Origin of the sequence: Bacteroides eggerthii (assembly GCF_025146565.1) — a bacterium.
Taxonomy (GTDB): Bacteria; Bacteroidota; Bacteroidia; order Bacteroidales; family Bacteroidaceae; genus Bacteroides; species Bacteroides eggerthii.
In genome coordinates this window covers 3,574,531-3,805,216 of record NZ_CP102258.1, presented here as the reverse complement: position 1 = coordinate 3,805,216, position 230,686 = coordinate 3,574,531, and the positions used below count along the sequence as shown (strand labels likewise).

Genomic DNA, 230,686 nt, shown 5'->3' with positions numbered 1-230,686 from the left:
GGAAAGCCCTGGCCGAACTTGAAGAAGAGTACTTTCAGGCATGGAAACATGAGGTTATCAGCAAAGAACGCTGGATTGACTGGCCGGACAAGGCCAATGCGCGTTTTGCACTGTTCAATTACAGGATGGAGCGTAACAAACAGGCCATAGCCGGCTATAACTCAATACTCGAATATCTTCCGGCTTACCGGCTGCGTCGTGAGATGGATGGTAAGTATATTCCTTCCAAATGGAAAATATTTGCCGAGGGAAACTATAAGATCCGTACCCGGAACATAACACCGGAGGATTCGGCTTCCATCACCAGACGCTTCACCGACTATGCGAAGATGGCCGAGAAGCGGAAAAGGAAAGAGCAGGCCGGTGAAATGTACGAGAAGTATGTGCGCTTTCCATATGAAGCGGCACGCCTGGATACGGTCATCAAGGAAGGCGATAACTTCGTATATTATTATAAGCAGGAACTTCCGGCTACGGAAAATACGAAAAAGATAGACCTGACCCTGGATGGGCAGATTCTTTCAAAGGATGAGACAAAGACGCAGCTCCCCCCTTCGGATACAATCACCTACTTCATATCAAGCATGGTGCAGTTTTTGGACCGCAGTCCACGTTACAAAAAGAAAATCATCACCCGTAAGGATGAAGTCAACCTTCGGGCATATGTGACCTACAAGAGCGGAGCCACCGAATTTTCCGAGGACATCGGGGATAACAGAGCGGAAATCGACAAGGTGTTCGAAACCATTCATGGTATCAATTATACAGGGGAGTTCCTCATCGACAGTATCCGTATGACAGCCACGTCATCTCCCGAGGGCAGTGCCGATGTGAACCTTTTCCTTTCAAAGGGACGTGCACTGGCACTCAAGAAATACCTTGCCCTTCGCAGCGATGACCGCGAAGGAGTCGATACACTTTTCCGCCCGCGTTGGATCGGCGAGGACTGGAACCGGCTGCATGAACTGGTACTGGCAGATGACAGCCTGGAAAACAAGGCATATCTTCTGCGTATCATGAAAGAGACGGACAATCCGGATAACCGGGAGTATGCCCTGCGTAAATATCCCGCCGACTACATGCGTATCCGGGGAAAGCATTATCCGTTACTGCGCGGTGTGGAGTTCAAATTCCATCTTCATCGCCGGAACATGCTCCAGGATACGATAGTCATGCCGGTTATTGACACTACCTACATGCAGGCAGTAAAAATGATAGAAGACAGACAATACCGGCAGGCTCTTGCCATACTGGACGTATCTTATCCGGATGACTACAATACGGCAGTGTGCCTGATGTCCCTGGGCTATGACAAGCGTGCACTTGAAATCATGACGGAACAGGCGGACACTTCGGACAGGAACTATCTGCTGGCCATCCTGTACAGCCGCCTGAAAAGAGAGGAAGACGCCCTCAAAATGTATGTCAAGTCATGTGACCAGGATGCTTCCAAGATATGGAGAGGAAGACTCGATCCGGAAATTAACAAACTGATAGTAACCTATAATTTATATAAAGATGAACTATATTAACAAGCTGGCATCCTTCGCGGTTCTTGTAACCGCACTGAGTGGTTGTGACTTCAACGAGGATTTCTGCATAAGAAACGGGGAACTTGTTGCCTGGTGTGATTTCAGCGGAATCAAGGAGCCGCTGCCCATACCGGCGCAGCGGCACATGATTGCGTTTCCTCTCGGGCATACGGATATCCCTTCAGGTACGGAAACGGCCTTTACACAGGATACCCTTCGCTGGAGTATTCCCCAAGGTGAATACCGCTTCCTGTTCTATACAGGAAATTACAAAGTAAGCGATATTCAGAACTACCATGAAGCGTGTCTTACCGTACAGACAGATACAGTGGAAGGCGGGGCTTACATCCCGGGAATACAGGACTTCTGCAGTTCGGCCATGTTCAGCGAACATCTGGAGTATCAAAATACCAAAAGGGTGGAAGTCAGCCCCTCGGCATTCGTCCAGCGTCTGAACATACAGATCAATGTATCCGGTAATACTGTTCCCCTATCTTCTTTGAAGGGTACGCTTTCAGGCATTTCCACCGGGCGATATCTCGTCTCCCGTGAAAGGACAGGGAATGCAAGCCTCACTACCATATTTGCACGCAAACAGGATTTTAACCGGTGGCGTACAAGCCTGTATGTATTCGGTTTCAGTCCCGTAGCGGAGAATATACTGACAGTGAAGGTTGAGATGGATGAAGAGGATTCCGCATTCAATGAAGAGCAGACGGTTGACCTGACACCGTACGTCAGAGGTTTCGAAGGTGAGGAACTTTCATTGGAACTCAATCTGCATGTCGGTAAAGAGCTGACCATAGACCAGCCGGTTGTCATTCCGGATTGGGAGGACATACCTGAAACAGAATTATAAAACTATAACTAATATTTTTTTTTATGAAAACAAGATTTTTTCTTTCAGCGGTAATGACCGCAGGTTTACTGGCTTCATGCAGTAACAGTGAAGAGACATTTATTGAAAACGAAACAGGCCGGGAACATACGCTTGCACAGCTGAATATCCTGCCAACCGTAGGAACAGAGACCAGGGCCGGTTTTATCCCCAAAACGGACTGGGCGGCGGGTGATGCTCTGGGGCTGTTCATGTACAAGGCAACCGGATGGGGTGATGCCTATCCGCGTTATGATGCCCAAAACAACAAGTCAACCAGAGAGACAAACGGCTGGTCGCAGGCCAGTCCGGTATATCTCCTTTCGGACGAGGCAACAATATGGGCATACTACCCGTATAACGGTGCGGTAACCGATGGAACAAAAATACCCGTCCCTATCAACGCAGGCACATCCGTCGATTACATGTGGGGAAAAAGTTCCAACCAAGTGTCGGTAATTGAAACCGAGGCTAAAATACCGATGAGACATGCCCTCTCACAGTTTGTCATCCGTTTGAAAGTTTCCCCCGAGTATCATAACGACGGGAATCTTACATCGGCCAAGCTGAAAGCATCGGCCGCCAAGTTTGCCACCGTCGGGACGATGAACCTGAATGATGAAGGGAGAATCACATTCCAGCCGACCAATACCGAGCTGTCATGGAGCCCGAACACAACCGTCCCTGCCCAGGGAGAACAGGCGGTAGACTATGCCGCAGCCATTTATCCGATGAACATTTCCGGGGGTGAGGTATCGCTCGAAGTCGTGATCGATGGTGCGACCTATACGTATTCCATTCCGCAGATTCTCTGGGAAGCCGGAAAGAGATATATCTACTCGGTCACCATGCGCTCCAATGATGCGGAAATCGGCGGGGAAAACGGCCAGTCGGTAACGATAGAGGGTTGGACATCCACAGAAGAGGACATTACACTTGTACCGGTCAAATAAATTAGTAACCTATGGGGGAGCCTTCCGGTTCCCCATAAAACAGAAACCATGATAAGATCAATAAAACCGATTGTTTGCGCAGTGCTGCTGTTTTCCTTTTCATCCTGCGGGGACGATGCCGCAGAGAAGGAAGCCGTCGCCGGCAGCGGGCTTGTTACATTCACCGCCGTCACCGGGGATACGGAAACGCGAAACACCCAGGAGAGCAGCTTTGAGACGGGCGATGCCATAGGCGTGTTTGCCATTGAACCGAAGACCGGTGTGTATTGGGCAGTGAACAATGAATACATCTATGACGGCAATACATTCAAACCTGCGACGGAAGCGGATAATATTATTGTAACGGTGGGAACCGATTTCGACTTCTATATATACTATCCTTTCAAGGAAGGACAAACAGACATTACCGCCATATCCCATTCCGCCGGAGATCAGGCTGAGAAGTCCGGATGGCTGTCAGCGGATTTTATGACTGCGACCTATACGGAACCGGTTCTGAACTACACGATACCGCTGAATTTCAGGCATAGACTCTCAACCGTGGAAGTCAGGATCGAGCGTAACGAAGGAGTCCGGGAGGCTACCATAGAGAATGTGAAACGCACGAGCCGTTTCAACCTGCTTACCGGTGAAGTCGTTACGGACGAAAGCAGGGGAAACTGCCGGATGTACAGATATTCCCAGCAGGGAGATGCCACAACGGTATTCCGCGTGACCATTCCCGCCCAGACGCTTACGACTTCCTCCAACTATGTAGCCCTTACGGGAGATACGGATATAAAACTTCGTGGAACTTCCGATATGGTCACCCTTGCCGGTCAGATACACAATTACAGTATCGACTACAAGAAACAGATTACCGTTCTGGATTATACGGCGGGCGGGACTACTACAGGTGCGGGACTCTACAATATCGGAAGCACCTGTACAGTGAGGGCAAACGTGAATGGCGGTTATGAGTTTGCAGGGTGGTATGAGGCAGGCAGGATCGTATCCGATGCGGTACAGTACAGTTTTGAGGTTCTGACAGACCGTACCCTTGAACCCAAATACCGGAATTACGGCGGTTGGTCGGTTACTTTGACAGCAAACCCTTCATCCCTGGGCTGGAAAGGAGGCAACTCGACGCTTACGGCGGGAGCCTCACGTGACGTATTTGTAAATGGCATAAAGGAAAGCTCACAGACCGGTTACCCGTCCGTTACCGGCGGTTCGGATGGTTTCTTCCTTTCAGGGAATACGGTAACGGTAGCGGAGAACAACACCGCATCCGCACGTAGCTGTGTCTTTACGGCAAGCTATGGTGGAAATTCCGCCACAGCCACAATCAGCCAGGAGGCAGCCCCGGTCAGCTACTATTTCAGTTATACGGATGGCAGCACTACCCATAGTGAACGTACCGAGGCGAGTGCCGGTTCATTCACATTGAGTATAACAAGCTATAAAGTGACAGGCAACAGCCGCAGGGATCTTTCCTGGAGTGTGTCAGGAGACAGCTGGATTCACGTGTCCGGAAGTTCGGTAAGTTATGACGAAAACCCGGGGAAAGAAATCCGTAGTGGAAACGTGACGCTCACACAGGCAGAAAGTGGAAAAACAATAACATTGACTGTCAGGCAAAAAGGAAAGACTTCCGTAGATATTGATCCCTAATTGAAGAATTAACCATAAACGATATGATAAAGGCATATAAATGTATTATGACAGCCATGCTTCTTTGTCCTACTGTTCTTACGGGCTGTTCGGATGAAAAGGACTCGCTTGAACAGGAAGGGGAAAAAGAGCTCCGGGTGGAGAACTGTTTCAGCCGTGGTGTCGGGACAGATGTGGACGGCTCTCTTGTAAAGGATTTCGGGATGGTATTGCTTGATGATGCAGGCGATACTTACACCGGTGTACCGGGACCGGTACATGTGACGTACGATGACGGCTGGATCTTTCCGGAAGTCACGCTCACTGAAGCTACCTGCAGACTGTTTGCTTTTTCTCCTTTCCAGAAAATTCCGGGAAAGGAACTGCCCGTAAGCCTGGTTTCCCAGACTGATTATCTGGCTTCGGAGGAGTTGCGGCTCAACTGGCAGAACCACAGGGCAAGCATTGAAATGAAACACCTGCTTTCCCTTCTGGAATTTACAGTGGAAGGGAGCGATGCATGTACCTTGAACATGGAAGGACTTCCTGTGGAAGGCGCATATGACCTTACAAGCGGAAGCCTGTCCGTGAAAGATAATAACGGAAGCATCGCTTCCAAAGGAAACATGCTGCTTCTGTTCCCTGGCAAAACGGAAGAACGCAGGATACAGATCCATTACCGGGACAATGTTTACGACTGGTACCTTCCGGCCAATACGTTTGAGGCCGGAAAGAGATACACCTACATATTGTCCCTGAGCAAAGAAGGGATGCTCATTCTCTCCGGTGTGAGCGTCCGTCCCTGGCAGGCAGGTGGAGACTATACCGGATCAATTAAACCGAATGAATAATGACGACAAAGAAAAATGTATTGCTAACCCTCATGTTTCTGCTTACTACCGTACAGGTATCCGCACAGGACATGAATTCGACTGTAAACACAATGCTTGACGGCTGGGCCAGACCCATATATCTGGCAGGCATGCTTATCGGCCTGATTGCCGGTTTAGTACGGAACTATGACAATATTGCGGCCAAGAATGACAACGGAAACAGAATGGACGGTGTCATTGCGGTCGTTTGGATGGTAGGCTATGGTCTGGCCGGTTCGGTTGTCATCAATGCCATAAGGGCGGCAGCCATGGGTATAAACCTGAGTGTCTGATATGGAATACAAAGTAAGAAAAGGCCTGGAAACTCCCTGCCGGATCGGTGTTTTCCTTTCCGGGGATTATTGGGTGGTATATTCCGCCAGTGTAGCGGCTATCGGACTGTGTGTCCTTGCAGCCGCCCAGGGGTTGACTGAAGGGCGCTGGGAATTCTTCTGGAGCATGATGGGCATATGCAGTGTGGCGGAGCCCCTGCTGTGCTATATGTTCTGGAGAAAGACCTTGTCCCGGAAGTTCAAGAACCGTAACCGGGAGATTACCCTGAGCAATTTGGAAATGACCCGTACCCTTTACCGCATCCGGGAAAGACACAGAAAGGAGCAGTTATGACAACAAACTACACATACGGACTTTTGGACATCATGGGAGACGGAGCCATGCTGGGACAGTCAGGCAGCCTGACCGTTTCCTTCCGTCTTACAGAACCGGAATGCTACAGCCTTTCCCCGGAAGATATAGACCGGAGAAACCTCATGTTGGAGGAAGCCTTCCGCTTTCTTCCCGACGGGAGCTACGTGCATAAGCAGGATATCTTTCTCAAGCGCAGCTACTCTCCGGAAAAGGCCGGCAGCTTCCTTTCCCGGGCGGACGCGCGCCATTTCGCCGGACGTACCTATCTGGAGCATACATGCCTGATGCATTTTACGTTCGCTTCCCTTGAGACATTGGAAAAGGCGTATGCGGCCTCTCCGGTGAGATACAGGGAGGAACTGCACAGGAGTGATGAACAAAAACTGAAGGACTTCCTTGAAGGCGTGGAAAATGCCATGAGCATCATCCGTAATATTCCCAATGTAAGTGTCCGGCAGCTTGACGGGACGGAAATGGTAGAACTGATGGGAGAATATACCAATCTGTTCGGTGGAAAACGCGAAACAAGGGATATGCGTTTTTCTTCCATCATGAGCATAGGGGAAGAAAAGGTCAAGTATTACAGCATCTGCGATGAAGCACACCTGCCGGAAGGTATCATTTCCTCATGTGTCAGAGACTATTCGCTGCCCAAAGCGGGCAGCGAGCTGTTCCATACTCCTTTGGAAAGCCTGGGAGTCTATCTGCCATGCAACCATATCGTCAATCAGGTTATTTTCTTTGAAGGGGATAAAAAACTGCGGGCGAGGGTGAACAGCAATATTGATGTTTATAAAAAGAACAGCAGCATAAGAAAGAGCATCGAGTCGGAGTACAGGAAACTGGATGAGGTCCGCAATGAAATCATGGAGGAGAGCACACCGCTTGTACGCACTTATTTCTCCCTGTGCTTTTTTGACCGTGACGAAAAAGAACTGGAGAATGCCGAGAAGAAGATCCGGGAATGCCTGAACCTGGCCGGCTTCGGATACTACATCCCTTCGTTCGAGCATCTGGCGGCCGCACATCTGGCTTCCGTACCCGGACAGGTGAACTGTCTGCCGGGAGAGTATATGTTTCTTTCCACGCTCTCCGTTGCACTGTGCCTTTTTCTTACCTGCAGTACACTCCGTTCCGACGCGGAAGGCATTCAGCTACAGGACAGATTATACCGTATCCCGATCAAAAAGGATATATGGGATGCCGGAAAGAGAAGGGCGGATGCACGCAACGGGATGATCATCGCCGGTTCCGGCGGGGGAAAATCCACTTTCGCCGAGAATTTCACTTACCAGCTTCTTGAACAGGACTATACGGTTGTAGTGGTGGAGTTCGGAAAAAGTTTCAGCCAGCTCTGCAAACTTTATCCCAAAGAGTCGTTGCACGTGGATTATGACGGAAAGACGCCGTTGGGTATCAATCCGTTCGACCTGCAGGGACGCAGACCGGACAATACGGACTTGGAAACGATCTCGGGAATCGTGCAGCGTTATTGGAAACACATGTTCACAGGAAAGGAACCGGAGAGGGAAACGGCACTGAACCTGTTTATCGAGGACTATTACGAACAGCCGGGAAAGGAACACAATTTCGTGGGATTTTATAACCATGTAAAACAGAATTATCCGGATATCCTGAAAAGGAAAAACATTCCGGAGAAGTATTTTGAGCTCTCTTCGTTTCTTCTGAACTGCGGGGAGTTCCTGCCTGGAAAAAGATACGAAAATGTAACGAAGGATACTAAAGAGGACTTCCTGGCCAAGAAGTTCATCGTATTCGAACTCACCCGGATCAAACAGGACAGGTTCCTCTCGAACCTGGTCATGACGATGATTTTCTCGGTCATACAGTCGAAGATACTTTCCGACAGGAGCAAGCGGGGAATCCTCATATTCGACGAGTATGCGGAAACGGCACAAATGAAGGATACGGCCACGAATACGGGCATACACAGCTCGGTAGCGTTCTGCTACCAGAAGATCAGGAAAGAGAACGGCGCCGTCTACACCATCGTACAGACTCCCGACCAGTTGCCCGATGACGAGAATACGCAGAACATCATCGGTAATACGGACATGCTTTACGTACTGCCCACCAAGGAGGTGATTTACAGCAGCATCATAGAGAAGTTCAAAATTACCGACCAGGCACATATCGACCTGATGAAATCCATGCGGAACAACTTTTCCGGCAGGCAGCCGTACAGTGAATGTTTCTTACGTATGGGAGAGAAATATGCCACCGTTACCCGCCTGGAACTGTCTCCGGAGAAGTTCCTTGCCTTCCAGACGGAAGGGAACATATGGGCCGAGCTGGAAAAGAAAACGCAAAGGATGGGTATGGAAGATGCCATCCGTGAATATCTGGAGGAACATCCGGAGAGAAAAGTAAAGAAATTACCATCAAACAGATAACAGTATGAAAAAGACTTTGATTTTGGGACTCATGACATTGCTCCTTTCGGGGACTGTCCGGGCACAATGGATTGTGAGCGATCCGGAAAACACCTATCAGGGTGTTCTTTCTGTACAGCAGCTGAAGAACACCGTCTCCTCGCTCAAGGAACAGAAGAAGATACTGGATGAAAGCCTGGATTACATGAGGAAGGTGAATGCCACAGTGAGTAGCTGCATGACTGTAAAGTATCTCATTGAAAGGCAATTGAAACTGAGTACGGAGTGCGGAAAGCTTCTGGGAAGGGCCGGCAAATCGGGTATGAAGTCGTCAACCCTTTCCTCACTGACATCGTGCGTAGGACAGATCGTAAGCAACAACGGACGGCTGATAAGCCTTGTGAAAAGCGTTCTTTCGACCTCGCTGAGGATGAACGATGCGGAGAGGCTGACACTTCTCAGGGACATAGAGAAACAGACCGAACAGGATGAGCGGAACATATGGAAAATAAACCGTCTTGTCGGTGAGTATGAAACCTTGAAACGTGCCCTGCAATGATGGAGAAAGGAGAATTCAGCGTGCTGTTCCACTCCTACCGGGAACTTAGGGAGGCGGTAGCTGTTAACGGCTTCTACTCGCTGGTGGCGGGACTGATCATAGCAACTTTCATATTCAAGTTGCTTGATATGGCAAATGACATGATTAAGGAGGAGAAAGGATTCAATGCTAAGCATTTCTTTGAACTGGGCAGGGAATATATTTTCTGCTCGGCTCTGATAGCAATCCTGCCTCTTTTACTGGGATGGCTGGAAGCGATATTCGCTATGGGGGCGGACAAGGTGGTAGAATCCATAGGCGGGAAATACAACTCGGACAACATCTGGAGGGCCACGCTTCTTGGTGACCTGGAGAACATGGTCGAGGAAGGCAGCTGGAACGTGGCGGGAACGATCTTCACGCATATACTGACCTCACAGGTGGGGACACTTTTTGCCCTGGCATATGATTATATCACCACCCTGTTCCTGGCGACAAGGTATGTCATACTGCTCCTTTTGGAAATAGTCTCTCCCGTGGCCATCGCATGCCTTTACAACAAGGATCTGAGGAACTCTTTCTTTGTATGGGCAAAGAACCTGTTCGGATGCTATATGCTGTACCCGGCTTTCGTAGTAGTAAGTGTATTCAGCGATCTTATAGTGAAGAATTACATCCAGCAGGATTCATGGCCGATATGGATCATGCTGTTTTTCTCGATCATTCTGAAAACAAGCCTGCTTGCAGCGGCCAAGGCTACGGTCAACAAATGGTTATGAGTATGAAAAAGATATTAAGAAAAGAGAGGGAAACATTCTCCATTATGACAAACATGAAGGAAATACTCGGGGACTTCAACGCGCTGGCCGACGCCCGCAAGAAAAGCTCCCTTCTGGTGAAGCTGGCATTCGGCTTCTGCGCGCTGACGGTGTCGGCCGTGTTGTTTTTCAGCTATTCACTGCTCAGCAGCATGGGAAACAAGATACTTGTGGTAAATGAGAACGGTGAATACCTGAAGCAGAAGGCTATGGATACGGATAAGCTCTACGAGGAGCTGCTGCGGGCTCACTGCAGTTCCACAGCCTATTATCTGAACAGTTTCGACAGGCTCTCATGGCAGGAGAACCAGGCGCATGCCCTGTTTCTGGTAAGCAAGCCGGACGCAACGGCCATATTTGCAAAGTATCGTGCGGACAGGGCTTATGGGGATGCGCTGGAACTGGGAGCGGTATACCGGAATAAATTCGAGAAGATAATTTCCCTTTCGGTTGAGAACGGCCAGTATCATGTCATCTTTTCTTCCGTACTGACCATCATAAACGGAAGTGAAACAAAGGAAGTAAGGATTATCAGTGAAGGTACGGCCATACGTGTGAGACCGCGTTTCCCTGAAAACATATCCGGTTTTTTCTTCCGGACGTATAACCAGCAATACGAGAACTTATGACACAGTCTGAAAAAAGCAGGATCATCATTCTGGGAGGAGCAGGTATCGTGACCGCCCTGCTGGTCTGGGGGATTATAGCCAGTTTACCGGCCGGTCAGGATAAGGGAGAGGATACAGAGGAAGTGACACTTCGGGGCCGGATCAAGGAAAGTTTTACACTGGAAGACATGCTGAAAAGCGTAGAGAAAGACAACCGGGGCATGATGAACCCTTCAACAGTCTATGAGGGTGTACCGGGCCGGAGAGAACCGTCCGGAACGGATGCTGAAAATGAAGAAGAGATACGGCGTATTAGGGAACTGATAAGACAGAACGAGGCGGAGATTACAGGTGGCAGTGCAGCGGTAACAGGCGGAATGCAGCCTTCTTTCCCGGGAAAGGAAAATACCCCCATACCTGAAAAGAAAAAAGAGGAGAAAAAAGAAGAGTTGCATACCGATACGTTGGAAAGCGCGCCTGAGGCAAAACCGCGCAGGAGTTTTAATAGCGTGCGGCTTGTCCGGCAGGATGAAAAGAATGTCATCAGGGCATTTGTACACTCGACACAAACCGTAATGACCGGATCGACACTGAAGATGCAACTGGCCGAGAACTGCCTTACCGATGACGGGCAGCGTATCCGTAAGGGAACACCGGTGTTCGGGGAAGTAATGAAGATTGACGGGGAACGCGTACTGGTAAGGATTACTTCGGTAAACCTGGGAGGCAACATACTTCCTTTCGAAAAGGAAGTATATTCTGAGGATGCAATGGAAGGGATTTACGTTCCGGGAAATGCCAAGGCGGAAACGATACAGGAAGCGGAAGCGGCCGGAGTAAGCGGAGCCGGCACTAACATTGCCGGCGGACTTGATGTAGGCAGCCAGCTTGTGGCGGGGGCAGCAAACAGTATCATCAGTGCCACCAAGTCGGCTGCGAGCAAGAATATACGTAAGATAAAGGTGACAATCAAAACTAACTACAGGATACTGCTCAGGCAGCCAAAAGAATAAGGAAGGAAAAGTAATGGAAACGATAAAAGAATTTATTGTTGAAGCAATAAAGCTTCCGGAAGTGTGGATATACATGATAACGCTTGCTATTGTAGGCTGGAATCTTCCAGCTATCAGAAAAGGGTTGAATAAAGATACACATTCCTCAAATAAGCAGAAAAAGGAGAGGTAATATAAGTTTTTTCAGCTTTTGTAAAAGCTTATAAAGAACTGTCTCTGTACAATTTTTAATTAAAAGGATAAGTCCTAAAGTCGGGATGCTGAGAACCAAAAAGAATAGAAAAAAATGGAATTCATCATTCATATCCAATTGGAATCTAAACGTAAAATAAGTATAACCGGACACGGAAGCCAATAGGAAAATCGGAAGATTTATTCCTTTCTTTCCTAACAGAAGTACAGATAAGGGAAGAAAAAGGACCGTGTATATGGCAGATACTCCCATTACAAGTGAAATTTGTGTATATAAGGAATATGATTCAAAGGAAGACGTAAACAGGAATAATGTAGGATATAGCATAAGAGAACAAGCAATAAAGCATCTGATGAAATCCAAATAATGCTCAGGAAGACACGCTAATATCTCTGCCGTTTTTTCGAAGTAGGACATAATATTGATTTTAACAATTGATTGCGAAAATAGGTAAACAACTATTATGTACAAAGTAATTGAAATAGAATTTTGAAGAGTAACAAAATGAAAAGATATAAAAGCATCGTGTTTACTTTTCCTGAAAAAACTCATCCGATGGAAATATCAGGAGAACGCCGAGGAAGTATGCCAAAGCAGAAACAATACAAGAATTCCGTCCTATTCTCACGAACCGGACGGAATGAAACAACGCAAATTTTAGAATATTTTATTTATGACGTAGCTGGTGCAAAGATAGGAATTTTGATAAGAACAGAGAAATAACACTTATAACATATTGAAAAAATTGAAACAATGGCAAAGGTTTATGTGGCAAGCAGCTGGCAAAATGAATACCAGCAATCAATAGTTTCCTTCCTGCGCCGGAAGGGGCACGAGGTGTACGATTTCATGAGCCCCGAGGGAAAAACGGATTTTCACTGGTCGCAGGTTAGTGAGAACTGGCAGCAGATGGATACGGATGAACACCTGGATGCGTTGGAGCACCCGCTTGCCCAGACAGGGTTTAAATCGGACTTCGATGCCATGAGGTGGGCTGATGTTTGTGTACTTGTACTTCCCTGCGGGGCTTCCGCGCATTCCGAGGCGGGATGGATGAAGGGAGCCGGCAAGAAGGTGGTTGTGTATCAGAACCGACCGCAAAAACCGGAGCTGATGTACAAACTCTTTGACGGGATATTCCCGATGGCTGCAGATATAGCCCGGTTCCTGAAAGAACTTGATAATATGAATGATTTAAAATCAATGTGATGGAACATGATTTTTTAACCGAAAACATAATCCGTTTTTATAAAAGCGGATACGCTGTTCCAACATTTTGGTTCATTTTTCTTGCAGTATATCTATTAATGTTATTTGTGCCCTGGAATAAAAACAAATAAGTATGATACAAAATAGAACTTACATCACAGTCATTTTTCTCCTGAGTCTTCTTTCAGGGAAAGCCCAGAAAATAGAAGAGCTTACCGCCATACCTCTGGAAATCGGCTATGAAAAGACGCTGCACCTGATATTTCCCACCGAAGTGAAATACTACAGTATCGGTGGGGATTACGTCATTGGCGAGAAAGTAACGAACTGTCCGGAGATTATACGCCTGAAGGCTGCGGAGGAGAACTTTCCGGGTGAAACAAATCTCTCTGTGGTAACCGCCGATACGAAATTCTACTCCTATGCCATACGTTACAATGCGCATCCGAAAGAAAGCTATATGCGTATAAACGGGGAGGCTCCCGTACCGCATATCCTGCCGGTGGGCAGAGACAAGCAACTCTTCCTTATCTTTCCTTCTGCTGTCTCTTATGTGGACTATGGCAGTACGAATGTGGAAGTTGAAAAAGCCGAGGGAGTGGACAATATCCTGGCTGTAAAAGCCATGCGAGCCTATACGGAAGATACGAACATTTCCGTGGTGGTTGAAAGTGGTAAATTCTATACGTTTGACCTGCGCTATGTACCTGCCCCGGAGCGTTTCAGTTTCGTTATTGATAAGGAAGATACACAAAAAGTGGCCATACTTGATGAAAAGGAACGTTCAAGCGAACAGAAAGAAAGGATCAGGGAAGCAATCGGCAAACGGCTACCACTGGATCTGGGACTCAAAGACAAGAATGCCGGCATGGAATTCGAGATTGGAAACATCTTCATCGACGCGGACATACTGCTATTGCGTATGACGCTGACAAACCGTACCCAAATCGGTTATACGACGGATTTTATGAGGTTTTATATTCAGGATGCCAAGATCCGCAAGAAAACGGCGGTACAGCAGCTTGAGCAGAATATCTTGTTCACCTTCGACTATCCGGAGGAGATACCGGCACACGAGAGCCGGACATTTACGGTGGCTATGAACAAATTCACCATTCCGGATAAAAAGAGACTCGTCATCGAGATCCAGGAAAAGAACGGTGGCCGGCATTTCCTGTATAAGCTGAAGAACAAGTCGCTCCTGGATGCAGAAGAGGTATTCAGGAATAGAGAACAGCAGGAGACGGAAGAGGAAGCCGACAGGATATTAAGGAGGATAGCCCGATGAGAGTGCTTCTGTTCATATTGTTTTTCCCTTTTTCTTTCTCCGGGCATGATGACGGAAAGGAACTGCTTGATATGGCACTTGATAAGTGTGAACGCCTGGAAAGTTTGAAAGATTACCGGGACATACTTTCCCGGTACGGAATGACAGACAAGCTCCCGCTGGCCTGCCCCCTGAAAGAGAAGTTCCGTATCAGCAGCACGTATGGCGGCAGGATTCATCCTGTAACGAAAAAACGTAGTTTCCATTCAGGCATTGACATGGCTGTGGAACTGGCCGCACCCGTCTATGCCACCGCTTCGGGCACGGTTACTTTCGCGGGGAGAAAAGGCGGATATGGAAGATGTGTCGTTATACGGCATTCTTACGGCTTTGAAACGCTGTATGCTCATCTGGCTGCGTATTATACCACAAAAGGGGAAAAACTCGTGAAAGGGGCTGTAATCGGCTTTGCAGGGAGTACGGGAAGAAGTACCGGCTATCACCTGCATTATGAGATAAGGAAATACGGCAAAACTATAAAACCATATTGGTATGGATATGACAATCAAAGATGAAATAGAACAGCTTATCCTGCGGTGCATCGCTTCCGACGGGCTGAAGGCTTGTCCGAAGGATCTGGCTTTCCTGGAGAAATACGGGCTGAAGAACCTGTTTTTCTTTTCTGTGGAATATGGAATGGAAGGTGCGGATACACAGTCACTCGACGGCAGGGCAAAAAGTCAGATAAGATGGAATCTCTATGTGACGGACTTCCCTCTCCTGCGGCGTATGTATGAACGGGAAGGGAAAGGAGCATTGATGGAGTGCCTTTATTTGGAGGAAAGATATTTCAGGAAGTTCCTAAGCATAACCGGACAGGAGGATAAGCCATGACAAATCTGTCAGTTGTCAATTACATAGAGCGGATCAACCGGACGTACCGCTTCATCCGGATGGAAAGTACAGGCAGTCTAAGTGAACTGGCCGCCAAAGTGCGGGTAAGCGAGAGGACCATCAGCAATTATCTGGAGGAACTCCGGTTGATGGGAGCGGAAATAAAGTTCAGCAGGGTAAGGAATACCTATTATTTTGATAACCAGTTCGTACTTTATGCGACGTTCGAAGCACGTATCGAGGCGGAGGTCTTGAATGATTCAGAATAGCATCTTGTATGCAATTATAACAAATCTTTTAAAAACAATTAATTATGAGAAAAGTAAAATTTTTATTGTTGGCGGCATTGACGGCGATGTTCGTTGGCTGCCAGAGTGATGAAGTTTTGGAGCAGGATTCCGACAATGACAGACCAACTCCTACCGGTGATACACGTATTACCATTGAAGGAGAAGGTATGAAAGATGTAACAACCCGTTCTTCGGACGGAAGGGTTGATTTTGCAGGGGGATATGCAACGGGAGCGGGATTATACAATGGTACTTCAACTCCAACCGTAGCCGCATATCCTAATCCGGGATATGAGGTAAACTACTTCTATGGCGGACCCGCGAATGAACCTCAAAAGTATGATTATGCACAAAGTTCCGCTTCTTCATTTGAAGTAAAGTTAGACGGTCAGGATCATAGATTTCATTGCGGATTCAAAGAAAAGAAGCGTAATTTGACTGTTAATGCGGGTTCCGGCGGTTCCGTTTCTCCATCAGGGACAAACAGTTACCAGGTGGAAAATGCAATCAATATTACGGCCACTCCGAATACTGGGTACAGATTTTCCGGTTGGACGGTTACAGGTGGTGATGTAACTATCGCAAATTCAGGGAGTTCAAGTACCACTGCAACCTTACATAGTTCCAACAGTACTATTACAGCAAGATTTGAGGTAAAAATCTTAAACAACTATATCAAAGGAGAAATGTCTGTTTATAGTTCTAAAAGTCTTCAATTGAAAGTAACCTCCGGGTTTCCAATTACTTCCCCTATTACAATCAAATACTCTGCAAGAGGAATGTTTTATGTGGATGAACAGGATGAATGGGGAGGCATGCAACCGCCTGACCAGTATTTTGATTGTAGAGTTTGGACGGAGACTTTAACTGTCGGCCAATCTGCATGGGAATTCATTTTCATGCCAGATGAAATGGGAACGAATATTCCATATTTGCCGGGTAAGGCAGTTATCACAAGTTTGGATGATTGGTATATGGACTTTAAAGAGTTTTCCGATGATAGATATAATTACCTGAAGTGGTAATGAATACCAATTTATCATAAAGAAAGGAACTATCTACTTTTGAACTGCATTCCAAAAGTTAGACAGAAGGCTTTTGGAGTGCAGTTCTTTTTTAAAGGACAGCCTCTTATGCTTTATAAGAGGTAACGGTTATCATTTGTATCATAGGACTATAATATTATAAGTTACTCCATTGTAAACATATGTATCTCCATTAGTTTTTTCAATACCATTTACATAGATGTTCCAACCCCAACTGCCACCATTAGATACTCCAAGCCAGAAATTATTGTGGTCCGATTCCTTTTGTCCGGCTTTTAACGTTACAGTAGTAGTTCTTTCATAACTTGTTTCTTGAGGTGGATCATAACGGTCATCCCATTCTATTATTGTTTGCCAGGCAGTGAGTTTAACTTCGAAAGGCAAAATCACACTTGAACTGATATACATATTTTCAAATCCACCATCGGCCAGTTTTCCATGAAAGTAGATATCTATGGAATTTATACTGAAATTCGCTGTAATAGTACTGTTGGAATTGACGATAAATTATTAGCTTCTGAAAGAAAAAGTTCGGGCTATTCTTTTCTCCGCTTTTTCCAATTCTCTAAATCTTATTTTAGATATAGAATTATAAATTGTAGCTTCATTTATATCTGCATATGTTTCTGTAGTACGTATATTGGTGTGTCCAAGAATTTCTTTAATGGTTGTAAGCGGTGTGTTATGATAAAGCAAAAGAGTTGCTGCAGTATGCCTTCCGGTGTGAAAGGAAATATTTTTTTTCCCACGAAAAAGCTTTTTATAAATTCGTTTAATAATCCGATTACACACAGCATTGGATGGCATATGGAAAAGTTTTCCTCTGGTTCTATGAAATAATCTCATTATTCCCAGTGCTCTTCCTGAGAACATTTGTTCAATGGGCACAAAAACTTTTTGACCTGTTTTTTTCATTGTAAGGAAAAGCCAACGTTTATTCCTGATCCGTTTGATATTTGAATACTCAACCGAACAAATATCAGAATAACGTAAACCGGTCAAACAAGAAAAAAGGAAACCTGCAAGGATTTCTTTTTCTCTATCTGCCATAGTTTCAAATTCTGTTTGCAAATACTGATAAAGAATGAGCAGTTCCTTACTCGTCAGACTTTCTTTAAACGTTTTTTCTTGTTTAACACTGCACAAGCTGAACAGTTCTTCTATTGAGAGCTTCAGGTAGCCTTTTCGACATGCCTGATGAAATGCTTTCTTCAGATGCTTCATGTGTTTAATTATAGTGTTGGCTCGCATTTTTAAGGATAAGAGGAATAATTCATAACCGCATACAAATGCTTTATCTATGTTACAGAAACGTGCGGCGGGAGCGTACTCTTTCAAGGTATCAAGAGTTCGAAAATAATTTTTACGAGTAGAGTCTTTTATATTAATATCATGGCATATATCAGAAAAAAAATCAATGAATGTATTGTAATTCTTACCGGTATCTTTTTCTGGTAAGGTTGATTTTACTTGATCATAATATCCACCTAATTCTTTATCTTCCAAAGATACCTCTTCAGCTATTTCCCATACTTCAGATATTGAAATATTAATTTCTTTATCTCCATTGAATAAGTATATATTTCCCTTGATTTCACTAATATCAGTTTGTGACAAGAAGTCCGTAATGCAATTACGTATTTTAGTTGCCAATATATCAATTCGCTTCATTTTTGCTTCAAAAATACTTCTTTTTATGTGATTTGAGAAGTAAATAAATCATGAATGAAATTAGCTTAGAACCAACAGTACTATTACGGCAAATTTCACTACTGGTGTAGCTGTTTATCATTTTTCTTCCTCTAATAGTGACTATGGTACAGTTTCTCAACAACTCGCTATTATTGAGGATTGGCGAGATTTGGATGAAGGTGGTTTTAAGGTATATCCCATAGCAAACAGTGGTTATTATTTCAATGAATGGATATGTAGGATACCCAGTGCTATTTCTTATGAATCTGTTCCTGATTGGATGATTCAAAATGACGGCAGCCTTTGGTTTAATAATAGCCAGTATGGAGAGGATTATCCATCAGGCACAGAGTTCCGGGCTGTATTTTCCGACAGTCCGAATCGTAAACAATATACAGTTACAATTACAGTTGCAGAATGGATTAATGATAAATGGGTACAAAAGGGTGATTATTCATTATATTGGGCGGGAAATGACATCTCATCAGGCAAACGGTCAATAAGCAAGACTTTCTTTGAAGGGGATATCTGTCACTTCAATTTTATTGCAGGCAGTGATTCTCATGGATATTATGAATATAGAGGAGTAAAGGACAGCAACAGGAATACAGTATCCGGTATTGCAGAAGATAATGGTTTGTCATTTACGGAGACGTAAAATAAACTGTGTCATGCGGCGTTTTCTTCCAAGCTCATCGGTCGGGGATCGGCCAGCGCCAAGGGGGTGCACCAGCACTCCCGACGAGCGTAAAGTTACAACAATTTAAATCTGTCTCCAAACTTTATCGCTAATTGTTGTGCGATGGCCGCCCAGTTGGCTATGGGCATGGTCCATTTCTTGCGTATGTTGCGGTAAGCGAGATAAACCAACTTTTCAAGGGCGGTGTCGTTAGGGAACACGCCCTTGTTTTTTGTCACTTTCCGCACTTGGCGGTGATAGCCCTCGACTGTATTCGTGGTATAAATCATACGTCGTATATCCGACGTAAACTGGAAGTATTCAGTAAGCCTTTCCCAGTTATCCTGCCAAGACTTGATAACGATAGGGTATTTCTCACCCCATTTTTCTTCCAGATTAAAAAGTCCTGTCTCAGCGGATTCCTTATTTACCGCACCATAGACATGTTTCAGATCCCTCATGAACTCTTTTTGGTGCTTGCTGCCGACATACTTGATGGAGTTACGTACCTGATGGACAATACAGAGCTGGACAATAGTATCAGGAAACACACTTTGGATAGCGTCTGGGAAGCCTTTCAATCCGTCAACACAAGCTATGAGTATGTCACAGACACCACGGGTCTGCAAGTCTGTCAATACATTCAGCCAGAAGTTCGCGCCCTCATTCTTAGAGATATACATCCCTAACAGATCCTTATGTCCCTCGCTGTCCAGAGCCAGTACATTGTAAATCGCACGGGTTACGGCACAGCCTCTCTCGTCCATTACCTTATAATGGATGGCATCCATCCAGACTATCGGATAAACGCTGTCCAGGCTACGGGAACGCCATGCCTTTATTTCCGGAAGTACACGATCGGTGATGGCGCTAATTGTCTCAGCAGACACACGATTACCCAAGTTCTCCTCCATCCAGTCACTTATCTCACGTGTGCTGTTTCCCAAAGCATAAAGTCCGATGATACGGTCTGCAACACCTTCTGCAAGAATGGTTTCACGCTTTTTTATGAACTGGGGTTCAAAGGTGGAGTTACGGTCACGAGGGGTAGATACGGTGACTTCTCCCATCGAAGTCTGTACTTGTTTTTGCATCTTGCCATTACGACGGTTGCCACTCATGCGTTCATCCTCAGAAAGATGAGCGTCCATCTCACCTTCAAGGGCAGCATTTAATATACTCTCCAACAACGGAGCAAAAGCACCGTCCTTACCTAACAAGGGTTTACCAGACTTCAACTGTTCAAGAGCCTTGTTCTTGATACTTTCAAAATCAAATTCTTCACTCATAAAATAAACTGTGTTAGCAAAGTTAATATTTTATTCTTTTCCTTAGCTGACACAGTTCAAATTACGGACTCTCATTTACCGTAACTTCTGATATAAATTACTACGTTGAGATGATGTACCAACGTTATTAATCTTTTACGAAGGTTTCCTCATTGTCTGCAAAGGAAACCTTCATTGCTGTTTACACCGGATGTTTTTTCCCAGAAAATTCTATAATATCTCTGTTAACTGAAAATAAAGGCTATCCATTCTATCCTTCATCTATAAAATGTGGCTATACTTTTGCATAGCTTTGTTCTTCATTTCATTCTCCTCTTTGTTCAAAGCAAATCCCATATATTTGCAGGTGTGGTCATTCCGTAGAATACATATACACATCCTTTTATAAGTCGGGATCTCCTTAAACTCCTCGATATCTATATCATCCAGATAGTCCATTCTCACTGGTTTCTTATTCGTTTTATAATTTGTACTATCACCAACCTGAATGGGAATATTGCGATCCTTCAGCTTCTGTATTACTTCGTCACTGAGAACCCCACCTTTTTCCTTCCAGAACTTGATACTGGTATCCAACTTCGCCAAATACCTATTCCGAGTTCGTTCAGGAAGGGTTGAAAGCAGGAACTCCATGAATGACTTCCAGGTATATCCTTTTGGCAGACGGATGCTTTTTCGTCCGGCAGCATGAGTGTTGCCGTAAAGCCCGGCAAAGCAGACTCCGTTGACACGTCCAATCATTCGCCCCCAGGTATTGGGATCAATAACTTTATACAGCGCAAGGCTTTCAATAGCCTCACTAATGAAAGGACTCGCCACACGCTGTCTGTCCAAACTTATTCCTGCCTGATAGTATAAATCATACAGGCGGTTATAGTCCCAATGGAACCGACCGTTGGCAACCCAAATATCCTCTGTTTTCCAGTCATAAAGAGGATACAAATTGTATATTCCCTCATCAATCCGGGTGCTCCATTCGCAGTCTTTATACTTTTCTTTGGTCTGTCGATAAATGGCGCGCCAACGGTTATAACTTTCTTGAGTACGTATACCTACCAGACAGCAGGTACGTTGTGCACCTTTTTGCTGATGGAACCAGCGCGAGAACTCCAGTTGAAAATCATAGTCCCACATTTGGCAGTTATAAAAAGGAAAGTTATTTACCGTCATCGCATCTTTGGGTATCTCTCTGACCCATGAGTCTTTCTTTGTTTCGTCCCAGGGACGCCAATAGTCTTGGTACATTGAGGTGCAAGTTGTTACACGAAAAGGTACACAAACACGATATATATCCAGAATATCTTTATTGCTTTTAAAGACGTGATCCACATAATCGATTGTCATACTGTACTGTATCTCATAATCCATGTGGAATACCCCGATATGGCGTTCCAAATGATGCTGACGAATATAATCTATGCATAAATTCAGTAATACTCCACTGTCTTTTCCCCCGGAAAAGGATATATATACGTTATCAAATTCCTTAAAAATTACATTCAACCTCTCTTGAATTAGGTCATATACGTTCTTTTTATTCATGATTATATTATCAAGACTCTACAATTAATTACAAAATTAAAAAAAAACTTATAAACAAAGATTGGAGGAGCAAAAACAATAATAAGCCCAACAGTACTATTACAGCCAGATTTGAGCAAACTATTATGGATAATGTAATCGGTGCTCGGTTTACCTTAGGCCCTGGTTCTCGTATTACTGTAGAAGTTTCAGCAGATTATCCCATCGCATCTCCTATCACAATCTCATACAGTGCACAAGGTACTTTTACATATGACAATGATCCACACGAACCCAGCCAGCCACCTATAGACTACTTTAGCAGCAGGACTCATACTAAGACTTTAAATGTTGGAGAATCCGAATGGGAATTTTGGTTTATACCGGATGTATCACCTGAAGAAGGAATGGGAATGCCAAGTGACGCTATTCTATTAACCATATCCTCTGCTTGGATAGATTTTGATAATTTTTCCGATTCTCAATATAATTACATTTGTGCTGAATAGAATAAATTGTCTGGTATAACAAAAGGGGCAGTCCCGGAAAAAATCCGGATAGCCCCTTTCTTCTTGTACCAGATGTATTATTCAAATATGTAGATTATGCCATTGTATGTATATGTAATGGTATCTTTGAATGGATTATACGTTTTTCCATTAATCACTATATACGTCCAGAAAGAGCCTAACTGATCAACTCCGGATGTTCCGGAATCCAATTTATTATGATTTGAGATGGTTGATCCGGTATAAAGCGTTACGCTTTCAGATGTTGTATAAGTATTATAGATTGGTGGATCTTCTCTGTCATCATACTCTATCACATCCTGATTCACTGTGACTCTTACATCAAATGGCAGCGGTTTTTCTGCTGTAATATAAAAATCTTCAACAACAATAGAACCTCCGTTACCATAAGTCATGTGTAGTTTCACATGTACAGACTCTTGCTCAAATCTGGCTGTAATAGTACTGTTGGAATTAAAAAATAATGAGATCCCGGTGCATCACTGCAGCGGGATCTCTCCACCTTAAATTCATCTTACTTTAATGCCAAATGAATTGTATCTTTATTTGTATTATCTATATACTTGTTGTAATTACTTATTTATCAATATTTAATTATACCATTCTGCAAGGGATACATTTATATAATTTAATGTTTCATCCCAAATATCTCCATTCACATGATTACGATTAAATAAATAGTCTGCATCCAATCTGAGAAGTTGCCATTCCGATGCCCCTTCAGGCAACCAATAAAGATGAATTATTGGCCCAGCATATTGAGTTCCATCCACATGAGGCATTGGATAGTATTGAGTGACTTTACATTCTATAATGCCTTTCCAAAATCGTACACCTGGTTGGATATTTATATCAACTCTTCCAATCTCGTCATTCCACTCATTATCATTAACGGCTTCTTTCTTCTGAATACTTGGTCTATATGAGTTAGAGGCAAGTTTAAATTCCCGTTCCCATACAGCTTTTATTTTTCCTTTCAAGGCCTTTTCTCCCTTATTAGATAAAGTAAAGACTATATTGAATGATTGATTAAAAGGGATACGATAAGATAAAAAGGTAGTATTATCTTGGCCTTCCAATTCTATATCGCGTAATGCCGGCAGATTATCCGGTGCAGGTGCTTTTACTTCATACAGCCATTCCTCATCCGTACTGCCATAGTCATAATCTACTGCCTTGCACCACATTGTTTCTCCTTTCTTACGGAACAGAGGAACAAGCTGGTATGTACCGGGAGCGGAAGTAATATAGCACTGGATACGCTTACCGTCCCATGCACCATTGGTCTTGATGTCTATCGGCTGGAATTTCTCCACTATCTCATTGGTTCCTTCCCTCATGAATACAAAGCGCAGTTCTCCTTCCGATGTACCGCACCAGGGATAGTAGAATGTACCGAAAACCTTACCTTCATTCTGATAGCAATCATAGCCGTATTCCGTATAGTTCGGCCAAATGGTAAATTCGTAATCTTCCGGATTCGGATTGAGTATGATTTCATCCGTCTTACCATATCGGCTCCAATATTCCACATCTATATCAACCTGTTCCTTGTTTACTGGGGAATTATAGTTTCCTGTCATTTTCAAGGTGTAGGTGTATTTCATACCTGCCTGCCATTCATGCAGTACTGGGAATGTATAGGTATGTTCCTGCCCGTCAATGGTAAAACTTACATATACCGGTTCGTCGTGCGCCGGCTTGGGCATAAGGATGGCATCCACAATCACCGGGTTGGCATCATTGAGCATGTAGTTCCCGCCGGCCTTGATTATCCCCCGACCTGTTCCGTAATCCTTTGTTATCGTTCCTGCTGTGGCATCAAGCGTTCCAGCCGTATATACATTCTTGAAAGTCATGTCCGATACCAGCCCCGTACCCATGTATTCGTCTTTCATCAGGCGTACGCGTACCAATGTCATCGCATGCTTCATTTCCAGACTTGCAGTCGGAATATCCTTTGTTACCTTAGCCGTTCCATACAATATGTCGTCCTGGTCTGTCAAGTCGAAAGCAACCTTCGCATAGTCGGTCACAGCTTTGTCATACGGCAGATATGCTACTACATCGGCATCTCCTTCCACCGGTACATCCCGGTCTGCATTCCAGGTTTTCCCGTCAAAAAGATAAGAGGCGTTCTTTGTTGTCTGGCCGGTTCCACTTGTAGCGACAAAGACCCCCATGTCATGTCCCGGCATGAATGCTTCTATAATCCCTCTGGTCTGCGACATTGATTGTAGCGATGCAGTAATGCCCAACTGTATTTTGTCCGGCTTTTCATCCGGTTCATCCTTGTCTCCCGGTCCTACTACCGGCGGTTCGGGTTCCGGCAATACCCCATCCTCTCCGCATGAAAAAAGCGTGCATGCGAGTGAAGCTACCAATATGTATCCGTATATCTTCATTGTTCTTAAAATAAAGTATATTACTTAATAAGTATATTATATATTTTACTTGTTTACATACTTTCTCCAGAATTCTTCCAGCTTGTCGCGGTCCAAAGTCCCGTCTTCCCTGACGAAGCATCCCACTATTTTTTCAAGTACCGTTTTGACTCCCCTGCAACGGTGATCGGACGCGAATGACCTCAGCTCCCATACCAGATCCTCTGTTATTGCAATGCTTTGGTTATATGCCTTTCCTGCCGTTTTTTTTTCTTTCACAGGATTTTCTCCTACTATACCTTCCAAAGATATCCCTTTTGATTTGAACTCTTTCATAACGTCTATACAGTTATTCCTATTTTGCATTTAACTTTTCAATTCTCAGGAGAAATTCCTCTGTCAATTTGCGGTAATCCTCCGCTCCATTGGATGAAGGCGCATAATCGAAAATGCTCATGGCATTGTATTGGGCTTCTCCCAATGCCACATTGTTACGGATCACCACCTCGAATACGCTTTCTCCCAATGTCTCCTTCAGGCTTTCCCTGATATCCAGGTCCAGTTTCCTCTTAGCATTATATCTGGTCATGAAGTAACCGAGTATCCGGACGCCGGCTCCGAGCTTCCTTTTCAGCAGACTGATGATATAGTGTATTTTCTCAATTCCTTTCATTGCGAAATAATTTCCGTCTGTAGGTATGATTACAAAATCACTTGCCATTAATGCGTTCTGTGTGATAATCCCCAATGAAGGCGGGCAGTCTATCAATATATGATCATACTTTCCTTCCAGGCCTTTTATGATTTCCCTGAAAAGGAATTCTCTGCCGGGAGCCGTATTCATTACCACTTCCATTGCCGCCAAATCCAATGATGTCGGTATGACATCCACCTTTTCCAACCATTTTTGCGGTTTCAGCCTCAAAGGTTTGTCCTGCATACAATCCTGCAATACACTCTCAAGCAGGCTGTCCTGGGAAAGGCTTGCCATTTCTTCCCCGAATGTCGCTATCGTCGTATTTGCCTGCGGATCTGCATCGATAATGCAAACCTTTTTGCCATAGAACTTTGCAATTCCGGCTGCCAGATTCAATAAGGATGTGGTCTTTGCAACCCCGCCCTTATGATTTACACATGCTGTCGTTAATGTTTTCATTATATTTATATCTCCTTGATTATTACGGTGTAAAGATAGTAATAATTGTGCATTACTGCAAATATTTTACCATGTTTTTACTTATTAAGTATAATACTTGAATATATTTTATATTGTATTAATTAAAATATCAATATGTATATATAAGTAATTTACTTGTTTTATTTGTAAAGCATAAACATATAAAAAGTATTTTACTTTCAAGAGAAAACCGGTGTATCAGCCGGGATGCTTAATAAATGTAAAACGCAACGGCGTTGCGGCAAATTAAAATACTTTCGTTCAAAACATGAAAGCAGAAAATGCTTACGGCATGTGATAAAGTGGCAGGAAAGGTTGAAATCGTTTCATGTGTTACCGGAGAAGTTCCGAACGGTTTAAGAAATGAAAAAGCCCCCGGCCTGTTAAAAGTAACGCCAATCACTTTGTAACATTACGCAGAACCGCGCAACCGGGGGCAAGTACCCTCTGTTACGGTTCTGCTTTTTTATGTTACAAAAATGATTGGCGTTGCAAAGATACAATAAAATTATATATATGACATTATTCGAGATATTAAACCTAAACAAGGAACTATTGGAGCTTTTGGCCGAAATGGGTTCCAAGCCGGATGACTACAAGTATATCAGTCTGTATAAAGAGTATGAGAAGATGCGCAATACCGGCGACAAAGTAACCTATTGTGTTACCGTCCTTTCTGCCAGGCATGGTGTCTGTGAACGTAAGGTGTACGAGATTATCGGACGTTTTAAAAAGAAGTGTATGCATCACGCAGTATGAGTGTGCTATTTTTTTTGTTTTCATGGGTGAATAAGAAGAACTTTGCGCCTGAATTATGAACACAACCATTATATAACACGCTCAAAAGACTATAACAATGGAAAAGACTTACTCCCAGGCCCCGCTTCCTTTCGTGGGTCAGAAACGCATGTTCGCATCGGAATTCAGGAAGGTTCTGAAGCGTTTCAGTGACAAGACTGTTTTCATCGACCTGTTCGGCGGTTCCGGCCTGCTGTCGCATATCACCAAACGGGAACGGCCGGATGCCACTGTAATCTACAATGACCACGACAACTATCGTGAACGTCTGGGGAATATTCATCGTACCAATGAACTGCTGGAGGACCTGCGTGAGACAGCCAAAGGTTATCCCCGGCATAAAAAGATCACAGGCAGTATGCGCGATGTGTTTTTAGAGCGCATACTTCAGGACGAGCAAAACGGTTTTGTGGATTATCTTACCCTTTCATCATCCCTTCTTTTCTCCATGAAGTATGTTCTGAACTTTGAAGAATTGAAGAAGCAGAACCTTTATAACAAGTTGCGCCAAAACGATTACAACTGTGACGGTTATCTTGACGGTCTGGAAGTGGTCTGTTGTGACTATAAGGAACTTGCGGATAAGTACAATGCCGATACGGATGTTGTCTTTCTGGTTGATCCGCCCTACATGGCAACGGATATCAGTACATACAAAATGGACTGGAGGCTGCAGGATTACCTGGATGTACTGCTTGTCCTAAGCGGGCATCCGTTTGTCTATTTCACTTCCGGAAAATCACCCATACTGGATTTCTGTGAGTGGATGGAGCAACATCCTGGTATAGGCAATCCTTTCAGGGGGACATGCAAGTCCACACTTACGGCACGAATGAACTACAACTCGTCCTATACGGATATCATGCTTTACAAAGGGACTGCAGAAGCAGCTTAAGAACGTCCTTATATACCATCATATACATTTTACCACCTTGAATTCATCTTAGAGGACACTCCGGATGTGATATCCTGAGTGTCCGTTCTCTTTTTATTGTATATCGCAACGCAATTGCGATGAACCGCCGTACCTTGCTTCCCGAAAGCATATCATTATAATTAAAACAGACAGTTATGTTGAATAAAAGCAGTGCATTACCGGGAACAGCCCGGTTAAAGGCGATCCTGGAAGATCCGGATACGATTCTACAAATTGAAAAACCTACCGAGAAGATGCAACTGGCCGCAGTACAGAAAAAGCCGGAACTCATTGGGCATCTTCCTTTTGCCACAGAAAAGGTACAGCTCTCGGCTGTCATCACCTCTGCGGAAAGCATCTTCCTGATACACAACCCTTCACCGACAGCCTGTTTCGTCGCTATGGAAGGGATATTGGGACTAAGTCTTTTCCCCGGCCGGACAGTACTGGAAGCGGCAAAAGAACTGGTGCTGCAGATGCAGAAAGACAAAGCCGGGGAAAGGTCGAGTACAGCAGCCATTGAAAAATTCATGAAAGAAGTCGAACCTTTTAAAAACTGACACATATATGCCTACCGTTTTAGAACGACTGGCCGCCCTTTTCAGCCGGGATATGAGGGCGGTTCTCCGAAATCCCCGCGCCATCAGCATGATTGAAAACCCTTCCGAGCGTGTCCAGATGGCGGCAATACGAAGGGACAGAAGTGTTATCTGCTTCATAGACAAGCCTGCGGAAAAGGTACAGCTTGCCGCAATCAAGGGAGCCCCGCATAATATCCATTTCATTGCCACACCCAGTGAAAAAGTGCAGCTTACCGTCATACGCAACAGGCCTGTCTATATCGGTTTCATTTCTTCCCCTACGGAAAAGGCCCAGATAATGGCCGTGGAAAGAAAACCGGAATGCATCTCCCTGATAAAAAAGCCTGCGGAAAAAGTACAGTTAATGGCCGTATTGAGAAATCCTCAATACATCGCTTCCATCAAGGAACCTGCAGAGAAGGTACAATTGGCGGCCGTACAGAAAGCTCCGGAGTATATCCGGTATATTGAAGAGCCGACAAAGAAAGTACAACATATGGCCGTACAAGGAGATCCGGGAGTATTCCGGTATATCAAATCCCCTTCCGAGACAGTACAGCTGGCCGCAGTACAAGCCAGGGGAGAAAATATCGGTTATGTATCCGCACCTTCGGAAATCATGCAGTTTGCTGCAGTCAGGGAGAATCCCGGTAATGTCCGGTTCATTGAAGAACCGGCGGAGAAAGTACAGCTTTTTGTTCTGCATACTGACAAAAAAGCCGCACAGCTCATCCGGCATCCTTCGGAAAAGGTGAAAAGACAGGCAGAGGAGATGTACGGTGTCAAATTGGAAGGTGTTGCTGAAATAAAAAACGAAACGGAAACAGAAGCAGGAACTGCAACATCGAAAGACAAGGACAATGCCGATGCAAATGAAAACGCTTCTGCCGGGAAGAAAAGCAGGGAGACGCAAAAGCCGTCCGCCAAAACCGTAAAGGCCGCCACCGAAAAACTGGACGGGGAGATAAAGGACATCAATATGGAATATGACAAAGCCGTCCGGGAGATCCGGCAGAAAGAAGATGCCGGTTCCCGTCAGTCCGCGCTTCGGAGTGCCGGGGCAAACAGGGACAGACAGCTTGCTAAAGCCGTCGGGCAATTCAGTGAGTCGTCAACTTCCGGAAAGAAAGGGTACGATATGGAAAACATCATCAAGGATTTGCGCAAGGAAGGTGTCAAGGTGGAGAATATGCAGGCTACGGAATGGAATGCCCTGCTCAAAGGCAAGAGTATAAGTTCTTCCGCCGGTTCCACCACCCGGAAGGCCGCGACAAAAAGCCGTGCGTTGATGCTTTCGAAAACGCCGGTGGGATATACGCTCAAAGCCATAGGTACGACCAACCGGATGAGCCGGCAGGCCAGTGCCGATATGTAGAAGTTGCGTTCGTAATCTAATAGTATTACTTGTTTACTTATTTACTTTAATTTTATTTGAAGTAAATAAGTAAACAAGTTTTTCTTTCCGGATAAATCATATTGTCGTACTAACCGATAGTTAAGCTGATGGAAAATACATCTGAAAATGTTTTCACAAATGAAGAACAGGATATCATAGCGCGCAGCAAGGCGGCAGGATGTTATATGCAGGCTCCGAACGGACAGCCCACAAATTTGAATGAAAGGCAGTGGGTACAGGTCAGAACCGGAGCCTTCAAGGCATGGTTCGGAGATTGGGAAAAGGCCGCACGCATAAAAAAACTGTATAATGCCAGACCTGTGGAAATAACAGGCAATGAGATTGCAGCGGGGGATGATCTGAAACAATACAAGAAGAATGCCCTGGAATACGGCAAGAACCTGCGGGGTGAATATACGAATAAGGATACAAACACCCCGATATCCCTGACCGGCGGTAACAGTCGCGGCGGCATCCGGGAAATACTGCAGCATGACTACAAGGACAAGGAGCATCTTCAGAGCATTGCCGCCATTCCTCGGATTATAGAGGATTCGATTTTCATAGACGAGCTTCCCAACGAGGATGTCGGCAAGTATCCGGGGATAAAGTCGTTTTCCTATTATGTATGCGAGTTAAAGATAGGCGGGAGCAATTATACCGTCAAGGCGGTTATCGCCAATCAAAACAACGGCATCAGATACTATGACCACAGACTCTCAAGCATAGAAAAGAGCGAATTGCTCTCAATTATCCCAACAATACAAAAAGCTGGAATTGAAAGTAATCCGCTCCTTTCCGATTTCAAAGATAAGCGTTTGTTTTCTATTCTCCAAACAAACAGCTCAAAAGTTGTGGATGAGAACGGGGAGCCGTTGGTGGTCTATCATGGTACATCCCTTTCAAGGGAGCAGGAAGGGCACAAAACCCGGTTCAGGATTGACGATGACTGGGTGATAGATGTGACCGACGCCCCTTTCCACACTTTCAGGGGCGGCGCATATGGCGGATTGATTTTCACCTCCTTTGACGAGGGAAAGGCCAGTAGCATCGGGTCGATACGCAGTATGGAACTGCCGGACGATGAAAACGGAGAAGAACAGTGGACGGAGGTAAGCTACGTATATGACCTCTTTGCTAATGCCAGGAAGCCTTTCGATGTAAAAGACGGGAATGCAGTCCGAGAGGTTCTGGATGAGTTAGGGGAAAATATTACAGCTTACGACTTCTATCTCGGTCTGGAACTCCCTGTTTCCCGAGAGGACGCGGAGAAAATGCTGGCAGGCGGTAACTCCTGGCGTATAGTGGAGACACCTACCATGCAGAAAGTCATCAGGGCAAAGGGCTATGATGCCATCCGGAGTATGGATGAGGGCGTCGAATGCCTGGCCGTTCTTGCTCCGAACCAACTGAAGGCGGCCGGCAAATATCTGTATTCGGAGCGGAACACCGGCGCTTTTTCGCCGGACATTGACGACATCCGTTTCCGGCAGGTATACCATGGCAGTCCGGCCTCCTTCGAACATTTCGACCGTGCCTTTACCGGAACCGGCGAAGGGGCGCAGGCCTACGGCTGGGGCACTTATGTGACAGAAGTGGACGCAATAGCCAAAAGGTATGCGGCCATCGGCATAAAGCGGGGAAACCACATCACCTATGACGGGGAGCCTTTATCCTCGGTACTTGACAACGAATATTATTTTGATGGCGTATGGAGAGTATGGAAACGTCAGATCCTTTCTTCCACCGACGTGGACAGTTTGAAACGGAACATTTCTTCCGTGTATATGGACGGGCGTGCTGCGGGCACATACAGCAGAAGGCGAAAGGCATTCGAGCAGCAGAAAAAGGATTTGCTTTCCGACATCGATGCCGGCAGGATATGCATTGAACTGCCACGCCACCTTTATACAGTGGAAATTCCGGAAAGCAACGGGACGAACTACCTGCGATGGGAGTCTCCGGTATCGCCGGAACAGCAAGGACAAATATTCCTGCAACTGCGAAAAGAGCATATACTTTTCCCCGGTGTTACAAGCGATTTTTGGAATGGCAAGTCCCATGTATGGAACAGTGGCAAGGAGTTCTATGGCTTTCTGGACTATATGTTCATAGATTTGGAAACGGACACTGATTCGGGACGTCTCGCCAGCGAGTTTCTTTCGCGGGCGGGTTTTACCGGTATTGACTATCCGGCGGAGTATTCGACCGGCGGCCGGGCTGACGGTGCACGGAACTATGTCATTTTCAATGAGGCCGACCTGAAGATAACCGCCCATGAACGTTTCCGTTTCATAGGAGAAAAAGGGGCTTCCAACCTTGACCGGTTTGAAGGAGTCTGTTCGCGTCTGGAAAACCTTGCAGTGGCCCGCGAAATGGAAAAGTCAGGCAAGGATGCCGGAACAATAAAAATGGCGACAGGCTGGGAACGCGGAGCTGACAGCAAGTGGCGCTATGAGACACCGGATTTCGAATACCATCCGGCCGGAGATCTGGGCTACTCACGCCTGTTGGAAAAACAGTCCTGGTACGGGGAGTTTGAAAATCTTCTTGACCGGCAAATAGAGGGGAAGGTGCTCTCTGAGGCGGAGTGGAAACGTTTTGCGGAACTGACGGAACTGGCAGCCGGACTGAAGGAACAGGATGCACTGCGTGAACGGATTTATCTGGATGACTATGTGAAAGACGATGAACTGTTCCATGCCTATCCTGAAATGAAACAAACCCGGTTGGAGTTTGTAGACCTGCCATCGGCTGACTACGGCGGAACCTATCTCCATTCGGATAACAGGATAGTAGTAAACATTTCCCGGACAGATGATGTAAAGTCCGTTCTGGCACATGAGATACAACATGCCATACAACGCATGGAAGGATTTGCAAGGGGAAGCAGCCCGGAGGAATTTAAAAATACGGCAGAGAATGTGATTCTGGATATCGTACAGGCCACTGACGGAAGGATTTTAGAGGGTGGAGGTTTCGACAACACCCCGAAAGGTATATTCGCTGCGCTTGGCCGGGAAGTACCCTATGGGACAATATTGAGGCATTACGACTACCCTCTCAGCCTCGTGGCTGAAAAATACGGATACGAAAATATCTTTGACCTGGTGAATGACATTGACCGGTTCAAAAGCAGCATACAGAAATACCGTTCCACTGCTGGGGAAGTGGAAGCGCGTAATGTGCAGGCCAGGATGAATTTTACTTCCGGCCAAAGACGGAACACGCTTGCCGTTTCCACCGAGGATATTGCCCGCAGCGAACAGATATTCCTTTCAAGGGAGGCCCGGATGGATGAACTCGCACGCCATGCGTCTTTTCTGGCCGGAAAACAGCATATTCCTTTGGAAGTGGTCCGTCGTGCCGATGAGGTAAGCTCTCCTGACGTGCGCGGCCTACTTTCCTGCGGAAAAGACATCCGGGGATGGTATGACATTCCCTCGCAGCATATATGCCTGTATCTTCCGCACGCCCGGGGAAAAGAGGATATCGAACGTACCCTGTTGCATGAAGGTGTGGCGCATTATGGTCTGCGCAGACTTGTCGGGGACGGGCATATGGATGCGTTCCTGGACGAAGTGTTTGCCGGCTGCGGGGAAAAGCTGCGCGGTGAAATTACCCGCCTGGCCGGGACGGAAAAATTAGACATACGGGTTGCCACTGAGGAGTATCTGGCGCATATGGCCGAGAACGGTATCGGCCTTTCCGTTTGGGAAAGGATCAGCTTGGCTTTCAGGAACCTTCTGCGGAAGCTGGGATTCAATATCGAGATCGGCACGAAAGAGCTCAGAAGCATACTCCATGCCAGTGGGGAGAACCTGAAAAAAGCGGAAACAGCAGCCGCACCTGAAAAAATCCGGATATCCGGAGGTGAGCTTATACTGGGGCCAAAGCATGGCAGTGCCTGTATCAGGAAAAGAGGTTCGGAAGTGGATGTAACACCGGTACTGGAGAAGATGAGAGAAGCGGGTGTCAAACCAGTTTCCTTTACTCCGGAACAATGGAGAATGCTTTTTAGCGGCAAATCCTTGCAGCTGGCCGATGGCAGGATGCTTATGGTTGTCAAGGAACCTTCGGGCTATGGAGTAAGGCTCACCGGGATGGCAGCCTTAAAGAGGAAAGTTACAGAAATGGAATTATAACGGAAATAAATTGCGATATGAAAACGGATAGACACAAGTTTCTTGATAAGGCTGAACCGGAGAATGAACCGGCGGGGATATGTAGTTTTTCCTGGGGAAACCGGGAGCTCAGGATCTTTGGTGAACAAATGACCTTACAAGTCAACGGAATTTCCCATGATATGACTTCTGTGTTGGATGAACTTCGTGATATCGGGGCAAAACCGGAGAAGACAAGTCCCGCCAGATGGATATCACTACTGCGGGGAAAGCCGACTAACCTGCCGGGGTACGACAGACCGCTTATGATAGTCAAAACCCCGTCCGGTTATACGGTCAGATGTCTGGAAACTACGAGTTGCAGGGATGATAAATCGTTGCAGATGGATTTACTGTAAAACAAGTAAATTACATATTAAGTATTAAAGTAAATTATTATAGTAGTATGGAGAATTGTGTCATTTATATCAAGCTGTTTATATTGGCGGTGGCTTCACTGATAACAGGAGTTTCCACCATAAGTCGCAAATGGTATATCAATTTCTTTGTTTTTTTGCTTTGCATAATTGTTGAAACCTCTCTGGCATATCTGTTTTTTCCGGCATATGTGTTTTATCCGGCATGTGCTTCCCTGGTCATATTCGTCCTGTCATGGTTATGGGAACGGGGCAAACCGAAAAGTCCCGGAGAAAACAATAACCCGATCAGGCTCCCCGTACAATCGGGAATATCGAAAAACTATCTGGAATTTTATTATTACTATTCCAATTTCCTGATTTATGGCGGAGCCGGTTCAGGAAAGACCAAGAGTATAGGCAAGTGGTTGTTGGAGGAATATATCCGTTTGGAGTTTGCCGGCTTTATATACGACTTCAAGGACATCGATTATACCCGGACTGCCTATAACCTGATAGAGAAGCATGGTTATCCGCACAAGTTTTATTATGTCAGCTTTGACAGGCCCGAGCGTTCATACCGTTTCAACCCGCTGAAAGTTGTAAAGGACCGCACCGAACTGTTGCAGCTCATGGAGGATATCCTGCTTGCGCTGCTTCCCAAGAAAGAACAGCAGAATGAATGGGTGGCCGGTGGGCTGGGTATTCTGCGTGGAGTGGCTTTCAGGTTTTGGGACGAGTTTCCCGAATACTGTACGCTGCCTCATATCATGGCGTTCATCATGACGGCTTCTTCCCGGCAGCTTTCCATGTTCCTTCAGCAGAATCTTGTTTCGGAAATGATGGCCGGTGCTTATCTGAAGGCGGAAGGCTCCGAGAAGACACAGGCTTCCTATCTTTCCACCCTGTGTAATAATCTGGCAACCATATCACAAAACGAGGAGATTGCCTATATCCTTTCGGGGGATGATTTTGATTTCAACCTGATCGACCCGGAAAACCCAAAACTGTTTGCCATCAGCAACAGCTTCTCCAAGAACTCGGTCTATGCACCTGTCATAGGCATGCTCATGAGTATATCGGCCAGACAGTTCACCATGCAGAACAAGATCCCGTTCGTGTATGTCCTGGATGAAATGACAACGGTGAACATCAAGAACTTTGAAACGCTGCCTTCAGTATTGCGTGAATATCTGTGCGCTTTCATCCTGCTGACACAGTCCGGTTCCAAGCTGGAGAACCTGTATGGCAAACTCGACAGGGCATCGGTGGAAGCCAATTTTGGAAATCTCTTTCTCGGACGTACCAAAGACGTGGAGGCATTGAAATATTACCCGTCGATATTCGGTAAGGAGGAAAAGGAGCGGAAATCCAGAAGTACCGGGAAAAGTGGCGGTGGCACGAACAGGAGCGTGACCGTATCCTCACAGAAAGAGGACATCTATCAAGGACGCGATTTTGCGGATTTGGAACCGGGAGAGTTTATCGGTTCGGCCACCCGTGCCAATGTAGACTATTTCAAGGTGAAGTTGAAGGAGTTCAACCAGAAGAACGAGAAACCTCTGCCGGATGTCAGGGTATTGGAACCTGAAGAAATCAGCAGGAATTTTGCAAGAATACTTGATGAAGTCCGTGAACTGTTTCCCTGTGAATAGTGATAACGGCATATAAGATTGATGGGAACGGCCGCTTACTTCTCCCTTCCGGTAAGCAGATCCGTTCCCATTTTCTTTAATTCCCGGATGATGGCTTTCTTTGGATTCACTACGAACCTGTAGAGACGGAAAGTGTTTGTGTACAGGCGTCTTTCCTCTTTGAGCTCTCCATGCAGCACTTCCTGCTTAAGCTGTGAGACTGCCTGATTCTTCAGTTCGTTCCGTAGCTGCCAGTTCTCGGAATATTTTCTCAGGCTTTCATCCTGTGAGTGGTAATAAGGAAAATAATCGTACTGCCGGTTAAAGCATGATGCGCACCGCGTGGACCATTGGGAACGGTCAAAACCGACAATCACCTCCTTTCCGTCAAGTATCTGCCTGTTCCCCCTGCTTTTGGAAAGGGGGGAAAGGGATACGGTCTGTGTCTTGTCCATGCGGGAGACGATAATATGCACATGCAGTTGCAGTCCCGGTTTCCTGTCACCGGCTTTTGCCCTGCCGGCTTCCACCTCGGGATCATCGCCTTTATAATGGCGTTCCGTTTCCACACGTCCATACCATACCAGATCATCACCGGACTTGATTTTCTCCCGGTAAAAGTTCCGGGCATATTCGTCCATGCATCCGCGGGAGAATTTTTTCAGCTCGGCCAGTACCTCTTCCTGTTCACCTGCGGTCAGTTCCGAGAATTCCCCGACTTTCTTTCCGGTCACCTTTTCTATGAGATGCCTCTGCTCCTCACCACTCGGATTGATGGAAAGCATATAGAACTTATCATCATTTCTTTTCAGGGTTCTGTGGTTATTGTCTATATGATGCATGACAGTCCGGGGTGTGACAAAGTCTTTTTGTTGTGAAAAAAAATTATCATAGTAAGGACGCACATCCTGTGACTCCTTGCTGAGATATTCCACCAACTGCGTACATTTTCCCTTGTTATCCGATACTCCCGGGGTATTGACAGGCCGGTGCACTTTACAGTACATATTCCTCGTCAATCTTCTTGATGAGCAGCTGCAAGGTATTAATGGGTATCTTGACCTCATCGCTGAACTTTACCTTCACAAACCTGTCGGGGTTGAGCTGGTATTTGACAAGTTCGGCCAGACGTTTGAGTTTGTCCGCGTACCCGGCATTATCATCGGACACCGCCTTTTCGTTTTCAGAAACCTGTTGTTGGAGCTGGCGGTTCTTCTCCTTGAGATCACGCAGCTCATTCATCAAGCGGGCATAATCTTCCGGTATTTTTTCTTCTTTATTATCCCTGTCAATTACTTGTTTGAAATAATCCCTTTCATAACTTCTGAGTATCTTGACAACATCCTCTATTCTTTTCTGAATTTGTACTATTGGTTGTTTGGTTATCTGCTGCGGAGTTACACCGGAGACTTCAAAATATTCCATCATTTGACTGATATAGGAATTGTTTGATTGCGTACCGCTGTTGACATCAAGCCGGTATTTGACACTGGGTGACACTCTTAGAAAACATGTTAGCTTTTCTGTTCCTTTTTGCTTCATTTTAACAACTATTGTTTTGATACAAAGTTACTTATAAAAAACAGGACGTCAAAGGTAAACATATTCTTTTTATAAAAACATTGTAATTTATTATTAATCAAATGTTTATATATTTACGTAAACCATGCGTTTACGGGTATTAAATGCTTATTAACAGAAAGTTGAAAGTATCATGTTTACAAGATGTTTATTATCGGTTTACATATTTTTAAATATATGTTTCATTATCAACGCTTTGCGTCGATTAAGGTTCTCGCGTGCGGGAACTCCTCTTGCTCTTCCTTATCAGGAATTCACTAAGGGACTTTCAGCCCCTTAGCCCCGGGAAGCCACAAAGCCCCGGAAGTACTTCGGAACAGTCGTACAATCCGAAGGCCCCACCCATGAAAGAAAGTGACAAATGGGAAATGACAATAAATGCATGGAAACGGATGGAAACAGCGTGTGAACTCCCCCTTGAAAGGAAGACGGATACAATTATTAGCAGAAGCAAAAGTAAGCTAATTCACTGATAAAGAGCTGTGTATAATTTGGACAAACAGAGAAAAATCATTACCTTTGATATGTGATAATAAAGGATATAACACGTTATGAATGAAGAAATTAGAAACATTTTAGCCGAGAATGGAACAAAGACTTCGAAGATACGTAAACTTCTTCTGCTCGGCCTTACCCACCGGGAAATAGCGGAGCTCGTTACTCGTGGAAATCGTGGATTTGTGTGGAATGTATATAAGAAAATGAGGGATGAAGGATTGCTATCCGCTACTCAGACTTCCGTAGTTACCGTACCCGAACTTGATTATTCTTTCAGAAGAAAATTCGGTGTCGAGATAGAGGCATACAACTGCACACGTGAACGGCTCGTTCACGAATTGAGAGAGGCGGGCATCGAAGTGAACAGTGAAGCATACAACCACCATTTGCGTTCACGTTGGAAATTGGTTACGGATAGCAGTCTGAACGGGAATGATACATTTGAGCTCGTAAGCCCTATATTAGTAGGAGAAGACGGATTGGAAGAACTGGAAAAAGTCTGTTGGGTTTTGGATGCATGTAATGTAAAGATTAATGGAAGCTGTGGAATGCATGTGCACATGAGTGCTGAAGACTTCAATATCACTACTTGGCAGAACCTGCTCCTTTCATATAAGCATGCCGAAATTGAGATTGATAAATTTATGCCAGTTTCACGCAGAGGAAACAACAATAATTTCTGTACTTCACTCTGTCGCTTCTCTGATGAACGGATACGCTCGGCACGAAATATTGAAGAACTTCAGAATCTGTTCCCAAACAGATATATGAAAGTAAACCTTAAAGCCTATTCGCGCCACAAAACGGTAGAGTTCAGACAGCATTCGGGAACTATCAGTTTCACAAAGATGGAAAATTGGGTGAGGTTTTTGGATAGAATGATTACCTTTGCATCTGTAAGCGCACTCCCGACAGGAGTCAGATTGGAAAATTTTCCTTTCTTGGGGGAAAAACAAAAATTGTATTATAAATTAAGAACAAAAAAATTAGTCGTATGAATAAGAAAACATATATGTTGCCTGGTGACGAACGTATCGTTGCCGGCAACGCCAAAGAGTTTGTGCATGAACTTCGTGTGGGCAGTTGGATGGATTCCGATTGTACCGATGAACAGTATATGCACAATTTTGCCGAACGTTATGTGGTGCAGTCGGGTGTGCGGATTGCCACCGATACGCCCGAGAAGTTCCTTGCCGATTTGATTCGGACAGGATATGCCAAAGAAATGTAACGGACGGTTTCCTTTATTATTACACCATCCCCGTTTTCCTTTCATGGGAAGATGGGGATTTTTATATGGATAAATACTGATAACAATATTATACTTTATTATGTATTTAAGTAAATTACAGTATTTACTTTCGGGGATTCTGCTTGTTACAGTCAAAATGATATAAGAACGGCTTGTCTGTGTATTATAGTAAAAAACGGGTAATGACTATAAGGTTGTTATATTGGCATTGTCCCTTGCTGGCACAAACTGTATGGCATACATGTTTTTAGATATTATTTAAAGGATTTTTGCGAATTGTTTTGTGAATAGAATAATAATATCAATTACTTTTGTATTTGATAAATGCTCTTTTGAACATTTATACTCTGACTATTTTGTGTCTGTGAAGATGCAAAGTTGTTTGTTTTGTTTGTTATCATCCTCTCTTTAAGCGTAAAGGGAGGATGATTCTTATTATTATTTGGATTGGGAAATATACGGGCTATATAATGCGTCGAATAAAAGACTTTCAATCAGGACTGCCAGAGACCTCTTTTCTTTTTTTATTGTACAATGAAAATTCCTTTGTTCTACCGGAATGGTAGAACAAAACAGGAAGGACTGTAATCTTATCATTTGGAACCGGTTCCGCTTTCCCCTGAAAACTGTAATTTCACCCTTGAAAAAATGGAAAAGATGATGTAACACTTACGGGATTGAATCATCTTCATCCTGAGAACGGAATGTCTTATCTTTGCCGGCTCAAAAAGAGAAAGACATCATAATGGAAACTACGAGCCGCTTTTTAAAAGATAAACAGTATATGTGGTACAAGGTAAGGGAACTATGTTCCAAAGGACTCAACAAGACACAGATCGGCAGATGCCTGGGCGTAGACAGAAGCACCGTACGGCGATATCTGGCGATAAGCAGGGAAGAATTCATTAGGAAACAGAACTCTCATCGCAGACATAAGTTGAAACTTGGAAGATATGAGGAGTATGTGCGCGGAACCCTGGAAGAATATCCGTACATATCTGCCGCCAGGATACATGACTGGCTCAGGGAATGTTATCCGGACTTCCCCCAAGTATGCGGCAAGACCGTATTTAACTTTGTCGGACGCATAAGGGAAAAATACGGCATCGGGAAGAACTCAGACGGCAGGGTTCGTCGGGATTATGAGAAACAGCCTGATACACCTTACGGGGAATATGCGCAGGCTGATTTCGGTGAGAAATGGATACCGGTTGGAAACGGAAGTAATGTGAAAGTTTACTTCTTTGCAATAGTCCTTTCACGTTCCCGGCAAAAGTTCATCCATTTCAGCCGCCGGCCTTTCGATACGGAACTTGCAGTATATGCACATGAACTTGCCTTCCAGTATTTCGGTGGAAAGCCCCGCAAAATAATCTATGACCAGGACAGGGTACTTATATCGAGAGAGAATTTGGGAGATCTGGTGCTGACAACAAAATTCCAGTCGTTCGTAAAGGAGCAGCATTTCCTGCCTGTATTCTGCCGAAAAGCTGACCCGGAATCGAAAGGAAAGGTGGAGAATGTAGTCAAGTACGTAAAAGGCAACTTTCTCTCAGGGAGACTTTTTCATAACATAGACAAGCTTAATGAAGAAGCACGCCTTTGGTTGGAAAGGACCGGGAACGGAAAGGAACATGGAACCACCCGGCTGATTCCCAACCGGGAGTTTATCGTGGAGAGAAATTTCATGATGCCTTATCATGGGACTCCGCAACCGCCGCAAGAAGAAATGGCCGAATACCATGTGCGTAAAGATAATACGGTACAGTATCGGGGAAACTACTACAGTGTTCCTTCAGGAACCTACCGGAGTGGAGAAACGACAGTCTGGTTACAAGAAGCTGAAGGGAGTTTGGAACTGTACAGCAAAGATACGGGAAAACTTCTGGGCAGGCATCCTCTTAACATGGGAAGAGGGAAGATCATATATGATGAAAACCATAGGAGGGCCAGAAATGCCGGTACACAGAAATTGGCGGAACGCATCCTTATATATGTATCTTATAACAAGGAAGTCGCCTTATGGCTGGAAAATCTGCGCCGGCGAAAGGAACGCTACTACAGGAGTAATCTGGAAGTAATCCTGCGTAGTATTCCGAGCTATGACGGACATACGCTGGTCGAAGCCATACGCATGTGTCTGGACCGGGGCATCTATAACGGGGAGTCTGTCAGGAACCTTTGCGAGTGTGTGCGTAGAAACTCCGGAGAGATACCGGAAAATGGCAGCACTTATATTTCACAACCAGCAGGCATGCATCCACCGTTTCAAACCGGAATGATGCAGTCTTACAAAGATATTTTCACGAATCATGATAAAACGTAAAAAAGAACTGGTCGAATATGCACGACGTCTGAAACTGGCAAGTCTGGCTGAACACATGACGGAGATTATACACGAGGCACAAGAAAAGCAGCCTACCTATTCGGAGTTTCTGTTTTCCTGCCTTGCAAAAGAAGTAGGTGAAAGGGACCGGAAAAGCTTTCTTTCGCGGATAAAGGTGGCCGGACTCCCTGCCAGGCATACTTTGGATGAGTATGATTTCAACCGAACAGAAGGATTGGACGGCAGACAACTTCGGGAGTTGCGTGAGCTCACGTGGATGAGCAGGGCATACAATCTTCTCCTAATAGGAGGTCCCGGAACCGGAAAGACATTCATTGCATCCGGGCTCGTCCATGAGGCGGTAAAAGAGGGATACAATGCTGCCTTGATAAGCCTGGAAGATCTGCTCGTCTGTCTGAAGACAAAGGATGTTTCCCGACATGCTATGAAGACCTATAAAAGGATAATGAAAACCCGGTTGCTGGCAATTGATAATGTCACATTATATCCCTTGAAGAGAGAAGACATACTGTTATTGTTCAAGCTGGTTAACGCCCTTCAGGAAAAAGTGTCACTCATTATTATTGCGAACAGGGGACTGGCGGAGTGGTTGGAGGAACTGGGAGATGAAGCGGTGGCTGCTGCTTTACTTGACAGGTTGCTCTACTGTTGTGAAGTAATCAATCTCTCAGGAAAGAGTTATCGTCTGGAGAATAGGAAAACAATTTTTAGCAATCAGACATAGGGCATTGCTATATAAAAAGGGTTAATTAATGTAAACCGCTAAAGTTATAAAAGTGGAATATATTAAATTACATAAAAATGAGGTGTGTAAATTTGCAAGGTACAAATTTAGAAATAGCAATAGAATTAGAAATAAAATCTGATATGATTACAACTAAAACCGAAAACATCCCCTTGTCAATGAAAGAAGGCAGTGCTTCTTATTTTTGTTTTGTTTGTTTGTTTATCCACCGGGGGATATGCTACGGGGCCGCTTACGGAAGCGTCTTGTTTTTAGCCGGCTTCGTAGCCGTTTTCGGTTTGCCCATATTGTTGATGGAGCTTTTTGAGAACCGTTTCAGGAAGCGTAACCGGGCGTCACTTGTCCGATAAATAGTAAATTTTTATGAAGAAACCCAAGAAAGAGACGCGTGACGTCATAGCCAAACATGTCCGTTGGACGGAAGCCTTGCGCGTAGTTCGCGCCTATCATCCCGAAGTCACCATTATTCTGCCGGAGGAGAAGATACAGATTCTTCCCGGTGACGACGTGCGTGCCGCTATCGCTCCTATGGTGGGCGTCATCCGTCGTGCGCTCGATGCGGGGGTGGGGCAGTGGCATGGCTACACCGAGACATGCCGCGTCAGGCAGGTGCGGCTGCTTCTCAGCCACTACTTCCATTATCACGAGGGCTGCATCGGTGCCGAGGAACTTGACCTGCTCATCGAAGACCTGCTCTATGTGCATAAGGCTTAGGGGGAGATATGTCAGGATGAGACTCCGTTATCATTCCGGTTCCCCCCCCCTGTATAATCATGTAAAAAAATACACTTTTCCGGACTTAACCCTTTGCTTGGTAAATGTTTACACTGTCATAACTGTAAATATTTACTTTTCTTGCGTTATTCTCATTTAATATCTTTGCCCAAGCATTGCAGATAAAAGGCCGCAAAGACCTTTGTGCAGTGTGTATAAATTTAAACAACTGACAAAGATAATGAATTCAGAAAATTATGCATCATTGTGCCGGAGAAAAACGGATGATCCGTTTACCGCAAACGCATCATCCGTTTGCCCCGGACACATCATCTGTTTGGGCGGAACGCATCATCCGTTTTTTTCTTCAACACATCACCCTTTTTTTCAATGCGCCGTTCGTTTGTTTTTCGGCGCGTCATTCGTCTTTTTCAATGCATCATTCGTCTTTTCCGCGTTGCCCGGTAGATATACGATAGTATATCTTATCTTCTTATTATTTATATTGTGTCGTCTTGTTGGTTGTAGGGGTGGCTATGAGGTATATTCAACTCGTTGATAACTAATGTACTAAGGTGGCTTAGGGGGTGGCTTTTTTGTGGTCGTAAAAATTAAGTGTCATATATATAACTTTTCATGGAGAATAATCTGTTAAAAAAAGGCTATGTCATGGTTTCTCGGGCATTGCTGCAAAAGGTTTGCGAGAAACAGGGTGCAGCGTGCTGTGATGAGGCTGCTTTTCTGCGGGTGCTGATAAACGTGAATTTCAAGCCGACTGTGGTGTTCTGTAACGGAGTGGAGCTGCAGTGTGCCCGCGGCGAGTCGGTCATCTCTTTCTTGGGCTGGGCCGATCTCTTCGGCTGGACAAGGGGGCGCACCCGGAATTTTTTCAAAAACTGTTTCCGTACGGGACTCATTGAGATGGTTTCGGACGACTGTCCCAGCCATATCCGCATACCCGGTTATGACGCATGGACAATGAAGCTGGCATCGGCTCCCAAACCGAAGGCTCCCGATGCCTTTGAGGAATCGTTGAAGGATTTTCTTGCCTATTACAGCCGCACCACGCACCTCCCCATAGAGAATGGCAGCTACGTGCGCAGCCTTTGGCGAAAGCTCTCCTCCGGCGAACGGCAACTCGCCTATAAGAAAGTGGAGGACTACTATTTCAGCCTGAACAACACGAACTACTGCTATCAGGTAGCCAAATATTTGGAGTATAGGATGTTTGAGAATGAGTTTCCCGGTTTTAATTAATCCTTTTCATAGTAAAATAATGAATAAATGCTTTGGTAGTATTCGTATTATTACTATATTTGTATTGTAATTAAGTCCAAAACGTTATGAGTTACAAATCAGTGAAAGACGTTGTAACTATGTTGCAAGAAAACGGTTTTGTCCTAAAGAGTCAGAAAGGTAGTCACATGAAGTTTGAGAAAGATGGCAAAGTGGTTATTGTACCGAATCATAACAGCAAAGGCGTTGAGAAAGGCACTTATTACAGCATTTTGAGACAAGCGGGGCTGAAGTAGCCCCCTTGTTCTCTTAATTTTTTGAAAAAAAGGAGGTAACATGAAAACTGTTGAGGTAATCGTTGAACATGCAGGAAAGAATTTGAGTGCTTATATCGTAGGTGCTCCGGTTATTACTGTGGGTAATGACATGAAAGAGATTGAGGATAATATGAAAGAAGCAATCGAGCTGTATCTGGAGGATAATCCTAATCCTTGTGCGGTGTTGTCCGGAGAGTTTGAATTAAAGTTCAAGATAGATGCCGCTACTTTTATCAATTATTACAGTAGCATCTTTACCAAAGCTGCATTGAGCCGCATTACAGGAATTAATGAACGTCAGTTGTGGCACTATGCTGCCGGTGTACATAAACCCCGTAGGCAGCAGTTGGAAAAAATTCAAAGAGGTATAGATGCGCTGACAAAAGAATTGTCCGCCATAAACCTTGTTTAGCTTGTAGAAATAGAAAATATGTCCGAAATCCTAAATCCCCACGATGACGATCTTGAGTCGGTCATCTTGGGAGCTTGTCTCACCGAAACCACCGCTATGGTGCTTGTGGGCGATAAACTCTCTCCCGAAATGTTTTATGAGACGAAGTTTGGCGAAATCTACTCCGCTTTGCTCTCCATGTACCACTCCGGCAAGGCGATAGACCTCGTGACGGTGCGTGCCGAACTCGCTTCACGTGGCAAGCTGGAGGCGGTGGGCGGCGCCTACGAGCTGGTGCGCTTGGCGGGGCGCGTGGCGTCTTCCGCCCATCTGGAATACCATGCGCTCATCCTCCGGCAGATGTACATCAGGCGTGAGATGATTGCAGGGCTGCACACTCTGCTTGCCAGCGCTGCCGATGAGTCGGTGGACCTGAGCGATGCTTTGGCAGATCTGCACCGCCTTGCCGGACATCTGGAAAGCGGCGCTGTCTCCAACAACTGCCTGCGCGATATGGAACGCCTCATGCAGGACACCCTTGAGCAAATGGACAAGCGTGTGGAAAACAACCGGAACGGTATCACCGGTATTCCCACCGGACTGCGCGAGCTTGACAGGCTTACGGCGGGCTGGCAGCAGGGCGACCTGAACATCATCGCCGCCCGCCCCTCGGTGGGAAAGACTGCCTTTGCCCTGCATCTGGCACTGGCGGCAGGACGCGCCGGAAAGCATGTATTGGTGAACAGCCTTGAGATGCAAGGCGAAAGGCTGGGCGACCGTTGGCTCTGCGCCCAAGCGGCCAACGTGGATGCCGGACACCTCAAGACCGGACAGCTCGATGCCGGCGAACGGCAACAGGCATTGGAAGCCGCCCGGCTGCTGTCGGCCCTGCCTGTCTACGTGGACGACAATCCGAAGATGAGCATGGATCACATCCGTTCGTCCGCCCTGCTGCAAAAAAGCAAGGGACGCTGCGACCTCCTCATCATAGACTACCTGCAACTCTGCGAAATGAAGTCCGGACAGAAGAACCGTAACCGCGAACAGGAAGTGGCGGAAGCCAGCCGCAAAGCCAAACTCATTGCCAAAGAACTGGATATTCCCGTCATTCTGCTTTGCCAGTTGAACCGCGAGTGCGAAATGCGCGCCGACAAGCGCCCTGCTTTGAGCGACCTGCGCGAGAGCGGCGCCATAGAACAGGATGCTGATGTGGTGATGCTGCTCTATCGCCCCGCCCTCTACGGACTGACCTCCGAGCGCCGGAGCAAATTCCCCTCCGAAGGACTGGGCATGGTGATTCTTGCCAAACACCGCAACGGCGAAACCGGCGATGTGTACTTCGGGCACAATCCCGCCATGACCAAAATAGGGGAGTATGTGCCGCCGACGGAATGGATGATGCGAAACGCGAAGTAAATATTAATCTTGCTACTCGATAGTATCTGTCATTCAACTACTGATTCGCATTAATAATTAATACCTGATATTTATCACCCTTTTTTTGAAAATAAACGACGAAATACTTGACTTTGCCTCGCTGATTTTGTATCTTTGTAATGTGCTTAAGAAAAGGAATAATCATTGATTATAGAGCGCCTTATCCCTCCTCTTACCCACCTTGTTTACGATAGTTCCGGCCGAACTTTTTCTTTTAAGATATATCTTTACAATTTTGAGATGTTTCTTTCAAACTCTGCTTCAGGCAGGGAGCGATTTTTATTGAACTTAAACCTTAACTTTTTATTTTATGGATGTACTTGTAGAGCGTTTCAAACGCCGTAAAATCGTGAGCGACAAGAACTCGCCCCAGTTGTATTATCTCCGTCAGAAGCCCAAAACCTGCGGTACGGTGGACGTCGATGTCCTCGCCGCCAATATCCAAAAGAATTGCGCCATGACAAAAGGCGACGTGAAGCACGTCATCGAAGCCCTTGTGGAGGAAATACAGACCAACCTTGCCAACGGCGACAAGGTGAAGCTGAACCTGCTTGGCACGCTTCACATGACTTTCCGCTGCCCCGGCGTGGAAAAGTCGGAGGATTGCACCGTCAGGAATATCTCCAAAGTGAACATACGCTTTGTCCCCGACAAGGAACTGAAGCTGGTGAACGGCAGCACCGCCGCCACCCGAAGCCCGGCCAATGTGGCCTTTGCACTGGACAAGCCTGCCGACGGCAGCTCTTCCGGCGGCAGTGGCAGCGAGAACCCCGGCGACGGTGAGGAAAACGATCCTCTCGGATAAACCGTTCTCCGTTTGCTCTTTCTGATGAAGGGGAGTGTGTCCTGATCATTATTCGGATGCACTCTCTGAATAATTCCAAACTCAAAACTCAAAAATTCAAATCACATGGCAGTAAAATCAACTTGGTGGGACAAACTCCTTAAAATTGTAATCGCAGTGGCTTCAGCCGTTCTCGGCGCTTTTGGCGCACAGGCCATGCCCGCCTGATTCGTAGTTCTTAATTCACACTTCATACATCGTAATTCACATGCGATTCATCAACCTCATCGTTGTCCACTGTTCCGCCACCCGCTGCGACCGCAGCTATACGGAACATGACCTGACAACAGACCACCTGCGCCGGGGATTCTCCGGCGCAGGTTATCATTTTTATATCCGCAAGAACGGGGATATAAAAACACTCCGCCCCATCGGACAGCCCGGAGCGCACGTCAAAAACCACAATGCCCATTCTGTCGGCATCTGCTATGAAGGCGGGCTCGACGAAAGGGGGCATCCCGCCGATACCCGTACCGATTTTCAGAAACATTCCCTGCGGGTGCTCGTCATGCTGTTGCTGCGCGACTATCCCGGCAGCCGCCTTTGCGGGCACCGCGACCTCAGCCCCGACCTCGACTGCAACGGCGAAATAGAACCCGAAGAGTGGATCAAGGCATGCCCTTGCTTCGATGCGGCATCCATTCTTCAAGATTCTGTTCCTCCCAACCCCGCTTATCTGTGATTTCTTCTGCTTTTCTGTGTTTTTCCAGATTCTTTCCAGATTTGTCCGGTAGCTTTGTGACGTAACAAAAACAATAAAAAGTATGATGATTATGAAAAGAAAAATGTTTGCCATCGCTTGTGTGGCTATCGGTATGTGGAGTTGCAGCAACGACGATGTTCCTGCCACCGGAAATCCGGAAGATGACAAGGTGAGCGCCGAGGTGCGGGCTGCACTGCTCGAACGCTACCCGAATGCCACCGACGTGAAGTGGACTGTGAAAGGAGACTATGTGGTGGCGGACTTCAATCTGTCTGCTTCTTCTGCCGCAGGCGAATATGCCGCTTGGTTCGACAATGGAGGCCGATGGTATATGACAACAGACAGCGAAATCCTCTTTGAGCAACTGCCGGAAGAAGTGAAGGCTGCCTTCCGGGCGGGCGAATACTCCGCTTGGACCATCGACGAGGTGGAACGGGTGCAACGCAACGGCGCGGAAGAGGTCTACGTGATCGAAGTGAAAAACAAAGTGGACGGCGTAGAGACGGAAATAGATCTGTATTACTCGAAAGACGGCGTGCTGGTGAAGAAACTGGTGGATGCTGACAACGATTATGACTATGGCGACTATATCCCCGCTGCTCCGGTGGAAGGCGTCGAAGCGTTCCTGAAGGCAAACTTCCCCAATGCCCGTATCTTGGACATCGATCGGGAGGACAACATGACGGAAGTGGAGATTCTGGATGGACAGGTGGTGCGTGAACTGCTGTTCGACAAGGCAAACAGCTGGCTGTTCACCAAGACCGAAACCGTTTATGCCGCATTGCCGGCAGTGGTGAAGCAAGCGCTTGAGGCTTCGGAATATGCAGGCTATCATGTGGATGACGTGGATCATTACGCAACTCCGGAAGAGGAATACTACCGTCTCGAACTGGAATCAGTCAAAGGTGACGTCAAGGTGAAGATCACCGCTGCCGGCGTGTTGTCGCTCATGGAATACAGTCCGTCTGATCCCGGAAACAATACCGGTGGCGTGCTGCCCGGGAAAATCAAGGATTTCATTGCACAGAAGTATGCGGGAGCCCGTATCATTGAGACGGATATGGAAAATGGCATGACGGAAGTGGAGATCTTCCACGATGCTCGCGAGAAGGATGTTTATTTCAACGGCGCACAGGAGTGGGTGAAAACCCAATGGGAAGTACGGGTGAGTGAACTGCCCGCGGCTGTATCCGATGCCATCAAAAAATCGTATGCAAATTACGAGATAGATGATGCGGACTTTGTGGAAACGCCCCAAGAGGCCTATTACTTGGTGGAACTGGAAGCAGGAGACAGGGAAGTGAAATTGCGTATCCTCTCCAACGGCACTGTCTTGTAAGCTGCAGGCTTGTTTGTCCTTTCATTGAATATACATTGCACGCACGTACGCCCGCCCATTCGCCTGCCCGCACGTGCGTGTGTATATATATTGTGTGTCTTCCTTCCCCCTTTGTTTTCCTTTAAAAAATCATGTTCTGCAACCTGTTTGTCAATCAGTCATTTATGAAAAAGTTTTGATATTTCTGATAAAAAAGGCCTTGTATATTTGGTGCGTATTCCCAAATCCGCTACTTTTGCATCCGCTTTCGAGAACGGGGGCAGCGATAGTTTGACATTCTGACAGAAACGGAGTAGGAACCCTTCCTTTTTTCTTGTTATTTGGTGCTGTTTGTTTCATGAATACCGCCTTTAAAAAGAAAAATGAAAAAAACTTCAGATTTATTTGGAGTATATTAAATAAAGTTCTTACCTTTGCACCCGCTTTCAAAATGAGAGCAGCGTTGTTTGACAATCTTTTTGAAATCCGGGCGGTAACGACAGTTCTTTTTCTTTGTTCTTCCTTTCGCAAGAGAGATGACTTGAAGAAAGAAAAAAAATAAAAAAAAACTTCCGAAAATATTTGGAAGATATGAAATAAAGTCCTTACCTTTGCATCCGCTTTTGAAAAGAAAAGCAATCGTAAAACAAGCGATCTTTGAACAGATTTACATAAACAATACAAGTAGTACAAGAGCAGGTACATTCTTAATTTTTTAAGATATGTATCTGGGTAAAAAAAGAACCGTCAATACTTATTAATATATAGGTAATTGAAAAGCTTTTTTAAATTCGAGCGTCCTGAACAGAGCAAGAACCACTCCTATGGAGTGATTAACAATACTTTTACAATGAAGAGTTTGATCCTGGCTCAGGATGAACGCTAGCTACAGGCTTAACACATGCAAGTCGAGGGGCAGCATGATTGAAGCTTGCTTCAATCGATGGCGACCGGCGCACGGGTGAGTAACACGTATCCAACCTGCCGATAACTCGGGGATAGCCTTTCGAAAGAAAGATTAATACCCGATAGTATAGTTTTTCCGCATGGTTTCACTATTAAAGAATTTCGGTTATCGATGGGGATGCGTTCCATTAGATAGTTGGCGGGGTAACGGCCCACCAAGTCAACGATGGATAGGGGTTCTGAGAGGAAGGTCCCCCACATTGGAACTGAGACACGGTCCAAACTCCTACGGGAGGCAGCAGTGAGGAATATTGGTCAATGGACGAGAGTCTGAACCAGCCAAGTAGCGTGAAGGATGACTGCCCTATGGGTTGTAAACTTCTTTTATACGGGAATAAAGTGGAGTATGCATACTCCTTTGTATGTACCGTATGAATAAGGATCGGCTAACTCCGTGCCAGCAGCCGCGGTAATACGGAGGATCCGAGCGTTATCCGGATTTATTGGGTTTAAAGGGAGCGTAGGCGGGTGCTTAAGTCAGTTGTGAAAGTTTGCGGCTCAACCGTAAAATTGCAGTTGATACTGGGCGCCTTGAGTGCAGCATAGGTAGGCGGAATTCGTGGTGTAGCGGTGAAATGCTTAGATATCACGAAGAACTCCGATTGCGAAGGCAGCTTACTGGACTGTAACTGACGCTGATGCTCGAAAGTGTGGGTATCAAACAGGATTAGATACCCTGGTAGTCCACACAGTAAACGATGAATACTCGCTGTTGGCGATACACAGTCAGCGGCCAAGCGAAAGCATTAAGTATTCCACCTGGGGAGTACGCCGGCAACGGTGAAACTCAAAGGAATTGACGGGGGCCCGCACAAGCGGAGGAACATGTGGTTTAATTCGATGATACGCGAGGAACCTTACCCGGGCTTAAATTGCAGCGGAATGTAGTGGAAACATTACAGCCTTCGGGCCGCTGTGAAGGTGCTGCATGGTTGTCGTCAGCTCGTGCCGTGAGGTGTCGGCTTAAGTGCCATAACGAGCGCAACCCTTATCTATAGTTACTATCAGGTCATGCTGAGGACTCTATGGAGACTGCCGTCGTAAGATGTGAGGAAGGTGGGGATGACGTCAAATCAGCACGGCCCTTACGTCCGGGGCTACACACGTGTTACAATGGGGGGTACAGAAGGCAGCTACCTGGCGACAGGATGCTAATCCCGAAAACCTCTCTCAGTTCGGATTGGAGTCTGCAACCCGACTCCATGAAGCTGGATTCGCTAGTAATCGCGCATCAGCCACGGCGCGGTGAATACGTTCCCGGGCCTTGTACACACCGCCCGTCAAGCCATGAAAGCCGGGGGTACCTGAAGTACGTAACCGCAAGGAGCGTCCTAGGGTAAAACTGGTGATTGGGGCTAAGTCGTAACAAGGTAGCCGTACCGGAAGGTGCGGCTGGAACACCTCCTTTCTGGAGCGACGCTCTTACGAATAAAGAAGCTGGTTCTTGAAGTTTGCTTCCATAAGAACCTCTTGTACTGCGAAGATTGTTTATTAATATAAAGAGAAAGTAGAAGCCGAGCCTTAGGGTGAGGGTTTGACTGACAGTCCTATAGCTCAGTTGGTTAGAGCGCTACACTGATAATGTAGAGGTCGGCAGTTCAACTCTGCCTGGGACTACTTCGGAAACGAAGGGGGATTAGCTCAGCTGGCTAGAGCACCTGCTTTGCACGCAGGGGGTCAACGGTTCGAATCCGTTATTCTCCACTCTTGTCATATTAACGGTGGCGTTGTCACTTAACAGCTGACAGTTCATTGTTAATCCCTGATAAAACGATCTTTGACATGATGTAACGTAAAAAAGTAAAGTTAAAGCTGAAAGTATATATCGACCATACGTTGTCGGTAAGACTAAAAGTAAGCAAGGGCGCATGGCGGATGCCTTGGCTCTCGGAGGCGATGAAGGACGTGATAAGCTGCGATAAGCTTCGGGTAGGTGCAAATAACCTTTGATCCGGAGATTTCCGAATGGGACAACCCGGTTGGTTGAAGACCAATCATTCTGCATAGCAGAAGGCTAACGCAGGGAACTGAAACATCTTAGTACCTGCAGGAAAAGAAAATAAATAATGATTCCCCTAGTAGTGGCGAGCGAACGGGGACCAGCCCAAACCACCTATGTTACGGCATATGTGGGGTTGTAGGACCACGATGTGGCATGAAAGTTGGTGAGCAGAATGTTCTGGAAAGTACAGCCATAGAGCATGATAGCTGCGTATGCGAAGCCAACCCAAGCCTAGTGGTATCCTGAGTAGCGCGGAGCACGAGGAATTCTGCGTGAATCTGCCGGGACCATCCGGTAAGGCTAAATACTCCCGAGAGACCGATAGTGAACCAGTACTGTGAAGGAAAGGTGAAAAGCACTTCGAACAGAAGAGTGAAATAGTTCCTGAAACCATGCGCCTACAAGCGGTCGGAGCTCGCAAGAGTGACGGCGTGCCTTTTGCATAATGAACCTACGAGTTACTTTTTCCGGCAAGGTTAAGGATCTTGAGATCTGCAGCCGAAGCGAAAGCGAGTCTTAACAGGGCGTATAGTCGGAAGGAGTAGACGCGAAACCAAGTGATCTACCCTTGAGCAGGTTGAAGGATGGGTAACACCATCTGGAGGACCGAACCAATAAGCGTTGAAAAGCTTCTGGATGACTTGAGGGTGGGGGTGAAAGGCTAATCAAACTTGGAGATAGCTCGTACTCCCCGAAATGCATTTAGGTGCAGCCTTGACTTATACTGACATGAGGTAGAGCGACTGATAAGATGCGAGGGCTTCACCGCCTATCAAGTCTTGACAAACTCCGAATGCGTGTCAGTTCTATGTCAGGAGTGAGGGCATGGGTGCTAAGGTCCATGTCCTAAAGGAGAACAATCCGGACCAACAGCTAAGGTCCCGAAATGAATACTAAGTTGAACTAACGAAGTCAGATTGCTAAGACAGCTAGGATGTTGGCTTGGAAGCAGCCATTCATTTAAAGAGTGCGTAACAGCTCACTAGTCGAGGAGTTTGGCGTGGATAATAATCGGGCATTAAGTATTCTACCGAAGCTTTGGGATGTGTAAACATCGGTAGGGGAGCATTCCACTCTGCGTCGAAGGTGAAGCGTGAGCTTTGCTGGAGCGTGTGGAAAAGCAAATGTAGGTATAAGTAACGATAAAGGGGGTGAGAAACCCCCTCGCCGAAAGACTAAGGTTTCCTGATCAACGCTAATCGGATCAGGGTTAGTCGGGTCCTAAGGCTCAGCCGAACGGCGAGGCCGATGGCAGAACAGGTTAATATTCCTGTACTACCTTTAGGAGTGATGTGGAGACGGAGCAGTGACAGCGCCGCCATCTGACGGAATAGATGGTTGAAGGGTGTAGATGTTGATTCCTGTAGGCAAATCCGCAGGAAGAGTCGAACCTGATAGTATACAGCGTTCTTCGAACAATGTAATAGTGCGTGTAAACATACTTCCAAGAAAATCCGCTAAACTTAATCCTAACGGTACCCGTACCGTAAACGGACACACGTAGTCGGGTTGAATATACTAAGGCGCTTGAGTGATTCACGGTTAAGGAACTAGGCAAACTGACCCTGTAACTTCGGGATAAAGGGTCCTCATCAGTGATGGTGAGGCGCAGAGAATCGGTCCAGGCAACTGTTTAACAAAAACACAGGGCTGTGCAAAATAGAAATATGAAGTATACAGCCTGACACCTGCCCGGTGCTGGAAGGTTAAGAGGAGATGTCATCGCAAGAGAAGCATTGAATTGAAGCCCCAGTAAACGGCGGCCGTAACTATAACGGTCCTAAGGTAGCGAAATTCCTTGTCGGGTAAGTTCCGACCTGCACGAATGGTGTAATGATCTGGACGCTGTCTCAACCGTGAGCTCAGTGAAATTGTAGTATCGGTGAAGATGCCGATTACCCGCGATGGGACGAAAAGACCCCGTGAACCTTTACTATAGCTTAACATTGAATTTGGGTAATTGATGTGTAGGATAGGCCGGAGGCTTCGAAGCAGGTACGCCAGTATTTGTGGAGCCGCTGTTGAAATACGGCCCTTTGATTATTTGAGTTCTAACTCGCCGTTGCGAGGACACTGTTTGGTGGGTAGTTTGACTGGGGTGGTCGCCTCCAAAAGCGTAACGGAGGCTTCTAAAGGTGCCCTCACGACGATTGGTAACCGTCGGTAGAGTGTAATGGCATAAGGGCGCTTGACTGGGAGACTTACAAGTCGATCAGGTAGGAAACTAGAGCATAGTGATCCGGTGTTTCTGTATGGAAAGGACATCGCTCAAAGGATAAAAGGTACTCCGGGGATAACAGGCTGATCCCTCCCAAGAGCTCATATCGACGGAGGGGTTTGGCACCTCGATGTCGGCTCGTCACATCCTGGGGCTGGAGAAGGTCCCAAGGGTTGGGCTGTTCGCCCATTAAAGTGGCACGCGAGCTGGGTTCAGAACGTCGTGAGACAGTTCGGTCTCTATCTATCGTGGGCGTATGAAATTTGCGTGGCTCTGACACTAGTACGAGAGGACCGTGTTGGACTGACCTCTGGTTTACCGGTTGTGCCGCCAGGTGCATTGCCGGGTATCTAAGTCGGGATTGGATAAGTGCTGAAAGCATCTAAGTACGAAGCCAGCCACAAGATTAGATTTCTTAGGGTCGTCAAAGACGATGACGTTGATAGGATGCAGGTGTACAGGCAGCGATGTCATAGCCGAGCATTACTAATTGCCCGTTCACTTTTGGTTTTACCCAGTATGGGTGGTATATACGTTCAGCGTACCGGTTTTCGTAGTATTGCCGGTGGTTGCTTTACTTTTTTCACATCATGTCTGCCTTATTCAGGTGACTATAGCACTGAGGTTCCACCTCTTCCCATTCCGAACAGAGAAGTTAAGCTCAGTCACGCCGATGGTACTGCGTAACAGTGGGAGAGTAGGTAGTCGCCGTTTTTGATGAAGCCCTTGTATCGGAAGATACAGGGGCTTTTTTTGTGTGCTTATTTCTGTTTTTAGCAATAATTTGCTATCTTTGCTTCCGAACTAATTTTTAATTAATATTTAAAGCAAATTGAAGTATGAAAACTAAAGTTTTATTGGCTGCTGTGGCAGTAGCATTTTCTTTCGCAGTAACATCATGTGGTAATCAGAAATCTGCCAACGCCGACTCAACCGCTGCAGATTCTTGCTGCGCTGCAAAAACAGAACAGGTATGCGACTCTGCAAAGAAAGCTTGCTGCAAAGCTGACTCCGCAACTTGCCCGAAGGCTGCTTGCGATAGCGCCAAATGTGACAAACCTTGTGCAAAGAAGTAATTCGGAACTCGTATAGAACTGAAACATAAGGAAAAGACATACTATTGCAGTATGTCTTTTTTTGTTATATATTAGAGTGATAAATGTGTGTCTGCTTATAAAATGTTATTTTTTTAAAGAAAAAAGTTACGAATTTGTTTGCATGGTACGAAATAATCTCTACCTTTGCAGCGTTAAAAGTAAAAAGATAAGATGATTCAGAACTTTACATATATTCTACTGTGTGGCATTATTATTCTACTGGCAAAGTTTAGTGGAAGTGGGTGTTGTGCATAAATATATGTGAATATAATGATATATAAAGCCTTTCTCACTTCCCGGTGCGAAAGGCTTTTTTTATGGAATATAAATTTATAAATGTAATAAAGTGATGAGTGATAAGTTATTTATTTTCGACACAACGCTCCGCGATGGTGAGCAGGTTCCGGGATGCCAGTTGAATACAGTGGAAAAAATTCAGGTGGCCAAACAACTGGAAGCGCTGGGCGTGGATGTAATTGAAGCGGGATTTCCCATTTCGAGCCCGGGCGACTTCAATTCGGTGATTGAAATATCAAAAGCTGTGACATGGCCCACGATTTGTGCGCTGACACGCGCCGTACAGAAGGATATTGATGTGGCGGCGGAAGCCCTGCGATTTGCCAAGCACAAACGTATCCATACGGGTATCGGTACTTCCGACTCGCACATCAAGTATAAGTTCAATTCCACTCGCGAGGAGATTATAGAACGTGCGGTGGCTGCTGTGAAATATGCCCGCCGCTTTGTGGAGGATGTGGAGTTTTACGCTGAAGATGCGGGACGTACGGATAACGAATATCTGGCGCGTGTGGTGGAAGCGGTCATCAAGGCAGGGGCTACGGTAGTGAATATCCCCGATACGACCGGATATTGCCTGCCTACGGAGTATGGCGCGAAGATAAACTATTTGATGGAGCATGTGGACGGTATTCACAATGCGATCATCTCCACTCATTGCCACAACGATCTGGGTATGGCCACTGCCAATACGATGGCGGGCGTGTTGAACGGTGCCCGTCAGGTGGAGGTCACTATCAACGGCATTGGCGAACGTGCCGGAAACACTTCGCTCGAAGAGGTGGCTATGATTATCAAATGCCATAAGGATATTGACATCGAAACCAATATCAATACGCAGAAGATTTATCCTACCAGCCGCATGGTGTCCAGTCTGATGAACATGCCGGTGCAGCCTAACAAGGCAATCGTAGGCCGCAACGCCTTTGCACATTCGTCGGGGATTCATCAGGACGGCGTGTTGAAGAATGTGCAGACCTATGAGATCATCGATCCGCACGATGTGGGTATTGATGATAACTCTATCGTTCTGACAGCCCGCAGCGGACGTGCTGCCTTGAAGAATCGCCTCCAAGTGCTGGGCGTGTCACTTGATCAGGATAAACTGGATAACATCTACGAGGAGTTCCTGAAACTTGCCGACAAGAAGAAGGATATTAACGACGATGATATTCTGGTATTGGCAGGTGCGGACCGTTCGCAGAACCACCGTATCAAGCTGGAGTACTTGCAGGTGACGAGCGGAGTAGGCGTACGGTCGGTAGCCAGCATCGGACTGAACATTTCCGGTGAGAAGTTTGAAGCCGCTGCCAGTGGGAACGGTCCGGTAGATGCCGCTATCAAAGCATTGAAAAAGATAATAGACCGCCACATGACTCTGAAGGAATTCACTATCCAGGCTATCAGCAAGGGCAGTGACGACATGGGTAAAGTGCACATGCAGGTGGAATATGACAAACAGATTTATTATGGTTTCGGTGCGAATACGGATATTATAGCTGCATCGGTAGAAGCCTATATAGACTGTATCAATAAATTTAAATTGGGTGTTTAGTGATTAACACTTGGTGGTTTGTAACTGATATTTGTTCTTTGTGTTTGGTAATAGATAATTCGTAAATAATAATTTGTAATTAATACTCATTCTGATGAATACATTATTTGATAAAATTTGGGATGCCCACGTTGTGCAGAAGGTTGAGGACGGCCCCACGCAACTTTACATAGACAGGCTTTACTGCCATGAAGTAACCAGCCCGCAGGCTTTTGCCGGACTGCGTGCCAGAGGTCTTAAATGTTTCCGTCCGGAAAAGATTTTCTGTATGCCCGACCACAATACGCCGACGCACGATCAGGATAAACCGATCGAGGATGCTGTTTCGAAGATGCAGGTGGATACGCTGGCTAAGAATGCGAAAGATTTCGGTCTGGAGCATTTCGGCATGATGAATAAGAAAAACGGCATTATCCATGTGGTGGGTCCGGAACGCGGACTGACTTTGCCGGGTATGACGATTGTGTGCGGTGATTCGCATACTTCTACTCATGGCGCCATGGGAGCGGTGGCTTTCGGCATCGGCACAAGCGAGGTGGAGATGGTGCTGGCTTCGCAGTGTATCCTTCAGACGCGTCCCAAAACGATGCGCATTACGGTGGACGGCCGGCTGGGCAAGGGCGTCACTGCCAAGGATATGGCGCTCTATATGATGTCCAAAATGACAACCAGCGGTGCTACGGGCTACTTTGTGGAGTATGCCGGAGAGGCTGTGCGCAGTCTGTCTATGGAAGGACGCCTCACTTTGTGTAATCTCAGTATAGAGATGGGTGCGCGCGGCGGTATGGTTGCTCCGGACGAAACCACCTTTGCATACATCAAGGGACGTGAGTACGCTCCGAAAGGGGAAGAATGGGACAAGGCGCTGGCATATTGGAAAACGTTGAAAAGTGAGGAGGATGCCGTCTTCGATAAGGAGGTGCGCTTTGATGCCGCTGATATCGAGCCGCTGATTACCTACGGCACCAATCCGGGTATGGGCATGGGCATCACGCAGCACATTCCCACTACCGAGGAGATGGGAGAGGCAGCCAAAGCGTCTTTTATGAAGTCTATGGATTATATGGGATTCCGTCCGGGTGATTCGCTGCTGGGCAAGAAGATTGACTATGTTTTTCTGGGTGCTTGCACCAACGGCCGTATCGAGGATTTTCGTGCGTTTGCCTCTATTGTGAAGGGGCGCAGGAAAGCTGCGGATGTGGTGGCTTGGCTGGTTCCCGGTTCATGGCTGGTGGATGCGCAGATACGTGAGGAGGGGCTGGATAAGGTGTTGGAAGAAGCGGGATTCGCTATCCGACAGCCGGGATGTTCGGCATGCTTGGCGATGAATGATGATAAGGTGCCTGCCGGGAAATATGCGGTGTCCACCAGTAACCGTAACTTTGAAGGGCGTCAGGGACCGGGTGCGCGTACTTTGCTTGCCAGTCCGCTGGTGGCTGCTGCTGCGGCGGTGACGGGGGTGATTACGGATCCGAGAGATTTTATCTAAATTAAGGTTCACGACAGAGGATGCATAGTGTCACAGATTTTTTAGACAGAAGGACAGAAGAATAGAAAGAAAACAATATAAGAGGAGAAAGCTCTGTGCCCTCTATGGTGAACAAAGAACAATCTAATAACAGCAACAATGAAACAAAAATTCAATATTATCAACAGCACTTGTGTACCTCTTCCTTTGGAGAATGTAGATACCGACCAGATAATTCCTGCCCGCTTCCTGAAAGCCACTACAAAAGAAGGTTTTGGTGAAAATCTGTTTCGCGACTGGCGGTACAATGCCGACGGTTCTCTGAATGAGGAATTTGTTTTGAACAATCCCACTTATGGCGGGCAAATCCTTGTGGCGGGCAAGAACTTCGGCTCGGGAAGCAGTCGCGAGCACGCAGCCTGGGCCATTGCCGGCTATGGTTTTAGGGTGGTGGTAAGCAGTTTCTTTGCAGATATTCACAAGAATAACGAGCTGAACAACTTCGTGCTTCCCGTTGTGGTGAGTGAACCGTTTCTGAAAGAACTTTTCGATTCAATCTTTGCCAATCCAAAGACGGAAGTAGAAGTAAACCTACCCGAACAGACCATCACCAACAAGGCAACCGGCAAGAGTGAGCATTTCGAAATCAATGCCTACAAGAAGCATTGCCTGATGAATGGTTTGGACGACATTGATTTTCTTGTCGGAAACAAGGATAAAATAGAAGCTTGGGAGAAGAACAATGAAGCATAATCATCCGAAGATAGAAATCATGGACACCACTCTCCGCGACGGTGAACAGACCAGCGGAGTGTCTTTTGTGCCCCATGAAAAACTGATGATAGCCCGTTTGTTGCTTGAAGATTTGAAGGTGGACCGGGTGGAGGTGGCTTCCGCGCGGGTGTCCGAAGGGGAATTTGATGCGGTGAAGATGATATGCGACTGGGCGGCACGACGTAATATGTTGCCGAAAGTAGAGGTGCTCGGTTTCGTGGACGGACATACCTCGGTAGACTGGATACATGCCACCGGCTGCCGCGTCATCAACCTGCTGTGCAAGGGGTCGCTGAAGCATTGCTCCTGCCAGTTGAAGAAATCGCCTGAGGAGCATATCGAAGATATCCTGTCGGTAGTGGACTATGCAAATGTGCAGGATATGGAGGTGAATGTCTACTTGGAAGACTGGAGCAACGGCATGAAAGATTCGCCCGAATATGTCTTTCAATTGATGGATGCGCTGATCCGGACCAACATAAAGCGGTATATGCTGCCCGACACATTGGGCGTGCTGAACCCGTTGCAGGTCATTGAGTTCATGCGGAAGATGGTGAAGCGTTATCCGAATGAGCATTTCGACTTCCATGCCCACAATGATTACGACCTCGCGGTGAGTAACGTGCTGGCAGCCGTATTGAGTGGCTGCAAGGGTCTGCACACCACCATCAACGGCTTGGGCGAACGTGCGGGCAACGCACCTCTTGCCAGCGTGCAGGCTATTCTGAAAGACCATTTCAGTGCTATTACCAACATAGACGAGAACCGCCTGAATGATGTGAGCCGCGTGGTGGAGTCTTATTCGGGCATCGTGATTCCCGCCAATAAACCGATTGTGGGCGAGAATGTGTTTACGCAGGTGGCGGGCGTGCATGCCGACGGTGATAACAAAAGCAACCTTTACTGCAACGACCTGCTGCCCGAACGCTTTGGACGTAAACGGGAATATGCATTGGGCAAGAATAGCGGTAAGGCGAATATCCGCAAGAACTTGGAAGACTTGGGGCTGGATCTGGACGAGGAGTCCATGCGCAAAGTTACGGAACGCATCATCGAGCTGGGCGATAAAAAGGAGCTTGTGACACAGGAGGACCTGCCGTACATCGTGTCCGACGTCCTGAAACATGGAATAGTGGATGAGCGCGTGAACCTGAAAAGTTACATCGTGAACCTTGCCTACGGACTGAAGCCGATGGCTACGCTGAAAATAGAAATCAACGGCAAGGAGTACGAGGAGAGTTCCAGCGGCGACGGCCAGTATGATGCCTTTGTGCGTGCGCTGCGCAAGATATACAAAGTGACCTTGGGCCGCAAGTTCCCGATGCTGACGAACTATGCGGTGACTATCCCTCCCGGCGGGCGCACCGATGCCTTTGTGCAGACGGTGATCACATGGAGCTTTGAAGACAAGGTGTTCCGCACCCGCGGCTTGGATGCCGACCAGACGGAAGCGGCTATCAAGGCTACGGTGAAGATGCTGAATATCATTGAAGGAGAATACGATAAATAGATATTACTTATGACTTATAAGACAGTGAAAGATTATTTTGAGAGAAAACCCAATGCAAGCTACTTGTTTTTTGCTTGCATGATATTCCTGTTTCGTGTTTTCTTGAATTGGTATGGAAATGATGCACAGCTTGTCACTCTTTTAGATGTGATATGGACGCTTATGATGACTGCGGGATTTGTGGTGGGTGATCGTATTCGCCGCAAGAATAAGACTATGAAAGATAAAATAGAAGATGAATTAAAAAAAAATAAATAAGTATGGATTTTAAAATTGCAGTATTGGCCGGTGACGGTATCGGCCCCGAAATATCCGCCGTAGGTGTGGACGTAATGACCGCCGTTTGTGAGAAATTCGGCCATAAGGTGAGTTATGAATATGCTGTCTGTGGTGCGGACGCCATCGACAAAGTGGGCGATCCTTTTCCCGAAGCTACCTATCAGGCTTGTAAGAATGCCGATGCGGTACTTTTCTCGGCCGTAGGTGACCCTAAGTTCGACAATGATCCCACCGCAAAGGTGCGTCCTGAACAGGGCTTGCTGGCTATGCGTAAAAAACTGGGGCTGTTTGCCAACATCCGCCCGGTGCAGACCTTCAAGTGCCTCCTGCATAAGTCCCCGTTGCGTGCCGAACTGGTGGACGGAGCCGATTTCCTCTGCATCCGCGAACTGACCGGCGGTATGTACTTCGGCGAGAAATATCAGGACAATGACAAAGCCTACGATACCAATATGTACACCCGTCCGGAGATTGAACGTATCCTGAAAGTGGGTTTTGAGTATGCGATGAAGCGCAACAAGCACCTGACGGTAGTGGACAAAGCCAACGTCCTTGCCTCTTCGCGCCTGTGGAGACAGATTGCCCGGGAAATGGCTCCGGACTATCCGGAAGTGACCACCGACTATATGTATGTGGACAACGCCGCCATGCGTATGATTCAAGAGCCGAAGTTCTTCGATGTAATGGTGACGGAGAACACTTTCGGAGATATTCTGACCGATGAAGGCTCCTGCATCAGCGGTTCTATGGGATTGCTGCCGTCGGCTTCCACCGGAGAAAGCACCCCGGTGTTCGAACCTATCCATGGCTCATGGCCGCAGGCTAAGGGCCTGAACATAGCCAATCCGCTGGCGCAGATCCTGTCCGTAGCCATGCTGTTCGAATACTTCGGCCTGAAAGAAGAAGGCGCACTTGTTCGCGAGGCGGTAGACGCTTCGCTTGATGCCAATGTCCGTACTCCGGAAATTCAGGCGGAAGGCGGAGCCAAATATGGCACGAAAGAGGTGGGCGCATGGATTGTTGACTACATCAAACACTAATCTTTATTAAGGAAAGAAAGGGACAAGCGTTTTTTTTCTACCTTTGCGAGGAGGTGCATCAAAAGTATGATAACGGATTCTATTTTTGATGTATCTCCTTGTTTTATAACTAATGATGATTATGGCAAAAATAGCAAAGAACTTGACGGAACTCATCGGCGGCACTCCGTTGATGAAGTTGGCAGGATACAGCCGAAAGTACGGGCTGCAACAGGATATAGTTGCCAAACTGGAGTCTTTCAATCCGGCGGGCAGTGTGAAAGACCGCGTGGGGCTGGCAATGATTGAGGATGCCGAAGCACGCGGAGTGCTGAAGCCCGGCGCCACTATAATAGAGCCTACCAGTGGCAACACCGGAGTGGGCCTGGCAATGGTAGCGACTATCAAGGGCTATCATCTGATGCTGACCATGCCTGAGACAATGAGTATTGAACGTCGTAATCTGCTGAAAGCCCTCGGAGCGGAAATCGTGCTGACGGATGGCATGGCGGGCATGGCAGGCTCTATTGCCAAAGCAAAGGAGTTGCGTGACCGTATACCCGGTGCTGTGATTTTGCAGCAGTTTGAGAATCCTTCCAACGCCAAGGCGCACGAGCTTACTACGGGTGAGGAGATCTGGAGGGATACGGACGGGCAGGTGGATGTGTTTGTGGCGGGAGTAGGTACGGGCGGTACGGTTTGTGGTGCGGCCCGCGCATTGAAGAAACATAATCCGGACATTTATATTGTGGCGGTTGAGCCTGCATCGTCTCCCGTACTTGAGGGGGGAGAGGCTGCTCCGCACCGCATACAAGGCATAGGGGCGAACTTTGTTCCGGCTCTTTATGATGCCTCGGTGGTGGATGAGGTGATTCCTGTGCCGGACGATGAAGCTATTCGCGCCGGACGCGAACTGGCATCTGCCGAGGGACTGTTGGCGGGTATATCTTCCGGTGCCGCCGTCTATGCGGCGCGTTTGCTGGCAAAACGTCCTGAATTTGCAAACAAAATGGTGGTTGCTTTGTTACCCGATACGGGAGAAAGGTATCTTTCTACGGAGCTGTTTGCTTTCGACACGTATCCTTTGGAATAAGTGCAGGGGATAAACGTTTATTCCCAAGGCAGGTACTATAAAAATAAAATCATAAGTATGAAGAAGCTGATTTTTCTCGTAGTGTGTTTGTTGTCAGGCGGTATGCCTGTGTTCTCGCAAACCTATCAGGAGCTTTGCGACCGCGCTGTCACTTATACCGAACAGGACAGTCTGCCGCAGGCGGAGGACTATATCCGCCGGGCCTTGAAGTTGGAGCCGGCAAATCCCCATAATGCCCTTCTGTTCTCCAATCTCGGAACGATACAGCGCCGGCAAAGACAATATGAACAGGCTTTGGAATCTTATAACTTTGCCCTGAACATCGCACCGCGGGCGGTTCCTATCTTGCTGAACCGGGCGGCTATCTATATGGAACTGGGACGGAATAATTTGGCACAGGCCGATTATTCTTTAGTGTTGGATCTGGAGAAAAACAATGAGGAGGCTTTGCTGATGCGTGCCTATATCTATATGCAGCAACGCGAATATAAAATGGCAAAGGCAGATTATGAGCGTCTGTTGAAAGTGAACCCCGCCAGCTATAACGGGCGCCTCGGCTTGGCAACCTTAGAGCAGAAAGAGGGAAAGCATGAAGATGCCCTGCGCATATTGAACAATATGTTTGCCGCCACAGGGAAAGACGCGCAGTTGTCACCTTCCCAATATGCCATGCTCTATGTGGCTCGCGCCGGAGTGGAGAAGGACCTGAAACACATGGATATGGCATTGGTCGACTTGGAAGAGGCAATAAGGCTGGACAGTTCGCAGCCGGATATATATCTGATGCGCGGCGAGATCTACCTTGCCCAAAAGAAAAAAGACCTTGCCAAACGTGATTTCGAGAAAGCCATATCATTAGGAGTACCCCAGTCCGACCTACGCGACCTACTAAAACAAACAAGGAAATAGTGGTTAGCGATTAGTGATTAAGCTATGATGCTATAAACTGCTAACTCTTAATCGTTAATCGCTAATCATAAAACGCTGATCACTAATCGCTAACCGCTAATCGCTAAATTTGCGTATCAGATTAACGAATTCTTTTCCGTATTTTTTCTTCTTGTATTCTCCGATGCCGCTGATGTTTCCAAACTCTTCGATTGTGGTGGGGCGTGAAGTGCTGAGTAAATGGAGCACTTTGTCGGACAGGACGATATATGCCGGTAGGGCTTCTTCGTCGGCGAGCCGTTTCCTTAGTTCCCGCAAGGCTTCAAAGAGATCTTCGTTTTCGGTGTTGGGAAGTCCCAGCGGCAGTTCCTTGGAAAGAACGGGGAGCTTGCGTTTTCTGCCCCGCTTGGTCTCGTTGGCTTCTTCCCGGCGTATTACTACCAGTCGGGCAGTGGCCCTGCCGAAGAGGACATCGCTTCCGGCGGGGGTTATCTTCAGGTGATTGTTCTCATTGTAGGCTATCTCAAAGTAGCCGAGTTGCAACATCTGTAACAAATAATCGTGCCAGTCGCGGGCGGGCACTTCCCGTCCGGCAGCAAATGTTTTCAGTTGTTCATACCCCTTGTCCACTACTTCGGGAGTCATATTTCCTCTTAGGATATCAACCAATACACCTGTGCTGATTTGCTGTTCCGTACGGACAATGGCGCTCAATGCTTTCTGTACGATGATAGTCCCGTCAAAGCGTTCCGGAGGGTTCTTGCAAACGTCACAGTTACCACAGTCATGGGTAGCCGTTTCTCCGAAATAACTCAACAATATGCGACGGCGGCAGATGTCCGATTCGGCATATTGCTGCATCCGTTGCAGCTTCTCTATATTGATGCTTTGCTGTCCGCTGTCGGTAGCGAATTTAGTGAGCAGAATCAAGTCGGACAGCGAATAGAACAATAACGTGTCACTGGGCATCCCGTCCCTTCCGGCACGCCCTATCTCCTGATAAAAACTCTCAATGCTTTTGGGTAAATTATAGTGAATAACCCAGCGTACGTTACTCTTGTCTATGCCCATGCCGAAGGCAATGGTGGCGCATACCACCTGTACGCGGTCATTGATGAAATCATCCTGCGCTTCGTCCCTGCGGGTGGGAGAGAGCCCGGCATGGTAGACGGCAGCGCGTATGCCTTGCTTTTGGAGCATTTGTGCAACGGATTCCGTCTTGCTGCGGCTCATGCAGTATATGATGCCGCTTTCTCCGGGATGACGGGCTATGAAGTCTATAATTGCCTTTGACTTTTCCTTCTGCTGGTAACCCCGTTTTACGGTGAGGCTCAGGTTGGGACGGTCGAAGGAGGAGATGAATATCCGGGGATGGTTCAAGTGAAGCTGTTTGATGATGTCTTCGCGTGTAATCTTGTCGGCGGTGGCGGTCAGGGCTATGACAGGGACCTGCGGAAACTGTTGGTGCAGAATTCCCATTTGCGCATATTCCGGACGGAAGTCATGTCCCCATTGCGAGATGCAGTGCGCTTCGTCGATGGCAAAAAGCGAGACATGCATATCCCGCAAAAGATAGTTGGCTTCAGCCAATAGCTTTTCAGGAGAGATGTAGAGCAGTTTCAGTTTCCCTTCCATACATGCCCGGCGCAGGGCGGCATTTTCCGTTTCGTCGTTGCTGCTGTTCAGCGCACCGGCGCTGATGCCGTTGGCGCAGAGTGCTTCCACTTGGTCTTTCATCAGCGAGATGAGTGGTGAAACCACTACCGCAGTACCTTCACGCAGCAGGGCGGGAAGCTGGTAGCAAATGGATTTCCCACCGCCGGTAGGCATTAATACAAGTGCGTCGTTTCCGCCCAGAATATGGCGGATGATTTCTTCTTGCAAAGGGCGGAAACTATCGTAACCGAAATATGTTTTAAGCGTTTGTTGCATAAATAGGTGGCGGTATATTTTGAGGGGACAAAGTTACATTAATTATTGTATAAAACCTCAAAGGAAGTGTAGTTCAATTTAATAACCTAAATTTAATGCCCAAAGTTAAATAATCTTATTATTAAGCGTACTTCGCTTCTTTTCAACCTTTTTCGCTGTTTATATATTAAAAATATCTGTTGGAAAAGTTGCGTATAAAAAAAAAATGTTAGACTTTTGTGTTGTCTAAAGGAAACTCCTTTGGATTTCCTAATTTAACAACCCCTAACCAGTTAATTCAATGAGTGATTTAGAAGAAAAAGCACAGGAGGGAGCTGCAAAGAAGCATCCCTACAACCTGCGTGAAAAGAAAGAAAAGAAGGCTGCCTACCGTTCCTTGATTCGTCCGGAACTGGCAGATGAACTGTATGACAGGATATTAAATATCATCGTTGTACAGAAGAAGTACAGAGATCCTAATTATTCTGCTAAAGATTTGGCAAAAGAGTTACAGACTAATACCCGCTATTTATCGGCAGTCGTAAACTCTCGTTTTGGAATGAATTACTCTTGTTTATTGAATGAGTACAGAGTAAAAGATGCTTTGCATTTATTGACAGATAAGAGGTATGCTGACAAAAATGTAGAAGAAATCAGCACGATGGTTGGTTTCGCTAATCGTCAGTCTTTTTATGCTGCATTCTACAAAAATGTAGGAGAAACTCCTAATGGTTATCGTAAGAAACGTGCAGTAAAAAGCAAATAATTCAGTGAAGCTGAATTTATGAAAGGAAATATTCTGGGACGGTTGCTTCGGAATACTTCCTTTTGTCATTTTAATACTAACTATATCCTCCCGACACACATGAAAAAACAACTGATGTCCGTAGCAGTCGCTGCATCTTTGCTGACGGCTTGTGGCGGAGCGCAAAAAACGACTGCCGAGGCAGAAAAATTTGATTATACAGTGGAACAATTTGCAGACTTACAGATTTTACGCTATCGCGTACCAGAATTTGAGAACTTGTCTCTCAAACAGAAAGAATTAGTTTATTATCTCACAGAGGCCGCTTTGCAGGGACGTGACATCTTGTTCGACCAGAATGGAAAATACAACCTCAGAATACGCCGGATGCTGGAAGCCGTCTATACAGGGTATGCCGGTGACAAAACTACGGCGGACTTCAAGGCTATGGAAGTGTATCTGAAGCGGGTGTGGTTCTCCAATGGTATTCACCACCATTACGGCTGCGAAAAGTTTGTTCCGGGCTTCACTCCCGAGTTCTTCAGGAAAGCCCTTTTGAGCGTGGATGCCTCCAAACTTCCGCTTGCAGAGGGGCAAACGGTGGAACAGCTTTATGAGGAGGTTGCTCCTGTCATCTTCGATCCGAAGGTAATGCCGAAGCGCGTGAATCAGGCTGCGGGCGAGGACTTGGTGCTGACTTCCGCGTGCAACTATTATGACGGGGTGACACAGCAGGAAGCCGAGGACTTCTACGGTGCGATGAAAGATCCCAAAGATGAAACGCCGGTTTCCTACGGTCTGAACAGCCGTCTGGTAAAAGAGGACGGCAAGATACGGGAGAAAGTGTGGAAAGTAGGAGGATTGTACGGACAGGCCCTTGAGAAGATTGTATATTGGCTGAAGAAGGCGGAAGGCGTAGCCGAGAATCCCGAACAGAAAGCGGTGATTGCCAAACTCGTGGAGTTCTATGAAACGGGAGATTTGAAAACATTTGATGATTATGCCGTTCTCTGGGTGAAGGATCTGGATTCCCGCATTGACTTTGTGAACGGATTCACCGAAAGCTATGGCGATCCTTTGGGAATGAAAGCAAGCTGGGAGTCTTTGGTGAATTTCAAAGATTTGGAAGCTACCCGCCGTACGGAGATCATCAGCAGCAATGCGCAGTGGTTTGAGGATCACTCTCCGGTGGAGAAGCAGTTCAAGAAAGAAGAAGTGAAAGGTGTTTCGGCTAAGGTGATTACCGCTGCTATTCTGGCAGGCGACCTTTATCCGTCAACTGCTATCGGCATCAACCTGCCCAATGCAAACTGGATCCGCAGCCATCATGGCTCCAAGTCTGTTACGATTGGCAATATTACGGATGCTTATAACAAGGCTGCCCATGGCAACGGTTTCAACGAGGAGTTTGTATATAGCGATGCCGAACTGAAGCTGATAGACCAATATGCCGACATCACTGACAATTTGCACACCGACTTGCATGAGTGTCTGGGACATGGCTCCGGTAAGTTGCTTCCGGGTGTAGACCCCGATGCACTGAAGGCCTATGGTTCTACTATCGAAGAAGCGCGTGCCGACTTGTTCGGGCTTTACTATGTGGCCGATCCGAAGTTGGTGGAATTAGGGCTGACTCCCAGTGAGGATGCCTATAAGGCGCAGTTCTATACCTATCTGATGAACGGCCTGATGACGCAGCTCGTACGCATCGAACCGGGAAATAACGTGGAAGAGGCCCATATGCGCAACCGCCAGCTCATAGCCCGTTGGGTGTATGAGAAAGGTGCTGCCGATAAAGTGGTGGAACTGGTGAAGAAAGACGGTAAAACTTATGTCGTAATCAACGACTACGCAAAAGTGCGTGAATTGTTCGGTGAGTTGCTTGCCGAAATACAACGCATCAAGTCCACCGGTGACTACGATGCTGCCCGCAAACTGGTAGAGGCCTATGCCGTAAAGGTGGATCCCGAACTGCATGCGGAGGTTTTGGAGCGGTATAAGAAATTGAACCTGGCTCCGTACAAAGGTTTCGTCAATCCTAAGTATGAAGCGGTGACAGATGCCGACGGCAACATAACCGATATAACGGTGACCTACGATGAAGGTTATGCAGAACAGATGCTGCGTTACAGCAAGGACTACTCCGTTTTGCCTTCGGTAAATAATTAATTCATCATTTCTCTAATCCTCATTATTGATGGAACTAACAGAACAACTCAAAGAAATAAAGACACAGCTCCGCCTCTCCATGAACGGGGCTGTGTCCCAAAGTATGCGCGAGAAAGGTTTGGTCTACAAACTCAACTTTGGCGTGGAGCTGCCCCGTATCAAGAGCATTGCTGCCGCTTACGAGAAAGACCACGCTTTGGCGCAGGCACTTTGGAAAGAAGATATTCGCGAATGTAAAATATTGGCGGGACTGCTCCAGCCGGTTGACAGTTTCCTGCCCGAAATTGCGGATATATGGGTGGAGAACATCCGGAATATTGAGATTGCGGAGCTTACTTGTATGAATCTTTTCCAACATCTTCCGTATGCTCCTGCCAAGTCTTTCCATTGGATTGCGGCTGAGGAAGAATATACGCAGGTCTGCGGCTTTCTCACCATTGCCCGCTTGCTGATGAAAAAAGGCGATATGAACGAACGCGTGGAAAATGAGTTCCTTGATCAGGCGGTAACCGCTTTCTTGTCCGGCTCCTATCATGTGCGCAATGCTGCACTGACCGCTATCCGCCGTTTCATGCAGCATAGTGAGGAAAATGCTTTTCAGGTTTGCCGGAGGGTGGAGGAGATGAAAGAATCTTCCTCGGAATCCGAGCAGCTTCTTTATAATCTGGTAAGGGAAGAGGTGACAGAGTGATAATTCGGTTTACTATTCTCATTATTAATTTTTCTTTTTTTGTTTGCTTTCCGCAAAAAAGGCTTAACTTTGTTGGCTGTTAAAAAACTGCGCCTTTAAATGGAAAGTCAGAATGTGAAAGATACGGTTAGGCAGATATTCACAGAATATCTCAATACGAACGGGCATCGCAAGACTCCCGAACGCTATGCCATACTCGATACTATTTATTCCATAGACGGCCATTTCGATATCGATACGCTTTATTCGCTCATGGCAGACCAGGAGAATTTCAGGGTCAGCCGCGCGACACTTTATAATACTATCATATTACTTATCAATGCCCGCCTGATTATCAAACATCAGTTTGGAAATTCCTCCCAATACGAGAAAAGCTACAATCGTGATACGCATCACCACCAAATCTGCACCCAGTGCGGCCAGGTTATTGAGTTTCAGAATGAGGAATTGCAGCATGCCATTGAGAATACAAAGCTGAGTCGCTTCAACTTGACACATTATTCATTGTATATGTACGGACTGTGCAGCAAGTGCGACCGCGCAAATAAACGAAAGAAGAAAAATAATAACCATAAGAAAGAGAAATGAAAGTAGACATTCTATTAGGATTACAATGGGGCGACGAAGGCAAAGGCAAAGTCGTTGATGTATTAACTCCGAGATACGATGTAGTGGCACGTTTTCAAGGCGGCCCGAACGCCGGCCATACATTGGAGTTTGAAGGCCAGAAGTATGTGCTCCGTTCCATTCCTTCGGGAATTTTTCAGGGTGATAAAGTGAATATAATCGGTAACGGCGTGGTGCTCGATCCGGCGTTGTTCAAAGCAGAGGCGGAGGCGTTGGAAGCATCCGGCCACAACCTGAAGGAACGCTTGCATATTTCTAAGAAAGCACATCTCATCCTGCCTACGCACCGTATTCTGGATGCCGCATACGAAGCTGCAAAGGGCGATGCTAAAGTGGGAACTACCGGTAAGGGTATCGGCCCCACTTATACGGATAAGATAAGCCGTAACGGAGTGCGTGTGGGTGACATCCTGCATGATTTTGACAAGAAATACGCTGCGGCCAAAGCACGTCACGAACAAATCCTGAAGAGCCTGAATTATGAATATGACCTGACAGAACTGGAAAAAGCATGGTTTGAAGGTATTGAATACTTGAAGCAATTCCGGTTTGTGGACAGCGAACATGAGATCAACGGCCTGCTGTCAGAGGGTAAGTCTGTTTTGTGCGAAGGTGCGCAAGGCACAATGCTCGATATTGATTTCGGTTCTTATCCGTTCGTCACTTCCTCCAACACTGTCTGTGCCGGTGCATGCACAGGTTTGGGCATCGCGCCCAATAAGATTGGCGAGGTTTATGGTATCTTCAAAGCATATTGTACACGTGTGGGCGCAGGTCCGTTCCCGACGGAACTGTTTGACAAAACCGGCGACCAGATCTGCACGTTGGGACATGAGTTCGGTTCGGTAACCGGACGTAAGCGCCGTTGCGGCTGGATTGACCTGGTAGCCCTGAAGTATGCCATTATGGTAGACGGCGTCACCAAACTGATTATGATGAAGAGCGATGTGCTCGATTCTTTCGAAACAATCAAAGCTTGTGTGGCATACAAAGTGAATGGCGAGGAAATTGATTACTTTCCGTTCGACATTGAAGGTGTTGAACCCGTATATGTAGAACTTCCCGGCTGGCAAACGGATATGACAAAGATGCAGAGCGAAGATGAATTCCCCGAAGAGTTCAACGCTTACCTGTCGTTCTTGGAAGAGCAACTCGGTGTGCCTGTCAAGATTGTATCCGTAGGTCCTGACCGCGAACAAACCATTGAACGCTATACAGAAGAATAATAGATTTTAGCTAATTCTTCCTAAAAGATAAGGGAAACCGTGAGATTGCTCGCCGTTTCCCTTTATTTTTGGCAAGCTATTTGTTCTGTAAAAAGAAACGACACATTATTCACTTATTTATATTTAAAAGAAGAAAATTATGGGAACAGGAATGATAGGGATGCAATGGATTATTTTTATCGGCATAGCTGTGGTCAGTTGGCTGGTACAGATGAATCTGCAAAGTAAATTCAAGAAATATTCTAAAATCCCCACAGGCAACGGGATGACGGGAGCCGATGTGGCTTTGAAAATGCTGCACGACAATGGAATCTATGATGTTACCGTTACGCATACTCCGGGACATCTGACCGACCATTACAATCCTGCCAATAAAACAGTAAACCTGAGTGAGGGCGTATACAACAGTAACAGTATCATGGCGGCAGCAGTTGCAGCCCATGAGTGCGGACACGCCGTACAGCATGCACGTGCCTATGCCCCGCTGACGATGCGCAGCAAATTGGTTCCGGTGGTTTCATTTGCTTCCAACATCATGACCTGGGTGCTGCTGGCAGGTATTCTGATGCTGAACTCTTTCCCGCAGTTGTTGCTGGCAGGTATTATCCTGTTTGCCATGACTACGTTGTTCAGCTTCATTACCCTTCCGGTAGAAATCAATGCAAGCAAGCGCGCATTGGTGTGGCTGAGCAATTCAGGCATCACGAACTCTTATAATCATGCCCAAGCGGAAGATGCGCTCCGTTCGGCTGCCTATACTTATGTGGTGGCTGCTCTGGGTTCATTGGCGACGCTCATTTATTACATCATGATATTCTTGGGACGCAGAGAATAAGAACATTTTGTTCCGTAGAAATAGAAAAATGCTTTCTTCACGCTAAATGGAGAAAGCATTTTTTTTCTTAATCAATAAAATACCGTAACTTTGTCGCCTGATTTTATAAATGATTGATACGATTATGGCAGCAAAACCCAGTATTCCAAAAGGAACCCGCGACTTCTCGCCCGTAGAAATGGCGAAGCGTAACTATATATTCAATACGATTCGTGATGTATATCATCTCTATGGTTTCCAGCAGATAGAGACACCTTCAATGGAGATGCTTTCCACTTTAATGGGGAAGTATGGCGAAGAAGGAGATAAACTACTGTTCAAGATACAGAATTCCGGTGATTACTTTTCCGGTCTCACCGATGAAGAACTGTTGAGCCGCAATGCAGCTAAACTTGCCGGCAAGTTCTGTGAAAAGGGTTTGCGCTATGACCTTACCGTACCTTTTGCACGCTACGTGGTGATGCATCGGGATGAAATAACCTTTCCCTTCAAACGTTATCAGATTCAGCCGGTGTGGCGTGCCGATCGTCCTCAGAAGGGACGCTATCGCGAGTTCTACCAGTGCGATGCCGATGTTGTTGGTAGCGATTCTTTGTTGAATGAGGTGGAACTGATGCAGATTGTCGATACTGTATTCACACGCTTCGGTATTCGTGTCTGCATTAAAATCAACAACCGTAAGATACTGAGCGGCATTGCCGAGATTATCGGTGAGTCCGACAAGATTGTGGATATTACCGTAGCAATTGACAAACTTGACAAAATCGGCTTGGACAATGTCAATGCGGAGCTGAAGGAAAAGGGAATCAGTGATGAGGCTATTGCCAAGTTGCAGCCTATCATCCTGTTGAACGGCAGCAACGAGGAGAAACTCGCTACGCTGAAACAGGTACTCTCAGCCAGCGAAACGGGTCTGAAAGGTGTGGAAGAGAGCGGGTTCATCCTGAATACGCTTTCGACGCTTGGATTGAAGAATGAAATCGAACTTGACCTGACTTTGGCACGCGGGCTGAACTACTATACCGGTGCTATTTTCGAAGTCAAGGCGCTGGACGTGCAGATCGGCAGCATTACAGGCGGCGGCCGTTATGACAACCTGACCGGTGTCTTTGGTATGGCAGGTGTCTCCGGAGTGGGTATTTCGTTTGGTGCAGACCGCATATTCGATGTGCTGAACCAGTTGGAACTGTATCCGAAGGAAGCTGTGAACGGTACGCAGCTTTTGTTTATCAACTTTGGTGAGAAGGAGGCGGCTTTTTCGATGAATGTACTTGCCGGAGTACGGGCAGCAGGTATTCGTGCTGAAATATTCCCCGATTCCAGCAAAATGAAGAAGCAGATGAGTTATGCCAATTCCAAGATGATCCCATTTGTTGCACTGGTTGGAGAAAATGAAATGAACGAGGGCAAAGTGACCTTGAAAAACATGGAAACCGGAGAGCAGAAGCTGGTTACTCCCCAAGAACTGGTTAGCGAACTGAGTTAATAAAAACTGAAATACTATTAAAAGGGAGCACATTTGTGCTCCTTTTTTTGTATATTTGTAAAGGAGGTGTTGCAGAAATGTAATATTCGGCTTTTACCTTTGCAATGACAATAAAATAGGAGGTTTGTATGGTTTCCGTTCAATTCAAACAAGAAAAGCACAATGCCCTCGTCAGTTTCTTGATGATTGTCATAGCGGTGTTGTTTCTGCTTTATATGGGAAGTTCGCTGGTGCACTCTACCAGGACTTTTTGGGCAAACTACTCTATTGAGAACCTGCTGGAGTAATGTTTGTGCAGTAAGGCTTATAGGAAGTTAACTTGATTGCCCGGATGAAGTTAACTGAATGTGGTGTAATAAGTTAACATCATGATGTGGATGATGTTAACATCGTATGGGCTATGATGTTAACTCGCTGTTTTACTCGTGCATAATTTGTTTTTGCAGTATTTATCCATACAAGGAATAAATAAAGACAACTAATTCGTTGTGGTTAGTTGTCTTTTTGTATATTTGTAAATCTGTGTCTTGAATTTTCGGCACAGACAAGCTTTGTTAATCATATCATAACTTAAAAACAACCAAAATCATGAATCAAGATTTCTCAATGCATGCCAATCCGTTGGTGGCTAAGCTTCAAAAGCCGGCTTCCGAACTTACAAAAGCCGACATAATTTCTTATATAAAAGAGAATGGAATCACTATGGTGAATTTCATGTATCCCGCTGCCGACGGACGGTTGAAAACGCTGAACTTTGTCATCAATGATGCCGCCTATCTCGATGCGATACTTACGTGCGGAGAGCGTGTGGACGGCTCCAGCCTGTTTCCTTTCATAGAAGCGGGAAGTAGTGATTTATACGTGGTTCCCCGTTTCTGTACGGCTTTTGAGGATCCTTTTGCCGAACAGCCTACGCTCTCCATGCTTTGCTCTTTTTTCAATAAAGACGGCGAACCGCTGGAAAGCTCTCCGGAACACACTTTGCGCAAGGCGTGCCGGGCGTTTACGGAAGTGACCGGCATGGAGTTTCAGGCTATGGGCGAATTGGAATATTATGTTATTTCGGAAGACAGCGGTATGTTCCCCGCCACCGATCAGCGAGGCTATCACGAATCTGCTCCTTATGCCAAATTCAATGAGTTCCGCACCGAATGTATGGCATACATTGCACAAGCCGGCGGGCAAATCAAGTACGGGCATTCCGAAGTGGGCAATTTCACCCTTGATGGCAAGATATACGAGCAGAACGAAATAGAATTTCTGCCGGTGCGCGCTGATCAGGCTGCCGATCAGTTGATGATTGCCAAATGGATAATCCGTAACCTTGCTTATCAATATGGATTTGATCTTACTTTTGCTCCGAAAATAACGGCAGGAAAAGCAGGTTCGGGATTGCATATCCACATGCGCATCATGAAAGACGGGAAGAACCAGATGCTGACAGACGGCGTGCTCTCTGAAACAGCCCGCAAAGCCATTGCAGGAATGATGGAGCTGGCTCCTTCCATTACTGCGTTCGGCAATACGAATCCTACTTCTTATTTCCGTCTTGTTCCCCATCAGGAGGCTCCGACCAATATTTGTTGGGGCGACCGCAACCGTTCCGTATTGGTGCGTGTTCCGCTGGGATGGTCGGCTAAGACGGATATGTGTATGCTTGCCAATCCTTTGGAGGCTCCGAGCCATTATGACACTACTCAAAAACAAACGGTGGAGATGCGCTCGCCGGACGGTTCTGCCGATTTGTACCAATTGATTGCAGGACTGGCAGTGGCCTGCCGTCGCGGTTTTGAAATGGCGGATGCATTGGAGGTAGCAGAAAAAACGTATGTGAATGTGAATATCCATAAGAAAGAGAATGAGGACAAACTGAAACAGTTGGCTCAGCTTCCCGATAGTTGTGCCGCTTCTGCCGATTGTCTGGAGAAGCAACGTGCCGCTTTCGAGAAATATAATGTTTTCAGTCCTGCTATGATTGACGGGATAATTGCCAAACTTCGTGCTTATGAAGACAGGACTTTGCGTAGTGAGGTTCAGAATAATCAGGAGGCGATGTTGAAATTGGTTGAGAAATATTTCCACTGCGGATAAAGATTGGAGCGAAACACATCATCTGTTTATACAAAACGCATCATCTGTTGAGGCTTAACGGATGATGCGTTTTGTATAAACAGATGATGCGATAAGGAACCATTCTTCTGAGGCTGCAAATATAGCATTAGCCGTTTTATTCTTTGCCATTTTGGCAGTTTAAATCTGCCAAACAAACAGCTTTGCCTTTTGGCACAGTTTTCGTAAGTTCTTTATCGCTTGCATAAAGCAGTATTACTATTAATAATGCAAATGTATAACATATAAAAAATAAAGAATTATGAACATTAAACCATTGGCAGACAGAGTGCTGATACTCCCTGCACCTGCAGAAGAAAAGACAATCGGCGGTATCATTATTCCTGATACGGCAAAAGAAAAACCTTTAAAGGGTGAAGTTATAGCAGTTGGCAACGGAACAAAAGACGAAGAAATGGTGTTGAAGGTTGGTGACACAGTGTTGTATGGCAAATATGCCGGAACAGAACTGGAAGTTGAAGGAACCAAATACCTTATCATGCGTCAGAGCGATGTGCTCGCTGTTTTGGGATAATTAGTAATTTATAGTTTGTAATTTCTAAATTAGATAAACATTATGGCAAAAGAAATATTATTCAATATCGATGCCCGCGACCAATTGAAGAAAGGTATCGATACACTGGCAAATGCAGTAAAAGTAACTCTCGGCCCGAAGGGACGTAACGTAATCATCGAAAAGAAATTCGGTGCTCCCCACATCACGAAAGACGGTGTAACGGTGGCTAAAGAAGTGGAACTGGCCGATGCTTACCAAAATACAGGTGCGCAACTGGTTAAGGAAGTTGCCTCTAAAACCGGTGATGATGCAGGTGACGGTACAACCACTGCTACCGTATTGGCACAGGCCATTGTAGCCGAAGGTTTGAAGAATGTCACTGCCGGTGCAAGTCCTATGGATATCAAGCGCGGTATTGACAAGGCTGTTGCCAAAGTGGTGGAATCCATCAAGAGCCAGTCTGAAAAGGTTGGCGACAATTACGATAAAATCGAGCAGGTGGCTTCTGTATCTGCCAACAATGATCCGGTTATCGGTAAGCTGATTGCAGATGCTATGCGCAAAGTTTCCAAAGACGGTGTTATCACTATCGAGGAGGCTAAGGGTACGGATACTACTATCGGTGTAGTAGAAGGTATGCAGTTCGACCGCGGTTATCTTTCTGCCTATTTCGTTACCAATACTGAAAAGATGGAATGTGAAATGGAGAAACCGTACATCCTGATTTACGACAAGAAGATTTCTAACTTGAAGGATTTCTTGCCTATCCTTGAACCGGCTGTACAAACAGGTCGTCCGCTGTTGGTAATTGCAGAAGATGTGGACAGCGAAGCATTGACTACATTGGTTGTTAACCGTCTGCGTTCTCAGTTGAAGATCTGTGCAGTGAAAGCTCCGGGCTTCGGCGACCGTCGTAAGGAAATGTTGGAAGATATTGCCGTATTGACCGGTGGTGTTGTAATCAGCGAAGAAAAAGGCTTGAAACTGGAACAGGCTACTATTGAAATGTTGGGTACAGCCGATAAGGTAACTGTTTCCAAAGACAATACGACTATTGTAAACGGAGCCGGTGCAAAAGAAAATATCAAGGAACGTTGCGAACAAATTAAGGCGCAGATTGCTTCTACCAAGTCTGATTATGACAAGGAGAAACTGCAGGAACGTTTGGCAAAATTGTCAGGTGGTGTAGCTGTTCTGTACGTAGGCGCTGCTTCCGAAGTGGAAATGAAAGAGAAGAAAGACCGCGTAGATGATGCTCTCCGCGCTACTCGTGCCGCTATCGAAGAAGGCATTGTTGCCGGTGGTGGTGTGGCTTACATTCGTGCACTGGATGCTTTGGAAGGTTTGCAGGGCGACAATGCCGATGAAACTACCGGTATCGACATCATCAAGCGTGCCATCGAAGAGCCGTTGCGCCAGATTGTTGCCAACGCAGGTAAGGAAGGTGCTGTGGTAGTGCAGAAAGTTCGCGAGGGCAAGGCAGACTTCGGTTACAATGCACGTACTGATGTTTATGAAAATCTGCACGCTGCCGGTGTGGTAGATCCCGCTAAGGTTACTCGTGTGGCTCTTGAAAATGCTGCTTCCATTGCAGGTATGTTCCTGACTACTGAGTGTGTCATTGTAGAAAAGAAAGAAGATAAGCCCGAAATGCCTATGGGCGCTCCCGGAATGGGCGGTATGGGTGGAATGATGTAATCCTTTTCCCTTGATATCTTAATCATATAGAGTGCCGCGATGCCTTTTCAGAAGGTGTCGCGGTTTTTTTATGCCCGATGAGCCTGTCCGGCTTAGTTTCAGTTGTTCTTGACATGCCTCGCCCGGCAATTGATGAGTTGCTGAAAAACTACTTCTTCTATTTTTAGGAATGAAGAGCAGAATGAAATTCGTTTGAAAGCTCCCTGACCTTCACAGGCCGGGGAGCTTAATCTGTAACTTTCCTCCTCTTGGAGTGGAAAGGTTTCTGAAAACAAACTGATTGATTTTTACCTTAAAATACCTTTGTTTGATAACCTTCTAACTAACCTTTTTTCTTTTCTACTTTGATGATTTTGTTGAAGATGAACTTGTGGCTTCAATATGTATTCTTTTCACCCGCCTTGTCTGAAGGGGGGGATGCCAGTATCAGTGTTAAGAGCCGGTAATAGTGTTTCATAAATGACTTTTTATTTAAGGTTGAAAGAACTATGAAAACAGGCTTATTTAATTGCAAATAAAGCAGTTTCTATCAATTTTAGAAAGTGTTGGAGTGAATAATTATACGATATTATGTGTTATTTACATTCTTTTGGCATAATGAAGACCGGAAGAGCGGAACAGACAATGGTAAATGCTTGTTTGTTATTGGTTGATATGATGTAGAATGGTTTTTAAAATTTGTTTACGTATTTTAATTTCCTGAAAACAATGTTGGTGTATTATTTGTTCTATCCTTTTTAGAATACAAAACTTATAAACTATGGCTTATATTGATTATTATCAAGTCCTTGGAGTAGACAAAACGGCATCTCAGGATGATATTAAGAAGGCGTTCCGCAAATTGGCCCGGAAATATCATCCCGACTTGAATCCGAATGATGCTACTGCCAAAGACAAATTTCAGGCTATCAACGAAGCCAACGAAGTGCTAAGTGATCCTGAAAAAAGAAAGAAATATGATGAATATGGTGAGCACTGGAAGCATGCTGATGAGTTTGAAGCCCAGAAGCGGGCAAGGCAACAGGCCGGGGCAGGAGGTTTCGGAGGCTTTGGCGGTACAGGTTTCGGCGGTCAGGGTGGCGCAGGTTTTGGTACAGATGGTGGCGGCACATATTGGTACTCTTCCGACGGACAGGAATTTTCCGGAAGTAATGCAGGTGGTTTCTCCGATTTCTTTGAACAGATGTTCGGACACCGTACGCGTGGTGGAGGAGGAGCGAATGCCGGTTTTCGTGGACAAGACTTCCATGCGGATTTGAATCTGTCACTTCGTGATGCTGCCCAAACCCATAAGCAGATATTGACGGTAAACGGTAAAAATGTCCGTATTACTATTCCTGCCGGGGTGGCCAACGGTCAGGTCATCAAGCTGAAAGGTTACGGTGGAGAGGGCATCAACGGAGGTCCCGCCGGTGACTTGTACATCACTTTTGTGATAGCGGAAGACCCTGTCTTTAAACGTTTGGACAATGACCTGTATGTAGGTGTGGAGATAGACCTTTATACGGCGCTCTTGGGTGGTGAAAAGTTGGTGGATACTTTGGAAGGTCAGGTGAAACTGAAAGTAAAGCCCGAAACACAAAACGGGACGAAGGTACGCCTGAAAGGAAAAGGCTTTCCGGTGTACAAGAAGGAAGGGCAGTCCGGTGACTTGATTGTGACTTATTCCGTAAAGTTACCAACGAATCTGACGGAACAGCAGAAAGAGATGTTCCGCAAAATTCAAAGTATGAACTAAAAAGGAGAATGGGGTATGCAGAACGAATTAATTATAATCAGTGAATATTGCGACAAGTGCCACATAGAGCCCTCGTTTATTGAAATGTTGCAGGAAGGTGGCCTGATAGATATTCGGACGGAAGACGGAGAACGTTGTTTGTTGTTCTCCCAACTGCCGGATGTGGAGCGTTACAGCCGTATGTACTACGACTTGTCCATTAATATAGAAGGCATTGACGCCATTCATCATTTGTTGGAACGTATGGAGGAAATGCAGCAGGAGATTTATTCGCTGCACAATAAGTTGAGGCTGTTGGACGGTTTGGACTGACCCTGCGGCAGTGATATAAAGAAGATGGATATATCGAAATTTCAATAGGACATCCCATCTTATCATTCAGAGGAGTTTGCAACGAAGAATTTTTTCCCTATACATTAGGAGAAGAGATTCTTCGCTCCGTTCTGAATGACAGGATGGGATGTCAATCAAAGTTTTAAGGGGCTTACTTGCGATAGCCGTCTAACTCTTCAGCCTTGAACTTACGGATAAAGTTGAAGTGTTTTTCTATCTCTGCTTCAGCATAGTTTACGTATACAAGTGCTGATTTGGCAAACAGTTCCGGTGCTTTTGTAGCATCCTGAATCAGCAAGTGGGACATAACGCATACGGCAGCCATTTCATAAAGACGACGTGCTACGAAATCCAGCAATTCCTGGTTGCCGCTTTCCTTGACGGCATTGGTGCAGGCTTCAAACTTGTTTGTCATTTCTTTCACACGATCCAGAAGTGGTTGCATCTCTTCGCTACAAGGAATCAGCTCATAGTCGCGCAGGGTAGCGGCATAAGAACCGTTGGTGACGTAACGGATAGCGGCTACGGTCTGCAACTGTGTCGTACCTTCGTAAATGGAGGTGATACGCGCATCACGATAAATGCGTTGGCAGGCATATTCCAGCATGAAACCTGAACCACCATGGATTTGGATACTGTCGTAAGCGTTTTGGTTGGCATATTCGGAGTTCATACCTTTGGCAAGTGGAGTGAAGCTGTCTGCCAGTTTTGCATATTTCTTCTGTTCCTGACGCTCTTCCGGGGTCAGCTTGCGTTCGCGGGCGATGTCGTCCAAGGCTTTGTAGATGTCCACATAGCGTGAAGTTTGGTACAACAGGGCGCGGCCGGCATCCAGCTTGGCTTTCATAATGGCCAGCATGTCGTATACTGCCGGGAATTCGATGATGGCTTTTCCGAACTGCTTACGGTCTTTGGCATAGGCCAGACCTTCATTGTAGGCAGCTTGTGATAAACCTACGGACTGGGCTGCAATGCCCAGACGGGCGCCGTTCATCAATGCCATTACGTATTTAATCAAACCGAGTTTGCGGTCACCGCAAAGCTCACATTTAGCGTTTTTGTAAACCAGTTCGCAAGTAGGAGAACCATGAATACCCAGTTTGTTCTCAATGCGGCGAACGTTTACGCCACCGTCACGCTTGTCATAGATGAACATTGACAGGCCGCGACCATCCTTTGTTCCTTCTTCTGAACGTGCCAGTACGAGGTGCAGGTCGGCGTCACCGTTAGTGATGAAACGCTTCACACCATTCAGACGCCAGCAGTTGTTGGCTTCATCATAGGTGGCTTTCAGCATTACGCTTTGAAGGTCGGAACCGGCATCGGGCTCGGTCAGGTCCATGGACATGGTTTCACCGGCGCAGATGCGGGGAATGAAGCGGCTGTGCTGGTCTTCGTTGCCGAACTCGTAAAGAGTCTCGATACAGTCTTGCAAAGACCAGATATTGCCGAAGCCGGCATCAGCGGCAGCTACGATTTCCGCGCACATGGTGTACGGAGTGATCGGGAAGTTCAGTCCACCGAAGCGACGCGGCATGGTCATGCCGTTCAGTCCGGCTTTCACCATGGCATCGAGGTTCTGTTTGGTGCCGCTGGCATATTCCACACGACCGTTGGCACAGTGCGGACCTTCTTCGTCCACGCCTTCAGCATTGGGAGCGATAATCTCACCTGTGATTTCACCTGTGATTTCGAGCACTTTATCGTAGGAGTCGATTGCATCCGCATAGTCCTGCGGTGCATAATCAAATTTGTCTTTATCTTCGTAACCGCGTTCTTTCAACTCGCAGATACGTTGCATCATCGGATTATTCAAGTGATACTTGAGTTCCGGAATATCTGTATAAAAATTAGCCATAGTTTTCTTACTTACTATTCTGTTTGTAATACTTAATCATCTTCGGGATAACTTCCTCTACCGTACCGTTGATAACATAGTCTGCAATGGTGTTGATAGGGGCGTTTTCATCGTTGTTGATGGAGATGATAATACCACTCTCTTGCATTCCGGCGATGTGCTGGATTTGTCCTGAGATGCCGCAAGCGATATAGAGCTTCGGGCGAACGGTTACACCTGTCTGCCCAATCTGCCGGTCGTGATCGGCATAGCCTGCGTCAACGGCGGCGCGGCTGGCGCCTACTTCGGCGTGGAGTTCCTTGGCCAGTTCGAACAGCATATCGAAGTTTTCGCGGCTGCCCATGCCATAGCCACCGGCAATGACGATAGGTGCGCCTTTCAGATTGTGTTTGGCCTTTTCTACATGGTGGTCGATGACTTTTACTACATAGTCTGTTTCGGGAACATAGTTGGCTACATCATGTTTGATGACTTCACCTTTATAGTTAGCATCCAGAATTTCTTTCTTCATCACGCCCTCGCGTACGGTTGCCATTTGCGGGCGGTGTTCGGGGTTCACAATCGTTGCCACGATGTTACCGCCGAATGCGGGACGGATTTGGTACAGTAGGTTCTCGTAGGTCTTACCTTCTTTTTTGTCCTCGTGGCTGCCGATTTCGAGAGAAGTACAATCGGCTGTCAGTCCGCTGGTCAGTGCGGACGATACGCGCGGACCGAGGTCACGACCGATGACGGTTGCGCCCATCAGGCAGATTTGCGGCTGTTCTTCTTTGAACAGGTTGATGAGGACGGAAGAATGGGGAAGGGAAGTGTATGGGAACAGGCCCGGAGCGTCGAATACATGAAGCTTGTCAACGCCGAAAGGCAATACTTGTTTTTCAATGCCTGCCAAATTGTTTCCGGCGGCAACAGCTTCCAGTTGGCAGCCCAGCTGATTAGCCAATTTACGACCTTTGGTCAGGAGTTCGAGACTGACATCGGCAACCGTAGTGCCTTCTATCTCTAAATATACAAATACGTTATTCATAATCTTATCCTATCGTGTGGTTAGCTAACAGTTCAACAATCAAATCTTCTACATCCCGGTCGCTGCCTGTCAGTGTCTTGCTTTCTTTGGCTTGGAATGAAATGTTCTGAATGGTTTTCACCTTTGTCGGAGAGCCACTCAGACCGCATTGTGCGAGGTCACCGTTTACGTCGGCCACACTCCATTCTGTGATGTTCAGATAGGGATATTTCTCGTAGAGAGCTGCATACGGCAGTTCAGCGCCTTCTTTTTCGATGGCTGCTTTTTCCTGTGCGCCAAGCGCGCGTTTGTACTTCTGTACCAGTTTGGCATTGCGCGGACGGCAGGGAGCGGCGCTTCCGTTGACGGTGATAACGATAGGCAGCGGGCCTTCCACTGTTTCTACACCGCCGTCAATATGACGCTTTACGACGATCTTCTTGGAGGCTTTGTCCACATTCAGAATTTCTTCCGCATATGTAACCTGCGTCAATCCCAGCTTTTCGGCAACCTGAGGACCTACCTGCGCCGTATCACCGTCAATAGCCTGGCGGCCGCCGATGATGATGTCATAGTCGCCAATCTTCTTGATGGCTGTGGCAAGGGCGTATGAGGTAGCCAGTGTGTCGGCTCCGGCAAAAGCGCGGTCGGTCAGCAGATAACCGTTGTCGGCACCGCGGTAAAGTCCTTCACGAATAACTTCGGCTGCACGTCCGGGTCCCATAGTCAGGATGGTTACGGTGGAGCCCGGATGTTCATCTTTCAATCGGAGAGCCTGCTCAAGGGCATTCAGATCTTCAGGGTTGAAGATAGCAGGGAGTGCCGCGCGGTTAATGGTGCCGTCGGCTTTCATGGCATCTTTCCCAACGTTACGTGTGTCGGGAACTTGTTTTGCCAATACAACAATTTTCAAACTCATGCTATTAATGATTAGTATTAGTATTTTTATCATGTCAGTGCCGGGAATAGGAGTAGTAGAGTCCTGCTACTGAAATTATCCGGTTAACTATCAGCTTGCAAATTTACGCAAAGAGTTGGGTTTGACAAGAAAACAAAGTAAAAAATGCACATCCGGAGAGATTTTGAGCAAGAATGTAAAGCGTAAAAATGGTAGCGAAAACCGTAATCCGTCTACTTTCAGGATGATTTTCCCGTTGTATTTTTGCAGCATCGAAGACATCAATAAATCATATATTTATAATAAAGGCTATGTATATAGAAAAAATTAACGGACCTGCCGACGTGAAACGGCTTTCGGCTGGTGAACTGGAAACATTGAGTGGAGAAGTGCGTAGCGTATTGCTAAAGAAACTGAGTGAACATGGCGGCCATGTAGGCCCGAATCTGGGTATGGTGGAAGCTACTGTCGCCCTGCATTATGTATTCAATTCGCCGATAGATAAGATTGTCTATGATGTTTCACATCAGAGTTATGCGCACAAAATGCTGACAGGGCGTAAGGCATCATTCATGAATGTGGATGAGTATGATGAAGTATCCGGCTATTCCGAGCCGTCAGAAAGCGAGCATGATTTTTTTGTGATCGGACATACTTCAACGTCGGTCAGCTTGGCATGCGGACTTGCCAAAGCTCGTGATTTGAAAGGCGATACGGGTAATGTGATAGCTGTAATCGGTGACGGATCTTTAAGTGGCGGTGAAGCCTTTGAAGGGCTGAATAATGCGGCCGAACTGGGTACGAACTTCATCGTCATTGTCAACGATAACCAAATGTCCATTGCCGAAAATCATGGCGGATTATACCGTAACCTGCAACTGTTGCGTGAAACGAATGGGCAGGCCCCTTGCAATTTTTTCAGGGCGATGGGCTTGGATTATCTATACGTGAAAGACGGAAATGATGTGCAGGCATTGGTAGATGCTTTTCAAAGGGTAAAGGACATCGATCATCCCATTGTTGTGCACATCAATACATTGAAAGGAAAAGGATTCAAGTTTGCCGAACAGCAACAGGAGCGTTTTCATTACAGTATTCCGTTCAGTTTGGAAACAGGTGAATTGCTTGCGGATTTAGGAAATGCCGAGGACTATGCCGATCTTACGGCGGAATATCTGTTGCATGAGATGCAAAAAGACCGTACATTGGTCGGCATCACTGCCGGTACGCCTACGGTATTTGGCTTTACAGCGGAACGGCGCAAGAGGGCAGGCAAGCAGTTTGTTGATGTGGGTATTGCCGAAGAACATGCTGTGGCAATGGCTTCGTCCATTGCTGCCGGGGGCGGTAAACCGGTGTTTGGAGTGTACAGTACTTTCATTCAGCGTGCCTACGACCAGTTATCGCAGGATCTTTGTATCAACAATAACGCGGCATTGCTCCTTGTCTTTTGGGGTGGTTTGGAGAGCATGAATGATGTCACTCATCTTTGTCTGTTCGATATTCCTCTTATCAGTAATATTCCGAATATGGTTTATCTGGCGCCTACTTGTCGTGAAGAGTATTTCGCCATGCTGGAGTGGGGTATCCGACAAAAAGACCATCCGGTTGCCATTCGTGTACCTGTGAACGGAGTTATCACCCGCGGTATTGAGCCTGCAAAGGATTACGGTGAGTTGAATCGTTATGAAATATCACACCTCGGTGAAAAGGTTGCGGTGTTGGGGCTGGGCTCTTACTATCAGTTGGGTGAGGAGGTAGTGCGACTGCTTGAACAGGAGAAAGGAATTGATGCGACGCTTATCAACCCGCGTTTCATAACCGGTTTGGATGAGACTCTGCTTGATGATTTGAAGAAAAGGCATACGCTGGTCGTAACGCTTGAAGACGGGGTACTGGACGGAGGTTTCGGTGAAAAGATAGCCCGTTATTATGGCCCGTCTGAAATGAAGGTGCTGAATTATGGCGTAAGGAAAGAGTTTATAGACCGTTTTGATGTAAGCGAGCAGCTTTTGAAGAATCGACTGACAGCGCCGCAGATTGTTGAGGACATCTGCGCTTGTACGTCGTTTGCCGGTTAAGCATATTGAAAAATGAGAGTGATGAATAGCTATATATAAGACAGCTATTCATCACTCTCATTTTTTCAGTATATTACTTTTGCTTTTTATTTAAGCCCTAATTTCTTGGCGATATCTTTGGGCAATGCATCCTTATGAACAAGAATATTCATAGTCTTGTAAGCAACGAAAGCTTTGGAGGCATACCAGATGCCTTTATACTTTCCACTCAATCCCCAGGAATTCTTTACCATGAAATATTCTTTACCGTTCTGGTCTTTGGCAATTCCATAGATAACCATGCCATGATCGTCGGTTGTTTCCCAGTTATCAAAAGCAGCCTGACGCATCTCTTGAGTAACATTTACTTCCGGTAATGGTTTGCTGGTCAGTTCTTTGCGCTTGTCGGCAGCAGTAAGCCCCGTCCAACGTGCCATGTCCGAACCGGTCAGTTCGGCGCCGCGGGCTGCATCCGGCATAACAGCGATGCCGTCACGGGTAAATCCTTGTTCGCTGACGTCACTCCCCCACGCAAAGGTGTAACCTTTCTTGACGGCATTGTCCATGACGGCCATTAGCTCATCTATCGGCAGGTTCCAAGAAAGGCCGTTGCGCCAGTTGTCTTGAATTTCAATGGCAAATTGGGTATAGAACGGGTGGTGTGTGTAAGAGGTCAGTGACACATAGTCATCCGGATTGATACCGAGTGACTCACCGAAAGTCTTTGGAGTGTATTCTTTTCCTTTATAAGTGAACTTTTCAGGACATTTGCCGAGGTAAGTATCGTAGATTGCACTCAACCCGTTTTTCCATACAGGAGACAGTTTGGTGAGTTTGCCTTTGGCAATGGCATTTGTGTATGCACCTGCTACGGCATCCAATTCATTGTGTACAGGTAGTGTGTCGCCATACATGATGCCCGGCATGGCTTCTTGCGGAACAAGACCATAGTTTTTCAGGCAAAACATGATGTCATAGAAACTGCCGCCCGGTGAGAAAGAGCTGTCGCCATGGTAGCGTACGTAGTTCTGTGCCCGGTCTACCATTGTGTGGTGTACGACAAACATTTCGGAAAGGTCATATTCTCCTTTACCCATACGCAGCAATTCACTTTCCAGGAAACCGAGGCTTGAGAAGCTCCAACACGTACTGGAACGGTTTTGGTTCTTAATGGATGTAATAGGGTTTTCCTTAACAGTGGTAAAGACGAATCCCTCTTCTTTCGGGGCGTCTTGTGCCGTTATATTCAGGCTGAACAGTCCCAAAGCGGCAATTAATATAGACTTTTTCATCATGATTAAATTGTTATTAATTTATAGTTGTAGCTGCAAATATAGGTAGAATATCGTAAACAAAAGCTATCTTTGGTGCGTTAATTCTGGCACTTATGGATAAATTAGTACGTATAGACAATCGGAGTGGACTGGTTCTTGAGGGCGGCGGCATGCGCGGCGTCTTTACTTGTGGTGTGTTGGATAATTTTATGGATAGGGGTATCCGCTTCCCTTATACGATTGGTGTCAGTGCGGGGGCGTGCAATGGTCTGTCGTATATGTCGGGTCAGCGGGGACGTGCCAAATACAGTAATATCGACCTGCTGGAGAAGTATAATTATATCGGCTTGAAATATTTACTGAAGAAGCGTAACATAATGGATTTCGACCTGTTGTTCCGGGAGTTTCCCGAACATATCCTGCCGTACGATTATGATGCTTATTTTAGTTCTCCGGAACGTTTTGTCATGGTGACTACCAATTGCCTGACGGGAGAGGCGAATTATTTTGAGGAAAAGCAGGATAAGGAGCGCGTCATTGATATTGTCCGGGCATCGAGCAGCTTGCCTTTTGTTTGTCCCATTGTCTATGTGGACAATGTGCCGATGCTGGATGGCGGCATTGTGGACAGTATCCCTTTGATGCATGCCCGCAAGGACGGATACACCCGTAATGTGGTGGTGCTGACACGTAACAGGGGGTACCGTAAAGATATTCAGGGCACTAAGGTCCCTTCATTCATTTATAAGAAATACCCTCATTTGCGCGAAGCTATCAACCGGCGCAGTCACGTTTACAACGAACAGCTGGAATTGGTGGAGCGGCTTGAAGATGCGGGGGAAATTACCGTTATACGTCCGCAGAAGCCGATAGTGGTAGACCGTATTGAAAGGGATGTAAAGAAGCTGACGGACCTTTATGAAGAGGGATATGCGTGTGCGGCGGAATTTTTTCTGTAAACAAATAGAGACTGTATCCGGTTCATTGGAAACAGTCTCTATTTTAATGTATTATTTCAATTTCTGAAATTATTCGGCAACTTCAGCGCCCCAATTTTCTTTGGACAGACGCTTGTAGCTGTTGTAACGCCATTTTGCGTTTTCTTCAGCAGCTTGGAACAGTTCTTCTGCTTCCTGCGGATATTGTTTCATTACAGATGCGTAACGAACCTCACCCTTCAAGAAGTCTTGGAAACCTGCCCAGTCCGGTTCTTTGCTATCCAGCGTGAACGGATTCTTGCCTTCAGCTTCCAAAGCCGGGTTGTAACGCCACAAGTGCCAGTAACCGCACTTAACAGCTTTTTCTTCTTCTGCCTGGCTCTTACCCATACCGGCTTTCAAACCATGGTTGATACAAGGAGCGTAAGCGATGATGAGTGACGGACCGGGATATGCTTCTGCTTCGCGGATAGCCTTCAAAGTCTGAGCTTGGTCGGCACCCATAGCGATTTGAGCAACATATACATAACCGTAAGTAGTAGCCATCAGACCGAGGTCTTTCTTACGTACACGCTTACCGGCAGCTGCAAACTTGGCGATAGCGCCCACCGGAGTAGCCTTGGAAGACTGACCGCCTGTGTTGGAGTAAACCTCTGTATCCAAAACGAGGATATTGACGTCCTTACCGCTGGCGATTACATGGTCGAGACCACCGTAACCTATATCGTATGAAGCACCGTCACCACCGATGATCCACTGGCTGCGTTTAACCAAGTATGAAGACAGGCTGGCGATAGTCTTGCAGTTGTCACATTTGTCTTTGGCAGCTTCTACCATAGGAATGATCTTTTCGGCCAGTTCCTTGGTCTTGTCTGCATCGTACATGTTTTCAATCCAAGCTTGGAACACTTCTTTGTATTCAGCCGGAGTGCCTTCTGCTGCGATAGCTTCTTCCATAGCCTTCACGATACGTGCGCGCATCTTTTCGTTAGCGAGTTCCATACCCAGACCGAATTCGCAGAAGTCCTCGAACAGTGAGTTAGCCCAAGCAGGACCATGACCCTTTTCGTTCTTGGTATAAGGAGTAGAAGGAACGGAACCGGAATAGATAGAAGAACATCCGGTGGCGTTAGCAACCATTTCGCGGTCACCGAACAACTGAGTAATCAGTTTCACGTACGGAGTTTCACCACAACCGGAGCAAGCGCCGGAGAATTCGAACAACGGAGTTGCAAACTGTGAGTTCTTAACGTTTGCCTTGATGTCAACCAAGTGCTGTTTGCTCTTCACATTTTCTACACAGTAAGTCCAGTTGGCTGCTTCTGACAGTTGGCTTTCAAGATGCTTCATGGTAAGAGCCTTGCCACCCTTCTTCGGGTTGCCCGGACAGATGTCGGCACAGTTGCCGCAACCCAGACAGTCGAGAACGTCTACCTGCATGCGGAATGTCATACCGTCGAATGCCTTGCCCACTGCCTTCAGCTGAGCAAACTCTGCACCCTTCTGCTCTTCGGCATCGAGTACGAACGGACGGATGGAAGCGTGAGGACAAACGTAAGCACATTTGTTACACTGGATACAGTTTTCAGGATTCCATTCAGGAACGAAAGCTGCCACACCGCGTTTTTCGTACTTAGCCGTACCTTGTTCCCAAGTACCGTCTTCGATACCCTTGAATGCAGATACTTTCAGCAAGTCACCATCCTGTGCGTTGATAGGACGAACCACTTCATTGATGAATGCAGGATCGTTGTTTTCCGCTTTAACGTCATCCGGCAGGTTGGCCCAAGCCGGATCAATGGCCAATGTCTTGTATTCGCCACCGCGATCTACGGCAGCATAGTTCTTGTTCACTACGTCCTCACCCTTCTTGCCGTAAGACTTAACGATGAATTTCTTCATCTGTTCAACAGCTTGTTCAACAGGAATTACGCCTGTGATACGGAAGAAAGCAGATTGGAGGATAGTGTTGGTACGGTTGCCCAAACCAATTTCCTGTGCAATCTGAGTTGCGTTGATATAGTAAACCGAGATATTGTTCTGTGCGAAGTATTTCTTCACTTTGTTAGGCAGGTTCTTAGCCAGCTCTTCACCTTCCCAGATAGTGTTCAGCAAGAATGAACCATTCTTACGCAGACCGCGGGTTACATCGTACATGTGCAGGTAAGCCTGAACGTGGCAAGCCACAAAGTTCGGAGTATTTACCAAGTATGTAGAACGGATCGGAGTGTCACCGAAACGCAAGTGAGAACAAGTGAAACCACCTGATTTCTTGGAGTCGTAAGAGAAGTAAGCCTGACAGTGCTTGTCGGTGTTGTCACCGATAATCTTTACAGAGTTCTTGTTGGCACCTACCGTACCGTCAGCACCCAAACCGTAGAACTTAGCTTCGAACATGCCTTCGCCGCCCAATGCGATTTCTTCTTCTTGGGGAAGAGAAGTGAAAGTCACGTCGTCCACAATACCGATGGTGAAGTGGTTCTTCGGCATCGGCATAGCCAGATTCTTGTAAACTGCGATGATTTGTGCAGGAGTAGTATCCTTAGAACCCAAACCATAACGGCCGCCTACGATAACCGGAGCATTTTCTGCGCCGTAGAAGCAGTCTTTTACGTCGAGGTACAACGGTTCGCCATTGGCGCCCGGTTCTTTTGTACGGTCGAGTACGGCAATCTTCTTGGCAGTCTTAGGAACGGCAGCAAGGAAATGCTTGGCAGAGAACGGACGATACAAGTGAACGGCAACCAAACCAACCTTTTCGCCGTTGGCAACGAGGTGGTCGATAGCTTCGCGGGCAGCTTCCGTTACAGAACCCATAGCGATGATTACGCGTTCTGCATCTTCTGCACCGTAGTAATCGAACAAACCGTATTTGCGGCCTGTGATTTTGCTGATCTCGTTCATGTATTCCTCAACGATAGCAGGAACTGCTTCGTAGTAGTTGTTGCAAGATTCGCGGTGCTGGAAGAAGTGGTCAGGGTTTTCAGCCATACCACGAGCAACCGGATTCATCGGATTCAGTGCGCGTGCGCGGAATTCGGCCAATGCTTTCTGATCGATCAGCGGAGCGAGGTCTTCGTTTTCCAGCATTTCGATCTTCTGGATTTCGTGAGAAGTGCGGAAGCCGTCGAAGAAGTTCATGAACGGAACACGTGACTTGATAGTAGCCAAGTGAGCAACACCGGCCAAGTCCATAACTTCCTGTACGGAACCCTCGGCCAACATGGCGAAACCTGTCTGGCGTGCAGACATTACGTCCTGATGGTCACCGAAGATACACAGTGCATGGCTTGCCAAAGTACGTGCAGATACGTGGAACACGCAAGGCAGGAATTCACCGGCAATCTTGTACATGTTCGGTATCATCAGCAACAAACCTTGTGAAGCAGTGTACGTAGTAGTCAGCGCACCGGCTTGCAGAGAGCCATGAACGGCACCGGCAGCACCACCCTCGGATTGCATTTCCTGTACCAATACTGTTTCGCCGAAGATGTTTTTGCGACCTGCGGCAGCCCATTCGTCTACGTATTCAGCCATCGTAGATGAGGGAGTGATGGGGTAGATAGCAGCTACTTCCGAGAACATATACGAGATATGTGCAGCAGCCTGATTACCATCACAAGTAATGAATTTCTTCTGTTTAGTCATAACTAAATTGAATTTATTTAAGTAAAAAAATCTCTCAATTAATATAGAAAGCCGAACAACCAGAGAGGTATTTGATTGCCCCGGCCTATTTCCGCCTTGTGCAATGCGTATGTCACTCCCGGATTATTTTTAATTCTCATACCTTCCTGACAAATCTTGAAAGGCATCACTTCGTCTACCATAAACGAAATGTTTTTGTCTCCTTTATTCACTTTGTGGTCTTTCCACATTGTGTTTGCAAAGAAAGTTTCCAGTACGTCTTGTTCGTCCACCTTTACGGGGTAGATGGAGTACATCAGGTTGGAGTTGTGCATCATTATCTTCGACGGTTTCTTGGGGAATTCTTCTCCCTTGGGATATACCATGTTGATAAGTCGTGCATCTGCCAGATACTTGATGTAGTTCATAACCGTAGCCCTGGATGTCTGTATGTCGTTGGCAAGCTGGCTCACATTCGGGGCTTTCGGTCCGTCTACGGCCAGGAAGTATAGCAATTTTTTTATCTTGGACAGATATTTCAGCTCTATTTGCTTGATCAGCAGAATATCCACTTCCACCATCATATTCATTGTCTTCAGCAGATTTTCCGAGAAGTTACGTTTTTCAAGGAAAAAAGGATAGAAGCCATGATGCATATAGTCCTGAAAATGATCTAACGGGCGTACTTTTGACAGGATGCCCTTGGCTATTTGTTCGTGATTGCTCAGGATTTCTTCCAGTGAGTAGGAACGGAATTTCATGCCGGTTTGCAGGTTCAGATACTCGCGGAAAGAGAAACCACGCAGGTTGTAGCTCTTTACGATGTCGCGCAATTCCAGATTCTCTTCTTTCAGGCGCATTACGGACGAACCGGTAAAGACAATTTTCAGGTTAGGAAAACGGTCGTAGCACAAACGCAATTCCTTGCTCCAGTCGGGATGTTTGAAAACTTGGTCTATCAACAGCACTTTTCCGCCGCGACGTTGGAATTCGTAGGCAAAGTCCACGATGCTGTGGCCGGAGAAGTAGAAATTGTTCATGTTGATAAAAAGGCAAGAGCGGTCGGTTCCGAACTTTTCTTTGGCATATTGCAACAGGAATGTAGTCTTACCCACACCCCGGGTACCTTTGATACCGATAAGACGGTCGTTCCAGTCAATCTCATCCATGAGGTCGCGGCGAACGGGGGCATTTGTATGCTCTACCAGATAAGCGTGTGTTCGGTAAAATGCTTCCATGCTTTAAATTCGGTTTATCGGGCGACAAATATACAGCTTTTTTGTAGATTTGCAAAGTAGAGATAGCAAAATATCTTGTTTGTAGTTAAGTTTTATATATTTTGCATGCTGTTCTTTTTCTCTGTAAGTTTGCAGTTCTTAATCATGATGAACTATAATCAATGAAACTATATCTTTTTAATCCCGACTCCGATTTGGCGCTTGCCAATAACGAAACGAACTACATAGCTCCGGTTTCCGCGCGTCGTATGGCTCAGGATTTGGCGCTATTGCCGGTATGGTATGCAGAGCCGTATAATGCAGTGTTGGCTCCTTCCGCCTATAATGCAGACTTCCTGAAGCAGATGCGGGAGTTGTTTCCGCTGCAAGTGCAACTGGCTACCGAGCCTGAATTACCTGATTATGCGGAGGCAGAGGTGCTGCCTTGGGGCTGGAACCCTTCTATCCGCAAATATCTGCTGAGGGGTGGCGTCAGTGAAGATAGGTTGCCTGCTGCACAGCTTCTTGGGGAGTATCGCTTGCTTTCTTCCCGCCTTCAGGCCGTGGCGGTGACGCAACATATAACAAGCCGTTATCCGGAATATACCTGCGGTGAACATCATCTTATAGAGAATATGGAGGATTGCGAACGGGTTGTAAACACCATGCACACATGTTTGCTCAAAGTGCCTTGGTCGGGCAGCGGAAAGGGGCTGAACTGGTGTCTGTACGGGCTTACGAAGCCCATATCCAACTGGTGTGGACGAGTTTTGAAGGAGCAGGGTTGTCTTACGGCAGAGCCTATATATAATAAGGTGAAAGATTTTGCCGTCGAATTTTACTCTGACGGGCAGGGAAGGGTGACTTTTGCGGGCTATTCCCTGTTTTCTACCAATGAGCGAGGGGCTTATATCGGTAATCTGCTTGCATCGGACAGCCGGATAGAAGAAATTATAACACAGAACTTTCCGGTTGATGAACTGATGCTGATACGTGAGACTCTCCGTACGGAGTTGACAGCGATCTACGGCAGCACCTATGTTGGTTATTTGGGCGTTGATATGATGATTTGCAGACAGGAGGGCGGACGTGAATATGTTGTTCACCCTTGTGTAGAGATAAATATGCGTATGAATATGGGGGTGGTGGCCCGGTTGTTTTACGATAACTATGTGGCTCCCGGACGTATGGGATATTTTAATATAGAGTATTTTCCCGACAATGAAACCTTGCGTGTGCAACACGAACGGGACATGAAGGATTATCCATTGGTAATAGAAGGAGGCAGACTTGTTTCCGGCTATCTGCCATTGGTTCCGGTTACAGCCAAGAGTTGTTACCGGGCATATGCCCGGATATGATTCTTCCTGTCATCTCCTTTCTTGGGGAGTGGTTGCAGCCGGACTTTCGTTGCCGCAACGGTCTATGGCGGTGACGGCAAAGTATTTCCGGGTGGTCCAGGGACGGATAGGAGCATATATGCATTCTGTCCCCTGTATGCGCTGGACCAATATATTGTTAGGATCGGTTGTGTCTACCGGGTAGCTATTGGAGCCGTAGAGGACATACATCGGAGCATTTTGCTTGTCGTTGTCGGTGGAGGGCTGCCAACTGATTTTCCAATATCCTTCGGACAGTTTCTCAACCTTGAGCCGAGTGGGAACGCTGGGCGGCACATTGTCTATCCATGGCATGGCGGGTTGCAAGGCGGGAGCAGTGTAGTAATGCTCTTCAAGGATATCATAAAGCCCTTGCGTGTTGTCCATGAGGTACTTCGCGCGATAGTGCCCTTCGCCTGCCAAGCCATGTGTACGGGTGAAGTTTATCTGTCGTTCCACTTCATCCACTGTCCAGTTGCCTTCGCTGGGATCGAGGAAATAGATGCCCAGCCCGGGAATAATCTGCCGACCGTTGTTTTGTTCCTGCCAGTCGAGGGCGAAAGGATAGAAACCGTTGCCACGAAAATACATCATGGGGTAGATCTGGTCTTGTATGCCTTCGCCCAGCCAGCCTTGTACGTCCTGATAGACAGTGTGGAATGCATTCCAGCCGCGGGACGGGTAACGGGATGTGTCGCGGTACTTGCCTACGGGGCAGGTACTGACTTTGACCCAGGGTTTCAGCGCCTTGACTCCTTTGTAAAGGTAGCGGACAATCTCTGTGATATTGTCTCGCCTCCATTGGGCAAGATCCCGTCCGTTGCCGTATTTCCTGTAAGTGTAACTGTCGGAGAAGCGCAGGGCATGTTCGGGATAACGCAGATAGTCGAAGTGCACACCGTCTACGTCGTAGCGTTCCACCACTTCGCGGACAAGACTCATCAGGTATTCTTTGGTTTGGGGGTGTCCGGGGTTGAGGAAGTATTCACGTTTATAGGGCACGCAGATTGCCGGTTTGCGTTTGGTGACCGACTCTTTGCCGAGGGCGGCAACGTGTTTGCGGTTGCCCAAGGGGATGGTGACCATCCAGGCATGACATTCCATTCCCCGTTTGTGGCACTCTGCTATGGCAAAGGCAAGCGGGTCGTAACCGGGATTGCCGCCGACTTTTCCTGTTAGGATGGAATTATAGGGTTCGATTGCTGATTGGTATAATACGTCGCCACGAGTACGGGTTTGGAAAAGTACCGTATTGAAGTTGGCTGCTTTCAGTTTGTCCAGTATTTCCACAAGTTCGGCTTGTTGCTTACGGATGCTTTCGGGAGTGGTGGCACGAGTACGCGGCCAGTCCAATCCGTAAACGGCGGTGATCCATGCGGCACGCACTTCATGCTTGGGAGGATGCTGTGCGGCAAGTGGCAGGAGGCAGAAGGCATATAATAGTAGTATAAAGCATAATTTCTTCATAATAGTATCCTGTTTTGGGGTGAAATAAATTCCCATTAACTTCTTTATTTCTGTTATATTTTACGGCGAAGATAAGTAAATCACCTGATAAGTTTGCATAGTTTGGTTGGAAACTGTTACATTTGCATACATAAAATACATTAACACTGAGCATCCACATTAAATTTAGCATGCCATGATTACATTTACGCTTTGCCTGTTGGCGTTGATTGCAGGCTATTTCATTTACGGACGTTTCATAGAACGCGTATTTGGTCCGGACGACCGCAAGACACCAGCTCTCACAAAAGCCGACGGGGTGGACTATATTCCGCTGCCTACGTGGAAAATCTTTATGATACAATTTCTGAACATTGCAGGCTTGGGACCGATCTTCGGCGCGATTATGGGAGCCAAGTTCGGTACGGCATCTTATCTGTGGATTGTTTTGGGAAGTATTTTCGCCGGTGCGGTGCATGATTATTTTGCGGGAATGCTTTCGCTGCGCCACGATGGCGAGAGTTTGCCGGAGATTATAGGCCGCTATTTGGGGCTGACCACCAAGCAGGTCATGCGCGGATTCACCGTTATCCTGATGATATTGGTAGGTGCTGTGTTTGTGGCAGGACCTGCCGGGCTGCTTGCCAGTCTGACACCGGAAACGCTGGACACCACTTTTTGGATTGTAGTAGTCTTTATCTATTATGTACTTGCCACGCTGTTGCCGGTAGATAAGATTATCGGCAAGATATACCCGCTGTTTGCTATCGCACTGCTGTTTATGGCGGTAGGAATTCTGGTGATGCTTTACGTGAAGCATCCGGTACTGCCGGAAGTATGGGACGGCCTGCAGAATACCAATCCCAACGCCTCCGCATTGCCTATCTTTCCTATCATGTTTGTCAGCATTGCGTGTGGGGCAATCAGTGGCTTCCACGCCACACAAAGCCCGCTAATGGCGCGTTGCATGACGAGTGAACGCCATGGTCGTCCCGTATTCTATGGGGCTATGATTACCGAAGGCATCGTAGCGCTTATCTGGGCTGCTGCGGCTACCTGTTTTTTCCACGAGAACGGAATGGAAGAGACCAATGCCGCTGTCATAGTGGATGCCATTACGAAAAACTGGCTGGGAGCCGTCGGTGGCGTGCTGGCTGTGCTGGGAGTGATTGCTGCTCCCATTACGAGTGGCGATACGGCTTTCCGTTCGGCGCGGCTTATCGTTGCGGACTTTCTGGGTATGGAACAAAAGTCCATTCGCAGTCGTTTATATATATGTGTGCCGATGTTTTTGGCTGCTATCGGATTGTTGCTGTACAGCCTGCGCGACAAAGACGGTTTTGACATGATATGGCGTTATTTCGCATGGGCCAATCAGACGTTGTCCGTTTTCACCTTGTGGGCGATAACCGTGTATCTGGTGCGTGCAAAGAAACAATATTTCCTCACATTGATACCGGCTTTCTTCATGACCTGCGTCTGTACAACTTATATCTGCATAGCACCGGAAGGGTTCGGCATGTCACATCCGGTGGCCTACGGCATGGGAATGGCAAGTGTTGTGATTGCGTTGGCGTGGTTCATTGTATGGAAAAACAAACAGACTAAAACCCTTTAATTGATGAAGAAATTCAAGAAATCTACGGGGCTGACCGTAGCCCTGCTTATTTATGTTTCTGCTACTGCGGCATATTTCCTGCCGCGCAATACGGAAATCAGCAATACGGAGAAATATATAACCGTAATTGCTTCGTATGTCATTGTACTTGTGTTGTGGCTGGTGCTTCGTAAAAAAGAAGAGTTACAGCGGAAACGTCGTGAAGAGGATAGGACAGAACAAAAATAATTATTCACTCAAAAATAGAAATAAGATGAAAAGATTAGCATTACTCGTGTGCCTGCTTATTGGTACTATGGCTGCCCACGCGCAATTTGAAAAAGGGAAATGGTTCGTGAATCCTTCCGTTACGGGGCTCAACTTCTCCTATAATACAGAAACGGACAAAGCCCATTTCGGCCTTGAAGCCAAAGGCGGTGCGTTTTTGGTGGATAATGTAGCTCTGCTGATAGATGCCGGTGCGAAATGGCAAGGCGGGGGAACGGATGTCTATACGTTGGGTGTGGGCGGACGTTACTACATCAGTAAGGTAGGCGTTTTCTTGGGAGCCGGCGTAGACCTGAACCGTTACGATTGGGACGGTGGAGATAAAACCCGTTTCGGCTTCGGCATGGAGGCCGGTTATGCATTTTTCCTGTCACGCACAGTGACCATTGAACCTGCCGTTTATTGGGATATAGACAAAGACCGTTCGGAGTTCGGGCTGAAAGTGGGATTCGGTTTCTACTTCTAAGGGAAGAGGAAAGAACGCTTGTATGATAGTTGATTTCGTCTCGTGAGAGGATTTATTTCTTCTTACGAGACGAATTTTTTTGTCCCATGGGATGAAAAAAATCGTCCCACGAGATGAATTTATTTATCTCACGAGACGATTTTGACGGGATTGCACTGTTGTTTTATTGTAGTTTCTCCTTTAGGAACTGTCCGGTATAGCTTGCTGCACATGCCGCTACCTCTTCCGGCGTGCCGGTTGCTACGATATATCCGCCTTTGTCTCCGCCCTCAGGGCCGAGGTCGATAACATGGTCGGCACATTTCACCACGTCCATGTTGTGCTCGATAATGACGATGGAGTGTCCCCGGCGTATCAAAGCATCGAAGGCTTCCAGCAATTTGCGGATGTCGTGAAAGTGCAGTCCGGTGGTCGGTTCGTCAAAGATGAAAAGTGTAGGGTCTGCTTTCTCCATGCTAAGATAGTAGGCTAATTTTACGCGCTGGTTCTCGCCTCCGGACAGGGTGGACGACGACTGGCCGAGCTTGATGTATCCCAATCCGACATCTTGCAGAGGTTGCAGTCGTTTCACTATTTTCTTTTGCCCATATTGGGTGAAGAACTCAATGGCTTGGTTAACGGTCATTTCCAGCACATCATAGATGTTGACATCGTGGAACTTCACTTCCAAGGTATCGGTCTTGAAACGTTTGCCATGACAGGATTCGCACTCCAGTACGAGGTCGGCCATGAACTGCATTTCTACGGTGATAGTGCCTTCTCCCTTACATTCCTCGCAACGGCCGCCTTCACTGTTGAAGCTGAAGTGCCCGGCGGTGTAGCCCATTTGCTTGGCAAGGGGTTGTTCCGACCATAACTTACGAATCTCATCGTAAGCCTTGATATAGGTTACGGGATTGGAACGCGAAGATTTGCCGATAGGGTTTTGGTCTACGAACTCAACATTGCGCAGGTTCTGCAAATCTCCGCCGATGGTGGCAAACTCTCCGGGACGTTCGCTGCATTCGTCCAACTCGCGTTTGAGGGCGCGGAAGAAGATGTCGCGTACCAGCGTACTCTTGCCCGAACCCGACACGCCGGTGACTACCGTCATTACATTAAGCGGGATACGTACGTCCACGCCTTTCAGGTTGTTCTCGCGTGCGCCTGTGATTTCAATATACTGGTTCCAGGGACGGCGGCTTTCGGGTACGGGAATGGTTTCCTCACCCAAAAGATAACGCACTGTGTAGCTGTTGCTGTTCTTTTGCAGGTCTTTCATGTCCCCTTGATACACAACTTCTCCTCCCAGGCGTCCGGCTTTGGGACCGATGTCGATGATATAGTCGGCAGCCCGGATAATTTCTTCATCGTGTTCCACTACCACTACCGTATTGCCCAGTTGTTGCAGTTGGCGCAGGACATGTATCAGCTTGTCTGTGTCGCGGCTGTGAAGTCCGATGCTCGGCTCGTCCAATATGTAGAGACTGCCCACAAGGCTGCTTCCGAGCGAAGTTGCCAGATTGATGCGCTGGCTCTCGCCGCCGGAAAGCGAATTGCTGAGACGGTTCAGCGTGAGATATCCCAAACCTACATCCAGCAGGAAGCGGATGCGGTTGTTGATTTCTATGAGGATGCGGCGTGCCACGTCGGTGTCGTGCTTGTCCAGTTTCAGGTTATCGAAAAAGGTTTTTAGTTCGGTGATGGGCAGGTCCACCAATTCGGAGATGCTGCGTCCGCCTACCCGGACATAGCCGGCTTCGGGTTTCAGCCTTGTGCCATGACATTTGGGGCAAAGCGTTTTGCCGCGATAGCGTGCCAGCATTACGCGATATTGTATCTTGTATTGATTCTCCTGCACCATCTTGAAGAAGGCGTTGATGCCCTCGAAGTAACGGGTCCCTTCCCACAGCATCCGGCGCTGTTCGTCCGTCAGTTGGTAGTAAGGGGTGAAAATGGGGAAGCCGGCTTTTTCCGCACCGCGTATCACCATGTCTTTCCACTCGCCCATCTTCTCGCCTCGCCAGCACACCACCGCACCTTCGTAGACGGAGAGGGAACGGTTGGGGATGACCAGATGCTCGTCAATGCCGACGACACGTCCGAAACCCTCACACTCCGGACAGGCTCCGATAGGGGAGTTGAAGGAGAACATCTGGTCGTTGGGCTCTTCAAACGTTATGCCGTCCGCCTCGAATTTGGTGCTGAAACGGTACAGGCTGGTGCTGCCGTCCGGCTGGTAGAAGCGTAGCAGGCAGGCCCCGTCGCCTTCGTACATGGCGGTTTCGGCGGAATCGGTAAGGCGGCTGACGGCATCTTTTTCACTGGAAGCAGTCATGCGGTCTACCAAAAGAAACAGGGTGTCGCCGTCTTTGGGCTGGTATTCGTCAATGCGCACCATTTCTCCGTTTACTTCCAGCCGGTTGAATCCCTGTTTCATATCTATCTCCAGTTGCTGCTGCAAGGTGCGTCCCTCGCGGAGCAATATCGGAGCGAGTACGGTGTAGCGTGTTCCTTCGGGCTGCTGGAGCATGCAGTTCACAATGTCTTCGGTGGAGTGCTTCTTTACCTCCTGACCGCTGACCGGGCTGAATGTCCGTCCCACCCGGGCATAGAGCAAACGCAGGTATTCGTAAATTTCGGTGGAGGTTCCCACTGTGGAGCGCGGGTTGCGGCTGCTTACCTTCTGTTCGATGGCAATAGCAGGGGGGATGCCTTTGATGAAATCACATTCGGGCTTGCTCATGCGTCCCAAAAACTGACGGGCGTAACTGCTGAGGCTCTCCACGTACCGGCGTTGCCCTTCGGCATAAAGCGTATCGAATGCAAGTGAGGATTTTCCGGAGCCGGATAGTCCGGTGATGACGACCAGCCTGTTGCGGGGTATCTCTACGTCAATGTTCTTCAGGTTATTGACACGGGCTCCTTTTATGATGATAGATGTATTTTTTGTCATAGACTATTGAAAATGAATTGGGGTACAAAGATAATCATTATCTTTGCCATGCAATATTTAAAAAGAACAAAATGAAATTTAGAAATCTCCTCTTGCTATTATTGCTGTGCGTTCAGGTACTGACCATACAGGCACAGCAAACACCTGCTGCCAATCATCCCAAACGTGAATTCCGCGCCGCATGGATACAGGCTGTGAACGGACAGTTTCGTGGCATGCCCACTGATAAGCTGAAGCAGACTTTGATAAACCAGTTGAACAGCTTGCAAGGCGCAGGCATCAATGCCATTATTTTTCAGGTGCGTCCTGAGGCGGATGCATTGTATGCTTCGCAATATGAGCCATGGAGCCGCTTCCTGACGGGCGTGCAGGGGAAGGTGCCGGAGCCTTACTGGGATCCGATGCAGTTCATGATTGAGGAATGTCACAAGCGCGGCATGGAGTTTCATGCTTGGATTAACCCTTACCGCGTAAAGACTTCGTTGAAAAATGAACTTTCGCCTATCCATATTTATAACTCGCATCCGGAGTGGTTTGTGACGTACGGCGATCAGTTGTATTTTGACCCGGCATTGCCCGAAAGCCGCAGCCATATCTGTAAGGTGGTCACCGATATTGTTTCGCGTTATGATGTGGATGCCATTCACATGGATGATTACTTCTATCCTTACCCCATTAAAGGGAAGGACTTTCCGGATGATGCGAGCTTTGCACGCTATGGCGGCGGTTTCAGCAATAAGGCGGACTGGCGCCGCAGCAATGTGAATATCCTCATTCAGAAGATACACGAGACGGTTCGCGGGCTGAAGCCTTGGGTGAAGTTCGGAGTAAGTCCTTTCGGCATCTATCGCAATCAGAAAAGCGACCCGCTGGGCAGCGATACGAATGGCTTGCAGAATTATGATGATTTGTATGCCGATGTGCTTTTGTGGGCACGCAAGGGCTGGGTGGACTATAACATTCCGCAGATATACTGGCAGATAGGACATCCGGCTGCCGACTATGAAACATTGGTGAAATGGTGGGCAAGGCATACGGAGAACCGTCCGTTATTCATAGGCCAGTCTGTGGTGAATACGGTGCAGAACTCTGACCCGAAGAACCCTTCCATCAACCAGCTTCCCCGTAAGATGGCTCTGCAACGGGCCTACCAGACGATTGGCGGCAGTTGCCAATGGCCTGCCAGTGCCGTAGTGGAGAACGTAGGAAAATACCGGGACGCGCTGGTGGCCGAGTATCATAAATATCCGGCTCTGCCTCCCGTATTCGACTTTATGGACAATGACGCGCCGGACAAAGTGCGCAAAGTGAAGCCGGTATGGACTGCCGACGGCTACATCCTTTTCTGGACAGCACCGAAGTTTAAGGATGAGATGAACCGTCCTGTACAGTATGTTGTCTATCGCTTCGGCTCAAAAGAGAAGGTGGACATTGACGATCCTTCACACATTGTGGCTATCACACGCAACACTTTCTATAAGTTGCCTTATGAGGACGGCAAGACGAAATACCGCTATGTCGTTACGGCGCTCGACCGCTTGCATAACGAATCCAAGTCGGTGGCAAAGAAAGTGAAGTTGTAGGAGCTGCGGCAGCTTTATGCAAAATATGCCCGGAAGATATATACGTTTCTTCCGGGCATATTTTATTTGCCTCCGGGGATGATCTGTCTGCCTCCCTTACGGCTTGGCCTTGGAGCGGCACTAATAGAGTAGCAGCCCGGCTATTCCACACGCTATAATCATTAATATGGGGTTGGCCTTGTACTTTCTTGTTCCGATGAAAGCTATAAGGAAGATGATGCTACTGATTATGAAAGAGTACATGTCTTCATCGGGCGAACTGAAGTTCTCCGCATTCATCAAGACCAGTGCCGCCGATGCCAACAATCCCACTACGGCAGGGCGAAGTCCGCTGAATACGGCTTCCACCGCCGGATGCTTTTGGTATTTCAGAAAGAATTTGCTGATAGTGAGCATCAGGATGAACGAGGGAAGCACTACGGCGAAAGTAGCAATGCACGATCCCAACACTCCCATGCTTGTGCCATAATGCGCCGCTATCGTGGTGTACCCTACATAAGTTGCGGAATTGATACCGATGGGACCGGGTGTCATCTGGCTGATGGCTACGATATCTGTGAATTCCTGTGATGTCAACCAGCCGTACCGGGTCACTACTTCACCCTGTATCATGGACAGCATGGCGTATCCGCCGCCAAAACCGAAAAGGCCGATTTTAAAGAATGTATAGAATAGTTGAAGAAAAAGCATAATGCAATGATTAAGTGGTTAGGGGTTAGTTATCAGTTATCAGTTATCGGTTATCAGTTATCAGTTATCAGCGTGCTACCGTCCTCTCTAACTTTTAACTTTCGGAGAACGTAGCTTTCCGAACAGGTATCCGCCTATGCCGGCAGCTATGATAATCCAAATAGGGGAGAAGCCCAATAACCAAATGAGCAGTGCCGAGACAACCGGAATCCAAATTGTGTGGCGGTTGATTTTGGCGGACTTCGCCATGCTGAAGGTCGGGGCGGCTATCAGTGCCACAACGGCCGGGCGAATCCCCTTGAAGATGCGTTCTACGTAGATATTGTCTTTGAAATTATGGAAAAATAAAGCTATGGCAAGGATGATGAGGAAAGACGGAAGTACCGTTCCCAAAGCTGTGATGATGCTTCCTCGTATTCCTCTCAGGCGATAGCCGATGAAGATGGATATGTTGACCGCGAGGATACCCGGCGCCGACTGGGATATGGCAAGCAGGTCTATAAAATCTTCTTTGGCTATCCATCCGCGCTTCGTAACGATTTCGTTTTCGATTAAGGGAACCATGGCGTAACCGCCGCCGATGGTGAATGCTCCGATTTTAAAGAAAATGGTAAATGCTTCAATATATATGTTCGTCATATCATATAGGTAATGCTATCATTCGGTCTGTTGTTTCGTTTCGCCAATATTGCCGTCTTCTTTTGCATATTGGCTCGGACTTACATTGAAATGTTTCTTAAAGACTTCGCGGAAGTACTTGGCATCGCTGAATCCGGTCATTTCTGCAATTTCAGTGATTGTGTGCTTCTGTTCTTTCAGCAGCTTCATGGCGTGTTTCAGGCGGATCAGGCGGACATAATCTCCCGGAGCCTGGTCGGTCAGCGCCTTTAGCTTGTTGTAGAAGCTGGTACGGCTCATGTTGAGCAAGGTGCAAAGCAGGTCAATGTTGAAGGTCGGATTGTCCATGTTTTCTTCCACATTCTTTTTGATGCTGGCTATGAATTTCCAGTCCAGATCCGTAGCGCAGTTGAGACATTCCGTATTGTGGGTGTCATCATTCAACTCCAGATCGGCATATCTGTGGCGCAACAAAGCGCGGTTGGCTAACAGATTGGCAATGGTGGCACGCAGAATTCCGATGTTAAACGGTTTCACGATGTACTCGTCTGCTCCGGTTTGCAGCCCGTCGATGATGTTTTTATCCGTATTGAGGGCGGTTAGCAGGATAATGGGAATGTGGGAAGTGGCAATATCGTTTTTTACGACCTGACATAGCTCGTCGCCCCGCATTTCGGGCATCATAATATCCGATATAATCAGGTCGGGGAAATATTCTTTTATAATATAGAGCGCCGACTTACCGTTGGAACATACCTGCACATGGTAGTTCTCTGCCAGAGTGCGGCGCAGATATTCTCTTAACTCGTCGTTGTCCTCTACCACCAATATCTTTGAACGGTTATCGGCGTCCTGAGTTTTCAGCTGGGCATCTTCGTAACCCTCTACGGAAGTAACTGCCGTTGCAACGGGAAGATCCGGCGTACTCTCCTTTGCAGGGGTTATTGGCTCCAGGTCATTTAACTTTTTCCGTTCCTGCTCTTTTTCCGTTAGGGGAATAGGGCGGTGCATGGCTTTGCGGTAGCGCTTCTCGCCTTTGGGGAAAGAGACTTTGATGCAGGAGCCCTTGCCTTCCGTACTGGTAAAACTGAGCTTCCCTTTGTGTATGTGCACGAGTTTCCATACCAACAACAGGCCTATTCCGCTGCCGGTTACTTTGGAATTGATGGCATTGCTGCCGCGGAAGTGCATCTTGAACAGCTTCTTTTGTTCATTTAGTGGAATACCGATGCCCGTATCGCTGACTTCTACGTTCCAGGTGTCTTCTGTCTCGTATACATAGACATGCACTTTTCCGCCTTCGGGCGTATACTTCAATGCATTGGATATGATGTTTTTCAGGATGGAATCCATCTTATCCTTATCCAGCCAGACGTTCAGATAGCGGAAGTTGCTTTCATAAGTCAGGTTGATATGTTTTACGGATGCATACGCGCGGAAGGCGTTGACGATGTCGGTCATGTAAGTCTCCAGCTCGTATTCGGATACGTAGAAATTGTTTGAATAAGTGTCTGCACGTTCAAAATTGATTAGATTGGTTGTGAGACGTAGCAAAGCATTCACATTACGAAGCGCCGTACTGAGATTGTCAACCCCGTCTTTGGTCAGCGTTTCGCGTTCGGAGAGTTCCTCCAGCGGAGCTTTGATAAGCGTTAACGGAGTGCGGATGTCATGTGCCGTATTGACAAAGAAACGAATCTTTTCATCGGATATTTTTCTTTGCTTGCGTAACACGATAATGCGCAATGTTGTGCTTGCGATAGCAATCAGGATGAATGTGTACAGTAGCAGAGCCCATATACTTAGCCAGACAGGCTGCTCGATAATGATGTCCATGCTGCGCTCTTCCAGCACAATACGCTGATCTTCGTTGGATATGGCACGAACGCGTAATGTGTAGTGGCCGGGACTCAAATTAGTGAAACGGATGATATTCTCTTCTCCCGGACGGCTCCAGCCGTCATAGAATCCTTCCAGCTTCCACGAATATAGTATGAGGGAAGGGTAATCGTAGTTGATAGAAGACACCTGAAGAGAGAATATATTTTGATTGTACTTCAACTGTAAACTGCTGGTCTCGTCGATGTCCATAATAAGGGGAGAGCCCTCATCCTTCGGATATACCGTCTGATAAAACACACGCAGATCGCTGAATATCATGCGTGATTTATATTCGCGCGGTAATACCATTTTTTTAGGGAATTCTATGGCGCCGTCGGTGCTGCCGAATATGGCATTCCCATTCTTGCGGAGCGTTCCTGAGTTGGCATTGAAATGGTCGGATTGCAGCCCTTGTTCTTTTGTCCAATTGTGGAATATCTTTGTTTGAGGATAGAAACTGCTCAAGCCATACTCGGTGCTCAGCAATATGTCATTCTTTCCATCGGAAAGAATCATGTAGATATTATTGGAGATGAGTGCGCAGTTATCTTTATGATAATGTTGGAAATCTTTCTTGACGGGGTCATAGATAAGCAGGCCGGAGTTGTTCGTTCCGATATACAGCAACCCGTTTGGGGCTTGGTATAATGAGTATATATAGGAGGACTCTACCGGCATCGGAATGTATTGATACTTGTCGGTTGCTTTTTCCAATAAGTATAGCCCGTTGGCTGTACCTATCCACATATAGTCCTTATTCCTCTCTTTTATCTCCGTTATGGCATCCAGTCCGGGTATGGAGGTGACCTTTTTATTTTTAAAGTCTATCTTTTTAAGGTTATAATACCCGCCGGACCAGATATGACTTTCGCTGTCTTTAGTAATGGAACGGATGTACTTATCCGGACGAATCTCTTTTCCGCCGAATGATGCGGGAGTAAAAAAATCGACAGAATATTGTTTCTTGTTTATCTGATAAATACCGGAACTGTATCCGCCTGCCCAGATGATGCCGGGACTGATTTCACATAAAGAAATAAATGTATGGCTTTGATTCTTGTGGTCAGTATTGAATACACTAAGGAATGAGTGCCACTGCTTGGTGCGATGCTCATATAGGCTGATTCCGTTGTTGGTTGCAAACCATAAGTCGCCTTCCCCGTCTTCTATGATCGCATTTACCTGATCGTTGATGAGGGACTGTTTATTGCCTATCGAATGTTTTATCCATTTATAATCGTTATACCGGTTGTTACGCACAGTAATGCCTATGGGGTAGTTTGCCATCCAAATGCGCTGCTCCTCGTCGATGTATATGTCGTAGATGGTGTTGCCGTTCATGGCGTTGTATCGGTTGAAGTCAGCGACGATATAGGGTTCGGTAGAGTAAGTCTCCACATTCATTTTGTGGATACCGGCACCGTCTGTGGCTATAAGTATTTCTTTGTCTCCGAAAGCAATGATACGGTTTATGCTGATGTCCGCCAAACCGGATTTTACGAGGGATGCTTTGTGGAGCTTGAGGTCATATACATACATGCCTCTTTGAAAAGTTCCGATAAAGACTTTGCGGCTTCCCTTGTGATAGAAAAGTTCGTTTACTTGTAATTTCAGGGTGTCCAGCTTGTTGCAGGGACTGAGCATAAGTTTCTTGTCTTTCAGTTCGGCATAATGTATGCCGACATCTGTGCCGATGAAATAATGGTTGGCATCAATCTGTTCAATATCCGTTATGCTCTCATTGATTTCATTTTTAATGGTAGTGCATCTTTCTGTTTCGCTGTCGTACAGGTAGATGTTCTTTTGGTTGCAAAGCCATACTATGTAGTTATCGTCTATGAACCCGTAGCTCACAGGAGTATGCAAATCTTTTGTCTCGCTTTTGGGGAGTTTGTATACCAGTTGGAAACGGTCATGTTTGCTTTCGTAGCAGAAAACACGTCCTTGTTTGCCGATTTCCCATAATCTTCCTTTGGCATCCGTATATAGCCAGCTGAGGCTCATCATGGAGTTTACTTCTTCCTCTCCGTCCATGAGTTTGTAATGCTTGAACTCTTTCCCGTTGTAACGGTCGATACCATCGTGCGTGAGGAACCACATGTAGCCCTTAGGTCCCTTTTGAATTGCGTACACCCGTCTGTTGCTCAAACCATCTTCCACGCCGATATACTTATATGTTTGGGCTGCGGCCAAAAGAGGGAATAGCAGGAGAATAAAGAAAAAGAAATGCTTTTTCATATTAGCCAGTTTTGGAGTTTGATAAACGTTTGGGGGGACTTAATATTAACACAAAAGTAATAAAATTGTTTTGCATATCAAGCAATAATATTCTTTGTGATTCGCACCTACACTCTTTTTATAGAGTATGGCAAAGATAGCAATTCTTTTCTATCCATTAGCCTTTTTTATATAAATTCTTTTTCCTTTCAGTGCTAACCTCAAGTGTTATGGTAAAGGCTTATCGTAACATACGGATAAAAAAGGAAAATAGAATGGCCGGAGAAAGGGAGGCGGAGGGGAAGAAATGGAATGCGCCAAAGTTATTGCCGGTGCATAAACTTTGGCGCATTACCATATTTTACATTATATACTTACGCTTTATCGCTTGTTTGTCTTTTCCTCTACCCACTTGCGTGCGTTGACAAACGCTTCTATCCATGGCGTAACCTCATCGTTGTGGATGCGATTTTCAGGATAGTAGCCGTTTTGCCAAGGGAAAATGGAACGTTCCAAGTGAGGCATGATTGCCAGATGACGTCCGTCGGCGCTGGCCAGTGCTGCAACGGAATAGTCTGAACCGTTCGGATTGCCCGGATACTCATCGTATGTATATTTGGCAACTACGTTGTACCGGTCTTCATCGTAAGGCAAGGAGAACTTACCTTCTCCATGTGCTACCCAGATACCGAGCTTGCTGCCGCTCAGAGAGCCGAACATAACGCTGCGGTTGGTAGGAATGGTCAGGCCGATAAAAGTTGATTCGAATTTGTGGGAGTCGTTATGCAGCATCTTTCCTTTCTTCTCGTGGTCGGGAGTGATAAGGCCTAATTCCATCATGAGCTGGCAACCGTTGCATACACCGAGAGACAGTGTATCTTCGCGTGCATAGAACTTGTCGAGTGCTTCTTTGGCTTTCGGGTTGAAGAGGAAAGCGCCGGCCCAGCCCTTGGCGGAACCCAGCACGTCGGAATTGGAGAAACCACCGCAATAAACCACCATGTTCACATCTTCCAATGTTTCGCGTCCGCTGATAAGGTCGGTCATGGTGACGTCTTTCACGTCGAAGCCGGCAAGGTAAAGTGAATATGCCATTTCGCGTTCACCGTTAGTTCCTTTTTCGCGTATGATGGCTGCACGAATACCGGTCGGAGTACGACGGTTCGGGTCAAGGTTGTATTGTGACAGTTTACCTTTGAACTCAGGGCGGAATACCAAATCCAATGGTTGCATCTTGTAGTTCTCAAAACGTTTCTTGGCACATCCGTTCATGGATTGCTTGCGGTCGAGCAGGTAAGAGGACGAATACCAGACATCGCGCATATAATCTACGCCGAACTGGTAAGTGGCATCGTCTTTGCTTACGAGGATATGGCGTTCGTCGGTCGGTGTACCTATCTTGATGTAACCTACGCCGGCGTCTTCCAAAATCTTCTTGACTTCTTCCTTGTGCTTATTGCTGATTTGGATAACGATACCCGGATTTTCAGCGAATAATATCTTGATGAGGTCTTGTTCCTTCATCTTGTCGAGGTTGATTTCCATACCGCCCTCTACGTTGGCGAAGCACATTTCGAGCAGCGTAGTGATGAGACCGCCGGCTGAAATGTCATGTCCGGCAAGGATCAGTCCTTTGTTGATCAACTCCTGTACGGCGAGGAAAGCATCGCGGAAGTATTCGGCGTCTTGTACGCAAGGCACTTCATCGCCTACTTTACCCAGCGATTGTGCAAAGGCGGAACCGCCCAGTTTCAGCTTGTCGAAGCTGAAGTCTATGTGGTAAAGGGTGGTCTTTGCATCGTTCACAAGTACGGGAGATACCACTTTCTTCACGTCGGAAACTTCACCGCCGGCAGATACGATGACCGTACCCGGAGCAATGACTTTGCTTCCGTCGGGATATTTCTGGGTCATAGACAGAGAGTCCTTACCGGTGGGAACATTGATTTGCAGTGCGCAGCAGAAGTCGCTCAATGCTTTGACTGCCTTATAGAGACGTGCGTCTTCACCTTCCTGCGAGCGGCAAGGCCACATCCAGTTGGCGGACAGAGATACACTGTCCAAGCCTTCTGCAAGCGGAGCCCATACCAAGTTGGTCAGTGCTTCGCTGACGGAGAGGATAGAACCGGCTGCCGGGTCGGCAAGTGCCGCCTGAGGGGCATGTCCCAAAGAAGTTGCAATACCTTTTTCGCCGCGATAGTCCAATGCAACGACGCCACAATCGCTCAACGGTAACTGGAGTTCACCCTGACATTGCTGGCGGGCGATCTTGCCTGTTACGGAACGGTCTACCTTGTTTGTCAACCAGTCTTTGCAGGCTACGGCTTCCAGTTGGAGCACATTGGTGAGATATTCATGCAGTTGCGACAGTTCGTATTTCGGCATTTCATAATGGCGTTCTACGGTCTTGTCCACCATGTAAGTTTTAGGAGAAGAACCGAACATCTGTTCTACGGCAAGATCGAACGGACGTACACCGTCGGCTTGCTGGAAAGCGAAGCGGTGGTCGCCGGTAGTTTCACCGACTACGTACATCGGAGCCCGTTCGCGTTCGGCCACCTTGCGTACGTGCTCGATAGCTTCTTCCTGAATCAGTAGGCCCATACGCTCCTGGCTTTCATTGGCTATGATTTCTTTGGCAGATAATGTCTTGTCACCAATAGGCAGTTTGCTCATGTCAATCAGCCCGCCACATTCTTCTACCAGCTCGGACAGGCAGTTTACGTGTCCGGCAGAACCATGGTCATGGATGGAGACCACCGGATTGGTGTCTTCTTCACAAAGTGCGCGTACTACGTTGTAGGCGCGTTTTTGCATCTCCGCATTGGCGCGTTGTACGGCATTCAGCTCGATGCCGCTGCTGTAACGCCCCGTATCTACGGATGATACGGAACCGCCGCCCAAACCGATGCGGTAGTTGTCGCCACCGATAACGACAACTTTGTTGCCGGCTTCGGGAGCGCCTTTCAGGCAGTCGCGTTGTGTGCCATATCCTACACCGCCGGCAAGCATGATAACCTTGTCGTAACCGTATACCTCATCTTTCTCTTTGTGCTCAAAGGTAAGTACGGAACCGCAAATCAGCGGTTGACCGAATTTGTTACCGAAATCGCTGGCGCCGTTGGAGGCTTTAATCAGGATTTGTTCGGGAGTCTGATACAGCCATTGGCGTACCGGAAGAATCTCTTCCCAGGGACGGTCCTCGTCCGTACGGGGATAGGAGGTCATATATACGGCAGTTCCGGCAATAGGCCATGAACCTTTACCGCCACCCATACGGTCGCGGATTTCGCCGCCCGTACCGGTAGAAGCTCCGTTGAAAGGTTCTACGGTAGTAGGGAAGTTATGGGTTTCGGCTTTCAGGGAGATAACGCTCTTGATGTCTTTTATCTGGAAGAAGTCGGGTTTGGAGTGGTCTGCCGGTGCAAACTGCTCGATAACCGGACCTTCGGCAAAGGCTACGTTGTCTTTGTAGGCCGATATAATCTTGTTCGGATTCTCTTGGGTGGTTTTCTTAATCATTTGGAAGAGGGAAGATTCCTGTTCCACTCCGTCGATGATAAATGTACCGCCGAAGATTTTGTGGCGGCAGTGCTCGGAATTGATTTGTGCAAAGCCGAATACTTCGGAGTCGGTCAACGGACGTCCCAAGTCCTTTTCTACTTTCTTGAGGTAATCCATTTCCTCTTTGGAGAGTGCCAGGCCTTCTTTCTCATTGTATGCCTCCAGGTCCTCGATGTGGATAATCGGTTCCGGCTGGCGGTTGGTGGTGAATACGTCTTGGTCGAGGCCTTTATACATACGTTGCAGCATCGGGTCGCGGTCTGCGTTTTCATCTTTTACGGGGAAATATTCTTCGATACGGGTGATACCGCTCAAACCCATATTCTGGGTGATTTCCACAGCATTGGTACTCCAAGGGGTAATCATTTCGCGGCGCGGACCTACGAAATGTCCTTTCAGGTTGTTTTCACTTTCGGGGGTGGCTTCTCCAAAAAGCCAGCAGAGTTTGTCGCTGTCTGCCTGAGTAAGTTCGTGGTCACATTCTACGGCAATCACGCTCTTGGATGGTGTTCTGAAAAAAAGGATCATACTTTTATTTAAGAGTTTACGATTTGCAAATTACGGTTGAAGCCGCTAAATGATAGGGCTTTTATTTTAGGGGCAAAGATAAGTAAAATCGTTGGGTAGGAGAAAGAAATGTACATAAAAAACTTCAGCCGGACATGAAAGGACATGTCCGGCTGAAGTTGTATCTTAAATTCCGAAAGGAAATAGGTGGCTTGGGATGTTATTTTAATGAAATAACAGGACCTATGGGCTTTTGACCGTACCAGTTACTGTTGTTCTGTCCGCCGCTTGTTACCCATTTTTTGAAACCTTTATATACGTTGAGAATGTCATTCCTTTCTGCCGGGTGAGCAATTTCTTCCGGAACGGCTATGCCCCAAACTAAGTTCTCCGCAGAACAGAACTCTGTATCGGGTGACTGTTTGCCTAAACCGGTGGGAGTGAATCCCTTGAAGTGGATTTCATTCAGGTTGTCTTGGTTCTGGATGAAGAAGTCGAAATAACGGGGAAGTTCTTTTGCCAGTAGTTCATATTGCAAGGAGATATCATAATTCCCGAAGCCGAAGTTGTCTTTTGTAACCTCGCAGGTGACTACGGGCATGTCCTTGTCTATCGGCTTTTCAGGATCTGTGTTGTAATATCCGCCGCTACGCAGGCTTTCTGTACCGTTTATTACGAAGATTACGTCATCATTTGCTCCGCGACCTTTTTTCAGGAGTTCCATACTAATGCCTTCTCTGGTTGTGTGGAATTCTATCTTGGCTCCCTCGATGTTCTTCATGGCGAATCCTTTCAGGCGGATTGCCGGACGATAGGGTGTTGTGCCGCCAATGGCCCGTATCTGGAAGCTCATCTTGAATCCGTCGTTAAATAAAATATCTGCATTCCTTATTTGAGAGTAGAAAACTTCTGCATTGTATCCGATGACAAAATCATTGAAGTCGTAATCTCCTTTTGACGGATAGAGGTCTTCGAACATCAATGTCCCTCTGCTTGTTTTGCTTGGGTAGTGATAGCGTATGTCCCACAGGAGTTTGTCTATCTCTTTGTCAGCCGGTAAGATGACAGATTTATTGTTGCCTCGTGTGGCAGCTTCGTTTGTCTTGATTTCCAGTACGTCCTGTCCGTCTGTCGTGGGATATTGCACGAAGATGCTGGTTACATATGCTGGAATGTTTACAGGAATTTCTGTTGCCTCGTTGGCTTTTAAAGCAAAGTTCTCAATCAACAGGCTCTCGTCGGTACAGTTCTTGTCTGTGTAGACAGATATCACTGTATTTACTTTTGAAGTTATAGAATAAGTCAGGCTTTGGGTGGTTTTCCAGTCAAAGTCCGCCGGGGCTACAAGATCCTTGGTGTTTTCTATCTTTTCAGGATCGTACACATCGGTTTCGCAGGCATTGAATAGTGTTATAATACTTGCTGCAAATAAGAGTTTTAGATATCTTTTCATATTGCAAAGTTGTTGTTTTGTTGGCATTCGCTGCAAAGATACGAATATAATATTAATAATGTATTTGAAAAGTTGTATTATTTGTCCTGTTTATTTTCTTTTTAACAATTTATGTGGTTGTATGCCGTATATGGGGAGTTATAATATACAAGTTTTATCCTATGCGTATAATGCGTTGTCATGGAGGGTGCCGGTCTGTTTTTTTATTATTTTTCGGTTGTTGCAGAGATAACATGGCTTTCCAAAGTCCTTTTCTGACGAAAAAACGTTAACTCTATTCGCTTGTCTCATAAAAAAGTCCGATATTTGCAGGCATGATTCAGATAGAGACCATATTTGACATATTGTGGAAAGGGTTCATTATCGGTGTTATAGTATCTGCACCGTTGGGCCCGGTAGGAGTGCTGTGCATTCAGCGCACTTTGAATAAAGGGCGTTGGTATGGTTTTGTGACAGGCATAGGAGCTTCGTTGAGTGATATAGCCTATGCTTTGCTGACAGGTTACGGAATGAGTTTTGTCTTTGATTATGTCAACAAGAATATATTCTATCTGCAATTGTTTGGAAGTATCCTGTTGCTGATATTCGGTATTTATACGTTCCGCAGCAATCCGGTGCAGTCCATTCGCCCGGTATCCACCAGCAAAGGTTCTTATTTCCATAATTTTATCACAGCGTTTGCTGTCACCCTTTCCAATCCGCTTATTATCTTTCTTTTCGTGGGTCTGTTTGCACGCTTTGCTTTTGTAAGTGAGGGCGTATTGGTTTTTGAGGCTGTTACGGGATATCTTGCTATCGCATTGGGGGCATTGACCTGGTGGTTTGGCATAACTTTCTTCGTAAACAAGGTTCGTACGCAGTTCAACTTACGCGGAATCTGGATGCTGAATCGCATTATTGGCGGCATTGTCATGCTGGTATCTGCATTTGGACTGGTGTTTACGCTGATGGGCGAGTCGTTGTATTAGCAGGCAATTACTCTCCCGACGGATAAACGGATAATAAATCATAAATCTAAAATCATACATCTTATCGTGAAGATTTCGCAACAACTGAAAGAGAAGAACATTGCCGAATACCTTATATATATGTGGCAAGTGGAAGATTTGATTCGTGCCAACAAGTGCGATATTGATTTTATCCGCAATAATATCATCTCCCGCTATCCGGCGGAAGAGCATGCCGCCCTGGAAGAGTGGTACGGGAACCTTGCCGATATGATGCGTGCAGAAGGAGTGGTGGAGAAAGGACATCTGCAGATTAACCGCAACGTTATTCGTAACCTTACGGATTTGCATGCCGAGCTGCTGGCTTCCACGAAATACCCCTTTTATAATGCAGCATACTTCAAAGCGCTGCCTTTTATCGTAGAGTTGCGACAGAAGAGCGGGCCGAAAGAAGAGTCGGAGCTGGAGACGTGCTTCGAGGCGCTTTACGGGGTATTGTTGCTGCGCCTGCAGAAGAAGGAGATCAGTCAGGGCACTGCTAAGGCGGTGGAGTCTATCAGCAGTTTCCTTTCGTTGCTTGCCAACTACTACGACAAGGACAAGAAAGGCGAGTTGAAGCTGGGGGATGACTGACGGGATGTTTGAGTGATAAATAGTAAATTGAAATATGTCAACGTACCTATGTGTTAAGGATGGAAGATGTACCATGACCGTAGGGAATAAATAGTAATTATCGAGATGAATATATTAGTAACCGGTGCCAACGGACAACTTGGTAATGAGATGCGGGCGCTTTCCGCTGAGAATGGGCAGCACACCTACTTTTTTACGGATGTTCAGGAACTGGATATATGTGACGAACAGGCCATACGCGCATTTGTGTCCGGCAACCGGGTGGATGTCATTGTGAACTGTGCAGCCTATACGGCGGTAGACAAGGCGGAGGATAATCCGGAGCTCTGCGACAAGCTGAACCATATAGCTCCCGGCTATCTGGCTGCAGCGGCTGAAGCCTGTGGCGCTGCCATGATACAGGTGTCTACGGACTATGTTTTCGATGGAACCGGGCATATTCCTTATACGGAAGACATTGCTCCTTGTCCCAACTCCGTCTATGGTTCCACAAAGCTGGCAGGCGAGCAAGCGGTCGGGGAGAAATGCAGTCGTGCCATGATTATCCGCACTGCATGGCTATATTCCATTTACGGCAATAATTTTGTAAAGACAATGATCCGCTTGGGCAATGAGCGTGAGAAACTGGGAGTTGTTTTCGACCAGATCGGCACGCCGACCTATGCCAACGATTTGGCCCGCGCCATCTTTGCGGCCATCAATCAGGGCATTGTTCCCGGTGTATATCATTTCAGTGACGAAGGTGTCTGTTCCTGGTATGATTTTACGGTGGCTATTCATCGCATGGCGGGTATCACCTCATGCAAAGTCAGTCCGCTGCATACGGATGAATATCCGGCTAAGGCTCCGCGTCCCCAATATTCCGTATTGGATAAGACGAAGATTAAAAAGACTTTCGGCATTGAGATTCCTCATTGGGAGGAGAGTCTGCAGGTCTGCATCGATAAGCTGGCACAGCAGGCAGACTGATGTTTTTTTTGAATATTATACCTATTTATATATATGGCAAGTAACAACGAGATAGAACGTAGACGAACTTTCGCGATTATCGCGCATCCGGATGCCGGTAAGACATCACTGACTGAAAAGCTGCTGCTTTTTGGCGGTCAGATTCAGGTGGCCGGTGCAGTAAAGAGTAACAAGATAAAGAAAACGGCAACGTCCGACTGGATGGACATTGAAAAGCAGCGTGGTATATCCGTAACCACTTCTGTTATGGAATTTGACTATCATGATTATAAAATCAACATCCTCGATACTCCGGGCCACCAGGATTTTGCCGAAGATACGTATCGTACGTTGACTGCGGTGGACAGCGTTATCATTGTGGTGGACGGTGCGAAAGGTGTGGAAACCCAGACACGCAAGCTGATGGAAGTCTGCCGCATGCGCAATACTCCGGTGATTATCTTTATCAATAAAATGGACCGCGAAGCGAAGGACCCTTTCGACCTGCTGGATGAGCTGGAAGAGGAACTTTCCATCCATGTGCGTCCTTTGACATGGCCCATCGAGAGTGGCGCGCGCTTCAAAGGTGTCTACAATATCTACGAGCACAACCTGAATCTCTACCAGCCTTCCAAGCAGGTGGTGACGGAGAAGGTCGAAGTGGATATCAATACGGAAGAGCTGGACAATCAGATCGGGACCCAGTTGGCGGACAAGCTGCGCGGCGAACTGGAACTGATAGACGGTGTATATCCCGATTTTCAGGTGGAGGAATATCTGAAAGGTGAATTGGCTCCCGTATTCTTCGGTTCTGCCTTGAATAATTTCGGTGTGCAGGAGTTGCTGGACTGTTTTGTGGAAATAGCCCCCAGCCCCCGTCCGGTAAAGGCGGAAGAACGTGAGGTGGAGCCGGGCGAACCGAAGTTCACAGGTTTTATCTTCAAGATTACCGCCAATATCGACCCGAACCACCGTTCGTGCATCGCATTCTGCAAGATATGTTCCGGCAAGTTTACCCGCAATACGCCTTATCTGCATGTACGTCATGGCAAGACAATGCGTTTCTCGTCGCCCACGCAGTTCATGGCGCAGCGCAAAACGACCATTGACGAGGCATGGGCGGGAGACATCATCGGTCTGCCGGATAACGGTACGTTTAAGATTGGCGATACGCTGACAGAGGGTGAGATGCTCCACTTCAAGGGGCTCCCGAGCTTCTCGCCGGAGATGTTCAAGTACATCGAAAACGCCGATCCGATGAAGCAGAAGCAGCTTGCCAAAGGCATCGACCAGCTTATGGATGAAGGTGTGGCGCAGTTGTTCGTCAACCAGTTCAACGGGCGCAAGATCATCGGTACGGTAGGTCAGTTGCAGTTTGAGGTTATCCAGTACCGTTTGGAGAATGAATACAGTGCCAAATGCCGTTGGGAACCGCTGAGCCTGTACAAGGCCTGCTGGATTGAGAGTGACGACCCTGCGGAACTGGAGGCTTTCAAGAAGCGCAAATACCAGTATATGGCGAAGGACCGTGAGGGCAGGGACGTGTTCTTGGCAGATAGCGGCTACGTGTTGCAGATGGCGCAAATGGACTTCAAGAATATTAAGTTCCACTTTACGAGCGAATTCTAAAGAAATAGATACCTAATGTTATTGCAGAGGCGCAAAGTGTAAAAAAAACTTTGCGCCTCTGTGTCTTTTGTAGGGAGAAAGTACTACCTTTGTAGGGATGAAACACGTATATATCTTTCTCTTACTGACTTCTCTTTGGGGGCTGGTAACCGTATCTTGTTCAGCTCCGGCCGATAGGAATATCCTCGACTACGAACAATCTCTCATTCATGCCGATTCTTTGGTGCAATCCGGCAGTGCCGACAGTGCTTGTGCCGTTCGTCTGCTGTCCGACCTGCATCACAAATACACCCGGGTGAAAGAGCTTTCCGAAGGGAAGCGCATCCGCCTGATGCCTGCAACAGGATGGAAACGCCTTTTCTGGGGAACATTCGGTTGTTTCATGCTTGGGCTGAACGTGTGGTTCTCCATACGTGACATCCGGTTCTCGGATGAGCGTAAGCATCGCCGTTACCTCATAGATTTGAGCGAGAACGAACAGCGGCTGCACAATAACGAGCGTGAGCGTGCCGAACTGGAGGAGTGTCTGGGTGAAATGTCGCTCACTGACGAAGAGCGTGAAGAAGTGCAGTGTTCGCTGACAAATCTGATGGATCATGGCAGCCGTCTGTGTGAAGAAAATGAACAGCTCCGTACCCGTCTCAAAGAGTATGAAGACCGTTCTGTGCCTCGTGAGTTGGAATTGATGATGAAGGGGAGTGAGCGTGCCCGGCAGTTGGACGGTCAGGTACAGGCGCTCACCGCCGCCTTGATAGATGGCGATGAAGTGGTGGAGCAGCTGCGCAGCCATCCCAAGTTTCTCACGAACGCCCAATGGGAGTACTTGCAGCAGCTTACGGATAGAGTGTACAAGGATGCTTCGCGCCGCTTGGCCTTGCGGTTTCCCCAGCTTACGCCTGCCGACAACCAGCTCTGTCTCCTCATCCGGCTGGGATTCAGCAATGCACAGATAGCCGCCTTCACTGCCGTATCTTCCTCTTCCGTATCCCAGCAGAAGTTCCGTCTGAAGAAGCGGATGATACAGGCGGAGGAAGGACTGTTTGCCGAAGGGGAGACGTTGGAGATGATTGTTGGAAATATTCCAACAAAAAGCAGGTAATGCCATCGGTTTCTTGAACCGTTTTTATTTCACTCACCGAACGAACGGGAATGAGTCAGTGACTGAAAGGCATTCAGTCAGGAAGTCAATGCCTTTCAGTCACTGACTCATTGTACCCCCTTTCAGAAGGTGCTCTGAAGAGGGTGGGGAAAGTGGAGAACAAGAAAATCAGGCGTGGTAAAAAATGTGGAATAACCCATGCCTGACTTTGCACTTTTTTCTTATAGAAAAGTTGTTGTCCGGGTTGTTGCAGTTTTTATAAGGGGGCTGCAGGCTGGTCTCTGGCAATGAATGTACTTGGGGTAGTTCCGTAGTATTTTTTAAAAGCTGTGCTGAAATATTTGGCGTTAGGATAGCCGGTGAGGTAGGCTATTCAACCCAACGTGTGGGACTCATTGTGAAAGCATTGCTGCCTGCTTCCGTTAAAAGGGGGGCGAATTCGCCCCCCTTTTAAATTCGGATTATTCAATTTTCCCACAAACTGAGATATTCCAATGTGTTTTTTAACCGCATCCAATTCTTAACGACATCTTTCGGCTCTATGGGGGCTGACGGGCTATGTCTGTAATCCAATGCAATCTTTTAAAGAATGTTCTCGTTCTCAATGCTTTTCGTTTGTACTACCCTCTTTCTTATTAGCTTTCCTCCCCCCCCCCAAGATGAAATGGAGGAAGTGACGGCCGTCTGGTTAAGTTCACTGTGATGGTATAGATATAGACAAAAGAAAAAATGATTACTGAAGTATCAGATTGAAATGGTGTGTTTGTCGTTGGGAGATATGTGATGACTAGCAAAGAAAGTACATCGTTATGTCTCTAATCTGTTACTTCTTTGACGGCTGTAAATATTCCTTTTTTCAGTTTGGCATTTGCCATGTCAGTGAGTGAAATGTAATCTTTATCTTCGACAGTAACTATTCTTCCGCGTCATAGGTTCGTGGTGGAAGTCAAAGAGCAATTAGAGCGAAATTGATATTGTTGCACTGAAATTGGAGAAAAAACAAGCTGTTAAATTCATTAAAGATATTCGAATTGCTGTAATTGGATTGTAATCAACTATTGAATAGGGCATGATGTTTTGAACTATGCAAAACATCGGGGGATTATGGTTTATCGGAAAAAGGTTGTGCCTATTTACTTTAGTCTAACATAATCCATCCAGCCCAATATATAGGGTTTGGTTTTATAGAACGTATGTATCGCTGTGTATTATAGAAAGCATCATGTTTGGACTGTCCTGAAAGGAGGTTGGCGTAGAATTTGTTCATCATAGCCATTGTGGTTTGATCATCCACTTCTGTTAGGCTCATAACGATAGTCTGTACACCTGCCATTTTGAATGCTCGCTGTAGCCCAAACACTCCCTCATTGGTTACTTCTCCTTGTCCTGTATGGCAGGCGGAAAGAACAACCAAGTCTGCACCTCGCAAATCCAAGTCTTTAATCTCTTGGGATTTTAGAATGCCATCTTCTATTTCTTCAGGGATAGAGTCTCCTTTCCATGCACGGTTACCACCGGACAACACTAAACCGGAACGTTCTAAAGACATGTCGATTGGGCTTATACTTTGTCCATCTTGCATCAGAACAGGCTTGAAATAGTCTTTCTTCTTGGCAGCTTCATCCGGATAGAAAAATCCATGTGTGGCAAGATGAATAATGTTATATTCTTGTCCGGACAAGGCTTTGAAAGCTTCTTCGTTTCCACTATTGCCTTTATAAATGTTAGTGGTAATATAATTCTTTTCTAATAAGTCCTTTATGTATTCTACTTCTTGCAGTGTGTTTCCAAGTTGAATCCATTTATGTCCTCTGATAGAATCCTCCAACAATCCTCTGGATGTAAAATAGATGTTTGTGCTATCTCTTTTCTGATATTTAGAACTTTCGGCCTTCATATCATTATCGGTCATATCATAATTGAGTCCGCCATACAATACTGCTTTTTTATATCTTATGGGCTCTTTTTTCAGAGCCAGTTCACGAGTGGAGGATAGGCGGTGCATGTGGTAGAGGTCGCTCATGATTTTTCCGTTTCCAACGGGGAGGGACTCAATGGGAATTTGGTGAAGTATACCGTTTGCGGAGAAATAAACATGATTGCCGATTGAAAGAATATTTTGGACGATAGCTTTCCATATATGATTGTAGGCGTGTTGCATGTTTACTGACAAAGAGTCTCCTTCCTGCATTTTCTGCATATCGCGCTTAAGTAACATTTCGGATGAAAAACGAATTAATACAGGAGCTTCCCAATCCTTTTTGAGGATAACGGCAGCATAGTTTATAGCTTCATCTTCGTAACTCCAATCTGGATAATCGATAAATTCAATCGCTACGTCATTGGTTGATAAATGATTCTTTATTTCTTGTAATGAGATTTGATAATTTGTGATGTCTGCTATATCCCTGCGTGCAAGTTTAGATTGCTCTGTGTTTAAAATCAGGTTTTTGAGAAGAAGGCAGCCTTCATAAATGATTTGTTTCAAGTTTCGGACATCAGTTTTGCGTTGCGCTTCTTTAATCAGCCACACGACATTAATTAGGTCTTGGTAAAAGTTATAGGCAGCATTTGAGTATTCAATTCTGTCGCTATTGTTTAAGGAGGATAATTGGTTAATTAGAATATCTTTTAATAGTCTATGCTCTTCTTTCTTTGTTTGAATAAAAGCTGTGTCTTCTTCGTTGAGATAGTATGCTTCTGCTAATGCTTCCATTTGTTCCAACTCTTCTATCAATCGGTGAGAGTGTGTCCGCATGATAGATAGAGATTCTTTATTGTATTTTATAGCAGTAGGATAATCGTCTAAACCGGAAAAGCATTTGGATAACTCAAATAGGGTATTGCTGATTCGATTTGTATTCTGAATAGTGTCGGCATTTAGGGCTTTTAACAGACTATTGCCGATGGCTATTCCTTTCTGATATTCTTCTGTCTCTGTTGCTATGTGAATGGCTGCAAGCATCGTTTGAAAATAGTCATTCCCCTTTTGTATATGGTTGTCTTGAAAGATTTCGAGTGCTCTATGAATGAGGGGTATGGCTTCTGTATATCTTTCAGCCTCTGTGAGGTAAAAGGACAGGCATCCTATTGTAGAGGCGTACTCTATGTGTGCTTCTCCGTATAGCTTTCGTTTTATGTCAGCACAAATCTTGAAGTATTCTATTGCAGTGTCAACGTGTCCCAGCCATCCATGATAATAGGCCAAGTTGCCTAAAACGATAACGTATTGTTGACTATACTTGCCGTACTCGGCAAGAGTTAACTTTTCAAGTCTTTTGCCTATTTTGAGAGCGTTGGCGTAGTCCTCTGTGAAATTGCATTGGAGTGCCATTTTATTCAGTATTTCTAAAGAATCAGCTATATCTGTTTGCTGAACTTTATTGATATTGGTAGTATCTTGTCCCGCAACATGGACAGAAAATAATATCAGAAGTAGTAGTATGGCAATTGATTTCATTCTTCTTCTTTTATGGGCGTAATGAATTATAAAATAATTATTTTAAGCACTTTATCAGTGTGCTTGCCTCATTACCGTATATTCCTGCTGTGTTTACTATCTTTTCGAGAACCTGCATAGCCTCTTCTTTTTCGTGATTTCTTAAAAGGCTTATCGCCAAGTACCAATAGGCTTGTTGGTAATATTCTGTTCCTTCTCCGTCACTTACTAATTGTTCAAGCAGATTTATTGCTTCGGGCAGTTGCTTGGTTTCTATGAGACAAATAGCTTTATATATCAGAAAATTATTGTCAATACTTTGGATAGAGTTAAATTCCTGTAAAGCAATCTTGTAATCTTTCTTTAGATAAGCATTCATGGCAGACATTAGTTCGGAAGAAACAGAATCACTGCCTCGTGAAACCAACTCTTGGTCGTATTCCAATGGTGCATAATAGGTGATGAACGCATTGTCCATGATGCGATTGTCATGGTATATGTTCAGTGAAAAGAGAAGTGCTAAAAGTGCAGCAACGGACGTGACTGAAATCAGTAGTCTTCTAATCCTGTTCCTCCTTTTTATATTGGCCGTAAATGCTTTCAGTGTTTCAAGGTCTCGCATGTCTTTTTCGTACCCTGCTTTCCTGATTGTCTTGGCAATCAAGTCTTCTATGTTATCATTCTGTGTATCCATATTATATCAATCCTTTCTTTCGGAATGCAGCTAAAACGGCATTCCGTAGTTTGGTGAAACATCTGACTTTAGTACTTTTGGCAACGTCGGCATTACTTAGTCCGGTTAGTTCTGCCAGTATTTCCATGGAATAGTGTTGCCAATAGAAGCCGAAAAGTATTATGCGGCAAGTATCGTTTTCTATGTCCTTTACCAGCTTGTATATCTCCTCTTGACGCTCTATCGCTATGGCATCATTGGCATCATCGGCAATATCGAAATCGTTGTCAGATTCTATTCTCTCATAATCCGGCAATGACTGTGTCGAGTTTTTCTTGCGTAGTAGGTCTATGGATTTGTTGTAGCCTATTGTATTGATATAGGTCTGCAAGCTGCAAGTTAATTGTTGGAGTTTTCCGGATGAAATATTGTCGATTAAGTCGATGAAAGAATCGTTATAGATTTCCTCTCTGTCTTCTTCCCGTATTTTGGGGAGGGTGACGCGATTGTATGCAAGGAAGCCTGCTTTCAGTTCCGAATAGATGCGGCTGACCTCACGATTGTTTTGTATGTGCGATAGGATGTCTTCTTTCATGGCTCAAAGGGGATAGGAAGATTCGATCATAGGAATTTGCTTGGATGAGAGGCTTTTGGATTGTTTCCATATCCGGGGGAAACAGGCTTTGTCCCATTGCTTGGTCTTTTTTAATATAGTATAGAAAGAGTAGGACAGGGTGCCATAATAGCTACTTCCTACTTTTATTTCAAAGTTACGCTGAAAGGGTTGGCAGGCACTGATGATGCAAATGGGGGACAAACCACTTTGTTGCATAAGTCTGTTCTTCCTTTGTATATGCTTGGCATCGGGTGCTATATAGAAAGGATTGGAGGTGAAAATAACGTTGGTACCACGGATGGGTGCATCCTCATCTTCAACGTATTCTTCAATGCGGTTGGCTGTGCCACTGTGACAAGCGTCAAAAGTTACTAATACAGAACCGTTAGCCCCTGTTTTCTGCCGGATGCAGGTCAGATACTTTTCAAGTTCGTCATCGCGCAGATGTTTTTCTCCTTCATAAATGCCTTTCTGAAAAGTTTTTCGGGCATCATAGGGAATCAGTGCCTCGTCCAGTCCGTCTGCTTCATCACCGTTGTCATCTTCCATTTGTTGCCCGTGGCAGGAGAAATGCAGGCAGACATCGTCTCCAGGATTGAGCTGCCGGATCAGATCCTGTAAATCTTGCGTAATATTCTTCTTGGTCGCTTGCTTGTCTATCAGTGTGTTAATCTGGAATCCCAACCTTTTGAACTGCGGAACTAACAGTTGTAAGTCATTGTCGCTATGTATGCTATTCCAACCGGATTCTTTGGGATAATCGGCAATAGCAACAATGAGTGCATATTTCTGTTGCGCCTGACAACAGAAGTAGCAACACAATAGCGATATCGCAAGAAAGAATCTCATAGTAGCCAATTATCGAAATGAATATTCCACTATTAATGTATAGTCACGGCAAAAGTAATGATTAACTTCTGTAAAAAGACTTTTTATGACTTCATTTTTTCTGTTTTATGTGTTTACCTATCTTGTTTCTATACGATAAACAAGTGAAAGAACTAATTAAATTGAAAGTCATGAATAGTAGTTGTTATCTTGAGAATGTGTGCATTGGGTTAACTGTGATGTGAGAAGAACTAAACTATTTATAAAGGAAAACGTATTTGAGTATTAATATAAATTTAGATGGTATGAAAAAGCAAATTGTTATTTTAGCAGCGTTATGCGCTTGTGGTAGTCTGTCTTATGCACAAGATAAAGTTGTGCTAAGAAATGGGTCGTCTTTGGATGTAAAAATAGTGAAGAGTACCAATGCTTCTATTGAGTTTACTTATCCTGGCGAGGAACTTGTTAACGAGAAGAGTAAGAAGGAAGTCTCGTACATCGTGTATGCCAGCGGTAGAAAAGAAGAGTGCAATCAGACGTTTCAAGTACCGGTTATAAATGGTAAGGACGATTGGGATAAGGTTGTTGTTACCCATCTTGCTTCTGATGTAGAAGGGCTGACCCGTGTAGGCGAAGTTGCTGCAACTTCCGGTTGGGGTGGAACATTAGGTTCAAGTATGGGCTACAAAGATGCTATCAAGAAGTTGAAGAAGAAAGCTGCTAAACTTGGAGCCAGTGTAATATTGGTAGCAGATAGAACCAATGAAACGGCTGCTGCATTGGGTGGCGGTGTGCAAGTAGTAGGGGTGGCATACAAATAGTCTTCTTGCAAATAGATAGGACAGCAGTTATGATTATTGTCTCAAAAGAGTATCAGTAAAAACTTTATTCATTTTGCTTTTTTGTGAAGGAAAATGTTTAAGTTTGCGGATGAAGTGCATGGTGATGTCCTTCAATGTTTTTTTAGAGATAAAATTGTAAGAAGCGTTGTGCTTGTTCTTGTGACTGAAAACCTAGGAAATTTTCAAAAACACACAGAATGGCATAGTTGTTTCCTACGCTGATTTCAGCGTGGGGCTGCTGTCCATCTATCCGTGTGTTTGGGTTTTCCTAGGACCTTCAGTTACAGATAGTGGGCACGTAGTTCCACGTTTCTGTTTGTATAAATGTCTTCTTTGGAGCTGGGAAGATATGATGAAGGTATGGCTATATTATTGTCAATAAAAAGTTTGGCTACTGCCGATTGGAAACAATTAAAAGGCGCGGAAGCTACTTATGTAGGTATTGATTTTGGTACATCTACCACAGTCGTTTCTTATTCGTATTATGACGAACTGTTGGATTCTATAAAATGTGATGTGATTCCTATAAGACAAAAAGAGTATGATGGGGCTATGTCTAAAAGCGAAAAGCTGCCTACCGTCATAGCTCTTTATGATAATCAGATTCTTGTAGGAACTGGTGCATCCAGTTTAAAATATGAATTAGAAAAGAACAAAGATATTTGGTATTCTTTTAAAATGGAATTAGGAGAAGATTTAGGTCCTAAATATTATAATAGTACATTGAATCGGGAAAAGTCTATCCAGATTCAAAATGCCAAAGATGCTACTTCTGTATTTTTTAGATTCTTAAAAAAAGAAATAGAGAATTTTGTTCATACTAAAGGGCTGAATGATAATATCAAATATGCAGTCAGTATTCCAGCATCATTTGAAGCTAATCAAAGACGAGACTTGATTGAAGCCTTGTCGATCAATCAAATTGATGTAAGTAAACAAGCTCTTATAGATGAACCAAATGCTGCTTTTTTAAGTTACATACTTGATTCCGACACGTTTGGTGAGGCTATTACAATTCCTAATGGAATTAATCCTAAAATGTTGGTGTTTGATTTTGGGGCAGGTACTTGTGATATTTCAATATTGGAAATCGGTGTAAATCGTAAAGGAGTTTATTCGAAAAATCTGTCAATATCTAAATTTGAAAAATTGGGAGGAGATGATATTGATAGATATATTGCTTATAATATCCTTTATCCGGAATTGTTGGTTCAGAATGGATTAGATTCAGACGATTTTATAATGTCTGAAAAAAGAAAGATAGTTAATAATCTGTTAGTATTTGCAGAAAAACTGAAAATAGGCATGTGTAAGGCCATTAATCTGATATGGGAAAAATATGATCTTTCCACTATTGCTCAGGAATACACAATTGTAGTTAAAGATATTCATATAGAATCTTCTAAGGGGGTACTATCATCCAGTGAAATGCAAATGACATCTATCCAATTTGCGGAAGTAATGAAAGTTTTTACAAGGAAAACCGGAGGTGTTATAAAGGATGGTCAGGAGTACAATAGTATTTATCAATCTATTAAATCTTCCATAAAAAAATCCGGGTTGTCCACTTCTGATATTGACTATGTTTTATTCATAGGCGGAAGTAGCATGAATCCTTATGTACAAGCTTCGTTAAAGAAGTGGTTACCAAATTCAAAATTGTTATTGCCTTGTGACACTCAAGAGCATGTTTCAAAAGGTGCATCTATTCATTCACTTATTTATAATGCTTTAGGTTTAAATATCGTTCAGCCTATAACAAGCGAACCAATTTGTGTGGTGACTCAAAATAATGAATTGTTGACGTTGGTTCCGGCTGGAATGACAATGCCGACTGATATAATAGAGATTGATAATCTGGCTGTAGCAAGAAATGGACAGCAGATTATTGAAATCCCTATTTGTATAAGTAATGAGAATAAGTTATTGACAAACTTGGTTATTACCTCAGAGAATCCAGACGGTTTTAGTATGGATAGTCCGGTTAAGTTGATTCTGGAACTTACGGCAGATAAATTGTTGACAGTGAGAGCTGAGGTCGAAAAGCAGATTTGTTGGGTAAATGCTATAAATCCGTTTGCGAATAAGGAATTGACTACACAGGAACGAATTGCGTTAAAAGCTGAAAAGGACGCTTATCGTAAGGCTGCGGAAAACCATGGGAGATTACCTAAAAAGAGTTTGATGGAATTGGCAAAAGCTTATGAGGAAGCTAAAATGAATATCAACGCAGCAGAAGCTTATGAAGAATGTAATGAACTTTATCCAAAATCTGTAAGTTCTAATAGGATAGGTATCTGCTATTCTAATGCTCAAAATTGGAGGAAAGCATTGTATTATGGGGAAATGGATTATGAGGAAAATAGAAATAGTACTTCAGCTTTTAATTTGGGTTATAGGTATAAAAATGTTGATACATTTAAGTATTTGAAATATATAAATGAAGCGTTGGATTTGTCTCCGGATAAGCCGCATGCTTTATTTGAGTTGGGGAGATATGAAAAGGCTCATGGAAAAGAAGCGGCAGGAGAAGCTAAGATTCGCAAGGCATATAATATATGGAAAAGCCAGTATGATGCAGGGACTTTAAGCAAAGTTGATTATACTTGGTTACCAAGTGCTGCTACGGAATTGGGATATTTAGCATTTGCAGAGGAAGTTAGGGAAAAAAGTGATAAAATGTTAAATGGCAGTTTCTATAATTCTGAAAATACAACCGTTATAAAGGAAAGTGACTTATGAATCGAATGCCGACGGAGGAGATGCTGGATCCTCAACAAAAAGAATTTCTGAAAAAATTGAAGGAGAAGAACTATGTGGGTTTCAATTCTTGGATAAAGGGGTTTCCTGGAAGTGGAAAATCTGTATTGCTGGTTTATGCTGTTAAACGGTTGTTAGCTGAAAAGGCAAAAAAAGGTGCAAAGATTGTAGTTGTGGTATTTACCCATTCTTTGGTAGAACTTTGTAAATTGGAGCTTGCAGAATTGCAATTAGATGGAATAGAGGTTCTTACAATGTATCAGTTTTATAAGTCGACTAAAAAATGGGATTATATATTATGTGATGAGGTTCAGGACTTAACGCCGCGCATTCTTCAGGCAATGAAACAAAGAGCAAAATCAATGCTGATTGTGGCGGGAGACACAAATCAATCTATTTATGATAGGGATCCTCAATTTGGTGAAGCGGTTCTTACTCCGGAAGAAACGTCTCAGATTGTACGGGGAGAAGACTTTTCATTACTATATATTCATAGGTTGTCACCTTCGATTATTAGAGCTGTACAATATATGATGCCTCAGATGAGAATTTTTGAGGCGAGAAGAGATTTAACAAAAAAAGATGTTCAGATACGTGTATGCAGAGCTGTGTCTGAAGAACGAGAAGTGGAATGGGTTTATCAAGATGCCCGTAGACGTTTAAAAACAGGAAGTTGCTCGATATTGTTTCCTACGCAGGAAGCTATAGTGTCGTTTTGTAACAAAATATTGGAGTTGAAAAGGAAAACAGCTTGGGAGAGAATTAATGATTTATATTATAAACCTTGGTTTTATAAGTTGAATAGATATTTGGCTGAATGTCAGATTCCAATAGAATGTATTGTAGGAGAATATGGCTCTTTGAACTCTGCCGAAAAAGGACAACGTATTGTGTTAATGACATATCATGGTTCCAAAGGATTGGATTTTGATAATGTATTCATTCCTTTTGCCAATTCTTCTTTCGATAATTTAGTAGCTTCAAATTTGTTTATGGTAGCGATGACACGAAGCAAACTTAATTTGTTTATTACTTATGCAGGAACCCCATTGAAGTATATTCCGATGTTTAGCTCTGATGAATCAATTTGTGCAAGTATGGATTTGAAATTAGAATGTAGGAAAAGTAATGTAGAAATAGAATTTTGAATATGGAGTATTTGGGTCTTATATATAGGAATGATTTGAATATAATGTATGTAAAAGGATACATGAAAATCAATTTGGAACGAATAGTTAGAGTTGATGGAGTTGAAGGTAATCAAATCTGTGAATTATTGAAGTTAGTATCTCCTTTCCAATATACAAGTGAGTATTTATTTATTGTATTTGAGTCTCTAAAGCCTATTCGTGCAAAAAAGGGAGTGGAAAGTGTAGATTATGTTGATGTACGGGCTGTAATACCTCTTGACAAAGTGGCAATGGAAGAACTAAAAACTAGCTTTAATCATAATATAAGGCTCGTGGAACCGAGGTGGGCTTCTGAAGTAGAGGACTTTTCTCAGGAGCTTTTTATGGAGAATATGAGAAGAGGAGCTATTTGTTCTCTCCAAATGTTGAATAAGTTGAATAAAAGAATCTTGATAGATGTTTTTTTAGAGAAATGGACTAATGATGAAAACTTAATTGTTCGGTTTGTAAACTTTCAGTATCGGAAAGAAAAATTAGATGATGGAAATAGTACAATTTGGCAATACTTGTTGATGTATGAACGGCATGAACCTTATCCGGACACTTGTTTAGGCTATTTTTTTGATTCTGTTCATGTATTTGCTAACTGGCACTATAAAAAAGTGTGTTTAACTATGCCTGACTCTGGAGTGTTAAGGGTACTTAATAGATTGGAACTGTTTGGAGCTGATGAATGGAAAGGTGTCATATCCGAGCTAGAAAAAGACAATAATGCACAAAAATATGTGCAAGAATGTATACATCAGAAATCTAAATTGCGACAATACATCGTGATGCCGATTTATTTTTGCTTATTGGACTATTTTTCAAGGAAAAAAGAATGGAAAGGTATTCCTAATGAATTATTGTTTTTAGAAAAGAAATACAAAAATGAATATAAAATAGCTGCATGTTTGGTTGGTTTGCGGTTGGGTTTTGATTCGATTCATGAACTGTACTATGACTATGTGAAGAAAAACAGTGAGTATAAATCAAATGAAAATCTGATTTCGGAGATTTAACAGTATCAATAAAATAGGAGATATAAAAATGGAAAAAAAGAAGTTAACTATGAATGATGAAATGATAATGCATGAAATTATTGCTAATCAAGTTTCTATTAGTGAACAAGAAGATGCATACGCAGCACTTGAAGCAAAGTATAATAATGTAGAAGAAACAGTTGAACAGGACTTGCAAAGAGTGCAAAATGATAGGGTGTATGAGGATTTTGAAGAGCAAGATATGCTTACTGATCAATTAGATGGGGTAGAAGATATGATAGGAGATGCTCCTGAATTTGTAGAAGAATTTGAAGATAATGTAATAGAGGAGAATTATATTGAGGAGGAAGATTTTGATGGTTGGGGGAGTATTGATGATAATCCTTATTATAATGATAATTTGGATATGGATCAACAATCTCTAGAGTTTTGGGATAATCTTTGAATGTCTGTATTAAATATGGATACTGGTGATGTTATAGTTTAACGTGAACTCAAGGTAGAGCAAATCCTTTGGAATCATTACTTTTGTTACAAGATCTTGAATTGGATTGGAATCCATTAGGGCTGATAGGAATTTGCAACAATTACAAATTTATATAAATGTATTATGAATATTTGGTTGACTATAGGCATCGTGTATGCTATTCTTACGCTATCAACAATAGTATGGATTATTGTAATACACGTCAAGCATAAGAATGCTAAACATATCGATGACGATGATTTGTACATTAAAACTCCAGCTTTGTGGGTAAGAATCTTAATCTCACCTCTATTGCCTTTATTAGTATTAGTATTGCCTCTCTTTGCAATGGCATTGCCTTTTATTGCAATAAAAGCATTAAAAAAAAGGTATTATAGAAATCGGCCAAAGCCCTTATCTTCAAGGGACAGAAGATTGTATCCGGTTTATAAAGTGCGAGATGTTACTTCGGATTGGGTTGTGACTTTGTCTCAATATAATAAAACTCATAAAACAGCTTTTACTTTGGATGATGTATATGGAAAAGGTTTTGAGGAGAAACTTTCTCAAAAGGATAAGGATGCGATGGAGATAGATAGGCAAGGATTGCTGATTGAAGATTCCTTGCCTAATGATATATATACTGAGGTTGCAAAGAGATTTGCGCTCTGCAGATATAATCAGGATTTTTCTACACTAAGACCTTTTTTGCTAGAGAACGTAAAACTTGTTATTTATAAGCACAAAGAACTAAGTGGTATTGCTGATTTTGAATCATATTGGATAGATAAAGAGAACCGACTAAAGCATAATTGTATCAATGTACGCACAAGCATCAAATTTTGCAATTATTATAGTCATGTAGCAGTGTACGACCAAATAGAAGGTTATAAATCGATGTATGTTCTTTTTAGAGTTAAGGATGATCTTGTAACCCATGTGGTGTGTGCACCTAATCCATTGCAAGATCCAACGGTTAGGTATTGGAGTTTTAAGCGGTTACCGTTTGCGTATGACTATATTATGGATAATGTGCAGGAACAAATACCGGGTGAACCCAAAAGACTTCCTTGTCTGAAGTGTGGCATTTTATCAGAGGAGCTTGTATGGTATAATGTAAATATAAACCTTGGCTCATTATCTTATGCCGGTGTTGTGTCTGTATGCGAGAACTGTCGGAAGATGGTTGAATTCTACCCCGATGTGTTGATTGACAACGGAGAAGCTCATGGACAAAAGATTGATAAAGTAGAAAATAAGGTTAGACAAGATGATGTGTTTATTCTGTCTCAGCTCATAACGGGAAACTTGTATTTTGATAATCCGTTAAAAGATACTAAGTATTTTGATAATCTTGATAAAAACTATGTAGTGGATTCAGGGAACAGAACTCTGTCTTTTACAGATTTTCCAGCGTGTAAACCATGCAGCCTTGCCGAATGTGCAAGAGAATTTAATGAATTCATACTTTCTCATCTCTTCAAAAAGAATATTCAATTTTATAATGACATAAAGGCTTGTTATGTGCAAGCATACAAGGATGGAATCTGTGAAGTAGCAAACAATATAGGCATTCTTTTACTGAATTGCGAAAATAATATAGATGAAGGGATGAGATGGTTACGTCTTGCGGCATCAAATGGTTCTAAGAATGCTATGCAAAATACCTTTAGTGTATTATGGGGTATTGGTGATTTTGAACATGCTATTGAATATCTATTGAAAGTTTGTGGAGAACCTTGTTCATCTATTCGCTGCTTATGGAATTTGGCAGTTTTATATATACTTGGTAAACTACAAAAAGGAAACACGCTCATTAAAAAAGATGTGTGCAAAGGAGTCTCTCTCTTGAATCAGATTATAGATTATAATGTGTTGGAGAGTGACGAGGAAGAAATCGAGGAGGTGCGGATGAAGGCGAAAAGCCTTGTCGGCCTAATCAAAGATAGTAATGAGTATGGTTGGATAGGTTGCGCATTTCATAGGTATTTGAAATCACTGCATGAGGAAACAATGCCACCTGATGGATATAACCATGACGTTTTATCTATTTTGGACGAATTGACTTTTAATGGAATACTGAAAATATATTTTGCACAGCATGTCAGTATAGGAGATAATTCTTGGTTTTATATTGATACCGGTCATTCAAAAAGAACATTAAAAAAGAGACTTTTAATTGAGAAAGTGGGTGCTACGTGTTCAAAAATGAGTGCATGGCAAATATATTTGTTGACAACAGCATCAACGGTTTTGCCGGCTTTTTGGCATGGTAATTATAGGAACAGGCAATATGTCTTTTCAAAATCAGACATCTCTAACCTTTTAGGTTATTATCGGGAAAATATATTTTCAAAGGTCGATGTTTCGAATATAGCCGATGATATTCTGCCAAGGGTTGAACTAATAGGAAACATGGCTAAAGTCAGGTGCTGTTATTGGAATGATTGGGAAGGATTAGTTCGAGAAACTGTGAGCATAAACTTCAATGACAGGAAAAATATTCGTATTAATGAAGAAATTGAATCAGAAGTCTTGTACGAATATAATTGTGGTATAAAATATTGATTATTAGTGGCGTAAAAATTTAGAAGCGATGAATACAGAAGATATTTTATTAGGAGCTATTGCCGGAGACATAATCGGTTCTGTTTATGAGTTTTCGCCTGTAAAGGATTGGGATTTTCCGTTGTTTACCGAGGCATCGAAGTTTACCGATGATACCGTTATGACAGTTGCCAATGCAGATTGGTTATTGACGGGTGATAGTCTTTTAGGTATCATGCAGGATTATGGGAATCGTTATCCATTAGCCGGGTATGGTAGCAGTTTTATCCGTTGGCTATGGGCTGATGATCCGCAGCCTTATAATAGTTGGGGAAACGGTTCGGCCATGCGTGTCAGCCCTGTGGGGTGGGCATTTGATACATTGGAGGAAACGTTGGTTGCGGCAAGGCGGAGCGCGGAAGTAACGCACAATCACCCTGAAGGGATAAAAGGGGCGCAGGCTACGGCGGCTTGTGTCTTTTTGGCACGTACGGGCAAATCCAAGCAGGAGATAAAAAAATATGTAGAGGAGATGTTCGGTTATAATCTTAGCCGTACCTGCAATGAGATAAGGCCTACTTATAGTTATGACATTTCTTGTCAAGATACGGTGCCGGAAGCTATCATTGCTTTTTTGGAAAGTACGGACTATGAAAGTGCCATCCGGCTGACCATTTCTTTAAGAGGAGATGCAGATACGATGGGGGCTATTACGGGTGGCATTGCGGAAGCTTATTATGGTGGTGTACCTGCCTTTATAAAGGAGGAAGTTCTCAAAAGATTGCCTGACGAGTTTGTGGGAGACGTAAAATAAACTGTGTCATGCGGCGTTTTCTTCCAAGCTCATCGGTCGGGGATCGGCCAGCGCCAAGGGGGTGCACCAGCACTCCCGACGAGCGTAAAGTTACAACAATTTAAATCTGTCTCCAAACTTTATCGCTAATTGTTGTGCGATGGCCGCCCAGTTGGCTATGGGCATGGTCCATTTCTTGCGTATGTTGCGGTAAGCGAGATAAACCAACTTTTCAAGGGCGGTGTCGTTAGGGAACACGCCCTTGTTTTTTGTCACTTTCCGCACTTGGCGGTGATAGCCCTCGACTGTATTCGTGGTATAAATCATACGTCGTATATCCGACGTAAACTGGAAGTATTCAGTAAGCCTTTCCCAGTTATCCTGCCAAGACTTGATAACGATAGGGTATTTCTCACCCCATTTTTCTTCCAGATTAAAAAGTCCTGTCTCAGCGGATTCCTTATTTACCGCACCATAGACATGTTTCAGATCCCTCATGAACTCTTTTTGGTGCTTGCTGCCGACATACTTGATGGAGTTACGTATCTGATGGACAATACAGAGCTGGACAATAGTATCAGGAAACACACTTTGGATAGCGTCTGGGAAGCCTTTCAATCCGTCAACACAAGCTATGAGTATGTCACAGACACCACGGGTCTGCAAGTCTGTCAATACATTCAGCCAGAAGTTCGCGCCCTCATTCTTAGAGATATACATCCCTAACAGATCCTTATGTCCCTCGCTGTCCAGAGCCAGTACATTGTAAATCGCACGGGTTACGGCACAGCCTCTCTCGTCCATTACCTTATAATGGATGGCATCCATCCAGACTATCGGATAAACGCTGTCCAGGCTACGGGAACGCCATGCCTTTATTTCCGGAAGTACACGATCGGTGATGGCGCTAATTGTCTCAGCAGACACACGATTACCCAAGTTCTCCTCCATCCAGTCACTTATCTCACGTGTGCTGTTTCCCAAAGCATAAAGTCCGATGATACGGTCTGCAACACCTTCTGCAAGAATGGTTTCACGCTTTTTTATGAACTGGGGTTCAAAGGTGGAGTTACGGTCACGAGGGGTAGATACGGTGACTTCTCCCATCGAAGTCTGTACTTGTTTTTGCATCTTGCCATTACGACGGTTGCCACTCATGCGTTCATCCTCAGAAAGATGAGCGTCCATCTCACCTTCAAGGGCAGCATTTAATATACTCTCCAACAACGGAGCAAAAGCACCGTCCTTACCTAACAAGGGTTTACCAGACTTCAACTGTTCAAGAGCCTTGTTCTTGATACTTTCAAAATCAAATTCTTCACTCATAAAATAAACTGTGTTAGCAAAGTTAATATTTTATTCTTTTCCTTAGCTGACACAGTTCAAATTACGGACTCAGTTTGTGACAGTAATGCGGGATTTCTCAAATGAAAAAGTTAAAATATAACTCCTGTTTCTTCTGAAATTTTATTCTCCTATATAAATCAGAGTTGAGATTTCGGAGGATAGATAAACGGACGAATGGTAGATATCCTTAATCTGTCACTTCCCTGATGGCTGCATGTACTCTTTTTGCATGGCAACCACTTCCTCAAAACGCTTTTGCGTGGGAGTTCCCGTTATGCGTTCTTTTTTAGGAAATGAACGGTCGAACTCTTCTGCCTCTACAATATTTATGTTGTAAATCTCATCCTCGTAATATTGTCCCGTCACACCAGCTAAGGCATCCGGCCATAAAGGGCACACATGGAGAGCTGCAATATATTTGTTTTCGGAGGTACGGATATTGAATTGCTCTGCTGCCACAAATCCTGCTTTTGAATAATAATCGGGATCCCCGCACAACAGAATGGCACGATACCCCATTTCTGCTGCTACGCTGCGTGTATGTGCTATCAGTGCTTTACCGACGCCCATACGCTGATATTTAGGAAGAACGGCTATGGGCCCCATGCTTAATACCTCGTATTTATTCCCATTGTCGGCGGCAATAAAAGACTTTAGGCACACAACGCTCCCTATAATCTTATTTTCCCAGACGGCCACAAAGTCAAGTTCTTTAACGAAGTTGGGAGAGTTCCGCATGATATGCAACAAGTAGTGTTCGTAACATCCGGGAGCATAATAATTCCAGAAAGCCTCTCTCATTATTTCCTCCGTTTTACGGTAATCTTCCGGTTGTTCAAGTCGTAATTCAATGTTCATAAGTTGCGGTATTTAAATGCATACTTTGCAAATGTATAAAAAATAATCATTTCCGTATGATGAGACTATACAGATAGTCTAAAATAATAGTGATAGGCTTGCTTAAGACAGAAGAATATACAATAATTTGTATTGTAGAGGTTGGAAAGAATAGGTAATCTCATTATCAGGTACTTATGACTCTCATGTGTAGAGATACCCTATCTTTTTCTTATCCTTAATTTTATATTCATTTTTCCCTTGTAGAGAATGCTGTTTTGTAATGTGTTGTTTATTAGTTAATTATATGTTTTGGCTGTAGATGCCATTTTCTTGCTTTCCCTTGTTTCTCACCCTAACTTTGCAACATCGAATTTGAGAAAAGCGAATGGCTGATTTGTTGAGGCCTCACAATGAAACTTCCGCTTTTCCAGGTGAGACAAGAGAATTTAGATATACATTATTAATCATTTAAAACATTATTATTATGGCATTTTACAAGAAATTTCAATCGAAACTGAATGATTTGTGGTATCCGAGAGCAATAACTACCGGCATTCCTATTACCACTGACAGAATTGCGGACAAGCTCTCTTTGCAGTCTACCGTTACCCGGGGAGATACGTATGCTGTGCTTAAAAACCTGGGAGGTGTAATAGCTGATTATATGGCTTCCGGTAGTACGGTGAAAATTGATGGCATCGGTACTTTTTATTACACAGTCGCTACCAATAAGAATGGGGTTGCTACGCCTGAAGAGGTGACCTCCGGACAAATTAACGGTGTACGTGTACGCTTTATTCCTGAGGTGAAACGCAGTAGTGGGAAGCAAATTACTACACGTTCCATGGTGGATGCGGATGTTGTTTGGATGGACATAGAGAAACTTGCCAATGGCGGCACTTCCGGTGGCGGCTCCTCTAATCCGGGCGGTAGCGGTTCGGAAGGCGGTGAGGAGCAAGATCCGCTGGGATAATTGTCTTTCGTTTTCGTAAACGGCAGATGCTGGCGTCACAGTGTTGACAAAAAAGTTCCCGTACTCTCTCCTGAGGGTATGGGAACTTTTCATTTTAGCATATTTTATCATTGTAATATTCTGTATTCTCGCTAATTATCGCTAATTTCGGACGATTTTTTGCAAATCTGATAGAATAACTAATAATTTATAATATGGAAAACTTGAATACAGCACTTCTACTAATGGTGGTAGGCATGGCAACTGTCTTTGCTATCCTGCTGATTGTTATCTACTTAGGAAAAGGACTTATAGCCCTCGTGAATAAATATGCACCCGAAGAGGTCTCTTCTGCCAAACCGGCGGCAAGTGGTCCTGCTGCTATTCCCGCTAATGTTATGGCAGCTATCAGCGCGGCAGTTACGGTAGTGACGCAAGGTAAGGGTAAAGTTGCCAAAGTAGAGAAAATCTGAAATAACTAATCTTATATAAACACACACAGGAATAATTTAGTATGAAAAAAGAAATTAAGTTCAGTTTGGTGTTCAGGGATATGTGGCAAAGTGCCGGAAAATATGTTCCTCGTGTAGACCAACTGGTGAAGGTAGCGCCCGCCATTATTGAAATGGGTTGTTTTGCTCGCGTAGAAACAAATGGCGGCGGTTTTGAACAGGTTAATCTTTTGTTTGGTGAAAACCCCAATAAGGCTGTGCGGGAGTGGACGAAGCCTTTCCATGAAGCCGGTATTCAGACACACATGCTGGACCGCGCGCTGAACGGTCTGCGCATGAGCCCTGTGCCTGCCGATGTACGCAAGTTGTTTTATAAAGTGAAGAAAGCGCAGGGTACGGACATTACGCGCACTTTCTGCGGGCTGAATGACATACGCAACATTGCTCCCTCTATCACTTATGCGCACGAGGCGGGAATGATTTCACAGTGCTCTCTTTGTATCACTCATTCGCCTATCCATACCGTAGAGTATTATACGGATATGGCATTGAAACTTATCGAACTCGGTGCGGATGAAATCTGCATAAAAGATATGGCCGGTATCGGCCGTCCGGTATCTTTGGGCAAGATTGTGGCTAATATCAAGGCTGCCCATCCGGAAATTCCCGTTCAGTATCACAGTCATGCGGGACCCGGCTTCAATATGGCAAGCATTCTTGAAGTTTGCGAGGCGGGTTGCGATTATATCGACGTAGGTATGGAACCGCTTTCATGGGGAACGGGACATGCCGACTTGCTCAGCGTACAGGCTATGCTGAAAGATGCAGGTTTCAAAGTGCCCGAAATCAATATGGAAGCATACATGAAGGTGCGCGCCCTCATTCAGGAGTTTATGGATGATTTCCTCGGTCTGTACATCAGTCCGAAGAACCGTCTGATGAACTCGTTGCTGATTGGTCCGGGACTGCCGGGCGGTATGATGGGCAGCTTAATGGCGGACTTGGAATCCAATCTGGAATCTATCAATAAGTACAAGGCAAAACGTAACCTGCCGTTTATGAAGCAGGATGAACTGCTCATCAAACTCTTCAATGAAGTGGCCTACGTATGGCCGCGTGTGGGCTATCCACCGTTGGTGACTCCGTTCAGCCAGTATGTGAAGAACCTTTCCATGATGAACGTAATGGCTATGGAGAAGGGCAAAGAACGTTGGGGTATGATTGCCGATGATATTTGGGATATGCTGTTGGGCAAGGCCGGTAAACTGCCGGGTGAGCTTGCACCTGAAATTGTGGAAAAAGCTGAACGTGAAGGACGTAAATTCTTCAACGGCAACCCGCAGGACAACTATCCCGATGCCCTTGACAAGTATCGCAAGCTGATGAAAGAGAACAAATGGGAACTTGGGGAAGACGATGAGGAACTCTTTGAATATGCCATGCACCCGGCACAGTACGAGGCCTACAAGAGCGGCAAGGCAAAAGAAGACTTCCTGGCTGATGTGGAGAAGCGCCGCGCCGAACGTGACAAATCGCCCTTGGACGATGCCAAACCCAAGACGCTCACCGTACAGGTGGACGGACAGGCTTATCGCGTGACGGTGGCTTACGGTGACATCGACCTGCCGGCTTCCGCTACCGAGAAAGTGACTGCCCCCGTAGGCGAAGGACAAGAGATAACAGCTCCGCTTGAAGGCAAATTCTTCCTGACTAAAAATGCACAGGAAACTCCTCTCAAAGTAGGGGATAAAGTGAAAGAAGGCGACTTGCTTTGCTACATTGAGGCCATGAAGACTTATAATGCCATCCGGGCCGAATTTAGCGGGACAGTGACTGCTATCTGCGTCAATCCGGGTGATTCTGTTTCTGAAGATGATGTATTAATGAAGATTGGATAATGGAAGATATATTTGCAAAACTTTATGATATGACGGCGTTCAGCAATATCATTGCCGACCCGTCGTTCCTTGTAATGTATGCCATTGCCTTCATCTTGCTGTATCTGGGCATCAAGAAGCACTACGAACCGCTGTTGCTGGTTCCCATTGCTTTCGGTGTGCTCATTGCCAACTTCCCGGGCGGTGATATGGGAGTGATTCAGGCGGATGAAAACGGTATGGTAATGGTGAACGGAGTGCTGAAGAACATCTGGGAGATGCCGTTGCATGAGATTGCACACGACCTCGGACTGATGAACTTCATCTACTATATGCTGATAAAGACCGGATTTCTGCCGCCTGTCATCTTTATGGGTGTGGGTGCGCTGACGGACTTCGGGCCGATGCTTCGCAATCTGCGTCTTTCCATATTCGGTGCTGCTGCGCAGCTTGGTATCTTTACGGTGTTGCTGTGTGCCGTAATGATGGGCTTCACACCGCAGGAAGCAGGTGCATTGGGCATTATCGGCGGTGCGGACGGTCCTACAGCTATCTTTACCACCATTAAGCTCGCCCCGCATCTGCTGGGCCCTATCGCCATTGCGGCTTATTCGTATATGGCATTGGTTCCCGTCATCATTCCGATGGTTGTGAAGCTGTTCTGCACAAAGAAGGAGTTGATGATTAACATGAAGGAACAGGAAAAGCTCTATCCTTCAAAGACTGAGATAAAGAACCTGCGTGTATTGAAAATCATCTTCCCGATTGCTGTCACTACCATTGTTGCCCTTTTCGTGCCGACGGCAGTGCCTCTGATCGGTATGCTGATGTTCGGTAACCTGATTAAGGAAATAGGTTCCGATACCAGCCGTTTGTTCGATGCGGCGGCCAACAGCATTATGAATGCGGCAACCATCTTCCTCGGACTGAGTGTGGGTGCTACCATGACGAGCGAGGCGTTCCTCAACTGGACTACTATCGGCATCGTCATCGGCGGTTTCCTTGCATTCGCTTTGTCCATTACGGGTGGTATCTTCTTCGTGAAGCTGTTTAACTTGTTCTCCAAGAAGAAGATTAATCCGCTGATCGGTGCAACGGGATTGAGTGCTGTGCCTATGGCGAGCCGGGTATGTAATGAAATTGCAACCAAGTATGATCCCAAAAACCATGTGCTGAACTATTGTATGTCCAGCAATATTTCCGGTGTCATCGGATCTGCGGTGGCAGCGGGCGTGCTGATTTCGTTCCTCGGATAGGAGATTTACGACATAAAAAAAATGTGCCGGAATAAGGTTGAAAAATGAATCCTTATTCCGGCACGTTCTTTTTTTATGTTTGTCTGCTTTTATTCGCTGATGACTTTTCTGTATTCCGCCATTGCCATTTTTGCGGCAAGGTATGCGTTGATAAGGTTGGTTTGCGCCTGTGTCCATGATAGTTGTGCGGAAAGCACATCGACCATGCTTGCTTTGCCTTCATTGTATGAGAAGGTAACCAAGTCGAGGTTTTCTTCGGCAAGCGCCGTATTCTCTCGGGCCGTCCGTACCTGTTGTTCCGTTTCTGCCAGTTTGGTGGCGGCGGCGGACAGCTCTTCCAGGATATTATCGGCTATATAGCTTTGCTGTAATTTCTGGATGCCGATATATGCCTTTTGCTGACGATTGGTTTTGAAGCGTGCACCCCACCGGAAAATGGGAATGTTGAGATTGAGACCGGCAATGGGTGTATGGGGCACATCTTGTCCCATATAGGTGATACCGGTGTCCCACCCGGTGGCCAGAAACATGCTGAGTTGAGGATTGTACCGGCTGAGGGCGGCTTTGCGCTGCGCTTCGCTCTTGGCAATGCTGACGTTGGTGCCGGCATAGTCGGCGCGGCGTCCTAAAACTTCATCGAGACTCAATAAATTGACGGGTTGGGAGAGGGTGCCGATTTCACAAAGGCTGTCTACCGGGGCATCCGGTTTTGCTCCCATCAGAATATTCAGTTGTTGTAAGGCAAGGGTGTGATTCTGGCGAGCCTTGATATACTGTAATTCCGCTTCTTTCTTGCGGGTGGAAATCATCAGCAGGTCCGTACGGCTGATGGCGCCGTCGTTAAACCTGTCCAAGATGATGTTGTACTGTTGATTGATGATTTCTTCAAAACGGGCTGCGGCTTCGAGTGTGGCCAATGCGGCCGAGGCGTTCCAATAGACGGCATCACTCTGATAATGTATTTGGTCGAGCGTCAGTTCTACGGCCAGCCTGTCCAGCTCTTCGTCGGCTTTGGCAATCTTCTTTTGGGCAATGAGTGAACCGCCTGTATAAAGAGGCTGCCCCAGTGTTGCCAATGCCTGATAGGTGTAGGGGCGGTACTGTCCTGCGGGGCTGTTCCAGTCGTCCAGGCGATTTAGGTTGGCGGTTCCTTCGGCTGTGATGTCTATCTTCGGGAGAAAGCCTGTCTGCGCTATTTTCCGCGCTTCGGTGCTTGCCGCTGCTTTCAGGCGTTGCTGTTTCAACAGTTGGCTGTATGCCTCCACTTTGTTCCGATAGGCCTCGCGGCTGAGATATGCTTCCTGTGCCACGCTGCTTATGCCGAAGCCCATTAATGATAGTATAAATATAATCTTTCTCATCATTCAAATTGTAAATCGTAAATAGTCAAATTGCAAATTCCCTTATCCTTTTATCTTGTGTATTGCACAATAGGCCACCGGCAATACGAACAGGGTGAGTATCGAAGCTACAAGCAGACCGCCCATGATAGTGGCGGCCATACCGCCGAACATGGCATCGAACAGCAATGGCAGCATGCCCAGAATGGTTGTTCCCGATGCCATGGCTACGGGGACAATGCGGGTGGTCGTTGCACTGATAACCGCTTCGCGCGGCGTTTTCCCCATGGCTGTCTCCGCATCAATTTGATCTACGAGGACAATGGCGTTTTTGATGTTCATCCCAATCAGCCCCAGTAATCCCAAGATAGCGAAGAAGTCGAATGTCTTGCCCAATAGCAACAGCCCCAGTACGATGCCGATAAAGATGAGAGGGAGCATCAGCAGGATGACGATAGGTTTGCGATAGCTCTTGAACAGGAACAGCAGGGTAACGAACATAAGGAAGAACGTCAGCGGCATATTGGCTGCCAATGCCGCATTGGATTCTGCTTGGCTTTCCTGCTCGCCGAAGTACTTCATGGTGTATCCTTCGGGTACATCTATCTCCTTTTGCACCTGTTTCCACACGCGGTTAAAGGCGGCAATGGAATTTACGCCCCGACGGGGATCGGCTTGCGCCATCATAACCATTTGCCGGTTGTAGTCCTTTACGTTGGAGAATTTATACTGATAGTCGAAATCGCTGACTACCTGCTCCAGCGTTGTCGTTTCACGCGTAGTCCCGAACACCGGCAACGTGCGGAGGTCGTTGATGCGGAATGAGTCGATTGCATTATCTTTCAGTAGGATAGGAAGCACCTGATCGCCTTGGCGGTATTCCCCTAAGGTCATTCCGCTGGTTCCTATTTGTATGCTTTGCGCCATGCTCTGGCGGGATACGCCTAACGGTTGCGCACGCTCTTGGCTGTATATCGGTTTCCATATGGGAACTTTGTTGCCCCAGGAGTTACGTACATTGATAAGATCGTTGTCACGGTGCATTATTTCCAGAACCTTGTTGGTCAGCGCTACCAAAGTGTCTGTGTTATTGCCGATAAAACCTATTTCGATAGCGGCGTCTACGGCAGGCGAGAGTTTGAACAGCGTGGTGCGGGTAATGGCATTGGGGTAGTTCTCTTTCATATAGCTGTCCAGATGCTCTTCATATTCTTTGGTGTACTTGCTGTCTGTCACCTCCACCAGCAGATTGGCAAAGTTGGGTTTGGGCCCAACGGAAGTAGATGCCAGATAGTAGCGCAACGGGGTGCTGCCGAAGGTAACTGACACCCGTTTCACTTCCGGCTGTTCCAGCAGGTGGGCCTCCACTTTCTTCATCTCTTTCTCTACGTCGCGGATGCTGTATCCGTCGGGGTAGAACACATCGGCGCGGAAGTAGGGTTTGTCCAGCGAAGGAAAGAAGTTTTGCGGCATCAGTCCCATTACAACGAGAGAGAGGACGAACAGGACGACCATGCTTCCCAATGTCAACGCTTTCCTGCGTATCAGTATGCTGAGGATAGATGCAAACTTATGGTAGAAGGGCTTGTCGTACGGATCTTTACCGTTGTTGTCTGCTTGGGCTTTCAGTATGAAATTGCCGAATGTCGTGGTTTGCGTCAATGCCAGTACCCAGCTTAATCCCAGTGAGATAGCCAATACAATGAATAACGGTTTTACGATTTCGGCTACGGAAGACGGTGCAAGATAAAGCGGAAGGAAAGAACAGATGGCTATGAAAGTTGCTCCCAGCAATCCCCACTGCGGCCCGGTGGCACCGTCTATCAGTGCTTTTCGCCTGTTCACACCGCGTGCTATGGCGATTTGTGCATTGTCTGTCACCACAATGGCGTTGTCCACCAGCATGCCCATAGCTATGATGAAACCTGCAAGGGAAGTGCGGTTCAGTCCTACGCCCAAAAACGACATGATGAGCAGTGTGCCGCCAATGGAAAATATCAGTGAAGACCCGATTAATACGCCGGCGCGCAGACCCATTACCAGCATAATGATGACGATTACGATCAGGATAGACTCTATCAGGTTGATGATGAAACCGTTGTTGGCTTCTTTGGCAATGACGTTTTCAGGATAGAGGCTTTCCAGCTCCAGTCCTACGGGGATAAGAGGCAGCAGCTCGGCGAGCCTTTTATCTACCAGTTCGCCGGTTTTCACCACATCCTTTTGGGGATCGGTGGAGATACCGATGCCGATAGCGCGCTTCCCGTTTACGTGCATGATAGTGCCGGGAGGATCCATATAACCTTTTTCTACAATCGCTATATCGCCCAGCTTGACTTGGCCGCCGGGAGTAGTGATTATCTGGCTGCGGATGTCGTTGACGGTGGTATAAGTGCCGTTGGCAACAACGCGTAGCTGCTGTTCGCCTGCACTGATTTCACCGGTATTGATAATCTGGTTTTGCGATTGCAGCAGGCTTGCCAGTTGTTTGGGGTCGATGCCCATTCCAGCCAGTTTGTTTACGGAGATAAAGATATTGATTACTTCCGTCTGTGTGCCGAAAAGGGCTACTTTCATAACACCGTCGGCAGTGATGACTTGGGTTTTGATACGTTCTGCCCAGTTGCGCATCTCTTCGTAAGAGAAACCATCGTCGCCAACCAGACCGTAATAAATCCCGAATACATCGCCGAAGTCGTCCGATACTGTCGGTGCGGAAGCTCCTGCCGGAAGTTGGGGCTGTATGTTGAGAACCTTACGGCGCAGCTCATCCCATTTTTGCGGGATAGATGCAGCGGAGAGCGATGGTTGCAGCTCAAACGTGATTTTGGAAAGCCCGTACATGGATTCGGACTTTATTTTGTACACCCCACTCATGCTTTGTATCTCGCGGGAGATGGGCTCGGTAATGAGCCGTTCCACTTCAGCCGGTTCGGCTCCGGGATAACGTGTCATGATGACCGCCGTCTTAATGACGAAGGGCGCATCTTCTTTCTTTCCCAAACGGCCGAATGAGAATACACCGCCGATGAGCAACACTGCGAGAAAGAAGTAAACAATCTTGGTGTTGTCTAATGAATATTTAGCTAAGTTCATATCTCTGTCATTTTACCTCTTTTATTCTCTGTCCTTCCACCAATTGGTACACTCCGGCTGTGACAACGGTTTCACCTGGTTTCAGACCTTTGGATATGAGAAGATTAGCCTCTCCGGTAGGTGAATATACGGTTACTTCGCGACGGTTCACCTTGTTGTCTTTCACTATCCATACATAGGTGTTCTTGTTTTCGCTGTCACCGAATACGGCGCTTAGCGGCACATTCATCAGTTTTTCTTCTATGAAAGGAGCAATATCCGATGCCAGGCGGATGTTACAGGTGAATCCCGGCTTCACATCATATATGGTGCGGTCAAAAGCGGCATCGTCGATGATGATTGTTACCGGAATACCTGTACCGTCGGTTGATATGTCAAGATACTCTTCCAGTCTGGCATTGAATACCGTACCCTTGTAAGTGTCGAATTCTACTTTGAATGTAGCGTCTTTGGCACGAAGCAGGTAAAGGTAATCGTCGGGTACGGTAAATTTGATACGCAGTTTCCGAGTATTGACCAGCCGTACGATCCCCTCTCCCGAATTGACGCGCTGATAGTTCTCTACCAGACGTGTTTCGATAGAACCGTCGAAAGGAGCCAGCAGTTTCGTATCCCGCATATTGTTGGTGGATAGCTCGTAAGCGGATTTTGCTTTCTGATAATTGGCTACACTGATTTCATATTCTTGCAGGGAGATGGCCTGACGTCCCAGTAACCGTTTGTTGCGCTCAACCTGCGCGGCGGCAGTTTCATAGGCAGCCTTGTCGGCGGCATATTGCAAGGAAATGTCACGCGGGTCGATAGCGGCAATGAGCTGCCCTTTCTTGACCCTTTGTCCTTCCACAACCGGAAGGTTGATGATCTGTCCACTGACCCTAAAAGCCAGCTTCACATATTCCACTGCTTCCACCATGCCGGAGAAGTCTTTAAGGATCACTGACTGTGAACTGACGGTAGCGGTTTTCACAGGTCGCACGAGGGCAGTATCTTCCCCCTTTTTTTGCCCGCAGGACGTGATGAGAAACGTCATCGCCAGGGCGAACAGGTACATTTTTTTCATTTGTTTCTGATTAAAACGAGTCTTTCAGGGGAATGGTCAGACTCCCCTCTTGTTTTAATTCATAAACGTTTTGATATACCTGTATGTTCAGTTTGTTTCCGGCCGTCAGGCCGATTTTTATTTCTTTACTTACTTGTATGTGCAGGGTGCTGCCTGAGTAATTCACTTTGAAGGAATAACTGTTCCATTTCTCCGGTAGGACGGGCTCTATCTTAAGCATGTCATTCACTATCTGCAATCCGGCAAATCCACGTACAATCGCAAGCCAACTGCCCGGCATGCTGGTGATGTGGAGTCCTTGTTCGCCTTCGTTGTTGTAGTCGTCAAGGTCGAGACGGGTGGCGTGCATGAACAATTGGTAGGCTTTCTCCACTTTTCCAATGCGTGCGGCAAGAATGGAATGGATATGTGGGGAAAGGGAAGACTCATGGACAGTCATCGGCTCGTAGAACTCAAAATTACGGCGAATGGTTTCTGTGTCGAAGTTGAAGTAGTATAGGTATAGGCCAAGCAGAACATCACTTTGCTTGATGTAGCAGGAGCGCAAGATGCGGTCCCATGACCAATACTGGTTAATAGGGCGCTCGTTGTCGGGAATGGCATCGGTGCTTTGCAGGACTTTGTCCATGTAGCCGTCGTTTTGAATGAAAATACCGCGTTCCGGGTCTTCCGGCAAATATATCCGTTCGATAATATCCCGCCAGCGTTCACTCTCTTCCGCATAATTCAGATTGGTAATGCGACGCACGCGGGCATACTCGTCGGGATATTGCCGCGCTATGATTTCAAGAAAGCTGAGAGTGGTTTTGAGACAGCGCATGCAGGAGTAGTTGGTGTACCAGTTGTTGTCTACGTTGTTCTCGTATTCATTGGGTCCGGTGACTCCGAGGATGACGTACTTCTGTTTGGGCTGCGAGAAAGATACCCGTTGACTCCAAAAACGGCTGACGGCTATCATCACTTCCAGTCCGTAACGGGCAATGTAGTCCAATGTACCTGTGAGGGTGGCGTGTTGAAGAATGGCATAGACAATTATATTGTTCCGGTGGATTTCTTCAAATGTGATTTCCCATTCGCTATGGCATTCTTCTCCATTGCCGGTGACTTGCGGAAAAAGGGCGGCGCCGTTGCCGAACCCTAACTTTCTGGCGTTTTCAATGGCTTTGGGAAGTTGCTTGTAACGGTACATCAGCAGGTTTTCGGCAATTTTCTTCGGAGTGGACAGGAGGAAGAAAGGCACACAGCATAATTCGGTATTCCAATAGGTGTTGCCGCCATACTTCTCTCCTGTGAAACCTTTGGGACCGATATTCAGGCGCGGGTCATCGCCCCGGTAGGTCTGATAAAGCTGGTAGATATTATAACGTATGCCTTGCTGGGCTTCCGGATCTCCTTCTATTGTGACATCCGTTTCATCCCATATTTCCTGCCAGGCTTTCCGGTGCTCCTCTTCCAGAATGTCCCAGCCCAAGCTTTTGGCTTTGCGCGCTTCCGATATGGATTCCTCTATCAGGTCCTGCCGTTCATAATAAAGGGACGACGTGATGCCGATATATTTGATGAGCGTTGCGGTATCGCCCGGTTTCACCTCGATGCCTACGCTGAATCCGGTTTGTTTCTCTTTTTCTATGCGTATGGGGTTGGCAAATGTCTCTTTATTGTTCTTGAAGAACCGGTAGGTCATGGCATAGCATGTCTGTGCGTCTTCCCGCCTGGTCTGTGTCCACAGATAGGCACAATCACTGGTAGTGCCGGATCGAAGGATATTCCATATCTTTTCATCCGGATGCTCGGTATGCTGCGCAATGTCTCCGTCGAAAGTCGGTACGAGGGAAACTTTCCCTGCATAGTTAAGGGAGGTAACACTGTATTTGATAAGGCAGAGGTTGGGACGGGCCATATCGGCAATATGTTCTACGTGCAAGCGGAGTTTGTTGCCGCGTGGAGAGGTCACCTCTACATCGCGGTAGGAGATGCCCGCCTTCATGTCGAGACGCCTGTTAAAGCTGTCCACGTCCCATTGGGCCAAGTCCAATTCTTCGTCGATGAGGCGCAGGCTGATGCGGCTCCATTCCGGAGCATTGGGAATACGCGTATAAAATTGTGGAAAACCGTTTTTCCACCAGTTCACGCGGGTCTTGTCTAAAAAAGTTATGCCTGCCACGAATGTGCCGCGATAGCTGTCGCTGCTATATGGCTCTTCAAAATATCCCCGTTGTCCGAAACGGCCGTTCCCAAGGCTGAATATGCTTTCCGACCATCGCATGCGGTCGGCTTGAAAGCTGTCTTCTATAATGTTCCATTCGTCAGTTTTAAGGAATTTCTTCATGGCAGTATTCTTTTGTGTTATCGGTGTAAAGATAAACAAATAAAAGAATAAATAAACAAGATACGGAAAAAGAAACTCCCCGTTCGTCGGTGAGGAACGAGGAGTTCATCGGTGACGAATGGGGAGTTTGTCGGTGAGGAAGAATAGAGGCTCTTTACGGCCTTTCTCCTTTGGTTTCTTTTATCAGATATACGCAGGCGGCTCCGATTATGAGCATCACGCCCGCCATTACCAGCATGTTTATTTCGGGTGGAAGCATCCCTTTCGGCGTGAACAATGCCAAAATACTTCCTCCCAACGCTGCGGCTACGATTTGCGGTATGCAGATTGTTCCGTTGAACAGTCCCAGATAGGTTCCCATGTGCCCGCCGGACAAGGCATTGGTGAGAATGGTGAAAGGTAATGCCAGCATAGCAGCCCATGCACAGCCTATCAGCAAGAAGGATATGAATAGTACGTATTGGCTGTGCACGAAATAAGTGGATATAAATCCGATACCGCCCAAGACGAGGCTCAGCGCATAGATAAAGCGGCGGTCTTTGAACATAGGGATACATACCGCCCAAAGTACGGAGCCGATAGCTTGTACGGCAAACAGCACGCCTACCCAGTTGGCAGCTTCCTGATATTGCAGGCTTTTGGTGTCGAGGACTATTTTGCTGACTCCATTCACCGTATGCTCTACTGTGGGAGCGTCAAAAACATTTGCAGCTATGCTGCCGTTGGTATATGTCCACATAAACATAAAGGCAAACCAACAGAAAAACTGTACCAGTCCCACTGTCCAAAAGGCTTTCGGTGCTTTTATCAACAGTTTCAGCATACTGACTTTCTCGTGTTCCTGCTCTTCCGTAATGCCATGATATTCGGCATATTCGGCAGGCGGCATCTCTTTGACTTTGACTGTGGTGTAAATAACGCAGAATATCAGAATGGCTGCTCCGATGTAGAACGAATAGATGACGGAATCGGGAATGACCCCTTGCGGCGCAGTATTGCTGATGCCTACCCATGCAAATATGAAGGGAAACAGGTAGCCCACCAGGCTGCCGGCGTTGCACAGGAAACTTTGAATCGAATAGGCAAGTCCTTTTTGTTTCTCGTTCACCATATCGCCCACCATCATTTTGAAAGGTTGCATCGCCATGTTGATAGAGGTGTCTAAAAACATCAGCGATACCAGCCCGAAAATCATTGCCGTACTCACCGCCATGCCGAAACTGCCGGCATTGGGCAGCAGGCACATCACGAGCACTGCGACCAGCGAGCCTATGAATAAATAAGGAATACGACGTCCGAATCGTGTCCACGTTTTGTCGCTGGCAGCTCCGACAATGGGTTGCACTATGATGCCTGCCAACGGCGGTAATATCCAAAAATAACTTAAGCTGTGCGGATCAGCTCCTAATGTGGAAAAAATGCGGCTGATATTTGCGCTTTGCAAAGCATATGCGATTTGCACGCCAAAAAAACCGAAGCTGATGTTCCACAGTTTCCAGAAACTTAAATCGGGTTTTACTTTCATTGCTCTTTTGTTTTTATGATATTAGTTTTTAATGACTTGTTATTTCGTTGTTCCTCTTACCACCAGATTGGTCCGTACAATTCTGTTTGTACTTTTTTCTTCGTTTCCTTCCAACTTGTCCGTAAGGATGCTGAAGGCGTTTTTCCCCACTTCCTCTCCATGCTGTTCCACTGTTGTCAGCTTCGGGTCGGTGCTTTGGGCAATGGCTCCGTCGGTGAAACCGCAAATGGAGACCTCGTCCGGCACTTTGAGCCCCACCAGCTTGCAGGCGTACAAGATACCTGCCGCCGTTTCGTCATTAATCGCAAAGAAGCCGTCGGGACGATTGTCGCTTTCCAATAAATCGGGCGTTATGGCAATGGCGCGTTCGCGGTTATCGCATAGTTTGATCATGCTGTCGTTTACGGGAATCTTGTATTTCTTCATGGCGTCCAGATATCCGTTGCGTCGGTTTTTGGTGATTTCAAGATGTGGATCGGCTCCGTAAAAGAAGATGCGCTTGCATCCTGTCTGAATCATGTACTCCACAGCGGCAAACGATCCGGCATAGTCGTCTACCACCACTCGCTCCGTTTTCAGCCCTGTACAGATGCGGTCGTAGAAGACGACCGGAATATTGTTGTCTAACAATTCCTGATAATGATTGTATTGTTCCGTATTCTTGGCAAGCGATGCGATGACACCGCAGACGCGGGCGGCGAGAAAGGATTGGACGATTTTCACTTCCTGTTCATACGATTCGTTACTCTGTGCCACGATTATGTTGTAACCGGCTTCGGCGGCTGCCATTTCAATGCCGCTCAATACGCACGAAAAAAAATGATGCACCAGTTGAGGTACAATCACACCAATCGTGTTGCTTCGGCTCGAACGGAGGTTGACGGCAAGCACATTGGGCTTATAATTATGTTCGCGCGCGTAAGTATGAACAAGGTTACGTGTCTCCCGGCTGATGTCCGGATTATCCTTGAGCGCTCTCGACACAGTGGAGGGAGAGACATTTAATGCCCGGGCAATATCCTTGATGGTTATTTGCGGTTTATCCATTAGTAATGATTTGTTTTTCAGCCAAAGGTAATGTAAACAAAAAGCAGTACCAAAATAAGCTTTGTTATTTTAACTTCTTTGATGCGATTGCAAAAATAATAGAATCTTAAGAAAAGTGCTTCATTATTGATAGTTATTGAATTAGAGATAAGTGCAAACGATTGCAGGAACTTTTGTAATTCTATTTATTTAGGGTGATGATGTATACTAATTATTAAAATTGTACGGTTGATGTTTTTTGTACTCTATAACAGCTACTACTAAATTTTGTTCATTGATTTTGGTGTGAGGAAACGAAAATGTGATGCAATCGTTTGCGCTCTTCTTATTGTACTTTTTATAACATCTTTGTCTCTTGTTCGATAATATGGCATACATTTGTTGCAGTATAATAAATGTATTTGAAAGACATTGTATAATAGAGTTAATATACTGAAATGTTCTTTTGAATATATGGTTATAGTAGATAATTAATATTGTTAACTTTAATTTTTAAATGCATGAAGCAAGTTAATCTTAGAATCTATCGAACGATTCTTCCCTTGTTGTTAGGGCTATTCTTGTCAGTTGGCGCTTATGCACAGAACATTACTGTAAAAGGAAATGTGAAAGATGCTACGGGTGAACCTGTAATTGGCGCGAATGTACTGGAAAAAGGTACTACAAACGGAGTTATTACTGATTTAGACGGTAATTTCCAGTTGCAAACATCGGCGGGTGCAACTCTTGTTGTTTCTTTCGTGGGCTATCTTCCTGCAGAAGTAAAAGCGGCATCCGTACTTAATGTTGTTTTGAAAGAAGATGCTCAACTTCTTGATGATGTTGTTGTGATTGGTTATGCCACAGGAAGTCAACGGACAATATCCGGTGCAGTTCAGAAAGTGGGACGTGAAGAAATGAATGCCGGCGTTGTCGTTAATCCGTTATCTGCTATTAAAGGTAAAGTTGCCGGTGTGAATATTCAGAAAACCGGTGGTGACCCTACTGCTGCTCCGGCTATTCGTGTGCGTGGTACTACTTCTTTGACTGGTGGTAACGACCCGTTGGTTATTATTGATGGTGTATTTGGCGATTTGAATATGCTGAATGCTATTTCTCCTGCTGATATTGAGAATTTTACAGTGCTGAAAGATGCCTCTGAAACAGCTCAATATGGTTCTCGTGGTGCTTCCGGTGTTATTGTTGTTACCACTATTAAAGGTAAGAATGGTGTTAAGAGCTTAAGTTATGATGGTAGTTTCGGTATTGAAACGGTTTATAAGAATCTGGAAATGCTGGATGCTAACCAGTATAGAGCTGCCGCACAGAGGTTAGGAGTTGATATATTGGATAAGGGACATAATACAGACTTTATTAAAGAAATGCAGCAGACTGGTTATACTCAAAATCACCGCTTGTCATTCTCTAATGGTAATGATGATTCAAACTATCGTGCTTCTATCGGTGTTATAGATCAAAAAGGTATTATAAAAAATAATACAATGCGTAATTATACCGCTAAGATTGATGCTATGCAGAATATGTTCAATAATAAGTTGAAGTTGGAATTTGGAATGTTCGGTTCGTTGAAAGAAAACAGATATGTGAATGACTATCAGAAAACATTCTATTCTGCTGCTTCTTATAATCCTACCTTTCCTAATTTTAAAAACCCGGAAACAGGTATGTGGGATGAAAATGCCAATGCTAACGAGGTACAAAACCCATTAGGCCGTTTGGACATTGATGATCGTGAAACAAATGCTTTTATAAATACAAATGCCCGTATTACATGGAGCATTAATAATGATTTGAAACTAAGTGCATTCGGTTCATATACTTATAATGTAAAAGAGAATAAAAAATATATTCCTTCTTCTATAAAGGCCGGTCTGAGCAATCGTGGAGAGGCATATCGTGGAGATAATAAATCTCAGTCGATGTTGGCTAACTTGATGTTAACTTATAAAAAAGGTTTTGGAAAACACTATATCAACGCTTTAGGTCTGGCGGAAGTTCAACGGGTGACTAATACAGGCTTTGGAACTACGGTACATGGTTTCAGTACAGACGACTTTTTATATAATAATTTGCAGGCTGGTGCTGTATTGAAGTGGGGAGATAATACATCTTATTATAATAACCCGAGTTTGGCTTCTTTCATGGCACGTGTCAACTATTCATACGCAGATAAGTATATTGTTACAGTGAATGCCCGTACAGATGGTTCTTCTAAAGTAGGAGAGAACAATAAATGGGCATTTTTCCCATCAGCATCTCTTGCATGGGTTCTTAAAGAAGAAGCGTTCTTGAAAGATGTTGATATGATTAGTAATTTGAAATTGAGAGTAGGTTATGGTCTTGCCGGTAATCAAGATGCTATTAGCTCTTATAATTCATTGCCATTGATGAGTCCTAATGGTACGACAACAGTAAATGGACTTCCCGTAGTAACAATGGGAGTTACTCGCAATTACAATCCTGATTTGAAGTGGGAAGTGAAGAAAACTTTTGATGTAGGTTTGGACTTTGGAATGTTCGATGAACGATTGAGTTTAACTTTAGACTACTATAATTCAAAAACAACAGATTTGTTGTATAATTATGATGTAAAGGTTCCACCTTTTACTTATCCTACTTTGCTTGCTAATCTTGGTGCAATGCGTAATACTGGTTTTGAAATTGCAATTAGCGGTACTCCATTGAAAACAAAAGATATGGAGCTGAATATCAGTGCTAATGTTGCATTTCAAAAGAATAAGTTGCTCTCTTTGAACGGAACGTATATGGGGGAATCCATGACAGCTAAGGAATACATGAACTTAGGTGGCATGAATGGTGCCGGATTTATTGGTGGGTATAATCAAATTATTTATCAAATGGTTGGACAGCCGGTAGGCGTATTCTATTTGCCTAAATGCGATGGATTGGTTGATAATGGCTTTGGTGATTATACTTATCATGTTCAAGATATTGATGGTGTGGAAGGTGTTGATTTGGCTGACGGAAAGGATCGTTATATTGCAGGTCAGGCTATGCCAAAAGCTTTATTGGGTGCAAATATCGGATTCCGTTACAAGCAATTTGATATTCAGGTACAAATGAATGGAGCTTTTGGACATAAGATTTATAATGGTACTTCTTTGTCTTATATGAATATGAGTCAGTTCCCGACTTATAATGTTTTGGCTGAAGCTCCTCAGAAAAACATCAAAGACCAAACCGTAACCGATTATTGGTTGGAGAAAGGTGATTACTTGCATTTCGACTATGTTACATTGGGTTGGAACTTGAATACAAAAAATCTGAAAGCTATCAAGTCTTTACGTGTTACTTTCTCTGTAAATAATTTGGCTACGATTACAGGATACTCAGGGCTTTCTCCGATGATAAACAGTACAACGGTAGGAAGTGACCTTGGTATTGATGACAAGCGTTTCTATCCTTTGTCACGTACTTATTCATTGGGACTTAGTGTTAACTTTTAATTAGATGCATATTATGAAAAGAAGAATATTATATAGTTTGTTGATAACAGCAACACTCGGCTTATCTTCTTGTGAATCTTTCTTGTCGGAAAATCCGAAAGACCAAATTACAGAAGAACAGGCTTACCAGAATTCTACCTTATTGTACTTGAATACGGTGGCTTCCCTTTATACGCAAGTTGGTGCTAACGGTGGCGGGGCAGGATTGCAGGGTACTGACCGTGGACTTTATGACTTGAATACTTTCACAACTGATGAAGCTATGCTTCCCACGCGCGGTGGTGACTGGTATGATGGTGGCTTGTGGCAAAATCTGTTCCTTCATAATTGGGGTACGAAGAATGATTTGGTAAAAGGCAGTTGGGATTATCTTTATAAAGTGATTGCACAAACCAATCAATCATTGGATAAATTAAAAGAAATCTTGGAGAACAATCCGGAGAATATTTCAGTTCCCAAATACATTTCGGAAGTACGGGCATTCCGGGCAATGTACTATTATTATTTATTGGATATGTTTGCTCGTGTTCCACTGGTTACTTCTTCTTCAGTAGCAATGGAAGATGTAGTACAATCTGAACGTTCCGCTGTCTTTAATTTTGTAAGAACCGAATTGGAGGAATCGGTTGAAGACTTAAGCGATGCGCATAGTAATTTGACCGGTGAATATTATGGTAGAATAACAAAACCTGTTGCGTATTTTCTGTTGGCAAAGTTAGCGCTTAATGCAGAAGTATATGCGGATGACAATTGGACGGACGGTACTAAACTGGATGGAAAGAATATCAAATTTACAGTAGACGGTACTGAAATGAATGCTTGGGAGGCAACAATCGCGTATTGTGATAAGATTGCGGGCCTGGGATACAAGTTGGAACCTAAATTCGAATCTAACTTCTCACTTAAGAATGAATCGTCTGTAGAGAATATCTTTACTATTCCGATGGATGCAAATCTTTATAAGAATGAATTTTATAATTTGATTCGTTCTCGTCACTATAATCATGGTAATGCTTATGGCCAAGGTGGATGGAATGGTTCGTCCGCAACTAAAGAAGCTCTTGATGCCTTTGGTTATGGTACAAGTTCTCAAGATCCGCGTTTTGAACTGACTTATTATGCAGGAAAAGTAGAGGGACCTAATGGGACTATAAAACTTGATGATGGAACTGATTTGGAATATGTACCTTCTGAAATTACTTTGGATTTGTCTGGCAAAGCCTCAGAGAAGACAGCTGGCGCACGTATGAAAAAATATGAATTGGATGCTTCTGCTACTAATGATGGTAAACTTCAAAGTAATGATATTGTCCTATTCCGATATGCTGATGTACTTTTAATGAAGAGTGAAGCTAAAGTGCGTAATGGTGGTAATGGAGATGCTGAACTGACAGAAGTTCGGGAGCGCGCCGGTGCTACTTTGGATGTGACGGCTACTCTTGAAACTTTGTTAGAAGAGCGTCTGAGAGAATTTGCATGGGAAGGCCTTCGTCGTCAGGATTTAGTTCGTTTCGGTAAGTTTACCCGCGCATATACTGATAGGCCTCAGTTACCGAAAGAAGATACTGGTTATACTACTGTATTCCCGATTCATGAAGATGTATTGAGCCTGAATGGCAAACTGACTCAAAATTACGGTTATTAATAATTAATGATTTAATGGAAAGTAATATGAAAAAAATATTCCAATATATGACAACGCTCCTATTGCTGCTGGTGGTGGGAACAAGTTGTGAAGAAGGCAATGATAACTGGAGAATCATTACTGATGCTCAACCGGGAGCTTATATCACTGGTGATGCTACGATTTATAGTGCTACGGCTACATCGTCCCAACTGGTGGCTGCACCGTTGGATGGAGCTCCGGAAGGTACAAATGTAGTGGGGATTTACACTTGGTTGAAGTCAAGCGGAAGTTTTACTATTCTGAATGTAGATGAGGAAGGTAATGAGGTTAATTACGGTAAGGGCGATGTAGTAGCTTCTACTCCTGCTGAAACTGTAACTTTAGCAGCTGGTGGTACACCTTTCACTGTAGTGGAGGATGGTTTGTACTATGTGGCTATGAATAAAACTGATAATCAATTGACGATTATACCTGCTAAGTTCGGTATTATTGGTGATGCTACTCCTTTGCAATGGAATGGTGAAACTGCCATGCAGGCAAGTTATAACGAAACTCAGGCTGCGGTTGAATATTCCATTAGTGATGTAATTTTAGATAAGAAAGAAATGAAGTTCCGTTATTCAGGTGATTGGGGGCTTGAATTCCCTTATCAAGGAGGTAAGGTTAAACTTCACACTAATATGGGATATAATGGTGATAATGCATCTGCGATATCCGAAGCTTTTAGTGAGTGTAAAGGTGGTGGAGCAAACTTTCAGGTGGGTAAAGCTGGCGTTTATACCGTAACCTTAAAACTGGATTTGCGTACCGGTCGCTTCTCTGCAAAAGCTGTTTGTACAGCTGAAGATACATCATCTGCTACATTGCCCGAAAAAATGTTTGTAAATGGTGATGCTTGGGGATGGCCGCAGGATTGGAGTACAGCTCCTGAGATGATACCTGTTCATAGTCATGACGGAATGTTCTGGGGCATCTATTATTTGCAGGCAGGTAACGGAATGAAATTCAATAATGAAAAGAGTTGGAGTACCGGTGATAACTTCGGAGCTGAAAATGAGGATCCTAAAGGTTATGGTGAATATCCGGCCGGTGGTTCTAATTTAAAAGTTGCTGATACAGGATATTATTTGGTAATTGTATCTTGTACTCTTTCTGCAGACAAGAAATCTGTAAACAGAAAAGTTATTCTTGCTGAGCCGAAACTCTTCTTAAGAGGTGCTTGTGCCGGTGGATGGGCAGATGCTGGCGCGGGTAGACCAAATGATTTAGAAGTTGCTTTCGCTTTAGCGGCAGATGGCGCTACTTATGAGGCCGTAACAGCCGGAGACGGTGACTTACGTATTTATGTAGCCACAGGAGTACAAGGCGTTGATTGGTGGCAGTCTGAGCTGGTGGTAAGAGATGATAAAATTGAATATCGTGGCAAGGGTGGTGATCAGGAACCTCGTGTTCCTGTAACAATCGGTAAAACGGTTAGTCTTGATTTTAGAACGAATACCGGTAGTATACAATAGGCCTTAAAAATAAAAAGAAAGTGAGGCTACAATGGGTAAATCTTCGTTGTAGCCTCTTTTCTTCTTTTTGAGATTAGTTTCAAATAGAAAAATCTAATGATATGAAAAAAGTAAAATTACTTCTTCTTTTTTTGTTTTGGATAATTCCTTTTTGCTTCATTGCATGTAGTGATGATGAAGTTGGTGGTGGAAATGGCAATGACGACGATAGTTGGATAGATGTTACGGCATCTTCCGCCAACTGGGATGGTGAAAAGCGAGCGGATATATCTTATCAGTTGCTGGTATACTCTTTCGCAGACAGTGACGGTGATAAATGCGGAGATATCAGAGGGCTTATTACAAAACTGGATTACCTCGCTGATTTAGGAATAAAGGCCATCTGGCTATCGCCTATTCATCCGGCTATGTCATATCATGGATATGATGTGACAGACTATTCGGGGCTGAATCCGCAATATGGAACAATGGCCGATTTTGAAGAGTTGGTTGCTAAAGCCCATAATCTCGGTATTAAAATTTATCTGGATTATGTGATGAATCATACGGGGAGTGCCCATCCTTGGTTTAAGGAAGCTAAGACCTCTCCGGATAATACTTACCGTGACTATTACATCTTCTCACAAGACCCGAAATCAGATATTACTGCCGGTAAGATTCCGATGATAAAGCGGGAAAGTTCTATGGGATATAATGCAGGCGAATGGTTTTCGGCCGGTATAGGTGATGCCATGAAAGGATGTTATAAGTTTGTACTCGACTGGTCTAATGCTGCAAGCCCCACAATAACAGTTACAGAAGGGGATACACCAGATGTGGATAATGCAGACGTAGCCACGCAAGGTGCCAAGTATTTGTATTATGGTGAAGGCATTTGCAAGAAATTCTATGCGAAAGATAATAATAAGTATGAGTTAACGGTTGATCTTGATACGGATTGGGGCTTTTTAATCCGGACAAGTAATACTTCATGGGACAATGGAACGAAGTATGGTGCTCCGTCCAAAGCCAGTAAAATACAGTTGGGGAAGGCTTTTACTTTGAGTAATACGACTCCTGAGGACATTCTGTTTGCATCGGTTGAAGCATGGTATTTTCATTCTCATTTCCAAACGGATTGGTTTGCCGACCTTAATTACGGTGCTATTGACGATGCAGCCGACTCTCCGGCATATAAAGCAATATCCGCTGCTGCAAAAAAATGGATAGACAGGGGAATTGACGGATTCCGTTTGGATGCGGTGAAGCATATTTATCACAGTGCCACTTCGGATGAGAATCCTCGTTTCCTAAAAATGTTCTATGATGATATGAATGCATATTATAAAGCGAAAGGACATACAGATGACATTTATATCGTAGGCGAAGTCCTTTCGGGCAGCGACGAGGTTGCACCTTATTATCAAGGACTCCCAGCATTGTTTGAGTTTGACTTTTGGTATAAACTGGATTGGGCGATTGCCAACTCTACAGGTTGTTATTTTGCGAAAGATATACTTTCTTTCCAACAGAAATATGCGAGATACCGTACCGATTACATAGAAGCTACCAAATTATCCAACCATGATGAGGACCGTACTGCATCCAAACTGGGAAAATCAGAGGCAAAGTGTAAACTTGCGGCTGTCGTATTACTCACCGCACCGGGTGAGCCCTATATTTATTATGGGGAAGAATTGGGAATCTACGGAACGAAAGAAAAGGCGGATGAATATGTACGTAGTCCGATGCTGTGGGGAGATAATTACACTACTTCCTATACAGATAAGATCGATGCTACTGTGGCTTCGAACATAAAATCTGTGACAGAACAGAAGGAAAATGCAAATTCGTTGTTGAATACTTATATCTCTTTTATCCGTTTGCGTAATACCTATCCGTCTTTGGCACAAGGTATAATGACAAAGCATGCGGTATATAACGAATCGAACGAAAAGTACAAGAGCATTGCTGCATGGTATATGACAAAAGATAATGAAAAAATGCTTGTTCTTCATAATTTTGGAAATGCATCCGTTGAGTTGTCATTGACGGATAATATCGAAAAAACAGTCGGTGTATCAGGAACAGTTCAGGTCAAAGACGGGGATGATACTTCCATACGATTAGGGGGATATTCGTCAGTAGTCTATAAAATAGCTCAATAGTCCGTTTACTCATATATCTTTATCAGCACCCTGTTCAGCCATTCCCATCGAAAGCGGAACCAGCGACGGGTGCTGATTTGTTTTCCGCCAAACCGAAGTACAAATTCGCGGTATCCATGTCTGCGGAAAGGTAACCCTACATCCATAAATTCCAGATGTCGGTAGCCGCGCTCTTTGGCATCATGCAACGCTTGCCAGACCGCGAGGATTCCAGGATATTGCAAAGCGTAGGTCTTACGCATGCCGCCGGAGAACCAGAGGTATGCATTGTCGTCGGAATAAATACAGGCACTTCCACCAATTATCTTCTCTTTATAGGTTACAATAAAAATACGGCTCTGCCGACTTAATGTCATTTGTTTTTCTAACTGTTGGAAAAAGTCCATGCTGGGAAAATGACGCCGTATTTTGGCTGAGTAATTATGGTGTAGCATTTTTGCAAATGCATGGATTTCTTCCGGGGTATGTGCTTCTTTGACTTTTGCTCCGTTCTTTAATCCTTTTTTGATTTGGCGGATACGTGAAGGACTGAAACGGACCTCTGCTTGTTCTACATTATGCAGAGAGTTGCGGACACGTAGCCAGTTGATAGCAAAGTACTGGTTATTGCGGAATACTTTGTAACCAAACAGTGAGTTTTCCAAGTTACGGAACTCAATAAGAAATGCATCCCGAAGGGCTTCATCTGTAAGCCGTTGTAACATATCACTGAAAACAGCTTCCTTGTTGATTGTTTCATCAAAATACTCTCCTGTACCATATACTTCACATCGTTTGATAATGGAGGGTGGAAATAAGCGTACACTTTTTCGTATGGCGGCAAGTAGTTTGGCAACAGGTACTCCGTTTTCCGATGCTACAATAAGCAAAGGAGTATATCCCGGAGTCGCTTCGTAGATGTGAAACAATTCCGTAGAGTGGAATGTATTGGTTCCCGGTAGTTTGGGAATCTGGTTCCCCTGGTAATATGTCGTTAGTTTCAAGGGCATTGCTGCAAATTTAAAAAAATAATCTTGTATCTTTGCATAGCTTAACAATAAAGTATTCATTTCTAAACGATATACATATATGGAAAGTTTTAGTGAATTGATAAAAGCCCGTCGCAGCATGCGGAAGTTTACGGAAGAGGAACTGACACAAGAGCAAGTGGTTACATTGATGAAAGCCGCATTAATGGCTCCTACTTCCAAACGTAGTAATGCATGGCAGTTTATTGTGGTGGATGATAAGGATACATTGAAAAAACTATCGCTCTGTAAAGAGCAGGCTTCACAATTCATTGCAGATGCTGCATTGGCTGTGGTTGTAACCGCCGACCCGTTGGTAAGTGATGTTTGGATAGAAGATGCTGCTATCGCTTCCATTTACCTGCAACTTCAGGCAGAAGATATGGGATTGGGTAGTTGCTGGGTGCAGCTTCGTGAACGTTTTGCGGTGTCCGGAATATCTTCTAACGAATATGTACATGATGTACTTGATATACCTTTGCAGTTGCAGGCCCTTAGCATCATAGCCATAGGCCATAAAGGCATGGAGCGCAAGCCTTTCAATGAAGACAATTTGCAATGGGAAAAGATTCACCTTAATAAATATGGAGGAAAGTAACGGTGAGTGCGGCAAAGGCAAACAATAATAAGGATACATATAAGGCTACGGCTATCACGCTGATTGTATTTGGCGTGCTTTATCTGGCAGATAAATTATTGCATTTTTCTACATTAGGTTTGTCGTGGGTGATGAATAGGGATAATTTTCTACTTTATACGGCGATTATCTTTTTATTGTTCAAGCACGATAAATCGGTAGGATTGGTATTGATAGGGCTGTGGTTGATATTAAACTTTGGGTTGATAACGGCTTTGCTTGGCACAATGTCGGCTTATTTGTTGCCGATAGCGTTATTGGTCGTAGGTGGTATATTATATTTGGTATCTACAAGATAAAATGAGGAGAAGTATAGAAGATACATCTATTGTATTTATTGGAGCCGGAAATTTGGCGACGAATTTGGCAAAGGCACTTTATGATAACGGATTTCGCATCATTCAGGTTTATAGCCGTACAGAAGAGTCGGCGCGGGCATTGGCGCAGGTAGTGGAGGCTACTTATACAACTGACTTGTCGTCTGTGGTTACGGATGCTCAGTTATATATTGTTTCTCTGAAAGATGCGGCGTTTGTGCAACTGCTGCCCGAAATTGTTGCCGGAAAAGAAAATGCCTTATGGGTACATACTGCCGGTAGTATTCCCATGGATGTTTGGGCGGATAAAGTGAACCGGTATGGGGTGCTTTATCCTATGCAGACATTTAGTAAACAGCGTGTAGTTGATTTTCAGCATATACCGATTTTCGTGGAAAGTAATTCTGAAGCAGATACTCGGTTTCTGAAAGCCGTTGCTTCCGTACTGTCAAAGCAAGTCTATGAGGCAACTTCCGAGCAACGCAAGAACCTGCATTTGGCGGCAGTCTTCACTTGTAATTTTACAAATCATATGTATGCTCTTGCTGCCGGGCTTTTGAAGAAGCATCAACTTCCTTTTGAGATAATGCTGCCTCTGATAGATGAGACTGCCCGCAAAGTACACGAGATTGAACCACACCTTGCGCAAACAGGGCCTGCCATACGTTACGATGAAAATGTCATCAATAATCATCTGCAGATGCTTTCCGATGAGCCGGAAATGCAGGAACTATACAGGCTGATTAGCGAAAGCATACATCGGCAAAACAGCTAACCTTTAAGAAAACAATGGTATATGAGTACAATCAATTATGATTTGAATAAGATAAAAGCCCTTGCTTTTGATGTGGATGGGGTATTAAGTGCTAATGTTATCCCGATGAGTACGGACGGCGAACCGTTGCGTACGGTAAACATAAAAGATGGCTATGCATTGCATCTGGCTGCCAAGCACGAGATTCCATTAGCTATTATTACAGGTGGACGTACAGAGGCTGTGCGCAGGCGTTTCCTTGCTTTGGGGATACCGGCCGAAAATATCTATATGGGTTCTTCTGTTAAGATACATGACTATCGTGACTTTCGTGACCGTTATGGTTTGCAGGATGAGGAAATATTATACGTAGGTGATGATATTCCCGATATTGAAGTAATGAGTACTTGCGGCTTGCCTTGTTGTCCGAATGATGCTGCTCCTGAAGTGAAATCTGTTGCCCGCTATATTTCTTACAAGGCCGGAGGATATGGCTGCGGACGTGACGTTATAGAGCAGTTCCTTAAAGTAAAAGGTCTCTGGATGGCAGATGAGAAAGCCTTTGGCTGGTAATTCTTATCGGATGAAAACTCGCAATTCATAACTTATAACTCATATTAGCGTCATGTTAGATAATCTCAAGAAATATAAAGTGATACTTGCTTCCAACTCTCCGCGTCGAAAAGAATTGCTGTCCGGGCTTGGAGTTGACTATGAAATACGTACGTTGCCGGATGTGGATGAGTCGTATCCTGATACATTACGAGGAGCGGATATCCCTCTCTATATAGCAAAAGAAAAAGCGAATGCCTATCGGAATATGTTGCAGTCGGGCGAACTGATGATAACTGCCGATACTATTGTTTGGTTGGATGGCAAGGTACTGGGAAAGCCAAAGGATAGGGAAGATGCTTTATGTATGTTGCGTGACATGTCCGGTCGCACTCATGAAGTGTTTACCGGTGTTTGTATTACTACGACAGAATGGCAGCGGAGTTTTTCAGCCCAGACGGAAGTGCGTTTCTCTAAGTTGAGTGAAGAAGAAATTATTTACTACGTAGATAAGTTCCAACCCATGGATAAAGCAGGAGCTTATGGTGTACAAGAGTGGATTGGCTTTATTGGAGTAGAGAATATATCGGGTAGCTATTATAACATTATGGGGCTGCCGGTACAACGGCTTTATAAAGAGCTTTGTTTGATTGAAGGGAGGTTGTCAAAACTCTGACAAGCCTATCATTAGCTTCGCTCAAAATATCTTTTATTTCTTACGCTAATGTATAGTCTGTCATGCAGAACGTAGTGAAGCATCTCTTCTCCTACTCACACAGAGAGTAGATTCTTCGCTTCGCTCTGACTATACCTTAATAAAAAAAGACAGAAGAGGTTCTGATGACAGAGTAAAATGATAGTTAATGTTAGTTTTGACACACCTTCCTAAGCCAAGTCTCTTATCAATGGAATATCTTTCTCGTCTATGCCCAGCTTAATAAGGGTTTCTTTGTCTTTATTGAACATCTCAAGGAAAACTTCCCGATTGCCGCTTTCTGCGGTGGCTTTTCCATATAATTCAGCAGCTTTCCCTATGTTTCCTAATCCCAATGCCACATGTCCTGCATTGAGATAATCGGTGGCAATTGGTTTCAGGGCGAGTACTTTGTCATAATATCTCATGGCTTGTTCAAATTTCCCACTGACGAATGAGCACCAGCCTATTGCACGCCATGCCTTGATGCAGTCGTTTTCCATGAGATCCAGTTTGAAGAAACTTTGCAAGGCTTCTTCATAACGTTCCAGTTCTGCCAGACAACTACCGATGAAGAATATGACGTTCTTATTTTCCGGTTGTATTGCTTCTACCTTTTTGTAATATTCCAATGCAGCTGCAAAATCGCGTAACTGGCGATGACAAGTGGCGAGATGGCGGATAGTCCATACATGATCGGGTTTCAGTACGTCTGCTTTTCGGTAAGCGCTGATGGCTTCTTTGTAGCGTTTCTCTTTTTGCAGACAGTAACCGGTCTTTTGAAAAATATCAGCATTGGCATAATTCATGTCTGTCACTTCTTTGTAAATGTTCAATGCTTCTGCCGGATGTTCCTTATGGAAATGAAAATCGGCTATGGTGACCAGTAATTCCGGTTTGTATAAAATACTTTTTAGTGCCGGGATGCGATGCAAGGCTATTTCTTCCTTGAAAATATCGCGGAACTCATGACGCCGCTGGCTTAGCTTGAAAAAACGGTATAGGTCATGTATGTATTGGTTACTGATAACGTCCGGACGTTGTGCATACTGTCTCAGACCGGAAGACTTGCTTTGATCCATTAACTCATTCAAGTCCTGTGACGTCATTTGACTTAGCATCATATTGCGTTGGGCCTGCGGAATATGCGCCATGGTGAAACACAATGAATATTTATCGCTGTTACAGAAAAAGCCTGATTGTAATATCAGGGACAGAATGGCATTTTCTCCTGTCGGTTTCAGGCCGAATTCCCGTATAATGCTGGAGTGTTGCATGTCAAACGGATAGAACCAGTTGTGTGGATTCTGAAAGAACGGATAGCTCTTGAGTTGGGCGAATGTGCTCATATATACGTCTGCTCCTTCCAGTTGCAGCTCGTTCATCTCACGTATCTTATCGCCCAGTCCCGATTCTTCGAATGCTTTTTCCCAATCCGGGTTGCGGTCGTTTTCCTCAATGTTTTCTTCGAAACCGTATTTCATGTTGCGCATGATAGATACATTCTTCATCATCTCCGGGATGATTTCTTCACGCATTTTCTTATCTATCTTTTCCGTCTCTTGGCTGCGGAGCAACTGGATATATATTCGGTTTAATTGCTTACCGAAACTGCCGTCCTCATTAAGAAGCGATAGTCTTGTTTCCAATTCGGGATATAGCCACAGACGGTTGGAGTGTATATGCAACACAATGGCAATAACTACTAAAGCGCGCTGGTTGACTTGTGTGTCGGCATGTGTAACAGCGTCCAGTAACCATGAGAATTTGCGCGGGTCAAAACATTCCATTAAACTGAGCAGAATGGCTCCCGTAAGTAAGCATAAGTCATTTGCCGGCAGTAACTCGGAGTTCAGATACATTTTGGCCTCAACTTCCTCTTCTGCACTCCAGCTGCTGTTTCCCCATGTGGTAAGGAACAGATATTGGGCTGTCTCTTCATGCCGCTGCAATGCACCGTCCAAACTTTGTTTGTTGTCCGGCATAAGTTGGCAAACGGCCATATCATCGGGGAAAGATTCCAGCACTTTCAGCCAGGAAGACATACCGTAGCCGGCAGCCATATTCTTTTTGTTCTTGTGGAGTGCGTGGTAATAACGAGTAGAGCTTTCATCAAGCAAACTGATACGTGTCTGTTCGGCAAGTTCCCAGGTTTCAGCCAGAAGCTGTCGGTACAACTTCTGTCGTTCCGGATCGTTTATGCCCTGGCGCATGTACTGCAACATATATTGGTAGGACACTTTGGCCTGTTCCAAACGGCTATGAAGAGTCCAGTCTTTGCATTTCCATAGAAAGGCTTCCAGTTGTATCTGAGCTTCCTTCAAACGCTTCTGTTCCAGTAGGCTGACTATATGTTGATATTGCTCTTGTATGGCTTGCTCATTCATAAGATTGTATTCGTTAAGTGATTATACCCTACAAATATACAAAAAGGATGCCAAAATATTCCGGTTACTTCTAACCATCTTCAGGACTTAAAAGAATTGTCGTTCCATTCCGTAGCTAAAGGGACAGACCTTGTTCAGAAGCGAACCTGTAACTGTGCTTGTAGCAGATTGGAACTATCTCCTTTATGGGGATCGCAGTAGGTATATTGTGCTTGCAAACGGCATTTGGGATAGAACCACCATTGTACGCCGGCTACATAATTATTTTGTTTGTAATCCTGTGCTTTGTCCTTATTGAAGTAGTCGTAGGATGCTACAATGTCAAACTTAGGGAGTACATGTATGGAGGCGGTTGCATAGTATCCGTCACTCTTTATGTGTCCGTCCTTACCGGCGAGGTATTCAGTACGCAAACTGACAGGCTTTGTTTGGATAGTAGCGCCTGCCGACCAGCGGTTACGTGTGTAGCTATCGCCTGCGGCTATATCCGGATTGATGGAAGATGCGGCAACTGCACATCCCTTACCTTTGATGAACGAACCACCCACTGACAGCCAGTCAAGCGGATGAACCATTAAACTGCCTACTATATCTTTTTGATTGTTTTTGTCTTTCAGGTTGATGCCTTGTCCATTCATAACTGCAAAGTTATAGCTCAGCTTTTTCTTGAAAAGGTCACCATAAATAAGTATTCCCATATCACGACCGCTGTTTGAACCATATAGGGGATCGCTTCCGTTGATACCTGCCAGATAGTTGACAGCCTGTGAATAACAGTTTATCAGTTCTACAAAACAGGGAGACATAGGATTTTCGATAGTATACATCGTTTTGAACTGTCCGATGCGGGCAGTGAGTTGGGGCAGGAACTGATATTCCGTATAGGCTTCCAGTATCTTTCCGGTATTGGCAAAGCTATACATGAAGTAGCACGACCATTTATCGGTAATCTTTCCACGTGCCATGAATATCACTCGCTTGATGTCGAAAGTGTTGCTGGCTTTTTCGCCGGCGTCATCATAGGTGTATCCCACTTGGGCGTAACCTGCCAGGCTGATGCGTTCTTTCAGTGTGTTCACTACATCATTCAGATGTGTATCCTGGGCTTTTAAAGTGTATATGAAGAGAATAAGAAGGCAAGATAGTAGAATGCGTTTCATGTGTGTGAAATATATAGTTTAAAAAAAAAGCAACCCTTTTTTCAAAGAGCTGCCTTTTGTATGGATTAGATTTTTTTTATTCGTTGATAGCAGCAATACCCGGAAGTACTTTACCTTCGATTGCTTCGAGCAATGCACCGCCACCGGTAGAAACGTAAGAAACGCCGCTTGCCAAACCGAATTTGTTGACGCAAGCAACAGAGTCACCACCACCTACGAGTGAGAAGGCGCCGTTTTTGGTTGCTTCTACGATAGCTTCACCTACCGAACGCGAACCATGAGTGAAGTTTTCAAATTCAAATACGCCTGTAGGACCGTTCCAAAGGATAGTCTTGGAGTTCTTAATAACTTCAGCGAAAATCTTTTCGGTTTCAGGACCTATATCCAGACCTTCCCAACCGTCGGGTATTTCGTTTACTTTGCAGAACTTAGTGTTGGCGTCATTGGAGAATGAGTCGGCAATCTTGGCATCTACTGCCAATACAAGGTTCACGCCTTTTTCTTTTGCCTTCTTCAGCAAGTCGAGAGCCAAATCCAACTTATCGTCTTCGCAGATAGAGAGACCGATTTTACCACCTTGAGCTTTGGTAAAAGTGTAAGTCATACCGCCGGTGATAATCAGGTTGTCCACTTTGTTCAGCAGGTTCTCGATGATTTCGATTTTGGAAGATACTTTGGAACCACCCATGATAGCTGTGAACGGACGTTGGATATCATTCAACACTTTGTCTACTGCTTTCACTTCTTTTTCCATCAGATAGCCGAACATCTTGTTGTCTTTGTCGAAGTATTTAGCGATCAATGCCGTAGAAGCGTGTGCACGATGGGCAGTACCGAATGCGTCATTCACGTAGCAGTCTGCATAAGAAGCCAATTTCTTGGTAAAGTCTTTCTGGCTTTCCTTAACAGCTTTCTTGGCAGCTGCTTTTTCTTCGTCTGTTGCATCTTCAGCCAAACCGCGCGGTTTGCCTTCTTCTTCGGCATAGAAACGAAGGTTTTCGAGCAACAGCACTTCACCCGGTTGCAGAGCAGCTGCCTTAACAGCGGCCTCTTCGCCCATGCAGTCGTTAGCAAACTGTACCTCAACACCCAGCAGGTCTGACAAATGCTTCAAAATGTGCTTCAAAGAGAACTTATCAGTTGCGCCTTTCGGACGGCCAAGGTGAGAACCGATAATAATACTGCCTCCGTCAGCCAAAATCTTCTTCAGTGTAGGAAGAGCGGCACGCATACGGGTATCGTCTGTAATGTTGAAGTTTTCGTCCAAGGGCACATTGAAGTCCACGCGAACGAATGCCTTTTTTCCGGCAAAGTTAAATTGATCAATTGTCATAATACTCTATTTTTATTTAAAAGTGTTATCATTTTATTTTTGTGACGGCAAAGTTAGTATTTATTTCTTTTTTTTGCTATGAAATCATTATTTATTCTTTCTCTTCATTGTTCTCTTTACTAACTTTATACTTCTGGCAGTAGTATTTGCACATCAATTGCAAACCGCAGTTGTCACATTGAGGCGTACGCGCTTGACATATATAGCGTCCATGCAGGATGAGCCAATGATGGGCAATGGGAATTTCTGCTTCCGGAATGTGTTTAACCAGCTCTTTTTCTACGCTGAACGGAGTGGTGCATTTGTCGGACACCAGCCCTAAGCGGTGGCTGACGCGGAACACATGGGTATCTACTGCCATAGCTGCTTTATTGAAAACCACCGATTGGATGACGTTTGCCGTTTTTCGTCCCACACCGGGCAGCTTTACGAGTTCCTCCAATGTGTCGGGCACCTGGCTGTTGAAATCTTTCACCAGCATTTTGGCCATGCCTACAAGGTGTTTGGCTTTGTTGTTGGGGTAGGATACACTGCGTATATATTCATACACTACTTCAGGTGTGGTGGCTGCAAGTGCCTCGGGAGTAGGGAAGTCCCGGTAGAGGGCGGGGGTTATCATATTGACCCGTTTGTCTGTACATTGGGCGGAGAGAATTACCGCTATCAACAGTTCAAACGGATTGTCATAATGCAGCTCGGTCTCTGCTATCGGGCGGTTCGCCCTGAACCAAGCGAGTATCTTTTCATAACGTTCTTTCTTTCTCATCGTAGTTTGTTTTTATGATAATGAGGGGCAACTTTGCCGTTGAAGTAAAGCATGGAGATAATCGTCAGGCATGCTCCGAAAAGATAAGCCTTATCGAAAGTGCTGACTTCTGCGATGTATCCGCCTGTCAGCATACCGATACCTATGCCTACATCCCATGAGGTAAGGTAAGTTGAAGTTGCCGTACCCCGTTGGCTGTTGGGAGCGAGGTTTACGAACAATGTGTTGTAGGCCGGAAACATAATGCCAAAACCTATTCCAAGCAGCAGTGCTACGGTAAAGAAGATTATGCTGCACGCCATGCCGTTCCAGCTGATGATGTAGGCACATGAGGAGAGCAGGAAGAAGCTGAATACAACAATGTACAGTCCTGCCGAAATGACCTGAGTTATTTTTCCTCTGTCTACGATCTTACCGGAAAAGATGCGTGAGATAGCCATACCTACTGCCATGAAAGTGAAGAAGAAGCCGGTAGTTGCGTTGATGCCGATTTCTTTGGCATACATGGCAACATAATTGGTGGTCATTCCATAGGGAATGGATAATAAAAGCAGGCTGATTCCGGCAGGAATACCTTTCAGCAAAATAAAGCGATCGAGCGAAATGGGTTCGCGTTTTACAGGTGGCTTGTATGGGGTCTTTACCAGTGAGGCGCAGATAAGTCCGGCTATGCAGGAACCTAACGAACAGCAGAAAATACTTGTATAACTCATGCCGGCATCGTGCAGGAATAAGCCGGACATTGGCCCTACTGCCATTGCTATGTTATTGGAAAGTCCGTAATACCCCAAACCTTCTCCGCGTCTTGACGAGGGCATAATGTCGATGACTACCGTATTCCCGCCCACAGTTACCATGCCGAATGATACGCCATGTATAATGCGGAACAGAATGAATAGCGCCAGCGAACCGGCAATGATATATCCTGCAAACATTGCCATGAAGATGAAGTAAGCCAACAGATACAAAGGCTTACGGGCAAAGCTGTCCAGCAAATAGCCGGAGAAAGGACGGATACATAAGGCTGCTACCGTATAGCAGGAGAGAATGATGCCGATAGTGGAATTGCTGGTGCTGAACACCTCGGACAGATAGAAAGGCAATACGGGTATCAGTAGCCAAAAACCGAAATACAGCAGAAAGTTAGCTGCGAGAATAAAGCAATAGCTGGGAGTTACGAGCCTATCTTTCATTGGGTGAAAATTTAATAAGATTGATAATAAGGCTGTCTTAAAACCGTTAATTGCCGGATAGTTATCTCTGCCATTCAGATTATAAGTGAAGAATGGCAGAGATATACTTTTGATCTTTGATATAGAAATAAGAATGTTCTGTATTAATAAGCCGCTTCAAATTCTTTCAGGAAGCGTGTGTCATTTTCAGAGAACAGTCGTAAGTCGTTCACACGATATTTCAGATTGGCGATACGTTCTATACCCATACCTAAGGCATAGCCGCTGTACACCTTACTGTCAATGCCGTTTAATTCCAATACATTGGGGTCGACCATACCGCATCCCAAGATTTCAACCCAACCTGTTCCTTTACAGAAAGGGCATCCTTTTCCACCGCAGATATTACAACTGATATCCATTTCGGCACTTGGCTCCGTAAACGGAAAATATGAGGGACGGAGACGGATCTTAGTGTCCTTTCCGAACATCTCTTGAGCAAAAAGCAGCAGGGCTTGTTTCAGATCGGTGAATGATACGTTACGGTCTATAAACAATGCTTCTACCTGGTGGAAAAATGCATGCGCACGATAGCTGATTGCTTCGTTACGGTATACACGTCCCGGACAAAGCACACGAATAGGCGGTTTGGTAGTTTCCATCACGCGACTTTGCACGCTGGATGTGTGGGTACGCAGGATGATGTTGTGTGATACGTTCTCTGCATTGTTTTCGATGAAGAAAGTATCCTGCATATCGCGTGCGGGATGATCTTCGGCAAAGTTCATGGCAGAGAATACGTGCCAGTCATCTTCCACTTCCGGACCGTCGGCGATGTTGAAACCCATACGGGCAAAAATATCGATAATTTCGTTTTTAACGATGCTGAGCGGATGACGTGTTCCCAATTTTACGGGATAGGCCGAACGGGTGAGGTCGAGATCATCACAACCGTTGTCCTGGCTTTCAAACTGCTCTTTCAGGGTGCTGATCTTTTCCTGCGCTTTGTTTTTGAGCTCGTTCAGACGCATACCTACTTCTTTTTTGAGTTCGGCAGGTACGTTGCGGAAGTCGGCCATCAGTTCATTGATGGCTCCTTTCTTGCTGAGGTATTTGATGCGTAGTGCTTCCAGTTCCTCGGCATTAGCGGCTTTCAGTGCTTCTACTTCTTGCAGAAGCTCATTGATTTTAGCTATCATATCGTTGTTGTTATTTATTCCTTAAATGCATAAAACGGTGCAAAGATACAATTTTATCGTTGTTCTACCTTCAATCACTGCATATTATTTTTAATTAACCCGAACCGCCTCCTCTGAATGTTTGCGTATCTTTGCGCCTGACCTCAAAGAACGGAAAAATCCGTCCCATGGGATGAAAATATTCGTCTCGTGGAACGGATTTATTTGTCCCACGAGATGAATTATTTTGTCTCGTGGGATGGATTTATTTATCTCGTGGGATGGATTTGAGAGCCTTGGCTATTGTACAACACTCCATTCAAAAACCACTCCGTTGGTTCGTGTAGTATTTGAACCGGGCCAGTCTGCCGAATAGGGTTCACCGGTAAGTATATCTATACCTATATAGCGATTGGTCTTGAGTGACAGCAACATACACTGATTGCGAAGCATATCCTGCCACATGAATAGGCTGGCATCGCTTTCCTTGTCCGTTAGACGTACATCCCCTGAAAGGCCTTCACCTGTAACGGTCAGGAAGCCGCTTCCATCCATTGCTTCTAAAGCTACACGACCTTTTCCGCGGTCATGAATTCTGAATTGGCTGCCTTTCGGATCGTATTCATTGCTATTGACATCTGCACTGCGCAATATGCGGCGGGAGTTTGTCCATGTAAAAGTATTATTCGCTAAATTCTTGAGAGTAATCACTTTCCCGATAGGAAGATTGGTGGACCGGTCAGCAAGCGGCTCCTCGATTTTGAAGTTGTCGAATTCGGCATATCCTCCATCTTTTCCCTCTGTGTTGTAGGCAAACAAGGCAAATCTCACTCCCTGGAAAGTTTTCATTTGATAGCCTAAACGTAAATTAGTTCCCATTGCCTTGAAGTTTGTGCCATCAGTGCTGTAACTCAGTTTTGCCAAATCATTATCGAAATCTCCTTCGGCGCGGAAATATACCTTTTCTGTTGAAATGGGCTCATCGATTTTTATGTTCTTAACCAAGTCGTAAAAGCGGATAATATTTCCCTTTCCGGTGCGTAAAACTCCGACCCAATAATAGGGAACATTCAGTAAAGCCAATCCGGCTACATCACCTTTTTTCAGTGATTTTGTGTTCAGTTCCACAATTGCATTTGATTCAGGTCCGACAGCCCGTTGTGTTAATGAATTTTTGGCATGCATAAAACTCTTTGCCGGCATTGTGTGCAAACGTAATGTTCCGTTTTTTAACGTCCACTTTTTTTCTACGGGGTAGTGGTTCCATTGCCAAATGGGTTTCAGCTCCTTTCCGGAGAAATCATCATTACGCTCGTAAGTAGTATGGGGCGTTGTTTCAATCCCTACATTCGGTTTGAACCATGTGCGGGGCGAACGTCCCAGATTATTCTCTATCCCGAAAAACGGCCAACCGTTTTTCCATGTTACCGGAGAAAGGAAAGTCAAACGTCCGACGGATTTAACGTCCATCATCGAAACGCCCCACCATTCACCATTTGGCAAGTCCACAATTCCGCCTTGATGTAGTGGTACGGCATAGTAAGCGTCCGGATTCGGGGCGGTGAATGTTATTTTGTCTCCTTCATTGGGAATATCGGACCAAAAACCAAACTCGTTCGACCACCATCCGCGTTGTGTGCCCATTGTTTCGCGGTTACTGATAACGGCTGTTTCGTAAGGGCCTTCCGGCTTGTCGGCGCGAGCACATTGCATGCGGCCTACGGGCGCGTAGTCTGCACTGATGATATAGTATTTCCCGTTTATCTTGTAGAAATGATGTCCTTCTCCCATAGCGTTGCCTTTAGGGATAATAACCTTCTCACTCCCTTCCACATAGCCGCTGAAATCGGGCTTAAGCTGAATCAGCCGTACCTCGTCGTAACCATGTACGGCATATATTTTGTCGTCATCGTCAAACAGTATTCCCAAATCGTAAATTCTGCCACCCATGTTTTTATGTATCCAGGGACCGGCAGGGTCTTTGGCGGAAAACACTTGTAAACCATGGTCGTTTACATTGACGAATACATAGAAAGTACCTTTGTGATAGCGAATGGCAGGAGCCCATATTCCGTTTCCGTAGATACCTTTGTCGCCTTCCAAGTGGAAGTCCGGTCCTAAATCAAGTCTGTCAAAGATGTACGTCACAAACTCCCAATTGACCAAATCTTTGGAACGTAACAGCGGTAGTCCCGGCATGGCATGCATGGAACTGGCCACCATGTAAAAGTCTGTTCCCACGCGTATCAGGTCTGGGTCAGTGAACTCGTCGTAGAATAGAGGGTTGGTGAAGGTTCCGTTACCGTTGTCGGCTGTCCACGATTGGGCCTGTAACTGGCAGAATGACAGCAATCCGAGTATAATAGAAAATAGATGTTTCATGATAGTTGATAGATTAATTTAAGAGTTTACTTAGAAAACATCCAATAGTCAAAATACATTATTCTGCCGGGCTTTTCTCCTTTGAAGATGAAATACAGGTCATGCACTCCTGTGACTTTAGCTGTTTCGGTGGTCACCAATGCCCATCTGTCATCGCCTCCGGTCAGCGGCACTCTTGTCGTTCCCAACAGTTGTCCTTGCGGACTGTCGAGTCGGATTTCCATGGTCACGCCGCCATTGTGTGTGGTTCCTACTCTCGCCGTAAATTTACTGGGGCCGTAATCGCGGAAATTGACGTTTTTAACTTTGGTATATGCATTGTTGTGCATGGCATTGACAAATACTCCTACCTCTGTATTCTGTGCAGCTTTTACCCCTTCGGAAAATGCTATGGTTTCTGCTTCTGTCTTTCGGTACGGATTTAGGGTGGTGAGCCCTTGCTGGATGCCTTCTGTCATTTTCAGAGGTTTGATGGAACCGTTTTTGTTGAATTCTACCTGCTCTACACATACTGAGCGTGTGAAACCGGAACCTCCGGGAAGCGCTCCGCTGTGATAGAATAAATATGTATTTCCTTTATAGTCCACAATTCCGGGGTGGTTGGTGAAACTTCTCCCTTCCGTAGGCATAAGCACTCCACCGTATTTCCAGGGACCGAGAGGGCTTTTGCTGGTTGAATAGCCAAGATGCTCGGAAATAGGGCCGCCTGCCCACAGTAAATAATAAAGGTCATTGCGTTTATACAGCCAAGGTCCCTCTTCATATAATGTCGGTCGTTCTTTTATGTTGCCTTCCCGTTTGCCAAATGCTTCTTCCGTCATTGGAACGCGTACGATATCTCCTTCATAAGAGATCATATCTTCATTCAACTTTACGTAATAGCAGAATGGATTTCCCCAGTAAAGATATGCCTGTCCATCATCATCAATGAATACGGTAGGGTCAATATCTCCTTTCTTACTTTGCACTAACGGCTTTCCCAATGGGTCGATAAAAGGTCCGTAAGGACTGTCGGATACTGCTACGCCAATTGCAGCGCTATTGGTTGCGCGTGATGTTACGGGTACGTACGCATAGAATTTCCCATCTCTTTCCACACATTGCATGGCCCAAGCGTCTCCTTTTGCCCAACTGAACGTCTTGTAGGAGAGTACAGCGCCATGATCGGTCCAGTTCACCATGTCGGTAGTGGTGTATAGTTTCCAGTCGTTCATAACAAACCAGGTGGATGCATCTTCATCGTGACTGGTATAGAGATAAAGTACGTCGTTGTGTACCAGCGGTGCCGGGTCGGCAGTGTACATGGTCTGCACAATAGGATTTTGTGCCATTGCCGGAAGAGAGCATATCCCTAGGCAAATACTTAGAAAAAGGTTCTTACTCATAAGTTGCTGTTTTTTGTTTGATTTATTTAAACATCCAATAATCGAAGTTGAAAAGTTCGTGAGGAGTTCTGCCTTTAAAAATAAGATATAAATCGTGGACTCCTTTAGTTGTTTTCACGTTGGTAGAATGTTGCTCCCAATTATTCCATTCTCCGGTATAGGGGATTTTTAAGCTTCCGATTACATCTCCTTCAAGTGAATCGATTCTTAGTTCTATCTCTCCACCATGGTACCTGCTGGATGCAGAAGCTGTAAATTGGGAGGCGCCTTTGGAGCCGAAGTCTACATCACGCACTTTGATGTAGTCGGTGTTGTGGATAGAGGTTATATACACACCTGTTTCTTTATCGGTAGCTGAAACGACTCCTTGTGCCCATGCTATGGTTTCGGCCTCTGTCCGTTTGTAAGGATTGAGTGTGCCTACTCCTTTTTTAATGCCTTCATCGGTCATGTGCAGTTGTGGTATGGTTCCGTCCGGATTGTATGTAAATTGCTCCACGCATACCGATCTGCAATAGCTGTGTCCTTCGGGGAGCGCGTCATTATGGTAAAAGAAGTAAGAATTGCCTTTATAGTCTATTATGCCGGGATGGTTGGTATTACTTCCTTTCTCTAATGGCATTACCACTCCTTCGGCTTTCCAAGGGCCTTCTGCTGTTTGTCCCGTAGAATAATGTATAGACTCCGGAAATTCGGCGGCATAAATCATATAATATAGGTTGTTTCGCTTATATACCCAGGGAGCTTCTGTGAACTTTCCGAAAAAGGCTGTTTTATCTTTGATGTCGAGTGCTGTTATCGGGCCGTTCAGGGATATCATGTCTTTATTCAGCTTGGCTTGATAGCAAACTCCGTTACCCCAATATAAGTATGCCTGTTTGTTACTGTCGATAAAGACCGTCGGATCAAGATCATCCCAAGAGTGTTTGGCGGCGGTAGTCATATTGTTGGTTACCAAAGCTTTTCCTAATGCGTCTTTAAAAGGACCGTAGGGACTTTCGGCAACAGCTACACCAATTGATGAACCCGGACTGAATTTATTTTGTGAGGATATATACCAGTAGAATTTGCCGTTCCGTTCTATGCATTGTGCGGCACTGGCATCTCCGGCCGACCATTTGAAATCACTTGTCCTTAGTGGTGCTCCACAGTCTGTCCAGTTCACCATGTCGGTTGTGGTGTACAGACGGTATTCTCTCATCAGATATGCATTGTGAGGAGCATCTTTCTCATCGCATCCTACATAAAGGAATAATGTGTCATTATGTACCATGGGGGCAGGATCGGCTGTGTATTTGGTTTGGATGATCGGGTTTTGGGCTGCTGCCAAGAATGGAACTAATCCTAAAAATAGAGCTAATTTCTTTTTCATGATATAATATATTTATTGAACGATTTTGATTTCTTTTCCTTTCGTGACTCCTGCTTCATTGAAACTGTCAATTGTAAAATAGTAGGTCTGGTCTGCGTTCAGAATGTTTATAGAGACTTTATTAGTTTGATATACCAGATAATTATGATATAACTTGTCCTTATCTGTACCGAATCGGATGTTGTATCCGGTAGCATCGTTCACTTCATTCCAGGTCAATTCTATTGTTCTGCGATTGTCGTTGCTTCTGACCAGCTGTGTGAATTGGGCGACAGCCGGAAGCGGTTTGTCTACTTTTCCAAATACTCTTAATCCGGAAATCGAAAATTTGCCGGAGGGGAAATAGATATTGGTTATACGGACATATCTGGCGTTAACCGGTTTGTCCAATTGGATATAGTCATTAGGAGCTTCTACCTTGTTCTCCGATTTGTCTACTGTCGTATTCCACGTAATGCCGTCTTGGGAGTCTTCTATTCTGTATTGATAAAAGGTGGAATCTACTTTTCCGGATATCATAGCATCTTGATCGGCGAAGTTAATTTGAATGGCATATATTTTGGAATTCTGTCCCAAATCAACCGTCATGAATTCTCCTTTATCAGCGGTTTTCGCACTCCACCATGTCCTTATATCTTCATTTACGGCATTTGCTGCGGGATATCCTTCCAGTGTAGATGATGTTTCCACTTCTTTTTTATATGATAAGAGCATCCATTCAGGGAATAAGTCTTGCGGAGAGGATACTTTCTTGTCTGGAACAATCATCGGATAGTCCCCCCATGCGGTGTATGCATAAGCATCGCCGTCCTTATCAAAAAAGACAGGGTATAATGAAACTCGTCTTTCGAACATGTGTCTCTTGGAGATGGTAGATGTACCGATGTTCCAATAGTTCCCATGTATGTCCTGAAATGTGCTTCCATGCCCGATTCCATTGACAAAACCCTCAGGCTTATAGGAGAAAGGATTGTGTCGGAGTAAGGTAAACGGGCCTAATGGGTGCTCTGATACATAAACTCCGTTGCTGTAACTTTTAAATTCCGTACCGGGTACTGCATATTGGAGATAGTATTTTCCTTTGTATTTGTTCATCCATGCTCCTTCAAGCCAGCTGGTGTGTTTATAATTGGTATTATAATCTCCGGATACTTCCCATCCGTATTTTTCGGCATTACTGTAGAATAGGGGAGTGGCTTCTCCTTTGGGCATAAAGGAGTTCTTGTCCAGTTCCATTCCCATCATAGGAGTAGCTGCACCGGAACCGTAGTATAGATAAACCTTATCATTATCCGAGTCGTAAAATAACATTGGATCCGCCAAGATATAAGGGAACTGGTCGGTTACCAATTCCCACTTCCCCGATTTAGGATCGCGGCTTTTATATATTTTGTTGGTTGCTATGGATGCTGTGAAATAGATCTCTCCATTCATTTCCATGACGGTAGGGGCATATTTCTCAATAGGAAGATCGTCAGTAGTTATTAGGTTCCAGTGTATGAGGTCTGTTGAATGAAAGTAACCACCGGATTTAGACAAGAATAGGTAATATTCATCTTTGAATTTTATCATACTTGGATCTGCGGCTTCACGCCAGGAAGGTGAATCTAGCGAGAAACGATAACTTAAATTGACGGGATTGCAAATCGTTTTAAAACAGTTATTCGTTTTTTCGCATGCTGTTAAAAGAACGGAAAATAATAGTAGAATGTAGTACTTGTTCATTGCTTTCATTTTAGTTTTTCATAATGTTGATGATCTAAAAAGTTCTGTCTGCAAATGTAGGGTAGGAATAGAAAACAGACTTCCCTTTTCAGATATTTTATTTTGCAATTCAGGTAAGAAAGGCCTCTATAAGGAGGTTTGGATGGGGTATGACGATTTTCTTATATCTCGGTAGGTGTTTTCCCAAAGTGCTTTTTAAAAGCACGACTGAAGATGCTGAGACTGGAAAAACCGGAAAGTTCACTGACTTCGGTTACTGTATACTGGCCGGATTGCAGAAGTTTGAGTGCATGGTTCATGCGTACCGTTTTGATAAAGTCGGATGGCGATTGATCTGTCAATGCTTTGATTCTTTTGTATAAGAGTGAGGAACTGACGTTCATTGCGGCAGCAAATTCTTCTTTTCCAAATTCATAGTTGGCGATGTTTTCATTAATGACAGCTATCGCCTTGTTTACAAAGGGATCGTTCGGCTTACTTTTAGGTTTGCTTTGGAGTATGGATTTTTCTTTGCAAGAACCTGATTCGCTTTGTTGCATTTCTTCTTGCATCAGTATTTGGGCTGCATCAGCAATAAGCCTGTCATTGGTACTTTTTCGTTTTAGGCGGTTCGAGTAACTTTTGAAGGCGTAAATAATATAACTGACGATACATAGGCTTATAAGAGTTGCAAACCACCAGGTATTCCAAAAGGGAGGTGTAATATGTATATTCAGGCTACGCTCATCTATGATTTGTGATAGCGAACCGTCATACATTCTAATATGCAGTTTGAAGTCTCCACCGGGAAGATTGGTATAGTTGATAAAATGAAGTTCCGAGGGGCGACTCCAGTCTGTATCCAATCCTTCTAATAGCCATGAGAATTTCATGTTTCTGGTAGAACCTCCTGTTGGTAAGAGTTCTAACATGAAATTGTTTTGAGTATAGTTCAGTGATAGTGTCTTTTGTTGATTGACGGGAATATTTTTCAATAAATGGGGAATCGTACGTATGGAACGGCCGCTTACAGTGATATTTTGGAAAAAAATGTTTCCTTGGGGACGAGTTTCATGAATCAGTTCCGGGGCAAACATGATTGCACCGTTATTGGTTCCCCAAATCAGTTTGCCATTCTTCAGCTTTGTACAGGAGTTGACGCAGAAAGTTGTGTTTGAAAGTGAGTAGACGGAAGTATACGACCGGATTGCATTGTTCAATATGTTGAGCCTGCATAAACCATTTTCCGTACCGATCCATAAGAAACCGTTATCCAATAAGATGCTGTTTACATAGTTGGATGTCAGTCCCGATTCTGTGGTGAGTCGTTCTGTTTGCCGCTTATCATAATCATATTTTATCAGTCCGTCTCTACAAGTCGCAACCCATATCGTATTGTTGTTTATTACTATATCTTGTGCCAAACTGCCTTCAACTAAGGTCTCTATCGTTCCATGATTTTTATCCAGCAAAAATAAACCTCGTGAGGTTGTGAGCAATAATTTTCCCGCAGAGAGTTCGGCAAATGAGCTGACTGGTTGGATTGGGTATTCCTGGAAACAATTTTCTTTTATCCGATAGCAGGATAGATTCTGGTTGCCGCCAATCCACACATCTCCTTCTTCATCCACAAAACAGTCAAAGATAAAATCTCCTGAAAAGCCGGGAGTATGAGTTTTAGAAGAATAGTGTTGAAGTGTTTGTCCGGTTTTTCTGTCCAGCAGGTAGACGCCGGAAGAATAACTGCCCGCCCAAATTCGCCCTTGACTGTCTTCGCATAAAGTCAAAAAGACCTTTGCTTGCTCTGATTTGTTCTGATAGTAATGATTCCACTTATTGGATACCGGATTCCATCGGCTTAGACCGTTGTTTGTAGCAAACCATATATGCCCTTCATGATCTTCCATAATCTTGTTGACATAGTTGTTTCCTAAAGAGTTCGGGTTATTAATCTGATATGCAATGGGGGTAATCTGTGAGTTTACGTTTTCAAAAAAAGATAATTTACCGGTGTATGTAGCTACCCAGTTTCGGGATTTATCACAGAAAATGTCGTATACTCCATCACCTCGAAGTGAAAAGGGGTTATTTAGGTCTTCTTTATAAATATTGAGAAGTTTATCTCCTTTTTCGCTGATATTCCATATTCCTTGACCATCAATACCAATCAAAAGAGTATTGTTGATATCTTTTTTTATGGCAAGAATTGGTTGTTTGGGAAAGCCCTTTAGTGGTATGGGTGATAGAGTTTTTTTAATTATATCATAATAAAAAAGTCCGGCGGCTCCGGTACCGATCCATAGACGGTTTAGTTGTTCGTCATAGTATAGGCTGGCTATCTGGCGGAAATCTTTTGTATCGTTGGGGTAGATAAGGCGACTTTTTGATGTTGATATATCCAGCAATGAGATACCTGTTGATGTTATATAAAACAAATGATTTTTATCATAGAAGGTGAGATGCTTTATCTCTTCTTCCGTTTGTGTGATTTTTGTTAGTATATTGTTTTCGTATTTGAACAGACCTGTTGAAGAGGCAATCCAAAGGTTACCTTTTTTATCTGTAACGATGGTTCCTATGGTGATGTGACTGTTGCCGGTTTTTTCCCGTAGGTCTGTCAGAAAAAGGAAACGGTCAGTGACTTCATCGTAATGAAATATCTGACTATTATTGGTGTATGAGAATAGTTGTGAATTGCCGTAAGTCAACTTTACGAATACAAAATCAGTGGTTTTGCAAGGCAGTTCATAATTGCGGCAATCGCCTTCGGTAACTCTCAAAACCCCTGTTTTAGTAGAAGCCCAAATAAAACCATATTGATCTTTACAGACAGAAAATGCTTCTCCTGATGTTATGCCATAAATATCACTGATGTTGTAAAACTTGACATTGGCTGAGAAAGAATTCAAACTTATGAAAAGTAAGATGAATGTCAGTAGACTGATTTGGGCCTTTAATATAGTTCGAATCTTTTCCATGAGGAAGCTTTCATTTAATAAAGCAAATGGATCGTATTAAGTTTGAACCGATCATTTTGATATTGTTTGTGTTGAAATGTTGTTGATTATCAGTTTACTATGTTTGATAAAACAGCGAGCTTTGATACTATTTACACAACAAAGATATTGATTTATAAGTTACTATGCAATATGCCAGTGGATGTTTTGCTATATTAATCCGAATAGTTATTTAAAAAGCTGTCAGATATGCATAAGAAACGATTAGAACAGGTATCCCCGATTTTGGAAAGTCCCGGAGTTCTCAAACAGGAGAGTCGTATGGTATCAATTTGTTAAAAAAGCAAGTCGTCTCCAAAATTCAACGTTCTGTTTATCGTAAAAATCCCCCGTCAATTTTCTGGATTTTTATTAAACTGGCTTGGACTTACATTGTAATATTTCTTAAATACCTCACGAAAGTATTTAGCGTCCGAAAATCCAATCATGTCAGCAATCTCCGTTATTGTATATTCACCTTGTTTCAGTAGTTTTGCAGCATGTTGCAAACGTATCATCCGGATGTAATCAGCCGGAGCATAGCCGGTCAATGCCTTTAATTTATTGAAAAAACTTGTACGGCTCATGTGGTGCTGACTACTGAGTATATCTACATTGAAGTCCGAGTTTCCCATGTTGTTCTCTATACATTCCTTGACAGAGGCTATGAATTTCCAATCTAAAGTATTGGTGCAATTAGTCGGAAGGCTCTGCTCTTTGTCTTCGATGCTGTTATAAACCAGACGGAGCAGAGCACGATTTGCAAGTATATTCTTAACCGTTGCCTTGAGTATTCCCACACTGAAAGGTTTGATGATGTAGGCGTCTGCTCCGGTTTTCAATCCTTCGAGCATGTTTTTCTCATCACCCAGTGCGGTCAGTAAAAGGACCGGAATATGAGACACCTCAAGATTTCCTTTTATAATTGAGCAGAGTTCATCTCCGGTCATTTCGGGCATCATTATGTCGGATATGACGAGATCCGGATTAAATTCCCGTATTATGATCAATGCCTCTTTTCCATTGGGGCAGGACTGGATATTATATCCTGCTTTAAACATATCAACAAGATAATTGCGTAAATCATCATTGTCCTCTACTATCAGGATACGTTGTAAAGAACTGCTTTCTTGAGATATTTCCATGAATGGTGCTTCTGAAGTATCTTTACTGGGTATGATAGTCTCCGGATGTTCATCCAAAGTCTTAGGAGAAATAAATTTTGCTTTATGGAGATGACTATTTCCTTTCGGGAAAGTAATTTGTACACATGTACCTTGATGTTCAGTACTCTGAATTTGAATCCTGCCTTTATGTAATTTAACCAGTTTGTATACCAGCATCAGTCCGATTCCACTACCTGTTACTTTTAGGTTAATGACATTACTTCCTCGAAAATAATTCTTGAACAATTTTTTTTGTTCACATGAGGGAATACCGATTCCGGTATCTCTCACTTCGATACTCCAAGAATTTCCTTCTTCGCAGGCATAAATGTGTACGCTACCGCCTTCAGGGGTATATTTCAATGCATTTGACAGGATATTCTTTAGAATAGATCCCATCTTGTCACTGTCAAACCACACATTTAGATAGTCAAAATTGCTTTCATAAACAAACCTGACATGTTTCATCTCGGCATATTTGCGGAAAGTGGCGCAAACATTGTTCATGTAGGAGTTCAGTTCATATTCGGAAACATAAAGTGTGGAAGAGTAGATATCTATTCGTTCGAAATTTATCAGGTTGGTCGTCAGTTGGAGCAATGCATTTACATTTTTGAGAGCTATATTTATATGCGGTAGTGCCTGCTCTGTTACCATATGGTTTTCTATAACTTCTTCCAGTGGAGCCTTTATTAATGTGAGCGGTGTGCGTATGTCGTGGGCTGTATTAATGAAAAAGCGTGTTTTTTCATCCGAAACCTTCTTTTGCTTGTGTAGCATGATGATACGGAATATGATACTCGTGACCAGTACCAGCAAGAGCACGTATCCTGCCATAGCCCATATACTGGCCCATGCTGGAGGCGTTATGATAATCTGAATATTTCTTGTCTCATAAGTCTTATATTTTTCTTCATTGGATATGGCGCGAATCTGTAGCGTATAATTGCCGGGAGGCAGATTTCTTACAATAATCCTGTTGTCTTGGCTAGGACGGCTCCATTCTTTATGAAAGCCGTCAATTTTCCATGAATACAGAATGTTGGAAGGGTAATCATAATTAATGGAGGCTACGTCAAGGGAAAAGGAGTTTTGTCCGTAGGTCAGTTTTAGCCGGTCAGTTTCGTCAATATCCTTTTCCAGCGGAGAACCGTCATCACCCGGATATACGGGATGATAGGCTATCATGAAATCGCGCAGTAACAAACGCGAGTAATGCGGTTCTGGTATCTCTATGTCTGTTGGAAACCTGACTGCACCGTCATTGCCACCAAAAACAAGTGCGTTTTTACTGTAGGTGGTAGCAGAGCCGGCATTAAAATTGACGCTCATCAAGCCTTGTTCCCTTGTCCAATTGCGGAAAGAGTGTGCTTTGGGTGAGTAAATGGTGATTCCGTTTTCTGTACCCATGAGCAAACTCCCGTTTTGGCGTGGAAGAATTGTATAGATATTGTCGGAAATCAGTGCACAGTTTTCTGTACGATATTGGTGGATAAACTTCTTTTTATTGATGTCATATACAAGCAGTCCGGCTCCACGAGTGCCGATATATAAGATACCGTCGTCTCTTTGGTACAATGCGCATATATAAGGAGATTCAATAGGCAAGTCAACGTATTGATAAATTCCCGATTCCTTGTCAAGCTGGTAGAGTCCCATTCTTGTCCCAATCCACATTTGCCGGGTGTCTTTTTCCTGAATAGTGGTAATAGAAGTTACTCCTGGATATAAACGTACACTTTTGTTCTCAAGATTGATGCGCTTCAAATGGTAATATCCACCGGACCAAATATCACCGTTCGAATCTTTTTTGATGTCATATATATATTGGTCTGGACGTACCCCTGCAATAGTGGTAGGAGATAGATAGCTTATGTTAAATCCTTTCTTCTTTTCTATTCTACATATATCTGACGTAAAACCACCGGCCCATATGACACCGGGAGAAACTTCACAGAGTGTTAAGAATATATGATTCTTATCATCTGGTATCGGGTCAAAGGAACTGAAGAAGGAATGCCATTCTTTGGTGTCCGTCTGATAAAGGCTGATACCATTACTGGTTGCAAACCAGAGGTCACCATCACTGTCCTCCATTACATCATGAACTTGATCGTTCGCCAGTGAATGGTTGTTTCCGAGAGAATGTCTTATCAGGTCGTAACTCCTATAACGGTTGTTGCGGATTGTAATACCGGTAGGATAATTGGCAAGCCAGATGCGTTCCTCTTCATCCACATAAATGTCATTGATATTGTTTCCGTTCATTCCGTTATAACTGCTATAATCAGCTGTTATATAGGGTTCACTCATATATGTGTCCACATCTAATTTGTATACACCTTTCCCGCCAGTGGCTACTAGAAGTTCATGAGGGTTCAATGCAACGATTTGGTTTACCTCTACATTATTGGGTGATTGGCAGGGGATGACTTTTCCTGTTTTCCCTATATCATATACAAGTATTCCTTCTTTATAGTTCCCTATAAATAGTTGTTTTGAAACGGCATGATAATAGAGTTCATGTATTGGTGTATCAATATTTTTCACAGCTTCGTCAGCCACCTGCTTTAGCGCAGTCTTTTCTGCCCGGACGCGAAACAGCCCGCTTCCTGTACCGATAAAGAAATGGTTGTCGTCTGTCTGTTCAATGGTGGCTATTTCACCGTTGACCGGCGTCGGTATATGTAGAGTCGTTCCGGTATGAATATCATACCATGTAATGCTATCTTTACAGCATAGCCAGATTCTATCATTCTTATCCAAATATGCGTGGTTCAGGAATGCTTGCGACTTATTTCTGATCAGTTCCGGATGTGCGTAAACTAGTTTAAATTTATCATGCTGCGAATCATATTTGAAAATACGACCTTTTTGACCGATTATCCATAATACATTTCCAGTGTCCATATAGAGCCAATTCAAGGCAATTCTCGAATCCAGTTTCATACTGTCATCTGAAAAATTGTAGTGTTTAATATGTTTTCCATCATAACGGTCTACTCCTTCTTGGGTCAGAAACCACATATATCCTCGCTGGTCTTTCTGGATATGATATATTTTCTGATTGTTTAGACCATCTTCCAAGCCTATATACTTATAAACATGCCCCTTACTTACAGTACCACTAATAAGGAAAATAACAAGAAGTAAAATCCGTTCGGTATTCAAAAGCGTTTTCATATATAATTCGATATGTACCGCAAAATTATAAAATGTTGATTAAAATACCATTAAATAGATAAATAATCATGTATACTAATGTTTCGTCAAGGGGGTGTCCGTTCGTCTTCTAAATTTCACAAGGCCAAAGCATGGCGCATCCAAATATGCACCTTTTGTTACGCGGTTAATGCTGTTTTTTGAATTGATTTCTGTAACTGCTTTCATTGGTATATTTCGATATATGGTTGTATTTTATTACAAAAATGTTGAATAGCCCTTTGGACACGAATAGCGGCACAGTATCTCCTTCGTGTAGCTGTGCATATCTTTTCTGTTCTATTTGAAGTTCTTTTATATGTTCATTGCCTAACTTTACTTTCATATAATACACATTGTATGCTTCTCCTTGGGTATAACGATTTCTCCCTATGCGACGTGACTTGTGATGCACTTTTTTATATTTCTCCTCTACAATAGTCTTTCTTATGCTTCCTTCTTCATCGTTGGCGAAAGTGTAATTGCAAATGTAAAACAACGACAAGCTGATGATACATGTACAGAAAAAGTGACATAGGGCGTTCGGGAGAAATTGCGCTGAGCCTGTTATCCATATCCATATTTTTGCTTTATAAAAGAAAATACCTGAAAGCAGGGACAATACAGAAAAGCACATTATTGGCGTAATGGGGTGGATAAGTGTATATTGCGATAGTGAATAAGCTCCTGTGGCTAGACATATAAGGAGAATGATGAGCGTAATGATAAAAATATTACGTCGGCTTTTTTTTATTTTCATGATTATATTCAAATTCTTATAATTTTATATTTTTGCAATAGCAAAAATATAAAATTATAAATTATATGAAAAAAGTGGTTTTTAAAATTTTCGTGGTAATGATATTTTTTATCATTGTCACCCCGACCTATGCACAGTTCAACATAAAGAAAGCTATAGGTGGAGCAGCAAAAGCCGTAAAAGCGTTTACTCTTACGGATGAACAGATGGCTGAGTACGTTAAGGAGTCTGTGGACTGGATGGATGAACATAATCCTGTGTTGCCCGAAGATAATCCTTACGTGCAGCGCCTCAGGAAACTTACTGAAGGTATTACTGATGCCGATGGTATTCCTTTGAATTTCAAAGTATATCATGTAACTGATATCAATGCTTTTGCGTGTCCTGACGGAAGTGTACGTGTATTTTCTTCACTTATGGATATCATGAATGATGATGAGTTGCTTGGCATTATCGGTCACGAAATCGGGCATGTACTCAAACGTCATTCTAAAAACGCTTTCAAAAACGAACTTCTCACAGGGGCCCTCAAAGATGTGGTGGCATCTACCAGCGGTAAGGTGGTAGCCCTTACCGAATCTCAACTTGGTTCTTTGGGACAATCGCTTATGAATGCAAAGTTCTCACAGCAACAAGAGAATGAGGCGGATGACTGTGGATATGACTTTCTTGTAGCACAAGGAAGGAATCCGTGGGGTATCGTCATGTCTTTTGAAAAGCTAATGAACCTTGAAGGCGATTCCGGCAGTAAACAAAGTTACATTCAAAAGATGTTTTCCTCGCATCCGGAGACACAAAAGCGTATCAAGCACATGCAGAAACGTTGCGAAGAAGACGGTATTGTACGCCCTGCTGCCTAAATGATGAAAGAGAATAATGCTATAACTTTTTCTCCGGTATAGTATCTGTGTCTTTCGGGTGATGTATATCAGTGGAGAATCTGATTAATTTGTTTGCCAAACATGGAAAACTAGAATGTCGTATTTAGCGTGCGTTCGTATTACTGGATAAACTACAATTAAAGGGCTGTCATAAAGACAGCCCTTTAATTGTAGAGAGTTTTTATAACATTTTGTGTGATCCGAGTATAATCAGCATTGTGTATCCCAGTATCAGTCCGACAATTCCCATGATTATTCCTACCTTTTCCATGTCTTTCTGCTGTATCATGCCCGTAGCATGTGCCAATGCGTTGGGAGGGGTACTGATGGGTAATATCATAGCCAGTGACGAGCCTATTGCCACACCTATCAGTAATGTCTCTACACCGCCTAATGCGGACAGATTTTCACGCATGCTGCTACCGGCTATGGCCAGAATTGGAACAAGCAGTGCGGCAGTAGCCGTATGTGAAATAAAGTTTGCCATTGTATAACAAATCAGTCCGGAGCCGATAATCATCAATACGGGTGGCCATGTATTGAACGGAATGGATTCGATCATATGTTTGGCTAGTCCGGTTTCCTGTAAAGCTACTCCCAATGCGAATCCACCGGCAACCATCCATAGAACACTCCAGCTGATTTCTTCCAGATCTCTTTTGGTGATGACTCCTGTTATGCAGAATACAGCTACCGGAATCATAGCCACTACATTCGAGTTTACTCCTGTAAACTTGTCAAACATCCATAACAGTACTGTGATTGCAAAAGTGATATATACTACAATTGACCGCCAATCTCTCTTCGCTTCACCTTCAATTTGCAGCTCAATGCTTTTCTGTTTGAAAGGGAATAGTTTCAGTAGGATGAACCAGGCAATGAACAGCACAATCATTGTATAGGGCAGCATAAATCCCATCCACTCTCCAAAACCGATATTCAGGTTCAACCCTTCCGGATCATTCAGATATTTCAAAGCGATGGCATTGGGTGGCGTACCTATGGGAGTTCCCATCCCTCCTATATTGGCCGCAACCGGAATTGCCATAGCCAACCCTGTTTTCCCCTTTCCGTCTGCCGGAAGCACCTTTAATACAGGAGTTAGGAAAGTAAGCATCATGGCGGCTGTAGCTGTATTGCTGAGGAACATTGAAAATACCGCTGTGACAAGAATAAATCCCAGCAGTACATAACGGGACTGGGTTCCGAAAGGTTTCAGCATGACACGAGCCAGTAATACATCCAAATTGCTCTTAGTCGCAGCAATAGCGAGTATAAACCCACCTATGAACAGCATGATAATGGGATCGGCAAAACAATGCATGATGGATTTATATTTTACCGTTTGTCCCAGCTCTTCTGTCGGAATTCCTTGTACAAACAGCCACAAACTGCTGTCTGAAACGGTAAGTAGGAGCAGTACTACAATCAAGACTGACGTGGTCCATGCGGGGACAGCTTCGAAAACCCACATCAGTGTGGCAAAAATGAAAATGGAAATCAGCCTCTGTTCAATAATAGTCAGATTACTTATGCCAAATGCTTCAGTTGGAAGCAACCATAGGGTAAGGGATATGGTGATTGCTATAACCAGCTTTATACATCGGGCTACAGCTTGGTTCTCTGCCAACCGTTTGGCTTTTTTTAAATCTTGATAAGCCTCCACCAATGGAAAGCCTCTAAAAATTTTATACATAGTATTAGATTATGATTAAGATGAATACTAAAATGTCCGCAAAGATAATATTTTATTTCATAGGCTGGTCAGGTCGATTATGAAGTTTTTTCTTGTATTCTTTTGGGAAGTGTTTGTCACACCTTATTTATATAAGGTTATATTGGCAGCATAGTGTATCATGAATCATAGATTCAAGTTTGCCATGGCTCTTACAAAAGAAATGACCTTTGCCCCTTTTGACAGGGGCGAAATCTTTCTTTTTATTCATTCTTTTTAAGCATCATTCCTGGAGTAATATATGGTTTCTGGGAGTATTATTCAGGATTTCATATTACGTAGCGAAGCTGAGTGAACATTGTGTACAAGATTATTTCGGCCGGCTGGATTTCAGGATTTTAACCTGTAAGATTGAATACTCTGTTTTATACAGTTCGCATAACTTCACCAGGCCAGAATGAAAATCTCAGCCCTTATCCAAACAGCAAAGGAATGTTACTTGTTGAAGGATGTTGACATTATGCAACTTGAGCTATGTACTCTTATTGTTTACTGTTAATAATTGGGTAATTGATGCAATACCGAATGAAAATATCCGGAATACCGAAAATATTTTCACAGTGTTATCGTATAGATTATTCCCTCAAGAAATTTTCCTGATGCAGGTTTTATTAGATATTTGCGGGGAAGCAGCTGTCCAATGAAAGCAACTTCCACCAGATAAACGGCGACATCGGCTGGTACCATCACTGGAGCGGTGGTTGTCAGACCGGCTTTGTCAAGTGTGATGTCCACCGTATTGTTGCCGTAGGTAACCGTACCTGTTTCCAAATTCATAGAGCCGGTATTTCTCACATTTAGAATTTTGATACTTGAAAGCAGGGTACCCAGAGCCGAGACATTAAGCTGTATTTGTGTCAGCTTGTGCTTGAAGGTAATCGGTATGGCCGTTCCGGGAGAATAGCTTCCACCGGCAACGCTGGCACCATGCATGATGTCCTCCTGTCCTGTAAGGGTGAAATTGAAAGTGGGAGCTGTCCCGTTTCCGGGAGGGGTGATGTAGCTGGTTCCGTTCGTAGCTGTGGTACGTGGATAATAACCGTAAAAGATGACTTTATGCCCTCCTGCCGGATAGTATAATGGAGGCGAGAAAGTGAGTTCATTTCCACTTATACCGGCAGGAGCTACATTGTTCAATAAAGGGGAAGTTGTCCAGGGAAATGTACCGGAAGTTCCACTTTCCGCCACTTCATAGATTCCCAAAGAACCGACACTGATATCGTTGATACTGTTGACGATGGACCTTGTGTGTGGGGGGGCTTCTATAATGGCAAGGTGGATTGGGGAGGGGTACCCTTCACTGTTGAAAGATACTTCCTCCATATCACTGCCGCAACTTACGGATAACAGCGGCATTATTACTATGAGTATTCGGGTGGAGAACTTCACTGTCGGAATGTGTATTATAGGATGAATTACTGCACAACAGACGACCCCGTTCCTCCGGTAACCCATGGCGTGACGATCGCGGAGACTATAATACCTTTGGGGGTAAAAGTCAGTATGATATTGTGGGCCTTTCCTGTTTCCGTATTTAAGTTTACCGTTACGTTAGGATAGGTCACTCCACCCGCAACGATGTCCATCACCACATTCGTGGCGCCGCTTTTTACCATCGGATAGATCGTGGCTGTAGTACCGGGGTCAGCACTGATGGCATACGAACCGGTGAAAGTGATGCCGGCACCTGCCGGATTGTAAGAGACGGTACCGTCGTTGATATTAAGCGAGGCGGGAGTCTGCTGGTTTTTGAGGGTAATACTGGTTACGGTTTTTCCGGTAGCGGGAAATCCTGTACCTGCCTTAAAGGTGAATTGCAACTGGGTCAGCAGATGGTTGAAAGTGAAAGCCAGTGCTCCGCCTGTTGTTTTGTTCCCGCTGGCTTCGCCTGAAATCATCACGTCATTGGAACCGTCTGTTTCCGAGAATGTGACAGTGTTGCCGGATAGCGTTCCTTGGGGGTAGTATCCCTTGATATGGACTGTACTGCCGTCAGCGGGGTAGTATTGCGCGGGGGTGAGTGAAAAGGTGGCGGAGGTTGTGGTCGAAGCGGTAAAGGTGCCGGCCGCGGTCCACAAGTTGGTGCTATAGTCTCCACCGCTTGCAGAAGCTATGAAACCGGCAGTGACAGATTGGCCGGTGTTGATCGGGCTTCTTGTCTGGATACCTGAGACACCTGCACTTGCCATGATTTCAACGGGGTATTCGTTTGGAGGAGAAGTACATTCATTCTCTTCATCGGTACTGCAACCTGCCATAAGGGTTGCAGTCATTGTCATTAGTATAAACTTTTTCATACGTCAAGGTTTTTGCTGTTTATTAATCGTTTTAAAAGGACTGTTATAATCAAACAGATATACTTTTGCGGTTATAACAATATAGACTGGGAAATGTTTGGTCATTTGAATTCTCTTACTTGGAAAATTTTCCCACGTTTCCCCCTATTATCGGTTTCCTCACAAAATGGGATATTTCGGTGAAGAGTAGGTTCGTTGCGCGATACCGAACATGAATGTAATTTTTTAGGCACAAGCGCTATAAGCCATACTTCGGCTATATCAATTATTCGGGGCAATATGGGTGCAGATAGTATAAAACTCCGCATCGTCATCAACACAGAGGCTTCTTTCTTTTTTTCAAGATTTTGGAAAGACGATAGGGACATTGGCAATAAAATGAGAGGCACGCAAAATTGTGTGCCGTTTCAATTTGGTTGACCTTCCAAAATGGGCATAAAAATAAAGAACCGGAGTTTTTTTTATGAATCTCCAGCTTTCAATATTCCTTATTTTCAGAGAACTGTCAATATGATGGATTTACAACCAAAGAGAAGTTGGTTATGTTCAAAACCGGAAGTAACAGATAACATGGCAGTACGTTCAAGAAGGGCGGTATTACTTCTTTCTTCTCGCCGGCTGTATATAACTGATTGCAAACATCCAGTGCTCTTTCCATTGGCGATATTGAAGTTGGTTTTTATACTCTTTAAGTGAAGGCTCATACCCGGACACTTCAAATGGCTTAAACAAATCATCAGTGAGAGCCTCTAATCTTGAAATTTCCTTGTTTATCTCAAAAGCGGTATCTCCATTTATATTAGTTGTGTTCTTTTTGCACCGGCCGGTTTTGGCATCCCATTTTTCGGGTGAAATGTTATAGCCTACGTTGAACTGCAGTATATTGTTAGACCAACGAACGCGTATACGTATCTGGTTTTCTGTGCTGACACTGTTATACACTTTCTGCAAATAAAAGTAAATTCGTCTTTTAATATTCATTTTAGTACATAATTAGACGTTACTTGGTACATCGTTGCAAATTTATGTACTATTTTTTAGACTCATAAAGATATAAAAAGAAACACAACGATGTTTTAATTTCAAGTAATGCCTTGATTATTAAAACATTGTTGTGTCATTATAAACATCTGTGATGCTTTGGAGTGGAGCGTATGAGACTCGAACTCATCACCTCGACACTGCCAGTGTCGAAAAATATGCTTACTATCAGTTAGTTATCTTTTAAAAGGTAACAATTTGGGGTAATAACCTTTGTTGCAAAGGTACTATTTGTTAGCGTATTATGCAATAATTGATTGGATAAAGTTTGATGATGTTAGAATCATTGTAAGCGACTGCTCAACTACATCTTGTGCATTCGATTTATCAGTAAGATGCACTCCATTGTAAGTGTATCTCAATTTTTATATACCAACTTGTCTCAGGGTTGTTTTTGAGTGACAGTCTCGCTTTTTCCCATTTATTCCTGAAATTCGTGGAAGTGCTGAATATCAGAAGCATGGAAGAACTTGAGGAATATAAGAAGCGGCATAAGGAGTGACTTGTTTATTCCTCTCAATTGATGATTCCGTGTTCTAGGTATCGGTTTGTTGCCCGGACGTATCTTTTTTTAGACAGTGCAGTATGAGGCTGATAGTATAAAGAGAGGGAACATAGAATTTACACTTCCCTCCCGTTAATTGTGCCACTATTTTTCCCCATAGGCAAGATACCTGACAAGCCCTTCATTTTTTTTGCTTCCTGTCTTCATGCGCTGCAATTCCCTCTTGGCCGTTTCCGGATTGATTATTGAGCCATCCCTGAGACGAAAGAAGACGCCTGACTTTACCCAGATTTTACCGTCATCCGGCACCAGTTCTTTCAAAAACATATACAGCAGGATATTGGACTTGCACCATTGGAGGAGAACAGTGATAAAAAAGCTCCCTTTCTTTCTGCCGGTCAACCTGAAACAGAAAGTTTCCCTGCCCCACTCCTGATTCATAAGGCACCCCTTCTCCACCAGCCGGTCATAGACAGCCCCGGCTTTTTCCCAGGTGTAGTTTGTATATTCATGGGCATAGGTCAAGTTCTCCTTCTCCAGTCTGGCGGTATGAACCTCTTTCTGCTCAAAATGTTCTTGTAATTTTTTTATTGTTTGTTGGAGTAACTGGACCAGTGAAAAGAATGCCACAAAATTATCTACCTCATCTTTAGCTCTGTAATATTGATAGATCGGATTATCGTTATCTACGAGATAGTAATCTTTTGCATCGAATATCTCTGCCGGATACTGGTCAATGACTTTCTGAAGCTGTTCTTGATAGTGTACAAAATACCCAACATACGAAAAACAGTCGGAATTTTTGCTCATCTCATCCCTCAAGGCGTACCAGTCAATATCCTTCAACTTTTCATACAGTCTTTCTTCATTCACAATTTTATCTAAATGCTTACCCTCCGGATTATTGATGTCGATTAGAGAGATTGCCCTATCCAGAACCTTTTGGTACTGAATTAAAATATCTGTTTTCATTGTTATTTTATTTATGTTTTTACTTCTCATGTGTTATGTACACTTCCACAACATTTGTGCCAATCTTACCAAGTTCTATCTTTAGAATAGAACTGCTAAATTCCGTATCTCCTCCCTCTTTCTGCAAAAATGCTGTACCACGCATGTACCATATTGAATGTGAGTGATTTACATAGCTAAAAAGACTTTGTGACTCAAAAAAATACTATTTACATTTGCCGCTGCTTAAAGCTTTGGCAGGTTCTTTGACTTATTGTACAATAATATATGCAGGCACGCCAGTCTGCACTTTATGGCCGCGACTCTTTAAAGAGGAGTCCGGCAATGACCTCCAATACTCCTCCCGGTACATTTGTAAGTCCGGGATCAGTGTTGACTAATGACTGTAACAAGGATACAGTTGCAGGATATAAAAATACACCATTCAAAAGTAATGACGGATAATTTTAAAAAAATAGATATGAAATTACCAATTTTAGAAATAACCCAGCTGAAAACGAAGGCTGAGCGCAGACCGTTTTGTGAAAAATACGGTCTCAGTCATAAACAATTGAAACAGATTGTCGATGACTATAACCAGGGAAAGTATACAATTGAAAACGGATACATCGAGGTTGTTCCTCCGGCCGGTGAGGCTCGGGAACTCCCCAATGTACCTCAGACAACCAGCGGGCAGGAACCGGCAGTAAGAAAGGCTCCCCAGGCTTCGTCCCAGGGAGGATGGTATTATGAGACCCAGAACGATAAATCCCGCCAGAAAATAGGTGGAACAGATGGGAAGATACCGGAAAAAGTTGTGAACGCATTCATGTTCAACCAGATAGTTTCCGGGCTGAAAGCTTTTGCGGAAGCGGTCTGTTTATTCAAGGAGCTGTTCTTTCCCAATAAATGAGTTCATTAACAGGGCATGGAGGAGATACACCGAAGTGCCCCTTTTTTAACTTTTAAATTTTTAAATAGAATGATAAAAATAAATTTAGGTCTGATATCAGACCAAGAGAAATATGTTGCTGATATGATGCAACTTATAATCACAGTATATAACGCTTGCCGTAATAGATTACATGATACTGATGTCATCCATATCGTATCGGAGAACTATGTGAAAAGTATGGGCAGTCCCCAGGTGGAATTCCAGGCCTATATGCATTCCCAAGCCGGTATTTTTAATCCGATGGGTGTTGTCTTCCAGCTCTGTGCTCCATGGCCGCAGTTCCATGACATGCAGTCCCCATATGAAGAGAACTATGCGTCTCTTTTCGATCCGGACAGATACAGTTACAGCCATGATGCGGTTGACCACACCGCGCTCATACTCAAGAACACTTTTCCGGATATGAACCTTTGGGTAAAAGCATTGGGGCTGGATTATATTGACATCTATAACCTGGATAGAGTAAATAACATTATAGAATATTGAATTATGGATATTATTAAAAGTCTGCCGGTGGCTTCCCGATTAACCTCCGGCCTTGCAGACGATCTGGAAGTGTTTTTTCCAGAGTGGCTGTCAACCCTTCTCCCTTTTTATAACGAGGCCAGGAACGGCAGTGATTTTGCCTTCCATATGATGAACACCTGTGGCAGCGGATCATCTTACACTGTCGGAGTATATGACTTTTGCAGGACCAGACATTATTACGGTAACGGATACCATACGCTGCTTTCCTTCTACGGTGGGAACAGACTCTTCGGACTTGACTGGGAGGAGATGTTCCGGGCGCGTTATGGCTATGAACCATCCCTCTATGACAAGATAAGTCTGTTGAACTATGTATCAAGGATGGACAACAAGAGAGCCCCCTACGATGCCCTGAACAACAATCTTTCCAGCTGCTTCCGGGCTTTGACCGGCGATCCGGATGTGTTCATCTCTCTCGGTTCGTGGGGAACCTATATAGTACTTGATTCCGGAATATTCTGGAAGCACGAGGAACATGAAGAGAAGTGGCAAATGCATTTCTAAAAAGTGAAAACAAACGGGGTGGTATCGTGATGGGTACCACCCTATATTATCAAACAACTAAATATTCAATGAAAATGAACAGGAAAAAAGATACATTGATAGAAAAAACTATGGACAAGATGGAGCAGATCCTGAAAAAGATAGAGGATGAAAGAACCGTAACACTCGAGGAACTCCGGTCAGCCGGATTCATACTGGTTGTCGATAGGGATTTCGGAAGGATGATCAACGGGCCCCACCTGAAAAAGCTGAAAAGCAGCCTGAAAAAAGATGGCTGTATAGAACCCGTTTCCATATTCTTGGGAGCGGAATATTTTGAAGCTTATCCGGAACGTAAACTGACTGACCTCAATGACGGAGATAAGAAATATACCAAGGACTCTCCCGAAGTTCCTGCCACCCTCCTTGTTGCGGATGGAGTCCATAGGATACAGGCACATCTCGAACTGCTTTCAGAGGATGAGAGTTACAAACACCCCCTGAAGTTCAGACACGTGGAGAGTGGCCTTCCTATAGACCGCTGGATACGTATAAGGAATACCAACAACCGTAACTGGGACTCGAAGGACTGCTCACATTACATAGCAGCGCAGACCGGTTATGAGAAAAGCAATCTCACCACCGCCGTCAAGTGGCAGGAGGAACTGAAGCTGGGTGAGAAATACGCGTACACCATCCTTAACCTTTCCGACACCTATAAGAAAAAAATGCTGTCGGAGTATATGGAAGCTCCCGACAAGGGACTCCCCATGGTATTGAAAGGTGTGGAGGAGAACATAGACCGTGGCGAGCGTATCCTTCATGCCTTCAGGGTCTGCTGGCGTGATATCCCGAAGATGGTAAGGAACAGCGCGGCGATCAATATGTTCATCGAGATCTATAACGCGTGCGGTGACAGCATGAAGGAAGCCATGGTGAACCTGCTGGTCCTGTTCTTCACCACCCTGGACAGAACCGATGCAGAGAATGTTGCAGGTGAGAAGGACAATGATGAGAAAATCAGGCTGTTGAAGGGATTCTGGGACAAGTTCAGCAAGGATATTGAAGACGAGACCTTGAAGGCCGATTATGAGCGGAAGGCTTTCGAGGCTGAGGAGGAATTTAATACCATGCTTGAAAAGAAGGAGGAGGCTAGTGCAGGTGAGGCTGTTCCCGCAAAGAAGAAGAATGACAAATATCGCGGTAAAACCATCTACCAGCCGAGCGGAAAGGCCGGTGAGTACAGCGGCTGGTCCTGCAATTTCTATAGGGGCTGTAGCAACGGGTGCGAGTACTGCTATCTGCAGGACAGTCCCAATGCCGATATCTACACTTCCGTCCCGACCCTTAAGAACTGTTTCAAGGGCAAAGAGGAGAAGGCCATGGAGCTGTTCAAAAAAGAGTTTGCCGTGTGTCTTGACGAATTGAGAAAGTCCTGGCTGTTCTTCAGCTTCACTACCGACCCGCTGCTTCCCGAGACGATGGGACTGACGGCCAAGGCTGTGAGGATATGTATGGAAAACGGCGTGAACGTGAGGCTGCTGACCAAACGCGCAGATTTCGTGGAGCCATTCTTCGGTCTTCTCTCTGCCAAGGAGGGTTATGATGAGGAACTCTGCAAGAAACATATCGCTTTCGGATTCACCCTGACCGGACATGATGAGCTGGAAGGAAACTCGTCACCGAACCAGGAGCGTATAAAGACCATGAAAGAGCTCCACGACAGAGGCTACCGGACCTTCGTGAGTGCCGAACCGGTGATAGATCCGGCCTCTTCGTTGCAGGTGATTAAGGAGACACTGGACTTCTGTGACCTCTATATGGTCGGTCTGCTATCCGGCGATATGGAGTATGGGGAGGATGAGGTGCGTAATCTGGTGGACGAACTTCTGGGGTTGCCGGGAAAACCTAAGATCTACCTGAAGGATTCCGTAGTGAAGATGCTTAAACTCAACCGTAAGACCCTCCCTGACAATTTTGTGGGGAGTGACTATAATATGTTTAATTAATTTTTTTAATATGGAAAATAGTAAAATAGAGAATTTGGATCCATGTTTTCTGAAAAGAGTTGGGAATATGGATTTATTAGAGGAGATCAGCAATAAGCTGCATCTCCCATACAATGAAAGCAGATACGTCTATCATATGACAACCCAAATCATAAAAGTGGTACGCAAGTATTTTTTCTATGACAAATTCAAGTTGGATTATTTTACCTGCTCCTCCCTTTTAACCGGATGGGATAACTATGCGAATTACCGTCTACTTAGCAACGGGCAGGAAAAACAATTTATGAGTAAACTCTTTGAACCATATGAAAATATAGTAGAATATGACGGTGCCGTTTACTATCGGTATGCCAGTGATTTTGATGATAATGGAGGAAATCCCATTTACCCAAAAGGTACACAAGGTGCTACTTTGCATAAGTTTATGTTTCCTCACACAGACTATTCCCATTCCTATCAGGAACTTTTAGACCCAGACAACTACAGTTATTCACATGATGTATTGGATTTTGTTAACAGAAAACTGAATATGGCTTTTCCCGGGAATAACCTTTGGGTGGTCTGCTTTGATTTTGATTATGTAAGTATATACAATTTGGATACTTTATCCCATATGAAAAGGTATTAGTGTACAGAGTCTTCCAATCCGACCATGACTGAACCGACTGAGAGGAATAAGGTGCATGGGAATCGGGTTGGAAGACTTCTCTATAATAACCAATATAAATATCATGCTTATGTGTTCACTATTAAAAAAAGAAATTGAAAAGCACCTCTCGCTATATGGAGTGGTGTATGTGATTGAACCGACAGGAGCACTGATACTGGCCGATGGAAGGTCGTGTACCGTCAGTGATTACAAAGTAATACCGGAAACAGTCCATATTAAGAACGGCGCTTTCCTTAATTGTACCATAATAGAATCAGTAGATATGTCCACTTCACAGGTCAATTCCATAGGCAGCCTCGCTTTCTTTGGGTGTGAAAACCTAAAGGCCATACACTTCTCCGAGTATATAGAAAACATTGGGGAGTGGGCTTTCAACAGATGCCGACTGAAAAAAATGGATTTGCCGGCTGGCCTGAAAAACATAGGTGCAGGCGCTTTCGCGATAAATGCTGAGATAGAGGAGGTAATCATACCGGATGGAGTTACGAGGATAGATAATCTGACTTTTCAATACTGTTCTGGACTTGCCCGTATTTATATACCGCCTTCAATAAGCAGTATCGGGAAATATGCCTTTTGGCAAAGCAACAGTCTGAAAACTATTTTCGTTAAGCGAGGGTATGAAAGAAGAATCAAATATAGGCTTCCGTGGGGGCTAAAGGGAAAAGTGAAGCCCCTATAGAAACCTTATTGGAGCATAATGTTTACTTGACAATTCCCGTCTTGCCGGTAAGGTGGGACGGGATTATTTTTTCCGGTATAACACAACGGATCAGGTTGGAATTTGCTCCACCTCTTCCGGTGTCAATCCTGTAGCCTGGGATATGATATCGACAGCCACGCCCAATCTTTTAAGGTTACGGGCATTCTCTCTTTTTTCTTCAATACGACCTTCTGTTTTTCCTTCTTCCCTGCCTTTCTTCTCGGCCGTTGATATCACACTATACCAATCCCTGAAATTCTTGAGGCTGTCCCAATACTCACTCAGCTCGGTCTTGGTGAATTTCGCTATCTCGGCAGCTTCAAAGAGGCGGTCAAACACCCTGTTCTGCAAGGATCTGGGACGTTCAAGAAGCGAGGAGAGGTTACGGAGCACGAAAAGCCACTTGTCAAACATCGTCTCAAGCTCATCCTCGGTCTTGTTGAATTTGGGCATCTCAAGGTAAACGAAGGTAAGCTTGTCATAAAAGACTTTCTTTGTGTAGAGATCGACAAGTTTAACCTCATGATGGAAGTACTCGGTATCAGACGGGTCAAAGGAGAAGTTCAGGATACCGACCACATAGACAGCCTTCAGCTCATAATCCCACTCGCCACGCCTCGCCTGCTCACGGATAGGAAAGGTGGAGTAGAAAACGCTGCGGTCCTTGAAGAACTGCTGCTCGCCACGCTGCATCTCGACAAGGAATTTCTCACCTTTCTCATTTTCACAATAGACATCAAATACAGCCCGACGGTCATACTCCTGAGTTCCGAGATGCTCCGCGTTGAGATAGGTCACGTCCTTAATCACCTCCTCACCGAACAATAGGGCATTCAGGAAGCTGATCAAAAGCTCCTTGTTCATAGCCGTACCGAAAAGCAGCTTGAATCCAAAGTCTGTATATGGATTTACATATCTGTCCTGTATGCCTTCTGTTCCCATTGATTCCTCTTTTTTACCGTTTTAAGACCAAACCCTGCGTAAGACAAAACCTCACAGCCGGGTACAACAATTACAAAGGTAAGGATTATGATGGAATATTCAAGACGGAAGAGATGAATTATGAGAAAAAATAAGAGGCAAGCCATCATAAACTTACCTCTTTTACCTCCCGGATCTAATTGAACGGCGTATTCTCCCTCAACTTCTGATTCCTGTACACCACTCCCTGCTCCTTCTTGCCATACAGCTCCATCCTTGAGGCACCAAAACTTTCACGGTTGGCATTATAGTTGTTGATTACCATCCCCCGAATGTCATCCTCAGGGATACCATGCCTGCCGAATGTACCGGTGAGATATTCCAGAGCTGCATCATACAAGACACCGTACAGACACAACCATTTTGCTCTGGAGAGAATTGAACGGTGCCTGTTACCATCTTCATAACTGTCCGGATACTCTTTTCTCCATCTCTTGTCCACGTAGTTAATGAGAGTCTTGTCCTTCCATAACCTCTGAAAACCTGTATTCCTTTCAATCTCTTCCGGCGTATGAATGAAACTACCGCTTGAACCACCCTTATTATAACTCTTCACGGCAGGCTTGGGAATGGACGGGTCATATTCAAAGTGGTAGGGAAGTAACGTGTCTTTCTTAGGGTTGACATAGACTTTAGGATCGGAACTAAGAAAGAACGTGCGGCTTAGATTATGACAACTCTTATCGAATTCCTCAGTCCCCGGATATAATCTTTGCTTCACCTGCCAAAAAAGATTGTAATGGTGGTCCGGGTTGGTGTTGTCATGGATCATAGCCGCCTTCACACCTTTATTACCCGGAGAGAACCATACTGCGTAAAGATGGAGAGGGTTGGCATATAGTATCAGTCTTTCCTTGAATTCACTTGCCGCCTCATGTGACTTAAAATCATCAAAGTCAAGCACGAGGATATTTGAATATCGGCGCAGGTTGGTCGGGTCATCGTTTCTGTAGTCGAATATTCCGGAAGGTGCTATCATGGGGAGTCTGTGTTTCTCTTCCTTGTAAGCCTTCTCTGTCGTCTGCATCCTCACTATATCCGTTTGCCTGGAGAGTTTTGTGTCGGATGCTATAAGTTCAAGGATATGGTCGAAATTATAATAGATCCTGCTTCTTGAATCACTTGAGTTGTGGTAGTAGCTTATGTTCTTGTTTATCATATTATTGGATTTTTATTAGTTATTTGCTTTATTGTATCGTGAACCTTCCTAGAGACCGGACCTGGCTTTACTTTGGGAGAAAGCCGGTCCTCTCAGTATCTTCGTCTCTCGGGAAGAACCACTCTTTTTCGGTAAAGGAGCTATGGGAACGGTTGATGAAAGATTGAAGAGAGAGGCTACTTCGTACCCTTTCAGAGTGAGAGAGAAGAAGGATATTTTTTTGTTTCGTTTATCTTTTTCTTCTCACTTTGGTAGACCGCGAAGCAGGTCTCTTTCTTCACTCTCTATTCCATAACCCCTTCATTTACTATATTACCCGTACTTTTTTTATTCTCTATATATATTAGTATGTCCATCAAAAAAGTACGGGTAAGTAAATATTTGTCTTAGCTTATCATACGGACGGAAGTATCATTGTATAACCAGGGTGATTCCAAGTTTACCCAGGGTTTCAATCAGCTTCCTATAATAACGTCTCTCCCTGGCCGACCTCTTTATGCCCAGTATCTCTTCCAGATAGGCAAAAGTAACCTCCTTCGTATATTCACTATCCATGGTTATAGCCCTCTGCATATCCTTGTCATACCTGGCCAATAGTCTGATCTCCTCTTTAATGTTGCTTCTGATCCTCATTCCGTCCAGCCTCTTCTCCCAGTCAGTGTTGGATACGGATTTTCTGCCAATGACCCTGTTCTCATTGAAGTAGGCGTCCATTCTCTCTATGAACCTCCCGTCAAAATCATCCGTGTACCAGACCGTATATACTTCACCCTCGATATGCTTCCTGATGCCTATCCTCGTTATGAGCTGTGAGAAATACCAGTCCTTCTGACTGTGCGAGTCAGTAGTGGTACCATAAGCCCTCCGGATTCTGGCTGATTCGGTATTGGGCAGATTCCAGTCACCGCATAGGAAGATCTGTTCAATATCCCTGTATGAATTGGTGCTCTTGTTGTCGGTCGCTCCATAATAGGTGACGGTGAACAGATCCGGGCCAACACCTTCTGCTACCAACAGTCTTCTGAAACGTTCCGCATATCCTGACTTTCCCGGCCCGTCATCGTCACCGTTTATGTCCTTCCAGCATACAATCAGGGAAGGCTTGTCTATCAGTCTGCTTGTCCTCTTGACGAACTCACCAAACCTCACCTCGTCAAAATACTTTCTGGACAGTCCGAAATCCATCTTCCTGAACTCCGTTACGGTATTGTACTTGTTTTCAGTATCCAGAAGGGTGAAGCGTGTGGAGCCTCTGAAAAGGATATTGCCCGCTCCCTCGAATATGAGTATATGCGTGGAGATCGTCATGCCTTCAGGACAGAGGTCAACCGGATAGAATGTAATCCCCACCTTGTCGGTATCGGACATCATCCATGAGTCATAATACTTCGGAATCAGCCCCAGCACCACGTCACGCTTTATCCTGTTGATCCTGTAGGCCTGATTGAAGAGGTCATTCCTTCCGCCCCTGATGAAGAGATCATAATACCGGTTCAGCTCTTCAGGGGACTTGCAGGTGATGTTACCGTCTTCATCGGTCTTTCCGAATATCCCGAGTATGCTTCTGTCAAACTCCACAAAGGGATTGATGAAGGTCGGCGTCTCGTCGAATATGATATAACGCCTCAAATCATCCCTTCTCATCAACGCCCTGAAATCGCCGTCAAACGGGTCCACCTCTTTCCCGGGCTTATAGATGAGGAAATGGTTTATCAGGTCCGTCCAGAAGCGTACATGGGTAATCAGAATCACTTTCTTTTCCATGAGCACTTCGGGGTTGTCCCTATATTGCCCTAAGAAATCGGCTCTTCCGGGATCACTGGATATGATCATCACATCCTCCATTTTCATGAGTCCCTCCACCACAAGGTTCTCCACTATCCAGCCGAACATCTTTTCCAGTTCATCTCTGGTATCTACGCAATATAGGATACCCTCATCATGTTTGTGGCGGATAAGGCTCTTTATGCTTTCTGTCTTTCCCGAACCCATACCCGAACTGACGATATATCCACCGCTCTCGTCAGGAACATCTATCTCCCCGGTCTTGAGCCCCATTCTGAAACCCGGACCTGTGGAATGGGGAGTGATGTCAAACAGTTCCCTCATCGCCTCCTCCTTCCTTGGTATCGTCAATTATTATCCACTCGTCCCGGTATCTGTCGGTCAGGAACTCATAGTATGACATCACGTCCGACTCGTCGAAGTAGTTGTCGTCAAAGTCCGGTTCGGCCTCCTCCCATGCCTTGAGGTCGGCTCTGATCTGTGCGAGGAGTTCTGATTTCCTCACGATTTCTTTCTTATTGGTCTTCATTGTTTAAAAAAATTAGGTTTGATTAATCAATCGGACATGCTCACTGGAACATGTTCTTATTACACAGATTAGGGTATGGCTGGAAATGGCGCGCGTTTTTCATGTCTGGAGCGCTATTATATATAAGGTATACAGTCTCTCTCCGTCTCATATCTTCCCAAAGCCTTATTATCGAAGAAACAAATACTCACAATGAAGGGCGCCGAATGAATACCTGGAATATAAATTGCCATAGCCGGGAAAAGGCAAAGAGAATGACCAGGGAAATGGACGGCGCCCTTTTATTTTTTTCTCTTCCAAATCGCTAAAACGCCATTCACAGCCTGCCAACGCCTAATATCTGAAACATAAATAGCATAAAGCAATATGTTTAAAGAGTTCATAAACCAACTATTGGGACTTGAGCGGGAGCCTATGCCCAATCGTCAGGAAACTGTTACCGCACCTGATGTCATCGAAAAAGCAATATCATCCGAACCTATCCCTGAAAAATACCAAAGAGACATAGAAGCGCTCCGACAGAAATATGGAGACGCTTTTAAAACCGGTCTCTGCATCAATCTGACCCTACAAGAGGCTTTATCAATCATACATAGAGAAAGAAAACGGATTGACGCCTATTCCGGCCTTGTCTCTTATCTGAAAAGGGAATTGGGCATAACATTAACAATCACATCACAGAAAACTAAACCTAAATCATTATGAAAAACTATTTTATAGCAAACGGAGAGGTGCTCAATACAAACATGAGCATTGAAGAAATGGAATCACGGGTACAGGAATCATTGGACGAATACACCTCTGGAATGGCACAGTTCAGAATAAAGGAAATCAGCGAGAAGGAGGTCAGAATGTTCTTTGTCAGGGACTTCAACTATGATCCCGACAAACCGATTATCTACGATTCGGACATGGCCTTGATAACCGGGGTGGGAATAGGAGCATTCCAACTTCAAGCTGTCGGTGGATATCCGATGATACATCCGCTAAAATTTGCCGGGAAGAATTTCTATTCCGATATCACGAGCTTCATCAGGTTCTATAAATTCCAGCTGTTTGAAGAGACGGGGCAGACAGTGGAGCATATAGGCCTGAGATGCTATTCGGATCGTATCTTAATGCAGATAATATTCTGATGCACCGGAGAGAAATTGAGAAATATTCCGAAGATGGCAAATGTTATGGCTAATCAATGGGGAAGTTATGCTCTCGCCGGATAAGAATGTAATAATTAACAAATAAAAAATTAATGTATGAACAAGAATATTCCCAATAATAGGCAAATAATAGATAAGAAAATATTTGTAGCCGGCAAGGTGTATGACCTTCTGGCAATGGACAAGGATACGGTTGAAGCATCGGTACAGGCAGATCTGGACAGTTACGCAGGCAAGGATAAAGTCAGGTTCGAGCTGTACACAATCGGTAATGCGGTGGCGATGTTCTTCCACCGGGGATTTGACTATACCCCCTACAATGCTGACCCGACAAAAGATATAATGGACGCGGACGCATTCATGATGACCGCCCATGGATATAACGGCTTTTGGATGCCCAGCCCTTTTCCTATGATTCCGGGCTGCATATATCCCTATCATATAAGACAAACCGATTTTCTGGACGCATACCGGAGGAGTGCCAAGATTCTAGGGGCAAGCAGGATTAAGAACGCTTCTCTGGACATTAGCCCGGTATCTGCCATATTGAGAGTACAGGTCTGATAAAGTGGACATATGGAATGAAGTAAATTCCGGACTATAGTGTGTATTGAAAACCGTTGTGTGGGGAGCATGACGGTTTTCTTAATCCTTTTAACAGCAGTAATCATAAGAATATCTGCTGTGGAAATGCCTTGGATGATACACTATAGTCCTATTACCAAGTTAAATTGTAATTATAATATACTTTATATAATGGCACAATATTTTAGAATAGCGACAAAGGACTTCTGTAATACACTAAAGGCAGAATCTTTCACTGGAGATACTACAATGTGTCCTACAAGAAGCCAAATCGAGTCAGCTGGTTTGTATATAAAAAAGGGTTATGCCTATGCGACCGACCAGCTTGTTCCCGAAGACCATATCGAGCGTCTTGACTGGGAATATACTTTCTCTGTAACTCCTACGACAGCAACTATATCCGCGGCGGGAGGTTCACAGAAATTCACAGTGACTTCATACAAGAGACAGTTCAGTTACAGTAATGCAGGTAATCGTGTCTATGTAGAGGGGTCACAAACTAATGTAGCTTATACTTCTAGTAATTCTGGTTCTGGAACATGGACCGCCGCGAGTGATACTATTAGCTACGGAGCTAATACTGGAACAACTAATCCGAGTGGTACTATTACATGGACTCAATCAGAATCTTTTGGTTCAGATCCTAAAAAGACGCTTACAGTAACTCATTATCAAGATGCGGACTCTATCAGTAGCTATAATAATCCGGTTGTAGATGCTTTCTCTTATCCTGTTATTCCGGCCGCCGGGGGAACTGTGTCGCCAAGTTATACATATCATCAGGTTGTCCATTGGGTATCGGGAAGAACTACGACACTTACATCCGGCGGAACTTTATCTTTTAATAGAATTTCGGGAACTGCGGAAATTGATTCGTCTTCCGGTAGTGCTAAAATCGGTTCAAAAGGTACTGCACAATCCAGTCGGACTACTGTAGCTACTGTAACTTTGACTGTCTCTATGAATGGTAAATCAATAACCTCCGGGAACACCAATGTTGAACAGGCTGCGAACTCTTATTCGGATTCCTGGGAAGACTGGACTATTGATGTATCAGCTGATCCTGTAAGAATAGGTGCAACAGGTGGTACATCCTTATTATCGGGAACAGCGGAAAGAAAAGGTATCAGAGAATGGGATTCAGGCAGTAAGGAAGATATTGATGACTCCGCAACACCTATTTTCAGTATACCCGCACATAGTAATGGTTGGTCGTTATCGGAAAACATACTGACAGCGGTAGAGAATACAGGCGGGGAAAGAAGCGTTGTCGTTACCGCATCCAATGAAGAAAGCTGGGATGAAGTTGAAGTATACCAGGAAGCGGGAATAATAACATGGGAATATGTATTCTCCATAGATACTGATTCCATGTCTGTTCCGGCAGCGGGTGGAAAACAGCGGGTGAATGTATCTTCCCTGAAAAAGAAAATCATCAACGGAAAAGAATCGGGAGCAACGGAAGAGGTCGGATTTTCCGTAGAATGGCATTCGGGAGATAATTTCAATTCCATAGACAGAAGTGGAATGCCTGAATATGTAGAAATCAATGTCGGAAAAAATACCGGGAATGAAAGAACGGAATACGATATGTTCACCCAGGAAGAATCAGGAAACACTATCCTTTTCACATGCAGTCAGGAAAGGGGACTGACAGGATTTATCGTTTGTGGAAGCAACGGATATATTGAGAGAATAGAAATCTGATTTTACTTATTTTAAGTTTTTGACTTGTGAAATATAACATTAGAATTGGTATTTTTGCATTAAAAATGTAGAAATTAAAAGTAAAATCATGAAAATCAGATTATTTTGTATCGTATTGGGGCTTTGTGTGTTTGCATCCTGTGAGAAGGATGAACCTGTTATTCCGGAAGAACCGCTTGTTCCACCAACAGAACAACCCGAAGAACCGCAGGAACCTGGAACTCCTGTAGAACCGGAGAATCCACAAGAACCACAAAAGCCAATATCAACAGACGGGATAATTAAATGGAATAATGAATTTATAATTGTAGGAGATAATAATATGGCACTTATAGGAAGTGGAATATGGAATGCTGTAGCACATGGGAATGGGAGGTATGTAGCAGTGGGAAATAGTAGTTTAAGTAGTTGGGCAGATGGATATTATACAACCTCTGTCGATGGCATGAATTGGGATGCACCTAAAGTATTACCTGATATATCCGGGTATAATAATGGAAATGGCGTAGTTTTTGGAAATGGCAAATTCATAACCTCAAGCAGAGGTGGTGTCCATGTCTCCTCTGATGGGACGAATTGGACTCCGGTATGTGTTGAGACTCCCCTCACTTCAGCCCCTACATGGGGTAGGATTGTCTTCTTGAATGGAAGTTTTTACCTTTTGGACGGTCAATCCGGAGGCGGATATTGTGGAAAGTCTGATAATGGAGAAAACTGGAATGTCTTTGAAACGGAAAGTTTTAATACCGGAATAGCTCATGGAAATGGAAAGTATGTAAAAGTCCGGAATAGAAATACCGCCAACAATCCATCATATTCGGATATATCTTATGATGGAGTAAATTGGAGTAATGGCGGAATTATCAATGATGCGATGAAAGTTACCGACATTGCTTTTGGTAATGGGAAATTCGTGGCAGTAAGTGATAATGGGAAAATCGCCTCTTCTACTGACGGAGTGAATTGGAGTACAACAGGAGGTTATTCACTCTATGACGTCACTTATGAGAATGAAAAGTTTGTGGCGGTAGGAAGCAGTGGAAGTATTGCTTATTCTACTGACGGAGTCAATTGGAATTTGGCAACAAAAGTAACAGGCGCCACTTTGTATGGCATTTGTCCTGTTCAATAGACTTTCAGTACTTTATCAAACATCTTTAAATTAGCCGGACTAAGTTCCGGCTTTTTTATTATCCTATATAAACCGGAAAGTTCTGAGAACGGCGAATAACAAATAATAGAACCGGGATATATAAAAAACAACTATTAATGGCCTTCTGAATCTGAATACGCTTTTTTCAGAACTGTTATACAATTCTAAGATAAAAGTCCCAACGAAACAGTTAGTATAATTCATAAACAAAATTACTATGAATCCGGTAGTAGATTCTTTGAGTTATTCTGCTATTCAGCCGCCGGAGATAATTCGTCGCCTAGTTACTCTTACGAACAAACTGTATATTGACATCCGGAAAAACAACGACGTTAACATCCGGCGGAACTCCATCATTTAACAGAACTTCAGGAACAGCAACCGTAAATGCTTCATCCGGTTTAGCTAATACAGGATCTAAGGGTACAACTGCATCGAGTCAAACTACCGTAGCTGTTGTTTCATTAACCGTTACAATGAATGGTAAATCTAGTTCAGCATCTAGCGCTAATGTTAGTCAGGCTGTGAACTCTTATTCAGATGGTAGTTACGGTTCATGGGGAACTCCTTCTATATCTGCCAATCCTACAACAGTTGCCGGTGCCGGTGGAATATCTACAATATCTTATAGATCCTTTATATCCAGATCTTACGTCAGAACCTGATCTTCTGGAAGTACTCAGCATTTATTACAATCATCAAGTGGTTCTATTTATATATTCTAATCCAGAAGGATTTTTATTGTCTGGTTCTACACTTACTGCTTCGGCCAATAACTCCCGCTCCGTAATACCGTATTTTTGTTTCCAAAGATAGAATCTGCTATGGCTATAACCTTCATTCTCACAAAAATCAGCAATGGACAAACCACTCTGCTGCTGACGGAAAAGAATGGAGATAAATTTTTCTCTGCTCATCATATGTTTACGTCGCTGCATCATAGGATATTATTTTTTTTGCAGCAAAAGTAAGCAAGGAAAATGAAGAGTAGGAGATGTACTTACTTCAGGCGCTTACAATAAAAACCATTATGGATAAGAATATCATCGGGTTTAATGCCGGAAAAGTCTGGCAGGCCATGAATGGAACCGGGGAGAGGAGATTTCCATCCCCGAACTTGCCAGAAAGTTGAATCTGAGCGTTGAGAGCACCGCGCTTGCTGTCAGATGGCTGGCACGTGAGAACAAGATCTGCGTACAGCGCAAGAATGGGTTGATAGGTATCTCGGGCGAGGATCATTCGTTCTGTTCGTACCGGTCGGATGCATGACTCATACCGGACAAGAGCAAAAAAACAAAACTTAAACTGGCGAGTGCTTGCTGGTAATCCTTGTGAGAGCCTGTGGCTTACTGTTAATGAAAAGACGATAGGAATCCGCTGACTTCTACCGTCTTTCTGATTTAACAAATACCGGTGATTTTCACAAAGAACCGGTATGCAATTTATTTGAAACAATATGACTTTCATCATATATGCAGTATAAACAACAGCAAGCACATTTTGTTTCCACCGGTGGAAACAAAAAATAGAAATAAACTTTTTCAGTCATTATGTAATTAACATTATGATTGTATCTCTCATTTTTTCGCAAAAGAAAAGTGTGTGAACAAAGATGTATTTACTTAACTATTTAAAAAGACCCATGCACAGGATGTTCTGTACATGGGTAAAATGTTTTTAACTACGTTTGATAATGATAGGCTTGTGATTCTTATCATGGTAAGGCATACCGTAACGATTGGATTTCACTCTGCTGTTCATTAGGGAATCAATGGGGGTGTTCAGAGGTCTTACACCTGCAGGCAGCTCTTTGTTGGAGAAAGTTTGGAAATAACCTACACAAGCGTCTCTCCACCATTCGGCATCATTCTTCTGAATATTCAGCTTTTCGGATACCTCATTAAATATGCTTTCACTGACATAGGGCTTGAGCTTTGCCCATGTTTTTTGGTATCCCTCAACTTGCGAGATACCTTTGTCATAATGCAGGCATATCTCGTCCCAAAGTTCTCTACCTGAAGAAAGTTTATAGTTCCATGGAAGATGGTGGAACCAAAGAAGAAGATTTTCAGGACAGGTTTCCAGTGAATTGAATTGTGAAGCCAGCGGTTCATGGTATTGGTCTACATTAGCAGAACCGTTGCGTGTGCGGTCAAATCCCACTCCGTCTTTGTCTGCTTTATGATAGAATATAGGCGACCAGTCGGGACGTCTTATACTATTTTCCCATGGTCCCGGCCCATAATGCGAACCGCCAAATATATGATGGAATCCAAGTGGCATCATGTAATTTACGGCTGTCTCGCGGGAGCTCATCATTACATCTTTGACAGGGTCAAGAAACTTTTCTTCATAAGTTTCGGTGGTCATATTCTTGGGTTTGATGAATGTCTGACGTACCCATTCATCTGCAATCTGTTCGGCACTCAACGTGGGATCCCAGGCAAGACGACCGAAAGCATACCAGTTGGACTGAGCGAAGATGTAGCCGCAAAAATTAGGATCCTGACCGGTATTTGCTACACCTGCGATCGCTTTTACCATTTTGGCTACTGTAGAACCTTTTCCGTCCCTATACGTATCACTGTCTAGACATTCTTCATAAGTAGTGCCATGATAGACAAGATGATTGGAGAAGCCAAGATATTCTTGGGTGATTTGAAACTCCATCATCATAGGAGTTTTGTACAACTGTCCGAATAGAGGGCTGAAGGGTTCGCGTGGCTGGAAATCAATAGGACCGTTCTTGATCTGGATTATTACATTGTCTGCAAATAATCCGTCAAGGGATTTGAATTCTTCTACGGCCTGATTGGCCCTGTCGCTACTGGTAGGACTATAGACAAAAGCTCTCCACATGATGATTCCACCATAAGGAGCTACTGCTTCGGCAAGCATGTTTGCGCCATCGGCATGGGTGCGGCCATAATCTTGCGGACCAGCCTGTCCTTCGGAGTTGGCTTTCACGAGAAAACCGCCGAAATCGGGAATGGCTGTGTAAATTTCTGCCGCTTTGTCTTTCCACCACTGACGGACTTTAGGGTCGAGAGGATCCCCGGATTTTAGTCCGCCGAGAGTGATAGGACTTGTCCATTTTATCGAGAGATAGGTCGTTATGCCATACTCTCTGAGTATGGTGGCAATTTGGGCTACTCTTTCGATATGCTCTTTGTCGAGGATGAGGGGATTGGCATTGACATTATTGAGCACAGCCCCATTTAATCCTACGGAAGAGCAGAGCTCACCATAGTGGCGGATTCTCTCTACCGGAATCTCGTTTGCTGTCCATTCCCACATGGATAATCCGGCATACCCCCTTTCTACAGTGTCGTCAAGATTATCCCAGTGGTTGAGAATACGGTACTCATAATAGGGCTTCTCGTGAATATCCAGGCCGGGGGCCGCTTTACCGAGGACTTCCGCCCTTTGGAGGGCATACACTCCGTAACGGATGGCAGCTTGCGAGCCACCGTTGACATAGCGTTTACCGTCGGTGTCATAAATATGGTATTCTTCTTTGGCAAGGCTACTGTCGATTTTGGTTACGACGGAGTTGAGCACGTCTTCGTAGCTGCGTCCGTTTGCGAGCCAAAGCATGGTTCCATCCTGGTCTGCGGGTTCGGGAGTATAACATGCCGAAAATGTCAGAATGGAAAAAAGGATAATAGTAAGTGTTTTAATGTCTCTCATATAGGTATTTATTTAATTAGTTTAGAGGAGGGAGCCCCGAGGTATGCTGGTCTTAGACCACCGAAGTCTATAAGAATTTTCTCCATAACGATACCCGGATCTACAAATCTGAAACGAAGGATGTGTCTGCCGGCTTTCCCGAAATCGACTTTCGTATTTGTCTTGATAATGCTGGCGGCCTGCCATGGTCCGAGCCTTCCGTCATAATGGCCGTTGAAATTAATGATCTGTTCCTGACTGCCGTCTACACTAATAGCAAAACATAGTCCCTTGTTTGCATTGAAGTTGAGGGTAGGGGCAAGCAAAATACTTAGTTTTGCCGTACCCGAAGATACGGTCTTGAGTTCGTACTCTACATAAGCATTGTCCGGAGTTGCGGAAGCGGGTAAAGTGGTGACGGCACATTCTGTCTTGCCGAGGTCGGGGATGACGGTGGCTTTGTGATTGGTTTTGAAATTTCCGGCCTCTATAGAAATATATCCGTCGGCTTCCTTATGGCAAAGGTAAGCTGTGCCTTCGGATTTTCTCACTTTAGGCATAATTTGTGTTTCCGGTTGTTGCCAATAGGTGTACCCGATATGTACCTGATCCATCATATGATCCCATTTCCCGTTTGCAATCTCATGATGATAATGGGAGCATAGTAAGGAATCTCTCTTATACAATTCCTCGATGCGCTTCGCCCAACGGTTGATTTCGGCCGGGGATTCAGCTTTAGCGTTCATGGCTACGGAGTAGTACATCTCGTAGACATTCTGCATAGCCTGAATAGGGAACAGGACGAGTTCTTCGTAAGCATCGTACCAACGGGGATCAAGCTCCTGATAGACTCTCAAGGCACGAAGCTCCAAGTTGTTCCACTCCCTGACGACAGTAGGCCACTCGTCATAGTTGAACTGATATGTTTTTGCATTCAGAAGTTCGGGAGTGACTCTACGTGCATATTTACTGTAGAGCTTGATGATGTCCGCTATTTCTTCGGCATGTTCCTCGCCGAACTGCTGTGCTGCAAAGGCTATGGTATGGTCGAATATATTCGTAGGAGTGAATGCTTCAGGCCGCCAAGCCATATCAAGGAAAAACTGGATAGGGTATTCCATAGGCTTCAAATCACCTACATTTACAATCCAAAGCTTCTTGACGCCGTATTCATAGCAAAGGTTCATTTGTTCCCATACGCGCTCTACCTGGTTGCAGTTCAGCCATTTGTAGTTTCTGGGGCCACCTACATAGTCAAAGTGGTAATACATACCATAGCCACCTTTACGGGGTTTATCTGTTAATGAAGGCAGTTTTCTTACATTGCCCCAATTGTCATCGCAAAGCAATAATGTGATGTCATCAGGGACACGCATCCCCTTGTCGTAATACTCTTGTACTTCTTTATATAGTGCCCATACTTGAGGAGTTGCGGAAATCTTCTTGCCTGTAACTTTAGTTATGATTTTACGTTGGTCTTTGACAATATTCTGTAATAGATCAATATTGGCATCTTTGCTCATCGGCATATCGCCATCTCCGCGCATACCTATGGTAATTACAGACTCCCAATCTTTACAACGTTCCATTCCTTTTGTCCAGAAATCCCGGAGTACGGTGGCATTTTGGGTATAATCCCAGGCGCCTGTTCCGCGACGCTTCCAGTCTTGTTGAGCTAATCCCATAGGTTCGTGGTGGGAAGTTCCCATTACGATTCCCATTTCGTCTGCCAGTACTCCGTTTTGTGCATCATCGTCGTAGAAGGCGCTGTTCCACATGGCAGGCCACATGAAGTTTCCTCTCAGGCGGAGTATGAGTTCAAATACTTTTTCATAGAACCGGCTATTGAAACCGCCGAATGCCTTTTGTGCCCAGTTGCCTAATGACGGCCATTCATCATTCAGGAAAATACCCCGATATTCTATGGCAGGTTCTCCGTCTGTATAGCTACCCGGAAGAATTGAGATATTGTCGCTGTGTTTTACGGGAACGTCTGCCCAATAGTACCAGGGGGATACACCTATTTGAGAAGACAGCTCATAGATACCATAGATAGTGCCTCGCTTGTCGCTGCCTGCAATTACTACAGCTTCTTCCACTCCTTCAAATGGTTGTTTGATTGTGCATAGGATATACTTTTCATGCTTCCCTTTTAATTCATCGGCCGGGATTTTTCCCGATGACATCAGTTGCTTTATCCAGCTACTACGGTCAATTGAACCGATAATCAATAGCTGCTTGTCAGTTATGGAGTTTGTTATTTTTGGGGTTACACCGGTTACAGCGTGTGCATCTGTTTGCAGATTAGTAATGGCGCGAAGCACTCCTTTATGTTCCTCGCTATCTATCAGTATCGGATAAGATTTCTCTTTTTGTATCCATTTGAAACCGACAGCATCATTGGCTATGAAACGTTCTGCAGCTTTTACAGGTAGCTCCCAACAGATACTTGCTAAAAATAGAATAATACAAAAACTACTATTTCTCATAATATGAATATTTTACAAAAAAACCGCTTGCAGATACCTTGGGACATCTACAAACGGTTCTGATGAATACCTATTGCTAACTTACCCTAAATAAGACAATTTATCTATATTCGGGATTTTGATAGTTCTTCTTTTCGTCAGCACTCATTTCCATACCGTCAAGTTGTCCTTGCGGGATCGGGCGCAGATAATGTCCGGGTTTGATGGTACGAGTGTAAGTCTTGATTTCGCGATCTCCTTTCTCCGTTCCGCAAATCTGATATTCGTCGGCATATTCGTTCCATTTTTGTGTACGAACAAGATCGAACCAACGATAACCTTCACCGAAGTATTCACGTGAACGTTCATCTAGGATGAAATTGATGTCAATTGTTGCCGGAGTTTCAGCTGTTAATTGAGAACCATAGTCCTCGTCCATTTCTTTGTTTTCTGCATTACTGAATGTCCATTTTCCAGCACGATCGCGTAAAACATTAACTAATTCACGCGCATTCTTATCAGGCTTAGTTGTTGCACCTTTTACTGCCGCTTCTGCTGCAATAAGGTAAAGCTCGGAGAACTTGGCAATATTGTATGGACGTGTACTACCTGCATTTGGTATACCTGGCCCGTCGCCGTTATCTGTACGATAGGGACCGAGTTTCCAAAGACCTGGATATACGCGGCGGCTGATTGCACTGGGTCCCATTACATAATAACTGTATCCTACTATAACTCCTGCTCCAGTGTTGCTCTTTCCTGCAAACCTTGTAGTTTTGTCTTCGCCTTCGTACGTTGGGTCATAAGCGGGAGGATATTGTATGCTAGGATCATCTTCAGAGAGGAACTTTAATAACGGTTCTCCTTCAGTTACTTCCATGTCATTAGCTCCTATAACAGTTGTCCAATCTTTTCCATTTGTAGACCAGTTACCGCGGTAAACAGTTGTAAATGTTCCGTCGTAGCGGGAATCTTTGGCTTTATCCTTAAACGTTTTTGTGAATACACCATGAGGAGGAGCCATACGAGTCCATGGGCGGCCATAGGCTTGTTCTGCGACACGAATTACGGGTGAAATAGTATTACCATCTTTGTCTTTAGCTTGGATGTCTGTGTAGTTCCAATTCATCATCCAACCTGCAAAATTATTAGGAGCACCCCCTGAATTATTATCACTAAATATGCTACCACCATTGTAATACTCATCTTCTTGAGTATGATCGGCATACAGCAAAATTTCTTTGTTACGATCGTATGGGCCGGCGTTAACTTGGTAGAAACTTTCCATCAAACCATATGGGCCAGGATTGTCAATAGCTTCAGTTGCAATATCATAAGCTTGCTGATAATACCATGCTGCATCGTGTCCGTCAGGGTCTGTACGTTCACATTCCGGATATGTTGGAATATCATTGGGGTTTTCCAACCACCAACCGTACGTCAAGTATGCTTTAGACAAGTACAAGCGCGCTACGGTTTTAGTTACTCCACCTGTTACACGAGGATTGTCCGGTAAATCGGCAACAGCCGTTTTCAAATCAGGGAAAATAGCTTTGGTATATACTTCGGGAACTGTGTTGCGCATTGATGTACGGGAAGTGGAAGTGTTGAACTTCAATTCGCCTGCACCTAGATCCAGAGGGACGCCACCGAATGTTTGCACTAACATGAAATAGTCCATACCGCGGAAGAAATGTGCTTCGGCAAGCAAAGGTGCTGAAACGCCTACAGCTGTTCCATTCTCGATTATGCCGTTAGCGGTATTGATATTTGGGAAAGTACTTCCCCACAGGGCATCTGAACGGCTACTACTTGCAGTCAGACTTCCCACCCCAGACAGGTCTGCGTCTTTGAAGTTACCGTCGGCCGATTGTCCCCAAGTAGCTTCGTCCGTACCTGTCAGGCAAGCGTTGTAATAATAAGCCTGTCCGTAGAGATTACGCAAATTCGAATACATGGCGGTTATACCACCTTCTACACCTCGTTCTGTTTGGAAGAAAGTAGGTTCATAAATACTACGTGGCTGTTCGTCTAGAATATCCGAGCAAGAAGTTGCAAAGATCAGTGCCAGTGCCGTAGTTCCTAGAACTCTTATATTTGTTAATATTGGTTTCATAGTTTTTCAAAGCTTAATTAGAATGTCAAGTTAATGCCGAATAAATAATTACGTGTGGAAGGAGAATTTGTTCCTACTGTCAAGAAACGTCTTTGGAAGGCGGCCGTAGCTGAATTTTCATTTCCATAAGAGTTGGTTTCCGGATCTAGACCTGTTTCCTTGTGGAAAGGAGAACAGATAACGAACGGATTCTGTATTGTCACGTAAGCGCGCAAACTTTGGATACCGAAGTCCTTTAACCATTTATGATGATCGAATTTATAACCTAAAGAGATGTTGCGGACTTTCCAGTAGGAGCCGTCGAAGAAACCTAATGTACTACCGTATTTAGGATTATCACCACTCTGAATGCCGCCCGGTTTCGGATATTTGGCATCGGTGTTTTCTTCGGTCCAATAGTCTACATCTACGTTACCACGACGACCTGTCAGCATGTTCAGATAACCGCCGGCGTGATGTAATGTACTAATCAGTTTGCCGCCGTATCTGAATGCTGTGATAACATTCAAATCGAAGCCTTTATAAGCAACGCGCGTACTGAAACCACCTGTGAATTTAGGCTCTAAACTGATGATTTGGCGGTCGTCAGGACCAATCTGGCGTACAGGCGTACCGTCTTCATTGTATTCACCGGTATATTTCACTTTAATCATACCAACGTTTCCACCCGGTTCCAAGATATCAAGATAAGGATCGCCTTCTTGCCATAAGCCTATCTTTTCGTAATCATAGATTGCATCAATAGGATGACCCACAAACCAGCTATTGCCTTCATCGCGGTCGGCTCCCGAAGCAAGTTCGGTCAGTTTGTTGCGGTTAGCGGCGAGGTTGATGCTGGCATCCCACGTCCAACCGTTATAGTTGTCGAGGATGGTTCCATTCAAGGTAAGTTCAAAACCTTTATTTTCAGTCTTTCCAACATTACCCATGTAGTTACTTACACCGGCTGTTGAAGGTAAGTTGACATTTTGGAGCAAATCAGATGTCTTCTGTGTGTAGTATTCTAATGTACCGGACAGACGACCGCCGAATAATGTGAAATCAAGACCGAAGTTCCAAGTTGAAGAGTACTCCCAACCTAATTCGTAGTTAGGCAATGCGGAAACATAATAACCTGTAGCATAGCCTGTAGGACCGAAGTTGTAAGGACGGGTAGACAATTTTCCCCAAGTAGAATACGGATCTACGGCCTGGTTGGAGGTTTGTCCGTAACCTACGCGTACTTTCAGGATATCCAGCCATTCGATGCCATCCATAAATGATTCCTGTCTGATATTCCAACCCGCGGATACGGCAGGATAAGTGTGCCACTGGTGGCCTTTGGCCAAGCGTGAAGATGCATCAGAACGTACAGTTGCCATAAACATGTAACGGTTGTCGTATGTATACATGACACGTCCCATATACGACATCAAACCGCTTTTCTGATAATTCCAATTGTCCGGATTGACGGTGATAGCACCTTCTGCACGACCTAAATTATAGTATTGCAAGTATCCTGCTGGAATGTCCAATGCTGCAATGTTAGATTTTGTGTAAACAGTTTCTTCAGCTGAGTACATACCTACCACATTCAGTTGATGCTTACCAAATGTACGGTCATAGGTTATCATATTTTCTATAGCCCAGTTGGTTGTTTCAGTGTGTGTCAAAGAGGCTGTAGAAGGAGCGTCGACTGTTGTACTGTTTACACCTTCACCTTGAAATGTTCCACCTTTAGTAGAGCGGTAATTCAAGCCTAAATTAACGCGGTACTTCAAACCTTTAATCCATGGGCATTGTACCTCGGCAAAAAGATTATTGTAAGTACCGAAACCTATCTGTTCGTTCAGCCACGTATCTTCAAGGCTTTCTACAACATCGCGTGTTATAACGAAATGTTCGTCCTGGCTGTTGAGTTTTACGGTTCTCTTCAGGCTTCCGTCTTCGTTGTACGGATTGGCAATCGGAGAAGTTGCCAGTGTGTTGTAAAGACCGATATTTTGACCTTTTGTTACATTATAATTAGTGTTTGTAGCTAATCCGAAACGGAAATATTTACCTACGCCTTGGTCGAATGAGCCGCGAACTGAATAGCGAGTGTAATTCTGGGTGGGAACTACGCCTTGATCCTTATAATAGGCGGCGCCAAAACTGTAGCTACCATTATTCGTGCCACCGGCTACATTTACATCATGACTAGTAACCATACCGGTACGGAACATCAAGTCCTGCCAGTCTGTGTTTACATCATCTGATTCATCTAATGAATTCTCGAATTTGCCTGCATATTTACGCATTTCAGCAAACTTCTTGCCGTCCATCATCGGATATTTGGAGAATACGGTCTTGGCGCCTACATAGCCATTATACGTAAACTTGGCAGGAGTACCTTGTGTACCTTTGTTTGTTGTGATTAAAATAACACCATTAGCACCGCGTGAACCGTAAATGGCTGTAGAAGAAGCATCCTTCAGAATATCCATACTTTTAATGTCACCGGGGTTGATATCAGACAAGTTTCCCATGAAAGGAATACCGTCCAATACAACTAACGGGTCGTTGGAAGCTGTCAGAGAACGGGTACCGCGGATACGAATCTGCATCGTAGCACCAGGTTGTGAGGATGTCTGTGCCATATCCACACCGGCTATACGATTTTGTAAAGCGTATGTGATATTCGTTGCCGGCATTTCGCGTAGTTTATCGCCACCTACTGATGCAATAGAACCTGTTACATCTGATTTTCGCGCTGTACCGTAACCGATAACAACCACTTCCTCCAATGCTTTGGAGTCTTCTTTTAATGTAATGTTGAGATTTGCATTTCCTTTAACGGCAATTTCTTGTGTTACATATCCGATATAAGAAATTACTAAAGTTGCGTTTTTCTGTACAGTCAACGAGAAGTTTCCGTCCAAATCGGTTATCATACCATTGGTTGTTCCTTTTTCTGTTACGTTGGCGCCAATAACCGGTTCACCGAAATTATCTTTCACAATACCCTTTACCATGATATTCTGAGCAATACTGCACAGAGGTATCAGGCAGAGTAACAATAATAGCCCCAAAGGCCTAAAATAATAAGTTGTGCATTTCATAAAAAAAAGTTTTAATTGAATTAAAATGTTAAATCAAAGTGTAGACTCATTAAGGTTCTTTTTATGTTTTCATATGCTATTATTTTGAATAGGTTAAACAATAAATGTTATTTTGTGCAAAGGAAATAATTAATACTAAACAACCCAAATTATAACGATACAAATATTTTGCTATTTGTAACATATGTTGATACCTACGTTACATTTTCTAGTACATTTATTACATTATTAAACGGTAAGCGACTGCTCAACTACATCTTGTGCATTCGATTTTTCAGTGGGATGCCCTCCATTGTAAGTGCATCTCAATTTTCATATACTAACTTATCTCAGGGTTGTTATTGAGTGTCAGTCTCGCTTTTTCCCGTTTATTCCTGCATTTTCCCGGAACTGTCCCGATTATTTTCTCCACACATCCGGCAGCAGCTCCCTCAAGTCTCTGTCTGATTTGGGAGCCAGATAATAAGGGAGTCTGCCTATCACATCATTCAGCCACTCTCTGGGATTGACACCACGTTCCTTACATGAGCCAAGCAAGGAGCAGATTATAGCCATATTCTCAGCCGCCACTTTGTCTCTACAGAACAAACAGTGCTTACGGATTCAAGACTAGTGCTCCTTTTCTATTCTTAGCTACGTTATCCAAACCTGTTAAGCAATTGATAACCATTCTTGTGTAACCAGACAAAGTTCTACTCTATCACTACAGTTAAATGCATCATATCTATAAGTATGGCTGATTTGAAAAAAGTATGCCCTATCTATCACAGACAAAGCGTACCGACAGTAGTTTATAATTGAGTAGAGTATTTCAGTATGGCAAATATACGGATTTCAGACATAAGGGTCAAAAACAGATTGTCAAAGTCGATTACAGTACTGTCAGGATATCAATACCGAATTATCCGGTTTCTTCCACAAACTCTTTCAACCTGTACAAACCGATTATTGCTGTATTATAGAACGGATCCGGATAATGCAGGTTTATATCCCGGATACTTGACTTTACATATTCACGTACATCCGCAATATATTCAGAACCAAGATACGCCTCTTCCGGTAACTGTGCTGTCAACGCCCAACGGACAATGTCTTTCACCGATTCCTCATCAAACCGGTATATTTCCTTTTCTGTCATCCTTTCCAAATTTTGAAGCAAAGATACAATTTCTGAACTCACAATATATCGCCGCCGTACATTTTCCACACTGATATATTCTCCAGTACCAATGAAGAGTATGGAAATTGGGATAGTGTGGAAGATGAACCGGCGGTATGATATACAGTTTATTTCAGATTTTTGTTTTTGATCCGGATTTAATAGTTGAATCTTGTAGGGAAGTCGTGCCTGATTTAGAATTTAATTTTTAGTTGTATTCTTTTTATTATGAGGCCCTATCCTAATTGCAGAGTCAACCGTAGGCAGGTTATATAATAATTTATACTATACAACTATATCATAATAACCCACTCAGGCGGCGTGAGCCTACAACAAACGAAAGAAGAAAGATATACAATAATTTCATGCAACTTTTTTTCTTAAAATGGGAGATTTTACTTAAAAGGAATAGATTGCATAAGGAAAAATATTGATTGCGTTCCGTTTACTCTCCATAGGTCAGATTAAATACCGAAAATGTTGTATATGTAAAATCAATAATAGACTAATGAACTAGCATGACACAATTTATTTTACACTCCCCCCCAGCATTTGTACCTTATTTGCACAATTTTTTATAACACTTTTGTCTTACAGTTATGTATTACACTCTCACTACATTGGCTCCGCCTTACCCCTTTACTTATAATTTATAGATTTTTCCAAGGAGAAACGGAATTACTTTTTCTTCTTGCCTATCATTCCTAATATATAGAGTAATGGATTTTTGGTAATAAGAGGAGTTAATTGAATATCATATCATTTTCTTAAGTTATATTGTTCGGCAGCCATATCATTAAAATACATCATCCGTCCGACCAGTACTGAGGCAAAGCTATCATGGACTGAAATAACCGGAAAAAGATCAGCCCCCATAATACAGGTTAATCTTTCTTTTTTCCACTTCCTCAATATCAAGTTCTATGTTCTGTTCCCCAAGAGAAGATATTATATAAACCGTCTCTTCAGCAATCTCCTTGTCCATTTCTATCACAACACCTTCACCGACAGATACCTTACAAACACCTCCGGTAGCAGCAATCCTTTCAAGAATAACCTCGGGAAAAACTCTGTTCTGAATCCTTCCGGCTATCAACAATGAATTTCCGACAACCCTGTCAGAAACTATTATACTGTCAGCTCTCATCTTGAAAGCCGACATCAATTCATTCATATCTCCGACTGTAACCATAACGAGAGGCAAAGATATGGGTTTTTATGTTAACGGGGATGATCTTTCTGTTATTGTTCAACCGGTAAAGCTTCGTATCCATTCCGGAGTTTGGGAATTATAACATTAGGGTTGGTTCATTATCTTCTTTCTTCCCACCCTCAAGAGAGAAGGGGGAAAGCGGAAAGGGGAATCTCTAAAACCTATTTTTTTACTAATTTCTGGATAAGTAGAATTGAAAAAGTTATAAAAAATAGTACTTTCCACCCCCTTTTCCCCTCTATTTCCCCTTTTGAGGCAGGAAAAGAAACAAAATCTAAGCACAAAACCAAGCATCCAAACTATAATCTCTTTGACTTTTAGGGATAAGAAAGACATGAACCAACCCCTGACAACTATTATCAATCAACAAAATAATCTTAATCTCACAACCCAAATTCAGACAGCACCATAAAGACCGGAATAATAAAAAATCTCCAGTCGTTTTTCTTTTATCCCACCATTCACAGAACCGGATGAGATGATTGCCGGCAGAAAATGTATAAAATCATGCCGAGACTATTCATCCGGTTAAGAATATGGTGACCTACAAGTAAACGACACCTTCATTTGGTCAGGGGTTGGTCAGAGACATAAGTAATGAGTATGACATAACCGTAAGGATGTTATAAAAAAACTACAAAAACGTTATTCTTTAAGCATTTGTACCTGATTTGCAGACTTTTTTATAACACCTATGTCTTCCAGTTATGTATTACATTCCACTTACGTTTCATACTCCTATCTCCGACCAACCCGAAGAAAGGAAAAAAGAAACCAAGTATCACCTTAGTTTCTCTTCCTGATTTGGCTATAACAGATTGGGTTCTGTTTCCTCTCCGTTCTGGTAACAATAGATGTCCAGATTTTCAGTAGTCATCCACTGGCAATTATTAAGTTTGAATCCGTATTTTCCCTCGATGGTTGAAAGGAAAGATTCAAAGTCCTCGTAATTCTCCGATTCTCTCAGTTCTTCATCTGTCAGCTTTATGATATTCAGACAGCCGACACAAAAATCCAAAATCAATACATACTTAGGTTCCATAATCTCAATCTTCTTTTAAGTTATACCTTTTCAATAATATACTTACCTGTGATGCTCTGAATTGACATCCCTTGGAAGTTACAAATCCTTCACTGTTCAGGATTCTCGCCATTTCAGATAAGCTCCTGTCTTCTTTCACCAGATTTTTCAACAATGCCATCGCCCTCTTGTTGTTAGGATTGTCAAGAGCTTTCCGGTGATTGGTCTTATTGCTATTTTCTACCGCTTGATGCAGTCTGTTTAATAAGTTCTCGGATTTACCAAGCTTATATCCTCTTGATTTCTTGGCTTTCAGGGATTGTTTCGTTCTTTGGCTGATCAATCCCGCCTCATACTCTGCTATACTGCTGATGATATGTAGCACAAGTTTATTGGCCTCAGGAAAATCACAAAATACGATCTCGACATCACTCTCCAACAATTTACTGGTGAAAGCCACATTCCGACTTAATCTATCCAATTTTGCTACAATCAGGATAGAATTCGTTTTTCTGCATAACTCCAAAGCTTCAGCAAGTTTAGGTCTGTTGGATTTTCTCCCGCTTTCCGTTTCAATATATTCAGCAATCGTTTTTTTATCCTTCAGGTAATTCCGTATTATTTCTCTCTGTGCCTCTACCCCAAGTCCTGAGATTTCCTGTTTCATCGTGGACTGTCGTAGGTAGGCTACATAATTTTTCCGTATCATAATTAACACTTATTTAACGCTCTTCTCGGTTACTAAACGACCGTTCAATAACCTTTAAGCTGATTTATAAAAAAGGCTTTCCATGAGATTTCGAGTTCTTACAAAACCTACTCCCTCACAGAAAGCCTATTATCACATATTCCGATTTCTCAGAGAACCGCCGATATCTTATGTATCATATGTATCAGAAACTCTCTTCTCATACTCATCGGTTTTCTCCACTTTCGAGTCTATCAGATCTACAAGTCCGTCAAGGGCGACATTATTATAAATCCGGACTTCCTCAGGAGAACCATCCCTGTGGAAAGTTACGTCGAAATAATCCGTCCCTTCATTATAGACTATCACTACATTTCCGGTCAGAAGAAAACCCTGCACATGGAACTGCAAGCCCCTGTCTATCACTTTTATCGTATCAAGATCCACTCCCCAGGACATCAGTACGGGAGGTTTGGATTTCAGGATTGACCAGATATACTTAGCCAATTCCACATTATAATCTTTGTCTCTTTCCATGACTCTTTGTTTTTAAATCCATCATTCTTTTCTGCTTTTTTGTAAGGACTTCAAACCTATAGAAATCCTCGTCACAGTTCATACACTGGAATGCATAGCCTTTAATCCTTGATTTTAAAAGCATACGTCCGCATTTAGGACAGAATCTTCTCGTTTTCATATCCGCTGCCGTTTATCAGTTTGTATTCTTCATATTCCTTCCAAAGCATCCGGTAATCCCTGCATATCCTCTTGTAATCATCCGGTCTCAAGTGTGGAAAGTCTGTGGAATACATTTCATAAAGGTCTTCGGGAGTTAAAGTCGGATCATTGTTCAGTATATCATAAATCTCATCCTCGAACTCATAGGGGCTGAAATATGAATCACTTTGCGTATGGGGATAGGTGTTGGTACAGTCTTCTATGATATGCTCTACAAACAGCAGGCTTTTCATCAGGTCTTTCTTTACCGTTATCTCCTCATCGGTATGGGCATTGTAATAACCACATGAGACGTTGAGACAGGAAACTTCCAATCCTTTTTCTTTCAAGGTCAGAATATCGGTCATCAAGCCGTTCTCCTCCATGTAACCCCATTTCTCAGGTTCTATAGCTTCCATGAACCCTTCGGAACACAGGTCAGCATATCCGATACTTGTAATCAGATCCGAATTACCCTTTCTGTCAGGCTGGATAACGAATCTCACATCATCAAAGAAAGACATCACCGCTTCAGAACTTCCCCTGCATCCCGTTTCCTCCTCTCTAAAAAAGACTACTTTAATAGAATCATACTTCTTTAGGCATTCAAGGCAGATGAACACTCCGTTCTTGTCATCGGCTCCCAAATTCTCAAACCTTTTATGTTTGGGTGAATAACCGAATATGACTTCCCTTGTCTCTACCGCCTTGAAATCCTTTGAATGGTTGCAGTGTGATACCTGGTCGATATGGCTCACCAAACAGGGATAGGTCTCAGCTTTTCCCTTTATTACATACAGGTTCCCGAATTTATCCTTTGATACGGATATGTTTCCGGGGAGCTGTTTTATATAGGAGCATAGAAACGTCATCATCTTCTGCTCCTTTCCACTGGGGCTGTAAATACTATACAGCCTCTTCAACAGTTGTGTATTCATGACTCATCTCTTTTTTAAGTTTATAACCATACGGGAGATTGGTACTCGGATTTACTTCATCAAATACATCCTCACCAAACTCCCATGCGTCCTCATTCCCAATCAGACGATTCAAGGTATCTACATGGATTGATTTCTCTTCATAGATACTTTCCGATTCATTCCAGATATTGATCCGGGTTATATCATCAAGACTTTCATACCATTCATTGTCATATTCTGAATAATACCAGTTCTTCCGCTTGAATGTATCCTCGGTCTTCTCCATACACTCCTTACAGCAATAATGCTTTTCTGTCACCTCGGAGTATTCCGCATTATCTTTCAGCAGGTTCTCTCCACAATTGTCACAGCATACACAGTCATCCTTATGGTGGTATTCCTCTTTGGATGCTATCCATACAAAATCATCCAGGTTTTCGGAATCTACATTTATCTCATTTCCATGCAGGTAGCAGAGTGTGGTATCATCACAGTCGTATTGGTGATATTCATCCCATAGACTTTCATCCTCATCTTCATCAGTATCGCCATAAAGGTTCAGGTCTGTGGTGTCAAGGTTGTATGAGGTCTCGGGGTTCTCGTAGTTATAGGCTCTGCTGCGGCTGTAACTGTACCATTTGAAGGAATCCTGGTAGGAAAGCGTATCCGTCTCTTCCAGATTGCACTCTATCTCAAACTTCCTGTCGGATAATGAATTGCCGTTGATGTCAACAAAAGCGTCCGCCTGATGACAGGAAGCGCCAATCACCTTATAGCCGTCAATATAATCTTCCTGAATAAGTTTATCTACCAGCAGGCGTTTCAACACGTCATCGCTCTCTGAGGAATATTGCCTTTCGAGCAGCCTCCATTTCTTACCGTCCTGATCCGTAACATCGGTAAAAAGGATTGCCCTTGCCACAATCAGCCCTGTCTTATCCGTTATATAGGCCGCCTTGGCCTTCACTGAAGAATAATAGAATGAAGTACGGTCCTCATCCGTCATACATGAACCGAAGTTCCCCTTGCAATAGCTGCTGTCATAGATTCTCCAGAACTCATCGTTGACAAACAGCTCCATATCGGGAGTATATCCATAGGTATAAGTACACCATCTTTGGGCAAATACATCTCCTGCAATCCAGTTCACCACACAGGGTGAAAGCAGTTTCCCTATCTCTGTCTCAAGGATAAGCTCTCTCATGAACTTTCCGGCCCTCATCTTGAAAACCCGGTTACGTTCAACATTGATATAACGGATTGAATGTTTGTCAAGGTCCTCACACAGGCCTCTGAATTCATCGGTCTCATATTTGGAGGAATAGTATGTTTCACCTATCAGCTCCACTTTATGGGGCAGCTTTTCATCATCCTTTCCTGATTTGATAATGGCTTCAAATACCTTCTTTTGTAGATCAGCCATATTGTATATATGCAGCAGAGTATAGTCGTTATGTTCCTCGCAGTACTTCAGTAATGCAGGATTCTTAAGGTGGGCCAGCAATATCTTGTTCTTTCTTACCACTACACCGTTGTCTCTCTTTTCAAGGCCGAAATACGCCTTGAACCCTTCGTAGCCACAAAAATCATAGTATAACATAATCTTCTGAATTTTAAATTGTCAGTAAATAAAAAAGGAGGGATACTTCCTTTTAATCGGAAATATCCCTCCCCGGAATATTAATTTCGGTATGTCTCAACCGTTTCAGATGAATGGTATCCTTTTGTCCTCCAAGACTCCGGATTCCACTATCTTCTTACATATCTCATGGGAATACTTGTTTCTCAGGTCATATCCGTAACCTTCACTTCCCATGATCCTTATCACTTCAACCATACTTCTGAATAAAGTCTGTTGTAGGGTCCTGTGGAATGTAGTAACCGCCGAAGCGAACCTCTTGTTATTCCACCCGTAATCGTTCAGGGCATGTTCAAGTTCTTTTGCAGCCTTGAACTCCCTGCTGTTTTCCAATTCTTGTCTTTCCATAATGTCTTTCTGCTATTTTTTTCCTTGTTTTCCTGTCTCTTCATTTATTGACGCATTGAGTGAGTTATACACCCGGGCAAACTTCCTTCTCTGCTCTGTATCAGTAATGGAGCTTACAAACTTGTGCATCACCACTTTCTTCCTGTCATCCCATATGATACGTGCTTTATCCACACCTTCCACAAACATGATATGGGGATATCTGCCCCATTGTTTTAAAGTACCGTCACTGATAAGCTTTTGAATTTCTTCGGGCATTGAACTTCTGTTACGGTCAATACATCTTATTCTGCCTTCTTCCCGTTCAATCGCTGTCTGAGTCTTTTCAATCTCTTTCTGCATTCTAGAAAGAGTGTCATTCTGCCTGTCCCAACGCTTCATCGTTGAATATCCGTTTCTCTTGTCGTTAAGGGGTTGTCCATTGGCACTCTTCACATCGGAAAAGTGCTCATTCAGTTTTCTATTAAATTTAGCCTGCTTCTTTTCCAGGGAGGCTTTAAGTATATCCAATCTGCTCATGTTATTTATTTTTAAAAGGGTTCAACAAAAAAAGGGAGAAAGACCATGTTTGTTATTTCAGATCTTTCTCCCTTGTGAGTTAATTTATTTTCCGGTCTAACTCAGGAACCAGCCATAATTCTCAGTATCCTCACCGTTCAATGCTTTCTGGATACCAACCGCAAAATCAGTGCAGTTCTGGTTCCTCTCCAAGAATTTATCAATATAGGATTGTTTAGCCGCATCATTAAGGAGTTGCATCAAATCCCAGCAAGATATGTTTTCTCTGCCACGTAATCCGAAATTAGGATTATCCACGTAGTTTTTGGTTGCCGCATTGATATTTGAGTCACCTAAAATCACCTTTGGCAGTTCTCTAAGTTGTGATGCAGGCAAGACTTGGTACAATCTCAATCTGCCTATAATCTGACAGAACTGTTCTTGTGAAATCTTCGTTCTTCCCAGGTTTTCAAGTAGTCTCAAATTGTGTTCCGGGTTGAAGTCCTGGAATAACCGTAGCGCCGAATTGTAAATATCAGTGTCACTCATCACTTCCAGCCGTCCGGTCAGTCCGTCATTGGTCAGCATTAGATTTGAACATACACGCACACGCCAACCTATGAATATCTTGAATTTCTCAGGTGATTTTCGGTTGTATAGATTCTCCTCGTTTAAACTACGTACCCCACCTATGCAAAGATGTACTTCCTCTCCGTTCATCATTCTGCTCATTGTTCTGATATGAAAACAGAAAGCCATACGTTGATAATAGATGGTCTCGTCCTCAGGTTTAAGCTCCTCCTTCCTTTTGGTCAATGCACTTGGCACTCTGCCCAGGATTTTGTGGGACACTCTGATCTCTGTGTTTCCAATGTTCTCACCTGTAAAATAGCTCCTTGCAGCATCCTCGATCCGATGTATGAATGTCTGGTGGCTGATTGTTAGCTGGTTGTCACTGAAGCTGGGTACGATACAGTTCCTTTCAAGTTCTTCAAGCGTAATACCCGAAGTGTTACTTTCAATAAAATTTGGATGCTCCTCCTGTTCTTCCGATACGATTACTGCGTCTTCGATAAATTCAGGTTTAAGCATACCCATTCCGCCCATCATTCCGATTGTTCCTGGAATGACAGTAAGTTCATTAGTCATTGTTTCCATACTCTTGTTATTTTTTAGTCGGTTAATAAAATGCGATGAAAAAACAAAAAGCCAAGAGGTGTCATTTCTTTGCTTTTATGAATATACCTCTTAGCTTTTTTATCCCTTTGAGTATTGAAGTTGCTACCTCCAATACGGTTATTATTACGTCTTGTGTTTTATCATAATCCATTCACAGACGTACTATCAGTTTTCAGTCGCAGCATCAACGGCCTTGACTTCACCCGTGGCAATCTTCTTTTTTCCGAATTTGCCACTATACTTTTCTGCAAGCTCTATTACTACTGAACCTGCCACGATAATCTCGGCCACATAAGCTGCGACCTTCAATCCTTTAATTAAATTTCCCATGTCTCTTAATTGTTTTAAATTGTTAGTTATTATTTCTATTCTCTGTTTCTCTTATATACTTTTCTCATATATAAGGCTTTGAGGGGCGATCAAGAAAAGGGGAGAAGAAAAAAATAAACCGGTCTTTCGACTGGTTGTGATAGTTGAACCGTTGTAAACAGCTCCTCGCATTTACTTGGCCTATCATGCGGCATACATTCTTTCGTGGGGAACTTTATGTCTTGTCCACATACTGGAATTGCTACGCATCATCGAATCTCCATCTTATCCATCGTCTGAAAATAAGCGTGACCCGGTAATTGTTTTTATCATTAATGCTTGAAGCTGCGCACCTTGTCATTAATGGTGCTGTATTATACTCCAAGCTATTTCGTCATATATAAGGGTTTGAAGGGATTGGAGAGGAGAGAATTTATAAAAAAAAAGCAATCCCTAATTCTAAAATTATAGAGATTACTTTTTTGAAATAAATAGCAAGAATCTTAGAGCCTGTTTAAATTTTCAAGTTTGATATTGAAAGAGTGTTTCTTCTTTCCTCGAAAATGATTATTTTTAAGTTACCACACTTGAAATAATTTTATGTATTCGACGGATTTAGAA

At 44.6% G+C, this 230,686-nt stretch carries 185 protein-coding genes, 2 tRNA genes, 3 rRNA genes and 3 pseudogenes (2 of these 193 running past the window's edge); 116 read left to right on the top strand and 77 right to left on the bottom strand.

The window, feature by feature from the left end; all coding sequences use genetic code 11:
• From NQ546_RS15710 to NQ546_RS15615, 20 genes are all read left to right on the top strand, one after another.
• Positions 1-1,532, top strand: partial view of a hypothetical protein gene (locus NQ546_RS15710; RefSeq protein WP_039952970.1) — the 3' portion only. The gene continues 535 nt to the left of window position 1, outside the view; 1,532 of the gene's 2,067 nt are visible here — the last part of the coding sequence; its start codon lies beyond the left edge, outside the window; the stop codon is at positions 1,530-1,532.
• Positions 1,519-2,391 (top strand): hypothetical protein, encoded by an 873-nt coding sequence (locus tag NQ546_RS15705; protein WP_004288836.1) that lies wholly within the window; start codon positions 1,519-1,521, stop codon positions 2,389-2,391. The genes NQ546_RS15710 and NQ546_RS15705 overlap by 14 nt, the downstream gene beginning before the upstream one ends.
• 23 nt (positions 2,392-2,414) lie before the next feature.
• The gene (locus tag NQ546_RS15700) at positions 2,415-3,362 is read left to right on the top strand and encodes a fimbrillin family protein (protein WP_004288837.1); all 948 of its coding nucleotides are present in this window, start codon (positions 2,415-2,417) and stop codon (positions 3,360-3,362) included.
• 48 nt (positions 3,363-3,410) lie between these two features.
• A complete protein-coding gene (locus NQ546_RS15695; protein ID WP_004288838.1) occupies positions 3,411-5,015 on the top strand; it encodes a fimbrillin family protein in 1,605 nt (534 codons plus the stop codon).
• Positions 5,016-5,038: 23 nt separating this feature from the next.
• Complete coding sequence (locus NQ546_RS15690; protein WP_004288839.1) at positions 5,039-5,845, top strand: fimbrillin family protein; 807 nt, start codon at positions 5,039-5,041, stop codon at positions 5,843-5,845.
• Complete coding sequence (locus NQ546_RS15685; RefSeq protein ID WP_004288840.1) at positions 5,845-6,159, top strand: hypothetical protein; 315 nt, start codon at positions 5,845-5,847, stop codon at positions 6,157-6,159. Before NQ546_RS15690 ends, NQ546_RS15685 begins: the two co-directional genes overlap by 1 nt.
• Before the next feature lies 1 nt (position 6,160).
• Positions 6,161-6,493 (top strand): hypothetical protein, encoded by a 333-nt coding sequence (locus NQ546_RS15680; protein ID WP_004288841.1) that lies wholly within the window; start codon positions 6,161-6,163, stop codon positions 6,491-6,493.
• Positions 6,490-8,928: a TraG/VirB4 family ATPase gene (locus NQ546_RS15675; RefSeq protein ID WP_039952971.1), complete on the top strand. Its 2,439-nt coding sequence runs from the start codon at positions 6,490-6,492 to the stop codon at positions 8,926-8,928. Before NQ546_RS15680 ends, NQ546_RS15675 begins: the two co-directional genes overlap by 4 nt.
• 4 nt (positions 8,929-8,932) lie before the next feature.
• Positions 8,933-9,466, top strand: a complete 534-nt coding sequence (locus NQ546_RS15670; protein ID WP_004288844.1) for a hypothetical protein — start codon at positions 8,933-8,935, stop codon at positions 9,464-9,466.
• Positions 9,463-10,224: a hypothetical protein gene (locus tag NQ546_RS15665; RefSeq protein WP_004288845.1), complete on the top strand. Its 762-nt coding sequence runs from the start codon at positions 9,463-9,465 to the stop codon at positions 10,222-10,224. The genes NQ546_RS15670 and NQ546_RS15665 overlap by 4 nt, the downstream gene beginning before the upstream one ends.
• A complete protein-coding gene (locus NQ546_RS15660; RefSeq protein WP_115615899.1) occupies positions 10,221-10,892 on the top strand; it encodes a hypothetical protein in 672 nt (223 codons plus the stop codon). Before NQ546_RS15665 ends, NQ546_RS15660 begins: the two co-directional genes overlap by 4 nt.
• Entirely contained in the window at positions 10,889-11,884 is a 996-nt protein-coding gene (traM, locus tag NQ546_RS15655; RefSeq protein ID WP_004288847.1) for a conjugative transposon protein TraM, read from the top strand. Before NQ546_RS15660 ends, traM begins: the two co-directional genes overlap by 4 nt.
• A 13-nt stretch (positions 11,885-11,897) precedes the next feature.
• A complete protein-coding gene (locus tag NQ546_RS15650) occupies positions 11,898-12,056 on the top strand; it encodes a hypothetical protein (protein WP_004288848.1) in 159 nt (52 codons plus the stop codon).
• A 525-nt stretch (positions 12,057-12,581) separates the two neighbouring features.
• On the top strand, positions 12,582-12,800 hold the full coding sequence (locus NQ546_RS15645; RefSeq protein ID WP_004288851.1) for a hypothetical protein: 219 nt from the start codon (positions 12,582-12,584) through the stop codon (positions 12,798-12,800).
• 30 nt (positions 12,801-12,830) lie between these two features.
• Positions 12,831-13,286: an HFCD family protein gene (locus NQ546_RS15640; RefSeq protein WP_004288852.1), complete on the top strand. Its 456-nt coding sequence runs from the start codon at positions 12,831-12,833 to the stop codon at positions 13,284-13,286.
• Between the two features lie 133 nt (positions 13,287-13,419).
• A complete protein-coding gene (traN, locus tag NQ546_RS15635) occupies positions 13,420-14,574 on the top strand; it encodes a conjugative transposon protein TraN (RefSeq protein WP_004288854.1) in 1,155 nt (384 codons plus the stop codon).
• Positions 14,571-15,128, top strand: a complete 558-nt coding sequence (locus NQ546_RS15630) for a M23 family metallopeptidase (protein ID WP_004288855.1) — start codon at positions 14,571-14,573, stop codon at positions 15,126-15,128. Before traN ends, NQ546_RS15630 begins: the two co-directional genes overlap by 4 nt.
• Positions 15,106-15,447: a hypothetical protein gene (locus NQ546_RS15625; RefSeq protein WP_004288856.1), complete on the top strand. Its 342-nt coding sequence runs from the start codon at positions 15,106-15,108 to the stop codon at positions 15,445-15,447. The genes NQ546_RS15630 and NQ546_RS15625 overlap by 23 nt, the downstream gene beginning before the upstream one ends.
• A complete protein-coding gene (locus NQ546_RS15620; protein WP_004288857.1) occupies positions 15,444-15,716 on the top strand; it encodes an HTH domain-containing protein in 273 nt (90 codons plus the stop codon). The genes NQ546_RS15625 and NQ546_RS15620 overlap by 4 nt, the downstream gene beginning before the upstream one ends.
• 44 nt (positions 15,717-15,760) lie before the next feature.
• Complete coding sequence (locus NQ546_RS15615; protein ID WP_244924097.1) at positions 15,761-16,762, top strand: InlB B-repeat-containing protein; 1,002 nt, start codon at positions 15,761-15,763, stop codon at positions 16,760-16,762.
• Between the two features lie 141 nt (positions 16,763-16,903).
• On the opposite strand, the gene NQ546_RS15610 is transcribed toward NQ546_RS15615, so the two are convergent.
• Together NQ546_RS15610 and NQ546_RS15605 are read right to left on the bottom strand one after the other, a co-directional pair.
• The gene (locus NQ546_RS15610; protein WP_004288864.1) at positions 16,904-17,191 is read right to left on the bottom strand and encodes a hypothetical protein; all 288 of its coding nucleotides are present in this window, start codon (positions 17,189-17,191) and stop codon (positions 16,904-16,906) included.
• Between the two features lie 102 nt (positions 17,192-17,293).
• Positions 17,294-18,454, bottom strand: a complete 1,161-nt coding sequence (locus tag NQ546_RS15605) for a tyrosine-type recombinase/integrase (protein ID WP_004288863.1) — start codon at positions 18,452-18,454, stop codon at positions 17,294-17,296.
• Between the two features lie 190 nt (positions 18,455-18,644).
• On the opposite strand from NQ546_RS15605, the gene NQ546_RS15600 reads away from it, so the two are divergent.
• On the top strand, positions 18,645-19,133 hold the full coding sequence (locus tag NQ546_RS15600) for a hypothetical protein (protein ID WP_115615898.1): 489 nt from the start codon (positions 18,645-18,647) through the stop codon (positions 19,131-19,133).
• Between the two features lie 95 nt (positions 19,134-19,228).
• Here the strand turns inward: NQ546_RS15600 and NQ546_RS15595 are convergent, their stop codons facing one another.
• Both NQ546_RS15595 and NQ546_RS15590 read right to left on the bottom strand, forming a co-directional pair.
• Positions 19,229-20,443, bottom strand: coding sequence for an IS256 family transposase (locus NQ546_RS15595; RefSeq protein ID WP_115615956.1), 1,215 nt, complete (start codon positions 20,441-20,443; stop codon positions 19,229-19,231).
• Positions 20,444-20,704: 261 nt separating this feature from the next.
• Positions 20,705-21,985, bottom strand: a complete 1,281-nt coding sequence (locus tag NQ546_RS15590; RefSeq protein WP_004288860.1) for a DUF3440 domain-containing protein — start codon at positions 21,983-21,985, stop codon at positions 20,705-20,707.
• 125 nt (positions 21,986-22,110) lie between these two features.
• Between NQ546_RS15590 and NQ546_RS15585 the strand changes: the two genes are divergently transcribed.
• Positions 22,111-22,473: a hypothetical protein gene (locus NQ546_RS15585; protein ID WP_004288859.1), complete on the top strand. Its 363-nt coding sequence runs from the start codon at positions 22,111-22,113 to the stop codon at positions 22,471-22,473.
• 77 nt (positions 22,474-22,550) lie between these two features.
• Here NQ546_RS15585 and NQ546_RS15580 read toward each other — a convergent pair whose 3' ends face one another.
• The 4 genes from NQ546_RS15580 to NQ546_RS15565 all read right to left on the bottom strand — a co-directional run bounded on the left by NQ546_RS15580 (position 22,551) and on the right by NQ546_RS15565 (position 26,034).
• The gene (locus NQ546_RS15580; RefSeq protein ID WP_239463471.1) at positions 22,551-22,889 is read right to left on the bottom strand and encodes a hypothetical protein; all 339 of its coding nucleotides are present in this window, start codon (positions 22,887-22,889) and stop codon (positions 22,551-22,553) included.
• A gap of 195 nt (positions 22,890-23,084) precedes the next feature.
• On the bottom strand, positions 23,085-24,899 hold the full coding sequence (locus NQ546_RS15575) for a fimbrillin family protein (RefSeq protein ID WP_004288866.1): 1,815 nt from the start codon (positions 24,897-24,899) through the stop codon (positions 23,085-23,087).
• A gap of 45 nt (positions 24,900-24,944) precedes the next feature.
• Positions 24,945-25,214, bottom strand: a complete 270-nt coding sequence (locus NQ546_RS15570; protein WP_016662277.1) for a hypothetical protein — start codon at positions 25,212-25,214, stop codon at positions 24,945-24,947.
• Positions 25,215-25,233: 19 nt separating this feature from the next.
• The gene (locus NQ546_RS15565) at positions 25,234-26,034 is read right to left on the bottom strand and encodes a ParA family protein (RefSeq protein WP_004288868.1); all 801 of its coding nucleotides are present in this window, start codon (positions 26,032-26,034) and stop codon (positions 25,234-25,236) included.
• Positions 26,035-26,571: 537 nt separating this feature from the next.
• On the opposite strand from NQ546_RS15565, the gene NQ546_RS15560 reads away from it, so the two are divergent.
• From NQ546_RS15560 to NQ546_RS15530, 7 genes are all read left to right on the top strand, one after another.
• Complete coding sequence (locus NQ546_RS15560; RefSeq protein ID WP_004288870.1) at positions 26,572-26,814, top strand: hypothetical protein; 243 nt, start codon at positions 26,572-26,574, stop codon at positions 26,812-26,814.
• Positions 26,815-26,911: 97 nt separating this feature from the next.
• On the top strand, positions 26,912-27,748 hold the full coding sequence (locus tag NQ546_RS15555; protein ID WP_004288871.1) for a DNA adenine methylase: 837 nt from the start codon (positions 26,912-26,914) through the stop codon (positions 27,746-27,748).
• 176 nt (positions 27,749-27,924) lie between these two features.
• The gene (locus NQ546_RS15550; protein ID WP_004288872.1) at positions 27,925-28,329 is read left to right on the top strand and encodes a hypothetical protein; all 405 of its coding nucleotides are present in this window, start codon (positions 27,925-27,927) and stop codon (positions 28,327-28,329) included.
• 7 nt (positions 28,330-28,336) lie between these two features.
• Positions 28,337-29,725, top strand: coding sequence for a hypothetical protein (locus NQ546_RS15545; protein ID WP_004288873.1), 1,389 nt, complete (start codon positions 28,337-28,339; stop codon positions 29,723-29,725).
• 128 nt (positions 29,726-29,853) lie between these two features.
• Complete coding sequence (locus NQ546_RS15540) at positions 29,854-33,891, top strand: LPD3 domain-containing protein (RefSeq protein WP_004288874.1); 4,038 nt, start codon at positions 29,854-29,856, stop codon at positions 33,889-33,891.
• 17 nt (positions 33,892-33,908) lie between these two features.
• Positions 33,909-34,268, top strand: a complete 360-nt coding sequence (locus NQ546_RS15535; protein WP_004288875.1) for a hypothetical protein — start codon at positions 33,909-33,911, stop codon at positions 34,266-34,268.
• A 47-nt stretch (positions 34,269-34,315) separates the two neighbouring features.
• Positions 34,316-35,920, top strand: a complete 1,605-nt coding sequence (locus tag NQ546_RS15530; protein WP_004288876.1) for a type IV secretory system conjugative DNA transfer family protein — start codon at positions 34,316-34,318, stop codon at positions 35,918-35,920.
• A 35-nt stretch (positions 35,921-35,955) separates the two neighbouring features.
• Here the strand turns inward: NQ546_RS15530 and NQ546_RS15525 are convergent, their stop codons facing one another.
• Both NQ546_RS15525 and NQ546_RS15520 read right to left on the bottom strand, forming a co-directional pair.
• Positions 35,956-36,906 (bottom strand): DUF5712 family protein, encoded by a 951-nt coding sequence (locus NQ546_RS15525; RefSeq protein WP_004288877.1) that lies wholly within the window; start codon positions 36,904-36,906, stop codon positions 35,956-35,958.
• Entirely contained in the window at positions 36,896-37,441 is a 546-nt protein-coding gene (locus tag NQ546_RS15520) for a BfmA/BtgA family mobilization protein (protein ID WP_004288878.1), read from the bottom strand. Before NQ546_RS15520 ends, NQ546_RS15525 begins: the two co-directional genes overlap by 11 nt.
• 590 nt (positions 37,442-38,031) lie before the next feature.
• Between NQ546_RS15520 and NQ546_RS15515 the strand changes: the two genes are divergently transcribed.
• The 28 genes and pseudogenes from NQ546_RS15515 (at position 38,032) to NQ546_RS15380 (ending at position 64,469) form a co-directional block, all read left to right on the top strand.
• Positions 38,032-38,976 carry an amidoligase family protein gene (locus tag NQ546_RS15515; RefSeq protein WP_004288880.1) on the top strand — a complete coding sequence of 315 codons (945 nt, stop codon included), beginning with the start codon at positions 38,032-38,034 and terminating at the stop codon, positions 38,974-38,976.
• Positions 38,973-39,209: a hypothetical protein gene (locus tag NQ546_RS15510; protein ID WP_004288881.1), complete on the top strand. Its 237-nt coding sequence runs from the start codon at positions 38,973-38,975 to the stop codon at positions 39,207-39,209. The genes NQ546_RS15515 and NQ546_RS15510 overlap by 4 nt, the downstream gene beginning before the upstream one ends.
• Before the next feature lie 725 nt (positions 39,210-39,934).
• Positions 39,935-41,556, top strand: a pseudogene (gene istA / locus NQ546_RS15505) (IS21 family transposase).
• Complete coding sequence (istB, locus tag NQ546_RS15500; RefSeq protein WP_004288884.1) at positions 41,543-42,301, top strand: IS21-like element helper ATPase IstB; 759 nt, start codon at positions 41,543-41,545, stop codon at positions 42,299-42,301. Before istA ends, istB begins: the two are co-directional and overlap by 14 nt.
• A 143-nt stretch (positions 42,302-42,444) precedes the next feature.
• Complete coding sequence (locus NQ546_RS15495; protein WP_039953042.1) at positions 42,445-42,672, top strand: hypothetical protein; 228 nt, start codon at positions 42,445-42,447, stop codon at positions 42,670-42,672.
• A 13-nt stretch (positions 42,673-42,685) separates the two neighbouring features.
• Positions 42,686-43,036: a hypothetical protein gene (locus NQ546_RS15490; RefSeq protein WP_004295404.1), complete on the top strand. Its 351-nt coding sequence runs from the start codon at positions 42,686-42,688 to the stop codon at positions 43,034-43,036.
• A gap of 636 nt (positions 43,037-43,672) precedes the next feature.
• Entirely contained in the window at positions 43,673-44,293 is a 621-nt protein-coding gene (locus NQ546_RS15485; RefSeq protein WP_004288888.1) for a hypothetical protein, read from the top strand.
• A gap of 86 nt (positions 44,294-44,379) precedes the next feature.
• Entirely contained in the window at positions 44,380-44,568 is a 189-nt protein-coding gene (locus NQ546_RS15480) for a type II toxin-antitoxin system HicA family toxin (RefSeq protein ID WP_004288889.1), read from the top strand.
• 40 nt (positions 44,569-44,608) lie between these two features.
• Positions 44,609-45,001, top strand: coding sequence for a type II toxin-antitoxin system HicB family antitoxin (locus NQ546_RS15475; RefSeq protein ID WP_004288890.1), 393 nt, complete (start codon positions 44,609-44,611; stop codon positions 44,999-45,001).
• An 18-nt stretch (positions 45,002-45,019) separates the two neighbouring features.
• Complete coding sequence (gene dnaB / locus NQ546_RS15470; RefSeq protein WP_004288891.1) at positions 45,020-46,396, top strand: replicative DNA helicase; 1,377 nt, start codon at positions 45,020-45,022, stop codon at positions 46,394-46,396.
• 331 nt (positions 46,397-46,727) lie between these two features.
• Complete coding sequence (locus tag NQ546_RS15465; RefSeq protein WP_004288893.1) at positions 46,728-47,222, top strand: HU family DNA-binding protein; 495 nt, start codon at positions 46,728-46,730, stop codon at positions 47,220-47,222.
• A 105-nt stretch (positions 47,223-47,327) separates the two neighbouring features.
• Complete coding sequence (locus tag NQ546_RS15460) at positions 47,328-47,429, top strand: smalltalk protein (protein WP_021939672.1); 102 nt, start codon at positions 47,328-47,330, stop codon at positions 47,427-47,429.
• A 40-nt stretch (positions 47,430-47,469) separates the two neighbouring features.
• On the top strand, positions 47,470-47,943 hold the full coding sequence (locus tag NQ546_RS15455) for an N-acetylmuramoyl-L-alanine amidase (RefSeq protein WP_004288894.1): 474 nt from the start codon (positions 47,470-47,472) through the stop codon (positions 47,941-47,943).
• 82 nt (positions 47,944-48,025) lie between these two features.
• On the top strand, positions 48,026-49,303 hold the full coding sequence (locus NQ546_RS15450) for a PepSY-like domain-containing protein (RefSeq protein ID WP_004288895.1): 1,278 nt from the start codon (positions 48,026-48,028) through the stop codon (positions 49,301-49,303).
• Positions 49,304-50,129: 826 nt separating this feature from the next.
• Positions 50,130-51,656, top strand: a 16S ribosomal RNA gene (locus NQ546_RS15445).
• Between the two features lie 135 nt (positions 51,657-51,791).
• Positions 51,792-51,865 (top strand) — tRNA-Ile (locus NQ546_RS15440).
• A gap of 13 nt (positions 51,866-51,878) precedes the next feature.
• Positions 51,879-51,952 (top strand) — tRNA-Ala (locus NQ546_RS15435).
• 144 nt (positions 51,953-52,096) lie between these two features.
• Positions 52,097-54,978: ribosomal RNA gene (locus NQ546_RS15430) — 23S ribosomal RNA — on the top strand.
• Positions 54,979-55,071: 93 nt separating this feature from the next.
• Positions 55,072-55,182, top strand: a 5S ribosomal RNA gene (gene rrf / locus NQ546_RS15425).
• Together the 16S, 23S and 5S rRNA genes with 2 tRNA genes alongside form the textbook arrangement of a ribosomal RNA operon.
• A gap of 125 nt (positions 55,183-55,307) precedes the next feature.
• Positions 55,308-55,544 (top strand): hypothetical protein, encoded by a 237-nt coding sequence (locus tag NQ546_RS15420; protein ID WP_004290111.1) that lies wholly within the window; start codon positions 55,308-55,310, stop codon positions 55,542-55,544.
• Positions 55,545-55,914: 370 nt separating this feature from the next.
• Positions 55,915-57,417 carry a 2-isopropylmalate synthase gene (locus NQ546_RS15415; RefSeq protein WP_004290112.1) on the top strand — a complete coding sequence of 501 codons (1,503 nt, stop codon included), beginning with the start codon at positions 55,915-55,917 and terminating at the stop codon, positions 57,415-57,417.
• 94 nt (positions 57,418-57,511) lie between these two features.
• On the top strand, positions 57,512-58,906 hold the full coding sequence (gene leuC, locus NQ546_RS15410; RefSeq protein WP_004290113.1) for a 3-isopropylmalate dehydratase large subunit: 1,395 nt from the start codon (positions 57,512-57,514) through the stop codon (positions 58,904-58,906).
• Between the two features lie 138 nt (positions 58,907-59,044).
• A complete protein-coding gene (gene leuD, locus NQ546_RS15405; RefSeq protein WP_004290114.1) occupies positions 59,045-59,638 on the top strand; it encodes a 3-isopropylmalate dehydratase small subunit in 594 nt (197 codons plus the stop codon).
• Positions 59,628-61,169, top strand: coding sequence for an alpha-isopropylmalate synthase regulatory domain-containing protein (locus NQ546_RS15400; RefSeq protein WP_004290115.1), 1,542 nt, complete (start codon positions 59,628-59,630; stop codon positions 61,167-61,169). The genes leuD and NQ546_RS15400 overlap by 11 nt, the downstream gene beginning before the upstream one ends.
• A gap of 9 nt (positions 61,170-61,178) precedes the next feature.
• The gene (locus NQ546_RS15395) at positions 61,179-61,427 is read left to right on the top strand and encodes a hypothetical protein (protein ID WP_004290116.1); all 249 of its coding nucleotides are present in this window, start codon (positions 61,179-61,181) and stop codon (positions 61,425-61,427) included.
• A 2-nt stretch (positions 61,428-61,429) separates the two neighbouring features.
• Positions 61,430-62,488: a 3-isopropylmalate dehydrogenase gene (gene leuB / locus NQ546_RS15390; protein ID WP_004290117.1), complete on the top strand. Its 1,059-nt coding sequence runs from the start codon at positions 61,430-61,432 to the stop codon at positions 62,486-62,488.
• A 121-nt stretch (positions 62,489-62,609) separates the two neighbouring features.
• Positions 62,610-63,560 carry a cysteine synthase A gene (gene cysK / locus NQ546_RS15385; RefSeq protein ID WP_029429445.1) on the top strand — a complete coding sequence of 317 codons (951 nt, stop codon included), beginning with the start codon at positions 62,610-62,612 and terminating at the stop codon, positions 63,558-63,560.
• A gap of 57 nt (positions 63,561-63,617) precedes the next feature.
• On the top strand, positions 63,618-64,469 hold the full coding sequence (locus NQ546_RS15380) for a tetratricopeptide repeat protein (protein ID WP_039953306.1): 852 nt from the start codon (positions 63,618-63,620) through the stop codon (positions 64,467-64,469).
• A gap of 96 nt (positions 64,470-64,565) precedes the next feature.
• On the opposite strand, the gene recQ is transcribed toward NQ546_RS15380, so the two are convergent.
• Positions 64,566-66,380 (bottom strand): DNA helicase RecQ, encoded by a 1,815-nt coding sequence (recQ, locus tag NQ546_RS15375; protein ID WP_004290121.1) that lies wholly within the window; start codon positions 66,378-66,380, stop codon positions 64,566-64,568.
• A gap of 280 nt (positions 66,381-66,660) precedes the next feature.
• On the opposite strand from recQ, the gene NQ546_RS15370 reads away from it, so the two are divergent.
• The 13 genes from NQ546_RS15370 to NQ546_RS15310 all read left to right on the top strand — a co-directional run bounded on the left by NQ546_RS15370 (position 66,661) and on the right by NQ546_RS15310 (position 80,512).
• On the top strand, positions 66,661-67,125 hold the full coding sequence (locus NQ546_RS15370; protein ID WP_004290122.1) for a helix-turn-helix domain-containing protein: 465 nt from the start codon (positions 66,661-66,663) through the stop codon (positions 67,123-67,125).
• 99 nt (positions 67,126-67,224) lie between these two features.
• Positions 67,225-69,273 (top strand): dipeptidyl-peptidase 3 family protein, encoded by a 2,049-nt coding sequence (locus tag NQ546_RS15365; RefSeq protein WP_004290123.1) that lies wholly within the window; start codon positions 67,225-67,227, stop codon positions 69,271-69,273.
• A 28-nt stretch (positions 69,274-69,301) separates the two neighbouring features.
• Complete coding sequence (locus NQ546_RS15360) at positions 69,302-69,964, top strand: DNA alkylation repair protein (protein WP_004290124.1); 663 nt, start codon at positions 69,302-69,304, stop codon at positions 69,962-69,964.
• Between the two features lie 99 nt (positions 69,965-70,063).
• On the top strand, positions 70,064-70,552 hold the full coding sequence (locus NQ546_RS15355; protein WP_004290125.1) for a Fur family transcriptional regulator: 489 nt from the start codon (positions 70,064-70,066) through the stop codon (positions 70,550-70,552).
• The gene (locus NQ546_RS15350; RefSeq protein WP_004290126.1) at positions 70,549-71,817 is read left to right on the top strand and encodes an adenylosuccinate synthase; all 1,269 of its coding nucleotides are present in this window, start codon (positions 70,549-70,551) and stop codon (positions 71,815-71,817) included. Before NQ546_RS15355 ends, NQ546_RS15350 begins: the two co-directional genes overlap by 4 nt.
• Before the next feature lie 139 nt (positions 71,818-71,956).
• Positions 71,957-72,652, top strand: a complete 696-nt coding sequence (locus tag NQ546_RS15345) for a zinc metallopeptidase (protein ID WP_004290127.1) — start codon at positions 71,957-71,959, stop codon at positions 72,650-72,652.
• A gap of 124 nt (positions 72,653-72,776) precedes the next feature.
• Positions 72,777-74,138, top strand: a complete 1,362-nt coding sequence (gene hisS / locus NQ546_RS15340) for a histidine--tRNA ligase (RefSeq protein ID WP_029429446.1) — start codon at positions 72,777-72,779, stop codon at positions 74,136-74,138.
• Positions 74,139-74,266: 128 nt separating this feature from the next.
• On the top strand, positions 74,267-74,425 hold the full coding sequence (locus NQ546_RS15335) for a hypothetical protein (protein ID WP_004290129.1): 159 nt from the start codon (positions 74,267-74,269) through the stop codon (positions 74,423-74,425).
• Positions 74,426-74,726: 301 nt separating this feature from the next.
• A complete protein-coding gene (locus NQ546_RS15330) occupies positions 74,727-76,229 on the top strand; it encodes a glutamine synthetase family protein (RefSeq protein WP_004290130.1) in 1,503 nt (500 codons plus the stop codon).
• A gap of 280 nt (positions 76,230-76,509) precedes the next feature.
• Positions 76,510-76,782 (top strand): co-chaperone GroES, encoded by a 273-nt coding sequence (locus NQ546_RS15325; protein ID WP_004290132.1) that lies wholly within the window; start codon positions 76,510-76,512, stop codon positions 76,780-76,782.
• A 42-nt stretch (positions 76,783-76,824) separates the two neighbouring features.
• A complete protein-coding gene (gene groL / locus NQ546_RS15320; RefSeq protein ID WP_004290133.1) occupies positions 76,825-78,462 on the top strand; it encodes a chaperonin GroEL in 1,638 nt (545 codons plus the stop codon).
• Positions 78,463-79,222: 760 nt separating this feature from the next.
• Positions 79,223-80,200, top strand: coding sequence for a DnaJ C-terminal domain-containing protein (locus NQ546_RS15315; protein WP_004290136.1), 978 nt, complete (start codon positions 79,223-79,225; stop codon positions 80,198-80,200).
• A 15-nt stretch (positions 80,201-80,215) separates the two neighbouring features.
• Positions 80,216-80,512, top strand: coding sequence for a chaperone modulator CbpM (locus NQ546_RS15310; protein WP_004290137.1), 297 nt, complete (start codon positions 80,216-80,218; stop codon positions 80,510-80,512).
• Positions 80,513-80,684: 172 nt separating this feature from the next.
• Here NQ546_RS15310 and NQ546_RS15305 read toward each other — a convergent pair whose 3' ends face one another.
• Genes NQ546_RS15305 through NQ546_RS15295 form a run of 3 tightly spaced genes read right to left on the bottom strand, consistent with a single transcriptional unit; the run spans position 80,685 to position 84,316 of the window.
• Complete coding sequence (locus NQ546_RS15305; RefSeq protein WP_004290138.1) at positions 80,685-82,391, bottom strand: acyl-CoA dehydrogenase family protein; 1,707 nt, start codon at positions 82,389-82,391, stop codon at positions 80,685-80,687.
• A 7-nt stretch (positions 82,392-82,398) separates the two neighbouring features.
• Positions 82,399-83,418, bottom strand: coding sequence for an electron transfer flavoprotein subunit alpha/FixB family protein (locus NQ546_RS15300; protein ID WP_004290139.1), 1,020 nt, complete (start codon positions 83,416-83,418; stop codon positions 82,399-82,401).
• Positions 83,419-83,422: 4 nt separating this feature from the next.
• A complete protein-coding gene (locus NQ546_RS15295) occupies positions 83,423-84,316 on the bottom strand; it encodes an electron transfer flavoprotein subunit beta/FixA family protein (protein WP_004292453.1) in 894 nt (297 codons plus the stop codon).
• 290 nt (positions 84,317-84,606) lie between these two features.
• On the opposite strand from NQ546_RS15295, the gene NQ546_RS15290 reads away from it, so the two are divergent.
• A complete protein-coding gene (locus tag NQ546_RS15290) occupies positions 84,607-86,376 on the top strand; it encodes a 1-deoxy-D-xylulose-5-phosphate synthase (protein ID WP_004290142.1) in 1,770 nt (589 codons plus the stop codon).
• Positions 86,377-86,462: 86 nt separating this feature from the next.
• Here NQ546_RS15290 and NQ546_RS15285 read toward each other — a convergent pair whose 3' ends face one another.
• Positions 86,463-87,647 (bottom strand): C1 family peptidase, encoded by a 1,185-nt coding sequence (locus tag NQ546_RS15285; RefSeq protein ID WP_039953307.1) that lies wholly within the window; start codon positions 87,645-87,647, stop codon positions 86,463-86,465.
• Between the two features lie 95 nt (positions 87,648-87,742).
• Between NQ546_RS15285 and NQ546_RS15280 the strand changes: the two genes are divergently transcribed.
• Positions 87,743-88,588 (top strand): patatin-like phospholipase family protein, encoded by an 846-nt coding sequence (locus NQ546_RS15280; protein WP_004290144.1) that lies wholly within the window; start codon positions 87,743-87,745, stop codon positions 88,586-88,588.
• Between the two features lie 69 nt (positions 88,589-88,657).
• Here NQ546_RS15280 and nifJ read toward each other — a convergent pair whose 3' ends face one another.
• Together nifJ and NQ546_RS15270 are read right to left on the bottom strand one after the other, a co-directional pair.
• Positions 88,658-92,215 (bottom strand): pyruvate:ferredoxin (flavodoxin) oxidoreductase, encoded by a 3,558-nt coding sequence (nifJ, locus tag NQ546_RS15275; RefSeq protein WP_004290145.1) that lies wholly within the window; start codon positions 92,213-92,215, stop codon positions 88,658-88,660.
• 38 nt (positions 92,216-92,253) lie between these two features.
• The gene (locus NQ546_RS15270) at positions 92,254-93,432 is read right to left on the bottom strand and encodes an ATP-binding protein (protein ID WP_004292462.1); all 1,179 of its coding nucleotides are present in this window, start codon (positions 93,430-93,432) and stop codon (positions 92,254-92,256) included.
• Between the two features lie 161 nt (positions 93,433-93,593).
• Between NQ546_RS15270 and NQ546_RS15265 the strand changes: the two genes are divergently transcribed.
• Positions 93,594-94,772 carry a hypothetical protein gene (locus NQ546_RS15265; protein ID WP_004290148.1) on the top strand — a complete coding sequence of 393 codons (1,179 nt, stop codon included), beginning with the start codon at positions 93,594-93,596 and terminating at the stop codon, positions 94,770-94,772.
• Positions 94,773-94,781: 9 nt separating this feature from the next.
• Here the strand turns inward: NQ546_RS15265 and NQ546_RS15260 are convergent, their stop codons facing one another.
• On the bottom strand, positions 94,782-96,257 hold the full coding sequence (locus tag NQ546_RS15260) for a glycoside hydrolase family 10 protein (RefSeq protein ID WP_081446770.1): 1,476 nt from the start codon (positions 96,255-96,257) through the stop codon (positions 94,782-94,784).
• Between the two features lie 175 nt (positions 96,258-96,432).
• Between NQ546_RS15260 and NQ546_RS15255 the strand changes: the two genes are divergently transcribed.
• The 3 genes from NQ546_RS15255 to NQ546_RS15245 are packed head-to-tail and all read left to right on the top strand — an operon-like array spanning position 96,433 to position 98,587.
• Positions 96,433-97,854, top strand: coding sequence for a carbon starvation CstA family protein (locus NQ546_RS15255; protein ID WP_004290150.1), 1,422 nt, complete (start codon positions 96,433-96,435; stop codon positions 97,852-97,854).
• A 3-nt stretch (positions 97,855-97,857) separates the two neighbouring features.
• Positions 97,858-98,082, top strand: coding sequence for a hypothetical protein (locus NQ546_RS15250; protein WP_004290151.1), 225 nt, complete (start codon positions 97,858-97,860; stop codon positions 98,080-98,082).
• A gap of 25 nt (positions 98,083-98,107) precedes the next feature.
• Positions 98,108-98,587 (top strand): porin family protein, encoded by a 480-nt coding sequence (locus tag NQ546_RS15245; RefSeq protein WP_004290152.1) that lies wholly within the window; start codon positions 98,108-98,110, stop codon positions 98,585-98,587.
• Between the two features lie 163 nt (positions 98,588-98,750).
• Here NQ546_RS15245 and uvrA read toward each other — a convergent pair whose 3' ends face one another.
• The gene (gene uvrA, locus NQ546_RS15240) at positions 98,751-101,522 is read right to left on the bottom strand and encodes an excinuclease ABC subunit UvrA (RefSeq protein ID WP_004290153.1); all 2,772 of its coding nucleotides are present in this window, start codon (positions 101,520-101,522) and stop codon (positions 98,751-98,753) included.
• 71 nt (positions 101,523-101,593) lie between these two features.
• Here uvrA and NQ546_RS15235 point away from each other — a divergent pair, with 71 nt between their 5' ends.
• A complete protein-coding gene (locus tag NQ546_RS15235; protein WP_004290154.1) occupies positions 101,594-103,105 on the top strand; it encodes a glycoside hydrolase family 10 protein in 1,512 nt (503 codons plus the stop codon).
• A 120-nt stretch (positions 103,106-103,225) separates the two neighbouring features.
• Here NQ546_RS15235 and NQ546_RS15230 read toward each other — a convergent pair whose 3' ends face one another.
• From NQ546_RS15230 to NQ546_RS15210, 5 genes are all read right to left on the bottom strand, one after another.
• Positions 103,226-103,795, bottom strand: a complete 570-nt coding sequence (locus NQ546_RS15230) for a chromate transporter (protein ID WP_004290155.1) — start codon at positions 103,793-103,795, stop codon at positions 103,226-103,228.
• Positions 103,796-103,882: 87 nt separating this feature from the next.
• The gene (locus tag NQ546_RS15225) at positions 103,883-104,434 is read right to left on the bottom strand and encodes a chromate transporter (RefSeq protein WP_004290156.1); all 552 of its coding nucleotides are present in this window, start codon (positions 104,432-104,434) and stop codon (positions 103,883-103,885) included.
• Between the two features lie 18 nt (positions 104,435-104,452).
• The gene (locus tag NQ546_RS15220; RefSeq protein ID WP_004290158.1) at positions 104,453-108,532 is read right to left on the bottom strand and encodes a hybrid sensor histidine kinase/response regulator transcription factor; all 4,080 of its coding nucleotides are present in this window, start codon (positions 108,530-108,532) and stop codon (positions 104,453-104,455) included.
• A gap of 360 nt (positions 108,533-108,892) precedes the next feature.
• Positions 108,893-112,603 (bottom strand): phosphoribosylformylglycinamidine synthase, encoded by a 3,711-nt coding sequence (gene purL, locus NQ546_RS15215; RefSeq protein ID WP_004290160.1) that lies wholly within the window; start codon positions 112,601-112,603, stop codon positions 108,893-108,895.
• A gap of 199 nt (positions 112,604-112,802) precedes the next feature.
• Positions 112,803-114,035 (bottom strand): LruC domain-containing protein, encoded by a 1,233-nt coding sequence (locus tag NQ546_RS15210; RefSeq protein ID WP_239463472.1) that lies wholly within the window; start codon positions 114,033-114,035, stop codon positions 112,803-112,805.
• A gap of 314 nt (positions 114,036-114,349) precedes the next feature.
• On the opposite strand from NQ546_RS15210, the gene NQ546_RS15205 reads away from it, so the two are divergent.
• The 5 genes from NQ546_RS15205 (at position 114,350) to NQ546_RS15185 (ending at position 119,291) form a co-directional block, all read left to right on the top strand.
• Positions 114,350-115,003, top strand: coding sequence for a LysE family translocator (locus NQ546_RS15205; protein ID WP_004290166.1), 654 nt, complete (start codon positions 114,350-114,352; stop codon positions 115,001-115,003).
• Between the two features lie 66 nt (positions 115,004-115,069).
• On the top strand, positions 115,070-115,615 hold the full coding sequence (locus NQ546_RS15200; RefSeq protein WP_004290167.1) for a DUF4924 family protein: 546 nt from the start codon (positions 115,070-115,072) through the stop codon (positions 115,613-115,615).
• A 105-nt stretch (positions 115,616-115,720) separates the two neighbouring features.
• Positions 115,721-116,584 carry a dTDP-4-dehydrorhamnose reductase gene (rfbD, locus tag NQ546_RS15195; RefSeq protein WP_004290169.1) on the top strand — a complete coding sequence of 288 codons (864 nt, stop codon included), beginning with the start codon at positions 115,721-115,723 and terminating at the stop codon, positions 116,582-116,584.
• 33 nt (positions 116,585-116,617) lie between these two features.
• Positions 116,618-118,192, top strand: coding sequence for a peptide chain release factor 3 (locus NQ546_RS15190; RefSeq protein WP_004290170.1), 1,575 nt, complete (start codon positions 116,618-116,620; stop codon positions 118,190-118,192).
• Positions 118,193-118,289: 97 nt separating this feature from the next.
• Positions 118,290-119,291: a hypothetical protein gene (locus NQ546_RS15185; RefSeq protein WP_004290171.1), complete on the top strand. Its 1,002-nt coding sequence runs from the start codon at positions 118,290-118,292 to the stop codon at positions 119,289-119,291.
• A 256-nt stretch (positions 119,292-119,547) separates the two neighbouring features.
• Here the strand turns inward: NQ546_RS15185 and NQ546_RS17435 are convergent, their stop codons facing one another.
• The 5 genes from NQ546_RS17435 to NQ546_RS15165 all read right to left on the bottom strand — a co-directional run bounded on the left by NQ546_RS17435 (position 119,548) and on the right by NQ546_RS15165 (position 124,868).
• Positions 119,548-119,664 carry a helix-turn-helix domain-containing protein gene (locus NQ546_RS17435; RefSeq protein WP_115615950.1) on the bottom strand — a complete coding sequence of 39 codons (117 nt, stop codon included), beginning with the start codon at positions 119,662-119,664 and terminating at the stop codon, positions 119,548-119,550.
• Positions 119,665-120,429: 765 nt separating this feature from the next.
• Positions 120,430-122,751: a CHAT domain-containing protein gene (locus tag NQ546_RS15180; protein ID WP_004290174.1), complete on the bottom strand. Its 2,322-nt coding sequence runs from the start codon at positions 122,749-122,751 to the stop codon at positions 120,430-120,432.
• 37 nt (positions 122,752-122,788) lie between these two features.
• Positions 122,789-123,424: a tetratricopeptide repeat protein gene (locus NQ546_RS15175; RefSeq protein WP_004290175.1), complete on the bottom strand. Its 636-nt coding sequence runs from the start codon at positions 123,422-123,424 to the stop codon at positions 122,789-122,791.
• A 1-nt stretch (position 123,425) separates the two neighbouring features.
• On the bottom strand, positions 123,426-123,998 hold the full coding sequence (locus NQ546_RS15170; protein WP_004290177.1) for a sigma-70 RNA polymerase sigma factor region 4 domain-containing protein: 573 nt from the start codon (positions 123,996-123,998) through the stop codon (positions 123,426-123,428).
• Positions 123,999-124,001: 3 nt separating this feature from the next.
• Positions 124,002-124,868, bottom strand: coding sequence for a caspase family protein (locus NQ546_RS15165; RefSeq protein ID WP_004290179.1), 867 nt, complete (start codon positions 124,866-124,868; stop codon positions 124,002-124,004).
• 284 nt (positions 124,869-125,152) lie between these two features.
• On the opposite strand from NQ546_RS15165, the gene NQ546_RS15160 reads away from it, so the two are divergent.
• From NQ546_RS15160 to NQ546_RS15130, 7 genes are all read left to right on the top strand, one after another.
• The gene (locus NQ546_RS15160; RefSeq protein WP_004290181.1) at positions 125,153-125,668 is read left to right on the top strand and encodes a hypothetical protein; all 516 of its coding nucleotides are present in this window, start codon (positions 125,153-125,155) and stop codon (positions 125,666-125,668) included.
• Between the two features lie 381 nt (positions 125,669-126,049).
• Positions 126,050-128,431, top strand: coding sequence for an Hsp70 family protein (locus NQ546_RS15155; RefSeq protein ID WP_039953308.1), 2,382 nt, complete (start codon positions 126,050-126,052; stop codon positions 128,429-128,431).
• Positions 128,428-129,597 carry a UvrD-helicase domain-containing protein gene (locus NQ546_RS15150; RefSeq protein WP_004290187.1) on the top strand — a complete coding sequence of 390 codons (1,170 nt, stop codon included), beginning with the start codon at positions 128,428-128,430 and terminating at the stop codon, positions 129,595-129,597. Before NQ546_RS15155 ends, NQ546_RS15150 begins: the two co-directional genes overlap by 4 nt.
• Before the next feature lie 62 nt (positions 129,598-129,659).
• Positions 129,660-130,640, top strand: a complete 981-nt coding sequence (locus NQ546_RS15145) for a hypothetical protein (RefSeq protein WP_148333821.1) — start codon at positions 129,660-129,662, stop codon at positions 130,638-130,640.
• A gap of 28 nt (positions 130,641-130,668) precedes the next feature.
• Positions 130,669-131,067, top strand: a complete 399-nt coding sequence (locus tag NQ546_RS15140; protein WP_004290189.1) for a hypothetical protein — start codon at positions 130,669-130,671, stop codon at positions 131,065-131,067.
• Positions 131,068-131,232: 165 nt separating this feature from the next.
• Complete coding sequence (locus NQ546_RS15135; protein WP_004290192.1) at positions 131,233-133,656, top strand: SEL1-like repeat protein; 2,424 nt, start codon at positions 131,233-131,235, stop codon at positions 133,654-133,656.
• Positions 133,657-133,684: 28 nt separating this feature from the next.
• Positions 133,685-134,449, top strand: coding sequence for an ADP-ribosylglycohydrolase family protein (locus tag NQ546_RS15130; protein ID WP_115615935.1), 765 nt, complete (start codon positions 133,685-133,687; stop codon positions 134,447-134,449).
• Positions 134,450-134,539: 90 nt separating this feature from the next.
• Here NQ546_RS15130 and NQ546_RS15125 read toward each other — a convergent pair whose 3' ends face one another.
• Positions 134,540-135,754 (bottom strand): IS256 family transposase, encoded by a 1,215-nt coding sequence (locus NQ546_RS15125; RefSeq protein WP_004292403.1) that lies wholly within the window; start codon positions 135,752-135,754, stop codon positions 134,540-134,542.
• A 216-nt stretch (positions 135,755-135,970) separates the two neighbouring features.
• The gene (locus NQ546_RS15120; protein WP_004290195.1) at positions 135,971-136,633 is read right to left on the bottom strand and encodes a GNAT family N-acetyltransferase; all 663 of its coding nucleotides are present in this window, start codon (positions 136,631-136,633) and stop codon (positions 135,971-135,973) included.
• A 466-nt stretch (positions 136,634-137,099) separates the two neighbouring features.
• On the opposite strand from NQ546_RS15120, the gene NQ546_RS15115 reads away from it, so the two are divergent.
• From NQ546_RS15115 to NQ546_RS15100, 4 genes are all read left to right on the top strand, one after another.
• The gene (locus NQ546_RS15115) at positions 137,100-137,588 is read left to right on the top strand and encodes an HU family DNA-binding protein (RefSeq protein WP_004290197.1); all 489 of its coding nucleotides are present in this window, start codon (positions 137,100-137,102) and stop codon (positions 137,586-137,588) included.
• 194 nt (positions 137,589-137,782) lie between these two features.
• On the top strand, positions 137,783-138,040 hold the full coding sequence (locus tag NQ546_RS15110; protein WP_004290198.1) for an OadG family protein: 258 nt from the start codon (positions 137,783-137,785) through the stop codon (positions 138,038-138,040).
• A 41-nt stretch (positions 138,041-138,081) separates the two neighbouring features.
• Positions 138,082-139,917: a biotin/lipoyl-containing protein gene (locus tag NQ546_RS15105; protein ID WP_004290199.1), complete on the top strand. Its 1,836-nt coding sequence runs from the start codon at positions 138,082-138,084 to the stop codon at positions 139,915-139,917.
• Positions 139,917-141,152 (top strand): sodium ion-translocating decarboxylase subunit beta, encoded by a 1,236-nt coding sequence (locus NQ546_RS15100; RefSeq protein ID WP_004290200.1) that lies wholly within the window; start codon positions 139,917-139,919, stop codon positions 141,150-141,152. Before NQ546_RS15105 ends, NQ546_RS15100 begins: the two co-directional genes overlap by 1 nt.
• A gap of 89 nt (positions 141,153-141,241) precedes the next feature.
• Here the strand turns inward: NQ546_RS15100 and NQ546_RS15095 are convergent, their stop codons facing one another.
• From NQ546_RS15095 to NQ546_RS15070, 6 genes are all read right to left on the bottom strand, one after another.
• On the bottom strand, positions 141,242-142,516 hold the full coding sequence (locus NQ546_RS15095; protein ID WP_004290201.1) for a TolC family protein: 1,275 nt from the start codon (positions 142,514-142,516) through the stop codon (positions 141,242-141,244).
• A gap of 39 nt (positions 142,517-142,555) precedes the next feature.
• On the bottom strand, positions 142,556-145,588 hold the full coding sequence (locus NQ546_RS15090; RefSeq protein ID WP_004290202.1) for an efflux RND transporter permease subunit: 3,033 nt from the start codon (positions 145,586-145,588) through the stop codon (positions 142,556-142,558).
• Between the two features lie 7 nt (positions 145,589-145,595).
• The gene (locus tag NQ546_RS15085) at positions 145,596-146,648 is read right to left on the bottom strand and encodes an efflux RND transporter periplasmic adaptor subunit (RefSeq protein WP_004290203.1); all 1,053 of its coding nucleotides are present in this window, start codon (positions 146,646-146,648) and stop codon (positions 145,596-145,598) included.
• Positions 146,649-146,658: 10 nt separating this feature from the next.
• Entirely contained in the window at positions 146,659-148,977 is a 2,319-nt protein-coding gene (locus NQ546_RS15080) for a family 65 glycosyl hydrolase domain-containing protein (RefSeq protein ID WP_004290204.1), read from the bottom strand.
• A gap of 154 nt (positions 148,978-149,131) precedes the next feature.
• Positions 149,132-150,502, bottom strand: a complete 1,371-nt coding sequence (locus tag NQ546_RS15075) for an SLC45 family MFS transporter (protein ID WP_004290206.1) — start codon at positions 150,500-150,502, stop codon at positions 149,132-149,134.
• A 39-nt stretch (positions 150,503-150,541) separates the two neighbouring features.
• Positions 150,542-151,549 (bottom strand): LacI family DNA-binding transcriptional regulator, encoded by a 1,008-nt coding sequence (locus NQ546_RS15070; protein WP_004290207.1) that lies wholly within the window; start codon positions 151,547-151,549, stop codon positions 150,542-150,544.
• 500 nt (positions 151,550-152,049) lie between these two features.
• Between NQ546_RS15070 and NQ546_RS15065 the strand changes: the two genes are divergently transcribed.
• The 4 genes from NQ546_RS15065 to NQ546_RS15050 all read left to right on the top strand — a co-directional run bounded on the left by NQ546_RS15065 (position 152,050) and on the right by NQ546_RS15050 (position 160,304).
• On the top strand, positions 152,050-155,016 hold the full coding sequence (locus NQ546_RS15065; RefSeq protein ID WP_004290208.1) for a SusC/RagA family TonB-linked outer membrane protein: 2,967 nt from the start codon (positions 152,050-152,052) through the stop codon (positions 155,014-155,016).
• Between the two features lie 4 nt (positions 155,017-155,020).
• Complete coding sequence (locus tag NQ546_RS15060) at positions 155,021-156,661, top strand: RagB/SusD family nutrient uptake outer membrane protein (protein ID WP_004290209.1); 1,641 nt, start codon at positions 155,021-155,023, stop codon at positions 156,659-156,661.
• Between the two features lie 26 nt (positions 156,662-156,687).
• Positions 156,688-158,157: a SusF/SusE family outer membrane protein gene (locus NQ546_RS15055; RefSeq protein WP_229074311.1), complete on the top strand. Its 1,470-nt coding sequence runs from the start codon at positions 156,688-156,690 to the stop codon at positions 158,155-158,157.
• Between the two features lie 101 nt (positions 158,158-158,258).
• Positions 158,259-160,304, top strand: coding sequence for an alpha-amylase family glycosyl hydrolase (locus NQ546_RS15050; protein ID WP_004290211.1), 2,046 nt, complete (start codon positions 158,259-158,261; stop codon positions 160,302-160,304).
• 5 nt (positions 160,305-160,309) lie between these two features.
• On the opposite strand, the gene NQ546_RS15045 is transcribed toward NQ546_RS15050, so the two are convergent.
• On the bottom strand, positions 160,310-161,293 hold the full coding sequence (locus NQ546_RS15045; RefSeq protein ID WP_021939599.1) for a GNAT family N-acetyltransferase: 984 nt from the start codon (positions 161,291-161,293) through the stop codon (positions 160,310-160,312).
• A gap of 79 nt (positions 161,294-161,372) precedes the next feature.
• On the opposite strand from NQ546_RS15045, the gene NQ546_RS15040 reads away from it, so the two are divergent.
• Genes NQ546_RS15040 through NQ546_RS15020 form a run of 5 tightly spaced genes read left to right on the top strand, consistent with a single transcriptional unit; the run spans position 161,373 to position 164,247 of the window.
• Positions 161,373-161,909, top strand: a complete 537-nt coding sequence (locus NQ546_RS15040; protein WP_004292521.1) for a nitroreductase family protein — start codon at positions 161,373-161,375, stop codon at positions 161,907-161,909.
• Positions 161,910-161,911: 2 nt separating this feature from the next.
• Complete coding sequence (locus tag NQ546_RS15035) at positions 161,912-162,247, top strand: hypothetical protein (protein ID WP_004290214.1); 336 nt, start codon at positions 161,912-161,914, stop codon at positions 162,245-162,247.
• 1 nt (position 162,248) lies between these two features.
• Positions 162,249-163,040, top strand: coding sequence for a Rossmann-like and DUF2520 domain-containing protein (locus NQ546_RS15030; protein WP_004290215.1), 792 nt, complete (start codon positions 162,249-162,251; stop codon positions 163,038-163,040).
• A gap of 21 nt (positions 163,041-163,061) precedes the next feature.
• A complete protein-coding gene (locus tag NQ546_RS15025; RefSeq protein ID WP_004290216.1) occupies positions 163,062-163,592 on the top strand; it encodes a KdsC family phosphatase in 531 nt (176 codons plus the stop codon).
• 52 nt (positions 163,593-163,644) lie between these two features.
• Positions 163,645-164,247 carry a Maf-like protein gene (locus tag NQ546_RS15020; RefSeq protein ID WP_004290217.1) on the top strand — a complete coding sequence of 201 codons (603 nt, stop codon included), beginning with the start codon at positions 163,645-163,647 and terminating at the stop codon, positions 164,245-164,247.
• Between the two features lie 209 nt (positions 164,248-164,456).
• Here NQ546_RS15020 and NQ546_RS15015 read toward each other — a convergent pair whose 3' ends face one another.
• From NQ546_RS15015 to NQ546_RS14955, 13 genes are all read right to left on the bottom strand, one after another.
• On the bottom strand, positions 164,457-166,652 hold the full coding sequence (locus NQ546_RS15015) for a tetratricopeptide repeat protein (protein WP_004290218.1): 2,196 nt from the start codon (positions 166,650-166,652) through the stop codon (positions 164,457-164,459).
• A gap of 134 nt (positions 166,653-166,786) precedes the next feature.
• On the bottom strand, positions 166,787-167,812 hold the full coding sequence (locus NQ546_RS15010; protein ID WP_004290219.1) for a porin: 1,026 nt from the start codon (positions 167,810-167,812) through the stop codon (positions 166,787-166,789).
• 76 nt (positions 167,813-167,888) lie between these two features.
• Positions 167,889-169,148 (bottom strand): phosphoglycerate kinase, encoded by a 1,260-nt coding sequence (locus NQ546_RS15005; RefSeq protein WP_029429295.1) that lies wholly within the window; start codon positions 169,146-169,148, stop codon positions 167,889-167,891.
• 88 nt (positions 169,149-169,236) lie between these two features.
• Positions 169,237-169,911 carry an endonuclease III gene (nth, locus tag NQ546_RS15000; RefSeq protein WP_004290221.1) on the bottom strand — a complete coding sequence of 225 codons (675 nt, stop codon included), beginning with the start codon at positions 169,909-169,911 and terminating at the stop codon, positions 169,237-169,239.
• Positions 169,908-171,104: an MFS transporter gene (locus NQ546_RS14995; protein WP_004290222.1), complete on the bottom strand. Its 1,197-nt coding sequence runs from the start codon at positions 171,102-171,104 to the stop codon at positions 169,908-169,910. Before NQ546_RS14995 ends, nth begins: the two co-directional genes overlap by 4 nt.
• Positions 171,105-171,247: 143 nt before the next feature.
• Positions 171,248-172,282: a phenylalanine--tRNA ligase subunit alpha gene (gene pheS / locus NQ546_RS14990; protein ID WP_004290223.1), complete on the bottom strand. Its 1,035-nt coding sequence runs from the start codon at positions 172,280-172,282 to the stop codon at positions 171,248-171,250.
• A gap of 279 nt (positions 172,283-172,561) precedes the next feature.
• Positions 172,562-174,643: a glycoside hydrolase family 43 protein gene (locus NQ546_RS14985; protein WP_004290224.1), complete on the bottom strand. Its 2,082-nt coding sequence runs from the start codon at positions 174,641-174,643 to the stop codon at positions 172,562-172,564.
• A gap of 26 nt (positions 174,644-174,669) precedes the next feature.
• A complete protein-coding gene (locus NQ546_RS14980) occupies positions 174,670-176,028 on the bottom strand; it encodes a glycoside hydrolase family 43 protein (protein WP_039953234.1) in 1,359 nt (452 codons plus the stop codon).
• A 22-nt stretch (positions 176,029-176,050) separates the two neighbouring features.
• Positions 176,051-177,400 carry a glycoside hydrolase family 43 protein gene (locus NQ546_RS14975; RefSeq protein ID WP_004290226.1) on the bottom strand — a complete coding sequence of 450 codons (1,350 nt, stop codon included), beginning with the start codon at positions 177,398-177,400 and terminating at the stop codon, positions 176,051-176,053.
• A 12-nt stretch (positions 177,401-177,412) separates the two neighbouring features.
• Positions 177,413-179,134 (bottom strand): family 43 glycosylhydrolase, encoded by a 1,722-nt coding sequence (locus NQ546_RS14970; protein WP_039953235.1) that lies wholly within the window; start codon positions 179,132-179,134, stop codon positions 177,413-177,415.
• Between the two features lie 152 nt (positions 179,135-179,286).
• Positions 179,287-182,082, bottom strand: a complete 2,796-nt coding sequence (locus NQ546_RS14965) for a ligand-binding sensor domain-containing protein (RefSeq protein WP_004290228.1) — start codon at positions 182,080-182,082, stop codon at positions 179,287-179,289.
• 371 nt (positions 182,083-182,453) lie between these two features.
• On the bottom strand, positions 182,454-186,449 hold the full coding sequence (locus NQ546_RS14960; RefSeq protein ID WP_004290229.1) for a hybrid sensor histidine kinase/response regulator transcription factor: 3,996 nt from the start codon (positions 186,447-186,449) through the stop codon (positions 182,454-182,456).
• Between the two features lie 166 nt (positions 186,450-186,615).
• A complete protein-coding gene (locus NQ546_RS14955) occupies positions 186,616-186,813 on the bottom strand; it encodes a hypothetical protein (RefSeq protein WP_259810622.1) in 198 nt (65 codons plus the stop codon).
• 479 nt (positions 186,814-187,292) lie between these two features.
• Between NQ546_RS14955 and NQ546_RS14950 the strand changes: the two genes are divergently transcribed.
• The gene (locus NQ546_RS14950) at positions 187,293-188,087 is read left to right on the top strand and encodes a M48 family metallopeptidase (protein ID WP_004290231.1); all 795 of its coding nucleotides are present in this window, start codon (positions 187,293-187,295) and stop codon (positions 188,085-188,087) included.
• Positions 188,088-188,289: 202 nt separating this feature from the next.
• Here the strand turns inward: NQ546_RS14950 and NQ546_RS14945 are convergent, their stop codons facing one another.
• The 5 genes from NQ546_RS14945 to NQ546_RS14925 form a co-directional block, all read right to left on the bottom strand.
• A complete protein-coding gene (locus NQ546_RS14945) occupies positions 188,290-189,804 on the bottom strand; it encodes an SLC13 family permease (RefSeq protein ID WP_004290232.1) in 1,515 nt (504 codons plus the stop codon).
• 594 nt (positions 189,805-190,398) lie between these two features.
• Positions 190,399-191,199 (bottom strand): fimbrillin family protein, encoded by an 801-nt coding sequence (locus NQ546_RS14940; protein ID WP_115615933.1) that lies wholly within the window; start codon positions 191,197-191,199, stop codon positions 190,399-190,401.
• Positions 191,200-191,258: 59 nt separating this feature from the next.
• Positions 191,259-192,140, bottom strand: a complete 882-nt coding sequence (locus NQ546_RS14935) for a fimbrillin family protein (RefSeq protein ID WP_115615932.1) — start codon at positions 192,138-192,140, stop codon at positions 191,259-191,261.
• A 597-nt stretch (positions 192,141-192,737) separates the two neighbouring features.
• The gene (locus NQ546_RS14930; RefSeq protein WP_115615931.1) at positions 192,738-193,121 is read right to left on the bottom strand and encodes a hypothetical protein; all 384 of its coding nucleotides are present in this window, start codon (positions 193,119-193,121) and stop codon (positions 192,738-192,740) included.
• A 709-nt stretch (positions 193,122-193,830) separates the two neighbouring features.
• Positions 193,831-194,658 (bottom strand): hypothetical protein, encoded by an 828-nt coding sequence (locus NQ546_RS14925; protein WP_115615930.1) that lies wholly within the window; start codon positions 194,656-194,658, stop codon positions 193,831-193,833.
• Positions 194,659-195,118: 460 nt separating this feature from the next.
• On the opposite strand from NQ546_RS14925, the gene NQ546_RS14920 reads away from it, so the two are divergent.
• From NQ546_RS14920 to NQ546_RS14895, 6 genes are all read left to right on the top strand, one after another.
• Positions 195,119-195,550 (top strand): hypothetical protein, encoded by a 432-nt coding sequence (locus NQ546_RS14920; protein WP_147293907.1) that lies wholly within the window; start codon positions 195,119-195,121, stop codon positions 195,548-195,550.
• 69 nt (positions 195,551-195,619) lie between these two features.
• The gene (locus NQ546_RS14915; protein WP_039953237.1) at positions 195,620-196,078 is read left to right on the top strand and encodes a hypothetical protein; all 459 of its coding nucleotides are present in this window, start codon (positions 195,620-195,622) and stop codon (positions 196,076-196,078) included.
• Between the two features lie 3 nt (positions 196,079-196,081).
• Positions 196,082-196,624: a hypothetical protein gene (locus NQ546_RS14910; protein ID WP_004290240.1), complete on the top strand. Its 543-nt coding sequence runs from the start codon at positions 196,082-196,084 to the stop codon at positions 196,622-196,624.
• Positions 196,625-196,845: 221 nt separating this feature from the next.
• A complete protein-coding gene (locus NQ546_RS14905) occupies positions 196,846-198,612 on the top strand; it encodes a radical SAM family protein (RefSeq protein ID WP_239463473.1) in 1,767 nt (588 codons plus the stop codon).
• Between the two features lie 67 nt (positions 198,613-198,679).
• Complete coding sequence (locus NQ546_RS14900; RefSeq protein ID WP_115615928.1) at positions 198,680-199,240, top strand: hypothetical protein; 561 nt, start codon at positions 198,680-198,682, stop codon at positions 199,238-199,240.
• A 55-nt stretch (positions 199,241-199,295) separates the two neighbouring features.
• Positions 199,296-199,964, top strand: a complete 669-nt coding sequence (locus tag NQ546_RS14895; protein WP_004290243.1) for a leucine-rich repeat domain-containing protein — start codon at positions 199,296-199,298, stop codon at positions 199,962-199,964.
• Positions 199,965-200,054: 90 nt separating this feature from the next.
• On the opposite strand, the gene NQ546_RS14890 is transcribed toward NQ546_RS14895, so the two are convergent.
• From NQ546_RS14890 to NQ546_RS14875, 4 genes are all read right to left on the bottom strand, one after another.
• Positions 200,055-200,927, bottom strand: a complete 873-nt coding sequence (locus NQ546_RS14890) for an Rpn family recombination-promoting nuclease/putative transposase (protein ID WP_004290244.1) — start codon at positions 200,925-200,927, stop codon at positions 200,055-200,057.
• Between the two features lie 175 nt (positions 200,928-201,102).
• Positions 201,103-202,125, bottom strand: a complete 1,023-nt coding sequence (locus NQ546_RS14885; protein ID WP_004290246.1) for a BT4734/BF3469 family protein — start codon at positions 202,123-202,125, stop codon at positions 201,103-201,105.
• 411 nt (positions 202,126-202,536) lie between these two features.
• A complete protein-coding gene (locus tag NQ546_RS14880; protein ID WP_004290247.1) occupies positions 202,537-204,234 on the bottom strand; it encodes a hypothetical protein in 1,698 nt (565 codons plus the stop codon).
• Positions 204,218-204,439 (bottom strand): hypothetical protein, encoded by a 222-nt coding sequence (locus NQ546_RS14875; RefSeq protein ID WP_004290248.1) that lies wholly within the window; start codon positions 204,437-204,439, stop codon positions 204,218-204,220. Before NQ546_RS14875 ends, NQ546_RS14880 begins: the two co-directional genes overlap by 17 nt.
• 366 nt (positions 204,440-204,805) lie before the next feature.
• Between NQ546_RS14875 and NQ546_RS14870 the strand changes: the two genes are divergently transcribed.
• From NQ546_RS14870 to NQ546_RS14850, 5 genes are all read left to right on the top strand, one after another.
• Positions 204,806-205,144 (top strand): hypothetical protein, encoded by a 339-nt coding sequence (locus NQ546_RS14870; RefSeq protein ID WP_004290250.1) that lies wholly within the window; start codon positions 204,806-204,808, stop codon positions 205,142-205,144.
• Positions 205,141-205,575 carry a hypothetical protein gene (locus NQ546_RS14865; RefSeq protein WP_004290251.1) on the top strand — a complete coding sequence of 145 codons (435 nt, stop codon included), beginning with the start codon at positions 205,141-205,143 and terminating at the stop codon, positions 205,573-205,575. Before NQ546_RS14870 ends, NQ546_RS14865 begins: the two co-directional genes overlap by 4 nt.
• A 117-nt stretch (positions 205,576-205,692) precedes the next feature.
• Positions 205,693-206,160: a hypothetical protein gene (locus NQ546_RS14860; RefSeq protein ID WP_004290252.1), complete on the top strand. Its 468-nt coding sequence runs from the start codon at positions 205,693-205,695 to the stop codon at positions 206,158-206,160.
• Between the two features lie 69 nt (positions 206,161-206,229).
• Positions 206,230-207,888 (top strand): hypothetical protein, encoded by a 1,659-nt coding sequence (locus NQ546_RS14855; protein ID WP_004290253.1) that lies wholly within the window; start codon positions 206,230-206,232, stop codon positions 207,886-207,888.
• A gap of 88 nt (positions 207,889-207,976) precedes the next feature.
• Positions 207,977-209,020 (top strand): sialidase family protein, encoded by a 1,044-nt coding sequence (locus NQ546_RS14850; RefSeq protein WP_004290254.1) that lies wholly within the window; start codon positions 207,977-207,979, stop codon positions 209,018-209,020.
• A 719-nt stretch (positions 209,021-209,739) separates the two neighbouring features.
• Here the strand turns inward: NQ546_RS14850 and tnpA are convergent.
• Positions 209,740-209,982 (bottom strand): IS66 family insertion sequence element accessory protein TnpA, encoded by a 243-nt coding sequence (gene tnpA / locus NQ546_RS14845; protein WP_004290257.1) that lies wholly within the window; start codon positions 209,980-209,982, stop codon positions 209,740-209,742.
• Between the two features lie 89 nt (positions 209,983-210,071).
• Here tnpA and NQ546_RS14840 point away from each other — a divergent pair.
• A pseudogene (locus tag NQ546_RS14840) lies at positions 210,072-210,310 on the top strand (winged helix-turn-helix domain-containing protein).
• Between the two features lie 408 nt (positions 210,311-210,718).
• Here the strand turns inward: NQ546_RS14840 and NQ546_RS14835 are convergent.
• The 16 genes and pseudogenes from NQ546_RS14835 to NQ546_RS14760 all read right to left on the bottom strand — a co-directional run bounded on the left by NQ546_RS14835 (position 210,719) and on the right by NQ546_RS14760 (position 230,086).
• Entirely contained in the window at positions 210,719-212,731 is a 2,013-nt protein-coding gene (locus tag NQ546_RS14835; protein WP_115615927.1) for an alpha-glucuronidase, read from the bottom strand.
• Between the two features lie 8 nt (positions 212,732-212,739).
• Positions 212,740-215,199 (bottom strand): glycosyl hydrolase 115 family protein, encoded by a 2,460-nt coding sequence (locus tag NQ546_RS14830; RefSeq protein WP_115615926.1) that lies wholly within the window; start codon positions 215,197-215,199, stop codon positions 212,740-212,742.
• Positions 215,200-215,299: 100 nt separating this feature from the next.
• Positions 215,300-217,294 (bottom strand): RagB/SusD family nutrient uptake outer membrane protein, encoded by a 1,995-nt coding sequence (locus tag NQ546_RS14825; RefSeq protein WP_004290264.1) that lies wholly within the window; start codon positions 217,292-217,294, stop codon positions 215,300-215,302.
• Between the two features lie 17 nt (positions 217,295-217,311).
• Positions 217,312-220,374 (bottom strand): SusC/RagA family TonB-linked outer membrane protein, encoded by a 3,063-nt coding sequence (locus tag NQ546_RS14820; RefSeq protein WP_115615925.1) that lies wholly within the window; start codon positions 220,372-220,374, stop codon positions 217,312-217,314.
• Between the two features lie 399 nt (positions 220,375-220,773).
• A pseudogene (locus tag NQ546_RS14815) lies at positions 220,774-220,974 on the bottom strand (transposase domain-containing protein); the annotation flags it as partial.
• A gap of 301 nt (positions 220,975-221,275) precedes the next feature.
• Positions 221,276-221,512, bottom strand: coding sequence for a DUF6965 family protein (locus NQ546_RS14810; RefSeq protein WP_004290267.1), 237 nt, complete (start codon positions 221,510-221,512; stop codon positions 221,276-221,278).
• Between the two features lie 886 nt (positions 221,513-222,398).
• A complete protein-coding gene (locus NQ546_RS14805; RefSeq protein ID WP_147293906.1) occupies positions 222,399-222,707 on the bottom strand; it encodes a hypothetical protein in 309 nt (102 codons plus the stop codon).
• A gap of 847 nt (positions 222,708-223,554) precedes the next feature.
• Positions 223,555-223,788: a hypothetical protein gene (locus tag NQ546_RS14800; protein WP_021940840.1), complete on the bottom strand. Its 234-nt coding sequence runs from the start codon at positions 223,786-223,788 to the stop codon at positions 223,555-223,557.
• Positions 223,789-223,792: 4 nt separating this feature from the next.
• Complete coding sequence (locus tag NQ546_RS14795; protein ID WP_021940841.1) at positions 223,793-224,476, bottom strand: recombinase family protein; 684 nt, start codon at positions 224,474-224,476, stop codon at positions 223,793-223,795.
• Positions 224,477-224,644: 168 nt separating this feature from the next.
• A complete protein-coding gene (locus tag NQ546_RS14790; RefSeq protein WP_004290270.1) occupies positions 224,645-224,992 on the bottom strand; it encodes a hypothetical protein in 348 nt (115 codons plus the stop codon).
• Positions 224,993-225,126: 134 nt separating this feature from the next.
• Positions 225,127-226,110 carry a zinc-binding metallopeptidase family protein gene (locus NQ546_RS14785; protein ID WP_004290272.1) on the bottom strand — a complete coding sequence of 328 codons (984 nt, stop codon included), beginning with the start codon at positions 226,108-226,110 and terminating at the stop codon, positions 225,127-225,129.
• Positions 226,079-227,692 (bottom strand): hypothetical protein, encoded by a 1,614-nt coding sequence (locus NQ546_RS14780; RefSeq protein ID WP_004290273.1) that lies wholly within the window; start codon positions 227,690-227,692, stop codon positions 226,079-226,081. The genes NQ546_RS14785 and NQ546_RS14780 overlap by 32 nt, the downstream gene beginning before the upstream one ends.
• 105 nt (positions 227,693-227,797) lie before the next feature.
• Positions 227,798-228,079, bottom strand: a complete 282-nt coding sequence (locus NQ546_RS14775) for a hypothetical protein (RefSeq protein ID WP_004290274.1) — start codon at positions 228,077-228,079, stop codon at positions 227,798-227,800.
• A gap of 12 nt (positions 228,080-228,091) precedes the next feature.
• Complete coding sequence (locus NQ546_RS14770; protein ID WP_004290275.1) at positions 228,092-228,598, bottom strand: hypothetical protein; 507 nt, start codon at positions 228,596-228,598, stop codon at positions 228,092-228,094.
• A gap of 96 nt (positions 228,599-228,694) precedes the next feature.
• Positions 228,695-229,735: a DUF3871 family protein gene (locus NQ546_RS14765; protein WP_004295426.1), complete on the bottom strand. Its 1,041-nt coding sequence runs from the start codon at positions 229,733-229,735 to the stop codon at positions 228,695-228,697.
• Between the two features lie 186 nt (positions 229,736-229,921).
• The gene (locus NQ546_RS14760) at positions 229,922-230,086 is read right to left on the bottom strand and encodes a hypothetical protein (protein ID WP_004292428.1); all 165 of its coding nucleotides are present in this window, start codon (positions 230,084-230,086) and stop codon (positions 229,922-229,924) included.
• Between the two features lie 579 nt (positions 230,087-230,665).
• Between NQ546_RS14760 and NQ546_RS14755 the strand changes: the two genes are divergently transcribed.
• Positions 230,666-230,686 carry the 5' portion of an IS5 family transposase gene (locus NQ546_RS14755; RefSeq protein ID WP_004292393.1) on the top strand. Its footprint extends 735 nt past the window's final position, so the window shows 21 of its 756 coding nt (coding positions 1-21); the start codon lies at positions 230,666-230,668; its stop codon lies beyond the right edge, outside the window.

Excerpts from the sequence above, each read along its gene's own strand:
- NQ546_RS15130 (WP_115615935.1), top strand. The coding sequence starts at position 133,685 with ATGAATACAGAAGATATTTTATTAGGAGCTATTGCCGGAGACATAATC.
- NQ546_RS14905 (WP_239463473.1), top strand. The coding sequence starts at position 196,846 with ATGATCAACGGGCCCCACCTGAAAAAGCTGAAAAGCAGCCTGAAAAAA.
- NQ546_RS15020 (WP_004290217.1), top strand. The coding sequence starts at position 163,645 with ATGTTAGATAATCTCAAGAAATATAAAGTGATACTTGCTTCCAACTCT.
- NQ546_RS15525 (WP_004288877.1), bottom strand. The coding sequence starts at position 36,906 with ATGTACTGTAAAGTGCACCGGCCTGTCAATACCCCGGGAGTATCGGAT.
- NQ546_RS15150 (WP_004290187.1), top strand. The coding sequence starts at position 128,428 with ATGAATCGAATGCCGACGGAGGAGATGCTGGATCCTCAACAAAAAGAA.
- NQ546_RS15115 (WP_004290197.1), top strand. The coding sequence starts at position 137,100 with ATGGCATTTTACAAGAAATTTCAATCGAAACTGAATGATTTGTGGTAT.
- NQ546_RS14875 (WP_004290248.1), bottom strand. The coding sequence starts at position 204,439 with ATGAAGACCAATAAGAAAGAAATCGTGAGGAAATCAGAACTCCTCGCA.
- NQ546_RS15620 (WP_004288857.1), top strand. The coding sequence starts at position 15,444 with ATGACAAATCTGTCAGTTGTCAATTACATAGAGCGGATCAACCGGACG.
- NQ546_RS15310 (WP_004290137.1), top strand. The coding sequence starts at position 80,216 with ATGCAGAACGAATTAATTATAATCAGTGAATATTGCGACAAGTGCCAC.
- NQ546_RS14885 (WP_004290246.1), bottom strand. The coding sequence starts at position 202,125 with ATGATAAACAAGAACATAAGCTACTACCACAACTCAAGTGATTCAAGA.
- NQ546_RS15630 (WP_004288855.1), top strand. The coding sequence starts at position 14,571 with ATGAGAGTGCTTCTGTTCATATTGTTTTTCCCTTTTTCTTTCTCCGGG.
- groL (WP_004290133.1), top strand. The coding sequence starts at position 76,825 with ATGGCAAAAGAAATATTATTCAATATCGATGCCCGCGACCAATTGAAG.
- NQ546_RS15185 (WP_004290171.1), top strand. The coding sequence starts at position 118,290 with ATGAAACACGTATATATCTTTCTCTTACTGACTTCTCTTTGGGGGCTG.
- tnpA (WP_004290257.1), bottom strand. The coding sequence starts at position 209,982 with ATGATGCAGCGACGTAAACATATGATGAGCAGAGAAAAATTTATCTCC.
- NQ546_RS14835 (WP_115615927.1), bottom strand. The coding sequence starts at position 212,731 with ATGAGAGACATTAAAACACTTACTATTATCCTTTTTTCCATTCTGACA.
- NQ546_RS14860 (WP_004290252.1), top strand. The coding sequence starts at position 205,693 with ATGAACAAGAATATTCCCAATAATAGGCAAATAATAGATAAGAAAATA.
- NQ546_RS15300 (WP_004290139.1), bottom strand. The coding sequence starts at position 83,418 with ATGAATAACGTATTTGTATATTTAGAGATAGAAGGCACTACGGTTGCC.
- NQ546_RS15280 (WP_004290144.1), top strand. The coding sequence starts at position 87,743 with ATGGATAAATTAGTACGTATAGACAATCGGAGTGGACTGGTTCTTGAG.
- rfbD (WP_004290169.1), top strand. The coding sequence starts at position 115,721 with ATGAATATATTAGTAACCGGTGCCAACGGACAACTTGGTAATGAGATG.
- leuC (WP_004290113.1), top strand. The coding sequence starts at position 57,512 with ATGAATACATTATTTGATAAAATTTGGGATGCCCACGTTGTGCAGAAG.
- NQ546_RS15160 (WP_004290181.1), top strand. The coding sequence starts at position 125,153 with ATGAAAAAGCAAATTGTTATTTTAGCAGCGTTATGCGCTTGTGGTAGT.
- leuB (WP_004290117.1), top strand. The coding sequence starts at position 61,430 with ATGGATTTTAAAATTGCAGTATTGGCCGGTGACGGTATCGGCCCCGAA.
- NQ546_RS15065 (WP_004290208.1), top strand. The coding sequence starts at position 152,050 with ATGAAGCAAGTTAATCTTAGAATCTATCGAACGATTCTTCCCTTGTTG.
- NQ546_RS15560 (WP_004288870.1), top strand. The coding sequence starts at position 26,572 with ATGACATTATTCGAGATATTAAACCTAAACAAGGAACTATTGGAGCTT.
- NQ546_RS15370 (WP_004290122.1), top strand. The coding sequence starts at position 66,661 with ATGAGTGATTTAGAAGAAAAAGCACAGGAGGGAGCTGCAAAGAAGCAT.
- NQ546_RS14810 (WP_004290267.1), bottom strand. The coding sequence starts at position 221,512 with ATGACAGAAAAGGAAATATACCGGTTTGATGAGGAATCGGTGAAAGAC.
- NQ546_RS15625 (WP_004288856.1), top strand. The coding sequence starts at position 15,106 with ATGGATATGACAATCAAAGATGAAATAGAACAGCTTATCCTGCGGTGC.
- NQ546_RS14780 (WP_004290273.1), bottom strand. The coding sequence starts at position 227,692 with ATGTTATACTATGATTTTTGTGGCTACGAAGGGTTCAAGGCGTATTTC.
- NQ546_RS14760 (WP_004292428.1), bottom strand. The coding sequence starts at position 230,086 with ATGGGAAATTTAATTAAAGGATTGAAGGTCGCAGCTTATGTGGCCGAG.
- NQ546_RS15315 (WP_004290136.1), top strand. The coding sequence starts at position 79,223 with ATGGCTTATATTGATTATTATCAAGTCCTTGGAGTAGACAAAACGGCA.
- NQ546_RS15230 (WP_004290155.1), bottom strand. The coding sequence starts at position 103,795 with ATGCTTTTTCTTCAACTATTCTATACATTCTTTAAAATCGGCCTTTTC.
- NQ546_RS15660 (WP_115615899.1), top strand. The coding sequence starts at position 10,221 with ATGAGTATGAAAAAGATATTAAGAAAAGAGAGGGAAACATTCTCCATT.
- NQ546_RS14985 (WP_004290224.1), bottom strand. The coding sequence starts at position 174,643 with ATGAAACATCTATTTTCTATTATACTCGGATTGCTGTCATTCTGCCAG.
- NQ546_RS15455 (WP_004288894.1), top strand. The coding sequence starts at position 47,470 with ATGCGATTCATCAACCTCATCGTTGTCCACTGTTCCGCCACCCGCTGC.
- NQ546_RS15580 (WP_239463471.1), bottom strand. The coding sequence starts at position 22,889 with ATGACTTATGGTAACGGAGGTTCTATTGTTGTTGAAGATTTTTATATT.
- NQ546_RS15170 (WP_004290177.1), bottom strand. The coding sequence starts at position 123,998 with ATGAAAGAAGACATCCTATCGCACATACAAAACAATCGTGAGGTCAGC.
- NQ546_RS15155 (WP_039953308.1), top strand. The coding sequence starts at position 126,050 with ATGGCTATATTATTGTCAATAAAAAGTTTGGCTACTGCCGATTGGAAA.
- NQ546_RS15380 (WP_039953306.1), top strand. The coding sequence starts at position 63,618 with ATGAAGAAGCTGATTTTTCTCGTAGTGTGTTTGTTGTCAGGCGGTATG.
- NQ546_RS14995 (WP_004290222.1), bottom strand. The coding sequence starts at position 171,104 with ATGAAAGATAGGCTCGTAACTCCCAGCTATTGCTTTATTCTCGCAGCT.
- NQ546_RS14950 (WP_004290231.1), top strand. The coding sequence starts at position 187,293 with ATGAAAAAAGTGGTTTTTAAAATTTTCGTGGTAATGATATTTTTTATC.
- NQ546_RS14900 (WP_115615928.1), top strand. The coding sequence starts at position 198,680 with ATGGATTTATTAGAGGAGATCAGCAATAAGCTGCATCTCCCATACAAT.
- traN (WP_004288854.1), top strand. The coding sequence starts at position 13,420 with ATGATACAAAATAGAACTTACATCACAGTCATTTTTCTCCTGAGTCTT.
- NQ546_RS15260 (WP_081446770.1), bottom strand. The coding sequence starts at position 96,257 with ATGAAGAAATTATGCTTTATACTACTATTATATGCCTTCTGCCTCCTG.
- NQ546_RS14870 (WP_004290250.1), top strand. The coding sequence starts at position 204,806 with ATGTTTAAAGAGTTCATAAACCAACTATTGGGACTTGAGCGGGAGCCT.
- NQ546_RS15220 (WP_004290158.1), bottom strand. The coding sequence starts at position 108,532 with ATGAAAAAGCATTTCTTTTTCTTTATTCTCCTGCTATTCCCTCTTTTG.
- NQ546_RS14945 (WP_004290232.1), bottom strand. The coding sequence starts at position 189,804 with ATGTATAAAATTTTTAGAGGCTTTCCATTGGTGGAGGCTTATCAAGAT.
- dnaB (WP_004288891.1), top strand. The coding sequence starts at position 45,020 with ATGTCCGAAATCCTAAATCCCCACGATGACGATCTTGAGTCGGTCATC.
- NQ546_RS15190 (WP_004290170.1), top strand. The coding sequence starts at position 116,618 with ATGGCAAGTAACAACGAGATAGAACGTAGACGAACTTTCGCGATTATC.
- NQ546_RS15135 (WP_004290192.1), top strand. The coding sequence starts at position 131,233 with ATGAATATTTGGTTGACTATAGGCATCGTGTATGCTATTCTTACGCTA.
- NQ546_RS14865 (WP_004290251.1), top strand. The coding sequence starts at position 205,141 with ATGAAAAACTATTTTATAGCAAACGGAGAGGTGCTCAATACAAACATG.
- NQ546_RS14935 (WP_115615932.1), bottom strand. The coding sequence starts at position 192,140 with ATGAAAAAGTTTATACTAATGACAATGACTGCAACCCTTATGGCAGGT.
- NQ546_RS15040 (WP_004292521.1), top strand. The coding sequence starts at position 161,373 with ATGGAAAGTTTTAGTGAATTGATAAAAGCCCGTCGCAGCATGCGGAAG.
- NQ546_RS15570 (WP_016662277.1), bottom strand. The coding sequence starts at position 25,214 with ATGAAAGAGTTCAAATCAAAAGGGATATCTTTGGAAGGTATAGTAGGA.
- NQ546_RS15460 (WP_021939672.1), top strand. The coding sequence starts at position 47,328 with ATGGCAGTAAAATCAACTTGGTGGGACAAACTCCTTAAAATTGTAATC.
- nth (WP_004290221.1), bottom strand. The coding sequence starts at position 169,911 with ATGAGAAAGAAAGAACGTTATGAAAAGATACTCGCTTGGTTCAGGGCG.
- NQ546_RS15595 (WP_115615956.1), bottom strand. The coding sequence starts at position 20,443 with ATGAGTGAAGAATTTGATTTTGAAAGTATCAAGAACAAGGCTCTTGAA.
- NQ546_RS15335 (WP_004290129.1), top strand. The coding sequence starts at position 74,267 with ATGGTTTCCGTTCAATTCAAACAAGAAAAGCACAATGCCCTCGTCAGT.
- NQ546_RS15330 (WP_004290130.1), top strand. The coding sequence starts at position 74,727 with ATGAATCAAGATTTCTCAATGCATGCCAATCCGTTGGTGGCTAAGCTT.
- NQ546_RS15670 (WP_004288844.1), top strand. The coding sequence starts at position 8,933 with ATGAAAAAGACTTTGATTTTGGGACTCATGACATTGCTCCTTTCGGGG.
- NQ546_RS15285 (WP_039953307.1), bottom strand. The coding sequence starts at position 87,647 with ATGAAAAAGTCTATATTAATTGCCGCTTTGGGACTGTTCAGCCTGAAT.
- NQ546_RS15605 (WP_004288863.1), bottom strand. The coding sequence starts at position 18,454 with ATGAAGCGAATTGATATATTGGCAACTAAAATACGTAATTGCATTACG.
- NQ546_RS15070 (WP_004290207.1), bottom strand. The coding sequence starts at position 151,549 with ATGGATAAACCGCAAATAACCATCAAGGATATTGCCCGGGCATTAAAT.
- NQ546_RS15675 (WP_039952971.1), top strand. The coding sequence starts at position 6,490 with ATGACAACAAACTACACATACGGACTTTTGGACATCATGGGAGACGGA.
- NQ546_RS15060 (WP_004290209.1), top strand. The coding sequence starts at position 155,021 with ATGCATATTATGAAAAGAAGAATATTATATAGTTTGTTGATAACAGCA.
- NQ546_RS15610 (WP_004288864.1), bottom strand. The coding sequence starts at position 17,191 with ATGTATATCAGTTCAAGTGTGATTTTGCCTTTCGAAGTTAAACTCACT.
- NQ546_RS15550 (WP_004288872.1), top strand. The coding sequence starts at position 27,925 with ATGTTGAATAAAAGCAGTGCATTACCGGGAACAGCCCGGTTAAAGGCG.
- NQ546_RS15640 (WP_004288852.1), top strand. The coding sequence starts at position 12,831 with ATGGCAAAGGTTTATGTGGCAAGCAGCTGGCAAAATGAATACCAGCAA.
- istB (WP_004288884.1), top strand. The coding sequence starts at position 41,543 with ATGATAAAACGTAAAAAAGAACTGGTCGAATATGCACGACGTCTGAAA.
- NQ546_RS15585 (WP_004288859.1), top strand. The coding sequence starts at position 22,111 with ATGGATAATGTAATCGGTGCTCGGTTTACCTTAGGCCCTGGTTCTCGT.
- NQ546_RS15450 (WP_004288895.1), top strand. The coding sequence starts at position 48,026 with ATGATGATTATGAAAAGAAAAATGTTTGCCATCGCTTGTGTGGCTATC.
- NQ546_RS15615 (WP_244924097.1), top strand. The coding sequence starts at position 15,761 with ATGAGAAAAGTAAAATTTTTATTGTTGGCGGCATTGACGGCGATGTTC.
- NQ546_RS14980 (WP_039953234.1), bottom strand. The coding sequence starts at position 176,028 with ATGAGTAAGAACCTTTTTCTAAGTATTTGCCTAGGGATATGCTCTCTT.
- NQ546_RS14960 (WP_004290229.1), bottom strand. The coding sequence starts at position 186,449 with ATGAAAACGCTTTTGAATACCGAACGGATTTTACTTCTTGTTATTTTC.
- NQ546_RS15650 (WP_004288848.1), top strand. The coding sequence starts at position 11,898 with ATGGAAACGATAAAAGAATTTATTGTTGAAGCAATAAAGCTTCCGGAA.
- NQ546_RS14925 (WP_115615930.1), bottom strand. The coding sequence starts at position 194,658 with ATGAAAACAGATATTTTAATTCAGTACCAAAAGGTTCTGGATAGGGCA.
- NQ546_RS15355 (WP_004290125.1), top strand. The coding sequence starts at position 70,064 with ATGGAAAGTCAGAATGTGAAAGATACGGTTAGGCAGATATTCACAGAA.
- NQ546_RS14895 (WP_004290243.1), top strand. The coding sequence starts at position 199,296 with ATGGGAATCGGGTTGGAAGACTTCTCTATAATAACCAATATAAATATC.
- uvrA (WP_004290153.1), bottom strand. The coding sequence starts at position 101,522 with ATGACAAAAAATACATCTATCATCATAAAAGGAGCCCGTGTCAATAAC.
- NQ546_RS15485 (WP_004288888.1), top strand. The coding sequence starts at position 43,673 with ATGGAGAATAATCTGTTAAAAAAAGGCTATGTCATGGTTTCTCGGGCA.
- NQ546_RS15565 (WP_004288868.1), bottom strand. The coding sequence starts at position 26,034 with ATGAAAACATTAACGACAGCATGTGTAAATCATAAGGGCGGGGTTGCA.
- NQ546_RS15250 (WP_004290151.1), top strand. The coding sequence starts at position 97,858 with ATGAAGAAATTCAAGAAATCTACGGGGCTGACCGTAGCCCTGCTTATT.
- NQ546_RS14930 (WP_115615931.1), bottom strand. The coding sequence starts at position 193,121 with ATGAATATTAAAAGACGAATTTACTTTTATTTGCAGAAAGTGTATAAC.
- purL (WP_004290160.1), bottom strand. The coding sequence starts at position 112,603 with ATGATCCTTTTTTTCAGAACACCATCCAAGAGCGTGATTGCCGTAGAA.
- nifJ (WP_004290145.1), bottom strand. The coding sequence starts at position 92,215 with ATGACTAAACAGAAGAAATTCATTACTTGTGATGGTAATCAGGCTGCT.
- NQ546_RS14920 (WP_147293907.1), top strand. The coding sequence starts at position 195,119 with ATGAAATTACCAATTTTAGAAATAACCCAGCTGAAAACGAAGGCTGAG.
- NQ546_RS15480 (WP_004288889.1), top strand. The coding sequence starts at position 44,380 with ATGAGTTACAAATCAGTGAAAGACGTTGTAACTATGTTGCAAGAAAAC.
- NQ546_RS15145 (WP_148333821.1), top strand. The coding sequence starts at position 129,660 with ATGAAAATCAATTTGGAACGAATAGTTAGAGTTGATGGAGTTGAAGGT.
- NQ546_RS14955 (WP_259810622.1), bottom strand. The coding sequence starts at position 186,813 with ATGAAAGTAAAGTTAGGCAATGAACATATAAAAGAACTTCAAATAGAA.
- NQ546_RS14975 (WP_004290226.1), bottom strand. The coding sequence starts at position 177,400 with ATGAAAAAGAAATTAGCTCTATTTTTAGGATTAGTTCCATTCTTGGCA.
- NQ546_RS15535 (WP_004288875.1), top strand. The coding sequence starts at position 33,909 with ATGAAAACGGATAGACACAAGTTTCTTGATAAGGCTGAACCGGAGAAT.
- NQ546_RS15055 (WP_229074311.1), top strand. The coding sequence starts at position 156,688 with ATGAAAAAAATATTCCAATATATGACAACGCTCCTATTGCTGCTGGTG.
- NQ546_RS15025 (WP_004290216.1), top strand. The coding sequence starts at position 163,062 with ATGAGTACAATCAATTATGATTTGAATAAGATAAAAGCCCTTGCTTTT.
- NQ546_RS15575 (WP_004288866.1), bottom strand. The coding sequence starts at position 24,899 with ATGAAGATATACGGATACATATTGGTAGCTTCACTCGCATGCACGCTT.
- NQ546_RS15360 (WP_004290124.1), top strand. The coding sequence starts at position 69,302 with ATGGAACTAACAGAACAACTCAAAGAAATAAAGACACAGCTCCGCCTC.
- NQ546_RS14880 (WP_004290247.1), bottom strand. The coding sequence starts at position 204,234 with ATGAGGGAACTGTTTGACATCACTCCCCATTCCACAGGTCCGGGTTTC.
- NQ546_RS15515 (WP_004288880.1), top strand. The coding sequence starts at position 38,032 with ATGAATGAAGAAATTAGAAACATTTTAGCCGAGAATGGAACAAAGACT.
- NQ546_RS15265 (WP_004290148.1), top strand. The coding sequence starts at position 93,594 with ATGAAACTATATCTTTTTAATCCCGACTCCGATTTGGCGCTTGCCAAT.
- NQ546_RS15165 (WP_004290179.1), bottom strand. The coding sequence starts at position 124,868 with ATGAGATTCTTTCTTGCGATATCGCTATTGTGTTGCTACTTCTGTTGT.
- NQ546_RS15690 (WP_004288839.1), top strand. The coding sequence starts at position 5,039 with ATGATAAAGGCATATAAATGTATTATGACAGCCATGCTTCTTTGTCCT.
- hisS (WP_029429446.1), top strand. The coding sequence starts at position 72,777 with ATGGCAGCAAAACCCAGTATTCCAAAAGGAACCCGCGACTTCTCGCCC.
- NQ546_RS14940 (WP_115615933.1), bottom strand. The coding sequence starts at position 191,199 with ATGCCGCTGTTATCCGTAAGTTGCGGCAGTGATATGGAGGAAGTATCT.
- NQ546_RS14805 (WP_147293906.1), bottom strand. The coding sequence starts at position 222,707 with ATGAATGAATTGATGTCGGCTTTCAAGATGAGAGCTGACAGTATAATA.
- NQ546_RS15085 (WP_004290203.1), bottom strand. The coding sequence starts at position 146,648 with ATGAAAAAAATGTACCTGTTCGCCCTGGCGATGACGTTTCTCATCACG.
- NQ546_RS15095 (WP_004290201.1), bottom strand. The coding sequence starts at position 142,516 with ATGATGAGAAAGATTATATTTATACTATCATTAATGGGCTTCGGCATA.
- NQ546_RS15645 (WP_004288851.1), top strand. The coding sequence starts at position 12,582 with ATGAAAAGATATAAAAGCATCGTGTTTACTTTTCCTGAAAAAACTCAT.
- NQ546_RS15665 (WP_004288845.1), top strand. The coding sequence starts at position 9,463 with ATGATGGAGAAAGGAGAATTCAGCGTGCTGTTCCACTCCTACCGGGAA.
- NQ546_RS15120 (WP_004290195.1), bottom strand. The coding sequence starts at position 136,633 with ATGAACATTGAATTACGACTTGAACAACCGGAAGATTACCGTAAAACG.
- NQ546_RS15090 (WP_004290202.1), bottom strand. The coding sequence starts at position 145,588 with ATGAACTTAGCTAAATATTCATTAGACAACACCAAGATTGTTTACTTC.
- NQ546_RS14965 (WP_004290228.1), bottom strand. The coding sequence starts at position 182,082 with ATGGAAAAGATTCGAACTATATTAAAGGCCCAAATCAGTCTACTGACA.
- NQ546_RS15365 (WP_004290123.1), top strand. The coding sequence starts at position 67,225 with ATGAAAAAACAACTGATGTCCGTAGCAGTCGCTGCATCTTTGCTGACG.
- NQ546_RS15350 (WP_004290126.1), top strand. The coding sequence starts at position 70,549 with ATGAAAGTAGACATTCTATTAGGATTACAATGGGGCGACGAAGGCAAA.
- NQ546_RS15030 (WP_004290215.1), top strand. The coding sequence starts at position 162,249 with ATGAGGAGAAGTATAGAAGATACATCTATTGTATTTATTGGAGCCGGA.
- NQ546_RS15015 (WP_004290218.1), bottom strand. The coding sequence starts at position 166,652 with ATGAATGAGCAAGCCATACAAGAGCAATATCAACATATAGTCAGCCTA.
- NQ546_RS14850 (WP_004290254.1), top strand. The coding sequence starts at position 207,977 with ATGAAAATCAGATTATTTTGTATCGTATTGGGGCTTTGTGTGTTTGCA.
- NQ546_RS15695 (WP_004288838.1), top strand. The coding sequence starts at position 3,411 with ATGATAAGATCAATAAAACCGATTGTTTGCGCAGTGCTGCTGTTTTCC.
- NQ546_RS15510 (WP_004288881.1), top strand. The coding sequence starts at position 38,973 with ATGAATAAGAAAACATATATGTTGCCTGGTGACGAACGTATCGTTGCC.
- NQ546_RS14800 (WP_021940840.1), bottom strand. The coding sequence starts at position 223,788 with ATGGAACCTAAGTATGTATTGATTTTGGATTTTTGTGTCGGCTGTCTG.
- NQ546_RS14795 (WP_021940841.1), bottom strand. The coding sequence starts at position 224,476 with ATGATACGGAAAAATTATGTAGCCTACCTACGACAGTCCACGATGAAA.
- NQ546_RS15100 (WP_004290200.1), top strand. The coding sequence starts at position 139,917 with ATGGAAGATATATTTGCAAAACTTTATGATATGACGGCGTTCAGCAAT.
- NQ546_RS14910 (WP_004290240.1), top strand. The coding sequence starts at position 196,082 with ATGGATATTATTAAAAGTCTGCCGGTGGCTTCCCGATTAACCTCCGGC.
- NQ546_RS15465 (WP_004288893.1), top strand. The coding sequence starts at position 46,728 with ATGGATGTACTTGTAGAGCGTTTCAAACGCCGTAAAATCGTGAGCGAC.
- traM (WP_004288847.1), top strand. The coding sequence starts at position 10,889 with ATGACACAGTCTGAAAAAAGCAGGATCATCATTCTGGGAGGAGCAGGT.
- NQ546_RS15555 (WP_004288871.1), top strand. The coding sequence starts at position 26,912 with ATGGAAAAGACTTACTCCCAGGCCCCGCTTCCTTTCGTGGGTCAGAAA.
- NQ546_RS14785 (WP_004290272.1), bottom strand. The coding sequence starts at position 226,110 with ATGAATACACAACTGTTGAAGAGGCTGTATAGTATTTACAGCCCCAGT.
- NQ546_RS14765 (WP_004295426.1), bottom strand. The coding sequence starts at position 229,735 with ATGGAAACAATGACTAATGAACTTACTGTCATTCCAGGAACAATCGGA.
- NQ546_RS15140 (WP_004290189.1), top strand. The coding sequence starts at position 130,669 with ATGGAAAAAAAGAAGTTAACTATGAATGATGAAATGATAATGCATGAA.
- NQ546_RS15305 (WP_004290138.1), bottom strand. The coding sequence starts at position 82,391 with ATGGCTAATTTTTATACAGATATTCCGGAACTCAAGTATCACTTGAAT.
- NQ546_RS14825 (WP_004290264.1), bottom strand. The coding sequence starts at position 217,294 with ATGAAACCAATATTAACAAATATAAGAGTTCTAGGAACTACGGCACTG.
- NQ546_RS15295 (WP_004292453.1), bottom strand. The coding sequence starts at position 84,316 with ATGAGTTTGAAAATTGTTGTATTGGCAAAACAAGTTCCCGACACACGT.
- NQ546_RS15235 (WP_004290154.1), top strand. The coding sequence starts at position 101,594 with ATGAAATTTAGAAATCTCCTCTTGCTATTATTGCTGTGCGTTCAGGTA.
- NQ546_RS15495 (WP_039953042.1), top strand. The coding sequence starts at position 42,445 with ATGATTACAACTAAAACCGAAAACATCCCCTTGTCAATGAAAGAAGGC.
- NQ546_RS14970 (WP_039953235.1), bottom strand. The coding sequence starts at position 179,134 with ATGAAAGCAATGAACAAGTACTACATTCTACTATTATTTTCCGTTCTT.
- NQ546_RS15685 (WP_004288840.1), top strand. The coding sequence starts at position 5,845 with ATGACGACAAAGAAAAATGTATTGCTAACCCTCATGTTTCTGCTTACT.
- NQ546_RS15180 (WP_004290174.1), bottom strand. The coding sequence starts at position 122,751 with ATGAAATCAATTGCCATACTACTACTTCTGATATTATTTTCTGTCCAT.
- NQ546_RS15520 (WP_004288878.1), bottom strand. The coding sequence starts at position 37,441 with ATGAAGCAAAAAGGAACAGAAAAGCTAACATGTTTTCTAAGAGTGTCA.
- NQ546_RS15530 (WP_004288876.1), top strand. The coding sequence starts at position 34,316 with ATGGAGAATTGTGTCATTTATATCAAGCTGTTTATATTGGCGGTGGCT.
- NQ546_RS15205 (WP_004290166.1), top strand. The coding sequence starts at position 114,350 with ATGATTCAGATAGAGACCATATTTGACATATTGTGGAAAGGGTTCATT.
- NQ546_RS15290 (WP_004290142.1), top strand. The coding sequence starts at position 84,607 with ATGTATATAGAAAAAATTAACGGACCTGCCGACGTGAAACGGCTTTCG.
- cysK (WP_029429445.1), top strand. The coding sequence starts at position 62,610 with ATGGCAAAAATAGCAAAGAACTTGACGGAACTCATCGGCGGCACTCCG.
- NQ546_RS15395 (WP_004290116.1), top strand. The coding sequence starts at position 61,179 with ATGACTTATAAGACAGTGAAAGATTATTTTGAGAGAAAACCCAATGCA.
- NQ546_RS15325 (WP_004290132.1), top strand. The coding sequence starts at position 76,510 with ATGAACATTAAACCATTGGCAGACAGAGTGCTGATACTCCCTGCACCT.
- pheS (WP_004290223.1), bottom strand. The coding sequence starts at position 172,282 with ATGATAGCTAAAATCAATGAGCTTCTGCAAGAAGTAGAAGCACTGAAA.
- NQ546_RS15010 (WP_004290219.1), bottom strand. The coding sequence starts at position 167,812 with ATGAAACGCATTCTACTATCTTGCCTTCTTATTCTCTTCATATACACT.
- NQ546_RS15700 (WP_004288837.1), top strand. The coding sequence starts at position 2,415 with ATGAAAACAAGATTTTTTCTTTCAGCGGTAATGACCGCAGGTTTACTG.
- NQ546_RS15540 (WP_004288874.1), top strand. The coding sequence starts at position 29,854 with ATGGAAAATACATCTGAAAATGTTTTCACAAATGAAGAACAGGATATC.
- NQ546_RS15420 (WP_004290111.1), top strand. The coding sequence starts at position 55,308 with ATGAAAACTAAAGTTTTATTGGCTGCTGTGGCAGTAGCATTTTCTTTC.
- NQ546_RS15345 (WP_004290127.1), top strand. The coding sequence starts at position 71,957 with ATGGGAACAGGAATGATAGGGATGCAATGGATTATTTTTATCGGCATA.
- NQ546_RS14770 (WP_004290275.1), bottom strand. The coding sequence starts at position 228,598 with ATGAGCAGATTGGATATACTTAAAGCCTCCCTGGAAAAGAAGCAGGCT.
- NQ546_RS15125 (WP_004292403.1), bottom strand. The coding sequence starts at position 135,754 with ATGAGTGAAGAATTTGATTTTGAAAGTATCAAGAACAAGGCTCTTGAA.
- leuD (WP_004290114.1), top strand. The coding sequence starts at position 59,045 with ATGAAACAAAAATTCAATATTATCAACAGCACTTGTGTACCTCTTCCT.
- NQ546_RS15545 (WP_004288873.1), top strand. The coding sequence starts at position 28,337 with ATGCCTACCGTTTTAGAACGACTGGCCGCCCTTTTCAGCCGGGATATG.
- NQ546_RS14915 (WP_039953237.1), top strand. The coding sequence starts at position 195,620 with ATGATAAAAATAAATTTAGGTCTGATATCAGACCAAGAGAAATATGTT.
- NQ546_RS15080 (WP_004290204.1), bottom strand. The coding sequence starts at position 148,977 with ATGAAGAAATTCCTTAAAACTGACGAATGGAACATTATAGAAGACAGC.
- NQ546_RS15075 (WP_004290206.1), bottom strand. The coding sequence starts at position 150,502 with ATGAAAGTAAAACCCGATTTAAGTTTCTGGAAACTGTGGAACATCAGC.
- NQ546_RS15210 (WP_239463472.1), bottom strand. The coding sequence starts at position 114,035 with ATGAAAAGATATCTAAAACTCTTATTTGCAGCAAGTATTATAACACTA.
- NQ546_RS15050 (WP_004290211.1), top strand. The coding sequence starts at position 158,259 with ATGAAAAAAGTAAAATTACTTCTTCTTTTTTTGTTTTGGATAATTCCT.
- NQ546_RS14820 (WP_115615925.1), bottom strand. The coding sequence starts at position 220,374 with ATGAAATGCACAACTTATTATTTTAGGCCTTTGGGGCTATTATTGTTA.
- NQ546_RS15415 (WP_004290112.1), top strand. The coding sequence starts at position 55,915 with ATGAGTGATAAGTTATTTATTTTCGACACAACGCTCCGCGATGGTGAG.
- NQ546_RS14855 (WP_004290253.1), top strand. The coding sequence starts at position 206,230 with ATGACGGTTTTCTTAATCCTTTTAACAGCAGTAATCATAAGAATATCT.
- NQ546_RS15045 (WP_021939599.1), bottom strand. The coding sequence starts at position 161,293 with ATGCCCTTGAAACTAACGACATATTACCAGGGGAACCAGATTCCCAAA.
- NQ546_RS14890 (WP_004290244.1), bottom strand. The coding sequence starts at position 200,927 with ATGGGAACAGAAGGCATACAGGACAGATATGTAAATCCATATACAGAC.
- NQ546_RS15105 (WP_004290199.1), top strand. The coding sequence starts at position 138,082 with ATGAAAAAAGAAATTAAGTTCAGTTTGGTGTTCAGGGATATGTGGCAA.
- NQ546_RS15680 (WP_004288841.1), top strand. The coding sequence starts at position 6,161 with ATGGAATACAAAGTAAGAAAAGGCCTGGAAACTCCCTGCCGGATCGGT.
- NQ546_RS15270 (WP_004292462.1), bottom strand. The coding sequence starts at position 93,432 with ATGGAAGCATTTTACCGAACACACGCTTATCTGGTAGAGCATACAAAT.
- NQ546_RS15110 (WP_004290198.1), top strand. The coding sequence starts at position 137,783 with ATGGAAAACTTGAATACAGCACTTCTACTAATGGTGGTAGGCATGGCA.
- NQ546_RS15225 (WP_004290156.1), bottom strand. The coding sequence starts at position 104,434 with ATGACGAACATATATATTGAAGCATTTACCATTTTCTTTAAAATCGGA.
- NQ546_RS14790 (WP_004290270.1), bottom strand. The coding sequence starts at position 224,992 with ATGGAAAGAGACAAAGATTATAATGTGGAATTGGCTAAGTATATCTGG.
- NQ546_RS15475 (WP_004288890.1), top strand. The coding sequence starts at position 44,609 with ATGAAAACTGTTGAGGTAATCGTTGAACATGCAGGAAAGAATTTGAGT.
- NQ546_RS15705 (WP_004288836.1), top strand. The coding sequence starts at position 1,519 with ATGAACTATATTAACAAGCTGGCATCCTTCGCGGTTCTTGTAACCGCA.
- NQ546_RS15245 (WP_004290152.1), top strand. The coding sequence starts at position 98,108 with ATGAAAAGATTAGCATTACTCGTGTGCCTGCTTATTGGTACTATGGCT.
- recQ (WP_004290121.1), bottom strand. The coding sequence starts at position 66,380 with ATGCAACAAACGCTTAAAACATATTTCGGTTACGATAGTTTCCGCCCT.
- NQ546_RS15590 (WP_004288860.1), bottom strand. The coding sequence starts at position 21,985 with ATGAATAAAAAGAACGTATATGACCTAATTCAAGAGAGGTTGAATGTA.
- NQ546_RS15400 (WP_004290115.1), top strand. The coding sequence starts at position 59,628 with ATGAAGCATAATCATCCGAAGATAGAAATCATGGACACCACTCTCCGC.
- NQ546_RS14775 (WP_004290274.1), bottom strand. The coding sequence starts at position 228,079 with ATGGAAAGACAAGAATTGGAAAACAGCAGGGAGTTCAAGGCTGCAAAA.
- NQ546_RS15255 (WP_004290150.1), top strand. The coding sequence starts at position 96,433 with ATGATTACATTTACGCTTTGCCTGTTGGCGTTGATTGCAGGCTATTTC.
- NQ546_RS15175 (WP_004290175.1), bottom strand. The coding sequence starts at position 123,424 with ATGGATACACAGAATGATAACATAGAAGACTTGATTGCCAAGACAATC.
- NQ546_RS15490 (WP_004295404.1), top strand. The coding sequence starts at position 42,686 with ATGAAGAAACCCAAGAAAGAGACGCGTGACGTCATAGCCAAACATGTC.
- NQ546_RS14830 (WP_115615926.1), bottom strand. The coding sequence starts at position 215,199 with ATGAGAAATAGTAGTTTTTGTATTATTCTATTTTTAGCAAGTATCTGT.